This window comes from Pseudomonas sp. P4_B4, assembly GCF_056402255.1.
Map to the genome: position 1 here is coordinate 1 of NZ_JBFUHS010000001.1, position 224962 is coordinate 224962.

At 60.2% G+C, this 224962-nt stretch carries 210 protein-coding genes, 1 other RNA gene and 5 pseudogenes (1 of these 216 cut by a window edge); 94 read left to right on the forward strand and 122 right to left on the reverse strand.

The genetic code is table 11. From position 1 onward, the window contains the following. Nucleotides 1-128, reverse strand: a pseudogene (locus tag AC1DVE_RS00005) (IS110 family transposase); the annotation flags it as partial. 220 nt (nt 129-348) lie between these two features. Between AC1DVE_RS00005 and metX the strand changes: the two are divergent. Genes metX through AC1DVE_RS00035 form a run of 6 tightly spaced genes read left to right on the forward strand, consistent with a single transcriptional unit; the run spans nt 349 to nt 4705 of the window. Beyond that, complete coding sequence (metX, locus tag AC1DVE_RS00010; protein WP_223445322.1) at nt 349-1488, forward strand: homoserine O-succinyltransferase MetX; 1140 nt, start codon at nt 349-351, stop codon at nt 1486-1488. 7 nt (nt 1489-1495) lie between these two features. Then, nucleotides 1496-2116 (forward strand): methionine biosynthesis protein MetW, encoded by a 621-nt coding sequence (metW, locus tag AC1DVE_RS00015; protein ID WP_223460578.1) that lies wholly within the window; start codon nt 1496-1498, stop codon nt 2114-2116. A 26-nt stretch (nt 2117-2142) separates the two neighbouring features. Further along, nucleotides 2143-2577 carry a DUF4426 domain-containing protein gene (locus AC1DVE_RS00020; RefSeq protein ID WP_223460580.1) on the forward strand — a complete coding sequence of 145 codons (435 nt, stop codon included), beginning with the start codon at nt 2143-2145 and terminating at the stop codon, nt 2575-2577. Next, nucleotides 2574-3170, forward strand: coding sequence for an RdgB/HAM1 family non-canonical purine NTP pyrophosphatase (gene rdgB / locus AC1DVE_RS00025; protein ID WP_223460582.1), 597 nt, complete (start codon nt 2574-2576; stop codon nt 3168-3170). The genes AC1DVE_RS00020 and rdgB overlap by 4 nt, the downstream gene beginning before the upstream one ends. Then, complete coding sequence (gene hemW, locus AC1DVE_RS00030; protein WP_223533056.1) at nt 3167-4372, forward strand: radical SAM family heme chaperone HemW; 1206 nt, start codon at nt 3167-3169, stop codon at nt 4370-4372. The genes rdgB and hemW overlap by 4 nt, the downstream gene beginning before the upstream one ends. 9 nt (nt 4373-4381) lie before the next feature. After that, nucleotides 4382-4705, forward strand: a complete 324-nt coding sequence (locus AC1DVE_RS00035; RefSeq protein ID WP_223460586.1) for a DUF3392 domain-containing protein — start codon at nt 4382-4384, stop codon at nt 4703-4705. Nucleotides 4706-4836: 131 nt separating this feature from the next. On the opposite strand, the gene trmB is transcribed toward AC1DVE_RS00035, so the two are convergent. From trmB to AC1DVE_RS00055, 4 genes are all read right to left on the reverse strand, one after another. After that, a complete protein-coding gene (trmB, locus tag AC1DVE_RS00040; RefSeq protein ID WP_056726481.1) occupies nt 4837-5562 on the reverse strand; it encodes a tRNA (guanosine(46)-N7)-methyltransferase TrmB in 726 nt (241 codons plus the stop codon). Nucleotides 5563-5571: 9 nt separating this feature from the next. Beyond that, nucleotides 5572-6366: a thiazole synthase gene (locus tag AC1DVE_RS00045; RefSeq protein ID WP_032884143.1), complete on the reverse strand. Its 795-nt coding sequence runs from the start codon at nt 6364-6366 to the stop codon at nt 5572-5574. 60 nt (nt 6367-6426) lie between these two features. After that, on the reverse strand, nt 6427-6627 hold the full coding sequence (thiS, locus tag AC1DVE_RS00050) for a sulfur carrier protein ThiS (RefSeq protein WP_050562648.1): 201 nt from the start codon (nt 6625-6627) through the stop codon (nt 6427-6429). Between the two features lie 71 nt (nt 6628-6698). Then, nucleotides 6699-7079, reverse strand: coding sequence for a DUF423 domain-containing protein (locus AC1DVE_RS00055; protein WP_223533058.1), 381 nt, complete (start codon nt 7077-7079; stop codon nt 6699-6701). A 74-nt stretch (nt 7080-7153) separates the two neighbouring features. Between AC1DVE_RS00055 and mtgA the strand changes: the two genes are divergently transcribed. Continuing rightward, nucleotides 7154-7876, forward strand: a complete 723-nt coding sequence (mtgA, locus tag AC1DVE_RS00060; RefSeq protein ID WP_223460590.1) for a monofunctional biosynthetic peptidoglycan transglycosylase — start codon at nt 7154-7156, stop codon at nt 7874-7876. A 95-nt stretch (nt 7877-7971) separates the two neighbouring features. Here the strand turns inward: mtgA and rpoH are convergent, their stop codons facing one another. The 4 genes from rpoH to ftsY all read right to left on the reverse strand — a co-directional run bounded on the left by rpoH (nt 7972) and on the right by ftsY (nt 12166). Continuing rightward, a complete protein-coding gene (gene rpoH / locus AC1DVE_RS00065; RefSeq protein ID WP_007975386.1) occupies nt 7972-8826 on the reverse strand; it encodes an RNA polymerase sigma factor RpoH in 855 nt (284 codons plus the stop codon). A gap of 120 nt (nt 8827-8946) precedes the next feature. Next, complete coding sequence (ftsX, locus tag AC1DVE_RS00070) at nt 8947-9969, reverse strand: permease-like cell division protein FtsX (RefSeq protein ID WP_223460592.1); 1023 nt, start codon at nt 9967-9969, stop codon at nt 8947-8949. Then, on the reverse strand, nt 9966-10637 hold the full coding sequence (gene ftsE / locus AC1DVE_RS00075) for a cell division ATP-binding protein FtsE (RefSeq protein ID WP_007975383.1): 672 nt from the start codon (nt 10635-10637) through the stop codon (nt 9966-9968). The genes ftsX and ftsE overlap by 4 nt, the downstream gene beginning before the upstream one ends. Next, nucleotides 10634-12166 carry a signal recognition particle-docking protein FtsY gene (gene ftsY / locus AC1DVE_RS00080; RefSeq protein ID WP_223543294.1) on the reverse strand — a complete coding sequence of 511 codons (1533 nt, stop codon included), beginning with the start codon at nt 12164-12166 and terminating at the stop codon, nt 10634-10636. Before ftsY ends, ftsE begins: the two co-directional genes overlap by 4 nt. A 607-nt stretch (nt 12167-12773) precedes the next feature. On the opposite strand from ftsY, the gene AC1DVE_RS00085 reads away from it, so the two are divergent. The 6 genes from AC1DVE_RS00085 (at nt 12774) to AC1DVE_RS00110 (ending at nt 19662) form a co-directional block, all read left to right on the forward strand. After that, nucleotides 12774-14129, forward strand: a complete 1356-nt coding sequence (locus tag AC1DVE_RS00085; protein WP_477783646.1) for a M16 family metallopeptidase — start codon at nt 12774-12776, stop codon at nt 14127-14129. After that, nucleotides 14122-15612: a M16 family metallopeptidase gene (locus tag AC1DVE_RS00090; protein WP_223460598.1), complete on the forward strand. Its 1491-nt coding sequence runs from the start codon at nt 14122-14124 to the stop codon at nt 15610-15612. The genes AC1DVE_RS00085 and AC1DVE_RS00090 overlap by 8 nt, the downstream gene beginning before the upstream one ends. Next, the gene (gene rsmD / locus AC1DVE_RS00095; protein WP_223460600.1) at nt 15612-16223 is read left to right on the forward strand and encodes a 16S rRNA (guanine(966)-N(2))-methyltransferase RsmD; all 612 of its coding nucleotides are present in this window, start codon (nt 15612-15614) and stop codon (nt 16221-16223) included. Before AC1DVE_RS00090 ends, rsmD begins: the two co-directional genes overlap by 1 nt. Before the next feature lie 141 nt (nt 16224-16364). Continuing rightward, on the forward strand, nt 16365-17636 hold the full coding sequence (locus AC1DVE_RS00100) for a M16 family metallopeptidase (RefSeq protein WP_223460602.1): 1272 nt from the start codon (nt 16365-16367) through the stop codon (nt 17634-17636). 196 nt (nt 17637-17832) lie between these two features. Then, nucleotides 17833-18819 (forward strand): hydrolase, encoded by a 987-nt coding sequence (locus AC1DVE_RS00105; protein WP_223460604.1) that lies wholly within the window; start codon nt 17833-17835, stop codon nt 18817-18819. A gap of 3 nt (nt 18820-18822) precedes the next feature. Then, entirely contained in the window at nt 18823-19662 is an 840-nt protein-coding gene (locus tag AC1DVE_RS00110) for an AraC family transcriptional regulator (protein WP_223534182.1), read from the forward strand. Between the two features lie 120 nt (nt 19663-19782). Here AC1DVE_RS00110 and AC1DVE_RS00115 read toward each other — a convergent pair whose 3' ends face one another. Together AC1DVE_RS00115 and AC1DVE_RS00120 are read right to left on the reverse strand one after the other, a co-directional pair. Then, complete coding sequence (locus AC1DVE_RS00115; RefSeq protein WP_223455918.1) at nt 19783-20637, reverse strand: sulfurtransferase; 855 nt, start codon at nt 20635-20637, stop codon at nt 19783-19785. 32 nt (nt 20638-20669) lie between these two features. Continuing rightward, entirely contained in the window at nt 20670-21341 is a 672-nt protein-coding gene (locus AC1DVE_RS00120; protein ID WP_223455917.1) for a TetR/AcrR family transcriptional regulator, read from the reverse strand. A 145-nt stretch (nt 21342-21486) separates the two neighbouring features. Between AC1DVE_RS00120 and AC1DVE_RS00125 the strand changes: the two genes are divergently transcribed. The 5 genes from AC1DVE_RS00125 to AC1DVE_RS00145 all read left to right on the forward strand — a co-directional run bounded on the left by AC1DVE_RS00125 (nt 21487) and on the right by AC1DVE_RS00145 (nt 26210). After that, on the forward strand, nt 21487-22917 hold the full coding sequence (locus AC1DVE_RS00125) for a coniferyl aldehyde dehydrogenase (RefSeq protein WP_223455916.1): 1431 nt from the start codon (nt 21487-21489) through the stop codon (nt 22915-22917). A gap of 28 nt (nt 22918-22945) precedes the next feature. Further along, on the forward strand, nt 22946-23491 hold the full coding sequence (locus tag AC1DVE_RS00130; RefSeq protein ID WP_223455915.1) for a twin-arginine translocation pathway signal protein: 546 nt from the start codon (nt 22946-22948) through the stop codon (nt 23489-23491). A gap of 128 nt (nt 23492-23619) precedes the next feature. Beyond that, nucleotides 23620-25215 carry a GMC family oxidoreductase gene (locus AC1DVE_RS00135; protein WP_223455914.1) on the forward strand — a complete coding sequence of 532 codons (1596 nt, stop codon included), beginning with the start codon at nt 23620-23622 and terminating at the stop codon, nt 25213-25215. Nucleotides 25216-25330: 115 nt separating this feature from the next. Next, complete coding sequence (gene coaD, locus AC1DVE_RS00140; protein ID WP_223455913.1) at nt 25331-25810, forward strand: pantetheine-phosphate adenylyltransferase; 480 nt, start codon at nt 25331-25333, stop codon at nt 25808-25810. A 148-nt stretch (nt 25811-25958) separates the two neighbouring features. Then, on the forward strand, nt 25959-26210 hold the full coding sequence (locus tag AC1DVE_RS00145; protein WP_003195146.1) for a YfhL family 4Fe-4S dicluster ferredoxin: 252 nt from the start codon (nt 25959-25961) through the stop codon (nt 26208-26210). A gap of 135 nt (nt 26211-26345) precedes the next feature. Here AC1DVE_RS00145 and mutM read toward each other — a convergent pair whose 3' ends face one another. Then, a complete protein-coding gene (gene mutM / locus AC1DVE_RS00150) occupies nt 26346-27158 on the reverse strand; it encodes a bifunctional DNA-formamidopyrimidine glycosylase/DNA-(apurinic or apyrimidinic site) lyase (RefSeq protein ID WP_007995486.1) in 813 nt (270 codons plus the stop codon). A gap of 42 nt (nt 27159-27200) precedes the next feature. After that, a complete protein-coding gene (locus AC1DVE_RS00155) occupies nt 27201-28070 on the reverse strand; it encodes an HDOD domain-containing protein (protein WP_223455912.1) in 870 nt (289 codons plus the stop codon). Between the two features lie 280 nt (nt 28071-28350). Between AC1DVE_RS00155 and AC1DVE_RS00160 the strand changes: the two genes are divergently transcribed. From AC1DVE_RS00160 to ilvD, 4 genes and pseudogenes are all read left to right on the forward strand, one after another. Beyond that, a complete protein-coding gene (locus AC1DVE_RS00160; protein ID WP_046039197.1) occupies nt 28351-29547 on the forward strand; it encodes a class I SAM-dependent rRNA methyltransferase in 1197 nt (398 codons plus the stop codon). 206 nt (nt 29548-29753) lie between these two features. Beyond that, complete coding sequence (locus AC1DVE_RS00165; protein ID WP_223455921.1) at nt 29754-30212, forward strand: REP-associated tyrosine transposase; 459 nt, start codon at nt 29754-29756, stop codon at nt 30210-30212. Nucleotides 30213-30239: 27 nt separating this feature from the next. Further along, nucleotides 30240-30326, forward strand: a pseudogene (locus tag AC1DVE_RS00170) (outer membrane lipoprotein carrier protein LolA); the annotation flags it as partial. A gap of 243 nt (nt 30327-30569) precedes the next feature. Next, complete coding sequence (gene ilvD / locus AC1DVE_RS00175) at nt 30570-32411, forward strand: dihydroxy-acid dehydratase (protein ID WP_223532999.1); 1842 nt, start codon at nt 30570-30572, stop codon at nt 32409-32411. A 162-nt stretch (nt 32412-32573) separates the two neighbouring features. Here ilvD and AC1DVE_RS00180 read toward each other — a convergent pair whose 3' ends face one another. The 5 genes from AC1DVE_RS00180 to AC1DVE_RS00200 all read right to left on the reverse strand — a co-directional run bounded on the left by AC1DVE_RS00180 (nt 32574) and on the right by AC1DVE_RS00200 (nt 37145). Next, nucleotides 32574-32948, reverse strand: a complete 375-nt coding sequence (locus AC1DVE_RS00180) for a hypothetical protein (RefSeq protein WP_223455910.1) — start codon at nt 32946-32948, stop codon at nt 32574-32576. Nucleotides 32949-33051: 103 nt separating this feature from the next. Further along, nucleotides 33052-33669, reverse strand: coding sequence for a hypothetical protein (locus AC1DVE_RS00185; RefSeq protein WP_223455909.1), 618 nt, complete (start codon nt 33667-33669; stop codon nt 33052-33054). Next, nucleotides 33666-35138, reverse strand: coding sequence for a PAAR domain-containing protein (locus tag AC1DVE_RS00190; protein WP_223455908.1), 1473 nt, complete (start codon nt 35136-35138; stop codon nt 33666-33668). Before AC1DVE_RS00190 ends, AC1DVE_RS00185 begins: the two co-directional genes overlap by 4 nt. Before the next feature lie 186 nt (nt 35139-35324). Then, on the reverse strand, nt 35325-35612 hold the full coding sequence (locus tag AC1DVE_RS00195; RefSeq protein WP_223455907.1) for a DUF6124 family protein: 288 nt from the start codon (nt 35610-35612) through the stop codon (nt 35325-35327). Nucleotides 35613-36089: 477 nt separating this feature from the next. After that, nucleotides 36090-37145: an HAD family hydrolase gene (locus AC1DVE_RS00200; RefSeq protein ID WP_095945314.1), complete on the reverse strand. Its 1056-nt coding sequence runs from the start codon at nt 37143-37145 to the stop codon at nt 36090-36092. Nucleotides 37146-37400: 255 nt separating this feature from the next. Here AC1DVE_RS00200 and AC1DVE_RS00205 point away from each other — a divergent pair, with 255 nt between their 5' ends. Next, the gene (locus AC1DVE_RS00205) at nt 37401-38792 is read left to right on the forward strand and encodes an L-cystine transporter (protein WP_223455906.1); all 1392 of its coding nucleotides are present in this window, start codon (nt 37401-37403) and stop codon (nt 38790-38792) included. 150 nt (nt 38793-38942) lie between these two features. On the opposite strand, the gene AC1DVE_RS00210 is transcribed toward AC1DVE_RS00205, so the two are convergent. After that, entirely contained in the window at nt 38943-39455 is a 513-nt protein-coding gene (locus AC1DVE_RS00210; RefSeq protein ID WP_096817529.1) for a dihydrofolate reductase, read from the reverse strand. Between the two features lie 85 nt (nt 39456-39540). Between AC1DVE_RS00210 and AC1DVE_RS00215 the strand changes: the two genes are divergently transcribed. Together AC1DVE_RS00215 and AC1DVE_RS00220 are read left to right on the forward strand one after the other, a co-directional pair. Continuing rightward, nucleotides 39541-40911: a DUF2868 domain-containing protein gene (locus tag AC1DVE_RS00215; RefSeq protein WP_223455905.1), complete on the forward strand. Its 1371-nt coding sequence runs from the start codon at nt 39541-39543 to the stop codon at nt 40909-40911. Beyond that, nucleotides 40904-42280, forward strand: coding sequence for a GTPase/DUF3482 domain-containing protein (locus tag AC1DVE_RS00220; protein ID WP_223455904.1), 1377 nt, complete (start codon nt 40904-40906; stop codon nt 42278-42280). Before AC1DVE_RS00215 ends, AC1DVE_RS00220 begins: the two co-directional genes overlap by 8 nt. A 60-nt stretch (nt 42281-42340) precedes the next feature. Here the strand turns inward: AC1DVE_RS00220 and AC1DVE_RS00225 are convergent, their stop codons facing one another. From AC1DVE_RS00225 to AC1DVE_RS00255, 7 genes are all read right to left on the reverse strand, one after another. Then, nucleotides 42341-42898 carry a phosphonate degradation HD-domain oxygenase gene (locus tag AC1DVE_RS00225; protein ID WP_223455903.1) on the reverse strand — a complete coding sequence of 186 codons (558 nt, stop codon included), beginning with the start codon at nt 42896-42898 and terminating at the stop codon, nt 42341-42343. Next, nucleotides 42898-44031 (reverse strand): TIGR03364 family FAD-dependent oxidoreductase, encoded by a 1134-nt coding sequence (locus AC1DVE_RS00230; protein ID WP_223455902.1) that lies wholly within the window; start codon nt 44029-44031, stop codon nt 42898-42900. The genes AC1DVE_RS00225 and AC1DVE_RS00230 overlap by 1 nt, the downstream gene beginning before the upstream one ends. A 128-nt stretch (nt 44032-44159) precedes the next feature. Then, nucleotides 44160-45185: a putative 2-aminoethylphosphonate ABC transporter substrate-binding protein gene (locus AC1DVE_RS00235; protein ID WP_046039177.1), complete on the reverse strand. Its 1026-nt coding sequence runs from the start codon at nt 45183-45185 to the stop codon at nt 44160-44162. Nucleotides 45186-45224: 39 nt separating this feature from the next. Beyond that, a complete protein-coding gene (locus AC1DVE_RS00240) occupies nt 45225-46949 on the reverse strand; it encodes a putative 2-aminoethylphosphonate ABC transporter permease subunit (RefSeq protein ID WP_223455901.1) in 1725 nt (574 codons plus the stop codon). Next, nucleotides 46949-48025 (reverse strand): putative 2-aminoethylphosphonate ABC transporter ATP-binding protein, encoded by a 1077-nt coding sequence (locus AC1DVE_RS00245; protein ID WP_223455900.1) that lies wholly within the window; start codon nt 48023-48025, stop codon nt 46949-46951. The genes AC1DVE_RS00240 and AC1DVE_RS00245 overlap by 1 nt, the downstream gene beginning before the upstream one ends. Before the next feature lie 219 nt (nt 48026-48244). Beyond that, on the reverse strand, nt 48245-49108 hold the full coding sequence (locus AC1DVE_RS00250; RefSeq protein ID WP_223455899.1) for a LysR family transcriptional regulator: 864 nt from the start codon (nt 49106-49108) through the stop codon (nt 48245-48247). A 16-nt stretch (nt 49109-49124) separates the two neighbouring features. After that, on the reverse strand, nt 49125-51386 hold the full coding sequence (locus AC1DVE_RS00255) for a heavy metal translocating P-type ATPase (protein ID WP_223455898.1): 2262 nt from the start codon (nt 51384-51386) through the stop codon (nt 49125-49127). A gap of 93 nt (nt 51387-51479) precedes the next feature. Here AC1DVE_RS00255 and cadR point away from each other — a divergent pair, with 93 nt between their 5' ends. Continuing rightward, a complete protein-coding gene (gene cadR / locus AC1DVE_RS00260; RefSeq protein ID WP_223455897.1) occupies nt 51480-51929 on the forward strand; it encodes a Cd(II)/Pb(II)-responsive transcriptional regulator in 450 nt (149 codons plus the stop codon). A 139-nt stretch (nt 51930-52068) separates the two neighbouring features. Here the strand turns inward: cadR and AC1DVE_RS00265 are convergent, their stop codons facing one another. From AC1DVE_RS00265 to AC1DVE_RS00275, 3 genes are all read right to left on the reverse strand, one after another. Continuing rightward, on the reverse strand, nt 52069-53040 hold the full coding sequence (locus AC1DVE_RS00265; protein WP_223455896.1) for a thymidylate synthase: 972 nt from the start codon (nt 53038-53040) through the stop codon (nt 52069-52071). A gap of 49 nt (nt 53041-53089) precedes the next feature. Then, nucleotides 53090-53902 (reverse strand): prolipoprotein diacylglyceryl transferase, encoded by an 813-nt coding sequence (gene lgt, locus AC1DVE_RS00270; RefSeq protein WP_047534642.1) that lies wholly within the window; start codon nt 53900-53902, stop codon nt 53090-53092. A gap of 83 nt (nt 53903-53985) precedes the next feature. Further along, entirely contained in the window at nt 53986-54768 is a 783-nt protein-coding gene (locus AC1DVE_RS00275; protein ID WP_223455920.1) for a sulfite exporter TauE/SafE family protein, read from the reverse strand. Nucleotides 54769-54902: 134 nt separating this feature from the next. On the opposite strand from AC1DVE_RS00275, the gene AC1DVE_RS00280 reads away from it, so the two are divergent. After that, on the forward strand, nt 54903-55649 hold the full coding sequence (locus AC1DVE_RS00280; RefSeq protein WP_223455895.1) for an NRDE family protein: 747 nt from the start codon (nt 54903-54905) through the stop codon (nt 55647-55649). Between the two features lie 114 nt (nt 55650-55763). Here the strand turns inward: AC1DVE_RS00280 and ptsP are convergent, their stop codons facing one another. Both ptsP and AC1DVE_RS00290 read right to left on the reverse strand, forming a co-directional pair. Further along, nucleotides 55764-58043, reverse strand: a complete 2280-nt coding sequence (ptsP, locus tag AC1DVE_RS00285) for a phosphoenolpyruvate--protein phosphotransferase (protein ID WP_223455894.1) — start codon at nt 58041-58043, stop codon at nt 55764-55766. Nucleotides 58044-58065: 22 nt separating this feature from the next. Continuing rightward, entirely contained in the window at nt 58066-58545 is a 480-nt protein-coding gene (locus AC1DVE_RS00290) for an RNA pyrophosphohydrolase (RefSeq protein WP_003229203.1), read from the reverse strand. Nucleotides 58546-58688: 143 nt separating this feature from the next. Between AC1DVE_RS00290 and AC1DVE_RS00295 the strand changes: the two genes are divergently transcribed. After that, on the forward strand, nt 58689-59345 hold the full coding sequence (locus AC1DVE_RS00295; RefSeq protein ID WP_223455893.1) for a histidinol-phosphatase: 657 nt from the start codon (nt 58689-58691) through the stop codon (nt 59343-59345). A gap of 6 nt (nt 59346-59351) precedes the next feature. On the opposite strand, the pseudogene AC1DVE_RS00300 reads toward AC1DVE_RS00295, so the two are convergent. The 3 genes and pseudogenes from AC1DVE_RS00300 to ilvA form a co-directional block, all read right to left on the reverse strand. Next, nucleotides 59352-59432 (reverse strand): annotated as a pseudogene (locus tag AC1DVE_RS00300) (outer membrane lipoprotein carrier protein LolA); the annotation flags it as partial. Between the two features lie 30 nt (nt 59433-59462). Next, entirely contained in the window at nt 59463-59888 is a 426-nt protein-coding gene (locus AC1DVE_RS00305) for a DUF2269 domain-containing protein (RefSeq protein WP_223455892.1), read from the reverse strand. Between the two features lie 40 nt (nt 59889-59928). Beyond that, on the reverse strand, nt 59929-61443 hold the full coding sequence (gene ilvA, locus AC1DVE_RS00310) for a threonine ammonia-lyase, biosynthetic (protein WP_223455891.1): 1515 nt from the start codon (nt 61441-61443) through the stop codon (nt 59929-59931). Between the two features lie 337 nt (nt 61444-61780). On the opposite strand from ilvA, the gene rpiA reads away from it, so the two are divergent. Next, nucleotides 61781-62455 (forward strand): ribose-5-phosphate isomerase RpiA, encoded by a 675-nt coding sequence (rpiA, locus tag AC1DVE_RS00315; RefSeq protein ID WP_046039153.1) that lies wholly within the window; start codon nt 61781-61783, stop codon nt 62453-62455. Between the two features lie 146 nt (nt 62456-62601). On the opposite strand, the gene AC1DVE_RS00320 is transcribed toward rpiA, so the two are convergent. From AC1DVE_RS00320 to AC1DVE_RS00335, 4 genes are all read right to left on the reverse strand, one after another. Further along, the gene (locus AC1DVE_RS00320; protein ID WP_223455890.1) at nt 62602-63519 is read right to left on the reverse strand and encodes an SdiA-regulated domain-containing protein; all 918 of its coding nucleotides are present in this window, start codon (nt 63517-63519) and stop codon (nt 62602-62604) included. Between the two features lie 107 nt (nt 63520-63626). Beyond that, nucleotides 63627-64553 carry an SdiA-regulated domain-containing protein gene (locus AC1DVE_RS00325; protein WP_223532989.1) on the reverse strand — a complete coding sequence of 309 codons (927 nt, stop codon included), beginning with the start codon at nt 64551-64553 and terminating at the stop codon, nt 63627-63629. A gap of 257 nt (nt 64554-64810) precedes the next feature. Continuing rightward, on the reverse strand, nt 64811-65476 hold the full coding sequence (locus AC1DVE_RS00330) for a fumarylacetoacetate hydrolase family protein (protein WP_150755054.1): 666 nt from the start codon (nt 65474-65476) through the stop codon (nt 64811-64813). 38 nt (nt 65477-65514) lie between these two features. Further along, nucleotides 65515-66909, reverse strand: a complete 1395-nt coding sequence (locus tag AC1DVE_RS00335) for an FAD-binding oxidoreductase (protein ID WP_223455888.1) — start codon at nt 66907-66909, stop codon at nt 65515-65517. Nucleotides 66910-67115: 206 nt separating this feature from the next. Here AC1DVE_RS00335 and serA point away from each other — a divergent pair, with 206 nt between their 5' ends. Continuing rightward, the gene (gene serA, locus AC1DVE_RS00340) at nt 67116-68345 is read left to right on the forward strand and encodes a phosphoglycerate dehydrogenase (RefSeq protein WP_223455887.1); all 1230 of its coding nucleotides are present in this window, start codon (nt 67116-67118) and stop codon (nt 68343-68345) included. Between the two features lie 121 nt (nt 68346-68466). Here serA and AC1DVE_RS00345 read toward each other — a convergent pair whose 3' ends face one another. Next, complete coding sequence (locus AC1DVE_RS00345; RefSeq protein WP_223455886.1) at nt 68467-68889, reverse strand: DUF4399 domain-containing protein; 423 nt, start codon at nt 68887-68889, stop codon at nt 68467-68469. Between the two features lie 136 nt (nt 68890-69025). Here AC1DVE_RS00345 and AC1DVE_RS00350 point away from each other — a divergent pair, with 136 nt between their 5' ends. Next, nucleotides 69026-69610, forward strand: a complete 585-nt coding sequence (locus AC1DVE_RS00350) for a transporter substrate-binding domain-containing protein (RefSeq protein WP_223455885.1) — start codon at nt 69026-69028, stop codon at nt 69608-69610. A gap of 122 nt (nt 69611-69732) precedes the next feature. On the opposite strand, the gene AC1DVE_RS00355 is transcribed toward AC1DVE_RS00350, so the two are convergent. Both AC1DVE_RS00355 and AC1DVE_RS00360 read right to left on the reverse strand, forming a co-directional pair. Next, complete coding sequence (locus AC1DVE_RS00355; RefSeq protein ID WP_223455884.1) at nt 69733-70218, reverse strand: 2-thiouracil desulfurase family protein; 486 nt, start codon at nt 70216-70218, stop codon at nt 69733-69735. A 2-nt stretch (nt 70219-70220) separates the two neighbouring features. Beyond that, the gene (locus AC1DVE_RS00360; protein ID WP_223532985.1) at nt 70221-70853 is read right to left on the reverse strand and encodes a 2OG-Fe(II) oxygenase; all 633 of its coding nucleotides are present in this window, start codon (nt 70851-70853) and stop codon (nt 70221-70223) included. Nucleotides 70854-70961: 108 nt separating this feature from the next. Here AC1DVE_RS00360 and AC1DVE_RS00365 point away from each other — a divergent pair, with 108 nt between their 5' ends. Then, nucleotides 70962-71714, forward strand: a complete 753-nt coding sequence (locus AC1DVE_RS00365; RefSeq protein ID WP_223455882.1) for a DUF2059 domain-containing protein — start codon at nt 70962-70964, stop codon at nt 71712-71714. Nucleotides 71715-71825: 111 nt separating this feature from the next. Here the strand turns inward: AC1DVE_RS00365 and bipL are convergent, their stop codons facing one another. After that, the gene (gene bipL, locus AC1DVE_RS00370) at nt 71826-72773 is read right to left on the reverse strand and encodes a phospholipase BipL (protein WP_223455881.1); all 948 of its coding nucleotides are present in this window, start codon (nt 72771-72773) and stop codon (nt 71826-71828) included. Between the two features lie 97 nt (nt 72774-72870). Between bipL and AC1DVE_RS00375 the strand changes: the two genes are divergently transcribed. Further along, complete coding sequence (locus tag AC1DVE_RS00375) at nt 72871-73446, forward strand: DUF6436 domain-containing protein (protein WP_223455880.1); 576 nt, start codon at nt 72871-72873, stop codon at nt 73444-73446. A gap of 77 nt (nt 73447-73523) precedes the next feature. On the opposite strand, the gene AC1DVE_RS00380 is transcribed toward AC1DVE_RS00375, so the two are convergent. Both AC1DVE_RS00380 and AC1DVE_RS00385 read right to left on the reverse strand, forming a co-directional pair. Next, nucleotides 73524-73775: a bacteriocin immunity protein gene (locus AC1DVE_RS00380; protein WP_223455879.1), complete on the reverse strand. Its 252-nt coding sequence runs from the start codon at nt 73773-73775 to the stop codon at nt 73524-73526. Further along, on the reverse strand, nt 73768-76392 hold the full coding sequence (locus AC1DVE_RS00385) for an S-type pyocin domain-containing protein (protein ID WP_477783647.1): 2625 nt from the start codon (nt 76390-76392) through the stop codon (nt 73768-73770). The genes AC1DVE_RS00380 and AC1DVE_RS00385 overlap by 8 nt, the downstream gene beginning before the upstream one ends. 506 nt (nt 76393-76898) lie before the next feature. Here AC1DVE_RS00385 and AC1DVE_RS00390 point away from each other — a divergent pair. Further along, nucleotides 76899-79298 carry a penicillin acylase family protein gene (locus AC1DVE_RS00390; protein ID WP_477783648.1) on the forward strand — a complete coding sequence of 800 codons (2400 nt, stop codon included), beginning with the start codon at nt 76899-76901 and terminating at the stop codon, nt 79296-79298. A gap of 108 nt (nt 79299-79406) precedes the next feature. Here the strand turns inward: AC1DVE_RS00390 and AC1DVE_RS00395 are convergent, their stop codons facing one another. The 7 genes from AC1DVE_RS00395 to AC1DVE_RS00425 all read right to left on the reverse strand — a co-directional run bounded on the left by AC1DVE_RS00395 (nt 79407) and on the right by AC1DVE_RS00425 (nt 87796). Next, a complete protein-coding gene (locus AC1DVE_RS00395; RefSeq protein ID WP_223455875.1) occupies nt 79407-80297 on the reverse strand; it encodes an ABC transporter permease subunit in 891 nt (296 codons plus the stop codon). Further along, nucleotides 80294-81175 carry an ABC transporter permease subunit gene (locus AC1DVE_RS00400; protein ID WP_317850335.1) on the reverse strand — a complete coding sequence of 294 codons (882 nt, stop codon included), beginning with the start codon at nt 81173-81175 and terminating at the stop codon, nt 80294-80296. Before AC1DVE_RS00400 ends, AC1DVE_RS00395 begins: the two co-directional genes overlap by 4 nt. A gap of 35 nt (nt 81176-81210) precedes the next feature. After that, a complete protein-coding gene (locus AC1DVE_RS00405) occupies nt 81211-82353 on the reverse strand; it encodes an ABC transporter ATP-binding protein (RefSeq protein WP_223455873.1) in 1143 nt (380 codons plus the stop codon). A gap of 73 nt (nt 82354-82426) precedes the next feature. Then, nucleotides 82427-83524 carry a polyamine ABC transporter substrate-binding protein gene (locus AC1DVE_RS00410; protein ID WP_317850312.1) on the reverse strand — a complete coding sequence of 366 codons (1098 nt, stop codon included), beginning with the start codon at nt 83522-83524 and terminating at the stop codon, nt 82427-82429. A 188-nt stretch (nt 83525-83712) separates the two neighbouring features. Beyond that, nucleotides 83713-84825, reverse strand: coding sequence for a polyamine ABC transporter substrate-binding protein (locus tag AC1DVE_RS00415; protein WP_223455872.1), 1113 nt, complete (start codon nt 84823-84825; stop codon nt 83713-83715). A gap of 188 nt (nt 84826-85013) precedes the next feature. Next, a complete protein-coding gene (locus AC1DVE_RS00420) occupies nt 85014-86378 on the reverse strand; it encodes an aspartate aminotransferase family protein (protein ID WP_223455871.1) in 1365 nt (454 codons plus the stop codon). A gap of 59 nt (nt 86379-86437) precedes the next feature. After that, the gene (locus AC1DVE_RS00425) at nt 86438-87796 is read right to left on the reverse strand and encodes a glutamine synthetase family protein (protein WP_223455870.1); all 1359 of its coding nucleotides are present in this window, start codon (nt 87794-87796) and stop codon (nt 86438-86440) included. A gap of 667 nt (nt 87797-88463) precedes the next feature. On the opposite strand from AC1DVE_RS00425, the gene AC1DVE_RS00430 reads away from it, so the two are divergent. From AC1DVE_RS00430 to AC1DVE_RS00440, 3 genes are all read left to right on the forward strand, one after another. Next, nucleotides 88464-89840: a glutamine synthetase family protein gene (locus AC1DVE_RS00430; protein ID WP_223455869.1), complete on the forward strand. Its 1377-nt coding sequence runs from the start codon at nt 88464-88466 to the stop codon at nt 89838-89840. 202 nt (nt 89841-90042) lie between these two features. After that, nucleotides 90043-90795, forward strand: a complete 753-nt coding sequence (locus AC1DVE_RS00435) for a carbonic anhydrase (protein ID WP_223532983.1) — start codon at nt 90043-90045, stop codon at nt 90793-90795. A 91-nt stretch (nt 90796-90886) separates the two neighbouring features. Then, nucleotides 90887-91525 (forward strand): TetR/AcrR family transcriptional regulator, encoded by a 639-nt coding sequence (locus AC1DVE_RS00440; RefSeq protein WP_223455867.1) that lies wholly within the window; start codon nt 90887-90889, stop codon nt 91523-91525. A 191-nt stretch (nt 91526-91716) separates the two neighbouring features. Here AC1DVE_RS00440 and AC1DVE_RS00445 read toward each other — a convergent pair whose 3' ends face one another. The 9 genes from AC1DVE_RS00445 to AC1DVE_RS00485 form a co-directional block, all read right to left on the reverse strand. Beyond that, nucleotides 91717-91932, reverse strand: coding sequence for a TOBE domain-containing protein (locus tag AC1DVE_RS00445; RefSeq protein WP_007967989.1), 216 nt, complete (start codon nt 91930-91932; stop codon nt 91717-91719). A 33-nt stretch (nt 91933-91965) separates the two neighbouring features. After that, a complete protein-coding gene (gene ssuB / locus AC1DVE_RS00450; RefSeq protein WP_223455492.1) occupies nt 91966-92772 on the reverse strand; it encodes an aliphatic sulfonates ABC transporter ATP-binding protein in 807 nt (268 codons plus the stop codon). Next, the gene (gene ssuC / locus AC1DVE_RS00455; RefSeq protein ID WP_477783649.1) at nt 92769-93551 is read right to left on the reverse strand and encodes an aliphatic sulfonate ABC transporter permease SsuC; all 783 of its coding nucleotides are present in this window, start codon (nt 93549-93551) and stop codon (nt 92769-92771) included. Before ssuC ends, ssuB begins: the two co-directional genes overlap by 4 nt. A gap of 9 nt (nt 93552-93560) precedes the next feature. After that, entirely contained in the window at nt 93561-94709 is a 1149-nt protein-coding gene (gene ssuD, locus AC1DVE_RS00460; protein WP_090452041.1) for an FMNH2-dependent alkanesulfonate monooxygenase, read from the reverse strand. 25 nt (nt 94710-94734) lie between these two features. Next, nucleotides 94735-95715: a sulfonate ABC transporter substrate-binding protein gene (locus AC1DVE_RS00465; protein WP_223455490.1), complete on the reverse strand. Its 981-nt coding sequence runs from the start codon at nt 95713-95715 to the stop codon at nt 94735-94737. 90 nt (nt 95716-95805) lie between these two features. Next, nucleotides 95806-96399, reverse strand: a complete 594-nt coding sequence (gene ssuE / locus AC1DVE_RS00470) for an NADPH-dependent FMN reductase (RefSeq protein WP_007993145.1) — start codon at nt 96397-96399, stop codon at nt 95806-95808. A gap of 333 nt (nt 96400-96732) precedes the next feature. Beyond that, the gene (locus AC1DVE_RS00475) at nt 96733-97371 is read right to left on the reverse strand and encodes a peroxiredoxin (RefSeq protein WP_223455489.1); all 639 of its coding nucleotides are present in this window, start codon (nt 97369-97371) and stop codon (nt 96733-96735) included. Nucleotides 97372-97663: 292 nt separating this feature from the next. Next, the gene (locus AC1DVE_RS00480; RefSeq protein WP_223455487.1) at nt 97664-99007 is read right to left on the reverse strand and encodes an OprD family porin; all 1344 of its coding nucleotides are present in this window, start codon (nt 99005-99007) and stop codon (nt 97664-97666) included. A 410-nt stretch (nt 99008-99417) separates the two neighbouring features. After that, on the reverse strand, nt 99418-100758 hold the full coding sequence (locus tag AC1DVE_RS00485; protein ID WP_223455485.1) for an OprD family outer membrane porin: 1341 nt from the start codon (nt 100756-100758) through the stop codon (nt 99418-99420). Between the two features lie 365 nt (nt 100759-101123). Here AC1DVE_RS00485 and tauA point away from each other — a divergent pair, with 365 nt between their 5' ends. Beyond that, nucleotides 101124-102113: a taurine ABC transporter substrate-binding protein gene (gene tauA / locus AC1DVE_RS00490; RefSeq protein ID WP_223532981.1), complete on the forward strand. Its 990-nt coding sequence runs from the start codon at nt 101124-101126 to the stop codon at nt 102111-102113. A 164-nt stretch (nt 102114-102277) separates the two neighbouring features. Here tauA and argA read toward each other — a convergent pair whose 3' ends face one another. Together argA and argE are read right to left on the reverse strand one after the other, a co-directional pair. Next, nucleotides 102278-103576, reverse strand: a complete 1299-nt coding sequence (argA, locus tag AC1DVE_RS00495; RefSeq protein ID WP_223455481.1) for an amino-acid N-acetyltransferase — start codon at nt 103574-103576, stop codon at nt 102278-102280. 259 nt (nt 103577-103835) lie between these two features. Then, the gene (gene argE / locus AC1DVE_RS00500) at nt 103836-104987 is read right to left on the reverse strand and encodes an acetylornithine deacetylase (protein ID WP_223455479.1); all 1152 of its coding nucleotides are present in this window, start codon (nt 104985-104987) and stop codon (nt 103836-103838) included. A gap of 157 nt (nt 104988-105144) precedes the next feature. Here argE and AC1DVE_RS00505 point away from each other — a divergent pair, with 157 nt between their 5' ends. Next, nucleotides 105145-106512, forward strand: coding sequence for a CYTH domain-containing protein (locus AC1DVE_RS00505; protein WP_223455477.1), 1368 nt, complete (start codon nt 105145-105147; stop codon nt 106510-106512). Nucleotides 106513-106564: 52 nt separating this feature from the next. Here AC1DVE_RS00505 and AC1DVE_RS00510 read toward each other — a convergent pair whose 3' ends face one another. Continuing rightward, nucleotides 106565-107035 (reverse strand): Lrp/AsnC family transcriptional regulator, encoded by a 471-nt coding sequence (locus tag AC1DVE_RS00510; RefSeq protein WP_007993158.1) that lies wholly within the window; start codon nt 107033-107035, stop codon nt 106565-106567. A 126-nt stretch (nt 107036-107161) separates the two neighbouring features. Here AC1DVE_RS00510 and AC1DVE_RS00515 point away from each other — a divergent pair, with 126 nt between their 5' ends. The 5 genes from AC1DVE_RS00515 (at nt 107162) to AC1DVE_RS00535 (ending at nt 111224) form a co-directional block, all read left to right on the forward strand. Next, on the forward strand, nt 107162-107500 hold the full coding sequence (locus tag AC1DVE_RS00515) for a hypothetical protein (protein WP_223455475.1): 339 nt from the start codon (nt 107162-107164) through the stop codon (nt 107498-107500). Nucleotides 107501-107590: 90 nt separating this feature from the next. Next, nucleotides 107591-109375 carry a type IV pilus assembly ATPase TfpB gene (gene tfpB / locus AC1DVE_RS00520; protein WP_223455473.1) on the forward strand — a complete coding sequence of 595 codons (1785 nt, stop codon included), beginning with the start codon at nt 107591-107593 and terminating at the stop codon, nt 109373-109375. Between the two features lie 84 nt (nt 109376-109459). Continuing rightward, complete coding sequence (locus AC1DVE_RS00525) at nt 109460-110380, forward strand: SPFH domain-containing protein (RefSeq protein ID WP_223455471.1); 921 nt, start codon at nt 109460-109462, stop codon at nt 110378-110380. 8 nt (nt 110381-110388) lie between these two features. Beyond that, on the forward strand, nt 110389-110838 hold the full coding sequence (locus tag AC1DVE_RS00530) for an NfeD family protein (RefSeq protein WP_223455469.1): 450 nt from the start codon (nt 110389-110391) through the stop codon (nt 110836-110838). A gap of 68 nt (nt 110839-110906) precedes the next feature. Then, on the forward strand, nt 110907-111224 hold the full coding sequence (locus AC1DVE_RS00535) for a DUF2388 domain-containing protein (protein WP_056726402.1): 318 nt from the start codon (nt 110907-110909) through the stop codon (nt 111222-111224). Nucleotides 111225-111419: 195 nt separating this feature from the next. Here AC1DVE_RS00535 and gcvP read toward each other — a convergent pair whose 3' ends face one another. Further along, nucleotides 111420-114293 (reverse strand): aminomethyl-transferring glycine dehydrogenase, encoded by a 2874-nt coding sequence (gcvP, locus tag AC1DVE_RS00540; protein ID WP_223455466.1) that lies wholly within the window; start codon nt 114291-114293, stop codon nt 111420-111422. Between the two features lie 154 nt (nt 114294-114447). Between gcvP and AC1DVE_RS00545 the strand changes: the two genes are divergently transcribed. Continuing rightward, nucleotides 114448-115587, forward strand: a complete 1140-nt coding sequence (locus tag AC1DVE_RS00545) for a DegT/DnrJ/EryC1/StrS family aminotransferase (RefSeq protein WP_223455464.1) — start codon at nt 114448-114450, stop codon at nt 115585-115587. A 46-nt stretch (nt 115588-115633) separates the two neighbouring features. Here AC1DVE_RS00545 and gcvH read toward each other — a convergent pair whose 3' ends face one another. The 9 genes and pseudogenes from gcvH to AC1DVE_RS00590 form a co-directional block, all read right to left on the reverse strand. Further along, nucleotides 115634-116017 carry a glycine cleavage system protein GcvH gene (gcvH, locus tag AC1DVE_RS00550; RefSeq protein ID WP_223455462.1) on the reverse strand — a complete coding sequence of 128 codons (384 nt, stop codon included), beginning with the start codon at nt 116015-116017 and terminating at the stop codon, nt 115634-115636. 49 nt (nt 116018-116066) lie between these two features. Next, the gene (gene gcvT, locus AC1DVE_RS00555) at nt 116067-117149 is read right to left on the reverse strand and encodes a glycine cleavage system aminomethyltransferase GcvT (RefSeq protein ID WP_477783650.1); all 1083 of its coding nucleotides are present in this window, start codon (nt 117147-117149) and stop codon (nt 116067-116069) included. A gap of 156 nt (nt 117150-117305) precedes the next feature. Further along, a complete protein-coding gene (locus AC1DVE_RS00560) occupies nt 117306-118922 on the reverse strand; it encodes an ABC transporter permease (protein ID WP_223455458.1) in 1617 nt (538 codons plus the stop codon). Nucleotides 118923-119112: 190 nt separating this feature from the next. Further along, nucleotides 119113-120117, reverse strand: a complete 1005-nt coding sequence (locus AC1DVE_RS00565; protein ID WP_223455456.1) for an extracellular solute-binding protein — start codon at nt 120115-120117, stop codon at nt 119113-119115. 176 nt (nt 120118-120293) lie between these two features. After that, nucleotides 120294-121511 (reverse strand): 2-octaprenyl-3-methyl-6-methoxy-1,4-benzoquinol hydroxylase, encoded by a 1218-nt coding sequence (locus AC1DVE_RS00570; protein WP_223543191.1) that lies wholly within the window; start codon nt 121509-121511, stop codon nt 120294-120296. A 9-nt stretch (nt 121512-121520) separates the two neighbouring features. Then, nucleotides 121521-121631, reverse strand: a pseudogene (locus AC1DVE_RS00575) (tetrameric acyl-CoA thioesterase); the annotation flags it as partial. Between the two features lie 36 nt (nt 121632-121667). Beyond that, a complete protein-coding gene (ubiH, locus tag AC1DVE_RS00580) occupies nt 121668-122855 on the reverse strand; it encodes a 2-octaprenyl-6-methoxyphenyl hydroxylase (RefSeq protein WP_477783651.1) in 1188 nt (395 codons plus the stop codon). Then, on the reverse strand, nt 122852-124186 hold the full coding sequence (gene pepP / locus AC1DVE_RS00585; RefSeq protein WP_223455452.1) for a Xaa-Pro aminopeptidase: 1335 nt from the start codon (nt 124184-124186) through the stop codon (nt 122852-122854). Before pepP ends, ubiH begins: the two co-directional genes overlap by 4 nt. A 27-nt stretch (nt 124187-124213) precedes the next feature. Further along, nucleotides 124214-124771, reverse strand: a complete 558-nt coding sequence (locus AC1DVE_RS00590) for a YecA/YgfB family protein (RefSeq protein WP_223455450.1) — start codon at nt 124769-124771, stop codon at nt 124214-124216. 209 nt (nt 124772-124980) lie between these two features. Between AC1DVE_RS00590 and AC1DVE_RS00595 the strand changes: the two genes are divergently transcribed. The 4 genes from AC1DVE_RS00595 (at nt 124981) to AC1DVE_RS00610 (ending at nt 126405) form a co-directional block, all read left to right on the forward strand. Next, on the forward strand, nt 124981-125190 hold the full coding sequence (locus AC1DVE_RS00595; protein WP_007982902.1) for a TIGR02449 family protein: 210 nt from the start codon (nt 124981-124983) through the stop codon (nt 125188-125190). Continuing rightward, nucleotides 125187-125504, forward strand: coding sequence for a cell division protein ZapA (locus tag AC1DVE_RS00600; protein ID WP_007982900.1), 318 nt, complete (start codon nt 125187-125189; stop codon nt 125502-125504). The genes AC1DVE_RS00595 and AC1DVE_RS00600 overlap by 4 nt, the downstream gene beginning before the upstream one ends. A 30-nt stretch (nt 125505-125534) precedes the next feature. Then, nucleotides 125535-125713: non-coding RNA, 6S RNA (gene ssrS, locus AC1DVE_RS00605), on the forward strand. 86 nt (nt 125714-125799) lie between these two features. Beyond that, nucleotides 125800-126405 carry a 5-formyltetrahydrofolate cyclo-ligase gene (locus AC1DVE_RS00610; protein WP_008048703.1) on the forward strand — a complete coding sequence of 202 codons (606 nt, stop codon included), beginning with the start codon at nt 125800-125802 and terminating at the stop codon, nt 126403-126405. A 35-nt stretch (nt 126406-126440) separates the two neighbouring features. Here the strand turns inward: AC1DVE_RS00610 and AC1DVE_RS00615 are convergent, their stop codons facing one another. Beyond that, complete coding sequence (locus AC1DVE_RS00615) at nt 126441-126596, reverse strand: hypothetical protein (protein ID WP_007982896.1); 156 nt, start codon at nt 126594-126596, stop codon at nt 126441-126443. A gap of 195 nt (nt 126597-126791) precedes the next feature. Here AC1DVE_RS00615 and AC1DVE_RS00620 point away from each other — a divergent pair, with 195 nt between their 5' ends. Next, complete coding sequence (locus AC1DVE_RS00620) at nt 126792-127244, forward strand: EVE domain-containing protein (protein ID WP_223455448.1); 453 nt, start codon at nt 126792-126794, stop codon at nt 127242-127244. A gap of 70 nt (nt 127245-127314) precedes the next feature. Here the strand turns inward: AC1DVE_RS00620 and AC1DVE_RS00625 are convergent, their stop codons facing one another. Further along, complete coding sequence (locus AC1DVE_RS00625) at nt 127315-127722, reverse strand: flagellar basal body-associated protein FliL (RefSeq protein ID WP_032829534.1); 408 nt, start codon at nt 127720-127722, stop codon at nt 127315-127317. A 150-nt stretch (nt 127723-127872) separates the two neighbouring features. Here AC1DVE_RS00625 and AC1DVE_RS00630 point away from each other — a divergent pair, with 150 nt between their 5' ends. Continuing rightward, nucleotides 127873-128850, forward strand: a complete 978-nt coding sequence (locus AC1DVE_RS00630; RefSeq protein ID WP_223455447.1) for an NADPH:quinone oxidoreductase family protein — start codon at nt 127873-127875, stop codon at nt 128848-128850. A 46-nt stretch (nt 128851-128896) separates the two neighbouring features. On the opposite strand, the gene AC1DVE_RS00635 is transcribed toward AC1DVE_RS00630, so the two are convergent. Then, entirely contained in the window at nt 128897-129511 is a 615-nt protein-coding gene (locus AC1DVE_RS00635; protein ID WP_223455445.1) for an energy transducer TonB, read from the reverse strand. Between the two features lie 326 nt (nt 129512-129837). Between AC1DVE_RS00635 and glpT the strand changes: the two genes are divergently transcribed. Then, a complete protein-coding gene (glpT, locus tag AC1DVE_RS00640) occupies nt 129838-131187 on the forward strand; it encodes a glycerol-3-phosphate transporter (protein ID WP_223532360.1) in 1350 nt (449 codons plus the stop codon). On the opposite strand, the gene AC1DVE_RS00645 is transcribed toward glpT, so the two are convergent. Beyond that, entirely contained in the window at nt 131163-131831 is a 669-nt protein-coding gene (locus AC1DVE_RS00645; RefSeq protein WP_223455441.1) for a gamma-glutamylcyclotransferase, read from the reverse strand. The genes glpT and AC1DVE_RS00645 overlap by 25 nt on opposite strands. Before the next feature lie 313 nt (nt 131832-132144). Between AC1DVE_RS00645 and AC1DVE_RS00650 the strand changes: the two genes are divergently transcribed. Then, a complete protein-coding gene (locus AC1DVE_RS00650; protein WP_317848670.1) occupies nt 132145-132621 on the forward strand; it encodes a sn-glycerol-3-phosphate transporter in 477 nt (158 codons plus the stop codon). 12 nt (nt 132622-132633) lie between these two features. Here AC1DVE_RS00650 and AC1DVE_RS00655 read toward each other — a convergent pair whose 3' ends face one another. The 5 genes from AC1DVE_RS00655 to AC1DVE_RS00675 form a co-directional block, all read right to left on the reverse strand. After that, on the reverse strand, nt 132634-133602 hold the full coding sequence (locus AC1DVE_RS00655; protein ID WP_223455439.1) for a CDP-6-deoxy-delta-3,4-glucoseen reductase: 969 nt from the start codon (nt 133600-133602) through the stop codon (nt 132634-132636). Beyond that, the gene (gene ubiD / locus AC1DVE_RS00660; RefSeq protein WP_223532358.1) at nt 133602-135068 is read right to left on the reverse strand and encodes a 4-hydroxy-3-polyprenylbenzoate decarboxylase; all 1467 of its coding nucleotides are present in this window, start codon (nt 135066-135068) and stop codon (nt 133602-133604) included. Before ubiD ends, AC1DVE_RS00655 begins: the two co-directional genes overlap by 1 nt. 140 nt (nt 135069-135208) lie before the next feature. Continuing rightward, on the reverse strand, nt 135209-136468 hold the full coding sequence (gene rho, locus AC1DVE_RS00665) for a transcription termination factor Rho (RefSeq protein WP_046039047.1): 1260 nt from the start codon (nt 136466-136468) through the stop codon (nt 135209-135211). A gap of 247 nt (nt 136469-136715) precedes the next feature. Beyond that, nucleotides 136716-137045 (reverse strand): thioredoxin TrxA, encoded by a 330-nt coding sequence (trxA, locus tag AC1DVE_RS00670; RefSeq protein WP_003206727.1) that lies wholly within the window; start codon nt 137043-137045, stop codon nt 136716-136718. Nucleotides 137046-137165: 120 nt separating this feature from the next. Further along, entirely contained in the window at nt 137166-137873 is a 708-nt protein-coding gene (locus tag AC1DVE_RS00675) for a FadR/GntR family transcriptional regulator (RefSeq protein WP_223455436.1), read from the reverse strand. 256 nt (nt 137874-138129) lie between these two features. Between AC1DVE_RS00675 and AC1DVE_RS00680 the strand changes: the two genes are divergently transcribed. From AC1DVE_RS00680 to ppx, 5 genes are all read left to right on the forward strand, one after another. Continuing rightward, entirely contained in the window at nt 138130-138915 is a 786-nt protein-coding gene (locus tag AC1DVE_RS00680; RefSeq protein WP_223532356.1) for a transporter substrate-binding domain-containing protein, read from the forward strand. Between the two features lie 22 nt (nt 138916-138937). Continuing rightward, nucleotides 138938-139606, forward strand: a complete 669-nt coding sequence (locus AC1DVE_RS00685) for an amino acid ABC transporter permease (protein WP_223455432.1) — start codon at nt 138938-138940, stop codon at nt 139604-139606. Then, the gene (locus AC1DVE_RS00690) at nt 139603-140253 is read left to right on the forward strand and encodes an amino acid ABC transporter permease (protein ID WP_007998944.1); all 651 of its coding nucleotides are present in this window, start codon (nt 139603-139605) and stop codon (nt 140251-140253) included. Before AC1DVE_RS00685 ends, AC1DVE_RS00690 begins: the two co-directional genes overlap by 4 nt. Next, a complete protein-coding gene (locus AC1DVE_RS00695; protein ID WP_223455430.1) occupies nt 140240-140977 on the forward strand; it encodes an amino acid ABC transporter ATP-binding protein in 738 nt (245 codons plus the stop codon). Before AC1DVE_RS00690 ends, AC1DVE_RS00695 begins: the two co-directional genes overlap by 14 nt. 256 nt (nt 140978-141233) lie before the next feature. Then, complete coding sequence (gene ppx / locus AC1DVE_RS00700; protein ID WP_223455428.1) at nt 141234-142736, forward strand: exopolyphosphatase; 1503 nt, start codon at nt 141234-141236, stop codon at nt 142734-142736. Between the two features lie 220 nt (nt 142737-142956). Here ppx and ppk1 read toward each other — a convergent pair whose 3' ends face one another. Together ppk1 and hemB are read right to left on the reverse strand one after the other, a co-directional pair. Further along, complete coding sequence (gene ppk1, locus AC1DVE_RS00705; protein WP_223455426.1) at nt 142957-145191, reverse strand: polyphosphate kinase 1; 2235 nt, start codon at nt 145189-145191, stop codon at nt 142957-142959. Nucleotides 145192-145209: 18 nt separating this feature from the next. Then, nucleotides 145210-146223, reverse strand: a complete 1014-nt coding sequence (gene hemB, locus AC1DVE_RS00710) for a porphobilinogen synthase (RefSeq protein ID WP_046039035.1) — start codon at nt 146221-146223, stop codon at nt 145210-145212. Nucleotides 146224-146698: 475 nt separating this feature from the next. On the opposite strand from hemB, the gene AC1DVE_RS00715 reads away from it, so the two are divergent. Beyond that, nucleotides 146699-147331, forward strand: a complete 633-nt coding sequence (locus tag AC1DVE_RS00715; RefSeq protein ID WP_223455424.1) for a DedA family protein — start codon at nt 146699-146701, stop codon at nt 147329-147331. Here the strand turns inward: AC1DVE_RS00715 and AC1DVE_RS00720 are convergent. Then, nucleotides 147312-148547: a sterol desaturase family protein gene (locus AC1DVE_RS00720; protein WP_223455422.1), complete on the reverse strand. Its 1236-nt coding sequence runs from the start codon at nt 148545-148547 to the stop codon at nt 147312-147314. The two genes, AC1DVE_RS00715 and AC1DVE_RS00720, sit on opposite strands and share 20 nt — an antisense overlap. 115 nt (nt 148548-148662) lie before the next feature. On the opposite strand from AC1DVE_RS00720, the gene elbB reads away from it, so the two are divergent. Beyond that, nucleotides 148663-149331, forward strand: a complete 669-nt coding sequence (gene elbB / locus AC1DVE_RS00725) for an isoprenoid biosynthesis glyoxalase ElbB (RefSeq protein WP_110657862.1) — start codon at nt 148663-148665, stop codon at nt 149329-149331. A 119-nt stretch (nt 149332-149450) separates the two neighbouring features. Here the strand turns inward: elbB and AC1DVE_RS00730 are convergent, their stop codons facing one another. The 5 genes from AC1DVE_RS00730 to AC1DVE_RS00750 all read right to left on the reverse strand — a co-directional run bounded on the left by AC1DVE_RS00730 (nt 149451) and on the right by AC1DVE_RS00750 (nt 155449). Beyond that, nucleotides 149451-149906, reverse strand: a complete 456-nt coding sequence (locus AC1DVE_RS00730) for a YaiI/YqxD family protein (RefSeq protein WP_223455421.1) — start codon at nt 149904-149906, stop codon at nt 149451-149453. 108 nt (nt 149907-150014) lie between these two features. Beyond that, the gene (locus AC1DVE_RS00735) at nt 150015-151913 is read right to left on the reverse strand and encodes a cytochrome c/FTR1 family iron permease (RefSeq protein ID WP_223455419.1); all 1899 of its coding nucleotides are present in this window, start codon (nt 151911-151913) and stop codon (nt 150015-150017) included. Nucleotides 151914-152073: 160 nt separating this feature from the next. Further along, on the reverse strand, nt 152074-152706 hold the full coding sequence (gene rhtB / locus AC1DVE_RS00740) for a homoserine/homoserine lactone efflux protein (protein WP_223533978.1): 633 nt from the start codon (nt 152704-152706) through the stop codon (nt 152074-152076). A gap of 251 nt (nt 152707-152957) precedes the next feature. Beyond that, complete coding sequence (locus AC1DVE_RS00745; RefSeq protein WP_223455415.1) at nt 152958-153539, reverse strand: mechanosensitive ion channel family protein; 582 nt, start codon at nt 153537-153539, stop codon at nt 152958-152960. Continuing rightward, nucleotides 153539-155449, reverse strand: a complete 1911-nt coding sequence (locus tag AC1DVE_RS00750; RefSeq protein ID WP_223455412.1) for an ATP-binding cassette domain-containing protein — start codon at nt 155447-155449, stop codon at nt 153539-153541. The genes AC1DVE_RS00745 and AC1DVE_RS00750 overlap by 1 nt, the downstream gene beginning before the upstream one ends. Nucleotides 155450-155499: 50 nt before the next feature. On the opposite strand from AC1DVE_RS00750, the gene AC1DVE_RS00755 reads away from it, so the two are divergent. Next, the gene (locus AC1DVE_RS00755; protein WP_223455411.1) at nt 155500-155964 is read left to right on the forward strand and encodes a TIGR02444 family protein; all 465 of its coding nucleotides are present in this window, start codon (nt 155500-155502) and stop codon (nt 155962-155964) included. Here AC1DVE_RS00755 and AC1DVE_RS00760 read toward each other — a convergent pair. After that, nucleotides 155961-157076, reverse strand: a complete 1116-nt coding sequence (locus AC1DVE_RS00760; protein WP_223533979.1) for an AlgP family protein — start codon at nt 157074-157076, stop codon at nt 155961-155963. The two genes, AC1DVE_RS00755 and AC1DVE_RS00760, sit on opposite strands and share 4 nt — an antisense overlap. A 192-nt stretch (nt 157077-157268) precedes the next feature. Between AC1DVE_RS00760 and AC1DVE_RS00765 the strand changes: the two genes are divergently transcribed. Further along, a complete protein-coding gene (locus AC1DVE_RS00765) occupies nt 157269-157934 on the forward strand; it encodes an FKBP-type peptidyl-prolyl cis-trans isomerase (RefSeq protein ID WP_223455407.1) in 666 nt (221 codons plus the stop codon). 60 nt (nt 157935-157994) lie between these two features. Here AC1DVE_RS00765 and rsd read toward each other — a convergent pair whose 3' ends face one another. The 8 genes and pseudogenes from rsd to AC1DVE_RS00805 form a co-directional block, all read right to left on the reverse strand. Then, the gene (rsd, locus tag AC1DVE_RS00770) at nt 157995-158453 is read right to left on the reverse strand and encodes a sigma D regulator (RefSeq protein WP_223455405.1); all 459 of its coding nucleotides are present in this window, start codon (nt 158451-158453) and stop codon (nt 157995-157997) included. A 177-nt stretch (nt 158454-158630) separates the two neighbouring features. Beyond that, nucleotides 158631-159182, reverse strand: a complete 552-nt coding sequence (locus AC1DVE_RS00775; protein WP_223455403.1) for a disulfide bond formation protein B — start codon at nt 159180-159182, stop codon at nt 158631-158633. A gap of 263 nt (nt 159183-159445) precedes the next feature. Continuing rightward, on the reverse strand, nt 159446-160684 hold the full coding sequence (locus tag AC1DVE_RS00780; RefSeq protein WP_223455401.1) for a heme biosynthesis protein HemY: 1239 nt from the start codon (nt 160682-160684) through the stop codon (nt 159446-159448). Next, nucleotides 160681-161844, reverse strand: coding sequence for a uroporphyrinogen-III C-methyltransferase (locus tag AC1DVE_RS00785; RefSeq protein ID WP_223455399.1), 1164 nt, complete (start codon nt 161842-161844; stop codon nt 160681-160683). The genes AC1DVE_RS00780 and AC1DVE_RS00785 overlap by 4 nt, the downstream gene beginning before the upstream one ends. 16 nt (nt 161845-161860) lie before the next feature. Beyond that, a complete protein-coding gene (locus tag AC1DVE_RS00790) occupies nt 161861-162628 on the reverse strand; it encodes a uroporphyrinogen-III synthase (protein ID WP_223532353.1) in 768 nt (255 codons plus the stop codon). Continuing rightward, nucleotides 162625-163566: a hydroxymethylbilane synthase gene (hemC, locus tag AC1DVE_RS00795; protein ID WP_223455395.1), complete on the reverse strand. Its 942-nt coding sequence runs from the start codon at nt 163564-163566 to the stop codon at nt 162625-162627. Before hemC ends, AC1DVE_RS00790 begins: the two co-directional genes overlap by 4 nt. Nucleotides 163567-163704: 138 nt before the next feature. Further along, entirely contained in the window at nt 163705-164451 is a 747-nt protein-coding gene (locus AC1DVE_RS00800) for a LytR/AlgR family response regulator transcription factor (RefSeq protein WP_150724927.1), read from the reverse strand. Then, nucleotides 164448-164570, reverse strand: a pseudogene (locus AC1DVE_RS00805) (sensor histidine kinase); the annotation flags it as partial. The pseudogene AC1DVE_RS00805 and the gene AC1DVE_RS00800, both read right to left, overlap by 4 nt. 342 nt (nt 164571-164912) lie before the next feature. Between AC1DVE_RS00805 and argH the strand changes: the two are divergent. Beyond that, entirely contained in the window at nt 164913-166307 is a 1395-nt protein-coding gene (gene argH / locus AC1DVE_RS00810; protein WP_223455394.1) for an argininosuccinate lyase, read from the forward strand. A gap of 115 nt (nt 166308-166422) precedes the next feature. Here argH and AC1DVE_RS00815 read toward each other — a convergent pair whose 3' ends face one another. Beyond that, on the reverse strand, nt 166423-167082 hold the full coding sequence (locus AC1DVE_RS00815; protein ID WP_223532351.1) for a glutathione S-transferase family protein: 660 nt from the start codon (nt 167080-167082) through the stop codon (nt 166423-166425). A gap of 124 nt (nt 167083-167206) precedes the next feature. Here AC1DVE_RS00815 and AC1DVE_RS00820 point away from each other — a divergent pair, with 124 nt between their 5' ends. From AC1DVE_RS00820 to AC1DVE_RS00830, 3 genes are all read left to right on the forward strand, one after another. Then, nucleotides 167207-167491 (forward strand): hypothetical protein, encoded by a 285-nt coding sequence (locus AC1DVE_RS00820; RefSeq protein ID WP_223455390.1) that lies wholly within the window; start codon nt 167207-167209, stop codon nt 167489-167491. A gap of 210 nt (nt 167492-167701) precedes the next feature. Further along, nucleotides 167702-167947: a TIGR02647 family protein gene (locus AC1DVE_RS00825; protein WP_223455388.1), complete on the forward strand. Its 246-nt coding sequence runs from the start codon at nt 167702-167704 to the stop codon at nt 167945-167947. Nucleotides 167948-168139: 192 nt separating this feature from the next. Further along, nucleotides 168140-170983 (forward strand): class I adenylate cyclase, encoded by a 2844-nt coding sequence (locus tag AC1DVE_RS00830; protein WP_223455386.1) that lies wholly within the window; start codon nt 168140-168142, stop codon nt 170981-170983. 7 nt (nt 170984-170990) lie between these two features. Here the strand turns inward: AC1DVE_RS00830 and rnk are convergent, their stop codons facing one another. The 3 genes from rnk to cyaY all read right to left on the reverse strand — a co-directional run bounded on the left by rnk (nt 170991) and on the right by cyaY (nt 172160). Next, the gene (rnk, locus tag AC1DVE_RS00835) at nt 170991-171401 is read right to left on the reverse strand and encodes a nucleoside diphosphate kinase regulator (protein ID WP_008050852.1); all 411 of its coding nucleotides are present in this window, start codon (nt 171399-171401) and stop codon (nt 170991-170993) included. Between the two features lie 203 nt (nt 171402-171604). Further along, nucleotides 171605-171823, reverse strand: a complete 219-nt coding sequence (locus AC1DVE_RS00840) for a DUF1289 domain-containing protein (protein ID WP_223455384.1) — start codon at nt 171821-171823, stop codon at nt 171605-171607. Nucleotides 171824-171827: 4 nt separating this feature from the next. Beyond that, the gene (gene cyaY, locus AC1DVE_RS00845; RefSeq protein ID WP_007980802.1) at nt 171828-172160 is read right to left on the reverse strand and encodes an iron donor protein CyaY; all 333 of its coding nucleotides are present in this window, start codon (nt 172158-172160) and stop codon (nt 171828-171830) included. 199 nt (nt 172161-172359) lie between these two features. On the opposite strand from cyaY, the gene lptM reads away from it, so the two are divergent. From lptM to AC1DVE_RS00875, 6 genes are read left to right on the forward strand one after another with little or no spacing between them, the layout of a single operon-like run. Continuing rightward, nucleotides 172360-172533 (forward strand): LPS translocon maturation chaperone LptM, encoded by a 174-nt coding sequence (gene lptM, locus AC1DVE_RS00850; RefSeq protein ID WP_223455382.1) that lies wholly within the window; start codon nt 172360-172362, stop codon nt 172531-172533. Nucleotides 172534-172545: 12 nt separating this feature from the next. Further along, entirely contained in the window at nt 172546-173793 is a 1248-nt protein-coding gene (gene lysA / locus AC1DVE_RS00855) for a diaminopimelate decarboxylase (protein WP_223455380.1), read from the forward strand. A 4-nt stretch (nt 173794-173797) separates the two neighbouring features. Next, on the forward strand, nt 173798-174628 hold the full coding sequence (gene dapF, locus AC1DVE_RS00860; RefSeq protein ID WP_223455378.1) for a diaminopimelate epimerase: 831 nt from the start codon (nt 173798-173800) through the stop codon (nt 174626-174628). Nucleotides 174629-174641: 13 nt separating this feature from the next. Then, nucleotides 174642-175367, forward strand: a complete 726-nt coding sequence (locus AC1DVE_RS00865; RefSeq protein ID WP_223455376.1) for a DUF484 family protein — start codon at nt 174642-174644, stop codon at nt 175365-175367. A gap of 2 nt (nt 175368-175369) precedes the next feature. After that, a complete protein-coding gene (xerC, locus tag AC1DVE_RS00870) occupies nt 175370-176269 on the forward strand; it encodes a tyrosine recombinase XerC (protein ID WP_223455374.1) in 900 nt (299 codons plus the stop codon). Further along, nucleotides 176266-176973: an HAD family hydrolase gene (locus AC1DVE_RS00875; RefSeq protein WP_223455372.1), complete on the forward strand. Its 708-nt coding sequence runs from the start codon at nt 176266-176268 to the stop codon at nt 176971-176973. The genes xerC and AC1DVE_RS00875 overlap by 4 nt, the downstream gene beginning before the upstream one ends. Before the next feature lie 187 nt (nt 176974-177160). Here the strand turns inward: AC1DVE_RS00875 and sutA are convergent, their stop codons facing one another. The 4 genes from sutA to glnK form a co-directional block, all read right to left on the reverse strand. Then, on the reverse strand, nt 177161-177484 hold the full coding sequence (gene sutA, locus AC1DVE_RS00880; protein ID WP_008050867.1) for a transcriptional regulator SutA: 324 nt from the start codon (nt 177482-177484) through the stop codon (nt 177161-177163). 101 nt (nt 177485-177585) lie between these two features. Next, the gene (locus tag AC1DVE_RS00885) at nt 177586-178011 is read right to left on the reverse strand and encodes a secondary thiamine-phosphate synthase enzyme YjbQ (protein WP_150724915.1); all 426 of its coding nucleotides are present in this window, start codon (nt 178009-178011) and stop codon (nt 177586-177588) included. A 214-nt stretch (nt 178012-178225) separates the two neighbouring features. Continuing rightward, nucleotides 178226-179563, reverse strand: a complete 1338-nt coding sequence (locus AC1DVE_RS00890; RefSeq protein WP_477783652.1) for an ammonium transporter — start codon at nt 179561-179563, stop codon at nt 178226-178228. A 35-nt stretch (nt 179564-179598) separates the two neighbouring features. Beyond that, complete coding sequence (glnK, locus tag AC1DVE_RS00895) at nt 179599-179937, reverse strand: P-II family nitrogen regulator (RefSeq protein ID WP_002555808.1); 339 nt, start codon at nt 179935-179937, stop codon at nt 179599-179601. Nucleotides 179938-180356: 419 nt separating this feature from the next. On the opposite strand from glnK, the gene AC1DVE_RS00900 reads away from it, so the two are divergent. Then, nucleotides 180357-180617, forward strand: coding sequence for an accessory factor UbiK family protein (locus AC1DVE_RS00900; RefSeq protein ID WP_046038993.1), 261 nt, complete (start codon nt 180357-180359; stop codon nt 180615-180617). A gap of 434 nt (nt 180618-181051) precedes the next feature. Beyond that, nucleotides 181052-181573 carry a BRO-N domain-containing protein gene (locus AC1DVE_RS00905; protein ID WP_223455368.1) on the forward strand — a complete coding sequence of 174 codons (522 nt, stop codon included), beginning with the start codon at nt 181052-181054 and terminating at the stop codon, nt 181571-181573. A 51-nt stretch (nt 181574-181624) separates the two neighbouring features. Here AC1DVE_RS00905 and AC1DVE_RS00910 read toward each other — a convergent pair whose 3' ends face one another. Both AC1DVE_RS00910 and AC1DVE_RS00915 read right to left on the reverse strand, forming a co-directional pair. Continuing rightward, on the reverse strand, nt 181625-181930 hold the full coding sequence (locus AC1DVE_RS00910) for a HigA family addiction module antitoxin (protein WP_223455366.1): 306 nt from the start codon (nt 181928-181930) through the stop codon (nt 181625-181627). An 8-nt stretch (nt 181931-181938) separates the two neighbouring features. Next, complete coding sequence (locus AC1DVE_RS00915) at nt 181939-182217, reverse strand: type II toxin-antitoxin system RelE/ParE family toxin (protein ID WP_007980828.1); 279 nt, start codon at nt 182215-182217, stop codon at nt 181939-181941. Nucleotides 182218-182489: 272 nt separating this feature from the next. Between AC1DVE_RS00915 and AC1DVE_RS00920 the strand changes: the two genes are divergently transcribed. Then, nucleotides 182490-183983, forward strand: coding sequence for a YifB family Mg chelatase-like AAA ATPase (locus AC1DVE_RS00920; RefSeq protein ID WP_477783653.1), 1494 nt, complete (start codon nt 182490-182492; stop codon nt 183981-183983). Nucleotides 183984-183989: 6 nt separating this feature from the next. Here the strand turns inward: AC1DVE_RS00920 and AC1DVE_RS00925 are convergent, their stop codons facing one another. Continuing rightward, entirely contained in the window at nt 183990-185201 is a 1212-nt protein-coding gene (locus AC1DVE_RS00925; RefSeq protein WP_477783654.1) for an aldose 1-epimerase family protein, read from the reverse strand. A 266-nt stretch (nt 185202-185467) separates the two neighbouring features. Between AC1DVE_RS00925 and AC1DVE_RS00930 the strand changes: the two genes are divergently transcribed. The 11 genes from AC1DVE_RS00930 to AC1DVE_RS00980 are packed head-to-tail and all read left to right on the forward strand — an operon-like array spanning nt 185468 to nt 201878. After that, nucleotides 185468-186826, forward strand: a complete 1359-nt coding sequence (locus tag AC1DVE_RS00930; protein ID WP_223532328.1) for an SrfA family protein — start codon at nt 185468-185470, stop codon at nt 186824-186826. 17 nt (nt 186827-186843) lie between these two features. Then, the gene (locus AC1DVE_RS00935; protein ID WP_223455357.1) at nt 186844-189909 is read left to right on the forward strand and encodes a virulence factor SrfB; all 3066 of its coding nucleotides are present in this window, start codon (nt 186844-186846) and stop codon (nt 189907-189909) included. Further along, the gene (locus tag AC1DVE_RS00940) at nt 189906-192617 is read left to right on the forward strand and encodes a putative virulence factor (protein ID WP_477783655.1); all 2712 of its coding nucleotides are present in this window, start codon (nt 189906-189908) and stop codon (nt 192615-192617) included. The genes AC1DVE_RS00935 and AC1DVE_RS00940 overlap by 4 nt, the downstream gene beginning before the upstream one ends. 3 nt (nt 192618-192620) lie before the next feature. Next, nucleotides 192621-193634: a hypothetical protein gene (locus AC1DVE_RS00945; RefSeq protein ID WP_477783656.1), complete on the forward strand. Its 1014-nt coding sequence runs from the start codon at nt 192621-192623 to the stop codon at nt 193632-193634. Between the two features lie 11 nt (nt 193635-193645). After that, nucleotides 193646-195625: a vWA domain-containing protein gene (locus AC1DVE_RS00950; protein WP_477783657.1), complete on the forward strand. Its 1980-nt coding sequence runs from the start codon at nt 193646-193648 to the stop codon at nt 195623-195625. Between the two features lie 10 nt (nt 195626-195635). After that, complete coding sequence (locus AC1DVE_RS00955) at nt 195636-196337, forward strand: ABC transporter ATP-binding protein (RefSeq protein ID WP_477783658.1); 702 nt, start codon at nt 195636-195638, stop codon at nt 196335-196337. Continuing rightward, nucleotides 196321-197544, forward strand: a complete 1224-nt coding sequence (locus tag AC1DVE_RS00960) for an ABC transporter permease (RefSeq protein WP_477783659.1) — start codon at nt 196321-196323, stop codon at nt 197542-197544. The genes AC1DVE_RS00955 and AC1DVE_RS00960 overlap by 17 nt, the downstream gene beginning before the upstream one ends. Continuing rightward, entirely contained in the window at nt 197534-199078 is a 1545-nt protein-coding gene (locus AC1DVE_RS00965) for an SUMF1/EgtB/PvdO family nonheme iron enzyme (RefSeq protein ID WP_477783660.1), read from the forward strand. The genes AC1DVE_RS00960 and AC1DVE_RS00965 overlap by 11 nt, the downstream gene beginning before the upstream one ends. Nucleotides 199079-199112: 34 nt before the next feature. Beyond that, a complete protein-coding gene (locus tag AC1DVE_RS00970) occupies nt 199113-199850 on the forward strand; it encodes a hypothetical protein (protein WP_223455345.1) in 738 nt (245 codons plus the stop codon). 3 nt (nt 199851-199853) lie between these two features. Further along, complete coding sequence (locus tag AC1DVE_RS00975) at nt 199854-200360, forward strand: hypothetical protein (protein WP_477783661.1); 507 nt, start codon at nt 199854-199856, stop codon at nt 200358-200360. A 57-nt stretch (nt 200361-200417) separates the two neighbouring features. Then, complete coding sequence (locus AC1DVE_RS00980; RefSeq protein WP_477783662.1) at nt 200418-201878, forward strand: vWA domain-containing protein; 1461 nt, start codon at nt 200418-200420, stop codon at nt 201876-201878. A 48-nt stretch (nt 201879-201926) separates the two neighbouring features. Here the strand turns inward: AC1DVE_RS00980 and AC1DVE_RS00985 are convergent, their stop codons facing one another. Further along, on the reverse strand, nt 201927-202847 hold the full coding sequence (locus tag AC1DVE_RS00985; protein WP_477783663.1) for a LysR substrate-binding domain-containing protein: 921 nt from the start codon (nt 202845-202847) through the stop codon (nt 201927-201929). A gap of 157 nt (nt 202848-203004) precedes the next feature. On the opposite strand from AC1DVE_RS00985, the gene AC1DVE_RS00990 reads away from it, so the two are divergent. Beyond that, nucleotides 203005-204402: a NorM family multidrug efflux MATE transporter gene (locus tag AC1DVE_RS00990; RefSeq protein ID WP_477783664.1), complete on the forward strand. Its 1398-nt coding sequence runs from the start codon at nt 203005-203007 to the stop codon at nt 204400-204402. A 61-nt stretch (nt 204403-204463) separates the two neighbouring features. Here AC1DVE_RS00990 and AC1DVE_RS00995 read toward each other — a convergent pair whose 3' ends face one another. After that, nucleotides 204464-206137, reverse strand: a complete 1674-nt coding sequence (locus tag AC1DVE_RS00995) for a putative bifunctional diguanylate cyclase/phosphodiesterase (RefSeq protein WP_223455336.1) — start codon at nt 206135-206137, stop codon at nt 204464-204466. 264 nt (nt 206138-206401) lie between these two features. On the opposite strand from AC1DVE_RS00995, the gene rep reads away from it, so the two are divergent. Next, complete coding sequence (gene rep / locus AC1DVE_RS01000) at nt 206402-208411, forward strand: DNA helicase Rep (RefSeq protein WP_477783665.1); 2010 nt, start codon at nt 206402-206404, stop codon at nt 208409-208411. 56 nt (nt 208412-208467) lie between these two features. Next, nucleotides 208468-209040, forward strand: a complete 573-nt coding sequence (locus tag AC1DVE_RS01005) for a xanthine phosphoribosyltransferase (RefSeq protein WP_046038985.1) — start codon at nt 208468-208470, stop codon at nt 209038-209040. Between the two features lie 129 nt (nt 209041-209169). Here the strand turns inward: AC1DVE_RS01005 and AC1DVE_RS01010 are convergent, their stop codons facing one another. The 6 genes from AC1DVE_RS01010 to dadA all read right to left on the reverse strand — a co-directional run bounded on the left by AC1DVE_RS01010 (nt 209170) and on the right by dadA (nt 215313). Further along, complete coding sequence (locus tag AC1DVE_RS01010; RefSeq protein ID WP_477783666.1) at nt 209170-211092, reverse strand: acetyl-CoA hydrolase/transferase C-terminal domain-containing protein; 1923 nt, start codon at nt 211090-211092, stop codon at nt 209170-209172. A gap of 137 nt (nt 211093-211229) precedes the next feature. After that, a complete protein-coding gene (locus AC1DVE_RS01015; RefSeq protein ID WP_223455498.1) occupies nt 211230-211652 on the reverse strand; it encodes a c-type cytochrome in 423 nt (140 codons plus the stop codon). 182 nt (nt 211653-211834) lie between these two features. Beyond that, a complete protein-coding gene (locus AC1DVE_RS01020; protein WP_008023455.1) occupies nt 211835-212383 on the reverse strand; it encodes a cupin domain-containing protein in 549 nt (182 codons plus the stop codon). Nucleotides 212384-212510: 127 nt separating this feature from the next. Beyond that, nucleotides 212511-213584, reverse strand: coding sequence for an alanine racemase (gene alr, locus AC1DVE_RS01025; protein ID WP_477783667.1), 1074 nt, complete (start codon nt 213582-213584; stop codon nt 212511-212513). Between the two features lie 99 nt (nt 213585-213683). Beyond that, complete coding sequence (locus tag AC1DVE_RS01030) at nt 213684-214037, reverse strand: RidA family protein (protein WP_223455331.1); 354 nt, start codon at nt 214035-214037, stop codon at nt 213684-213686. Then, a complete protein-coding gene (gene dadA / locus AC1DVE_RS01035; RefSeq protein ID WP_223455329.1) occupies nt 214009-215313 on the reverse strand; it encodes a D-amino acid dehydrogenase in 1305 nt (434 codons plus the stop codon). Before dadA ends, AC1DVE_RS01030 begins: the two co-directional genes overlap by 29 nt. Nucleotides 215314-215470: 157 nt before the next feature. Between dadA and AC1DVE_RS01040 the strand changes: the two genes are divergently transcribed. Next, entirely contained in the window at nt 215471-215959 is a 489-nt protein-coding gene (locus AC1DVE_RS01040) for an Lrp/AsnC ligand binding domain-containing protein (RefSeq protein WP_007975155.1), read from the forward strand. 100 nt (nt 215960-216059) lie between these two features. Here AC1DVE_RS01040 and AC1DVE_RS01045 read toward each other — a convergent pair whose 3' ends face one another. Beyond that, nucleotides 216060-216413: a YkgJ family cysteine cluster protein gene (locus AC1DVE_RS01045; RefSeq protein WP_223455327.1), complete on the reverse strand. Its 354-nt coding sequence runs from the start codon at nt 216411-216413 to the stop codon at nt 216060-216062. 147 nt (nt 216414-216560) lie between these two features. Here AC1DVE_RS01045 and AC1DVE_RS01050 point away from each other — a divergent pair, with 147 nt between their 5' ends. Then, nucleotides 216561-217868: an NAD(P)/FAD-dependent oxidoreductase gene (locus AC1DVE_RS01050; RefSeq protein WP_477783668.1), complete on the forward strand. Its 1308-nt coding sequence runs from the start codon at nt 216561-216563 to the stop codon at nt 217866-217868. 144 nt (nt 217869-218012) lie between these two features. Here AC1DVE_RS01050 and AC1DVE_RS01055 read toward each other — a convergent pair whose 3' ends face one another. After that, nucleotides 218013-218258 carry a DUF1127 domain-containing protein gene (locus AC1DVE_RS01055; RefSeq protein ID WP_223511485.1) on the reverse strand — a complete coding sequence of 82 codons (246 nt, stop codon included), beginning with the start codon at nt 218256-218258 and terminating at the stop codon, nt 218013-218015. Between the two features lie 179 nt (nt 218259-218437). On the opposite strand from AC1DVE_RS01055, the gene AC1DVE_RS01060 reads away from it, so the two are divergent. Next, nucleotides 218438-219871, forward strand: a complete 1434-nt coding sequence (locus AC1DVE_RS01060) for an aminotransferase-like domain-containing protein (protein WP_223455322.1) — start codon at nt 218438-218440, stop codon at nt 219869-219871. Nucleotides 219872-219931: 60 nt separating this feature from the next. Continuing rightward, nucleotides 219932-221506 carry a phospholipase D family protein gene (locus AC1DVE_RS01065; RefSeq protein ID WP_223455320.1) on the forward strand — a complete coding sequence of 525 codons (1575 nt, stop codon included), beginning with the start codon at nt 219932-219934 and terminating at the stop codon, nt 221504-221506. A 126-nt stretch (nt 221507-221632) separates the two neighbouring features. Here AC1DVE_RS01065 and AC1DVE_RS01070 read toward each other — a convergent pair whose 3' ends face one another. Then, nucleotides 221633-222778 carry an MFS transporter gene (locus AC1DVE_RS01070; RefSeq protein ID WP_223455318.1) on the reverse strand — a complete coding sequence of 382 codons (1146 nt, stop codon included), beginning with the start codon at nt 222776-222778 and terminating at the stop codon, nt 221633-221635. 193 nt (nt 222779-222971) lie between these two features. Further along, nucleotides 222972-224465, reverse strand: a complete 1494-nt coding sequence (locus tag AC1DVE_RS01075; protein WP_223532314.1) for an aldehyde dehydrogenase — start codon at nt 224463-224465, stop codon at nt 222972-222974. A 234-nt stretch (nt 224466-224699) separates the two neighbouring features. On the opposite strand from AC1DVE_RS01075, the gene AC1DVE_RS01080 reads away from it, so the two are divergent. Further along, a protein-coding gene (locus AC1DVE_RS01080) for a cupin domain-containing protein (protein WP_150724895.1) crosses the window boundary here: on the forward strand, nt 224700-224962 show its 5' portion. 100 nt of this gene lie beyond the right edge of the window; the window shows 263 of its 363 coding nt (coding positions 1-263); the start codon lies at nt 224700-224702; its stop codon lies off the right edge, out of view.

Consider the following 224962-nt stretch of genomic DNA (forward strand, 5'->3'; position numbering starts at 1 on the left):
GTGCTGTGCTGCATGAGCGTTACCCGATTGAATTTTTTTCGGTACAGCTCGTGACCACGATCATCCTGTGCATGTAGATGAAAGGTGTGTTTTCCCAAGTCGATGGCGGCAATAGCTACTTTGTTCATGGCAACGATCTCCGATGAGCCCCCTGCGAAAGCTTAGTGGGCGATCACAGGGGGCAGCGGGGGTAGCCATTTCATTAGGGGAACGCATTCCAATGTGGGAGCGGGCTTGCTCGCGAATGGTGTACCTCGGTCTTACTGAATGAAATCAGGCCCGGCCTTTGCTTGCCGCTAACCCCAGCGGTCTTTAGACTTACGCCTCATTTCAATGAGAGCAGGGTCGATGCCAGCTGCCTTTCCCCCCGATTCTGTTGGTCTGGTGACGCCGCAAGTGGCGCACTTCAGCGAACCCTTGGCGTTGGCTTGTGGACGTTCGCTCCCGGCCTATGACCTGATTTACGAAACCTACGGCACGCTCAACGCCACGGCGAGCAACGCCGTGCTGATCTGCCACGCCCTGTCCGGTCACCACCACGCCGCCGGCTACCACAGCGCCGACGACCGCAAACCCGGTTGGTGGGACAGCTGCATCGGCCCCGGCAAGCCGATCGACACCAGCAAGTTCTTCGTGGTCAGCCTGAACAACCTCGGCGGCTGCAACGGTTCCACTGGCCCGAGCAGCATCAACCCGGAGACTGGCAAGCCGTTCGGCGCCGATTTCCCGGTCCTGACCGTCGAGGATTGGGTGCACAGCCAGGCGCGCCTGGCCGATCGTCTCGGCATCGCCCAGTTCGCGGCCGTTATCGGCGGCAGCCTCGGCGGCATGCAGGCGATGCAATGGAGCATCACCTACCCTGACCGCATTCGTCACTGCCTGGCCATCGCCTCGGCGCCCAAGCTGTCGGCACAGAACATCGCGTTCAACGAAGTGGCGCGCCAGGCGATCCTCACCGACCCTGAATTCCACGGCGGTTCGTTCCAGGAACACAACGTGATCCCCAAGCGCGGTCTGATGCTCGCGCGGATGGTCGGGCACATCACCTACCTGTCCGACGACTCCATGGGCGAAAAATTCGGCCGCGGGCTCAAGAGCGAGAAGCTCAACTACGACTTCCACAGCGTCGAATTCCAGGTGGAAAGCTACCTGCGCTATCAGGGCGAAGAGTTCTCCGGACGCTTCGACGCCAACACGTACCTGTTAATGACCAAAGCGCTCGACTACTTCGATCCGGCGGCCAACTTCGACGATAACCTGGCGAAAACCTTTGAAGGTGCAAAAGCCAAGTTCTGCGTGATGTCGTTCACCACCGACTGGCGCTTCTCCCCTGCCCGCTCGCGGGAACTGGTGGACGCACTGATGGCCGCGCGCAAGGACGTCTGCTACCTCGAGATCGACGCTCCGCAAGGCCACGACGCCTTCCTGATTCCGATCCCGCGCTATCTGCAGGCATTCGGCAATTACATGAACCGCATTACGTTGTGAGAAAGCCATGAGAGCTGATCTGGAAATCATCCAGGAATGGATCCCCGCCGGCAGCCGCGTGCTCGACCTCGGGTGCGGCGATGGCGAACTGCTGACCTGGCTGCGCGACAACAAGCAAGTCACCGGTTATGGCCTGGAAAACGACGCCGACAACATCGCCGAGTGCGTGGCCAAGGGCATCAACGTCATCGAACAGGACCTGGACAAGGGCCTGGGCAACTTTGCCAGCAACAGTTTCGATATCGTGGTCATGACCCAGGCGCTGCAAGCGGTGCACTACCCGGACAGGATCCTCGAGGAAATGCTGCGCGTCGGCCGTCAGTGCATCATCACTTTCCCGAATTTCGGTCACTGGCGCTGCCGCTGGTACCTGGCGAGCAAGGGCCGTATGCCGGTTTCCGAGTTCCTGCCGTACACCTGGTACAACACGCCGAACATTCACTTCTGCACCTTCGCGGACTTTGAAGCCTTGTGTCGCGAACGTGAAGCGAAGGTCATTGATCGGCTGGCCGTGGATCAACAGCATCGGCACGGGTGGGCCAGCAAGCTATGGCCTAATCTGTTAGGTGAGATCGGCATCTACCGGGTCAGCAGCCCGGGACTTTCCGACCACAAGATCGCAGTCTGATCCACCCTATTTCAAGGAGAACGATCATGGGTCGTCTAGCGTTGTTTCTACTCACTGCCTGCCTGAGCGTCACCGCCATGGCCGCCGACGCCATCAAGAGCGAACGCAAGGAAACCTTCGGCGACGTGACAGTGCACTACAACACCTTCAACTCCACCTACCTGCTACCGGACGTTGCCAAGGCCGCCCAACTGACGCGCAGCAAGGATCAGGGCGTGATCAACATTACGGTGATCAAGGCCGGCACGCCGATGATGGCCGAGGTCAGCGGCACCGTCAAAGACCTGACCAGCCAAAGCTACACGCTGAACTTCAAACAAGTCACCGAGCAAGGAGCGATCTACTACATCGCCCAATACCCGGTACCGCAGCAGGAAATCCGCACCTTCGACATCAAGGTGCAGACCGGCGACAAGATCAACACCATTAATTTCAACCAAGAGCTCTTCCCCGGCCAATGATCAACTTCACGCAACTCGTATTGGCCAGCCATAACGCCGGCAAACTCAAGGAACTCCAGACCATGCTCGGCGAGTCGGTGCATCTGCGCTCGATTGGCGAGTTCAGCAGCGTCGAACCTGAAGAAACCGGCCTGTCGTTCGTCGAGAACGCCATCCTCAAGGCCCGCAATGCCGCGCGCATTTCCGGCCTGCCGGCGCTGGCCGACGATTCCGGGCTGGCGGTGGATTTCCTTGGCGGTGCGCCGGGCATCTACTCGGCGCGTTATGCCGACGGCAAGGGCGATGCGGCGAACAACGCCAAGCTGCTCGACGTGTTGAAAGACGTGCCTGAAGCCGAACGTGGTGCGCAGTTCGTGTGCGTGCTGGCATTGGTGCGCCACGCCGATGATCCGTTGCCGATCCTCTGCGAAGGTTTGTGGCACGGGCGAATCCTGACCCAGGCCAGCGGCGAACACGGCTTTGGCTACGACCCGCTGTTCTGGGTGCCTGGGCGCGACTGCTCCAGCGCCGAACTGAGCCCACGCGACAAGAACCAGATCAGCCACCGCGCCCGTGCAATGGATCTGCTGCGCCAGCGTCTGGGCTTGAAATGACCCGTGAATCATCCGCGTCGCCGCTGATCTTCGGCGGCGATGCACAATCGCCTCGGGCGGCCCTGCCTGTGCTGCCGCCGCTAGCGCTGTATATCCACATCCCTTGGTGCGTGCGCAAATGCCCTTATTGCGACTTCAACTCCCACACCGCCAGCCCGGTGCTGCCGGAAGAAGAGTACGTCGACGCATTGCTGGCCGATCTCGATCAGGACCTGCACGCCGTTTATGGTCGTGAGCTGAGCTCGATTTTCTTTGGTGGCGGCACGCCAAGCCTGTTCAGCGCTGATTCGCTGGGTCGCTTGCTCAAAGGCGTCGAACAGCGCATTCCGTTTGCCAGCGACATCGAGATCACGCTGGAAGCCAATCCGGGGACGTTCGAGCAAGACAAGTTCGTGGCGTACCGGAAACTGGGCATAAATCGCCTGTCGATCGGCATCCAGAGCTTTCAGCAAGAAAAGCTCGAGGCCCTGGGGCGGATTCACAACGGTGACGAAGCCGTACGCGCCGCCGGCATGGCGCGGCAGGCCGGGTTCGATAACTTCAACCTGGACTTGATGCATGGCTTGCCGAATCAGTCCCTGGACGATGCCTTGGCCGACCTGCGCACAGCCATCGCCCTGAAACCGACACACCTGTCGTGGTATCAACTGACTCTGGAACCGAACACGGTGTTCTGGAACCAGCCGCCGACGCTGCCGGAAGACGACACACTGTGGGACATTCAGGAAGCCGGGCAAGCGCTGTTGGCCGAACACGGTTACGCGCAATACGAAGTCTCGGCCTATGCCTTGCCCGGTCGCCCGGCGCGCCACAACCTCAATTACTGGAGTTTTGGCGACTTCATCGGCATTGGCGCGGGTGCCCATGGCAAGCTCAGCCATCCGGACGGGCGCATCATTCGCACCTGGAAGACCCGCCTGCCGAAGGATTACCTGAATCCGGCGAAGAGCTTCCAGGCTGGCGAGAAAGCGCTGGGCAACGATGAAATGCCGTTCGAATTCCTGATGAACGCGCTGCGCCTGACTGAAGGCGTCGAATCGCGGCTGTACCCGGAACGTACCGGCATGACTCTGGAAAGCCTTGCTGAAGGCCGCCGTGAAGCCGAACAAAGCGGCCTGTTGCAGGTCGAACCGTCACGTCTGGTAGCCACCGAGCGCGGACAACTCTTCCTCAACGACTTGCTGCAGAAATTTCTGACATAAGGAAATCGAATGGATTTGGTACTCGACCTGCTTGCCACCGTGTCTCGCTGGAGCCGCAGCAACCTCTCGGAAATCGCCCTGGCCCTGGTGGGCTGCCTGCTGGTGCTGTTCGGTGCAGATTTCAAAGGCTGGGTCGAGCAGCGTCTGGGCAGCATCGCCGGCGCCTTGCGCGTGCCACTGATGTCCCTGCTGTGCCTGATCGGCAGCGGCGCGGCGCTGATCTACGCCACGCCGTGGGTCGTGCGCGGCTTGAGCCAGTTCAACAACTACAGCCTGGCACCGGTGTTGCTGGTGGTGTTGGTGTTGATTGGTGTGGTCGCGGATCGCCGCTGATCTTCGGGCATACCTAAAACAACTGTGGGAGCGAGCTTGCTCGCGATGGCGGCCTGACAGTCAACAGAGATGTTGAATGTTATGGCCTCATCGCGAGCAAGCTCGCTCCCACAGTTTGTATTAAGTGAAGTTTAAGACTGCTTCTCGAACTTCAAATCCCACACCCCATGCCCAAGACGCTCGCCACGGCGCTCGAACTTGGTGATCGGCCGCTCGGCCGGGCGCGGTACGCACTTGCCGTCTTCGGCGAGGTTTCTGTAACCCGGCGCAACGTTCATCACTTCCAGCATGTACTCGGCGTACGGTTCCCAATCGGTGGCCATGTGCAGAATGCCGCCGACTTTCAACTTGCTGCGCACCAATTCGGCGAAGGACGCCTGAACGATACGACGCTTGTGGTGACGGCTCTTGTGCCACGGGTCCGGGAAAAACAGCATCAGGCGATCGAGGCTGTTATCGGCCACGCAGCGGTTGAGCACTTCGATCGCATCGCAATCGTAAACCCGCAGGTTGGTCAGGCCTTGCGTCAGCACGCCATTGAGCAGCGCACCGACACCCGGACGGTGAACCTCGACGCCAATGAAATCCTGATCCGGCGAAGCCGCTGCCATTTCCAGCAGCGAGTGTCCCATGCCGAAACCGATTTCCAGCGAGCGCGGCGCCGAGCGACCGAACACCTGGTCGAAATCCACCGGCGCGTCGGCCAGCGGCAGCACGAACAGCGGAGTGCCCTGCTCCAGGCCCTTTTGCTGGCCTTCGGTCATGCGCCCGGCGCGCATCACGAAACTCTTGATGCGGCGGTGTTGGCGCTCGTCGCCTTCTTCCGTCTGGATTGGCGTGTCGTTCGATTCAGTCATCAATGGCTCTTACTTGATCAGACCATCCAGCGGCGAAGAGGCGCTGGCATAGAGTTTTTTTGGCATGCGGCCGGCGAGGTAAGCCAGGCGGCCTGCGACGATCGCATGTTTCATGGCTTCAGCCATCATGATCGGCTGCTGGGCATGTGCGATGGCCGAGTTCATCAGCACCGCATCACAGCCCAGTTCCATGGCGATGGTGGCGTCGGAAGCAGTACCGACACCAGCATCCACCAATACTGGAATCTTGGCTTCTTCGAGGATGATCTGCAGGTTATACGGGTTGCAGATTCCCAGGCCGGAGCCGATCAGACCGGCCAGCGGCATCACCGCGATACAGCCGATTTCCGCCAATTGACGGGCGATGATCGGATCATCACTGGTGTAGACCATCACGTCGAAGCCTTCCTTGACCAGCGTTTCGGCGGCCTTGAGGGTTTCGATCACGTTGGGGAACAGGGTTTTCTGGTCGGCCAGCACTTCCAGCTTCACCAGGTTGTGGCCATCGAGCAGCTCACGGGCCAGGCGGCAGGTGCGCACGGCTTCGATGGCGTCGTAGCAACCGGCGGTGTTCGGCAGGAAGGTGTAGCGATCCGGCGACAGCACTTCGAGCAGGTTCGGCTCGCCCTCGATCTGGCCAAGGTTGGTGCGGCGCACGGCGAAGGTGACGATCTCGGCACCCGAGGCTTCGATGGCCAGGCGGGTTTCTTCCATGTCACGGTACTTGCCGGTACCGACCAGCAAACGCGACTGGTAAGTACGACCGGCCAGGACGAAAGGCTTGTCGCTGCGAACGATGCTCATGGGAAATCCTCTGTAGGAGTGAGGTACTTGCAGAATTCTGTGGCCACTCGGCCGAGGGTGCTAGCCGCCGCCGATGGCGTGCACCACTTCGACGTTGTCGCCGTCGTTCAACGCGGTGTCTGCATGCTGACTGCGCGGGACGATATCCAGATTGAGTTCGACCGCCACCCGGCGTCCGGTCAGGTCCAGACGGGTCAGCAGGGCCGCAACGGTTTCACCGTCGGGCAGTTCAAAGGATTCGCCGTTCAACTGAATGCGCATGCCGGATGCCGCCATCATTTTTAGGGGCTGGCATTCTAGCCCGATCATGACCTAAAGGTCAGCAACAAGCGTCAAGCGGTAAGCTGCAAACGCCAGGCGGCAAGTCCGAGGCAAAACCAGCCCACCAGGAAGGCCAGGCCACCGAACGGGGTGATGATGCCGAGCTTGCTGATGCCGGTCAGCGTCAAGATGTACAGGCTGCCGGAGAACAGCAGGATACCGATCGCAAACGATGCGCCGGCCCAAGTGGCGAGTCGACCGGGAATTTGCGAGGCCAGCGCTGCAACACCGAGCAACGCCAGGGCATGCACCAACTGATAGGTGACGCCCGTGTGGAAAATCGCCATGTACTCGGCACTCAGGCGGTTTTTCAGGCCGTGGGCGGCAAAGGCGCCGAGGCCGACACCGGTGAAGCCGAAAAAAGCGGCCAGCATCAGAAAGCCACGCAGCATGCAGAACTCCAGTCAGTTTCGATCCAAAGGGACTGTATAATGGCCTGCTCAACGGGTTCGGCCAAGCCATCACTATGCTGCGTATCTATTTCCGTCGTTTCACCAAGGCCGTGCTCTGGTTCATGGGTGGCAGCGTATTGCTGGTGCTGATCTTTCGCGTGGTGCCGCCACCGGGGACGACGCTGATGGTCGAGCGCAAGATCGAATCCTGGTTCGACGGAGAACCCATCGACCTGCAACGAACCTGGAAACCCTGGGACGAGATTTCCGATGACCTGAAAGTCGCGGTGATTGCTGGGGAAGACCAGAAATTCCCGGAGCACTGGGGCTTCGATATCGGCGCGATTCAGGCGGCGTTTGCCCATAACGAACGCGGCGGTTCGATCCGTGGCGCCAGCACCCTAAGCCAGCAAGTCTCGAAAAACCTGTTCCTGTGGTCTGGCCGCAGCTGGCTGCGCAAAGGCCTGGAAGCCTGGTTCACCGGACTGATCGAAGTGTTCTGGCCCAAGCAGCGGATTCTTGAGGTGTACCTCAACAGCGTCGAGTGGGATGACGGCGTGTTTGGCGCCGAAGCGGCGGCCCGGCATCACTTTGGCGTGAGTGCCAAAGGTCTCAGCCGCCAACAATCGAGCTTGCTGGCGGCCGTTCTGCCCAACCCGCGAGTATGGAGTGCGAGCCATCCAACCGCTTACGTGGCGCGACGTGCAGGCTGGATTCGGCGACAGATGAGCCAACTGGGTGGCGACAGCTATCTGGTCGGGCTGAACGATTCGCGTCGGGCGCCCTGGGCCCAATAACACCGAAGATCCCCCCTGTGGTGGATCTGAAATGTCACCACAAACAAAAACGCCCCGATCAATGACCGGGGCGTTTTTTATTGCCTGCTCGCCAGTTAAGCAGCGATCGACAACTTGAGCTTGTTCATCGCGCTCTTCTCGAGTTGGCGAATACGCTCGGCCGACACGTTGTACTTCTGCGCCAGGTCGTGCAGCGTGGCCTTTTCTTCCGCCAGCCAGCGCTGGTAGAGGATGTCACGGCTGCGGTCGTCCAGCACTTCCAGGGCTTCGTGCAGGTTGTGGTTGGAGTTGTCGCTCCAGTCGGCATCTTCCAGTTGACGGGCCGGGTCGTACCGGTGGTCTTCCAGATAGTTGGCCGGCGACTGGAAAGCACTGTCGTCGTCCGCTTCGGCAGCCGGGTCGAAGGCCATGTCATGGCCGGTCAGACGGCTTTCCATCTCGCGCACTTCCCGAGGCTCTACACCCAGGCTTTCCGCCACACGGTGGACTTCCTCGTTGTTCAGCCAGGCCAGACGCTTCTTCTGGCTGCGCAGGTTGAAGAACAACTTGCGCTGGGCCTTGGTGGTCGCGACTTTCACGATGCGCCAGTTGCGCAGGATGAACTCGTGGATTTCCGCCTTGATCCAGTGCACGGCAAAGGACACCAGGCGCACGCCCATTTCCGGGTTGAAGCGCTTCACGGCCTTCATCAGGCCAACGTTGCCTTCCTGGATCAGGTCAGCCTGGGCCAGGCCATAGCCGGAATAGCTACGGGCGATATGTACGACAAAACGCAGGTGGGCGAGCACCATCTGCCGAGCCGCCCCCAAATCCTGCTCATAATAGAGACTCTCGGCCAGTTCACGCTCCTGCTCCGGCGACAGCAATGGAATGCTGTTGACGGTGTGCACATAGGCCTCCAGGTTCGCACCCGGGACCAGAGCATATGCAGGTTGCAAAGAATTGGTCATACGAAAAAACCTCCGACTTACAAACTCGTGCAGTTCAGCACTGCGAAAATTGACCGGAAACCGAAAGACAAGTTCCCAAAAACCCAAAAACGCTGAAAGGTCAATACGAGCAAAATGATACTACTTAGGCGCAAGCTCCCTCAGGTGGCGTGCGACTGCAATCCATGCACCGATATACCCCAACAGCACCGCGCCAAGCAAGAGAGACAGACCGTCGGCAACTGGCACTCCAGCCAGCGCAAAATCACTGCCGTACAAACCGGCCAGCCCCACCACCGCGTCGTTCAGCCAGTCAAGGCCGAACGCCAGTACGCCCCAGGACAGAATCCCCGCACCGAAGCCATACAGCGCACCCATATACAGAAAGGGCCTGCGTACATAGCTGTCAGTGCCGCCGACCAGTTTAATCACTTCTATCTCTGTGCGGCGGTTTTCAATATGAAGACGAATGGTATTGCCTATCACCAAAAGTAATGCAGAAACCAGAAGCACGGTCAGACCGAAGACAAAACGGTCACCCAGCTTGAGGATGGCTGCCAGACGCTCGACCCAGACTAAATCAAGTTGCGCCTGTTGTACCTTCGGCAGCTCGGATAGTTTTTGTCTTAATGCTTCAAGGGCCGGCTTGTCGACTTCGGCCGGCGTCACCAGGACCACGCCCGGCAGCGGGTTCTCCGGCAACTCCTTGAGCGCCTCGCCCAGCCCGGACTGTTGCTGGAACTCTTCCAGCGCCTGCTCCCGGCCAACGTACTCGGCATCGGCGACGCCAGGCATGCCCTTGATCTGATCACGCAGCGATTCGCCTTCGGCCGGTTTGGCCTCAAGGTCCAGGTACAGGGAAATCTGCGCCGCGCGCTGCCAGGAACCGCCCAAGCGCTCGACGTTACCTAGCAAAAGTGACAGGCCCATGGGCAAACTCAGGGCCACCGCCATCACCATGCAGGTGAAAAAACTGCCAATGGGCTGCTTGCCCAGGCGGCGCAGGCTATCCACCAGACTGGCTCGATGGCTTTCGATCCAGGCGCGGAACAACGTGGCAAAGTCCGGCCCGTCGTCATCATCGCGTTTTTTCTTTTGCGGCTGCTGATCGGCGGCCTTCGGGGCCACTCGCTCGGAAACCTTGGGACTACGTGTTGCACTCATACCGCGGCCTCCCCGTCGCCGATCAATCGACCACGTTGCAAGGTCAGCATGCGGTGGCGCATGCGGGCGATCAGGGCCAGGTCGTGACTGGCGATCAGCACGCTGGTACCCAGGCGATTGATGTCTTCGAACACACCCATGATCTCGGCGGCCAGACGCGGGTCGAGGTTACCGGTCGGTTCGTCCGCCAACAGCAAGGCCGGACGGTGAACGATGGCGCGTGCGATGCCGACGCGCTGCTGCTGACCGGTGGACAGGTCGCCCGGGTACAGATCGGTTTTATCCGACAGCGCCACGCGCTCCAGTGCCGAGTCCACGCGCTTGGCGATCTCGGCCTTGGACAGCCCCAGGATCTGCAAAGGCAACGCGACGTTATTGAACACCGTGCGATCGAACAGCAACTGGTGATTCTGGAACACCACGCCGATCTGCCGGCGCAAGAAAGGAATCTGCGCGTTGCTGATGGTGCTCAGGTCTTGCCCGGCGAGCAGCAGCTTGCCGCTGGTCGGGCGCTCCATCGCCAGCAACAGGCGCAACAGTGTGGATTTACCGGCACCGGAATGGCCGGTGACAAACAAGAACTCGCCACGACGGACTCGAAAGCTCAGCTCATGCAAGCCGACGTGACCGTTCGGGTAGCGCTTACCGACCTGTTCGAAACGAATCATGAACGCTCCCGCTCGGCAAACAATGCCTGGACAAAGGGTTCTGCTTCAAAGGTACGCAAATCGTCGATGCCTTCACCGACTCCAATGTAGCGGATCGGCAGGCCGAATTGCTTGGCCAGGGCGAAAATCACCCCACCCTTGGCAGTGCCGTCGAGCTTGGTCAGCGCCAGGCCGGTCAGTTCGACGGTCTGGTTGAATTGTTTGGCCTGGTTGATGGCGTTCTGGCCAGTGCCAGCATCAAGCACCAACAGCACTTCGTGAGGTGCGTCGGCGTCGAGCTTGCCGATCACCCGGCGAACCTTTTTCAGCTCTTCCATCAGATTGTCTTTGGTGTGCAGGCGGCCGGCGGTGTCGGCGATCAGCACGTCGATGCCACGGGCCTTGGCGGCCTGCACGGCATCGAAGATCACCGAGGCCGAGTCAGCGCCAGTGTGCTGCGCAATCACCGGGATCTTGTTGCGCTCACCCCAGACCTGCAATTGCTCCACTGCCGCGGCACGGAAGGTGTCGCCAGCGGCAAGCATGACTTTCTTGCCTTCCAGCTGCAGTTTCTTCGCCAGCTTGCCGATGGTGGTGGTCTTGCCGGCACCGTTGACGCCGACCACCAGAATCACGAACGGCTTGTTCTGCGAGGTGATTTTCAGCGACTGCTCGACAGGCTTGAGCATCGCTGCCAGCTCGGCTTGCAGGGATTTGTACAAGGCGTCGGCATCGGCCAGCTCCTTGCGGGCGACCTTCTGCGTCAAACGCTGAATGATCACCGACGTGGCTTCGACACCAACGTCGGCTGTCAGCAAACGGGTTTCGAGGTCTTCGAGCAGTTCGTCATCAATAACCTTTTTGCCCAGGAACAGGCTGGCCATGCCTTCGCCGATACTGGCGCTGGTCTTGGACAGGCCCTGCTTGAGGCGGGCGAAGAAACCGGCTTTGGTTTCTTCGGTGCGTACGGGTTCTACCGGGGTTTCGACGGGCGCCGCGATCGGCTCAGGAATCGGAGCGGGGGCAGGCGCTTGAGCAACCGGAGCAACCGGAGCAACCGGAGCAACCGGAGCAACGAATACCGGAACCTCTGGCTGGCTGACAACGGGCACGGGCTCAGCCACAACGACTGGCGCCACCACCGGCTCGATCACAGGTGCTTGAACCGGCGCCGGCGCGAACGCTGCCGGAGCCGGAATCGGTGGTGTCACGTGAGGAGCCAGGTCATTCTCGACCAATGCCACGGGCTCTTCGGCTACCGGCAGGGTCAACCACGGTTCGGCCGTCGGGGCCGGCGGCTGTTCGATGACGATTTCGCTGACTGGTTCAGGAGCGGCTTCAACCTTGGGTTGCAGCAACGGCTCGGCAATCGGCAGAACAACCGGCGCGGGCGCTTCGTCTATTACCGGGACCGGCATCGGCGCTGGTTCAGGAATGGCTTGTGGCTGTTCGACGACGGGTTCCTGCGGCTTTTTGCGCAGCCATCCGAACAGGCTTTTTTTCTCGCCAGCCGCAGCTGGGGTCTTCTTGTCGTCGTTGGAACCAAACATGGAGGACGGCTATCTCACGGTAGCGACGCGCCAATGGCGCCCCGGCAAATAAATATTCGATGCAGAACAGACTGTGTTTCACCCAGCTTGTTCACGCGCAACATTTTGTCGAGGTGCTCGTCGGCGCCTCAAGGAATCGATTTCTCATAGGACTAAAGCAGCAAAATCGGCGAAAACGCGGAATTCAGTTGATAAACATCCACCTTCCGTCGCAAACCCATTCAACCTGATCAAGCATAAAGGCCTGATAGGCGTGGCCGCCGCTAAAACGGATCAGTATCCTAGGGCGTGTCATCAATCATTACCAGTACCGCGTGGCCGCCTGAAAGCGGGCCAGACAAGGCGCAGGCCGCAGGGAATGTGCTTTCCTTGCCAAGGACTGCAACGCAGTATGGCCCGCTTTCAGGCGACCACCCGGAGGGCCGGGCCTGATAGTGCGCAGGGCTGCGTTGCTCGGAGTTTATTTGGAATACCAAACTACACTCCTCGCGCCTTGCCCTGCGCACTATCAGGCTCCGGCGCGGTACTGGTAATGATTGATGACACGCCCTACCTCTCGCCCGCTGACGCTAAGAACAAGCGGGCAGCCCCAAAGGTTTGAAAACGAATGAATGCTCTTGCCCGCCGCGCCGCTGGCCTGCTGCTCAGCACAGTTTGCCTGCCCCTTTCGGCCCTGGCTGCCGACCCGCAACCCACCCACGAATTCACCCTCGACAACGGTCTGAAGGTGGTCGTGCGTGAAGACCACCGTGCGCCAGTGGTGGTTTCCCAGGTCTGGTACAAGGTCGGCTCCAGCTACGAGACCCCGGGTAATACCGGCCTGTCCCACGCTCTGGAACACATGATGTTCAAGGGCAGCGAGAAAGTCGGCCCCGGCGAAGCCTCGCTGATCCTGCGCGACCTCGGCGCCGAAGAGAACGCATTCACCAGTGACGACTTCACCGCGTACTACCAGGTGCTGGCCCGGGATCGCCTGGGTGTGGCCTTCGAACTGGAAGCCGATCGCATGGCCAGCCTGCGCCTGCCGGCCGACGAGTTCGCCAAGGAAATCGAGGTCATCAAGGAAGAACGTCGCCTGCGTACCGACGACAAGCCGATGTCCAAGGCCTACGAGCGCTTCAAGGCCATGGCCTACCCGGCCAGCGGCTATCACACGCCGACCATCGGCTGGATGGCCGACCTTGAGCGGATGAAAGTCGAAGAGCTGCGCCACTGGTACGAAACCTGGTACGTGCCCAACAACGCCACGCTGGTTGTGGTTGGCGATGTCACCCCAGACGAAGTCAAAACTCTGGCCCAACGTTATTTCGACCCGATCGCCAAGCGTGATGTGCCCGCCGCGAAAAAACCGCTGGAACTGGCCGAACCGGGCGAGCGCCAGATCATCCTGCACGTGCAGACCCAACTGCCTAGCCTGATGCTGGCCTTCAACGTGCCGAGCATCGCCACCGCCGAAGACAAGCGCCTGGTCAATGCCCTGCGCCTGATCTCGGCACTGCTCGACGGCGGCTACAGCGGACGCATCCCGACGCAACTGGAGCGCGGCGAAGAACTGGTGTCCGGCGGCTCGTCGAGTTACGACGCCTACACCCGTGGCGACAGCCTCTTCACCCTGTCGGCATCGCCAAATTCACAGAAACACAAGACCATCGCCCAGGCACAAGCCGGTTTGTGGAAGCTGCTCGACCAGCTGAAAACCACGGCGCCAACCGCTGAAGAACTGGAACGCGTACGTGCACAAGTCATCGCCGGCCTGGTCTTCGAGCGCGACTCGATCACCAGCCAGGCCACGGCCATCGGCCAACTGGAAACCGTCGGCCTGTCATGGAAACTGATGGACACCGAACTGGCCGATCTGGAAAGCGTGACACCGCAAGACATCCAGAAAGCCGCCAAGCTGTATTTCACCCGCGAACGTCTCAGCGTCGCCCATGTACTGCCTCTGGAGACGACTCATGAGTGAGCGTAAACCCTCCCGTCTGGCCCTGATCGGCCTGGTCGCCGTCGCCGTTATCGGTTCCGCCGCGTTCTATTTGTCGCGCTCTGGCGAAACCAATGCCAGCGAAGCCCTGGACAAGGCCAAGGCCAGCCAGAAACTGCAATCACTGACCGAGCTCAACGGCAAGGCACCGGACCACCGCAAGCTGGACGTGCAGACCTGGAACACCACAGAAGGCACCAAGGTGCTGTTTGTCGAAGCCCATGAGTTACCGATGTTCGACATGCGCCTGATCTTCGCCGCCGGCAGCAGCCAGGACGGCGATGCACCGGGCGTGGCGGTGTTGACCAACGCCATGCTCAACGAAGGCGTGGCCGGCAAAGACGTTGGCGCCATTGCCCAGGGCTTCGAAGGCCTGGGCGCCGATTTCGGCAACGGCGCTTATAAGGACATGGCAATCGCTTCGCTGCGCAGCCTCAGTGTCAAGGACAAGCGCGAGCCGGCCCTGAAGCTGTTCGCCGAAGTCATCGGCAAGCCGACTTACCCTGCCGATTCGCTGGCCCGCATCAAGAACCAGATGCTTGCCGGTTTCGAATACCAGAAACAGAACCCCGGCAAACTGGCGAGCCTGGAACTGATGAACCGCTTGTACGGTGATCACCCGTACGCACACGCCAGCGACGGCACGGCGAAAACCGTCCCGGCGATCACCGTGGCCCAACTGCGTGCTTTCCACGAGAAAGCTTACGCCGCCGGTAACGTGGTGATCGCGCTGGTCGGCGACCTGTCCCGTGCAGAAGCCGAAGCGATTGCCGCGCAGGTTTCCAGTGCCCTTCCCAAAGGCCCGGCCTTGCCGAAAATTGCGCAACCGGTCGAGCCCAAGGCCAGCGTCGGCCATATCGAGTTCCCGTCCAAGCAGACCAACCTGATGCTCGCGCAATTGGGCATCGACCGCGACGACCCGGACTACGCAGCGTTGTCCATGGGGAACCAGATTCTCGGTGGCGGCGGCTTCGGCACCCGCCTGATGAGCGAAGTGCGCGAGAAGCGTGGCCTGACTTACGGTGTGTATTCGGGCTTCACCCCGATGCAGGCGCGTGGCCCGTTCATGATTAACCTGCAGACCCGCGCCGAGATGAGTGAAGGCACCCTGAAACTGGTGCAGGATGTACTGGCCGACTACCTTAAAACCGGCCCAACCGAAAAAGAGCTCGACGACGCCAAGCGCGAACTGGCCGGCAGCTTCCCGCTGTCCACCGCCAGCAACGCCGATATCGTCGGTCAGCTGGGCGCCATCGGTTTTTACAACTTGCCGTTGAGTCACCTGGAAGACTTCATGCAACAGTCCCAGGCCTTGACCGTCGAGCAGGTCAAAGCCGCCATGAACAAACACCTGAGCACGGACAAGATGGTCATCGTCAGCGCTGGCCCGACCGTGCCGCAAAAGCCGTTACCGGCCCCTACTGATAAACCTTCCGAGCAGCCGCTCGGGGTTCCGGAGCATTAATGGCCCATTCTAAAAAACCCGCCAAAAACGTCCATAACGGCGTGAATCAACTGCGCATCATTGGCGGTGAATGGCGCAGCCGCAAGCTGAGCTTCCCCGACGCCCCGGGCCTGCGCCCGACGCCGGACCGGGTGCGTGAAACCCTGTTCAACTGGCTCGCACCTTACGTGCCAGGCGCCAAGGTACTCGACCCGTTCACCGGCAGCGGCGCGCTGTTCCTCGAAGCCCTGTCCCGTGGCGCAGCCATGGGCCAGGCGCTGGATGCCAGCAGTATCGCGGTGTCCAGTCTGAAGGAACACCTGGGCACATTGCGCTGCACCAACGGCCAGGTCCAGACCGCCGACGCCCTGCGCTATCTGGAAACCCAGACCGCAACGGCTTACGACCTGGTGTTCCTCGACCCGCCGTTCAACCAGAATCTGCTGCCCGCCGTTTGCAAGTTGCTCGAAGAGCGCCAATGGCTGGCCGAGGATGCCTGGGTGTACACCGAAAGCGAGTCCGCGCCTTCGACCCTGGGCCTGCCGCAGAACTGGCGCCTGCACCGGGAGCAAAAATCCGGGCGTGTGTATTACTCTTTGTGGCAGCGCTTCGCTGAAAAACCTGCTGAATAAAGCGCACGGGCAGGCCGGCGGCCTGCCCGGCACGATGGCTGTTTCTTAAAACGCAACACATCTGAGGTGGCTTGTTCCTCTGATCCTGGATCATCGTTGACGTGCGAAATGTCTCGCATGGATGCAATGAATGATTAATGGATGAACAAGCCAATGACTGAACGAACTCCACACCCCACCCATGACTTCACCCTCGACAATGGCCTCAGGGTCATCGTGCGCGAGGATCACAGAACCCCTCAGGTCGGACTCACACTGGTTTTTGCCGTAGGAACTGATGACGAGCGCCCCGAAGACTTCGGGGTCACACGTGTATTACAAAATGCACTGATGCCTGACTATGAGGATTTCATCAAAGAAACCGGAGCCACTCATCAAAACTTCGGTGGCCGTGAAAATCTGAGCGACCGTTTACTGATCGCCGCCGAACACCTGGAAAGCGCTCTCAAAATCCAGTCGACCATCATGACGGACGAAATATCGGATGAATGGCTGCGCACCTGTCTGGACGAAGAACTGCTGCGCAACAAGGAAGAGTCCCTGTTCATATCCGCGATCAGCTTCAGTCCGGAAATCGACGCCCTGATAAACACCGGCAACAGTTACTACAGACCAAACGAAGCGATTGCCGCCAATCTTGAACGCCTGACCTTTGAACATCTCAGAAACTGGCGTCAGAGCCGGTATTGCCCCGGCAATGCATGCCTGGTGGTTGTCGGCGATGTCGAGGTCGAGGAGGCAAGACAATTGGTCGAGCGTCACTTCGGATCGAAAGACCAGCGCGCCGCCCCCTTCAGGCCCTTGATAAAAGGACCGTCAGAGCCCGGTTACCGCCAGATAACGCAACGTCTGGAAACCGAATACCCGCTGATGCTCGTCATATTCAATACACCGGGGATGGAAAACGCCCCCGATCCGCAATCCGTCAGGGCACTGGAAATACTGGATTCCCTGTTTGAATCCTCTGCACGCCTGAAGTCATTCGGGAATGACAACCGCTCGACAATTATTGCGACAACCTTTCGACTCAGTCGAGCCAGTAACCGATTCATCCTTGCGTTCCACTTCGAGGGTAATCCGCAGAAAGCCGAAGCCGATCTGTGGGCATTGCTGGATGACGTCAAGCGCGTGCCGTTCACTCCCGAGGAAATCGAGCCCGCCATCATGCAGGAAAGCACCACCCGGCAGGCGCTCTATGACACCCCTTTTGGGCTGTCGGGCAGCATCGGTCATCTTGTTGCAACTGCTCAGCCATGGCAGTTGATCGATCTTGAGGTCGCGCAATTACGCAGCGTCACTGCGCAGGATATTCAGTGGGCAGCCAACGAATACTTCACCCGCGAACGCGCAACCGTCGCTCATGTGTTTCCCATCGAGAACAATACCCCCGACGTAACCGGGCCCCCTGCCTGATCATCAGTTCCGGAAAACCGGCCCCGGCGCTCCCACCGCGCAGGGGCCTGCTTTCATCGGTCGCGAATCCACCTGGTTTGTGGCAAGTTAGCAACTTGCGGCGCGCACGACACGCCCCATTAATTCCTCTACATTTCGCGAGCAGCGGTCTGCAATTGAACAACATGCCTCACTACACGCCGCACTCCGATTTCCGATGAAAACCTTTACCCCCGCCTTCGGCCTCGGCAATCCGCACTTGCAAACCTTGTGGGGGCCGCTATGGCGTAAAACCGTGCACATCGGCCGCGAACGCGAACGCCTGTGGCTTGAAGATGGCGACTTTCTCGACCTCGACTGGCATGGCCCGCACAGCGCCGACGCACCGCTGGTGCTGGTGTTGCACGGGCTCACCGGCTCCTCGAATTCGCCTTATGTCGCCGGCATGCAAAAAGCCTTGGGCGACCGAGGCTGGGCCAGCGTCGCGCTGAACTGGCGCGGCTGTTCGGGCGAACCCAACCTGTTGCCGCGCAGCTACCATTCCGGCGCCAGCGAAGACCTGGCCGAAACCATCAGGCACTTGCGGGCCAAACGGCCTCTCGCTCCGCTGTATGCTGTCGGCTACTCATTGGGCGGCAACATCCTGCTCAAGCATTTGGGCGAGACCGGCAGCGACAGCGGCGTGACAGGTGCCGTGGCGGTGTCGGTGCCGTTCCGCCTGGACCAGTGCGCCGACCGCATCGACCAGGGTTTCTCAAAGGTCTATCAGGCACATTTCATGCGCGAGATGCTCGCCTACATCAAGAACAAGCAGCGGCAGTTCCAGCATGACGGACGCGAGGATGGCCTGGCCGCATTGGCCGCGCTTGGCTCGCTGGAAAAAATGCGCACGTTCTGGGACTTCGATGGCCGGGTTACCGCACCGCTGAACGGCTTTGTCGATGCCGAGGATTACTATCGTCGCGCCTCAAGCCGCTATTTCCTTGGCGAAATTCGTACGCCGACCTTGATGATTCAGGCCGCCGACGACCCCTTCGTGTTTCCCCACAGCCTGCCGCACGTCGATGAGTTGTCCGCTTGCACGCAATTCGAACTGCAAGCCAAGGGCGGGCATGTCGGCTTTGTCGACGGCACGCTCAGACAACCTGGTTACTACCTGGAACGGCGCATCCCCGAGTGGCTGGCCGCCACAGGGCGCACTTGAATCATGGACGCTGACCAAGGCGAGTCAATCCACTTCTGGCAAACCCCGCCGCTGGCCGGGGTCGAGTTGTTGTCCGCCCGCTACATCGATCATCGTTTCGCCCCCCACGTGCATGACGGCTATGTGATCGGCATGATCATGGCCGGCGCCCAGCGTTATCGTTATCGCGGTGCCGAACACCTGGCGGGCAGCGGCACGCTGGTACTGATCAATCCCGATGAATTGCACACCGGCCACAAAGGCACCGAGGATGGCTGGCTTTACCGGGCGTTTTATCCGGACAGCGGGCAGATAACCTCGCTGCTGGCCGAACTCGAATTGCCGACCCACCACTTGCCGGCCTTCGGTGCCACGCTGTATCGCGATCAGGATCTGGTGAACGGCTTCTGCCAACTCCACCGCCTGCTGGAAAGCCCCACCACCGCATTGCAGCAACAAACGCTCTGGCGCGAACTGGTGCTGTCGCTGTTGCAGCGTCATGCGGCGGTGCCCGATGCCGGTAAACCTGGCAAGGAGCATCGAGCCGTGAGCCTGGCCAAGGAATTGCTGCACGCGCAACTGACAGCACCGCCCTCACTGGAGGCGCTGGCAGCGGCGGTCAACCTCTCGCCATTCCATTTCGCCCGAGTGTTCCGCCGGGCCACCGGCATGCCGCCGCACACCTGGCTGATGCAACAGCGCATCGCCCGGGCTCGGGCGTTGCTGCAAAGTGGTTGTCTGCCGCTGGAAGTCGCGATGCAACTGGGGTTTGCCGACCAGAGCCATCTGAGCCGGCAGTTCAAGCAAGTGTATGGGGTTGGACCGGGGGCGTATCGCACAGCCCGGCAGTTACCCGGATCTTGATGAAGACGAAAAACCATTGTGGGAGCGGGCTTGCTCGCGAAAGCGGTGGTTCAGTCAACATCTTCTTTGACTGTCACACCGCTTTCGCGAGCAAGCCCGCTCCCACAGGGTTTACGGTGATTATTCGCCGGTGGCAATGCCTCGCGCAGGCTCGTTGATCCACTCGCTCCACGACCCGGCATACAACGAACCCAACGGATAACCGGCCAGACACAACGCAAACAGGTTGTGGCACGCCGTCACGCCGGAACCGCAGTACGCCACCAGATCATTCGGCGAACGAGCGCCCAGTTTCGCGGCGAAGCGCTGCTTGAGCTGATCGGCCGGCAGGAAGCGCCCGTCACTGCCCAGGTTGTCGGTAAACGCCGCACACTGGGCGCCAGGAATGTGCCCGGCAATCGGATCGATCGGCTCCACTTCACCCTTGAAACGCGGCAATGCACGGGCATCGAGCAGGGTCAGTTCCGGCCGCGCAAGGCGCTTTTGCAGATGCTCGGCATCGATCAGCAACGCCGAGTCAGGACTGCCGGTGAAGAAACCACGGGTAATCGCTGGCGCATCCAGGCTCAGCGGCAAACCGGCGGCGTGCCAGGCCTTGAGACCGCCATCGAGGATGAATACACCGTCGCGCTTGCCCAACCATGCCAGCAACCACCAGGCCCGCGCCGCATAGGCACCTGGGCCGTCGTCATACAGAACCACTTCACTATCGGCGTTGATGCCCCAGGCTTGCAGGCGCTCGATCAGTTGCGCCGGCTCGGGTAACGGATGACGCCCGGTCACGCCCTTGACCACGGCGCCACTCAGATCACGCTCGAGGTCGGCATAGCTCGAACCGGCGATGTGCCCTTCGGCATAGCTGCGCTGACCATAATCCGGGTCTTCGAGGGCAAAACGACAATCCAGAATCACCAGCCCCGGCTGGTCCTTTTTCAGGTCCAGTGCTTGCGGGCTGATCAGTTGCGCAATGGGCATAGCGGGCTCCTGTGATTAACTCGGCCTTGATCCTACTGTACTTCTTCCAGTGCCTGGGCGAGGGGCACGTAAAACTCGTCGAACAAGGCGCTGACCGCATCGCGGGCCTCATCCGTGACAAACCCGGCTTCCAGCACCAGCACCTGATACACCCCGCGTTTAATGGCCTGCTCGCTCAAGTGGCTGGAGTTCTCCCGAGTGGTGCACAGGAAACGCACCCAGGACGTGAGGATGATCCAGGCATTGAGCGTCAGGGACTCGATCTGCACCTTGTCCATCTTCAGGATACCGGCGGCGACGAAACCTTCGTAGATCGCCGAACCCTGGATCAGGCAGCGCTGGGAAAAGCGTCGATAGCGGTCGGCAAGGTCCGGGTCGCTGTCGAGCAAATGTTCGAGGTCGCGATGCAGGAAGCGGTAGCGCCACATCGCCGCCAACAGTTCCTTGAGGTAGAAGCGTTTGTCTTCGACCGTGGCGGCACGGCCCTGGGGCGGGCGCAGGAAGCTGTCCACCAGGCTTTCGTACTCGCTGAACAACACGGCGATGATCGCCTGCTTGTTAGGGAAGTGGTAGTACAGGTTGCCCGGGGAAATTTCCATATGGGCAGCAATGTGGTTGGTACTGATGCTGCGCTCGCCCTGTTGATTGAACAGCTCCAGGCTGTTCTGCACGATGCGCTCGCTGGTTTTGATCCGTGGGGCCATGGCTTGAGCTTTAATTCAGAGTGCGTTGACGGGCATCTTAGATCTATCCGCGAGCGGATAAAACAAAGCTGTTCCAGGATGTCATTTGACTTTTTAGAGCATAGACTCTAGAAAGTGCTTCATTACAATAAATCCGGAGCCAACCATGACTGCTGAAATTTCCTACCTGCAGAACCTACAGCAGCCGCTGGAAGAGCTTCAGGCCCTGTTCGACGCCCAGCGTGCCGCCTACGCCGCCAACCCGATGCCACCGGCCGCGCAGCGCCAGCAATGGCTCAAGGCGCTAAAGGATTTGTTGAACAATGAACGCCAGGCCCTGATCGATGCGATCAGCCAGGACTTCAGCCATCGCAGCGCCGATGAAACCCTGCTCGCCGAACTGATGCCCAGCCTGCACGGCATCCATTACGCCAGCAAACACCTCAAGGGCTGGATGCGAGCCTCACGACGCAAGGTGGGCGCAGCCTTCCAGCCAGCCTCGGCCAAAGTGGTTTACCAACCGCTGGGCGTGGTCGGAGTCATCGTGCCGTGGAACTACCCGCTGTACCTGGCCATCGGCCCGTTGGTCGGCGCGCTGTCGGCGGGCAATCGGGTGATGCTCAAGCTCAGTGAGTCGACCCCTGCGACCGGCCTGCTGATGAAGCAACTGCTCGCGCGAATCTTCCCCGAAGACCTGGTTTGCGTGGTCCTGGGCGAGGCGGATATGGGCGTGGCGTTTTCACGCCTGCCGTTCGATCACCTGCTGTTTACCGGCGCCACCAGCATCGGCAAACACGTCATGCGCGCCGCCGCGGAAAACCTGACCCCGGTGACCCTGGAACTGGGCGGCAAGTCCCCGGCCATCGTTTCCCGGGATGTACCACTCAAGGACGCCGCCGAGCGCATCGCCTTCGGCAAGACCCTGAATGCCGGCCAGACCTGCGTGGCCCCGGACTATGTGCTGGTGCCGGAGGATCGCGTCGGAAGTTTCGTCGAAGCCTATCGCTCCGCCGTCCGCGGGTTTTATCCGACGCTGGCCGACAACCCGGACTACACCGCGATCATCAATGAGCGACAACTGGCGCGTCTCAACGGTTACGTCAGCGACGCCACCAGCAAGGGCGCGCTGCTGATGCCGCTGTTCGAACAGGGCCAGGGCCGCCGCATGAGCCACAGCCTGCTGCTCAATGTCACGGACGAGATGACGGTGATGCAGGACGAAATCTTCGGGCCGCTGCTGCCGATCGTGCCGTACAAGGATCTGGACCAGGCATTTGCCTACATCAACCAGCGTCCTCGCCCACTGGCGTTGTATTACTTCGGCTACGACAAGCGCGAACAACAACGCGTGCTGCACGAAACCCATTCCGGTGGTGTGTGCCTGAACGACACCCTGCTGCACGTCGCCCAGGACGACATGCCGTTTGGCGGCATTGGTGCCTCGGGCATGGGCCACTACCACGGCCATGAAGGGTTCCTGACCTTCAGCAAGGCCAAGGGCGTGTTGATCAAACAACGGTTCAACGCCGCGAAGTTGATCTACCCGCCGTACGGCAAGTCGATTCAGAAGCTGATCCAGAAGCTGTTCATCCGCTAACGATCATCACCGTCGAGTAATAACAATAATGAACCCCAGCCTGTCCGATACACCCGCGCTGTCACGGCGCGGGTTGCTTAAGTTCAGCCTCGGCGCCACAGCTTTCCTCGCCACCGCCGGGCTCGGAGCCAGCCTCAGCGGTTGCTCGTCGAGCGTCCCGGCCAATGGTTTCGTCACGTTACGCAGCGGCGACCTGCTGTTTTTGCGGGCGTTGATCCCGGTCATGCTCGACGGTGCCGTGCCCCCCGAACGGATGCCCGAGGCTGTCGAGGGCACACTGAAAAGCCTGGATTACAACCTAGCCCACCTGTCGCCGGAAATGCTCAAGCTGACCCAACAACTGTTCGATGTGTTGGGCATGGCCGTGACCCGCGGACCGCTGACCGGGATCTGGGGCAACTGGGAAAACGCCAGCGCCAACGACATCCGAGCCTTTCTCGATCGCTGGGAAAACAGCTCGTTGAGCCTATTGCGCATGGGCCACAGTTCCTTGCTGCAACTGGTGATGATGGCCTGGTACGGCCGCAAGGAATCGTGGGCGCATTGCGGGTATCCCGGGCCACCAACGGTCTGAGACCGTGGCGACCAAATCGCGAGCAGGCTCGCTCCCACAGGAGATTGCATAACCCTTGTGGGAGCGAGCCTGCTCGCGAAGGCGATCTTGTTAACACCACCAAACATAATAAAAAAGAGAACCCGAAGATGCCCGTACCCGATCCGTTCCGCGAAGGCATGGCCCGAGGCTGGAAAACCTACAACGGCTCGCAACTGACCCAGGACCTGACACTCGAAGCGGACGTGGCGATCATCGGCAGCGGCGCCGGCGGCGGCACCACCGCCGAAATCCTCAGCGCGGCCGGCTACAAGGTGCTGCTGATCGAGGAAGGCCCGCTCAAGACCAGCAATGACTTCAAGCTGCTCGAAGACCAGGCCTACGCCAGCCTTTATCAGGAAGGCATCGGCCGCATGAGCAAGGACGGCGCGATCACCATCCTCCAGGGCCGGGCGGTGGGTGGCACCACGCTGATCAACTGGACTTCCAGTTTCCGCACCCCGGAGCCGACCCTGGAACACTGGGCCAAAGAGCACAGCGTCAAGGGCCACAGCCCGGCGGAAATGGCGCCGTGGTTCGAGAAAATGGAGCAGCGCCTGGGTGTCGCGCCGTGGATGGTGCCACCCAACGCCAACAATGATGTGATCCGCAAGGGCTGCGAAGCACTGAATTACTCATGGCACGTCATCCCGCGCAACGTTCGCGGCTGCTGGAACCTCGGATACTGCGGCATGGGCTGCCCGACCAACGCCAAGCAATCGATGATGGTCACCACCATTCCAGCGACCCTGGAAAAAGGCGGCGAGCTGCTTTACCTGGCCCGCGCCGAAAAACTCACGATCAACGGCGACAAGGTCACCGGCCTGCAATGTTCGGCGATGGATGAACGCTGCGTCGCACCGACCGGGCGCACCATCACGGTCAAGGCGCGGCATTTCGTGCTGGCCGGTGGCGGCATCAACAGCCCGGCCTTGCTGATGCGCTCCGAGGCACCTGACCCGCACAAGCGCCTGGGCAAACGTACGTTCCTGCACCCGGTAAACATGTCCGCCGCGTTGTTCGACGAAGTGGTCAACCCCTTCTACGGCGCGCCGCAGTCGATATATTCCGACCATTTCCAATGGCAGGACGGCACCACGGGCAAGATGTCCTACAAACTGGAAGTCCCGCCCCTGCACCCGGCGCTGGCCACCACATTGCTCGGTGGTTTCGGTCAGGAAAACTCGCAGCACATGGCCAATCTGGCCCATACCCACGCCATGCTGGCGTTGCTGCGGGATGGTTTTCACCCGGACAGCCCCGGTGGCAGCGTCGAATTGCGCAGCGATGACACGCCGGTGCTGGATTACCAGCTATCGCCCTACGCCTGGGATGGATTGCGCCGGGCATTCCATACCATGGCCGAGATCCAGTTTGCCGGTGGCGCCAAGGCCGTGATGCCGATGCACGCTGACGCCCGCTACGTGAAGACCCTCGCCGAAACGCGCACGCTGATCGACGGCCTGAGCCTGGAGTTGTATCGCACACGCCTGGGCAGTGCCCATGTGATGGGCGGTTGCGCCATGGGTGAAGACCCGACAATCGCGGTGGCCGACAGCCTCGGCCGGCATCATCAACTGGGCAATCTGTCGATTCACGACGGCTCGCTGTTCCCCACCAGCATTGGTGCCAATCCGCAGTTGTCGGTCTACGGACTGACGGCGCAACTGGCGACATCCCTGGCCGAACGTTTAAAAAACCCATGAAAATAACGATAATTCCCATCGTCTATAGTGCTTTCTTACCCAACAGGCGACTTGGCCGACCGGGAAGGCTGCGATACCATCCGACTCCCCAACGGATTCCCGCCAGGACGACGCGATGAACCGAGTGTTGTACCCAGGTACCTTCGACCCTATTACCAAGGGCCATGGCGATCTGGTCGAACGCGCCTCGCGCCTGTTCGATCACGTGATCATCGCCGTCGCCGCGAGCCCGAAGAAAAACCCGTTGTTTCCTATGGAACAACGGGTAGAACTGGCGCGCGAGGTCACTAAACATCTGCCGAACGTTGAAGTCGTCGGCTTCTCGACGCTGCTGGCGCACTTCGCCAAAGAGCAGAATGCCAACGTGTTCCTGCGTGGTTTGCGCGCGGTGTCGGACTTCGAATACGAATTCCAGCTGGCCAACATGAACCGCCAGCTGGCGCCGGACGTGGAAAGCCTGTTCCTTACCCCGTCCGAGCGCTACTCGTTCATTTCCTCGACGCTGGTCCGTGAAATCGCAGCCCTGGGCGGCGATATCACCAAGTTCGTGCACCCTGTGGTGGCGGACGCACTGACCGAACGCTTCAAGAAGTAGGAGCTGCCACAGGCTGCGATCTTTTCAGCTTTCGCAGCCTGCACCTCTCTGCACTTGATCGCGCCCGCGTGCACTGCGGGCGCCAATGCGGCACAATTGTACGCATTGGTTTATTGCGCCCGGGCTTGCCGCCCCGGCTGGAGTTAGCATGTCCCTGATCATCACCGACGATTGCATCAACTGCGACGTCTGCGAACCCGAGTGCCCGAACGCCGCCATCTCCCAAGGCGAAGAGATCTACGTGATCGACCCGAACCTGTGCACCCAATGTGTCGGTCACTACGACGAACCGCAGTGCCAGCAGGTCTGCCCGGTGGATTGCATTCCACTGGACGAAGCTCATCCGGAGACTGAAGAGCAGTTGATGGAGAAGTACCGGAAAATTACCGGGAAGGCTTAAGCCATTCGGCGACTTTTAGGATGCCTTCGCGAGCAGGCTCGCTCCCACACTGAATTTGCGCCACCCACAAATCCCTTGTGGGAGCGAGCCTGCTCGCGAAGGCGTCATCAGCCTCACTGAAAATCTAACTGACTTTCAGCTCTGACAACGCGGGCAAAAAACGCTGGCGCGCTGCCCGAGCTTCACTTCCCGCAGGCCCGTGCCACAGACCTTGCAGTGTTCACCGCCACGGCCGTACACGAACAACTCCTGCTGGAAATAACCAGGCTGACCGTCACCACCGATAAAGTCCCGCAACGTGGTACCGCCGCGCTCGATAGCGGCTGCCAGGATGCGCTTGATCTCGATGGCCAGCTTCAAGTAACGCGCACGGGAAATGCTCTTGGCTTCGCGGCGCGGGTCGATCCCGGCGGCGAACAACGCTTCGGTCGCGTAGATATTGCCCACGCCCACCACCACCGCGTTATCCATGATGAACGGCTTGACCGCCATCGAACGTCCGCGGGACTGCTGGAACAATCGTTCGCCATCGAACAGGTCGGTCAGCGGTTCCGGCCCCAGGCGAATCAGCAATTCATGATTGAGCGGGTCGAGGCTCCAGAGCATTGCGCCGAAGCGGCGCGGGTCGGTGTAACGCAGGGCCAGGCCCGACTCCAGTTCGATGTCCACATGCTCATGCTTGGCCGCCGGCAGCCCGGCCTCCACAAGACGCAAATTGCCTGACATGCCCAAATGGCTGATCAAGGTGCCGACTTCGGCATTGATCAGCAGGTACTTGGCACGCCGCTCCACCAGCACGATTCGCTGCCCGGACAACCGCACATCGAGGTCCTCTGGAATTGGCCAGCGCAAGCGACGCTCACGCACGATCACCCGGCTGACCCGCTGGCCTTCCAGGTACGGCGCGATACCGCGACGGGTGGTTTCGACTTCTGGCAATTCAGGCATGGTGCTCTCGGCTCAGGCGCATGGCCTGGAAGGTTCCGACACTCAGCGATGAGTGCCGAGGTCGCGGATCGTCTGCTTGAGGGTCTCGAAGTCGTAGTCCGAGAGGCCGACATAATCGAGCACCAGCGGTGCGATGCTGTTCCACTCGTGATCTTCGGTCTGATTGCCCAGCACCCGGTACGATGCGCAAATGTGTTCGGCCATTTTCAGGATCGCCAACAGGTTCTTCAACGAACTGTTGCGCGAAGATTCATCGCTGAATATCGCCAAGGCATTGTGGTGATTGGCGATCGCAGCGCCCACGTGTTCCGGCAGACGCCAAGACTTGGCCGTGTAATACCCGACCACCGAGTGATTGGTATTGAACACCTGATTCTCCGTATCCACCACCCGGCATTCGGCACTGGCGTTGGCATAGGCCTGCTCCAGAACGCCCATGTAGTCGGGGAAACGCTGGAGCATCAAGGGCACGCCGCAGTCGTGGAACAGGCCCAGGGCATACGCTTCATCGCCATTTTCAATACCGATGCGCTTGGCCAGGGTCAGGCAGGTCATGGCCACGTCCTGAGCGGTGTCCCAGAATCGGTTCAGGGTGACAATGGTGTCGTCATTCATCTCGCCCTTGATCGACTGTGCATTGATCAGGTTGATGATCGAGCGGCTGCCCAGCAGATTCACCGCGCGCTGGATCGAAGCAATCTTGTTGCTCAGCCCGTAATACGGCGAATTGACGATCTTCAGCAGGGAACCGGAAAGCCCCGGATCCTGGGAGATCAGCTTGGCAATGACTTCCAGATCCGGGTCGGGCATGTACTGCTCCATCTGCAAATCCACCATGATTTGCGGCTGGGCCGGTACGCTGATGCCCTGCAGGGCTTGCTGGATCTGTTCGGAAGTCAGCTCTTGGGACATTTGTGCACACTCTGGGTCAGACGGTGATTCTAACCTTTATGAAGTTGGATCCGACATACCAAATCGCAAGGCAAGTCTTTGTGGCGAGGGGGCTTGCCCCCGTTCGGTCGCGAAGCGGCCGCCAAGCAGGCGAATGGGATGTGTCTGACATACCGTAGTTGCAGATTTCAGGGCCGCTTCGCGACCCAACGGGGGCAAGCCCCCTCGCCACATGTCCATTCGCAGGCCTACCCGGGATCTCAACACGCTATACTCCCGCTCTTTTTTCCGGAGCGACGACATGTCCCTGCCTAGCCTGCGCCTCAAAGCCAACGCCGACCGTCGTCTGCGCAACGGTCACTTGTGGGTCTACAGCAACGAAATCGATGTAGCCGCTACACCTTTGCACGGTTTCAAGGCCGGCGACCAGGCGATCCTCGAAGCCGCCGGCGGCAAGCCGCTGGGCATCGTTGCCATGAGCCCGAACAACCTGATCTGCGCCCGTGTGCTGTCGCGCGACATCAAGTTGCCGCTGGACAAGTCGCTGCTGGTACACCGCCTGAACGTGGCCCTGTCCCTGCGCGATCGCCTGTTCGACAAGCCGTTCTATCGCCTGGTCTACGGCGACTCCGACCTGCTGCCAGGCTTGGTGGTAGACCGTTTCGGCGACATCCTGGTGGTGCAGATCGCTTCGGCTACCATGGAAGCCCATAAAGACGACGTGATTGCAGCGCTGACCCAAGTGCTCAAGCCAAGCGGCATTCTGTTCAAGAACGACTCCGCTGCCCGTGACGCCGAAGGCCTCACCCGCTACGTCGAAACCGTATTCGGCCTGGTGCCAGAGTGGGTTGCCCTCGAAGAGAATGGCGTGAAATTCGAAGCGCCTGTCATCCAGGGTCAAAAGACCGGCTGGTTCTACGACCACCGCATGAACCGCGCACGCCTGGCGCCGTACGCCAAAGGCAAACGCGTGCTCGACCTCTACAGCTACATCGGCGGCTGGGGCGTGCAGGCTGCCGCGTTCGGCGCCAGTGAAGTGTTCTGCGTCGATGCGTCGGCCTTCGCCCTCGATGGCGTAGAGCGCAACGCCGCACTGAACGGCTTCGCCGAGAAAATGACCTGCATCGAAGGCGACGTGTTCGAAGCCCTCAAAGAGCTGAAAGCCAGCGAAGAACGCTTCGACGTAATCGTGGCCGACCCGCCGGCGTTCATCAAACGCAAGAAAGACATGAAGAACGGCGAAGGCGCCTACCGCCGCCTGAACGAGCAAGCCATGCGCCTGCTCACCAAGGACGGCATCCTGGTCAGCGCCTCCTGCTCGATGCACCTGCCGGAAGACGACCTGCAGAACATCCTGCTGACCAGCGCCCGCCACTTGGACCGCAATATCCAGATCTTGGAACGTGGCGGTCAGGGTCCGGATCATCCGGTGCATCCGGCGATTGCCGAGACACGGTATATCAAGAGCATTACTTGCCGGTTGTTGCCTAACAGCTAAAACCGCAAACCACTGTAGGAGCGAGCTCGCTCGCGATGGTCGTCAACGATAACGCGGGGAACCTGATACCCCGCGGCGTCTCTGAATTCATCGCGAGCAGGCTCGCTCCTACAGGTGCAGGACACATCCTGATCCACTGCCGAAGCGACAACCTCCCACCCCACGCCTACCGTTTTCTCTTCCCCATCACCGAAGAGGACAACGGAATGTCCAACACGCCAAAAGCCCATCGATTACGCACAGGTCGGCACTCGCAATCCGGTCGCATCTATCACCTGACCGCTGTCACCCATGAACGACAACCATTCTTCCAGGATTGGCGCACCGGCCGCTTTTTGGTGCACGAGTTCAGAAGGGCTCAGGAAGCCGGCAATGCCACGTCTATAGCCTGGGTAGTCATGCCGGATCACTTCCACTGGCTGATTGAATTGCACAACGGTGACTTACCGAAACTAGTGCAAGCCACCAAATCTCGCTGCACACGCCTCATCAATCAGAAACGAGATCTAAATGCTCCTGTATGGCAAAAGGGCTACTTCGACCGAGCCCTGCGTCGCGAGGAAGATCTGAAAGCCATCGCCCGATACATCATCGCCAACCCCCTACGCGCAGGCCTCGTCGACCATATCGGCGATTACCCGCTCTGGGACGCTATCTGGCTCTAATACACACCTACCCCTGTAGGAGCGAGCATGCTCGCGATGGTCGTCAACGATAACGCTGGCATCCTGACACCCCGCGGCGCTCTCAGGTTCATCGCGAGCAGGCTCGCTCCTACAAGGATTGCGTCTTTCCACACGTCTCGTGAATGCTTGCGGCCATTCCCTCCAGCCGCCAGCCGTGTAGAATCGCGAACATTCATCGCCAGTCATCCCCGGCGGGTTTATGAGCTCAAGCTGAAGCGCGCGGCGATCCCGCAAAGTTATCGGCAACTTCCGGACACGCGGCCATTTCTGAGTGTTCCAGACGTCAATAGAAGCTCACTTCCCTTTTGATACCTGATTAGCCGCCCGGAGTGCTTCATGCCTGATTACCGCTCGAAAACATCCACCCACGGCCGCAACATGGCCGGTGCCCGCGCACTGTGGCGCGCCACGGGGATGAAAGATGACGACTTCAAGAAGCCGATCATCGCCATTGCCAACTCGTTCACCCAGTTCGTACCGGGCCACGTGCACCTCAAGGACCTGGGCCAACTGGTCGCCCGCGAGATTGAACGCGCTGGCGGCGTGGCGAAGGAATTCAACACCATCGCTGTCGATGACGGCATCGCCATGGGCCACGACGGCATGCTCTATTCGCTGCCGAGCCGCGAGATCATCGCCGACTCCGTCGAGTACATGGTCAACGCCCACTGCGCCGATGCGATCGTCTGCATTTCCAACTGCGACAAGATCACCCCTGGCATGCTGATGGCGTCCCTGCGCCTGAACATCCCGGTGATCTTCATCTCCGGCGGCCCGATGGAAGCCGGCAAGACCAAACTCGCCTCCCACGGCCTCGACCTGGTCGACGCCATGGTGATCGCCGCCGACTCCAGCGCTTCTGACGAGAAAGTCGCCGAGTACGAGCGTAGCGCCTGCCCGACCTGCGGCTCGTGCTCCGGCATGTTCACCGCCAACTCGATGAACTGCCTGGTCGAAGCACTGGGTCTGGCATTGCCGGGCAACGGTTCGACCCTGGCCACCCACAGCGACCGCGAGCAGCTGTTCCTGCAGGCCGGCCGCACCATCGTCGAGCTGTGCAAGCGTTACTACGGCGAGAACGACGAGTCGGTATTGCCGCGCAACATCGCCAACTTCCAGGCGTTCGAAAACGCCATGACCCTGGACATCGCCATGGGCGGTTCCACCAACACCATCCTGCACTTGCTGGCCGCTGCCCAGGAAGCCGAGATCGATTTCGACCTGCGCGACATCGACCGCCTGTCCCGTCACGTGCCGCAACTGTGCAAGGTCGCGCCGAACATCCAGAAGTACCACATGGAAGACGTGCACCGCGCTGGCGGCATCTTCAGCATCCTCGGTTCGCTGGCCCGTGGTGGCTTGCTGCACACCCAGCTGCCGACCGTGCACAGCCGCAGCATGGAAGAAGCCATCGCCAAGTGGGACATCACCCAGACCACCGACGAAGCCGTGCACCACTTCTTCAAGGCCGGTCCTGCGGGCATCCCGACGCAAACCGCGTTCAGCCAGTCGACCCGTTGGGAAACCCTGGACGACGACCGTGAAAACGGCTGCATCCGCAGTGTCGAGCACGCTTACTCGCAAGAAGGCGGCCTGGCCGTGCTCTACGGCAACATCGCGCTCGATGGTTGCGTGGTGAAAACCGCCGGCGTCGACGAGTCGATCCACGTGTTCGAAGGCAACGCCAAGATCTTCGAAAGCCAGGACAGCGCCGTGCGCGGCATCCTTGCTGACGAAGTGAAAGAAGGCGACATCGTCATCATTCGCTACGAAGGCCCGAAAGGCGGCCCGGGCATGCAGGAAATGCTCTACCCGACTTCGTACCTGAAATCCAAAGGCCTGGGCAAAGCCTGCGCCCTGCTCACCGACGGCCGTTTCTCCGGCGGTACCTCGGGCCTTTCCATCGGCCACGCTTCACCTGAAGCAGCTGCCGGCGGCGCGATCGGCCTGGTACAGGACGGCGACAAGGTGCTGATCGACATTCCGAACCGCTCGATCAACCTGTTGGTCAGCGATGAAGAACTGGCTGCACGCCGGGTCGAGCAGGACAAGAAAGGCTGGAAACCGGTGGAAGTGCGTCCACGTAAAGTGACCACCGCACTGAAAGCCTACGCCCTGCTGGCCACCAGTGCCGACAAGGGTGCTGTGCGTAACAAGGCGATGCTTGATGGGCTGTAAGGCTTAATCGTCGAACATGAAAATGCCCCGCCAAGTGCGGGGCATTTTTTTTGGCTCAATTATCAGCCGATTACATCCCTCCTTGTGACCTCTAACTTGCCAACGCAAAATTCCATATTCCAAAGAGGCAAGTCTCAAGGTTGAGCCAAAAGCAAAAAATCGTCATTTTCCGGAGCAGGAAATCCGCGCAACTTGCCACATATAGTGGAGTGCCAGCAGTGTTGGCCCCAGAATTGCCCAGCTAATCCATATTTCGTGGTCGGGGTATGTGAACAAAATCAGCAGCAGAGGAGACATAGCTAGCAATCCCATCATTAACATTGCTGTTATAGCCAGCCTACGTCGTGACTCGGTAGTAGTGGGTCTGTTTAACGCCGCCAAAACAAGTCCGCAGGTTCCTAACCATGCGAGCGTGCTGAGCAACATGTAAAAAACTTCACCAGACCCCATAAAAAACAGGCTGAGCAGGGCCAATCCAAAGGCAGGCAGAACACCTCCAACTACATACATAGCTGACCGAAGAATGCGTATCACCATGTATATCTACTCCCTTAAAATATTTCTTGAGCTGAATAAACTCTCGGACTGATTGATGACTCATAACGCAAACCCACATCACCCAGGCCTTCGATGCGTGAAGTCAAGGATTTACCCACGGCTTGGCAACTTGTAGCTTGATAAGATAACGCTCATCTGTAGGACGCTTGTCGTCTCTAAAGCGATTGACCACCAGCATCACTTGATACTGATTACCCGCTTGCCAAGTAGACGTGCCACCTTTGTTCACGTCTCGCAATCGAGCCCGCCATTCGGGAGTGTCAGCAAATGGTGGATCGTCGATGACCCGAATGGGTATCCAGCCACCGTGGCGCCACTGCTTCTGCAGGTTAAGAACTATTTCAAGCGTCTCATCGAGTAATAGCGGCTCGATTTGAGGGGACATACGGACACTTCTGACTAACTCATCACTATCAAAACTAACCGTGAAAAAACGAGCTAGTGGTGTCACGAATCCGAACTGAGGATCCAGGAAACGAAGACGAGCATCCGATCTCGGTAATCTCCCCCAAAAATGCCCAGGAATGGCCGGACCAATGGCCGCGCTTGAGCGCTGACGCATGACTTCCCAAGGCTCGCCAATCGCCAGGGCAATCTCCGGCTCATCCGATAGTGCTCGGACCGCTGCCACTATCAACAGAGTCGCCACTGCGAGTGACAATATCCTGCGTCGCCAATCTATACGTTGCAGCAGACTCATCGCACGCCCCGACCTGCGGCAATGTCGAGAATCGCCTGCTCAATCAGGTGGCGATCAGAGCGCCGCAGCAGCTCATCAAACTGTGTCGCGGCTTTGAGCACAAAGGGCATGCGCTGATGGATATCGGCTAGGTTGGCAAAGTAATCGCTGCTGAAGCCAACGGTGCGTCCGTCTTCGCTGGGAAGGCACTGGCTAGCCAGGGTCAGCTCGACGGCTGCAGCAGCGCCGGAGGGGAAGTTCGTGACATAGGCGAAATGATTGCCACGTAGCAGAAGTACCAGTTGTACGTCGCTGTACATTGCTGATTGCAGAATGTTCTGTTGTTCGTGCCAAGCCAGATGCGCAACGCTTTCGGCAATGTTGCCAGCCTCAATGGCCGCGAAGGCTTGAAGTATTTCCTCATGGTAAGTGCCAAACTCCAGTTTTTCCTGCTCGATCGGCCACAACACAGGTTGTTGTACATGCCCAAATATGTTTTTTCGTGAAGCGAGGCATGTCTTGAGCGCCGACAACCCACGCTCCTTGTAAAAAGCATGCAGCGGAAATACATCCAGAAACAGCGTGGTATTGCCCAGCGCCAGCATGTCGTGCACGTACTGGAGTTGCCTCTGCACGTACGACAATGATTCACCTTCGAACCTGGGACCGCTGGGCAGCGGGTTATTGCGGCTGGCTTGTTCGTATTCCTGTTGCGCTTGTTCACGACGTTGTGAGCTTTGCTGCCGTTCACGCTCGCTTCGCTTGTCGAACAACCCGGAGAATCCTCTGCGGATCGCATCCCTCCAGCGTAATTGCGCTTCATGTTCGCCCTGGATCTTTTCGATCGAATCAGCCGCATGCAACAACCCACAACCCACCTGCTTGGAGGCGAACGCCGCTAGGCCCGCCCATTGGAAGCGCTGATCCTCCAGCCACAATCGGGCGTATGCCGCGTTGATCGCGCGATTACGCGCCTTTGGGTCGGCGATCAGGATGCCGCCCGGCGCCACGATGGCTTCGGCTCTTTGCTGATAGCTGCGCCAAAGGTTCTGGCAGACCTGTCCCGACTGCTCGCTATAGCTCGTTACAGGACGGCTCGTCGGCGGGGTGAAGCTGGAGGGGCGTGGCTCGGCTGTCGGTTGTCGTGCTTCGGCCGGCGTAGCGGGTTGCGCGGTGGCTCGGGCAGACGGCGCAACATTGCCGGTTTCTATCCGCTGGCTCCTGAAAGTCTGGTTGGCAATCAGCTTGGGCGGCGGGTCGCACTTGCACTTGCACAGGTCGTCGTGCAGGGCGGGCTTGCGTCCTTCCCACTCCTCCGACAGACGTGGACCGACGCAGATAATGGTCCCGGTGCTGTCGCATTCCGGGCATTTGACTTCATCGCCTTCGCGGGCCATGGCCTGGCCATTGATACTGCCGCGATGCCAGCCGCTGACGACGGTTCCCTTGACGGTGGTTTTGGCCCCGACGGTGATGTAGTAGCGCCTCATGCGAAATATGTCCTTGTCAGATCGAAAGGACGCACGCTAGAAGAGGCGAAGTGGAGGATAAATCAGACGTTTCCTTGATTGATGTAAGTCAATTCTGAAATGAGACTGGATATGGACATCTGTGTACTCGCGATAACCGTCGAATATGAAAATACCCCGCCAAGTGCGGGGCATTTTTTGTCCGCGCTATTCCTGCGGGTCGAGGTTATCCAACGCCTGATTCACCGCCAGCTCGCCCAACATGATCACCTGCGCAATCCCCAGCATCGTGCTGCGTTGCGAGCCTTCCAGCAGGCCGGCGAAATCGCTGGCCATCACATTGGCCGAGGCGAGGGATTCGCAGGCGTGGGCCAACAGGGTTTCGGTGTCGAGGCCAGGCGCGATCAAGAATGTTCGGCTGGGTTTGCGCGGGGTGGTGTTGATGTGGGCGCAGAGGTTGTCGGTATTTGGGGGATCGGGGGTAATTTTGAGCATAGATAAAACTCCCTACACATTAAGACAAGGAGCCATCACCCTCGCTACCAAACGAAGGGTGGCGGCCATGCGCAGGTTGGTAGACCGGGGTGTAAGGAAACCGGCGCGCCCGAAAGCGCCCTGTGCATGACCACCATAAAATGCAGAGACGTAAGAACGCCTGCAAATCATGATGCTTTGCACCCTACACAGCCGGGCTACCAAACCCGATCGCTGATGTTCAGCGACAAGTAGACGGTAGAGCCCGGGAGCAAGGCGCACAAGCCGGCGGATTCTGGCGTAGTCGTAGTCCATTACGCAAGAATGCGTAGGTTGCGACTGTCAGGAGATGTCGTTCAAGCGGAGGCTTTCATTGCACCGATTGGCCTCATCGCGAGCAAGCTCGCTCCCACAGGGGATCTTCGGTGTTCACACGGTCTGTGTTTCACCCGAGATCTTTGTGGGAGCGAGCTTGCTCGCGATGGCGGCGCCGCGGTCTTACTGGATGTCTTCAGGCTTCACGATCACCCAGTTCTTGTCCGCAGTCACCGTCAACCCTTCCTTGGCCTGGGCCGCGGCGTTCTTGGCCATCATGCCGTTGATCTGGGTCATGTACTTGTCCTTGCGGTTGACCCACAGGTGGATGCCGCCCTTGGCCACGTCAACGCTGTGGAACAGCATGTAACCGTCGCTGCTCGGGGTATCGCCGCCAACCAGCACCGGTTTTTTCCACTCGTCGATGTAGGTCAGGATTGCCGCCTGCTTGCCGGCCATCCAGGTCGCCGGGGTCCACAGGTACGGGGTCAGTTCCAGGCCGAGGTTGGCCTTCTCGTCATATTTGCCGGCGGTGACCTGCTTGCGCGCGGTGGTCAGCTCGCCAGTCTTCGGGTCCTTGAGCAGCAGCGACACGCCGATCACGTTCTGCGGTTTGACGTTGTAGCCGTACTTGGGATCGGCCGCGACCATGCGCACCAGTTCTTCGGAGGCGGCGGTCATCACGTAGACCTCGATGCCGTTCTCCATCAGTTTGTTGTACAGCTCTTGCTGGCCGGTGAAGATTTTCGGCGGGTTGACGTCGAGTTTCTTGACCACGTCGCCTTCGTAATACGTGGCCGGCACCGGTTTGCCGGACGCCATCATCTCGTCGACATAGCCCTTGAGTTCCTTGAGCGTGAAGCCGGAGAACACTTGGGCGACCCATGGATAGCAGACCATGTCGTCGACTTCGCAGAGGCGGTAGTAGTAGCTGAACAGGCTTTCCTTGTGGTCGGCGGTGTCCTTGAACGGCATCAGTTTCAGGGAGGGATCGAGCTTGTCGCGGGTGATCAGGCCCTTGTTCTCCATGAACGGCAGCAACGACTCTTCGAGGTCGTAGCGGTAACTGGTGTTGTCCATGTCGAACACCGCGTAGTTACCTTTGTTGGCGTTGGCGGCGATCATCGCGTCCAGCGCCTTGGCCTGATCGGCGGGCCAGTGTTTCAGATCCGTTGCAAGCACCTGGCCGGCAAGGCCCAGGCAAAGTGCTGCTGCCAGCAATTTCGGTGCGAACTTCATTGGCATGCTTCCCTTATAAAAAGACCCTGAATGAAAGAGATCGACGCTAACAAATAAGTGTGACAGTCCTCGTCTGTCAGCGACCGCCTTCGTCCCTTTCGCGCCAGTTGCATTTCTGACAGCGACATCCGCTTATTCCAAAAACGACGGAAACCATGCGTTTTTGATATTAATTCATTAATTTTCAAGCTGTTAGGCTTGCCGGTTCGCAGCTACCCCGGATGGTAGCTGGCACAAGTCTCACTCGGAGTTCTCATGAATCTGCCGCTGATTCTCAATCTGCTGGTGTTCCTCGCCCTGCTCCTGGGCTTGGCGCAAACCCGCCACACCACATGGAGCCTGGCGAAAAAAGTCCTGCTCGCGCTGGTGCTGGGCGTGGCGTTCGGTGTGGCGTTGCACACTGCCTACGGTGCCGGCAACCCGGTGCTGAAAACCTCGATCGGCTGGTTCGATCTGGTGGGCAACGGTTATGTGCAGCTACTGCAAATGATCGTGATCCCGCTGGTGTTCGCCTCGATCCTCAGCGCCGTGGCCCGTCTGCACAATGCTTCGTCTCTGGGCAAGATCAGCTTCCTGACCATCGGCACGCTGCTGTTCACCACGGCCATCGCGGCCTTGATCGGCATCGGCCTGACCAACCTGTTCGGCCTGACCGCCGAAGGCCTGGTGGCCGGCACCCAGGAAATGGCGCGCCTGCAAACCATCCAGACCGATTACGCCGGCAAGGTCGCCGACCTGAATGTGCCGCAGCTGTTGCTGTCGTTCATTCCGCAAAACCCGTTCGCCGACCTGGCGCGGGCCAAGCCGACGTCGATCATCAGTGTGGTGATATTCGCGGCGTTCCTGGGTGTCGCGGCCCTGCAATTGCTAAAGGATGATGCCGAGAAAGGTCAAAAAGTGATCAACGCCATCGACACCCTGCAAGCCTGGGTGATGCGCTTGGTGCGCCTGGTGATGAAGCTGACCCCATACGGCGTGCTGGCGCTGATGACCAAAGTGGTCGCAGGTTCCAACCTGCAAGACATCATCAAGCTCGGCAGTTTCGTGGTGGTGTCCTACATCGGCCTGGGTCTGATGTTTGTAGTGCATGGCGCGCTGGTGTCGGCCGCCGGGATCAATCCGCTGCGCTTCTTCCGCAAGATCTGGCCGGTGCTGACGTTTGCTTTCACCAGCCGCTCGAGCGCCGCGACGATTCCGTTGAGCATCGAGGCGCAGACCAGTCGTTTGGGCATTCCGCAGTCCATCGCCAGTTTCGCCGCTTCGTTTGGCGCAACCATTGGCCAGAACGGTTGTGCCGGCTTGTATCCGGCGATGTTGGCGGTGATGGTTGCACCGACTGTGGGCATCAACCCACTGGACCCGCTGTGGATCGCGACGCTGCTGGCGATTGTCACGCTGAGTTCGGCCGGTGTGGCCGGGGTGGGTGGCGGCGCGACCTTTGCCGCGCTGATCGTGCTGCCGGCGATGGGCTTGCCAGTGTCACTGGTGGCGTTGCTGATTTCGGTCGAGCCGCTGATTGATATGGGGCGTACGGCGTTGAATGTCAGTGGGTCGATGACGGCGGGGGCGATTACCAGTCAGGTGATGCAGCAGACTGATAAAGAACTGCTGGATGCGGATGAGCATTCGGCGTTGGCGCACGCTTAACGATCGAACAACTTTGTGGCGAGGGAGCTTGCTCCCGCTGGGTCGCGAAGCGGCCCCAATTTGGCCTGATGCAATCTTTCAGTAAGAATGCAGTGCAGGGTTTTGGGGCTGCTGCGCAGCCCAGCGGGAGCAAGCTCCCTCGCCACAGGTTTAGGCTTTTTCCCAGACTTCGAAGTTGTACGCCGGTTTGTCGCCTTCGGCCGGGTTCGGCACATTCGACACCAGTTTCCACTGGTTCAAATCAAACTCCGGAAACCACGCATCCCCTTCCGGGCTCAGCGCCACGCGAGTCAGGTATAGCCGATCAGCCTGCGCCAGCCCTTGCGCATACAACTGCGCACCACCAATCAGCATCAGCTCATCAACGCCCTGTTCCTTCGCCCATTCTTCGGCGCGAACGACGGCGGCTTCCAGCGACGGATAAACCTCCGCGCCTTCCAGCACCAGATCCGCCTGACGGCTGACCACGATGTTCAACCGGCCCGGTAGCGGGCGACCGAGGGAGTCCCAGGTCTTGCGGCCCATGATGATCGGCTTGCCGAGCGTAGTGGCCTTGAAATATTTGAAGTCCCCCGGCAAGTGCCAGGGCATGCTGTTGTCGACGCCGATCACACGGTTTTCACCGAGGGCTGCGATCAGGCTGAGGGGGAGTGATTTAGTCATGCCGGCGAGGATACCAGAGCCTCGCTTTCGCCGATAAGCGCCACAGCGGTTATGCTCACAGCTCAATTAAGCGACGGGATGCCGCGTGACTGAACTGAATAACCTCTGGCTGACAGAAACCATCCGCCTGCGCGAAGAGTACGCTGGCCCTCTGGAAGACGTTGAAGCCAACCGACTGGCCCGCAGCGCCGGCGGCGATTTGCCGTTGCGCATTCAACGCCGGGCCCTGTGGCTGGCCGAGCGCGATGGCCTGGCCGATGCCCTCAAGCACTGGCTGCAAGGCGCGCGACTGGCGCTGATCGTCATGGCGGTGCTGGCGGTGATCAGCGGCGCCGGCCTGGCCTTTGCTGCAATGGGCGACGGCCTTTACCCGGTGAATGTGTTCTGGGCCTTGGGCAGCCTGCTCGGGCTCAACCTGATCCTGCTGCTGAGCTGGGCCCTGGGCCTGGTGTTTGCCGGCGAACACGGCGCCAGCCTCGGACGCCTATGGCTGTGGCTTAGCGAAAAGCTCGCCCGGGACGCCAAAGCCGCACAATTGGCACCGGCCCTGCTGTTATTGCTGCAACGCCAGAAACTCAATCGCTGGGCGATCGGCGTGCTGGTCAACAGCCTGTGGTTGCTGGCGATGGTCAGCGCGCTGGTGATCCTGCTGACGTTGATGGCGACCCGGCGCTACGGTTTCGTCTGGGAAACCACCATTCTCAGTGCCGACACCTTTATCGCCGTGACCCAGGCCCTTGGCGCGCTGCCGGCCCTGCTCGGTTTCAGTGTGCCGACCGAGGAGATGATCCGTGCCAGCGGCGACGCCGCACTGAACATAGAAAGTGCCCGTCAGGCCTGGGCCGCCTGGTTGGTAGGTGTGTTGCTGGTTTACGGCGTGGTGCCGCGCCTGCTGCTCGCACTGTGTTGCCTGTGGCGCTGGAAGACGGGTCAAACGGCGCTGCGTCTGGATTTGAACCTGCCCGGTTACGCGCAACTGCGCGAACGCTTGATGCCCACCAGCGAACGTCTCGGCATCAGCGATGCGGCGCCTGAGCAATTGCATCGCGTGGAAAGCGGCGTCAGCGAACAACAAAGTGATGGTGCTCTATTGGTCGCCATCGAGCTGGACGACGACCGCCCGTGGCCGCCGCAATTGCCGAAAAACGTCAACAACGCGGGCATTCTCGACAGCCGCGAATCGCGACACAAACTCCTCGAACAACTGAGCCGCTTTCCCCCGGCGCGCCTGGCCATTGCGTGCGATCCACGGCGCTCGCCGGATCGCGGCAGCCTGGCCTTGATTGCCGAACTGGCCCGCAGCGCCAGCGCCACCCGCGTGTGGTTGTTGCAGGCGCCCCCCGGTGAAGCGCTGGACGCCGAACGCCTGGGCGACTGGCACGTGGCGCTGCAACAGCTTGAGTTGCCGTTTGCCGATTGCGCACCGATGAACTGGCTGGAGTCCGGTCATGACTGACACCTGGAAGCAGCCCCTGAAACTCGCCGTGGTCGGCCACACCAACGTCGGCAAAACCTCGTTGCTGCGCACCCTGACCCGCGACGTCGGCTTCGGTGAAGTGTCCCATCGCCCCAGCACCACGCGGCACGTCGAAGGCGCACGGTTGTCGGTGGACGGCGAGCCCTTGCTCGATCTCTACGACACCCCGGGCCTGGAAGACGCCATCGCCCTGCTCGACTACCTCGAACGCCTGGAGCGTCCCGGCGAACGCCTCGACGGCCCGGCGCGGCTGGCGCGTTTCCTTGATGGCAGCGAAGCCCGGCAACGCTTCGAACAGGAGGCCAAGGTGCTGCGCCAGTTGCTGGCGTCGGACGCCGGGCTCTATGTGATCGACGCCCGGGAGCCGGTGCTGGCCAAGTATCGCGATGAACTGGAAGTGCTGGTCAGCTGCGGTAAACCGCTGCTGCCGGTGTTGAATTTCGTCAGCAGCGCCAACCACCGCGAGCCGGCATGGCGAGAAGCGTTGGCACGGCTGGGCTTGCATGCCTTGGTGCGCTTTGACAGTGTCGCGCCGCCGGAAGATGGCGAGCGTCGACTCTATGAAAGTCTCGCCCTGCTGCTGGAATCTGCCCGGCCGCAACTCGAACGCCTGATCGCCGATCAGCAAGCCCAGCGTCTGGCTCGCCAGCAAAGTGCGGCGCGGTTGATTGCCGAATTATTGATCGATTGCGCGGCTTGTCGGCGCAGCGTGGTCAGTGAAGCCGAACAGGAACAGCAGGCGATCAGCGAACTGCGCAAAGCCGTGCGTCAACGGGAGCAGCGTTGCGTCGAGGCCCTGCTCAAGCTCTACGCCTTCCGCCCACAGGATGCCGCCGCCAGTGATTTGCCGCTGCTCGACGGCCGTTGGGGCGATGACCTGTTCAACCCGGAAACCCTGAAGCAACTGGGCGTGCGGGTCGGCGGCGGAATCGCCGCGGGTGCTGCCGCCGGGGCAGGGGTTGATCTGCTGGTCGGTGGCATCACCCTCGGCGCCGCCGCACTGGCCGGGGCCATCGCCGGCGGCGCGCTGCAAACCGCGCGCAGTTATGGCAGCCGCTTGCTGGGCAAGATCAAGGGCCAGCGCGAACTGACGGTGGATGACAACGTGCTGCGCCTGTTGGCGCTGCGCCAGCGGCAATTGCTGCAAGCACTCAATACCCGTGGGCACGCTGCGATGGACAGTATTCAGGTCGCCACGCCACAGGATAAAACCTGGCGCGAAGGCAAACTGCCCGAAGCGCTGAACAAGGCGCGGGCGCACCCGCAGTGGTCGTCGCTCAATCCTCATCCAAAGTTGAATCAGGCGGAGCGGCAGGAGCAGGTTGAGGTTTTGGCACAGCAGCTGTAGTCACCTGAACATTTATGTTGTTTGAACTGCTCGCGATGGCCGCGACTCGGTGCCAGCGCTTTACGCCGCCAACAGCCGCACCGCTTTGTCCTTCAACACCGCCAGATCAATCACCGGCACATGCATCTCTTTCGCCAGTTCATCCCATTGGCGCATGCGCAAACTCACGGCACACACCGGGTCCTGCTCGAACGCCTCAGCCTCTACAGCCGTCATCACACCGCCCTGGTATTCCAGGGTCCGGCGGCTGGCTTCACTCAAACGCTCGTAGTATCCCGGCTCTTTGAGCGTCAGATAACGCTTGGCCTGCACGTGGTACTCCACCAGCCGCGCCATGCGTTCGCTAAAGCCGGCTCGACGCAGGTAGTCGGCACCGAGCCGCTCATGGCTGACCACACCGAAGCCGCCCATGTTCTCCGCACTTTCAGCGCAGATATGCCCGATGTCATGGAAGAACGCTGCCAGCACCACTTCATCGTCGAAGCCTTCTGCCATGGCCAGCTCCGCCGCCTGGGACATGTGCTCAATCTGCGACACCGGCTCGCCGATGTAGTCGCTGTCGCCAAAACGCTCGTACAGGGCGAACACTTCGGCAATCACTTGCTCTTTTCGCTCCATCAGATTTCTCCCAATACCGTGGCAACGTTGCGTTCAGCTATTGCCGGCCCGACGCTCATGCCGACACCGGTGTGCATCAACGCCGCGCTCAGGCCTTTTACCGGGCGCAGGAACGAGAACGGTCCCGGCCCCCGAGAACCATAGACGCCTTGCCAGCGTTCGATCACTTGCACCTTGCAGCCCAGGGTCTGCTCGGCCAGTTCGATCATCCAGTCGTCGACCTGCTCGGCATTGAAGGGCGACGGATCACTGCCGTAGTGGTGCGAATCGCCGATGATCAATTCGCCATAGGGCGTCGGGCTGATCAGCAGGTGGATGCCGTTTTCGTGCAGGTGCGGCGCGTGGCGCAGAATGTCTGCCTGCACCGCTGCGGCCTCGGGCAAGTCGGCGAAGGCGCCGTAGTGCACGCAGCTCAAACCAGTGAGCAACGCATGTTGCAGGTTGAGGTTGATTTGCGGTCGGGCGCGGAGCATTTGCAGGCGACAGATTTGCGGCTCGAGTTCGGCGATCTGCTCGGCCAGCAATGTCTGATAATCGTGGCCGGAGCAGACGATGATCTGCTCGGCACTGAAGCTGCCGGCGGTGCTGTGCAAACGACCCGGCTCGATATCGCGCACCAGGGTGGAGAAGTGAAACTCGACGCCCAAGCCGCGGCGCAGAAAATCGATCAACGCCGGAATCGCTTCGCGCGAATACAACTGCTGGTCGTCCATGCCATGCAAGGCCGCGCGGTGATGGCGGAACTGGCCGCCGTACAAATCACGCAGCGCAGCGCCGCGCAACAGGTCGACGCGGTAACCGTGCTCCACCGCGCGGCCGTCGCAAAAGGCTTCCAGCAACTGCTCTTCCGCCTCGGTACGGGCGAACAGGTACGAGCCATTGCGCTTGAGTTGCAGGCCGGCGAGCTGCGCCCAATCGCCCCAGATTCCGCGACTGGCGCGGGCCAGTTCCAGCATCGCTCCCGGCGGCTGGCCGGTGACCAGTGCCTGGCCGAAGTTGCGCACCGAAGCGCCGACAGGCGTTTCGCTGCGCTCGAAAACCGTGACCTTCAGACCGCGCTTGGCAGCGGCATACGCGTGGGACAAACCCAGGATGCCGGCGCCGACGATCAGCATGTCGTTGTGGTGTGTCATGGAGTTTTGTCCTGAATTCGAAACCGCCATCGCGAGCAAGCTCGCTCCCACATTGGTTTTGTGTTCGACGCACATCCCCTGTGGGAGCGAGCTTGCTCGCGATGAGGCCCTGTCAGCCGATAAAGACCTTACTTGGCCGCCACTTTCTCGGACTTGCCGTCATAGCGCTTGCGCCATTCGGTCAGGATCTCGTCGCGGTTCTTCGAAGCCCAGGCGAAGTCGTTCTTGATCAGGCGCTGCTCGTAGTCAGCCGGCAGTTCGGTCTGCGGCTTGGCGATACCAGGCTGAGCAAGCACGGCGAAGTTTTCTTTGTAGAGATCCATCGCCTCTGGGCTGGCGGAGAAGTCAGCCAGTTTCTTCGCCGCTTCCTCGTGGGCAGTGCCCTTGATCACCGCAGTCGCTTCGATCTCCCAACCCAGGCCTTCCTTCGGCAGGATGATGTCCAGCGGTGCGCCCTGGCGTTTCAGCTGAACCGCCGGGTACTCAAAGGAAATACCAATCGGGAACTCCCCAGCCGCCGCCAGTTTGCAAGGCTTGGAGCCGGAGTGAACGTACTGGCCGATGTTCTGGTGCAGGCCGTCCATGTACGCCCAGCCCTGCTTCTCGCCGAAGGTTTGCAGCCAGGCGCTGACGTCGAGGAAACCGGTGCCGGACGATGCCGGGTTCGGCATGACGATCTTGCCTTTGTACTCAGGCTTGGTCAGGTCCTGCCAGCTCACAGGTTTGGTCAGGCCCTGCTTTTCGGCTTCGACGGTGTTGAAGCAAATGGTCGCGGCCCAGACGTCCATGCCGACCCAGGCTGGTGGGTTGGCCGCGTCGCGGTAGTTGGCGCCGATCTTGCCCAGGTCTTTCGGTGCGTAGCTTTGCAGCATGCCTTGCTGATCGAGAATCGCCAGGCTGGAAGCAGCCAGCCCCCATACGGCGTCAGCCTGTGGACGGGCTTTTTCGGCCAGCAGTTTGGCGGTGATGATGCCGGTGGAATCACGCACCCATTTGATTTCGACGTCCGGGTTGGCCTTTTCGAAAGCTTCTTTGTAGGTCTTCAGTTGTTCGGCTTCGAGGGCGGTGTACACCGTCAACTCGGTTTTCGCCGCAAAGGCGTTCAGGCTGAAAGCGGTGAGGACAGCAGCGGCCAGGGCCATAGGCTTGAACATGATCTTTTCCTGTTTTTTGAGTTGAGGGGTTGTGCAGATTCAATGACCGGGTGCGGTCTGCCGCCAGGCCTGCGAGCGGCGCAGCAAACCGCGCGAGGCCCAGGCCAGCAGCAGGGACACGCCCGCCGAGGTAATCAGGATCAGGGTCGACATCGCTGCCGCGCCGCCGACGTTACCGGCGTCGTCCATGTTCAGCACCGCCACCGCCGCGAGGATGGTGTCGGGGCTGTAGAGGAAGATCGCCGCCGAAACGGTGGTCATGGCCGAGACGAACAGGTAGCGCACGATGTCCAGCAGCGCCGGCAGGCAGATCGGCACGGTGACCCGCAGGTAATGACGGTACAGCGGCGCCTTGAGCGACAGCGCGGCGGCTTCGAACTCGGCATCGAGTTGACGCAGCGCGGTGGTGGCGGTCATTTGCGCGGTGGTCAAATAGTGAGCAATGGTGCAGACGATCAGCAGTGTCATGGTCCCGTAGAGCACATGCAGCGGGTTGCCAGTAAGGTTGAAGAAGAAGACGTAACCCAGCCCCAGCACCAGGCCCGGCACCGCCATCGGGACGAAACTGAGCATGCGCAAGGTCAGGTTCAGGCCGCGCTGGCCCTTGGTTTTTTCCATCAGGTAGGCGCCGGTGAAAATCAGCAAGCTGCCAATCAACGCCGTGCCCAGGGCCATCTTCAAGCTGTTGCCGTAGGCCAGCCAGCCACCGCCGGCGGTTTCGTTGAACTGATAATGGTTGAGCGACAGCGACAGGTTGTACGGCCAGAACTTCACCAGGGACGAGAACACTGCCATGCCGAACACCATCAGCAACGCGGCGCAGATCAGCAGGACAATGGCCAGGTAGCAACTGTCGCGCAGCTTCGACGGCGCGGGCTTGAACACCTGGGCGCGACCGCTCATGGAGTCGCCGTGACGACGACGCAACCAGGCATCGACGCCGAAGCTGAACAGCGCCGGCAGCAACAGCACCATGCCGATCAACGCCCCGCGACCGAACTGTTGCTGGCCGACCACCGCCTTGTAAGCTTCCAGCGCCAGCACCTGATAGTCGCCACCGACCACCACCGGCACACCGAAGTCAGTGATGGTCAGGGTGAACACCAGACAGAACGCGGCGAACACAGCCTGACGGGTCGCCGGCCAGGTGATGCTGCGGAAGGCTTTTGCAGGACTCGCGCCCATGCTGGAGGCGGCATCGAACAGTCGCGCATCGGCCAGGGACAGGGCCGACAGAAGAATCATCAAGGCGTGCGGGAAGGTGTAGATGACTTCACCAAGCACAATGCCCCAGAAGCCGTAGATGTTGTCCGAGAGCAGGCCACGCAGCATGCCCTGGTTGCCGAACAGATAAACCAGCGCGATGCCCGGCAACATCGACGGCGCCATCAATGGCAGCAGCGAAATGCCACGCCAGATGCCTTTAGCCGGAATCAAGGTGCGTTGCAGCGCGTAGGCAAACAGGTAGGCCAGCGGTACGACAATGGCCGCGACGCTGAGGGAAACCTTCAGGCTGTTACCGAGCAACCAGTGGAAGTTCTCGCTGGTCACCAGTTCTTTGGCGGCAATCCAACCACCACCCTGCCCGGCTTCGGCGCTGAAGCCGCGCCAGAAGATCGCCAGCAATGGCATCAATACGGCAACACCCAACAACACCAGCATGAGGACTTTGCCGCCGACCACGAACAACCGGTCACCGATCTCGGCGCGGGTGGTCTGCCGAACCTGCTTGTGCGGCAGCGGCAGCGCGATGTTCGCGCTCATCAGGCAAACACCTGCAGGCTGCGCGGCGGCAAGGCGACCATGATCTGCTGGGCGCCAAGGCGTGGCATGGCTTCCGGTGCCAGCTCCGCCAACAGCGCATGGCCCGGCAATTGATCGAGTTCAAAGCTCATGCGGCAGCGGTTGCCGAGGAAGGTGATTTCACGAACCTTGGCCGGGAACAGGTTTTCCTCGTGCACCAGCGGGTTGACGTTGATCGCTTCCGGACGGCAGAACAAACGGCCCGACGCGGTCTTGGCGCTGCCTTCGGCCAGGCGCATGTTCAGCCCGCCGACCTGGGCGTGGCTGTCACTGCTGCGCTGGAACGGCAACCAGTTACCCTGGCCGACGAACTCCGCCACAAATGGCGTGGCCGGGCGGTTGTAGATTTCCTGCGGCGTGGCGTACTGCTCGACCTTGCCGTTGTTCATCACGGCGATGCGGTCGGCCATCAGCATGGCCTCGTCCTGGTTGTGGGTGACCATCAGGGTGGTGATGCCGAGGTTGCGTTGCAGTTGGCGCAGTTCGGTGCACAGATGCTCGCGCACCCGGGCATCGAGGGCCGACATCGGTTCGTCCAGCAGCAATAGCGAAGGTGCCGGGGCCAGGGCGCGAGCCAGTGCAACCCGCTGCTGCTGGCCGCCGGACAACTGGCCGGGATACTTTTTCTCGCTGCCGCTCAGGCCGACCAGTTCCAGCATCTGACCGACACGACGGCGCACCTCGTCGCGACCGCTGCCGGCGAGGCCGTAGGCAATGTTCGCTTCGACGGTGAGATTGGGGAACAACGCATAGGACTGGAACAGAATGCCGTAGTCCCGCGCCTGGGGTGCGAGGTGGGAAACGTCGCGATCGCCCAGGTACAACTCGCCGCGGTCCTGCTTCTCCAGACCGGCGATGCAACGCAGCAAAGTGGTTTTGCCGCAGCCCGACGGGCCCAACAGACACACCAGCTCACCGGCCGCCACGTCGAGGGAAACGTTGTCCAGCGCGGTGAAGGCGCCAAAGCGTTTCTGTACGCCGCGCACTTTCATCGGTGCGCCGGGGTTGGTCAGGGCAGTTGCGATCGAGTTGTTCATGGACGGACCTCATCTGGCAGATGGGGCCATCCTAGAGTTGTAATGAGTCCGTCATGTGGCAGTAAGGCAAAAACTGCCGATAGTGGTATTCGGGATTTTTGGTTATTGGACAATAACTAACTTGTGGCGAGGGAGCTTGCTCCCGCTGGGCTGCGAAGCGGCCCTAAAAATGGGACTGCTGCGCAGTCCAACGGGAGCAAGCTCCCTCGCCACAGAGTTCTACACAGGGGCCATTTCCTGCGCCAACCCCAGAAACGCCGCCGGCAGTCGCGCGCCTTTGCGCTCCTTGAGGCAGTACAGGTATTCGGGAATCTGCGGCGCATTCTCGATGGTCAGCACCCGCAATTGCGGATCATGGGGCACTTCCTGCCGGGCAATGATGCTGATGCCGATGTTGCGCAGTACCGCTTCGCGGATCGATTCGCGGCTGCCGATCTCCAACAGCGGACCGAAACACACACTGGCGCTGGCCAGCAGCTCCTCGGTCAGGCGGCGGGTGGTCGAGCCCGGTTCGCGCATCAGCAGGGTGTGCCCGGTCAAGGCGCCGAGCGGCACGTGATCGTGAACCGCCAGTGGATGATTGCGATGCACCGCCAGCACCAGCGGATCGCTGCCGAGCACCCGGCGAATCAGCCGCGCGTCTTCGAGCAACTGCGACGACGCTGCGACATCGACCCGGTAATCCTCCAGCGCTTCCAGCACTTGCTGGGAGTTGCCGATTTCCACCGAAACCTCAACCTGCGGCAGACGCTCGCGGAACGTTTTCACCAGGTCGAGGATGTAATACGGCGCCGTGGCGGCAATACGCAATGTGCCCTGGACCTGGCCGCAGTTGCGCAGGAAAAACTCGATGTCGGCTTCCTGCTGCATCAGCACCTTGACCATCGGCAGCAGCCGCGCGCCCTCCTCGCTGACGCTGAGACGCCGGCCGCCACGGTAGAACAGTTCGACCGAATACTGACTTTCGAGGTTGCGGATTTGCGTCGTCACCGTCGGCTGGCTCAGGCCGAGCTTTTTGGCAGCCTGGGTAATGCTGCCCAGGCGGGCCACCATGTAAAACGCCTTCAGCTCCGCACTCAGCACAACCGTCCCTCATCCTTTACTTGCGCAGCAGGCGCAAACCGTTGAACACCACCAGCAGACTCACGCCCATGTCGGCGAACACCGCCATCCACATGGTAGCGACCCCGGCGAAGGTTACCCCAAGAAAGATCGCCTTGATGACCAAAGCCAGGGCGATGTTCTGTTTGAGGATGCTCGATGTCTGTCGCGACAGGCGAATGAATGCCGGAATTTTGCGCAGATCGTCGTCCATCAGGGCGACATCGGCGGTTTCGATAGCGGTATCGGTACCTGCAGCGGCCATGGCGAAACCGATCTCGGAACGCGCCAGCGCCGGGGCGTCGTTGATGCCATCGCCGACCATGCCGACCCGATACCCCTGGGCATAAAGAGCCTCGATGGCCTGCAATTTGTCGCCTGGCAACAGGTCGCCCTTGGCTTCGTCGATGCCGACTTGCGCGGCAATGGCCTGCGCGGTGTGGACGTTATCGCCAGTGAGCATCAGGGTTTTGATACCCAGGTCATGCAGCTGCAGGATGGCTTCGCGGCTGGACGTTTTTACCGTATCGGCGACGGCGAACAGCGACAACGGGCCGGTTGAATCAAGCAGCAGCACCACCGACTTGCCTTGTTTTTCCAGGGCAAACAGCTTTTCTTCCAGCGCCGGCGAACACAGGCCCAGATCCTCTACCAGTCGATGGTTGCCCAAATGGTAGAGCTGGCCGTTGATCTCGCCGCGCACCCCGCGCCCGCCCAGCGCTTCGAAGTTATCCACAATCAGCGGGGCGGTTTGGTTATCCACAGCCGCTTTGGCGATGGCCAGGGAAACCGGGTGATCCGAGCGCCCGGCCAGCGCGGCAGCAATGGCTGGTGCCGAGTCGTCGGCGGTCGGGTCCAGCGACAGGTAATCGGTCTGCACCGGTTTGCCGTGGGTGATGGTGCCGGTCTTGTCCAGGGCCAGGTAGTCGAGCTTGTAACCACCCTCCAGATAGACGCCGCCCTTGACCAGGATGCCTTTGCGCGCCGCCGCCGCGAGGCCGCTGACGATGGTCACCGGCGTGGAAATCACCAGCGCACACGGGCAGGCCACCACCAGCAGCACCAGCGCCCGGTAGATCCAGTCGAACCACAACGCGCCCATGAACATTGGCGGGATCACCGCCACGGCCAAGGCCAGGACGAACACCGCCGGGGTGTAGATTTTCGAGAAGCTGTCGACGAAACGCTGGGTCGGCGCCCGCGCGCCCTGAGCCTGCTCGACGGCGTGGATGATGCGGGCCAGGGTCGAGTTATCCGCCGCGGCGGTCACCGCGTATTCCAGGGAACCGGCCTGATTGATGGTGCCGGCGAAGACTTTGTCGCCGACGGTTTTTTCCACTGGCAGGCTTTCACCGGTAATTGGCGCCTGGTCGATGGTCGAGCGACCGGACAGCACTTCGCCGTCCAGGCCGATACGCTCGCCGGGGCGCACCCGTACCCGCGCGCCGAGCCCAATACTTTTGACATCCTGCTCAAGCCAGCTCCCGTCAGCCTGCAACACCGTTGCCGTGTCCGGGGTCATCTGCATCAGGCCGCCGATGGCATTACGCGCACGGTCTAGGGATTTGGCCTCGATCAACTCGGCCACGGTAAACAGGAACATCACCATCGCCGCTTCCGGCCACTGGCCGATCAGCACCGCGCCGGTCACGGCAATGCTCATCAGGGCGTTGATGTTCAGGTTGCGGTTTTTAAGGGCGATCCAGCCTTTTTTGTAAGTGCCGAGGCCACCACTGAGGATCGAGACCAGCGCGATAACCGCCACCACCCAGTTCGGCGCGAAACCGGTGAAGTGGATAACCTCTGCCAGCAATGCACCAACACCGGACAGCGCCAAGGGCCACCACGGCTTTTTCCGGGGCGCCGGCGTCGGGGTTTCAGCACCCTGATCCATCGGTTCGGCCTGCATGCCCAAGGACTTGATGGCTTCGACGATCGGCTCGATACCGGGCAAATCGTGGGTCACGCCGAGCACCCGATTAATCAGATTGAACTCTAGCTGCTGCACGCCGGTCAGTTTGCTTAGCTTATTTTGGATCAGTGTCTGTTCGGTCGGGCAGTCCATCGCCTCGATGCGAAAACTGCTCACTCGGGCCCCGGGCGTCGGCGATTTGCTCAGTTTTATCAACGCGGGTGCCGTCGCCCTGGATGAACAGCAGGCGTCGCCATGACCGCCGTGGTCATGTTTTTGCACGGGTTTGAGCTTGTGGCTGTGCTCGTATTCAGCCCCGGGTTTGCGGGAATGCAGGGAATCGCTCATTGGTTACGTCCATAAGAGTGCCTGTTGCCAAGTAAAGACCCTGTAGCCACTATAGGGTCAAGCACCCTTTCTGGAGTTTTGGAGATTGGCGTCATGAAAATTGGAGAATTGGCGAAACTCACGGACTGCGCCGTGGAAACGATCCGCTACTACGAGCGCGAGAACCTGCTGCCGGAACCGGCCCGCAGTGATGGCAATTATCGCGTCTATACCCAGGCCCACGCCGAGCGCCTGACCTTCATCCGCAACTGTCGCACCCTCGACATGACGCTCGAAGAAATCCGCAGCCTGCTGGCGTTTCGCGACAGTCCGCAGGACCAGTGCGAAAGCGTGAATGCGTTAATCGACGAGCACATCCACCATGTAAAGGCGCGGATCGACGGCTTGCTGGCCTTGCAGTCGCAACTGCTCGACCTGCGCCAACGCTGCGGCGAGGGGCCGGGGGTCGATCAATGCGGGATTTTGCAGCGGCTGGAAGTGAGCGGCGGGGTTGTGGCGACGGAGGTTGAGCATTCCCATGTCGGCCGTAGTCACGGGCACTAAGCACACCGCAAAACCAAATGTGGGAGCGGCGGTGCGACGATTCGACTTGCTCGCGAAGGGGCCGTGTCAGCTGATAGAAATATCACTGACAGACCGCTTTCGCGAGCAAGCCCGCTCCCACATGGTTAAGCGTTGTGCTTCAGACCGCCATCGGCGCGGTCATCGGCGCGTGGTGCTCGTACCCTTCCAGCGAGAAATCGCCCGGCTCCACCAGCTCCAGCCATTCCGGCTGGTAAATACCCGTCTTGGCAAACTCCGGCACACGGTCGGAAATCACCAGTTTCGGCATCGGGAACGGCTCGCGCTTGAGCTGTTCGTTGAGCATGTCCAGGTGGTTTTCGTACACGTGGGCATCACCGATGAAATAGGTGAACCAGCGCGGCGTGTAACCGGTCAGGCGACCGATCAGGCTCAGCAGCGCAGCACCTTCGGTGAGGTTGAACGGCGTGCCCAGGCCCAAGTCGTTGGAGCGGATGTAGAGGGTCAGGGAAATCTCTTTGGTCTCGACATTCGGGTGGAACTGGTACAGCAGGTGGCACGGCGGCAACGCCATTTCATCGAGCTGGGCGCAGTTCCAGCCGTGGAACAGGATGCGGCGGCTGCCCGGGTCCTTGATGATGGTGTCGACGCACTGGCGAACCTGGTCGATCGCCTTGTACAGCACCACGTAGGCCTGGCCGGCATCGGAGCCTTCGGCAATCTGGCGGTAGCCTTGCTTCAGGGTCTGCTCGATGGCAGCCGGGTTGCTGACCGGGATCTGCTTGTACGCCGGCCATTTGCGCCATTGCACGCCGTAGATCTCACCAAGATCGTCTTCGCCCTGACGGAACGGGTTGGCCAGCCACTGTGCGTTTTCGTTGGCGTTCTGATCCCAGACCTTGCAGCCCAGGGCACGGAATTCGGCAGCGTTGTTCACGCCACGCAGGAATCCGCACATTTCGCCGACGGCCGATTTGAAGGCCATCTTGCGCGTGGTGATCGCCGGGAAACCTTCCTGCAGGTCATAACGCAGCATCGCACCGGGAAAACTGATGGTGTTCACGCCGGTACGGTTGGCCTGTTTGGTGCCGTTCTTGATGACGTGGGCGACCAGTTCGAGATATTGCTTCATGAATTACCTGTGTCCTTGAACCCGGGACCAAAGCCCCGGGGTTCGAATTTTATACGGCTGCCGCTGGAGTCGCCGGGGCGCGGTGATACGCCAGCCAGATCAGGAACAGCCCGCCGACGATCATCGGCACGCACAGCACCTGGCCCATGGTCAGCCAGTTCCATGCCAGATAGCCCAGTTGCGCGTCCGGTACGCGGACGAACTCGACGATGAAACGGAAGATGCCATAGAACAGCGCGAACATCCCCGATACCGCCATGGTCGGCCGCGGCTTGCGCGAGAACAGCCAGAGGATCAGGAACAACGCCACGCCTTCGAGGGCGAACTGGTACAGCTGTGACGGGTGACGCGGCAGCTGCGCCGGATCGCTGAACGGCGGGAAGATCATCGCCCATGGCACGTCGGTCGGCTTGCCCCACAGCTCGGCGTTGATGAAGTTGCCGATACGCCCGGCACCCAGGCCAATCGGCACCATCGGTGCGACGAAATCCATCAGCTGGAAGAACGACTTGTTGTTCTTTTTGCCGAACCACAACGCCGCCAGCATCACGCCAATGAAACCGCCGTGGAACGACATGCCGCCCTTCCACACTTCGAAAATCAGCGTCGGGTTGGCCAGGTAAGCGCTCAGATCGTAGAACAGCACATAACCCAGTCGCCCGCCGACGATCACCCCCATCGACATCCAGAACACCATGTCGGAGAGTTTCTCCTTGGTCCAGGTCGGGTCGAAGCGGTTCAACCGGCGGGAGGCCAGCAGCCAGGCGCCGCCGATGCCGATCAGGTACATCAGACCGTACCAGTGGATTTTCAGCGGACCGATGGCCAGGGCCACCGGGTCGATCTGCGGGTAAGGCAGCATTGCGACTCCTCGTTAGAGTTCAAATCTTAAAAATTCCCGGGCGACGCTGCCACCACAGGATTAAGCCAGGATTGCGCTGCCCGTCAGAGCAGGAAGTTCAGGCCGACGCAGAACAGCAAAGCGGCAAACAGCCGTTTCAGCAACTTTGGCGACAGGTTGTGGGCCAGTCGCGCACCGAAGCGGGCGAAGACCATGCTGGTCAGGGCAATGCCCAGCAACGCCGGCAAGTAAATGAAACCGAGACTATGGGCCGGGAGCAACGGATCGTGCCAGCCCAGAATCATGAAACTTAGTGCACTGGCCAGGGCAATCGGCAGACCGCAGGCCGATGAAGTGGCCACGGCTTGCTGCATCGGCACGCTGCGCCAGGTCAGGAATGGCACGGTCAACGAACCGCCGCCAATGCCAAAAATCGCCGAAGCCCAGCCAATCACGCTGCCGGCCACGGTCAGACCGAGTTTGCCCGGCACGGTTCGGCTGGCCTTGGGTTTGACCTCCAGCGCCAGCTGAGCGGCGATCACCAGGGCGAACACACCAATGAGCTTCTGCAGGTTAGGTCCGGAAATCGCTTCGGCCGTCAGGGCGCCGAACCCGGCACCGATCAGAATGCCGACGGTCATCCACATGAAGATCGGCCAACGCACGGCGCCTCGGCGGTGATGCTCACGCACCGCGTTGACCGAGGTAAAGATGATCGTCGCCAGGGAGGTACCCACTGCCAGATGCGTGAGGATCGACGGATCGAACCCTTGGGCCTTGAAGCTGAACACCAGCACCGGGACGATAATGATCCCGCCGCCTACGCCAAACAGCCCGGCGAGCACACCTGCACAGGCGCCGAGCGCCAGATAGAGCAGAAATTCCATGGTCGTCCCGCCCGCCTCCCCAAAACCGGAGCGGCATGGTAACGGATGCATGGCCTCAAGCTCCACTGTGCAAGGCAATGGATCGATGAGCGATGTCTGCGTAGAGTGAGCAAAAAACACACAAGGACTGCCTTATGTGCCTAATTGTTTTTGCCTGGCGCCCGGGTCATGCCCAGCCGCTGGTCGTGGCGGCCAATCGCGATGAATTCTACGCCCGCCCCAGCCTGCCTCTGGCGCCATGGCCCGAAGCGCCGCATGTGCATGCGGGGCGCGACCTCGAGGCTGGTGGCACCTGGCTCGGTGTCGGTGCCCACGGACGATTTGCGGCGCTGACCAATATTCGCGATCCCCATCGACCGCCGGGGCGCAAGTCTCGTGGGGAGCTGGTGGCGCGGTTTCTCACCGGGGAAATGCCAATTGACGACTATTTAGCCGATGTTGTCGACCGCTCGCTGGAATATGGTGGCTTTAACCTGCTGGTCGGCAATACCAATGAGCTCTGGCACGTCAATCAACGGGAATCGGAAGCGCTGATGCTGGCCCCGGGGGTCTACGGGCTATCCAATGCCGGGCTGGATACGCCATGGCCAAAGTTGCTCAAGGCCAAGGCTGCATTGAGCGAGGTGCTGGATGATCCGCAGCCTCAGGCGCTGCTGGCGTTATTGAGCGATGCGCAGACCGCGCCATTTGCCGAGTTGCCGGATACCGGAGTGGGGCTTGCCACTGAAACGCTGTTGTCGAGCGTGTTCATTGCCAGCCAGAGCTATGGAACGCGGGCGAGTACGGCATTGATTGTGCAGGCGGATGGGACGCTGCATATGGTCGAGCGCAGTTTCGGGCCGTATGGCGGGCATCTTGGGGAAGTGGAAATCAGGCTTTAGTTTTGTGTTGCCAGCACAGGCCTCATCGCGAGCAGGCTCGCTCCCACAGGGGATTTGCGTCGTTCACAGATCCAATGTGGAAGCGAGCCTGCTCGCGAATGGGGCGCCGCAGATCTAGTGGGGCTTGATCGCCGCCGGATTGATCATCCGCGCCAACCCGAGGTTCTTCAGCGCCAATTGCAATGAGCTATGAATCACTTGCGGGTTGTCGATGGTCATCAGCTCGGCCAGCAATTCCTTGGCCTTGCTCAGGTTGATCTGACGCAGCATCCACTTCACTTTCGGCAGGTTGGTGGCGTTCATCGACAAGCTGTCAAAACCCATCGCCATCAACAGCACGGCCGCCGCCGGGTCACCGGCCATTTCACCGCAGATGCTCACCGGCTTGCCTTCGGCATGGGCGTCGCGCACTACGGTTTGCAGGGCTTGCAGCACCGCCGGGTGCAAGTAATCGTAAAGGTCGGCGACCCGTGGGTTGTTGCGGTCAACGGCCAACAGGTACTGGGTCAGGTCGTTGGAACCGACCGAGAGGAAGTCCACCTGCCGCGCCAGCTCCTTGGTTTGATAAACAGCGGCCGGAATCTCGATCATCACGCCGACCGGCGGCATCGGCACGTCGGTGCCTTCGTCGCGCACTTCGCCCCAGGCGCGGTGGATCAGGTGCAGGGCTTCTTCGAGTTCATGGGTGCCGGAAATCATCGGCAGCAGGATGCGCAGGTTGTTCAGGCCTTCGCTGGCCTTGAGCATGGCGCGGGTCTGCACCAGGAAGATTTCCGGGTGGTCGAGAGTGACACGAATGCCGCGCCAGCCGAGGAACGGGTTGTCTTCCTTGATCGGGAAGTACGACAGTGCCTTGTCACCGCCGATGTCCAGGCTGCGCATGGTCACCGGTTGCGGGTGGAATGCGGCCAGCTGTTCGCGGTAGATCGCCAGTTGTTCCTTTTCGCTCGGGAAACGCTGGTTGATCATGAACGGCACTTCGGTGCGGTACAGGCCCACGCCTTCGGCACCGCGCTTCTGCGCGCGCGCCACGTCCGCCAGCAGGCCGGTGTTGACCCACAGCGGCATGCGGTGGCCATCGACTGTCACGCACGGCAGATCGCGTAGCGCATCGAGCCCGAGGGCCAGTTGTTTCTCTTCCTCGACCACCTCGGCGAACTGCTTGCGCAGCACTTCACTCGGGTTGGTATAGACCTCGCCGTGGTAGCCGTCGACGATCATCTGGATGCCGTCGACCTTGGAGTACGGCAGGTCGACCAGGCCCATCACAGTCGGGATGCCCATGGCGCGGGCCAGGATGGCGACGTGGGAGTTACCGGAACCGAGCACCGACACCAGGCCGACCAGCTTGCCTTCCGGCACCTCGCCGAGCATTGCCGGCGTCAGTTCTTCGCTGACCAGAATGGTGTTGTCGGGGTAGACCAGGGTTTGCTGGCGTTCTTCCTGCAAATAAGCCAGCAAGCGACGGCCGAGATCCTTGACGTCCGAGGCACGCTCACGCAGGTAAGCGTCGTCCATCAATTCGAAACGGTTGACGTGATCGGTGACCACCTGGCGCAACGCGCCCTGGGCCCACTGGCCGGTCTTGATCACGGTGGTGACTTCGCTGCCCAGCGCGGCATCGTCGAGCATCATCAGGTAGACGTCGAACAAGGCCCGCTCTTCCGGGCGCAATTGCGTGGCGAGTTTGGCGGACAACGTGCGCATGTCGGCGCGTACGCCCTCGATGGCGGACTTGAACAGTCCGAGTTCGGCATCTATGTCAGCGATGGTCTTGTCCGGCACCACGTCCAGATCGGCCGGTGGCAGCATGACCACCGCCGTACCGACCGCCGCACCCGGCGAGCCCGGCACGCCGATGAACTTGGCTTCCTGGATGCCTTTGCCCTGACGGCCGAGACCACGGATCGAACCGGTGGCTTCGGCGTGGGCGATAACACCGGCGAGCTGCGCGCTCATGGTCACGAGGAAGGCTTCTTCACCTTCATCGAACTGGCGACGTTCTTTTTGCTGGATGACCAACACGCCGACGACGCGGCGGTGGTGAATGATCGGCGCCCCGAGGAATGAGGCAAAGCGTTCTTCACCGGTCTCGGCGAAGTAGCGGTAGCGCGGGTGGTCCGCAGCGTTTTCGAGGTTCAAGGGTTCTTCGCGCGTACCGACCAGGCCAACCAGACCTTCGTTGGGTGCCATGCTGACCTTGCCGATCGAGCGCTTGTTCAAGCCCTCGGTGGCCATCAGCACGAAACGGTTGGTCTCTGGATCAAGCAGGTAGACCGAGCAGACCTGGCTGCCCATGGCCTCTTTGACGCGCAACACAATAATCCCCAACGCCGCCTTGAGATCCTTGGCGGAGTTAACTTCCTGGACGATCTTGCGCAGCGTATTGAGCATGGCTCGGGGTCGAACTCCGTCGTCAGTCGCGCGCTAAAAGGCGCGGGGCAAGCTCTTTGAGAGCGCGTCGATACACCTCGCGCTTGAATGTCACCACCTGGCCCAACGGATACCAATAGCTGACCCAACGCCAGCCATCGAATTCCGGTTTACCGGTCAAATCCATCCGCACCCGCTGCTCGTTGGAGATCAGGCGCAGGAGAAACCATTTCTGTTTCTGGCCGATGCACAGCGGTTGACTGTGGGTACGTACCAGACGTTGCGGCAAACGATAGCGCAACCAGCCCCGGGTGCAGGCGAGAATTTCAACATCTTCGCGCTCCAGGCCTACTTCTTCGTTCAACTCGCGGTACAAGGCGTCTTCCGGCGTCTCTTCGGGGTTGATTCCACCCTGCGGAAACTGCCAGGCATCTTGATTGATTCGGCGAGCCCATAGCACCTGGCCGGCGTCATTCGTCAGAATGATCCCGACATTGGGGCGAAAACCATCGGGGTCGATCACGGCAACAACCTCGCAAACGCATGTCGCCGCATTGTTCCACAAAGGTTGGGAGGGCGGCAACGAAGGTTCCTACCTTATGTGCACTCTTGTGAAAAGACCGTATTCTTGTCGCCTTTTTACTGACTTTTCAGCGGGTAACTGCAATGCGCCTGGCTTTATTCGATTTGGACAACACCCTTCTGGGCGGTGACAGCGATCACGCTTGGGGCGATTACCTGTGCGAGCGCGGCTTTCTCGACGCCGTCGCCTACAAGGCACGCAACGATGCGTTCTACCAGGATTACCTGGCCGGCAAACTGGATAACGCCGCGTACCTGAACTTCTGCCTGGAAGTCCTTGGCCGCACCGAAATGGCCACGCTGGATCAGTGGCACAGCGATTACATGCGCGACTGCATCGAACCGATCATGCTGCCCAAGGCCATCGAACTGCTGGCCAAGCACCGCGCGGCCGGCGACAAGCTGGTGATCATCACCGCCACCAACCGCTTCGTCACCGGGCCGATTGCCGAGCGTCTGGGCGTCGAAACCCTGATCGCCACCGAGTGCGAGATGGTCGACGGCCGCTACACCGGGCGCAGCACCGACGTGCCGTGCTTCCGTGAAGGCAAGGTGACACGCTTGAATCGCTGGCTGGAGGAAACCGGGTTTACGCTGGAAGACAGCTACTTCTATAGCGACTCGATGAATGATTTTCCGTTGCTGGAGCAGGTGACCCATCCAGTGGCGGTCGATCCTGACCCGAATCTGCGGGCCGAGGCCGAGAAGCGGGGTTGGCCGGTGATCAGTCTGCGCGGCTGATTACCGAACTGTAGGAGCGAGCTTGCTCGCGAAAAATTCAAGGACGCCGCGGGGAGTCAGGCGCCCTGCGTTTTCGTTAACGACCATCGCGAGCAATCGAGCGTCGACCGGCTGCTCCTACACTGGCTTGGCACCCATCAACCCGGCAATGGCGACAAAACAGACAAAACTGAACAACGCCAAGGCAAAGGTGAATTTCCCCACACCACCCGGCGTCTTGCGCAGTTTGTTCAGCCGCACCAGCAGCCAGAACCACGCCAGCGCCGCCACGGTGTACAGCACGCTGGAGGCCAGCAGCCAGGTCTGCCCCAGCGGCCAGCCCACCAGATGCACCATCCACCAGCCAGTAAACGGCATGCTCAGCAGCGCCAGGCCCATCAGCAGCCAGATAAACACCCTTGGCCGCTGCAAGGTGCGACTACCCGCCGTCGCGTCACCCTTGCGCCGCGCAAGCAAAACCCAGACTCCCAGCCCCAGCGCACAGGCCAGCAGTACAACAGTTGCCACCATGTGCGCCGCTTTCAGGGCAGTTAACGCTTCCATTGTCAGATTTCCTTATTGCCTTGCCCGTCAGCGTAGCTGTTCAGCCAAGAAACAGCTGATAGGCCGGGTTGTCGCTTTCGTCCCAGTACGGGTAACCGATTTCTTCCAGCGCCGCCGGCACCAGGTGACGCTCGTCGTGGGGCACTTGCAGGCCCGCGACGACCCGGCCATCCGCCGCGCCATGGTTGCGGTAGTGGAACATCGAGATGTTCCAGCGCCCGCCGAGCTTGTTGAGGAAGTTGAACAGCGCCCCCGGACGCTCCGGGAATTCGAAACGCAGGATCACTTCATCGACCACATGCGCCGCACGCCCGCCCACCATGTGGCGGATGTGCAGCTTGGCCAGTTCGTTGTCGGTCAGGTCCAGCACCGGGAAACCTTGCTCGCTCAGGCTGGCGATCAACGCGCTGCGCGGGTCGTTTTCCGGGTGGGTCTGCACGCCGACAAAGATGTGCGCTTCGCTGCTGGTGTTGTAGCGATAGTTGAATTCGGTGATCTGGCGCTTGCCGATGGCCTCGCAGAACGCCTTGAAGCTGCCCGGTTTCTCAGGGATGGTCACGGCGATGATCGCTTCGCGGCCCTCGCCCAGCTCCGCACGCTCGGCGACGTGGCGCAGGCGATCGAAGTTGACGTTGGCCCCGGAGTCGATGGCCACGAAGGTCTGGCCGCTGACGCCGCGCTGCTCGACATACTTTTTGATCCCGGCCACGCCTAAGGCGCCGGCAGGTTCGGTGATCGAGCGGGTATCGTCGTAGATATCCTTGATGGCGGCACAGATTTCGTCGGTGCTGACGGTGATCACTTCATCGACATGGTCTTTGCAGATATCGAAGGTGTGCTGACCGATCTGGGCCACCGCCACACCGTCGGCGAAGATGCCCACAGTTGGCAACACCACACGCTCGCCCGCCGCCATGGCGGCTTGCAGGCAATTGGAGTCATCCGGCTCGACGCCGATGATCTTGATGTCCGGGCGCAGGTACTTCACGTAGGCCGCGATGCCGGCGATCAGGCCGCCGCCGCCCACCGGAACGAAAATCGCATCCAATGGCTGAGGGTGCTGGCGCAGAATCTCCATCGCCACGGTGCCCTGCCCGGCAATGGTGTGGGGGTCGTCGTACGGGTGAATGTAGACGTAGCCTTTTTCGTCGACCAGTTTCAGCGAGTAGGCCAGGGCTTCCGGGAACGAATCGCCATGCAGCACCACTTTGCCGCCACGGGAGCGCACGCCTTCGACCTTGATCTCTGGGGTGGTCTTGGGCATGACGATGGTCGCTTTCACGCCCAACACCTTTGCCGCCAGGGCCAGGCCCTGGGCATGGTTGCCCGCCGACGCGGTGACCACGCCGCGAGCGCGTTCTTCGTCGCTCAACTGGGTCAACTTGTTGTAGGCGCCACGAATCTTGAACGAGAACACCGGCTGCAAGTCTTCGCGCTTGAGCCAAATGCTGTTGCCCAGCCGCTCGGAGAGCTGGCGGGCAGTCTGCAGCGGGGTTTCTACGGCAACGTCATAAACGCGCGAGGTGAGGATCTTTTTGACGTACTGTTCAAGCATCGGAAAGCATCACTGAGCGGGTTGGGCAGGACCAAGGAGTCTAACCCGGCTTTCAGCCACACGACCACACTAAACCGGTGGTTTCAGGCACCATTGAACCATTGTGGCGAGGGAACTTGCTCCCGCTCGGCTGCGAAGCGGCCGCAAAACCTGTGCATACGGTACATCCAGAAGAAAGCAGGGGAGCGCTTCGCACTCCAGCGGGAGCAAGCTCCCTCGCCACAAAACCTTGTTCGCCCAGACATACCGTCGCACCCGCCAATCGGGCAATGACCTTCCCCGCCCCGAGGCCTATAATGCCGGCCTTTCGTTCCCTCCTCGGCACCTCGGAGCCCGCATGAACCAGGATCAACTCAAACAGGCAGTAGCTCAGGCCGCCGTCGACTTCATCCTTCCGAAACTCGACGACAAGAGCATCGTCGGGGTCGGCACCGGCTCCACCGCCAACTGCTTCATCGATGCCCTGGCCAAGCACAAGGGTGCATTCGATGGCGCCGTCGCCAGTTCCGAAGCCACCGCCGCGCGCCTCAAGGGCCACGGGATTCCGGTGTACGAACTGAACACCGTCAGCGACCTGGAGTTCTACGTCGACGGCGCCGATGAAAGCGACGAACACCTGAACCTGATCAAGGGCGGCGGCGCAGCCCTGACCCGCGAGAAGATTGTCGCGGCCGTGGCCAAGACCTTCATCTGCATCGCCGATGCCAGCAAGCTGGTGCCGGTCCTCGGCACTTTCCCGCTGCCAGTGGAAGTGATCCCGATGGCCCGCAGCCACGTGGCCCGTGAACTGGTGAAGCTCGGCGGCGACCCGGTTTACCGCGAAGGCGTGCTGACCGACAACGGCAACATCATCCTCGACGTGTTCAACATGCAGATCACCAATCCGGTGGAACTGGAGACGCAGATCAATGCGATCGTCGGCGTGGTCACCAACGGTTTGTTCGCGGCACGTCCGGCGGATCTGTTGTTGCTGGGTACGAGCGAGGGCGTGAAGACCCTGCGCGCGGAGTAAGCCAATCTGCCCACCTATTTGTGGAAAGATGAAATACCTGTAGGAGCGAGTCTGCTCGCGATAGCGGACTGTCAGTTGAAATCAATCTCGACTGATACACCGCTTTCGCGAGCAGGCTCGCTCCCACATTTGCTTTGTGGTGTTGGTCAGGGTTGTGCCGGTTTCTTGAACACGTAGAACAGATTCGGCTCGCTGACGATATACAGCGTACCGTCGTCATCCATGGCGATCCCCTCCGCTTGCGGCACGGCTTTTTGCAGGCCCTGGCGCCCCTTGCTCAGGGACATTGTGCTCAACGGCCGCCCATCCACATCCAGTTCCAGAATCAATCGCGACTCATCCGACAGCGCGAGCAAATGCCCGCTGCGCTCGTCGTATTGCAGACTCGACAGATCCCGCACAAACATCCCGGCATCACGCTTGGGGTCGTTGATCACGTGCACCGAGTAGGATTCTTCAGGATTGAAGCGCGGAAAACCGTGCACCTCGTAGATCAGCATCGGGTCGCGCTCCTTGGCCACGAACAGGCGTTTGCTCACCGAATCGTAAGCCAACCCCTCGAAGCCCTTGTTGCTGCCCATGTGTACGCCAACGGTCATCTGTTCGGCGTCTGCCGCATCGACGAACGTGGTGTCCTGCTCCAGATGAATCTTGATCAGCCGCTGCTGGCTTTCATCAGCAACCACATAGGTGTCTGCGCTGATGAACTCCACCGCCTCCGGATCACCGAAACCGACCAGCGCCACGCGGCGTAAAATCCTGCCGTCGAGGGACAACTCGATCAGCTCGCTTCGTTTGTTGGTAACGGTGAACAGGCTTTTGCGCACCGGGTCGTAGGTCAATGCTGAAATGTTGTCAGCCTGGTCATCGATCACCTGCGCCTCGGTCACGACCTGGTATTGGTCCAGCCCCATGGACCGGGAGCTCACCGGCTGCCACAGCGCATGCAGATTGAACCAGGCGCGCTCGAACAGGCGCTGGTATTGGGCGATTGCCATCAACGCAATCAGTGAGACCACCGACAGGATCAGAATCAGGGATTTGACGCGGGCAAATCGACGCATTCGGGTGGGCTCAGGGTCAATACAGGCGGATGAAATATCACGCCTGTCTGAACTGCAGCTTAATGGCTGCTGGCCTTTTACGTACAGGCAATCAGCGCAGGCGCTGGTTACTTCTGTTTTTCGAAGCGATAAAACAGGTTCGGTTCACTCACCATGTACAGCGTGCCCGCCTCATCCATGGTCACGCCTTCGGCACGCGGAATGGTATTTTTCAGGCCGTTGAAGCCACGCAGCAGAGTAATGAAACTGACCTGCTCACCCTTCTTGTCCAGCTCCAGCAACAGGTGCGATTCGGCGGACAGCACCAGCATGTGGCCAGTCCGCGGGTCGATGGCCAGTGCCGACAGGTTGCGCATGTCCAGTGCATGGCTGGCCAGCTTCAACTTGTCGCCGGTAAGGACCTTGCCATCACCTTTCCAGGCAAACAATGCCGGCGGGCGCTCTTCGCCCAGCAGCAGTTGCTGATTGCGCGGATCCCAGGTGACACCCTCGAACGCCTTGTTCTGGTCTTTGGAAGGCCCGAGGTCGTATGTCGGGAAATCGGTGATGTTCAGCTCGCGAGTGTCGGCATCGACCTTGACGATAGCGATCAAATGCTCGCGCTCATCGACAATGGCCAGTCGGCCGTCGCCCAGCACGGTGACGCCTTCAGGGTTGCTCCAGCCGACCAACGGCATTTTGCGCAGCACATCGCCCTGCAAGTTCAATTCGACCAGGAACGGGTTCTTGCCCATGACCGAAAACAGGGTCTTGGTCTGGGGGTCGTAGGCCAGGTCCGAAGCTTCATCCTTCTCCATGCCCGACAACGGCTTGGCATCGATCACCGCCCGATAGTCCGGAAGCCAGATGCTCGCCTGGCGCTCGGCCGGGCTTTTGAATTGCTCTTTCACCCAGAGCACGCCCCGTGAATCCCAGTGCATGGCGAATGCAACACCGTAGGCGACAACGGCCACCAGCAGAAGCCAGGTGTGCCAACGCAGGGCGAAGCGCGAGCGGCGGGCAGGTTTAAACGTGGAAAGCGGAGGAGTGGCCATTGGGGAATGCGTTCCAGAAATTCAGGCTAGGGGTAATAGCACAGTTTGGGGCCGGCTCAGAGGCCAATAGCCCTGAAATTATCCAGACTGGATGTGAAAAAAACGGGAAATGACAGGGTGAGCCTTTTACAGGCCACGGAAAAACCAATGTGGGAGCGAGCCTGCTCGCGATTGGGGCGTGTCAGCCAACAAAGATATTGGATGACACACCGCTATCGCGAGCAGGCTCGCTCCCACAGGGTTTGGCGGTGTCTGGACTAGCGAACGCTGCTGGTGAAACTGCTTACGCCCGGCAACTCCAGTACGATCTCATCACCGACATTCAGCGGACCAACGCCCACTGGCGTGCCAGTGAGGATCACGTCCCCGGCCTGCAGCGAGAAGCAGCCGGCCATGTGCTGGATCATCGGCACGATCGGGTTGAGCATTGCGCTGCTGTTGCCGTCCTGGCGCACTTCACCGTTGATGGTCAGGCGGATGCCGATGTCGGTCAGGTCGGCAAACGAGCTGCCGGACACGAACGGAGCAAGCACTGCCGCGCCGTCGAAGGACTTGGCGATTTCCCAGGGCAGGCCCTTGGATTTCAGCTCGGCCTGCTTGTCGCGCAGGGTCAGGTCCAGGGCTGGAGCGAAACCGGAGATGGCGTCGAGCACTTCTTCACGGCTCGGTTTGGTCGACAACGGCTTGCCGATCAACACCGCGATTTCCGCCTCGTAATGCACCGAACCGCGCTCGGTCGGAATGCTGAAACCGCCTTCCAGCGGCACCACGCAACTGCCCGGCTTGATGAACAGCAGTGGCTCGGTCGGCACCGGGTTATCCAGTTCCTTGGCGTGTTCGGCGTAGTTACGGCCGATGCACACCACTTTCCCCAGCGGGAAGTGAATGCGCGTACCGTCGACATACTGGTGCTGATAGCTCATTACCGACTCCTGCTTCGTTGGCTCTTAAAGTTCGAAAATCAAACAGCGAAAATCTTGCCCGGGTTCATGATGCCGTTCGGGTCGAACACCGCCTTGACCGCTTTCATGTACTCGATCTCGACCGGTGAACGGCTGTAGGTCAGGTAGTCACGCTTGGTCATGCCCACGCCGTGCTCGGCGGAGATCGAACCGTTGTACTTCTCGACGGTTTCGAACACCCACTTGTTGACAGTGGCGCACTTGGCGAAGAACTCATCCTTGCTCAGGTTATCCGGCTTGAGGATGTTCAAGTGCAGGTTGCCGTCGCCGATATGGCCGAACCAGACGATTTCGAAGTCCGGGTAGTGTTCGCCGACGATCGCGTCGATTTCCTTCAGGAACGCCGGGACTTTCGATACGGTGACCGAGATGTCGTTCTTGTACGGCGTCCAGTGGGAAATGGTTTCGGAGATGTATTCGCGCAGCTTCCACAGGTTCTGCAGCTGGGTTTCGCTCTGGCTCATCACACCGTCCAGAACCCAGCCCTGCTCGACGCAGTGCTCGAAGGTTTCCAGGGCGTGGTTGGCCACTTCTTCGGTGGTCGCTTCGAATTCCAGCAGCGCGTAGAACGGGCAGTCGGATTCGAACGGCGCCGGTACATCGCCACGGGCCATGACTTTGGCCAGGGCCTTGTCGGAGAAGAACTCGAAGGCGGTCAGGTCAAGCTTGCTCTGGAAGGCGTGCAGCACCGGCATGATCGAGTCGAAATCGGCGGTGCCGAGAACCATCGCGGTGAGGTTTTTCGGTGCGCGGTCCAGGCGCATGGTCGCTTCGACCACGAACCCGAGGGTGCCTTCGGCGCCGATGAACAGCTGACGCATGTCGTAGCCGGTGGCGTTCTTGATCAGGTCCCGGTTCAGTTCCAGCACGTCGCCCTTGCCGGTGACCACTTTCATGCCAGCGACCCAGTTACGGGTCATGCCGTAGCGAATCACCTTGATTCCGCCGGCATTGGTGCCGATATTGCCGCCAATCTGGCTCGAACCCGCCGAAGCGAAGTCCACCGGGTAATACAGGCCTTTTTCTTCGGCGACGTTCTGCAAGTGCTCGGTTACCACGCCCGGCTGGCAAACGGCCGTGCGGTCAGTGAGGTTCACGTCGAGGATCTGGTTCATGTAGTCGAACGACACGACCACCTCGCCATTGGCCGCCACCGCTGCTGCGGACAACCCGGTACGACCGCCGGAAGGCACCAGCGCCACCTTGTGTTTGTTGGCCCACAGGACAATGGCCTGGACCTGCTCAGTGGACTTGGGGAACACGATAGCGGTCGGGGCCGGGGCGAAATGCTTGGTCCAATCCTTTCCGTAAGCATTCAGGGAGTCGGCATCGGTCAGCACCTTGCCAGGCTCAACCAGGGTCTTCAGCTCTTCAATCAGGGCAGGATTGGTCATCGACAGAACTCTCGAACAATTCATGGTCATCCTGAGAACGCTTCACGTCGCAGGAATGAGTGTTTAGCGGGGTGCATATGCTAGCATAACGACCCCGCAGGATAGTGCCCAAGGGCTGTTCTGCGGTGACGGCTTTCCTGCCGTGCGGGTCAGCTCCGGGCTGCTCCCTTTCCTGCCATTTTTCTCCGGGATACAGGTTTACGCAGATGAGCAAGACTTCTCTCGATAAGAGCAAGATCAAGTTCCTTCTTCTCGAAGGCGTCCACCAATCGGCTGTCGACGTCCTCAAGGCGGCGGGCTACACCAGCATCGAGTACCTCACTGGTTCTCTGCCGGAAGCCCAGCTCAAGGAAAAGATCGCTGATGCTCACTTCATCGGCATTCGCTCCCGCACTCAACTGACCGAAGAGATCTTCGATCACGCGAAGAAGCTCGTGGCTGTAGGGTGTTTCTGCATCGGCACCAACCAGGTCGACCTGAGTGCTGCCCGCGAGCGCGGCATTGCCGTGTTCAACGCGCCGTACTCCAACACCCGTTCCGTAGCGGAACTGGTGCTGGCCGAAGCGATCCTGCTGCTGCGCGGCATCCCTGAGAAGAACGCTTCCTGCCACCGTGGTGGCTGGATCAAGAGCGCGGCCAACTCCTTCGAGATCCGTGGCAAGAAGCTGGGTATCGTCGGTTACGGCTCGATCGGTACTCAACTGTCGGTCCTGGCTGAAGGTCTGGGCATGCAGGTGTACTTCTACGACACCATCACCAAACTGCCATTGGGTAATGCTACTCAGGTAGGCAACCTGCACGAGCTGCTGGCGATGTCCGACATCGTTTCGCTGCACGTACCGGAAACCGCCGCCACCCAGTGGATGATGGGCGAGAAGGAAATCCGCGCCATCAAGAAAGGCGGCATCCTGATCAACGCCGCCCGCGGCACCGTGGTCGAACTGGACGCCCTGGCGGACGCGATCAAGGACAAACACCTGATCGGCGCGGCCATCGACGTATTCCCGGTGGAGCCACGCTCCAACGACGAAGAGTTCGAAAGCCCGCTGCGTGGCCTGGACAACGTGATCCTGACCCCGCACATCGGTGGTTCTACCGCTGAAGCCCAAGCCAACATCGGTCTGGAAGTGGCGGAAAAACTGGTCAAGTACAGCGACAACGGTACTTCGGTATCGTCCGTGAACTTCCCGGAAGTGGCCCTGCCGGCTCACCCTGGCAAGCACCGCCTGCTGCACATCCACGAGAACATCCCGGGCGTGATGAGCGAGATCAACAAGGTCTTCGCCGAAAACGGCATCAACATCTCCGGTCAGTTCCTGCAGACCAACGAGAAGGTCGGCTACGTGGTGATCGACGTCGACGCCGAGTACTCGGACCTGGCGCAAGAGAAGCTGCAACACGTCAACGGCACCATCCGTAGCCGGGTGTTGTTTTAAGAGCAGCTACAAGCTTCAAGCTTCAAGCGGCAAGTGAGGTTCGCTTTGCTTTGACTTGAAGCTTATAGCTTGCAGCTTGCAACTATAAAAAAGGGAGCCCCAGCGAAGCGGGCTCCCTTTTTTATTTCACATTGACGGTGATCTTCTCGGAAACGATCGGCGGATCGAACGGTATGTGGTTGCTATCGCCCAGTTCAAGCTGCAAGGTGTGTTTGCCCGGGGTGAGCGTTATTTCAGCCTGAGTCTGCGCACCGCCGAAATGCAGGTGGTTGGCATCCTTGGGGATCGGCGCACCGGCGGCTGGCAGCTCATCGACGTCGATCAGCACATGGTGATGACCGGTGTTCTTGGTGGTATCGCCCGCCGGTGCCAGGGCAATGTTCTCGACCGCGAACTTGACGACGACTGTCTGTGGAATCGTCGCACCGTCCGTGGGAGAAACAATGGACACTTCGGCGCCTTTCGGCGCCGGCGTTGCACTGGCCAGCACCGAAACACCCATCAACAGGCCAGCCAAAGCAGCACGTGACATAAAGGTTTTCATTCTCTTCTCCAGTTTTTCCGTAAAATTCGCGTGGCCATGACAACTTCATGGCCATTCGTTGTCGAAGGCACTCGACAACCATAGCAAAGCGAGCCTGAATCAGAGGGTCCGCGATAATAAATTCAAAGGAGTGACCATGCGCTTTCTGCCTGGCCTGATCTGCCTGCTACCCCTTTTGAGCCCTTTGGCTCATGCCGAACTGATTGATGACGTCAACGACCGGGGCGAATTGCGCATTGCCGTTGAAGCCAACACCCCCCCATTCAATTTCAAGGATGACGACAAGCTCACCGGCTTCGAAGTCGAGCTGGGCCAACTGCTGGCAAGTGAACTCGATGTCCGGGCCGACTTTGTCGTCACCGACGGCAGCGATCTGCTGACCGGTGTCGAAAGCGGCAAATACGACATCGCCATCAACCACATAGCAGCGACCCCGGATCTCCAGGATCGTTTCGACTTCAGCGAACCCTACATTCAAACCCATACGCAATTGATCGCGCAGAAAGAAGAGCCGCGTTCCATTCTGCTGGTGCAGTCGCTGACAGAAGAGAAGCCCGAAACCAACCCGGCCGTAAGCTTGGCGATTCCGTTTCAGAAGGGTAATCCGGCGTTCCATGCCAGCCTGGAAAACGCCTTGCAGCGGATCAAGGATGACGGGCGACTACAAGCGCTGGAGCAGAAGTGGTTGGGGGCGGATGCGGGCGTGGTGCCGAAGCCTTGAAGATGATTGAGATCCATTGTGGGAGCGGGCTTGCTCGCGAAGACGGTGTGTCAGGCAAGATTAATATCGACTGACCCGGCGCATTCGCGAGCAAGCCCGCTCTCACAGGGGGTTTGTGTTGGTCAGTCCTGCGCAGACAATGCCTGAGCCGCTTCAGCCAGCTCCAGCTCACTGAACACCTGCACCCCGTGGCGCTTGAGTAGCGCCGCTGTCACGCCCTCGCCACTGACCTTCACGCCGCTGAACATCCCGTCATAGGTCAGCAGATTGCCGCAGGACGGGCTGTTGGCCTTGAGGACGGCGATGCGGATGCCATGCTTTTGCACCAGCTCCAGTGCCTGATACGCCCCCGACAGAAACTGCGCACTGACGTCCTCGCCCTCGGTGGTGATCACCAACGCCTGGCCATCGAGGACTTGCGCGCCCTGCCCGCCAGGGATTTCCGCCGCCGCCCGTGGCGTTGGCAAACCACCGGCCACCTCCGGGCACAGCGGCACGACCCGACCTTCATCCAGCCACTGCTGAAGTTGATCGAACGGCCCGCTGGCCCCGCCGTCGTAACGGACGCGGTGGCCCAACAGGCAGCGGCTGACGAGAATTTTCTGCATGATCAGAACGGCTCGTTGCCGCGCCGGCGGAACCAGCCGGTCAGCGAGAGGCGATCGCGGGTTGCGGGCAGGACTTCGTGGGGAACCTCACCGGAGAGAAACACCACCAGGCAGCCGCCGATAGGCTGCACGTCGTGGACGCGATCATTGTCGAGGTACATGCGCAACTGGCCGCCGTGTTCGGGAAGCCAGCCGTCATTGAGGTAAACCACCGCCGAAACCATGCGCCGGTCGTCATCGCGAAAGCGGTCGACGTGCTTCAGGTAGAAGGCTCCGGGCGGGTACATCGCAAAATGGCTTTCGAAATCCTCCAGGCCGAGAAACAGACCGCGATTGATCGCCTCGCGCAGGCTGTCCATCAAACTCAGGTAGCTGTCGCAAGCCTCGGCCTGGCCGGGGTCGATCCACTGGATATGGTCGCCACGAATCCCTTCGCGGATCTCCGATGACGGCCCACGGCCCACGGCGGCCGGAGCCAGCTCACCCTCGGCAGCACGTTTGCGACACTCGCCCGCCAGCGCTCCAGTCAGATCCAGAGGCAGGAAAATATTCTGCTGCGACCAGCCGTGCTCGGCCAGGTCGTCGACGATTCGTAACAGCAGCGGGTGATCGGAGGATATTTGCATGCCGCGCATAGTATTCCTGTGCCCGAAAATCCGACAGAGCTGCGCAGCGGGTTGATACGAATTCTCGACAAGCAGGGATGCCGCACGGAGAATAGTCGCCTGCTGACTGGAGTCCCTATGCGCCGTTTGCTTTTATCACTGCTGATGTTCTGCGTTTTGCCCGCCTGGGCAGACGGCCACGACCAGTTGTACAAGGTCGCCGGCTGGCCGGAACAACGCGCGCATTTCAACGACGCCCTCTCGGCCGCTCAGCAACGCTACCAGGGTAGCCTGCCTCCGGCGGTGTTTCAGGCACTGGTCAGTAACAGCAATCAGCGTTTTTCCGCCCGGGCCGTGGATCAGCGCGCCGAAGCACAATTGCGCAAGAACCTCGCCAACCCCAAACCCGCGCTGACGTTTTTCCAATCGCCCCTGGGCAAGAAAATCGTTGCCGCCGAGCTGCTGGCGACCCGTCGCGACCAACTGGCGAAGAACGCCAAGGGCCTGCCGAAGATGCAGGCCAGCGACAGCCGCATGCTGATCATCGGCCATTTGGCACAAGCCCTGCCCGCACGCGAGGCCGGCGCGGAAGTCAGCCTGGCGATTGCTGGCGTCGCCGCCGATAGCTTGAGTTCGATGATCCCGGGGTTGCTCGGTGCCGGTCAGGCCCAGGGCATGCTCAACGGCCAGCGTCAGCGCCTGATGGACCAGATCGGCAGCGACCTGAACAACACGCTGCTGTATGTCTATCGCGACCTGTCGGACAACGAACTGGAAGAGTTCGCGACCTTTGCCGAATCGACGGAAGGCCAGGCTTATTATCAAGCGGCGCTGACGGCGATTCGGGCGGGGTTGGCGGTGGGGCAGAGCAATTCGAACCTGACCCAGTGATCTTCAGCGACTGATAGGCCGCTATCGCGAGCAGGCTCGCTCCCACATTAGATCTGCGTACACCAACCCCCTGTGGGAGCGAGCCTGCTCGCGATGGGGCCGGAACAGACGTTAAGGATTCCGGCCCTTGATCCGCTTGGTCAAGAACCCGAAATACTCCTGCCGCATCACCAGCGTCTCATTCGCCAGATGATGCCGTGCCTCGGGCAGCATCAGCACCTGCGGCCGATCAAACTTGCCCCGCAACACTTCCAGGTTGTGCTCCCAATCCACTGTCATGTCGGCCTGCCCCTGCACGATCAGTGGCCGGCGGGTACTCATGGGGGCGGCCTCGATGCGTTTGATCCAGCGCGCCAATGCACCCACCCAGGCTGTCGGCAGGCGCAGCGGCTGCAACGGATCGGCTTGCAGGAACGGTAGAAAGTCCGGGTCGTTGGAGTTCTCGCTGAAACGCCGGGCGATGGCTTTGACGAAAGGCTTGAGTACGTAATAACTCAGTTGCGACCAACCCCACGCCCGCGGCCGCACCAGCGGCGACAGCAGAATCACCTGGCCCTGGGCCGGGCTGTTCGCCCCCGCATTCAACACATGATCAATCACGATCGCCCCGCCGGTACTCTGCCCGCACAGGTGCCACGGCTGCGGCAAGTCGAGGGATTGCGCCTCACTGAACAAGCCTTGCAACGCGTCCTGATACTCGGCGAAATCCTTGATGCTCGCCCGTTCGCCGCTGGACAGGCCGTGCCCCGGCAAGTCACAGGCAATCACCGCAAAGCCCTGGTCCAGCGCCCATTCGATCACATGCCGGTAGAGCCCGGTGTGATCGTAGAAACCGTGGATGACAAACAGCGTGGCCTTTGCTCGCTCAGGCCACCAGAACTGGCTGACCAGCTCATAACCGTCGACCTCGAATCGCCCAAGACCACTGCGCACCTGACGCTGGGCAAAATCCAGCCCGTAGAATCGCTGGTAAGCCTGTGCCTGCGCCGACAACGGCTGCCCGACCGCCAGTGGCAGCAGGCTTGCACGCAGAAGATCGGGGTCGAAAGTAGCCGGCATGGGCGATTCCAGAATCGTGAAACGGACTTTATAGGCCTGCGATATTCTTCTGTCGCGGCAAGCATGGCAAGCTAGCCGACCTTCGAGGATTGAACCGATGCGCTCGCCCTTTCGCGCCACCCTGTTTGCCTGCCTGCTCGCCGTGGTGTGTGCCGGCGTATTGTGGGCGGCCTACGACTGGTTCCAGGGGCGTTACCTGCGGGCGTTCAGCGAGCACACCGCGATGTTTTCCGGCGATCCGCTACGCCTTCCCGAATCCCTTGCCGGCCCTGGCGCCATCCGCCTGGTGCATTTCTGGGACCCGGCCTGCCCGTGCAATGTCGGCAATCAACAACACCTGACCGAACTCGTCGAGCGCTACGTTCCCCATGGCGTGGAATTCTATGTCGTGCAAAAACCCGGTAGCCACGGCCAGCTGCCGGGCACCTTGAGCAGCCTAAAATCCATCGACATCCTGCCCGGTTCCGAACAGATCCCCGCCAGCCCGGCCGTGGCGATCTGGGATCGCAGCGGCAAACTGGCGTACTTCGGTCCCTACAGCGAAGGCCTGACCTGCAACTCCAGCAACAGCTTTATCGAACCGATCCTGCAAGCGCTGGATGAAGGCCGTGCGGTGAGTGCCACGCACACACTGGCAGTGGGGTGTTACTGCCCGTGGATTGACAATGAATGAGCCCATCGCTAGTCAGCCGATAAAAGAAATGGTCTTGCCGTTAACAGACGGCAAGACCATTTCTTTGAATCAAGAGTTTAAACCGTCTTAAATCCTGGCTTACCGTTAGCAGCCCGCCACGCTTTCACCTCTGCCACTACCGCCGCCGGCCCACTCTTCCCGGCTTCCGGATAAAACAACAAATCGGAACCAGATGGGTGTTCGGCCAGGGCCTTAAACTCTAAAATCGCGTCAGTATGCTCTTCTTCCGTATCATATTCATCATTATATACTTTCGTAACAAACCTAAAAAACTCAGCCTCTGACATCTCACTTATTAACTTACTCATTTTTTGCCCCCTTATGAGTTTCAATATGATTCTTCGGAGTAACTGCATTAATATTGTCAATATCATATACACCACCGCCTTCGGAGATATACTTCTTATGATGCAGTTCAAACCTCACTCGCCTACCCACCTGCTCACTCTCTTTTGCAACAGGTGCTCGACCCTTCTTCATTGTAGCCAAAACACCAACATCAAATTGTTTAGCTAACTCAGGATCATTAGAGACCGCTTTCCAAAAAGTCTCTCGAAACGCCCTGAAATTTTTAAACTCCCTGCCCCTCAGCTGATCGGCAATTTGCGACGGAACAGGTGCGCCTTCACCCTGCGATGCAGTCCCCAGCCAGATCCCCGATACAGGCTGACCAAAACCTGTCGCAACACCCGGATCTTCTCGCCGATCCCGAAACATTGTATAGACCGGTGGCAGGCCAGAATCCACCGGGAAAACCGTAATAAAATCATCAAAGCCGGCTTCGGAAACCGAAGGGAATGTATCGATCCGTCCCTCAACCGGTATCACCGCTGCCCCAGTGTAAACCGGTGGCACTGGCTGTTCGGCAGGTGAGGTCGTCGAACTATTCCCTGGATTGACGACAGGGGTCCACGTAAAGGTTCGTGGCGGTACATCCGAAGTGGCCGCGGTATAGACGTTCTGTTCGGCATTATAAGTGGCAGCAACTACGCCAACTTTTGACGGAACAGTCAGGCCATCCGTCATGACGACAAACAGTTCTGACTGTCCATCTGCTGCAGTCTTTGAACTGATGCGATAAGGCAAATCAACAGCTCCGCCAGCAGCAGCGACGGCGTTTAAATCTTGCCCGATGTCATGAACAAGGTCCGAGAGCGGCGTACTGAAAGCATAACGTTCCGGCAATTCACCATTACCCAGCTTCGATGAGTAAAACAGTGCCGAAACACCTACAACAACCCCAGCCCCAACACTTGCAACCATCCCTCCCACTGCCGTAATTGCCGCACGGATAGCCGCTTGCAGAGTGACCGAAGCTGCCTCAATAACAGCAACGGTTCCCGCCGAGGTCATAAACAACGGTCCTGCCGCTGACGCAGCACCTGAGACACGGAACGCGTTGGCGCTTTGAATAGCCTCTGCCGCTGCACGCGCCTGCTTTTCAGCAATACGCTTGGCTTCAGCTTCTGCCGCAATACGGGCTTGTTCAGCTGCTACATGCCTGGCTTCAGCCTCTGCCGCAATACGAGCTTGTTCAGCCGCTATACGCCTGGCCCCAGCCTCTGCCGCAATACGAGCTTGTTCAGCCGCTATACGTCTTGCCTCTACCTCTGCCGCAATACGAGCTTGCTCAGCAGCTACACGCCTTGCCTCAGCTTCTGCCGCAATTCGGGCTTGTTCAACTGCTACACGCCTGGCTTCAGCCTCTGTCGCAATACGAGCTTGTTCAGCAGCTACACGCCTTGCCTCAGCTTCTGCCGCAATACGAGTTTGTTCTTGTAGATAACGAACTTCCTGCTCCGCTGCGATACGTAACTGCTCTTCCAAGCGCTCCGCTTCCTCGGCGCGAGCGATCAGCCCCGAAAAGGCATTTGTTGTTTCCCATAAATATCGAAGATTTTCTGCGTGAAGAAGTGTTACATGGTAATCTTGCCAGCGTGTTCCAATATTCGTATTAGCCTGCAAGTCCACCAGATTATTAAGCGCCTCAAGTTCAGGCTTGCTTAATGGTGCATTTATATTTGGGTTTGCCTTTACGTAAGGGTGGACAGCAGCCCACTCAGAATTAAATATCTGATCTGTTGCCATTTTATAATGGATAAGCGATTGAGAGAGGCTACGCTCTCCTGTCGTACCTGCTACTGCGACAATTCTCTCAGCGAGAAATACAGGTAACAGTTGAAATCGGATGTTGGTTTCCAGGTTAACAACTGAAAGTCTTTCCGCCGCAAGATACCTCTGGCCTTCTCCGCTGGTCGGAACTCCGGCATTTGCCTGGTCTTTTCTCATAGACAGTTCTGGGAGCTGATTGGCCAGAACATGCATCCCCAACGAAAGACGTTTAAGCTCTAACGCTGCACGATATGCCTTGTCTATTGCATCATAGGCACCCATGAAATTTGGATGATTCAAGTCCAGGCTTTCATGGAGCTTTTTGAAGGACAACTCCTTCATCAAAAAAAATGGATTGTGACCGTAAAGCGAGTGCGTGATTTCGTTTTGGGCTCGGTACTCTGCTGCTTTTGAATGGATCGCATTAATAGTTGTTTCCTGATCTATTTTGGCCGTTTCCGCTAACGAGAGAGCGTGCCCCCCCTTGGCTGCTTGTTTTTCTTGCTCTATTTCTCTGATAGCCGTTTCTGTAAGTCTGTTGAAAATTTCTACGTATTCACTGTCGATGTATTCCTGATTTACTCTCTGCTCCAACATCAGGTCATCCCATATGAAAGGAGTAATCGGACGGAGCTTTCCAGAGCCAGCACTGGTGCCTCTATGGGGGCCTTCATACGGCCCCCAAGACCCTTTGAAAAAACCACCGATATCCTGTCGTGATGGTTCCTTGTCTCTGATATATACAGGGCCAATTTCGAATGAGCCCGGTCCTATTTTCCTATGAAACCCTAAATATTTTTCAGCATCATTCATATGACTTATCCATGTCAGTTTCTTCATTGTTAATAACGTATTTAGTACGCTTCTTACAGTTCCTTGATGGTCTTTGTCAGATTTTACAGACGGCCCAGCAGGGCAACATGCTGCGCCCTTGTCACGTCATGATTTCGCGATTAAAAAATGCAGAGTTACATTGATCGACGAAGTGACGTGATCGTTAATACAGCTGGGCTTTAGTCTGCTACGGCATCAAATTAACGTATTTTTTCGCGACAGATGCGATATATATTTATCGCTAAACAAATAAAACCATTAAAACTAGAGCCAGCCACACCGAGTCAACTGACACTCTGAGGCGTCTTTATAGGTTGTAGCTGCAAAACCTTGCAACACCACTTCTGTAGTGCAACTCCTAGAAGCTTGAAGGAAATTTCCTATTCATAAAATACTGTGTTATTAATTCTCAAAGCACTATTATCGACAAAATCAAAACTATAAACTTTCTTCCCAATAATTCTAACAACATGGAACGGACTCTTATGAAACGCAGCCTGACCGCTCTCGCTCTGCTGATCGTCGTGCTGGCCGCCGGGGCCGGCGGATACCTCTACAGCAAGCAGCCGTCACGCCAGGGCATGGTGGAACTGCAACACCTGCAAGGCTCCGTCACCGTGCGCTACGACGAGCGCGGCGTCCCGCACATCCGCGCCGACAACGAAACCGACCTGTACCGCGCCCTCGGCTATGTGCATGCCCAGGACCGCCTGTTCCAGATGGAAGTCCTGCGTCGCCTGGCCCGTGGCGAACTGGCTGAAGTGCTCGGGCCGAAACTGCTCGATACCGACAAACTGATGCGCAGCCTACGCATTCGCGAACGCGCCGAAACTTACTTCGCGAACCTCGACAAGCAGTCGCCCTCCTTCATCGCCATGCAAGCCTATCTGGACGGCATCAACCAGTATCAGGACAGCCACGCCAAACCCGTGGAGTTCGACGTGCTGGGTATTCCAAAGCGCCCGTTCACGGCCCAGGACACCATCAGCATCGCCGGCTACATGGCCTACAGTTTTGCCGCGGCATTTCGTACCGAACCCTTGCTGACATTCGTGCGCGATCAACTGGGGCCCGAATACCTGAACATCTTCGATCTCGACTGGCAGCCCAAAGGCGTGCTCAACGGGACCGACACCCCATTGGCCAGCGCCGACTGGAAAGACCTCAACGCCCTCGCCCGCCTCAGCGAACAAGCCCTGGCTGACAACGGCCTGCCACAGTTCGAGGGCAGCAACGCCTGGGTCGTCGCGGGCAGCCGGACCCAAAGCGGCAAGCCGCTGCTGGCGGGTGATCCACATATCCGTTTTTCCGCGCCGTCTGTGTGGTACGAAGCGCAGCTCTCGGCGCCGGGCTTTGAACTCTACGGCCACTATCAGGCTCTGATGCCGTTTGCGTCGCTGGGCATGAACCGCGACTTCGGCTGGAGCATCACCATGTTCCAGAACGACGACCTCGACCTGATCGCCGAGAAGGTCAACCCGGACAACCCCAACCAGGTCTGGTATCGCGGCAAGTGGGTGGACATGACGACCAGCGAGCAGCAGATCGCGGTCAAGGGCCAGGCACCGGTGACGCTAGTGCTGCGCCAGTCGCCCCACGGTCCGATCGTCAACGATGCCTTGGGCAACGGCGTCGGCAAGACACCGATTGCCATGTGGTGGGCGTTTCTCGAAAGCCAGAACCCGATCCTGGAGGGTTTCTACCAGCTCAATCGCGCCGACACCCTGGCCAAGGCCCGTGGTGCCGCGGCGAAAATCCAGGCCCCGGGCCTGAACGTTGTCTGGGCCAATGCCAAGGGTGACATCGGCTGGTGGGCGGCGGCGCAACTGCCTAAACGCCCGGCGGGTGTACACCCATGGTTCATCCTCGACGGCAGCACCGCCGAGGCAGACAAGGATGGCTTCTACCCGTTCACGGCCAACCCTCAGGAAGAAAACCCGGCCCGGGGCTACATCGTCTCGGCCAACTTCCAGCCGGTTTCGCCGACCGGCATGGAGATTCCCGGCTACTACAACCTTGCCGATCGTGGCCAGCAACTCAATCGCCAGCTCAGCGACAAAGCGGTCAAATGGGACCTGGAAAACAGCCAGAAGCTGCAACTGGGCACCACCACCGCCTACGGCCCGCGTCTGTTGGCACCGCTGTTGCCAGTGTTGCGCGAAGTGGTGAGCGATCCCGCCGAACTCAAACTGCTGGAGCAACTGGTCCAGTGGCAAGGCGATTACCCGCTCGACTCGACCAGCGCCACGCTGTTCAACCAGTTCCTGTTCAACCTGGCTGACGCGACGATGCGCGATGTGCTGGGTAACGACTTCTTCGAAACGCTGCTCTCGACCCGGGTGATCGACGCCGCGCTCCCCCGGCTGGCCGCCACTGCCGATTCGCCGTGGTGGGACAACCGCAACACCCAGGGCAAGGAAACCCGTGCCGATACGGTGAAGGCCGCCTGGCAAGCCAGCCTCGCGCATCTCAAGAGCACCCTCGGTGCAGACTCCTCGCAATGGCAGTGGGGCAACGCGCACACGTTGACCCATGGCCACCCGCTCGGGCAGCAAAAGCCTCTGGACCTGTTCTTCAATGTTGGTCCCTTCGCCGCACCCGGCAGCCATGAAGTGCCGAACAACCTCTCGGCGAAAATTGGCCCGGCACCCTGGCCCGTCACCTACGGCCCCTCGACCCGGCGCCTGATCGACTTCGCCGACCCGGCCCACAGCCTGACCGTCAACCCGGTTGGTCAGAGCGGCGTACTGTTCGACAGCCACTATGATGATCAGGCCGAGGCCTACATCGAGGGGATGTACTTCCAGGCGCACTTCAATGATGAAGAGGTCACAGCCAATACGCGCAGTACGTTGAAGCTGTTGCCGGCGCGGGCTATGCCATAATTCGGTGTCGGCAGGACTGGCCTCTTCGTCGGAACGCCGCCCGGAGCAAGCCCGCTCCCACACTGGTTTTGGGTTGGCCACAGAATTGTGCCCAACCCTATTTCAGACTCAAGCCGCTTCCGGTGCCTGCGCGCGACGCACGTCCGGCTGTTTCCACGAGTCGGCTGCCGCTTCTTCGATCGCCTGCTGGATCGCACGACGACGGCTTTCTTCGGCGCGACGGCTGAAGAACCAGACCATGAAGGTCACGATCGACACTGCCAACAGGATCAGGCTCGCCACGGCGTTGATCTCGGGTTTGACCCCCAGACGGACCGCCGAGAACACTTCCATCGGCAGGGTCGTTGAACCCGGGCCCGACACGAAGCTCGCCAACACCAGGTCATCCAGCGACAACGCGAAGGACATCATGCCGCCCGCCGCCAGCGATGGCGCAATCATCGGGATGGTGATCAGGAAGAACACCTTCCACGGCCGTGCACCGAGGTCCATGGCCGCCTCTTCGATGGACAGGTCCAACTCGCGCAAGCGCGCCGAGACCACCACCGCCACATAGGCCGCACAGAACGTGGTGTGGGCGATCCAGATGGTGACGATACCGCGTTCCTGCGGCCAGCCGATCATCTGCGCCATGGCCACGAACAGCAGCAACAGCGACAGACCGGTGATCACCTCGGGCATCACCAACGGCGCAGTCACCAGGCCACCGAACAGGGTACGGCCCTTGAAACGGGTGATGCGCGTCAGGACGAACGCCGCCAATGTACCCAGTGCCACCGCCGCGATGGCGGTGTAGCAGGCGATTTCCAGCGAGCGTACCACCGAGCCCATCAGTTGGCTGTTGTCGAGCAGGCCGACGTACCACTTGATCGACCAGCCGCCCCACACCGTTACCAGTTTGGAGGCGTTGAACGAGTAGATCACCAGGATCAGCATCGGCAGGTAGATGAACAACAGACCCAGTACCAGCATCAGGCTGGAGAAACGGAAGCGCTTCATTCTTTACCCTCCATTTCCTTGGCCTGACTGCGGTTGAACAGGATGATCGGCACAATCAGGATCGCCAGCATCACTACCGCCAGGGCAGACGCCACCGGCCAGTCACGGTTGTTGAAGAACTCTTGCCAGAGCACTTTACCGATCATCAGGGTTTCCGGACCGCCGAGCAGTTCCGGGATCACGAACTCGCCCACCACCGGGATGAACACCAGCATTGCGCCTGCGATGATGCCGTTTTTCGACAGCGGCACGGTGATTTTCCAGAAGCTGTTGAAGGTGCTCGAACCCAGGTCCGACGCAGCTTCCAGCAGGCTATGGTCGTGCTTCACCAGGTTGGCGTACAGCGGCAGGATCATGAACGGCAGGTAGGAATAAACCACCCCGATGTACACCGCCAGGTTGGTGTTGAGGATCTGCAGCGGCTCGTCGATCCAGCCCATGCTCATCAGGAAACCGTTGAGCAGGCCGTTGTTGCTGAGGATGCCCATCCACGCATAAACGCGGATCAGGATCGCGGTCCAGGTCGGCATCATGATCAGCAACACAAGCACCGTCTGCACTTCCTTGCGGGCAACGGAGATGCCGTAGGCCATCGGGTAGCCGATCAGCAGGCAGAGGATGGTGCTGAAAAGCGCCATCTTCAACGAGCCGAGGTAAGCAGCGATGTACAGCTCGTCACCGGCCAGCATCGCGTAGTTGCCCAGGTTAAGCAGCAGCTGCAGCTTCTGTTCGGCGTAGCTGTAAATTTCGGTGTACGGCGGAATGGCCACGTCCGCTTCGGCAAAGCTGATCTTCAGTACGATGAAGAACGGCAGCATGAAGAACAGGAACAGCCAGATGAAGGGAACCCCGATGACCATTTGACGGCCACCGGGAATTATTCGATTGAGACGGCGTTTGAGTTTGCGCATGTTCATGAGCGAAGCACCACGCCGCTGTCGTCTTCCCAGTACACATAGACCTGATCACCCCAGGTCGGACGCTGCCCGCGACGCTCGGCGTTGGCCACGAACGACTGCACCAGCTTGCCGCTTGGCAGTTCGACGTAGAACACCGAGTGCCCGCCCAGGTAGGCGATGTCGTGCACCTTGCCGCTGGACCAGTTGTACTGGCAGGTCGGCATGTCGGCGGTGACCAGCAGTTTTTCCGGACGGATCGCGTAGGTGACCGACTTGTCCTGCACCGAGGTGCTGATGCCGTGACCGACGTAGATCTGACGATCCAGGTCCTTGCAGGTAATGGTCGCGTGGCCTTCGGCGTCGTCGATCACTTCGCCTTCGAAGATGTTCACGTTACCGATGAATTCGCAGACCAGGCGGCTGGTCGGGGTTTCGTAAATGTCGATCGGGCTGCCGATCTGGGCGATCCAGCCCAGGTGCATGATCGCGATGCGCTCGGCCATGGTCATGGCCTCTTCCTGGTCGTGGGTCACCATGACGCAGGTTACGCCGACGCGCTCGATGATCTCCACCAGCTCCAGCTGCATTTGCGAACGCAGCTTCTTGTCCAGCGCACCCATCGGTTCGTCGAGCAGCAACAGCTTCGGTCGCTTGGCCAGGGAACGGGCCAGGGCCACGCGCTGACGCTGGCCACCGGACAACTGATGCGGCTTGCGCTTGGCGTACTGGCTCATCTGTACCAGCTTGAGCATGTCGGCCACGCGGGCGTCGACTTCAGCGGCCGGGATCTTGTCCTGCTTGAGGCCGAAGGCGATGTTCTGCGCCACGGTCATGTGCGGGAACAAGGCGTAGGACTGAAACATCATGTTGATCGGCCGCTCGTAGGGCGGCATGTCAGTGATGTCTACGCCATCGAGGAAAATGCGTCCCTCCGTGGGCCGTTCGAAACCTGCGAGCATGCGCAGCAAAGTGGATTTGCCCGATCCCGAACCGCCGAGCAGGGCGAAAATTTCGCCTTTCTTGATTTCCAGGGACACATCGTCCACGGCAATCGTCTCGTCGAACTTCTTCGTGACCCGGTCGATTTTGACCAGCACCTGTTTAGGTTGCTGGTCGCCCTCGAGGGCTTTCTTATAGGCGCCGGAGGCAACTGCCATTTACGAAACTCCCAGAAAAAAAGAGTGCAGTTCGCTCAAGGTGAGCCAACCTTGGATAGTTTGAGCCTTGAAGCTATTTACCCGACTTGACCTTGGTCCAGCTGCGGGTCATCAAACGTTGAATGTTCGGTGGTAACTCGACCGACACGTAGGTCTTGTCGAGTACCGCTTGCGGTGGATACACCGCTTCGTCGGTGCGAATGGACTGTTCCATCAGTTTGTCCGAACCCGGGTTAGGGTTGGCATAGCCGACGTAATCACTGACCTGGGCAATCACCTCAGGCTTCAGTAAATAGTTGATGAAAGCGTTGGCCTGCTTGACGTTGGCCGAGTCTTTCGGAATCGCCAGCATGTCGAACCAGAGCGCGCCGCCTTCCTTGGGAATCGAGTAGGCGATGTTCACGCCTTTCTTGGCTTCTTCGGCGCGGTTCTTGGCCTGGAAGATGTCGCCGGAGAAACCGATCGCCACGCAGATATCGCCGTTGGCCAGATCCGCGATGTACTTGGAGGAGTGGAAGTAGGTCACGTAAGGCCGCACGGCCAGCAACTTATCTTCGGCCTTTTTGTAATCTTCAGGGTTGGTGCTGTTGGCATTCAGGCCAATGTAGTTGAGCACTGTCGGCATCATTTCATCGGCGGAATCGAGGAACGCGACGCCACAGCTGTGCAGTTTCTTGATGTTTTCCGGCTCGAACAAGACGCCCCAGGAATCGATCTTGTCGACGCCCAGCACAGCCTTGACCTTGTCGACGTTGTAACCGATACCGTTGGTGCCCCACAGGTACGGCACGGCGTACAGGTTGCCCGGATCGTTCTGTTCCAGACGCTTGAGCAGCACCGGGTCGAGGTTCGAATAGTTCGCTAGCTGCGACTTGTCGAGCTTCTGGAATGCTCCGGCCTTGATCTGTTTGCCAAGGAAGTGGTTCGACGGCACGACCACGTCGTAGCCGGTACGCCCGGCCAGCAATTTACCTTCCAGGGTTTCGTTGGAATCGAAGACGTCATAAACCGGCTTGATACCGGTCTCTTTCTGGAAATCAGCCAGGGTGGTCTCGCCGATGTAGTCCGACCAGTTATAAATATGCACGGTGCCGGCGGCCTGGACACTGACAGCAATCGTCAGCCCGGCGCCGACCAGCATGGCATTGCGCAAGAAAGAAAAAATAGGCAAGTGGAGGTCCTCTGAAATTAGTTGGGCCCAAGTTGCCCCGCGCTACATGACAACCGAGGTTGCCCGGCAACAAAACCGGCGCGCAACTTACCCTCGAAAAACCGTTCCAGCAAAACTTTCTGTCATTTAATTACACCTGTTGTCGCCACCGCGCGGGTGACGACAACAGGTTGTTGCATCAAACCGGCTTATTTACCGGATTTTATCTTGGTCCAGCTGCGGGTCATGATCCGCTGGGTCGCGGCCGGCAAGTCGGCAATCGCGTACAGCTTGGCCAGCACGTCCGCTGGCGGGTAAATACCCGGGTCAGCGGTGATTTCTTTATCAACCAACGGAGTGGCGGCCGCGTTACCGTTCGGGAAGCGTACGGCGTTGGTAATTTCAGCCATGATTTCCGGCTTCTGCAGGAAGGTCATGAACTTGTAGGCACCTTCGACGTTTTCGGCATCTTTAGGGATGGCGACCATGTCGTAGAAGCTGCCGGCACCTTCTTTCGGAATGTTGTAGCTGACTTTCACCTTGTCGCCGGCTTCAGCAGCACGGGACTTGGCCTGGTAAATGTCACCCGAGTAACCCACGGCTACGCAGATGTTGCCGTTGGCGAGGTCGGAGATGTACTTGGACGAGTGGAAGTAGGCGATCGAAGGACGGACCTTCATGATCAGCGCTTCGGCCTTGTCGATGTCTTCTTTCTTCTGGCTGTCGGTTGGCAGGCCCAGGTAGTGCAACGCCACCGGAATCATCTCGGTTGGCGAGTCCAGCAGGCTGATCCCGCACGCCTTCAGCTTGGCGGCGTTTTCAGGCTTGAAGATCAGGTCCCATGAATCGGTCGGTGCGTCGGCACCCAGTGCAGCCTTGACTTTCTCGGCGTTGAAGCCGATACCGATCGAGCCCCACATGTACGGGAAGGCGTGCTCGTTGCCCGGGTCGCTGACCGAGACGGCCTTGAGCAGGTCGGTGTTCAGGTTCTTCCAGTTAGGCAGCTTGGACTTGTCCAGCTTCTGGTAGACGCCAGCCTTGATCTGCTTGGCCAGGAAGTTGTTCGACGGTACAACGATGTCGTAACCGGACTTGCCTGCCAGCAACTTGGCTTCCAGGGTTTCGTTGCTGTCGAAGACGTCATAGACAACCTTGATGCCCGACTCGTCTTCAAACTTCTTGACGGTGTCCGGTGCGATGTAGTCGGACCAGTTGTACACGTGCAGTACTTTGTTATCGGCCTGAACCGCGCCCGCCATCAAACCCATCACGGACATGGCAAGCAGAGTCTTGCCAGCGAGCTTTTTACCTAGTGCCTTCATGCGTAATGCTCCAAATTTTTCTTTTTTGAACCACTTGTTCAGCGACCGAACCCGGGCAACTGGAACCGCGGCTAGTCTGGCAAGATCCACATCGGTCTTTCAAGGAAACGGCCACGCTTTCTGACAGTTCTGAGCGAAAGTTCCTACTTCATATGCAGAACTTTGGACTTCCGCTCAGAGCCTAGCACTTAGCCCTGCAATGCACTCAGGGTCAGGTCAAGACACTTGCGAGCCTTGGTCACCAGCTCATCGATTTCCGCCGGTGTAATCACCAGTGGCGGAGCGATGATCATGGTGTCGCCGACGGCACGCATGATCAGGCCGTTATCGAAGCAGAACTGACGGCAGATCATGCCGACGCCCTTGCCCTCGTAACGCTTGCGCGTGGCCTTGTCCTGGACCAGTTCGATGGCCCCCAACAGACCCACCCCACGAACTTCACCCACCAGCGGGTGATCGTTCAGTTCCCGCAGACGCTTTTGCAAATACGGTGCCGTTTCTGACTTCACGCGCTCGACAATTTTTTCGTCGCGCAGGATACGGATGTTTTCCAGCCCCACAGCCGCCGCCACCGGGTGCCCGGAGTAGGTGAAACCGTGGTTGAAGTCGCCGCCCTCATTGAGCACGTCCACCACTTCATCACGCACGATCAGGCCGCCCATCGGGATGTAGCCCGAGGTCAGGCCCTTGGCGATGGTCATCATGTCTGGCTTGAGGTCGTAGAAATCGGCACCGAACCACTCGCCGGTACGGCCGAAACCGCAAATCACTTCGTCAGCCACGAACAGAATGTCGTACTTGGCGAGGATTTCCTTGATGCGCGGCCAGTAGGTCTCTGGCGGAATGATCACGCCACCGGCACCCTGGATCGGCTCGGCAATAAAGGCACCGACGTTGTCGACGCCGACTTCCAGAATCTTTTCTTCCAACTGGTTGGCCGCCCAGATACCGAATTCTTCCGGGGTCATGTCGCCGCCTTCGGCGAACCAGTACGGCTGGGCAATGTGGACGATGCCCGGGATCGGCAAGTCGCCCTGTTCATGCATGTAGGTCATGCCGCCCAGGCTCGCGCCGGCCACGGTGGAACCGTGATAGCCGTTCTTGCGGCTGATGATGACTTTCTTGTTCGGCTGGCCCTTGATCGCCCAGTAGTGACGAACCATGCGCAGCATGGTGTCGTTGCCTTCGGAGCCGGAACCGGTGAAGAACACATGGTTCATGCCTTCTGGCGCGATGTCGGCGATGGCCTTGGCCAGTTCCAGTACCGGCGGGTGCGCGGTCTGGAAGAACAGGTTGTAGTACGGCAGTTCGCGCATCTGTTTGCTGGCGGCATCGGCCAGTTCATCGCGACCATAACCAATCGCGACACACCACAGGCCGGCCATGCCGTCGAGGATCTTGTTGCCTTCGCTATCCCAGAGGTAAACGCCCTTGGCGTTGGTGATGATCCGCGGGCCTTTCTCTTTCAGCTGCTTGAAGTCGCTGAACGGAGCCAGGTGGTGGTCATTGCTCAGGATTTGCCATTCACGGGTTTGCGGATTGTTGCTGGTCATACGAATCTCCTAAAAAAATCAGGTGAAAGCGCCACCAGACAGCGGTGGCGCCCGGCGTATCAGACGGCAAAGAGCAGGAATTCCCTTTCCCACGAACTGATCACGCGCTTGAAGTTTTCATGCTCGGCCCGCTTGACCGCAACGTAGCCAGTGATGAAATTTTTGCCCAGGTACCGCTCGATGGTTGCGCTGTTTTCCATGCGTTCCAGCGCGTCTTCGATGGTCAGCGGCAGGCGCAGGTTGCGGCGTTCATAGCCACGCCCCACCACCGGCGCACTCGGGTTCAGGCCTTCGACCATGCCGATGTAACCGCAGAGCAGGCTCGCGGCAATCGCCAGGTACGGGTTGGCATCGGCGCCCGGCAGGCGGTTTTCCACCCGACGGTTTTGCGGCCCCGCATCCGGCACCCGCAGGCCCACGGTGCGGTTCTCTTCGCCCCACTCCACGTTCACCGGCGCCGAGGTATCCGGCAGGAAGCGGCGGAACGAGTTGACGTTGGGTGCGAACAGCGGCAACAGCTCGGGAATGAGTTTCTGCAAACCACCGATGTGGTGCAGGAACAACTGGCTCATGGTCCCGTCTTCATTAGAGAAGATGTTCTTGCCGGTCTCGATGTCGATGATGCTCTGGTGCAAGTGCATGGCACTGCCCGGCTCGCCGGTCATCGGCTTGGCCATGAAGGTCGCAGCGACGTTGTGCTTGAGCGCGGCCTCGCGCATGGTGCGCTTGAACACCAGGATCTGGTCGGCCAGGGACAGGGCATCACCGTGACGGAAGTTGATTTCCATCTGCGCCGTGCCGTCCTCGTGGATCAGCGTATCGAGGTCCAGGTCCTGCAGTTCACACCAGTCGTAGACGTCTTCGAACAGCGGATCGAATTCGTTCGCCGCTTCAATGGAGAACGACTGACGACCGGTTTCCGGGCGACCGGAGCGGCCGATCGGCGGCTGCAACGGGTAGTCAGGGTCGTCACTGCGCTTGGTCAGGTAAAACTCCATTTCCGGCGCCACGATCGGCTGCCAGCCTTTGTCGGAATAGAGTTTCAGGACTTTCTTGAGCACGTTACGCGGCGACAGCTCGATCGGGTTGCCTTGCTTGTCGTAGGTATCGTGGATGACGATGGCGGTCGGCTCGATGGCCCACGGCACCAGGTACACCGCGCCCTGGTCGGGACGGCAGATCATGTCGATGTCGGCCGGGTCGAGCAGTTCGTAATAGATGTCGTCTTCGACGTAATCGCCGGTCACGGTCTGCAACAGCACACTTTCTGGCAGGCGCATGCCTTTTTCGGCGATGAATTTGTTGGTCGGCGAAATCTTGCCCCGGGTAATCCCGGTCAAGTCGGCGATCATGCATTCGACTTCTGTGATCTTGTGGTTTTTCAACCAATCGGTGAGCTGGTCGAGGTTGTTACTCATAAATGCCTCTAGGCTTGAGTTGTCTGACCGTTTTAAGGTCAGGCGTTGTTTGACGCATCGGCGTCGCGTTGTAGAGCGTTTGCGCGGCAGATTATCGTGCTTGCCAACACGGCTGCAGAGGCCGGGCGTGCAGAATCGCGAGCGGTGCCCTGAACGATGGTCAGGCCGCTATTGTGAATCGGTTCTATATTGAATGGAGTAACCGTAATGGGGGTGCCATCGCGACCGTCCAGAATATCGGACGGGGACGGTCGAACCGTCACGGATGGGAGGATCACCGGAACCGCTGAGGCCACGGAACGGACGGACGTGTCATCACTGTTGTGATAAACATGCCGACCGACCTGTCTTGAGCAGTCGGTGACGCCGATTATCGGCAGGCGAGACATGAAGCACCCCGGTATTATTGCTGTTATGGGTTTGATTCGAGCTTAGCCTTGTTCATTTTTTTACACAACACCCCCGTAAAAAATACAACACGGCCCGCTCAAGCCTGCGGGCGCCATAGAGGCCAAGGGCATAAAAACGCCCCAAAGTGCCTCAAAAAAGCCACACGAGTGCTTTTTTAGGGCAAAAAAGGCCTCGCTTGACTTCGGCATGCCGTTCGGGTTGACTGGAATCTGAAAAGATCAATGATTGATATTTTTAACAACAAAGGTGTTGCATCATGTCGGTACCCCCGCGTGCCGTTCAGCTTAACGAAGCGAACGCGTTCCTTAAGGAACATCCTGAGGTTCTGTACGTTGACCTTCTGATTGCGGATATGAATGGTGTGGTGCGCGGCAAGCGCATTGAACGCACCAGCCTCCACAAGGTTTACGAGAAAGGCATCAACCTGCCGGCCTCTTTATTTGCTCTGGATATCAATGGCTCGACGGTGGAAAGCACCGGCCTGGGCCTGGACATCGGTGATGCTGACCGAATCTGCTATCCAATCCCCGATACCCTATGCAACGAGCCATGGCAGAAGCGCCCGACCGCGCAACTGTTGATGACCATGCACGAACTCGAAGGCGAGCCATTCTTCGCCGACCCGCGTGAAGTGCTGGCCAATGTGGTACGCAAGTTCGACGAAATGGGCCTGACCATCTGCGCCGCGTTCGAACTGGAGTTCTACCTGATCGACCAGGAGAACGTGAACGGTCGTCCGCAACCACCTCGCTCGCCGGTTTCCGGCAAACGTCCGCACTCGACACAGGTCTACCTGATCGACGACCTCGACGAATACGTCGACTGCCTCCAGGACATTCTGGAAGGTGCAAAAGAGCAAGGCATTCCGGCCGACGCCATCGTCAAGGAAAGTGCCCCGGCGCAGTTCGAAGTGAACCTGCACCACGTGGCTGACCCGATCAAGGCCTGCGACTACGCGGTCCTGCTCAAGCGCCTGATCAAGAACATCGCCTACGACCATGAAATGGACACCACCTTCATGGCCAAGCCTTACCCAGGCCAGGCGGGTAATGGTCTGCACGTCCACATCTCGATTCTCGACAAAGACGGCAAGAACATTTTTGCCAGTGAGGATCCCGAGCAGAACGCCGCACTGCGTCACGCGATCGGCGGTGTGCTCGAGACCCTACCGGCGCAGATGGCCTTCCTCTGCCCGAACGTCAACTCGTACCGTCGTTTCGGCGCACAGTTCTACGTGCCGAACTCGCCGTGCTGGGGCCTGGATAACCGCACTGTGGCGATTCGCGTACCGACCGGTTCCTCCGACGCCGTGCGCATCGAGCATCGTGTAGCCGGCGCCGATGCCAACCCGTACCTGCTGATGGCTTCGGTTTTGGCGGGCGTGCACCACGGCCTGACCAACAAGATCGAGCCTGGCGCCCCGGTCGAAGGCAACAGCTACGAGCAGAACGAGCAGAGCCTGCCGAACAACCTGCGTGATGCACTGCGCGAGCTGGACGACAGCGAAGTCATGGCCAAGTACATCGATCCGAAATACATCGATATTTTCGTGGCCTGTAAAGAGAGCGAGCTGGAGGAGTTCGAACACTCCATCTCCGACCTCGAGTACAACTGGTACCTGCATACCGTGTAAGCGGTTGCAGTAAAAAACGCCGCCGGCCTCACAGCCGGCGGCGTTTTTTTTGCTCGCCATTTGTTATGAAATGCTTGTTAGCAGAACCAAGGAAAATTCCTACGGATTCGCCAGACACTGACTACATCTGCACCCTGACCACAACCTCACACTCCGGATGCCGGGATTCTTCCCGTTTTCCTACCCGCGTATGAGAACGACTATGAAAAAACAACTATTGGGCGCAACCATCACTCTGATTGTCGCCGGTTTGTGCTCGACTGCCTTGGCAGCAGCCGGTGACACGCCCGCATGGAGCTATTCCGCCCCCACCGGTCCACAAAACTGGGGTGAACTGAAAAGCGAGTACAGTCTCTGCTCATCGGGTAAGACACAGTCGCCTATCGATATTCGTGACGCGATCAATACTGACTTTAAGACCCTGAACGTTACTTATCAGCCAAGCAAAGCCACAGTGTCGAACAACGGCCATACAATTCAGGTAACGCCGGTCGACGCCGGAGTTATCACCCTGGACTCCGGTCACTACTCATTCGTGCAAATACATTTTCATACGCCAAGTGAAGAAATGATCCAGGGGCGCACCTATCCTCTGGACGCGCATCTGGTTCACCGCAACTCTGCAGGCGAACTGGCCGTGGTGGCCTTGCTGTTTGAAGAGGGTGCACACAATCCGACCCTGGAGCCAATCCTGGCAGCCATGCCAAAGCACACGGGCGGTAGTGCGCATCTGGACACGGTAAACGTTGCCCAACTACTACCTGCGAACCTCAACGCCTATTTCTACATGGGCTCCCTGACAACCCCCCCTTGTACCGAAGGCGTGCGCTGGAATGTGCTGACCACTGCGGTGCAATTGTCGCGAGCGCAATTGGAGGCGTTCCAGGCGCTGTATCCAATGAATGCACGCCCGGTTCAACCCTTGAACGGCCGGAGTGTACACGTCGGTGGCTAAGCGGTTTTGATCGCCGGGCTGGGCAGCGGAGCCCATACAGACAAGGTGCCACCTGCCTCGTACAATGCCCGCTGCCCCGCAGGAGACTTACATGACACGCGTAGCCACCCCCCGCAAACCCCGCGCACGCAGCCAGGCCCGGATCGATTCGATACTCGATGCGGCCCGCACGTTGTTGGCCGCCGAGGGTGTGGCCAGTCTGTCGATCTACAGCGTCGCCGAGCGCGCGGAGATTCCGCCCTCCTCGGTCTACCACTTCTTCGCCAGCGTACCGGCGTTGCTTGAAGCCTTGACCGCCGACGTCCATGCCGCCTTCCGCGCCTGCCTGCAAGCCCCCATCGATCACCTCGCCTTGAACGGCTGGCGCGACCTGTCGCGACTGGTGGAACAACGCATGCTCGACATCTACGCAGAGGACGCCGCCGCCCGCCAACTCATTCTGGCCCAGCACGGCCTGACCGAAGTCACCCAGGCCGACCGCCAGCACGACATCGAACTGGGCGACCTGATGCACAAGTTGTTCGACCATCACTTCGAGCTGCCGACATTGCCGAGCGATATCGATGTGTTCGCCCTGGCCATGGAACTGGGCGACCGGGTGTATGCGCGCTCGGTGCAGCAGCACGGGCAGATTACGCCGCGCATGGCTGAAGAAGGGATGCGGGTATTTGATGCTTATGTGGGGTTGTATTTGCCGCCGTATCTGCCCAAGCGCAGCGTTCCAGCCTGAGATATTTATTGGTCACACCGGCCTCTTCGCGAGCAAGTCGAATCGTCGCACCGCCACTCCCACAGGGGAATGCATTCCAAATGTGGGAGCGGGCTTGCTCGCGAAGGCCGCGCCGCGAATCTCGCTGATACACACGCACAAAAAACCCCGAAGGGCTCAAACCCTTCGGGGTTGTTGTTTACGCACACGGCTTACAATTTGGCGATCGACACCTCGGTGGATTTCACAAACGCGATTACTTCACTGCCGACCGCCAGTTCCAGCTCTTTCACCGAGCGCGTGGTGATCACCGAAGTGACAATGCCGGAAGCGGTTTGCACGTCGATTTCCGAGAGCACGTCGCCGAGGACGATTTCCTTGATGGAGCCTTTGAACTGGTTGCGAACGTTGATGGCCTTGATCGTCATGATGTTGATTCCTGTCGTTGGGTAAGACTTGAGTTATTGAGCCCAGCGCAATTGCGTAGGCAAGGGTGAAACAGGTTCCGGTTCCGGCGGTTGGCCGGGCAGCGCCAGCACGCGATTGAGGACTTCGGTTTCCAGCGCCGCCAACCGATGGGAGCCACGAACGCGAGGGCGCGGCAGTTCCACGTGCAGGTCGAGGCCGACTTCGCCGTCTTCGATCAGGATCACCCGATCGGCAATCGCCACCGCTTCACTGACGTCATGGGTCACCAGCAACACCGTGAAACCGTGCTGTTGCCAGAGCCGTTCGATCAGTTGCTGCATTTCAATTCGGGTCAGGGCATCCAGCGCCCCCAAGGGTTCGTCGAGTAACAGCAGGCGCGGCTGATGAATCAACGCACGGGCCAAAGCCACGCGTTGCTTCTGTCCACCGGACAGCGCGGCCGGCCACTCGTGGGCGCGATCGGCCAGGCCCACCGCTTCCAAGGCTTCAAGCGCTTGCGGCCGCCAGTTACCCTTGAGGCCCAGGCCGACGTTGTCGATGATCTTTTTCCAAGGCAGCAAACGCGCTTCCTGGAACATCAGCCGCGTGTCCTCCCGCGCGTCGCTCAATGGCGCGGCACCGGCGAGCAACTCGCCGCCGGTTGGTTGATCGAGGCCGGCGAGCAAGCGCAGCAAGGTACTTTTGCCGCAGCCACTGCGACCGACCACGGCGACAAACTGGCCCGCCGGAATGTGCAGGTCGATCTCGCGCAGCACCCGCCGCGAGCCAAAGGTTTTTTGCAGCTTGCGCACCGCCAGCGGAATACCGCGCAGCAGGCGTGGAGGTTGCTCCGCGATCATGCCGCACCTCCCTTGGCAACCTGATACGCCGGGTGCCAGCGCAGCCACACTCGTTCAAGTCCACGGGCCGCGAGGTCGGCCAGTTTGCCGAGCACCGCGTACAACAGAATCGCCAGCACCACCACGTCGGTCTGCAAGAATTCCCGGGCATTCATTGCCAGATAGCCGATGCCGGAACTCGCGGAGATGGTTTCCGCCACGATCAATGTCAGCCACATGAAGCCCAGGGCGAAGCGCACACCGACCAGAATCGAAGGCAGCGCCCCCGGCAGAATCACCTGCCAGAACAGACCGAAACCAGACAAGCCGTAACTGCGCGACATCTCCACCAGCGCCGGGTCGACGTTACGGATGCCGTGATAGGTGTTGAGGTAGATCGGGAACAACGTGCCCAGCGCCACGAGGAAAATCTTCGCCGACTCGTCGATACCGAACCACAGGATCACCAGCGGAATCAGCGCCAGGTGCGGCACGTTGCGGATCATCTGCACCGAACTGTCGAGCAGGCGCTCGCCCCACTTTGACAGGCCGGTGATGAAGCCAAGCGTCAGGCCGATGCCGCCACCGATGGTGAAGCCCAGCGCGGCACGCCAGCCACTGATGGCCAGGTGTGTCCAGATTTCGCCGCTGCGCACCAGGCTCACGCCGGCCCCGATCACGGCAATGGGTGCCGGCAGGATCCGTGTCGACAACCAGCCCGCCGACACACTCAACTGCCACACCGCCAGCAGCAACACCGGCAACGCCCAGGGCGCCAGCCTGTGGATGATTTTCTTCATGACCGCGCCTCAGCTCTGGGACGCGGCTTTGGGCAGAATGTCGTTGGCGACCATCTCGCCGAACGGGCTGACGTAGCCGGCGCTCTTCGGCAGTTCAGGACGCTCGACATCGAGGTGCGGGAACAGCAATTCGGCCACCCGGTATGACTCCTCCAGGTGTGGATAACCGGAGAAGATGAAGGTATCGATGCCGAGGTCCGCGTACTCCTTCACGCGGGCGGCCACGGTCGGACCATCGCCTACCAGCGCCGTACCGGCACCGCCGCGCACCAGACCGACGCCGGCCCACAGGTTAGGGCTGACTTCCAGGTTGTCGCGGTTGCCGCCATGCAATGCGGCCATGCGTTGCTGACCGACCGAATCGAAACGCGCCAGCGAAGCCTGGGCACGAGCGATGGTCTCGTCGTCGAGATGGGAGATCAGCCGATCCGCGGCTTTCCAGGCTTCATCGTTGGTTTCGCGCACGATCACGTGCAGGCGAATGCCGAAGCGCACGGTGCGTCCGAGCTTCGCGGCCTTGGCTCGGACCTGTTCGATTTTTTCCGCGACGGCGGCCGGTGGCTCGCCCCAGGTCAGGACCATTTCCACCTGTTCGGCGGCCAGGTCCTGCGCGGCTTCCGAGGAACCGCCGAAGTACAGCGGCGGACGCGGTTGCTGGATCGGCGGATAGAGCAATTTCGCCCCCTTCACGCTGATGTGCTGGCCGTCGTAATCGACGGTTTCGCCTTCCAGCACCCGACGCCAGATGCGGGTGAATTCCACCGAGGCCTGATAACGTTCTTCGTGGCTAAGGAACAGTCCATCGCCCGCCAACTCTTCCGGATCACCGCCCGTCACCAGGTTGAACAACGCACGACCACCAGACAGTCGATCCAGGGTCGCAGCCTGACGCGCCGCCACCGTCGGGGAAATGATCCCGGGGCGCAGGGCGACAAGGAACTTCAGACGCTGGGTCACCGGAATCAGCGATGCCGCCACCAGCCACGAGTCTTCGCAGGAGCGACCGGTAGGGATCAGTACCCCGCCGAACCCCAGGCGATCCGCTGCCTGTGCGACTTGTTGCAAGTAACCGTGATCGACGGCGCGTGCGCCTTCAGCGGTGCCAAGGTAATGGCCGTCGCCGTGGGTAGGCAGGAACCAGAAAATATTGAGGCTCATGGAGTGGTCTCCTTGGGGAATCGAATTATTGGGCTTTGGTTACTGAGCTTTGGGCAACGGCAGCCGGCGGCGTCCAGATCACGTCTTTGATGCTCAACTGCTTGGGAATCAATTTGAGCTGGTAGAAGCTGTCAGCGATTTTCTGCTGCGCCGCGACCACTTCCGGGGTGAGGAACAGCGCGCCATAGCCCTGGCGTTTCACTGAGGTCAGGGTGATGTCTGCTGGCAGGCCGAGCAGCGGTGAAACCTGTTGAGTCACCTCTTGCGGGTTAGCCCTGGACCACTCGCCCACCGCGCGCACTTCTTCCACCAGGGTCTTGATCACCTCGGGATTTTTCTGCGCATAAGGTTTGGTCGCCAGGTAGAACTGATGGTTGTCGACGATGCCCTGGCCATCGCGCAGGGTGCGCGCTTGCAGCTGTTGTTCGGCGGCGGCCTGGTACGGGTCCCAGATCACCCAGGCGTCGACGCTGCCACGCTCGAACGCGGCGCGGGCATCGGCCGGTGGCAGGAATACGGTCTGGATGTCGGTGTATTTGAGGCCGGCGTCTTCCAGCGCACGCACCAGCAGGTAGTGCACGTTGGAGCCCTTGTTGAGCGCGACTTTCTTGCCCTTGAGGTCCGCCACCGACTTGATCACCGAGTCCTTCGGCACCAGGACCGCCTCACTGTGCGGCGCCGGCGGTTCATAGGCGACGTAGAGCAGATCAGCACCCGCTGCCTGGGCAAACACCGGAGGCGTTTCACCGGTGACACCGAAGTCGATGGAGCCGACGTTCAGGCCTTCAAGCAGTTGCGGGCCACCGGGGAATTCAGTCCATTGCACGTCCACGCCTTGGGCGGCGAGGCGTTTTTCCAGGGTGCCTTTGGCTTTGAGCAGCACCAGGGTGCCGTATTTCTGATAGCCGATTCGTAGTGTCTCGGCCTGAGCTTGAGTAATGGCGCCGAAGGTGACAGCCGCAGCAAACAGAGCGACCAGACCGCGACGCAAAATGACAGGGCGCATGGCGCTCTCCTTTTTGCAGTTGGGTTTTGGCTGCACCTGCTTGCCCGTTGGCGGGCGAGTAAGGCCAGTACTTCAATTTTTCGGTGAGGCTCAAATGCTCCAGCGAGCACTCAACAAGCGATCATTCAACAGGTTCGGATCGAGCGGCTTGGGCCGTCGCGCCATGGCGCTGAAAAACAGCTCCAGCGATTCATTCAGTCGTTGTTCCAGCTCCGGCGCCAACTGCGCCAGGGCGCTGCCTTCGCCGTAGGCGATCTGGCTGTCGACGGCGAAAATGCCTTGCAGCATTTCCTGGGCCTTCAATGCCGACAGCACCGGCTTGAGCGCGTAATCCACCGCCAGCATGTGAGCGATGCTGCCGCCAGTGGCCATCGGCAAAACCACCTTGTGGCTCAAGGCGCGTTCGGGCAGCAGATCCAGCACGACTTTCAGTGCTCCGGAAAACGATGCCTTGTAAACCGGTGTGGCGATCAGCAGGCCATCGGCGTTTTCAATCTGTTGCAACAGGTCGATCACCTTGGGGCTGTCGAAGCGTGCGTGCAGCAAGTCTTCGGCCGGGAAGTCCCGTACCTGATAACTCACCACTTCCACGCCCTGCCCTTGCAACCAACGCTGGGAGCGATCCAGCAGCACCCCGGAACGAGAGCGCTGACTGGGACTGCCACCGAGTGAGACAACCAACATTCAGACGATTCCTTGCACGGTGTTGGCGATTCGCGGCTTGCGATCTCGCTTCGATGGAGTGACCTTAACAGCTGATTTATATATCCATAAATCATATTTATTCATTTGGTTATTCGCTAAAGAAATATATAAACCGGTTTCTTCCAGGCAAAAAAACAGGCCGTCGAAACGGCCTGAAAATCCCCTGCTTTGTGGGTGCTGTTAACTGTGAGGCCTGTGGTGCCTGACCCGGCGCCTTCGCGAGCAAGCCCGCTCCCACAGATGGACGCGGACAAATGTGGGAGCGGGCTTGCTCGCGAAGACGGCATCAGCCACACCGCCGATGCCGGCGACTTACCGGTTTGGCTGCGGCGTCAGGCGCAGGTAAGGCTTGACCGCCCGATAGCCCTTGGGAAAACGCTGTTTGATTTCATCCTCATCCTTGAGCGACGGCACGATCACTACCTCATCACCGTCCTGCCAGTTGGCCGGTGTGGCCACCTTGTAGTTGTCGGTGAGTTGCAGCGAGTCGATCACCCGCAGGATTTCATGGAAGTTGCGGCCAGTGCTCGCCGGGTAGGTAATCGTCAGCCGGACCTTTTTGTTCGGGTCAATCACGAACAGCGAGCGCACGGTCAGGGTGTCGTTGGCGTTGGGATGGATCAGGTCGTAGAGGTCCGAGACCTTGCGGTCTGCGTCATCCAGGATCGGAAAATTGACCACGGTGTCCTGGGTTTCGTTGATGTCCTCGATCCACTTGTGGTGCGACTCCACCGGGTCCACCGACAAAGCGATGGCCTTGACGCCGCGCACTGCGAACTCATCCTTGAGCCTGGCGGTGAAGCCCAATTCCGTGGTGCACACCGGGGTGAAATCCGCCGGATGGGAAAACAGCACGCCCCAGCTATCGCCCAGCCACTGATGGAAACGGATGATGCCGGCGCTGGAGTTCTGTTCGAAATCGGGGGCGATATCGCCAAGTCTGAGACCCATGGTGCTGCTCCTTGTGAGTGCTTGATGGGTTCAACTGTGCCTGTGTTTTTTATCTATTAAAAAGAATAAATATCGATTTATTTAGATCATAAAGAAATATTAAATATCTGTTCACTGGACGTGCTCGCACAACCCGCCGAACATCGCCCCCAAGGTTCGAGAAGGCCTTGAGTTGCTGCAAAGAGGGAACTTCAAGGCGGGATTACGGGGGTGAACCCGTCTTGAAAATGTAAAAGCCCCGCCCGGTGCAATACCGGGCGGGGCTTTTTTTGTCTCGGTTACGCGAGCGCTATTACAACAGCGGGATCGAGTAGCTGAGGATCACACGGTTTTCGTCCTGCGAACGCGTGTTCGGCAGGTCGGTGCGCCAGGTAGCGTTTTTCCACGCCAGACCCAGGTTTTTCAGCGGACCTTCCTGAACGACATAAGCCACGCTCAGATCGCGCTCCCACTCGGAAGCACCATTGGCCGCCTCGCCACCCTTGGCGTTAAAGGTATCGATATTGTCGCCATGCAGGTACACCAGACCCGCCGTCAGGCCAGGTACGCCGACCTTGGCGAAGTCATACGCGTAGCGTGCCTGCCAGGTGCGTTCGCCGGCACGGCCGAACTTCTGGATTTGCGAGTCGGTGATGGTGTAGTTCGACGAACCGTCGCCCTGGTTCAGCCAAGGGAAGTCGCTGTCGCCGTTGCTGACCTGGTAACCGGCGCCGAAGGTGTGACCGGCAACGGAGTACAGGAACAGGCCGCTGTACAGGTTGTTGTCGACCTTGCCTTTACCGTTGGCTGCACCGCTGTAATTGCCAGTGGTGAAGTACAGAGGGTCGTGACCGTTGGCACCGTCGTCGGAGCTGTTGAAATAACGCAAGTCTGACTTCAACACGCCAGGGCCGATGGCCCAGTTATGCGCCAGACCCAGGAAGTGTTGCTTGTAGAACTCTTCCAGGTTGCCGTAGTAGTACTGGGCCGTCAGGTCCTTGGTGATCTTGTAGTCGCCGCCGGCATAAATGAATTTGTTGCTGTCGCGGCCTGTAGCGGAACGGCTGTTGGCGCCGGAGATAGACAACTGTTCGTTGTTGCTCGAGTTACGACCTTTTACCTGCTCGATCTGACCGCCAATCAAGGTCAGGTCCTTGATGTCGTTCGAGGCGATCTGGCCCCCCTGCCAGGTTTGCGGCAGCAGGCGGCCGTCGTTGGTCACGATCACCGGCAGCTTTGGCTGCAAGGTACCCAGCTTCAGTTCGGTCTGGGAGATCTTGGCTTTGGCAGTCAACCCCAGGCTGGAGAAATCATCAACCGCTTCGCCGTTGGATTTGCTCGGGAAAACCGTGCCGCCGTACGAGTTGTTGCTCGCGCCGTTGGTGCCTCCACCGGAATCCAGTTTGACGCCCAACAGGCCGATCGCATCCACACCAAAACCGACAGTGCCTTGGGTGTAACCGGAGATGAAACGCAGATCGAAGCCTTGGCCCCATTCTTCGTTTTTGTTCGGGCCAGTGCCGTCACGGTAATCGGTGTTGATGTAGAAGTTACGCAGCCCCAGTGTTGCCTTGCTGTCTTCGATAAAACCCGCGGCGCTTGCCTGCTGGGTCAAAACCCCAACGGCCACAGCGATGGCCAAGGTGGACTTGTTCATGTTTCGCTCCTCTCGTTTCTAATTCTGATGTTCCTGGTCCCGAATCGATTGCCCGGGATCCTGAATGCATAAATTCACGGCAAACCGTCTAGGCCGGTCATTTGGCGGGCCGCAGGATACATGGCCTTAAAGCCAAAAAGAATTTTTCTGTGTTTTTTAATATCGTTTAGGAATATGACTTCCCACGACAGATCCGAGGTATCGGCGGCTAGGCCAATTCCTGAACCTGATCAATTGTCGAGGGATGAAACTGTCAAATCCGAGCTCAGGGATGAGTGTCGGACAGGCGCACTTTAAGCGGGATGGATAGAAACTAAAAAGAATAATAAACAATCAGCAAAGATCTTTATGGAATATCAAAAAATAGACAAAAAACCCCCGCCAGCGAGCGGGGCTTTTTCTTACGACAATTACATGAAGCTGTAGGTGTAGTTGAAGATCAGACGGGTTTGGTCTTGATCAAGGGTGCTGGTGTTGCCACGGTAGGTACCGTGACGCAGAGTCGTACCAAACCCTTTCAGTGCGCCCGTTTGAATCACGTAATCAATGCGCGCGTCGGTCTCGTGCTCACTCAGGTCTTTACCAACACCGTTGGTAGCCTTGATGTCCTGGCCATTCAAGTAAGCAATCGAAGCTTTCAAGCCTGGTACACCCAGGGAGGCGAAGTCATAGGAGTACTGACCGAACGTGGTGTTTTCACCGGCACGGATAAAGCTGCCGACTGTGGCGTCGGTAAACGAGTAGAAGCTCGCGCCGCCGGCACCTTCAGGATTTCCGTTGCCATCGACAAGGTTGCCTTGGTTCAAGAAAACGAAGCCGCCGTCATCGTTGACACGCTGATGCCCGATCAGGAACGCGTTGCCACCCAGGGTATAGGTGAACATGGCGCTCCAAGTCTTGTTATCGATCTCACCCGGGGTCTTGGCGAAACCGTTGTTGTTGTTGAAACGGAAACCCGGATCGCCGTTCTTGCCGTCGGAGCTGCTATCGAAATAACGGATATCGGTCTTGAACGACTGATTGGCCGCGATCGGGTAGACGTGCACCAGACCGAGGAAGTTCTGCTTGTAGAAGTCTTCCAGGTTCGCATAGTAGTACTGCAGCAAGAGGTCTTTGGTGACCTTCCAGTCAGCACCGCCGTAGAGGAATTTGTTGCTGTCCTGAGTAGCGCCAGCCACAGACAGGCCAGTGGAGTTCGAGGAGGCACGACCCGACGCGTGCTCCAGTTGACCAAAGTTAAAGGTCACGTTGTCGATTTCTTTGGAGGTGATGGTGCCACCTTCAAAGGTCTGCGGCAGCAGACGGCTGTCGTTCGCGATCAGGATCGGCAGGTTAGGTGCCAGAGCGCCACCCAGGTGGGCTTCAGTCTTCGAGAAGCGCGCCTTGACGTTGCCATCCAAACGGCTCCACTCGTCGGCCGCCTCATTGCCATCGCTAGGGAAGAATGAGTTGCTGTTACCGGTCGGGTGATGCCCCTTGCCTCCATCCAGGTGGATACCAACCAGAGCCTGGGCGTCGATACCAAAACCTACGGTACCCTGGGTGAAACCGGACAGGTAATCGAACTTCAGACCCTCAGCGGTTTCGCGCTGACGGTTGGCAGGAGTGCTCGCACCTTCACGCATATCGGCGTCGTAATACATGGTGCGAGAGCTGATGGACGCCTTGCTGTCTTCCAGGAAACCTGCGGCGCCTGCTTGCTGCGCCAAAACCCCAACGGTCACGGCCAGAGCCAAGGTGGACTTGTTCATTGTGTAGCTCCTCTCGATTCTAATTCTTGTGTTCCTGGTCTCGAGTCGACGCCCGAAATCCTAAGATGCGCGATTAGCGCCAGAGCGTGACCCATAAGTCAATCGTAACTATATGTGTCTACGACCATAGTCTAATCCCCGGTTTTTTGGTCCCTGCAGGGTCATGAATTCGTCATGAACCTGAAAAGAATTACCCGATTCTTTTCTAATACCGTTTAGGAATTTAGCTCCCCACTGCGCGACCACCCCAGGATAGAAGGTTTGGCTGATAAGCTAATTCCTAATCGGTATTTATTTTCGCTTTTTTAGATCGATTAGTTTCTGACGCAATTCGGAAACAAATCCTTTACCGAAAGGCGGCCCCCATGACGACCAAACGCGCACTATCCGGACCAATTGTTACAGTTTGTGTATTGTTCGCATTTTCTTTCAGCGCTCATGCGGCGAACCTTACCGTCGGCTATCAAACCGGCATCGACCCGAGCAAAGTCCCTCAGGCCGATGGCCTTTATGAAAAAGCCATCGGCCAGCCCATCGACTGGCGGCGCTTCAACAGCGGCCCGGAAGTGGTCACGGCGATTGCTTCGGGCGATGTGCAAATCGGCAATCTCGGCTCCAGTCCGCTGGCCGCTGCCGCCTCGCGCAACCTGCCGATTGTCGCGTTCATCGTCTCGGCCCAGATCAATGCCGCCGAAGCGCTGGTGGTGCGCAACGGCAGCGGCATCGAAAAGCCGCAAGACCTGATCGGAAAGACCATCGCCACACCTTTCGTTTCGACTTCCCACTACAGCCTGCTTGGCGCGCTGAAGCACTGGGGCCTGGACAGTTCGAAAGTCAAAGTGGTGAACCTGCAGCCGGCGGAAATCGCGGCAGCCTGGAAGCGTGGTGATATTGATGGCGCGTTTGTCTGGTCGCCGGCGCTGGGGGAAATCCGCAAGAGTGGCAAGACCCTGACCGACGCTGCGCAGGTGGGCCAATGGGGGGCGCCAACCTTTGAGGTCTGGGTGGCGCGCAAGGATTACGCCGAGAAGCACCCAGAGGTGGTGGCCAAATTCGCCAAGGTCACCCTCGACGCCTTTGCTGATTACGCAGCGCATAAAGCCAACTGGACGGTCGACTCGGAGCCTGTGCAAAAAATCGCCAAACTGACCGGTGCCAATGCCGCCGATGTGCCCGAGTTACTGGCCGGTTCCTCATTCCCGGATGCCAAGGCGCAACAGAGCACCGCGCTGCTGGACGGCGGCACGGCCAAGGCCATTGGCGAGACGGCGAAATTCTTGAAGGAGCAAGGGAAGGTTGAAACGGTGCTGCCGGATTATTCGCCGTATGTTAGCGCGAGGTTTGTCACTGAATAATCCACTGAAACCTGTGGCGCGGGGGCTTGCCCCCGTTCGGTCGCGAAGCGGCCGCAAAACCATGTGACTCGGTCGGGCAGGTTTTGGGGCTGCTCCGCAGTCCAACGGGGCGATGCGGCGTTCCGACAAGCCCCCTCGCCACAAGGAAGCACATAGCCACAACATCAAAGGGCTTTTTCGAAGATCTTCGAATTACGCTGATAGTTGTACAACGACGCCCGCGCCGAAGGCAGGCGGTCAACGCTGCTCGGCACAAAACCACGTTCGCGGAACCAGTGTGCGGTGCGGGTGGTAAGGACGAATAAAGTCTTCAAACCCTGAGCCCGGGCGCGTGTCTCGATGCGTTCCAGCAATTCATCACCGCGACCGCCATGGCGATACTCCGGATTCACCGCCAGACACGCCAGCTCACCCGCATCCGAATCGGCAATCTGATATAGCGCCGCACAGGCGATGATCATGCCTTCGCGCTCGACCACGCTGAACTGTTCGATCTCGCGCTCCAGCACCTCGCGGGAACGGCGCACCAGGATGCCCTGCTCCTCCAGCGGGATGATCAAATCCAGCAATCCACCGACATCCTCAATGGCCGCTTCACGCACCACTTCGAATTGCTCCTGGGCCACCAGGGTGCCGCCACCGTCGCGGGTGAACAGCTCGGTCAGCAGTGCACCGTCTTCGGCGTAACTGACGATATGGCTGCGGGCCACGCCGCCACGACAAGCTTCGGCCGCGGCATCCAGCAACTCCGCCTGATAGTTACTGCCCAACCGCTGCAGATGCGCCGGCACTTGCTGTGGACGCAGTTCGCGCACCAGGCGCCCGTGTTCGTCAATCAGGCCCAGGTCGGCGCCGAACAGCAGCAGCTTGTCCGCGCCCAGGTCGATGGCCGCGCGGGTGGCGACATCTTCGCAGGCCAGGTTGAAAATCTCCCCGGTCGGCGAATAGCCCAGCGGCGACAGCAGCACGATGGAGCGCTCGTCCAGCAGACGGTTGATGCCCTTGCGGTCGACCCGGCGCACTTCGCCGGTGTGGTGATAGTCGACGCCTTCAAGCACGCCGATCGGCCGGGCCGTCACCAGGTTGCCGCTGGCCACCCGCAGGCGCGAGCCCTGCATCGGCGACGAAGCCATGTCCATCGACAGGCGAGCCTCAATGGCAATGCGCAATTGGCCAACTGCGTCGATCACGCACTCCAGGGTCGCCGCATCGGTGATGCGCATGCCGTGGTGGTAATGCGGAGTCAGGCCACGGGCCGCAAGGCGCTCTTCGATTTGCGGGCGGGAGCCGTGAACCAGCACCAGACGCACGCCCAGGCTGTGCAACAGCACCAGGTCGTGGACGATATTGCCGAAGTTCGGGTGTTCAACGCCGTCGCCGGGCAGCATGACGACAAAGGTGCAATCGCGGTGGGCGTTGATGTAAGGCGAAGCGTGACGAAGCCAATTGACGTATTCGGGCATGAACCTGGGCCTGTAATAAATAGCAGCCGAAAAAAGGGCGAAACTGAAAACGCACAGCGGGCTGATGGTTATCGTCGGAACAGGCTTGGCGACACGCGCGCTCTCCTCATGAATACGGGTTGGGGTACCGGCAATTTATACGGCTTGTCAGGTAATTCACAGACCCCTGTGGGAGCGGGCTTGCTCGCGAAGGCGGTGTGTCATTCAGTATTGAGGTGGATGACACGACGCCTTCGCGAGCAAGCCCGCTCCCACATGATCAAGTTGCAGGTGTCAGGCAATAGTGTTCGATCAGTTGCCTTAATAGATGCACCGTAGGCTGCAAACGTGACATTTCGAGGTATTCCCCCGGCTGGTGGGCGCAGGCAATATCGCCCGGGCCAAGCACCAGCGTTTCGCAGCCAAGGCGCTGAAGATAAGGCGCTTCGGTGCCAAACGCCACTGCTTCGGCGCTATGACCGGTGAGCTTTTCAGCAAGGCGCACCAACTCGGCGTCCTCGGCCTGCTCGAACGGCGGCACTTCGGGGAACAGCGGCGCGTAATCGATCTTCACCTGATGCCGCTCGGCAACCGGCTTGAGCTTCTGCAGGATCTCGGCGCGCAGGACCTTGGGGTCCATGCCGGGCAACGGGCGCAAATCGAACTCCAGCGAACACTGGCCGCAGATGCGGTTGGGATTGTCGCCGCCATGGATGCAACCGAAATTCATCGTTGGCATCGGCACGCCAAACTGCGGATTGCGGAATTCGCGCTGCCACAACAGGCGCAGGCCACGCAGTTCACCGATGGCATCGTGCATGGCCTCCAGGGCGCTGTGGCCCAGGCGCGGGTCGGAGGAATGACCGCTCTGCCCGAGGATGTCGATGCGCTCCATCATGATGCCCTTGTGCATGCGGATCGGCTTGAGCCCTGTCGGCTCGCCGATTACCGCCGCCCGCCCCAGCGGTCGCCCCGCTTCGGCCAGCGCGCGGGCGCCGGACATCGAACTTTCTTCGTCGCAAGTGGCGAGAATCAGCAACGGCTGTTTGAACGGCTGATCGAGCAGCGGTTTGACCGCCTCGATGGCCAGGGCGAAAAAGCCCTTCATGTCGCAACTGCCCAGGCCAACCCAACGACCGCCGACTTCGGTCAGTTTCAGCGGGTCGGTTTGCCACAGCGCGCCGTCGAACGGCACGGTGTCGCTGTGCCCGGCGAGCACCAGGCCGCCGGGGCCAGAACCGAAACTGGCCAGCAGGTTGAACTTGCCGGGGCTGACCTGCTGGATCTCGCAGGTAAAACCCAGCTCACCGAGCCACGTCGCCAGCAGATCGATCACCGGGCGGTTGGATTGATCGAGACTGGGCTGGGTGCAACTGACCGACGGTGCGGCGATCAACGCAGCGAATTGTTCTTTCATCGACGGCAATGGCATCGTTGACTCCCGGCACCCGAATTGAAGTCCATCATAGAACCAACCGATGACAGGAATAAACCGTCTCGGCGCGTACTAACCTTGAGTCCTGTACACTGCACGACCTTGGCAGCCACACATTCCCCCGGCTGCGCTCCCGATCCTGGATTTTCCGGCCATGCAGAAAGAAACCGAAATCAAACTCCGCGTCAGCCGCGAAACCCTCGCCGCCCTGCGCGAGCACCCGTTACTGAAAAAACGCAACAAAAGTGGCTGGGAACGCCGTGAGTTGATGAACCAGTACTTCGACACGCCCGAGCGCGACCTGGCCCAGGCCAAAGTCGCCCTGCGCCTGCGCAAGGATGGCGAAGAAGTGATTCAGACCCTCAAGACCCGCGGCCAGAGCGTCGCCGGCCTGTCCGTGCGTAACGAGTACGACTGGAACCTGCCCAAAGCCAAGCTCGACCTGAAGAAACTCGACGGCGAATGCTGGCCCGAGGAACTGGCCGAGCTGGACAAGAAAACCCTGAAGCCGATCTTCACCACCGACTTCGTCCGCGAACGCGCGGAAATCGCCTGGGGCCGCGGCAAGACCAAAGTGGTCATCGAGGCCGCGCTGGACCTGGGTCACGTCGTGGTCGGCAAGCAGAAAGAAGAAATCTGCGAGCTGGAACTGGAACTGCGCGAAGGCGAGCCGGCAGCCCTGCTGGAACTGGCCGCCGAACTGGCCGAGAAACTGGCCCTGATGCCCTGCGACATCAGCAAGGCCGAGCGCGGTTATCGCCTGTACGACGCCCACAGCTATTCGTTGAGCCTGCCGGCGCCGCAGATCACGGCGGAAACGCCGCTGGACGATGCGTTCGCCGCGCTGAGCTGGCACTTGCTGGGCAGCAGCCAGCGTCTGGCCGAACAGTATCGCTTCAACGGTCACTGGCGCCTGTTGCAGGACTGGGTCGAATGCCTCGCAGAAATGCGCGCGCTGATCAGCAGCCTGGGCCAGGCCGCACCACGTCAGTCGACCCACGATCTGCGTATCGCCCTCGATGCCTTGCTGGAAGACTGGCGCCCGCTGGTACAAGCGGGCCTGGAAGATGAAGACGTGCGCAAAGCCGCGCCCGAGCAGTTCCTCGAAGAACTCGAAGACCCGCGCTGGGGCCTGTTCTCCCTGACCACCTCGCGCTGGCTGCTGGCCCGCACCTGGGCCGCCGACCGCAACACCCGCGGCAATCGCCAGGGCGCTGCGCAACTGGGCAGCTGGTTACCGCGCCTGCTGGGCGAAGAAGCCACTTCGTTGCAACTGCAACGTTACCAGCAACAGCCGGAAGACCTGGCCGAGCAACTGCCGCGCATCGAACGCATCCAGGTCTGGCTGCACCATGCGCGTAACGTGCTGGAGATCCCGGAAATGGATCGCCTGTACGGTGAGCTGAACAAACTGGCGCAACTGGCCAACGAATCGATCACCGATGAAGTCCTGGATGCGCGCAAGCAGCAGGCGATTGCGGTGTATCAGAACCGTGCCTGGAAAATGTTGCTGCGTCTGTAATACCTTGTGGCGAGGGGGCTTGCCCCCTCGCCACAAAGTCCCTCAAGTATCATCAGCGCACCACCGGCAAACTGGTGGTCGACTTGATCTCCGACAACGCCACGATCGAATTCACCTCCTGAATCCCCGGCACCATCGACAGCTTCTCGAAGAAGAAGCGCTCGTACGCCTCGATGTCCGCCGTGACAATCCGCAGCAAGAAATCCACCGCCCCCATCAGCACGTAACACTCCAGCACCTCCGGAAAGCCGCGAATCGCCTCGGTGAATTCGGTGAAATTCGAACGCCCGTGGGCATTGAGTTTCACCTCCGCGAAGATCTGCGTGTTCAGGCCGATTTTCTTGCGGTCGAGCAAGGTCACCTGGCCGCGAATGATGCCCTCCTCCTTCATCCGCTGAATCCGCCGCCAGCACGGCGATTGCGAGAGCCCCACCTGCTCGGCGATCTGTGCGCTGGAAAGCGAAGCATCCTCTTGCAGCAAGGCGAGGATCTTGCGGTCGTAGCTGTCCAGTTCGCTCTGCATAAAAAAACCCTTAACTGAGTAACAAGTGAATTGATTGATTCTTCATTCCTGCAATACAGCCAATCATAGAGAAGAAATACCCGGCACAGGATGTAAACATTTCTCCAGTATTTCTGGAGCCTGATCATGCCGTATCTCGAAGCCGTGAACACCCCACCTGCCCGTGCCGATGTCTGGAACGTCGGCAACGCCAACTGCCGGGTTCGCTATCAAATGCTGGCCGAGGCAGAACCGGACCTGCTGTGTCGCGCCCTCAATCTGTTCGCCTTGCAATTGCTCACGCCGGAACAGGTCAACGCGCAGCGCCAGGACGACTGGCTGAGCATCGAGATCGTCATCGACGGTTTGAGCTGGCACCGCGCGCAAGTGATTGCGGAAAAACTTCGTAACCTGATCAGCGTCTGCTCGGTGGAGTTGCAAGAAGCTGATTCCCCATGGGCCGAAGCGGTTCAAGCGGCGGGCTGAAAAACTCCGAAACGCCTTCGTCGGGTAGTGGCCCAGCGGTCAGCCGGGCCACGGCTATCCTTTGCGCACTGTCGTTCAAAAGGAGCCCGCATGTCCGTACATCTCGCCTTTCAGGACCGCTGGCTGGATCTCAATGACCTGCTGCGCGAACTGGTCGCCCAGGGCTTTATCAGTCAGGATTCGGCCGAACACGCGCTCAATGCCCGCCGCCGCAACGCCTCCCTTGGCCAGATGCATCCGCTCGAGTTCATCGCCAGCCAACAGCTGGACGATCTCAGCCGTCCCGGCAAACCACTGGACCTCGAGAGCCTGACCCTGTGGCTATCCCGGCAGGCCGGCCAGCCTTACCTGCGCATCGACCCACTGAAAATCAACGTCGCGGCCGTGACCCCGCTGATGTCCTATGCCTTTGCCCAGCGCCACAAGATCCTCGCGGTAGCGATCGACCGCGAGGCGGTAACCGTGGCCAGCGCCCAGCCTTATGTCAGTGGCTGGGAGGCTGACCTGACCCACGTGCTCAAATTGCCGATCAAGCGTGTGGTCGCCAACCCGGTGGACATCCAGCGCTTCAGCGTCGAATTCTTCCGCCTGGCCAAATCGGTCACCGGGGCGAACAGCGCCGACCCGCAAGTCAGTACCCTCGGCAATTTCGAACAGCTGCTCAACCTCGGCGCCAGCGACCAGGAGCCGGACGCCAACGACGCACACATCGTCAATATCGTCGACTGGCTGTTCCAGTACGCGTTCCAGCAACGCGCCAGCGACATCCACATCGAACCCCGGCGCGAGCAAGGCACTGTGCGCTTTCGCATCGACGGCGTGCTGCACAACGTCTATCAATTCCCGCCCCAGGTCACCATGGCCATCGTCAGCCGCCTGAAAACCCTGGGGCGCATGAACGTCGCGGAGAAACGCAAACCCCAGGACGGCCGGGTCAAAACCAAGACCCCGGACGGCGGTGAAGTCGAACTGCGTTTATCGACACTGCCCACAGCCTTCGGCGAAAAAATGGTCATGCGGATCTTCGACCCGGAAGTATTGCTCAAGGACTTCGACCAGCTTGGTTTCTCCGCCGACGATCTGCGCCGCTGGCAAGACATGACCCGCCAACCCCACGGCATCATCCTCGTCACCGGGCCGACGGGTTCGGGCAAGACCACCACCCTCTACACCACCCTGAAAAAACTGGCGACGCCGGAGGTCAACCTCTGCACCATCGAAGACCCGATCGAAATGGTCGAGCCGGCGTTCAACCAGATGCAGGTCCAGCACAACATCGACCTGACCTTCGCCGCCGGTGTGCGCGCGCTGATGCGGCAAGACCCGGACATCATCATGATCGGCGAGATCCGCGACCTCGAAACCGCGGAGATGGCGATCCAGGCGGCGCTCACCGGGCACTTGGTGCTGTCGACCCTGCACACCAACGACGCACCCAGCGCCATCAGCCGTCTGCTGGAGCTCGGCGTGCCGCACTACCTGATCAAGGCCACGGTGCTCGGCGTCATGGCACAGCGACTGGTGCGAACCCTGTGCCCGCACTGCAAGTCGCCGCTGACGCTGGGCGAAGACGACTGGCAAACCCTGACCCGTCCCTGGCAAGCACCCTTGCCGGCCAATGCCCAGCGCGCCATCGGTTGCGTGGAATGCCGCGACACCGGTTATCGCGGCCGCGCCGGGGTCTACGAAATCATGCAGCTCAGCGACAGCATCAAAGCGCTGATCAGTCCCGACACCGATCTGCTGGCCGTGCGACGCCAGGCATTCAAGGAAGGCATGCGCAGCCTGCGACTGTCAGGAGCGCAAAAGGTCGGCGCCGGGCTGACGACCATCGAGGAGGTTCTGCGAGTGACACCCCAGAGCGAGCAGAGCTGAGCCCGGCTGTACTTATCCGGCATCGGCACAGCTACACTCCAGCCATTGCAACTCCAAAGATCCACACATCAACAAGGAATCGTTATGCAGATCGGTAGTGTGCTTTTGCTTTTTGTCGGCCTGGTGGTCGCCATTCTGTTCATGGGTTTCAAGGTCGTGCCCCAGGGCTTTGAATGGACCGTCGAACGTTTCGGTCGCTACACCAACACACTCAAGCCGGGGCTGAATGTCATCATTCCGGTCATGGACCGCATCGGCCGCAAGATGAATGTGATGGAAAGCGTGCTGGATATTCCGCCGCAGGAAGTCATCACCTCCGACAACGCCACGGTGCAAATCGACGCCGTGTGCTTCTTCCAGGTGGTCAACACGGCCCAGGCCGCCTACGAGGTCAACAACCTCGAACACGCCATCCGCAACCTGCTGCAAACCAACATCCGCACCGTGCTCGGCTCGATGGAACTCGACGCCATGCTCAGCCAGCGTGACGGGATCAACGAAAAACTGTTGCGCACCGTCGACGAAGCGACCGCGCCGTGGGGCATCAAGATCACCCGGATCGAGATCAAGGACATCAGCCCACCCGCCGACCTGATGGCGGCGATGTCGGGGCAGATGAAAGCCGAACGGATCAAGCGTGCACAAATCCTCGAGGCCGAGGGCCTGCGCGCCGCAGCGATCCTGACCGCCGAAGGCAAGAAGCAGGCGCAGATCCTCGAAGCCGAAGGCAGTCGCCAGGCCGCCTTCCTGGAGGCCGAAGCTCGCGAGCGACAAGCCGCGGCAGAAGCCCAGGCGACCAAAGTGGTGTCCGAAGCCATTGCCAGCGGCAACGTGCAAGCGGTCAACTACTTCGTGGCGCAGAAGTACATCGATGCGCTGGGCAAGCTGGCTTCGGCCAACAACAGCAAGGTGATCCTGATGCCGCTGGAGGCCAGTTCGATGATCGGCGCGGTGGGCGGCATTGGCGAAATCGTCAAGGCCACTTTCGATAACAAGAAAGCCTGAGGCGCGCCATGTGGGCATTTTTGCAGCACCTTTCGTTCTGGGACTGGTTGGCGTTGGGCACAGTGCTGTTGATTCTCGAAGTGTTCGGTGCCGGCGGTTACCTGCTGTGGATCGGCATGGCCGCGGCAGCCGTGGGCGTCTTGACCTTCCTGTTGCCGGGCTTGTCCTGGGAATGGCAGTTTCTGTTGTTCGGCCTGCTGTCGATCACCACCGCGTTGTACTGGTGGCGGCATCAGCGCACGGCGGCGCGCCCGAGCGATCAGCAGCACCTGAATCTGCGCGGCCAGGAACTGATCGGCAAAACCTTCGTGGTGCATGAAGCGATTGTCGACGGTCGCGGCAAGATCAAGGTGGCCGACGGCGTGTGGATGGCCCGCGGGCCGGACGCCGCCATTGGCAGTCGCGTGCGGGTAGTCGGCCAGCAAGGCGCGATCCTGTTGGTCGAAGCGACAGAATAGGCAGCCACGGAACTCGATTGGGGGTTGGCAATCCAACCGCGTAGTCAACCCAGTGGAGTCACCCTGTCATGCGTTTCAAACTTGCTGTCGCTACCGTCGCGCTGTTGTCTTTGCCTGTCGGTTCGGCGATGGCCGATACTTTTTGGCGTAACGTTCTTACCTCCGGTGCAACCACCGGTTCGAGCTATCTGACATCCAAGGATAACAAGCTGGTCGTCGCGGCACAGGACGATGCCAGCAGCTTCGTCGCCAGTGATGGCAGTATCCGCGGTCCGTACCTGGAAGCGGCCATGCAGAAAGTCCGCGCCGACAACCCGGGGCTGCAAGCCACGGATATGGAGCTGGCGAACGCGATCCTGGCGAAGAATGCCGTGGCTTCGGAGTAACAGTCGCGTACACAAGAATGCCGCTCACTTGAGCGGCATTTTTTTGCCTTGCGTACACAGGTCCAAGGTTCACAGAGCCCCCCTGTGGGAGCGAGCCTGCTCGCGATAGCGGTGGATCAGTAAAAACTTCATTGACTGTCACACCGCATTCGCGAGCAGGCTCGCTCCCACAGGGGTTATGTGCAGCCGGAAATTTCAGCGGTAATCATCCACCGGCACACACGCACAAAACAGGTTCCGGTCCCCATACACATTGTCCACCCGGTTCACCACCGGCCAGTATTTGTGCGCCTTGGTGTGCGCGTCCGGCGTGACCGCTTGCACGATGCTGTACGGCCGCTCCCACACGCCGGTGATATCGGCCAACGTATGCGGCGCACCTTTCAGCGGGTTTTCTTCAGCCGGCCAGTTACCGTTCTGCACCTCGTTGATTTCCGCGCGGATGCTCAGCATCGCCCCGATAAAGCGGTCTAGTTCCGCCTTCGACTCGCTTTCGGTCGGTTCAACCATCAGCGTCCCCGGCACCGGAAACGACATGGTCGGGGCATGGAAGCCGTAGTCCATCAGGCGCTTGGCCACGTCCTCTTCGGTAATGCCGGTCAACGCCTTGAGTGGTCGAAGGTCGAGGATGCATTCGTGGGCCACCCGCTCATTGCGTCCGGTGTAGAGCACAGGGAAGGCACCGGACAAATGCCGCGCCAGGTAATTCGCGGCGAGGATCGCCACTTCGCTGGCGTCCGCCAATTGCGGCCCCATCATCGCGATGTACATCCAGCTGATCGGCAAAATGCTTGCGCTGCCCCAGGGCGCTGCGCTGACGGCGCCATTTTGCGGGTGCGGCCCGTCGATCGGCACCACCGGATGGTTGGCCACGAACGGCGCCAAATGCGCCCGAACACCAATCGGTCCCATGCCCGGCCCACCGCCACCATGGGGAATGCAGAAGGTCTTGTGCAGGTTCATGTGCGAGACATCGGCGCCAATATCGGCCGGCCGCGCCAACCCGACCTGAGCGTTGAGGTTAGCGCCATCCATGTACACCTGACCGCCATGCTGGTGGATCACTTCACAGATTTCGCTGATACCTTCCTCATACACCCCGTGGGTTGAAGGATAGGTCGCCATCAGGCAGGCGAGTTTGTCTGCGGCCTGCGCGGCTTTCTCCTTGAGGTCCTCCAGGTCGACGTTGCCCGCCTCGTCACATTCGACGATCACCACGCGCATCCCGGCCATTTGCGCCGACGCGGGATTGGTGCCATGAGCCGATGAAGGAATCAGGCAAATATCGCGGCCGCCCTGTTGTCGGCTCTCATGGTATTTGCGGATCGCCAGCAGCCCGGCGTATTCGCCCTGGGCACCGGAGTTGGGTTGCATGCAGATCGCGTCGAAACCGGTGATCGCACACAACCAGCGCTCCAGTTCTTCGATCATCAGCCCATAACCGGCGGCCTGTTCCTTGGGCACGAACGGGTGCAGGTTGGCGAACTGCGGCCAGGTAATCGGGATCATCTCGCTGGTGGCGTTGAGCTTCATGGTGCAGGAGCCCAGCGGGATCATCGATTGATTGAGCGCCAGGTCCTTGTTTTCCAGTTGCTTGAGGTAGCGCAGCATCTCGGTTTCGCTGTGATGGGCGCTGAACACGGGATGGCGCAGATAAGGCGAAGTTCGCACCAACTTTTCGGGAATTCCGCCAGGCAAGACCTCGGCATCCAGGTCGTCGACGCTGAGCCCGTGATCGGCCCCCAGGAACACGTCGAACAGCTTCGCCACGGTGCCTTCGTCGCAGGCCTCGTCGAGGCTCAAGCCCAGTTGGCCGCGCCCGAGAATGCGCAGGTTGATCTGCGCGGCCCGGGCACTTTCGATGATCGCGGTCTGGGCTCCGCCGACTTCCAGCGTCAGGGTGTCGAAGAAGTGCCGGTTAACCCGGGTGATACCGTTGCGTTCAAGCCCGGCGGCCAGGATGCAGGTCAGCCGATGTACCCGCTGGGCGATCCGCTTGAGCCCTTCGGGGCCGTGGTAGACCGCATAGAAACTGGCGATATTGGCCAGCAGCACCTGGGCCGTGCAGATGTTGGAGTTGGCCTTCTCCCGGCGGATGTGTTGCTCGCGGGTTTGCAGGGCCATGCGCAGGGCGGTGTTGCCCCGCGCATCTTTCGAAACACCGATGATCCGCCCGGGAATTGCCCGTTTGTATTCATCGCGGCTGGCAAAAAATGCCGCGTGGGGCCCGCCGTAGCCCATGGGCACGCCAAATCGCTGGGACGAGCCGAACACCACATCGGCGCCCAGTTCACCCGGCGGGGTCAGCAACAACAGGCTCAGCAAATCCGTGGCGACACAGGCCAGGGCCTGTTGCGCGTGCAGGTGATCGATCAGCGGCCGCAGGTCGTGGATTTCACCGTGGGTGTCGGGGTACTGCAGCAGCGCGCCGAACACCTGGTGCTGCTTCAAGTTATCCACAGCGTCGACGATCAGCTCGAAGCCGAAGCCTTCAGCGCGGGTCTGCACCACGGAAATGGTTTGCGGGTGACAGTTCTCGTCGACAAAGAACAGGTTGCTTTTGGACTTGGCAACCCGCTTGGCCAGGGCCATGGCTTCCGCCGCGGCGGTGGCCTCATCGAGCAGCGAGGCATTGGCCAGCTCCAGACCGGTCAGGTCGATAGTCAGCTGCTGGAAGTTCAGCAGCGCTTCGAGCCGCCCTTGGGCGATCTCCGGTTGATAGGGGGTGTACGCGGTGTACCAGCCGGGATTTTCCAGCACGTTACGCAGTATGACGGCCGGTGTGAGGGTGCCGTGGTAGCCCATGCCGATCAGGCTGGTCCAGACCTGGTTCTGCTCGGCATAACCGCGCAACTTGGCCAGCGCGGCCTCTTCATCGAGTGCCGGGGGCAGGTCCAGCGCCCGATTGAGGCGGATGCCCGGCGGCACCGTTTGCTCGATCAATTCGACCCGACTGCCCAGGCCGAGGCTGTCGAGCATCGCCTGTTGCTCGGCGGCGTCGGGTCCGAGGTGGCGGCGCAGAAAGGCATTGGGGTCGCGTAACTGGCTCAGGGACGGCAATTGGGACATGACGGGCTCTCTCTTGACTGGCGCTCGGCGTCGATGCAACACGGTCAAACCAGCATAGCAGTCGATCTTCGCGTGGATGACGTGGCGCGGTCGACCAATCCGGATCATCATGTCCGCCGCCAACTTAATATCCGCTGATCGGGTGACTGTATTCATGAGCCAACTGCCTTTCCTGCCGTTTTCCAAACCCACCATCGATGAAGCCACGATCGCCGCCGTCGGTGATGTATTGCGCTCGGGCTGGATCACCAGCGGCCCCAAGGTCCAGGCCTTCGAAGCGCAGCTTTCGGAGTTTTTTGGCGGGCGCCCGGTGCGCACCTTCAATTCCGGCACCTGCACCATGGAAATCGCCTTGCGTATTGCCGGGGTCGGGCCCGGCGATGAAGTGATCACCACGCCGATTTCCTGGGTGGCCACCGCCAACGTCATCCTGGAAGTCGGCGCCACCCCGGTGTTTGCCGACATCGACCCGGTGACCCGCAATATCGATCTCGATCAACTGGAAGCGGCGATTACCCCCCGCACCAAAGCCATCATCCCGGTGTACCTCGCCGGGTTGCCAGTGGACATGACGCGTTTGTATGCCCTGGCGAAAAAGCACGGCCTGCGGATTGTGGAGGATGCAGCCCAGGCGCTGGGCTCCAACTGGAACGGCCAGCGCATTGGCTCGACGGGGGATTTCGTGTCCTTCAGTTTCCAGGCGAACAAAAACGTCACCTCCTCCGAAGGCGGTTGCCTGGTGCTGAATACGGCCGAAGAAGTACGCCTGGCAGAGAAATATCGACTGCAGGGCGTTACCCGCAACGGCTTCGACGGACTGGACGTCGACGTGCTGGGTGGCAAATTCAACATGACCGACGTCGCCGCGGCCATTGGCCTGGGGCAGTTTGCTCATATCGAAACCATCACCGCCCATCGCCGTGACTTGGCCCGGCACTATTTCGCCTGTTTTGGCGCGGATTTCGAAGCGCAGTACGGAGCGCAACTGCCTCCGGCGGATTTCACCCAAAGCAATTGGCATCTGTTCCAGCTGGTATTACCGGAGCGTAAGGATGGCAAACCGGCGCGGGCGACCTTTATGGAGCAGATGCAGGCACTGGGTGTCGGGATCGGCTATCACTACCCGCCGATTCACCTGTTGAGCCTTTACCGTGAGCGCGGTTTCAAGGAGGGCATGTTCCCGGTCGCTGAGCGGGTCGGTCGGCTGATTGTCTCGCTGCCGATGTTCACGGCGATGAGCAAAGCGGATGTGGAACGTTCGGTGACGGCCGTGAAAGCCGTACTCAAGTCTTGAACCACCCGTGTAGGAGCCGGCTTGCCGGCGCCTACACGGGCGAACATTACTCGCCGATGGTGGCCTTGTAGCCCGCCGGGTCGAGCAGGTTGTTCAGTTCAGAGGTATCGCTTGGCTCCAGTTTGAAGAACCAGCTGTCATAGGGCGCGCTGTTGACCAGTTCCGGGTTGTTGGCCAACTCTTCGTTGACGGCAATGACTGTACCGGAGAGTGGCGAGTAGATATCCGACGCGGCCTTGACCGACTCGACGACACCCGCAGCCTCGCCGGCAGCGAACACTTTACCGATTTCCGGCAGCTCGACGAACACCACATCACCCAAGGCTTCCTGAGCATGGTCTGAAATACCCACTTTCACGCCGCCATCATGGTCTAGACGTGCCCATTCGTGACTTTCGGCAAAACGCAGGTCGGCAGGGATATTGCTCATGTTCTGTGTCCTCAGGAAAATGGTCGGCGGGCATGCCCGCCAGAAAAGATTAGATCAAGGTTTTGCCGTGGCGAACGAAGGTCGGTTTGACCACCCGGACCGGGTACCACTTGCCACGGATTTCCACTTCAGCGCGGTCGGCTGTTGCCATCGGCACGCGCGCCAGTGCAATCGACTTGCTAAGCGTAGGAGAGAAACTACCACTGGTGATCTCCCCTTCGCCAACATCGGCGATGCGGACCACCTGATGAGCGCGCAAAACTCCGCGCTCCTCAAGGACCAGACCGACCAGTTTGTGCTGTACGCCGGCGGCCTGCTCGGCTTCCAGCGCCTTGCGCCCGATGAACTGCCGGGTGGCGGGTTCCCAGGCAATGCTCCAGGCCATATTGGAGGCCAAGGGTGAAATATCCTGCTGGATGTCCTGACCGTAAAGGTTCATGCCGGCTTCGACCCGCAAGGTATCCCGCGCGCCGAGGCCGATGGGAGAAATCCCGGCTCCGACCAGATCGTTGAAAAAGCCTGGCGCCTGATCGGCCGGCAGAATGATTTCCAGGCCGTCTTCGCCGGTATAACCGGTGCGCGCGATGAACCAGTCACCATCGGACAGGCCTTCGAAGGGCTTGAGGAGCTGGATCAGGTTGCCGCGGGACTGGCTGACCAGTTCGGCAATTTTCTGCCGGGCGTGGGGGCCCTGGATGGCCAGCATCGCCAACTCGGAACGCTCGCGAAGTTGCACGTCGAAACCGTCGAGATGCGCTTGCATCCAGGCCATGTCCTGATCGCGGGTGGAGGCGTTGACCACCAGGCGATAACCCTCATCGAGACGGTAGACGATCATGTCGTCGACGATGCCGCCCTTCTCGTTGAGCATGGTGCTGTACAACGCACGGCCGGGGCTGTGCAGGCGTTCGACATCATTGGCCAGCAAATGCTGGAGCCAGGCTTTGGCCTGGGAGCCGCCGACATCGATTACGGTCATGTGGGATACATCGAAGACACCGCAATCGCGGCGCACCTGATGGTGCTCCTCGACCTGCGATCCATAATGCAGAGGCATGTCCCAACCGCCAAAATCGACCATCTTCGCGCCGAGTGCGAGATGAAGGTCATACAGAGGCGTACGCTGTCCCATGGGTTTCTCCTTCCGGGCGTGGCGAAGGCGCGGGCAAGTGCTGCACGGACTGAATGCCTTGAAACAAAGGGCCTTCAGCCGATTTCAGCTACCTGGTCTGTCAGACGGACCGCACCGAATGCCGCGCATTGTAGCCGCAAGGTGTAGGACTGACACCTAGCTGTTTCGATGTGCTGAGCGCCGGATCAATCCGATGACCGGTAACAGCCCGACCAGCACCAGGGTCAATGCCGGCAAAGACGCCCGGGCCCATTCGCCTTCGCTGGTCATTTCGAAGATTCGCACCGCCAGCGTGTCCCAGCCAAACGGGCGCATCAGCAAGGTCGCGGGCATTTCCTTGAGCACGTCGACGAACACCAGCAGCGCGGCGCTCAACGTGCCGGGTAGCAATAATGGCAGATACACTTTGAAAAACAGTCGTGGCCCACTGACGCCAAGGCTACGTGCCGCTTCGGGCAAAGATGGCCGTATACGCGCCAGGCTGCTTTCCAGCGGCCCGTAGGCCACTGCAATGAAGCGCACCAGATAGGCCAGCAGCAACGCCGACAGACTGCCCAGCAGCAGCGGCTTGCCCGCGCCACCGAGCCAGCCTGAGAGAGGGATCACCAGCTCGCGATCCAGGTAACTGAACGCCAGCATGATCGACACCGCCAGCACCGAACCGGGCAAGGCGTAGCCCAGGTTGGCCAGACTGATCCCGGAACGAATGACCCGGGTGGGTGCCAGTCGTCGGGCAAACGCCAGTAACAAGGCGACGCTGACGGTGATCAACGCCGCCATCGCACCCAGGTACAAGGTATGGACGATCAACCCGGTGTAGCGCTCGTCGAGATCGAAGCGCCCGCGCAGCCAGAACCACACCACCAATTGCAGCATCGGGATAACGAAAGCACAGGCGAACACCAGGCAGCACCACGTCGTGGCCGCCAGTGCCTTGACGCCTCGCAGGTGATACAGCGCCTTGACCCGTGGTCGCTCGTTGCTCGCCCGGTTGGCCCCGCGGGCACGCCGCTCGCCGTAGAGCACCAGCATCACCACCAGCAGCAACAGGCTGGCCAGTTGCGCGGCGGATGACAGGCTGAAAAAACCGTACCAGGTCTTGTAGATGGCGGTGGTGAAGGTATCGAAGTTGAACACCGACACTGCGCCGAAGTCCGCCAGGGTTTCCATCAGCGCCAATGCCACGCCCGCACCGATGGCTGGCCGCGCCATGGGCAACGCCACCCGCCAGAACGCTTGCCAGGGCGATTGGCCAAGGACCCGCGCGGCTTCCATCAGGCCTTTGCCCTGGGCGAGGAAGGCGGTGCGCGCCAGCAGGTAAACATAGGGATAAAAGACCAGCACGAGCACGACAATCACGCCACCCGTGGAGCGCACGCGCGGCAGCCGCAGACCTGTTCCGAACCACTCGCGCAGCAGGGTTTGCACGGGCCCGGCGAAATCCAGCAGGCCGACGAAGACGAAGGCCAGCACATAGGCCGGGATCGCGAAGGGCAGCATCAGCGCCCAGTCCAGCCAGCGCCGGCCGGGGAATTCGCAAAGGCTGGTGAGCCAGGCGAGGCTGACACCCAGGACTGTCACGCCGACACCAACGCCTAGCACCAGGGTCAGGGTATTGCCCAGCAACCGCGGCATCTGTGTGTCCCAGAGATGGGACCAGATCTGTTGATCGATGGTTTGCCAGGAAAGCAGCAGGACGCTCAGGGGCAACAGGACCAGCGCAGCGATGGCGAAGACGACTGGATACCAGCGGCGTTGGGCGGGATGGGCCAAGGGAGTTCTCTAGAAAATACGGTTTGCACCCTGTTTGTGGCGAGGGAGCTTGCTCCCGCTGGGCTGCGGAGCAGCCCCAAACGCGGACAATCCGCGCAGATTTTGTGAGTGCTGTGCACTCAAGCGGGAGCAAGCTCCCTCGCCACAGGGATAGTGTTCAGCCTTGACTTACAAGCAGAGGTAAATTAACTCAGTTCCAACCAGCCCTGTCCATCAGGCGAATCGCCTCGGCCTGACGCTTGCCGGCAATTTCCACCGGCAAGGTATCGGCAATGAATTTGCCCCAGGCCGCCACTTCCTCAGAAGGCGCCACTGCCGGATTCGCCGGGAACTCCTGGTTCACGTCGGCAAAGATTTTCTGCGCTTCAGGGGTGGTCATCCACTCCACCAGAGCCTTCGCCGCTTCCGGATGTGGCGCGTGTTGTGTCAGGCCGATACCCGACAGGTTCACGTGTACACCACGGTCAGCCTGGTTCGGCCAGAACAGCTTCACCGGCAGGTCTGGCTTCTGCTTGTGCAGGCGGCCGTAGTAGTAGGTGTTGACGATACCGACGTCGCACTGGCCGGCGTTGATCGCTTCCAGCACAGCGGTGTCGTCGGAGAACACGTCAGTGGACAGGTTCCTGACCCAGCCCTTGAGGATTTCCTCGGTCTTCTCGGCGCCGTGCACTTCGATCATGGTCGCGGTCAGGGACTGGTTGTAGACCTTCTTCGCCGTGCGCAGGCACAGGCGGCCTTCCCATTGCTTTTCGGCCAGCGCTTCGTAGGTGGTCAGTTCACCTGGCTTCACCCGATCAGTGGAGTAGGCAATGGTCCGCGCACGCAGGCTCAGGCCGGTCCAGGCATGGGAAGCTGCCCGGTACTGCAGCGGAATGTTGGTGTCGATGGTTTTCGAGGTGAACGGCTGGAGGATGCCCATCTGCTCGGCTTGCCAGAGGTTGCCGGCATCGACGGTGAGCAGCAGGTCGGCCGGCGTATTCGCGCCTTCGGCCTTGAGCCGCTGCATCAGCGGTGCTTCCTTGTCGGTGATGAACTTCACCTTCACGCCGGTCTTGGCGGTGTAGGCATCGAATACTGGCTTGATCAGCTCGTCGATTCGCGAGGAGTAGACCACCACCTCGTCAGCGGCCTGGGCGGCGGTGCTGCCGATCAGGGTCAAGGCCAGTGCCGTCAGTAGACGCTTCGGTGCCAACATGGGAGCGGTCTCTCGATTGAAAAATGAGGGCAAATGATAAGGACTCACATTTAGCTTCTCAATCGAAGCTGCTTGTGGAGGAGTTACCGGATGTTGCACCGCCTGGAATTTGTGGTGCTTGTGCTGACGCCTTCGCGGGCAAGCCCGCGAAGAGGCCTGTAGCCTCAATGCAGAACTCAGGGCCTGGCGAGTGCCGGCAAATCCCCGGTCAACCCCAGCGCTTCACGCACGAACAACGCCTTGGCTTCCGGCATCTTCTCAACCATTTTCAACCCGGTATTACGCAACCAGCGCACCGGCAACGGATCGGCCTGGAACAACCGCTCGAAGCCTTCCATCGCCGCCATCAGCGCCAGGTTGTGGGGCATGCGTCGACGTTCGTAACGGCTGAGGACCTTCACATCCGCCAAGCGTTCGCCACGTGTTGCCGCTTGCAGCAACACTTCAGCCAGCACGGCGGCATCGAGAAATCCAAGATTCACCCCCTGCCCGGCCAACGGGTGAATGGTGTGGGCCGCGTCGCCAATCAATGCCAGGCCTTCAGCCACATAACGCTTGGCATGCCGCTGGCGCAGGGGCACGCACAACCGTGGGTCGGCGCTAAGCACCTCGCCGAGCCGACCTTCAAAGGCCCGCTCCAGCTCCTTGCAGAAACCTTGTTCATCCATCGCCATCAGGCGTTCGGCTTCGCCGGGTGTGGTCGACCAGACGATCGAACACCAATCCTGTTGGCCGTCGCGCTCAAGGGGCAGAAATGCCAACGGACCGTTATCGGTGAAGCGCTGCCAGGCCGTCATCTGATGCGGCTTGGCGCAACGCACGCTGGTGACGATGGCATGGTGCAGATAATCCCATTCGCGGGTCGCCACACCGGCCAGGCGTCGCACCGCCGAGTTGGCGCCATCCGCCGCGATTACCAGCGGCGCGCGCAAGGTGCGGCCGTCGGCCAGGGTCAGCAGCCAGTCATCGCCGGAGCGGCGCATCTGCTCCAGGCGCGCATTGGCCAGCAACCCCAGGTCGCAATCGTGCAGGCGCTCGAGCAAGGCATCCTGGACGACGCGGTTTTCGACGATATGCCCCAGCACCTCGGCATGCACACTGGCCGCCGAGAAGTGGATTTGCCCCGTGCCGCTGCCATCCCAGACCTGCATGTCGGTGTACGGGCTGCTGCGTCGCCCGGCGATGCCGTCCCACACGCCCAGGCGTTCGAGAATCCGCTGGCTGGCGGCCGACAAGGCGCTCACCCGCGGCTCAAACGCAGCCTGAGCGTTGAACGGTTTGACGCTCATGGGGCTGCCGTCCAGCAGCAGGACTTCCAGCCCGCTGTCCTGTAACGCCAGCGCCAGGGCGCTGCCGACCATTCCGGCCCCGACAATCAGCAGATCTGCGCGCATTTCCATGCTTTAAGCCTGTCTCTCTTGCGGCTTGAGCCGCACGTAAAGGGTTTTCCCGACCCGCGCCACCAGGTGGCCGGCGCCGTCATGAATGTCGACCTGCAATTGCGGCAGGTATTTTTAAATCGTGCCTTGCCGAATCGGCGGATCAGCCAGTCACGCATCCGGTCGCGTACCCAACCCCATCGCCTGTCGCGCGAACCAGCGTTTGGCCGGTGGCAGCAGATCGAGGCCGAGCAAGCCGATGTTGCGCCCCAGGGACACCAGCGGCTGGGTGCTGCCGAACAGGCGCGTGACCTGATCGGAGAAGCCCACGGTGAGGTCCTGATCGAGACGCTGGCGTTCGCGATAGGCCTGCAGCGTGGCGAAATCGCCCAATGGTTTTTCGCTGGCGAGCAAGGCATCGGCCAGGGCCTGGGCATCGCGCAGGGACAGGTTGAACCCTTGGCCGGCAATCGGATGCAGGCTGTGCGCCGCGTTGCCGAGAATCGCCAGATGCGGGCGCACCTGCTCTTCGGCCTCGACCAGTGTCAGCGGATACAGATGTCGCGCCCCCACCTGTTTCAAGGTCCCGAGGCGATAACCGAACACACCCTGCAACTCGCTGAGGAAGCTGCGCTCATCGAGGGCCGCCAGGCGTTGCGCGTCCATGCCCAGGCGGGTCCAGACCAGTGCGCAGCGATTATCCGGAAGCGGCAGCAACGCCATCGGGCCTTCGTCGGTGAAGCGCTCGAAAGCCATGCCGTTGTGGGCTTCGCTCGGGGTGATGTTGGCGATCAGCGCGCTCTGGTTGTACGGACGCTTGCGGATGCCGATCCCCAGTTGCTCGCGCAGGCCGGAACGGCCGCCATCGGCGAGCACTGCGAGGTCGCATTCCAGGGTGGTTTCATCGTTGAGGGTCAGGCGGTAGCCATCGGTCAGCGGCTCCATGCGGGTGACTTCCGCCGGGCAGCGCCAACTGATCACGTTCTTGTCCAGGCCTTGCCACAGGCATTGGCCGAGCCAGGCATTTTCAACGACATAACCCAGCGCTGGAACACCCTCTTCCATCGCCGACAACCGCGCCGTCGAGAACCGACCACGGTCGGAAACATGAATCTGCTTGATCGGCTCGGCGCGGCGCGAGACTTCCTGCCAGACGCCCAGCCGTTGATAGATTTGCCGCGAGCCGAAGGAAAGCGCCGAAGAACGGGCATCGTAACTCGGTTGATAGCTGTCGCCAGGGGCGAACGGCTCGATCAACACGATCTTCCAGCCTCGGGCCTTGGCCCCGGCCTGAAGCGCCAGCGCCAGGCTTGCACCGACCAGCCCGCCACCGATGATTGCCAGGTTGACTCGACTCATGCTGCCTGTGTCCGCGCGGCGGCCATCAGGGCCTCGATCTCGGCGACGGTTTTCGGCACGCCGTTTGTCAATATTTCACAGCCGGTTTTGGTGACCACTACGTCGTCCTCGATACGCATGCCAATGCCGCGCCATTTCTTCGCAACACTCTGGTTGTCCGGGGCGATATAGATCCCCGGCTCCACGGTCAGCGCCATGCCGACTTCCAGCACGCGCCACTCGCCGCCGACCTTGTATTCGCCGACGTCATGCACATCCATGCCCAGCCAATGGCCGGCGCGGTGCATGTAAAACGCCTTGTAGGCTTCGCTGGCGATCAATTCGTCAACGTCGCCCCGCAGCAGCCCCAGCTTGACCAGCCCGGCCGTGATGACCCGGACCGTGGCCTCGTGCGCCTGATTCCAGTGCTTGTTCGGGGCGATTTCGGCAAAAGCGGCTTCCTGGGAGGCCAGCACCAATTCGTAAATCGCTTTCTGTTCCGCTGAATACTTGCCGCTGACCGGAAAGGTCCGAGTGATGTCGCTGGCGTAGCAGTCGATCTCACAACCGGCATCGATCAGCACCAGATCCCCGTCCTTGAGCAGCGCGTCATTCTGCTGGTAATGCAGGATGCAGCTGTTGCGCCCCGCCGCGACGATCGACCCGTAGGCCGGCATCTTCGCCCCGCCCTTGCGGAATTCGTAATCGAGCTCGGCTTCCAGGCTGAATTCGTGCAATCCGGCGCGACAGGCCTGCATTGCCCGTACATGCGCCTGGGCGGAAATCCGCGCCGCCTCGCGCATCACTTTCACTTCTGCCGACGATTTATACAGGCGCATGTCGTGCAGCAGATGATCCAGGGCAACGAATTCGTTCGGCGGCTGGGCACCGAGGTTGGCCTTGGAGCGGATCACGTTGATCCACTCCATCAGGTGGCGGTCGAATTCGGGGTTGCTGCCCATGGCCGAATACACCCGGTCCCGGCCTTCGATGAGGCCCGGCAGGATGTCGTCGATATCAGTGATCGGAAAGGCGTCGTCGGCGCCGAAGTCGCGAATTGCGCCTTCCTGCCCGGCACGCAGGCCATCCCACAGCTCGCGCTCGGCATTGCGTTCGCGGCAGAACAGGATGTATTCGCCATGCACGCGCCCCGGCATCAGCACCAGTACGGCCTGGGGCTCGGGAAAACCGCTGAGGTACTGGAAGTCGCTGTCCTGACGGTAGACGTGCTCGACGTCGCGGTTACGAATGGCCACCGCGGCGGCGGGCAGGATGGCGATGCTGTTGGGTTCCATCTGCGCCATCAGGGCCTTGCGGCGACGGCTGTATTCCGATTTCGGGATGTGGATCATGGGCAGATGGCGTTCCCTGGCAATCGATTAGTGCAGCGACGGTTTGGCCGCGGCCGGTACGTCTTTTTTGGTCTCGGAGAACAGCAGCAGCGGTGCGACGCGCAGGTACTCCATGACCTCCATGTAGTCGCTTTCGCCGTCTTCGGACTCTTCCAGCGCGTCTTGCACTTGGGAAATGGCCGCCAGATCCTGCAGCACTTCGGTGGCCTCGGTGCTCAGGGTGCTGCTGTCACGGCAGTTCAGGCCGAAGCCGCTGAGGAAACCCTGGCACCACTGGCCCAGTGCGGCGGCACGCTCGGTGAGCGGGGCGTCGTCGGTCGGCAACAGCAGAACGACGGTCACGTCATCGCCGGTGAGCTCGCCTTTTACCATCGCTTGCAGGCCGATCAGGGCGTTGCGAACGTTGTCCTGCGGCTCGCTTTCGAGCAATTCGGCGGCGTCGATCAACCAGCCGTCGGCGTCGAAACCGGCGCCGGCGCAACTGCGGCCGAGCAACAGGCCGTGCAGTTCAGCGGGTGAGACGTTGTGACCGCTGGAAGTCAGCAGGGTGGCGAAGCCTTGGTACGGGGAATTCTGAATGGTCATGGGCAGCTAGGCGCCAGACGGCGCTATGTCTAGAATGAAGGCCTTGTATCCTACATCGACTACCCCTGTAGGAGCGAGCTTGCTCGCGATGGTCGCCAACGATAACGCTGGGTACCTGATACCCCCGCGGGGTTCTCAGGTTCATCGTCGGAGCGCCGCCCGGAGCAAGTTCGCTCCTACAGTCCAACACCCATCAGACAGTGAAGACAATGGAAGACACCGATCTGCAAGCGCTGATGGCCAGACTCGAGCTGCTGATTACCCGAGTCGAGCAACTTAAGAGTCAAAACGGACTCTTACTAGCTCAGGAAAAGACCTGGCGCGAGGAACGCGCGCACCTCATTGAAAAAAACGAAATCGCCCGACGTAAGGTCGAATCGATGATTTCGCGCCTCAAGGCCCTGGAGCAAGACTCATGAGTTCAAGCAATAGCGTCACCGTGCAGATCCTCGACAAAGAGTATTCGATCATCTGCCCTCAGGAAGAGCGCAGTAATCTGGTCAGCGCCGCCCGTTATCTGGACGGCAAGATGCGCGAGATCCGCAGCAGCGGCAAAGTCATCGGCGCCGACCGTATCGCCGTGATGGCAGCGCTGAACATCACCCATGACCTGTTGCACAAGGAAGAACGGCCGGATATCCAGGCCAGCGGCTCGACCCGCGAACAGGTGCGTGACCTGCTCGATCGCGTCGATCTGGCACTCGCCACCGATCCGGACGTCACCAAAGGCTGATTCGCGCCGCCGCTTGCGGTATAATCCCCACACTCCCTGGGGTGCTTGCCAGTTGGCGATGTCCCTGAGCCGATTTGCTATACCCTGGAGGTTGCACGTTGGGCTGGTGTGCATGTCCGCTAGACGGAAAGCCTTAAAGCCTACTGCATCTTCCACCTTGAACTTTCGGGTTCAAGGGCTAAGTCGACAGCGGCACATTCGGGGAGCCTGATTCCAGTCCAATGCCGGTTTTGATACCGGCATTGGCGTTTTTACGGGTACGCTTCACGTATCCGCATTGCTGAAGCCCGAATACATGACCGAACCTGCGCTGCTCCCCCGCCCGCAACTTCGACGTATGCTGCGCAAGGCCCGCCGCGCACTGACACCCAGTCAGCAGCGCCAGGCCGCTCGCGGGTTGTACAAGCAATTGGCCCAGCAACCGCTGTTCCGCCGCGCCAGACACATCTCGCTCTACCTGCCGACCGACGGTGAAATTGATCCGCGCCTGTTGCTGCGCGCCGCGCAACGTCGAGGCAAGGCCACCTATCTACCGGTACTGAGCGCCTGGCCGCGAACCAAAATGGTGTTCCAGCGCATCCGCCCCGGGGAAAAACTCAAACCCAACCGCTTCCGCATTCTCGAACCACGGGCCAACCTCGCCCGGCAGCGCAAGATCTGGGCGCTGGATCTGGTGCTGTTGCCATTGGTGGGTTTTGACGATGTCGGCGGACGCCTGGGAATGGGAGGCGGCTTCTACGACCGGAGCCTGGCCTACCTGGCGCGACGAAATGACTGGCGCAAGCCGACGCTGTTGGGGCTGGCCCATGAATGTCAGAAGGTGGCGCGATTGGCTCAGGCGAGCTGGGATGTGCCGCTGCAAGGAACGGTGACAGACAAGGCCTGGTATTACGCAGGCTAGGCGCCACTTCGATCAGCGGCGCCGAGGCAACAGGATCAGCGCTTGAAGGCGGTCGACTGTTGCTGCAATTGGGCGAGCTCGACCGGTGCATCGGTCTTGTTGGCCCACAGGCTTTGGGCATAGCCAGTGGTCACGACGCCAAGGCCAAACAAAATGACCAAAATCCATAGTAAATCCGGTTTGCGTTTCATCGATTGCCCCCCAAAGGCATATCAACACAATGACAGCAGCGGTTTCCGTTTGTAGGCCGTGCAGCAGCGTCAAGCTTTAAAGGCCGGCATTTTGCGACAACGTGAACCGCTGCGCAAATGCTGACGTCAACCGACTGTCGGTTTGTCATAAAATCGCCGACAAGCTGCTCAATCACCACGCAAGGAGCAAAAGACATGGCCTATTGGCTGATGAAATCCGAGCCCGACGAACTCTCGATCAAAGGGCTGGAAAAGCTCGGCAAAGCGCGCTGGGACGGGGTTCGCAACTATCAGGCACGCAATTTCCTGCGGGCCATGGCGGTGGGTGATGAGTTCTTTTTCTATCATTCCAGCTGCCCTGAGCCGGGCATCGCCGGAATCGGCAGGATTGTCGAAGCCGCGTATCCGGACCCGACGGCGCTGGAGCCGCAGAGCCATTATTTTGACCCGAAGGCCACCCCGGACAAAAACGCCTGGAGTGCGATCGATGTCGCGCATGTCGAGACGTTTGTCCGGGTGCTGAAACTGGATTATCTAAAGCAACAGACGACGCTGGCCGAGTTGCCGCTGGTGCAGAAAGGCTCGCGACTGTCGGTGATGCCCGTAACCCCGGAGCAGTGGGCGGCGGTGATTGCTTTAAAGCCTTGAGTCATTTGTTGCCTGTACCGGCCTCTTCGCGGGCTTGCCCGCGAAGAGGCCGGCCCGGACAGCAGAGTTCTTACTGAATGATCAGGTTGTTGAACAACAGATCCTCAACCACCGGCTTGCCGGTTTCGTCGTTCATTACCTGCTGGGTCTGCTTCAGGGCTTCCTGACGCAGCTTTTCCTTGGCCTCGACATTGTTCATCGTCTCGGTAGTCTGCTGGGCGAACAGCGCGACCAATTGATTGCGGATCAACGGCTCATTGGCCTTCACCGCTTTGGCAGCTTCGTCACCGGTAACCCGCAACGCCACGTCGGCCTTGTAGACCTTGAGTTTCGGCGTGCCGTCCAGCCCGTAGTTACCCACGAACGGCGGGCTCAGGGTGATGTAACTGACCTTCGGAGCTGCATCCTCTTTGGCTTCTTCGGCCACCGCTGCCACAGGCAGAGACAGGGCCAGCATCAACATGATCCACGCTTTCAAATTTCGCTCCTTATCCAGTTTGCGGCCTGGCATAACGACCCGTCACGCAAGCACTAGCTTATGGCTGGCTATCAGGGTCGGGCATGCTCGTTGACCCATCGACCCACACACCTACACTTATCGGCCATTACTCCCAAAGGAATAGCCCTGATGAAAGCCGTGCTGTGCAAAGCCTTCGGCCCTGCCGAATCGCTGGTGCTGGAAGACGTCGCCAGTCCTGTCGCGAAGAAGAACGAAATCCTGCTGGACGTGCACGCCGCCGGGGTGAATTTCCCCGACACGTTGATCATCGAGGGCAAATACCAGTTCAAGCCGCCCTTCCCGTTTTCGCCGGGTGGTGAAGCGTCCGGTGTGGTCAGCGCCGTGGGTGAAAAAGTCAGCCACTTGAAAGTCGGTGACCGGGTCATGGCCCTGACCGGCTGGGGCAGCTTTGCCGAGCAGGTCGCCGTGCCGGGCTACAACGTGTTGCCGATCCCGCCGTCCATGGACTTCAACACCGCCGCCGCCTTCAGCATGACCTACGGCACCTCGATGCACGCCCTCAAGCAGCGCGGCAACCTGCAACCGGGTGAAACCCTGCTGGTGCTTGGTGCCTCCGGCGGTGTCGGCCTGGCGGCGGTGGAAATCGGCAAAGCCATGGGCGCCCGGGTGATTGCCGCCGCCAGCAGTGCGGAAAAACTCGCCGTCGCCAAGGCCGCCGGCGCCGATGAACTGATCAACTACAGCGAAACCAGCCTGAAGGAAGAAATCAAACGCCTGACCGATGGCCAGGGCGCCGACGTGATCTACGACCCGGTCGGCGGCGACCTGTTCGACCAGGCGATCCGCGCCATCGCCTGGAACGGCCGCCTGCTGGTGGTCGGCTTCGCCAGCGGGCGCATTCCCGAACTGCCGGTGAACCTGGCCCTGCTCAAGGGCGCGGCAGTGCTCGGCGTGTTCTGGGGATCGTTCGCCCAACGCCAGCCGCAAGACAACGCGGCGAACTTCCAGCAACTGTTCGGCTGGTTTGCCGAAGGCAAGTTGAAGCCATTGGTTTCGCAGGTGTATCCGCTGAGCAATTCAGCCCAGGCGATCAATGATCTTGGCCAGCGTAAAGCGGTCGGGAAAGTGGTGGTGCAGGTTCGCTGAATCTCTATCTGCAATAAAAGCGCGGCCACGCTGCCGCGCTTTTTTGTCACAACAGCGCCCTTATCTCTTGCGGAAGAAACCGCACGTATCGGCCCGCGGGATAGGTATTACAGCGCCTGACTATTGATGGGATGCTTTTGTTGAGCTTGGCAATCAGCACCAGACGCTTCTCTTCCGGCAATTGCGTCGGTGAAAGCGAGTGGGTCAGGTAACTGCGGGTCCAGCTGAAAACCGGCAGGTCCACCCACGAGGAAGTGGCGATGTTCAACGATGCCCGTGCGATAGCACTGCATTTCAGCCGCTCCAACTCCTTGTTGACGTGGAAGGGATGTTCTCTGTCCAGCCTGTATTCCATGGGGGCGACCACGATTATTTGCGCAGGCTGATCCTCGGTGATTGTCCACGGCTTGAATCGCCATTGGTTGACTGCGGCCAATGACGCCTCTTCGAGTTCGGGATGTGCACTTTGCGCAATCACGGCATTACTGACTGATCCATCGGCCTTCACAGTCATGCTGACACGCACCATGCCGGTGACACCCGCCCGATGCAGCGCCACCGGATAAACCGGCTTCGGATTATTCTCGGGTATCAGGAACACCTCCCCGGCCCGGGCATCCAAGGACACCACCAACAAAAGCACGCATACCCACCACCGCATGTCCCTCTCCCTTCGCCTGCAACGCCAGACCTGGCAACAGGACAAAGGTTAAAGCGCCGGGGCATTCGGCATAACGCCATGACTTCTGCTTTAAACGAAGGACCTTTCCTAAAGACTTGCCCTATTTCAGGTACATCAAGCGCCTGCTAACTAAACAGGTAACGCTTCCTACAACGCCCCTCACTTACATCTGAGCGACATGTTCATAAAGGAACGCGCGACATCCAACATTTCCGCTGTTTTGCCGATGAGAACCGATGCTATTTTCGGTAACGAAACTGTAACATTCGTATCCGCAGTCAAAACAAGAAATTTGGAGCTCTTGAATGTTTGCTTTCTTTCGTCCTGCCGCACATCAGGCTCCATTGCCTGAAGAAAAAATAGACAGCACCTACCGACGCCTGCGCTGGCAGATTTTCGCCGGCATCTTCATTGGTTATGCCGGTTACTACCTGCTGCGCAAGAACTTCTCCCTGGCCATGCCGTACCTGATCGACGAGGGCTACTCCCGTGGTCAGCTGGGTCTGGCGATGTCCGCCATCGCGATTGCCTACGGTTTGTCGAAGTTTCTGATGGGCCTGGTGTCCGACCGCTCCAACCCGCGCTTCTTCTTGCCGTTCGGCCTGCTGGTGTCGGCTGGGGTGATGTTCATTTTCGGTTTCGCGCCCTGGGCGACGTCCAGTGTGACCATGATGTTCATTCTGCTGTTCATCAACGGCTGGGCGCAGGGCATGGGTTGGCCACCGAGTGGCCGGACCATGGTGCACTGGTGGTCACAGAAGGAACGTGGCGGCGTGGTGTCCGTGTGGAACGTGGCGCACAACGTCGGCGGCGGCCTGATCGGTCCATTGTTCCTGATCGGCATGGGCCTGTTCAATGACTGGCACGCCGCATTCTACGTGCCAGCAGCAGTGGCGCTGGCGGTAGCGGTGTTTGCCTTCATGACCATGCGCGACACCCCGCAATCGGTTGGCCTGCCGCCGATCGAGCAATACAAGAACGACTACCCGGAAGGCTACGACGCCAGCCACGAAGAAGAATTCAGCGCCAAGGAAATCTTCGTCAAATACGTGCTGCGCAACAAAATGCTCTGGTACATCGCCCTGGCCAACGTCTTTGTCTATCTGCTGCGCTACGGCGTGCTGGACTGGGCACCGACCTACCTCAAGGAAGCCAAGGGTTTCACTGTGGATAAAACCTCGTGGGCGTACTTCTTCTACGAGTGGGCAGGTATTCCGGGCACGCTGCTGTGCGGCTGGATGTCGGACAAGATCTTCCGTGGCAACCGTGGACTGACCGGCATGGTGTTCATGGCGTTGGTGACGGTTGCGACGCTGGTTTACTGGCTCAACCCGGCCGGCAATCCGATGGTCGACATGATCGCGCTGCTTTCCATTGGCTTCCTGATCTACGGCCCGGTGATGCTGATCGGCTTGCAGGCGCTGGAACTGGCACCGAAGAAAGCTGCCGGTACGGCGGCGGGCTTTACCGGTCTGTTCGGTTACTTGGGCGGTTCGGTCGCGGCCAGTGCAGCGATGGGCTACACCGTGGACCATTTTGGCTGGGACGGCGGTTTCGTACTGTTGGTCGGCGCCTGCCTGCTGGCGATGGCCTTCCTGGCCCCGACGCTACGGCACAAACAAATCGCCAGTCAGGGCCGCGAAGCACTCGCTTGATCGGCCTTTGATTTACAGCGCTTGAGCCGCGCCTCCAGATTCCGGTCTGGCATGGCGTGGCTGCGCAGGGCGTGCGCGGTCTGCTCGACATAATCGCGAGTGGTGCCGTAGCGCCCGCAGGCGTTTTCGAACACATGACTCAGCACATGGTCCGGCAAGTTGCCAGCATAGCTGGGCAGGTGTCGCTCCAGAACGAATCCCAATGCCTGAACCTGGCTGCCATCTTCAAGACGGCAGTTGAGCCAGTGCGGGCGGTAGGAAGGGAAAGGCATCTCGCGCTGCCAAAGCGCATACAGCGAGGCTTCGAGTTGCTCTTCAGGCAAGCGATAGGCGAAACCGCTGCAAGAACCACCGCGATCCAGGCCAAACACCAGGCCGGGCATTTCTGGTGTGCCGCGATGTTCGTGGGACCACAGGTACAACCCGCGATGATAGCCATGCACCCGGCCGCGAACACGTTCAACCGCCGTACATTCAGGGCGCCAGATCAGCGAACCATACGCAAACAGCCACACCGGCCCGCCCTTGTGGCGCGCCATGGTCGACTGCATTGAGCTGAGCAATTGTTCGTGAGTGAGCTGCGGCCCCAGATCGAGCCGCGGAGGATAAGCCAGATTCAAAAAAGTAGATTCAATGGCGCTCATGGCAACAGTTGTTCGGCCCCGCAAGCATTACAAAATGTAAGCACTATTAATGTAATAGAACATATAGCAGTAAAGGTAAAACGAAAAGTGATAAAGGACGTTTGCCTGACTGTTTATATACCCTAATGTCATTCTGCAAATATCTTAAATACCAGAATGAAATATGCATAAGCATTGAGCCCTTCCGGGAATAAAGCCACTTATCAGAAACGTCCTACTCCCCCTTCAGATTTGCCGCCTTCTGGCCTCCATCGGGCGTCGCGTATAACGGCCACACAGGCGCAAGCCAGACTGCCTTCACAGGGGGCCGCCGATGAAAAAACCGTGGTTTTACGCAGTGCTGTTGATGGCCTTGGCGCCATTGGCGCTGGCACAGCATGCAAGCTCAAAGGATACTGGCTCCTGGTATTTGCAGACCAGTGTTTATACGACGCACTATTCACCCGACCCCAGGCACAACAACAATCAGGATCTTATTGGTCTTGAACATATCGACGCGTCCGACTGGCTGTTTGGCGCGGCCACTTTCCGCAATTCGTACAGCCAGCGCTCACATTATGTCTACACGGGTAAACGCTACGAAAGCGCCTCCTATCCCGTGTATATCAAATTCACGGGCGGCCTGCTGGAAGGCTACCGCGGTAAACATAAGGACAAGATCCCCCTGAATCGCTTCGGGGTCGCACCGGTGATCATCCCCTCACTGGGCGCACATTACGGTCCGGTGGCAGCCGAGCTGGTGTTGCTCGGCTTCAACGCCGCCATGGTGACCACTGGCGTGCGTTTCTGATCCCACGCAGACCTACGAGCGCGGCGCATACGCAAATACGTCGGCGCGCATCTGATGCGCGTCCATCCCCGCTTCCACCAACGCATCCAGCGTGCCGTAGACCATGGCCGGAGAGCCACTGGCGTACACGTGCAGCGGCTTGAGGTCAGGGAAGTCTTCACAGACCGCTTCATGCAACATGCCGCAACGCCCTTCCCAACCGCATTGATCACTGACGACCTTGTGCAGGAACAGGTTGGGCAGCTTCAGCCATTCGTCCCAATGCTCGACTTGATAAAAGTCTTCTGGACGGCGCACACCCCAATACAGATGCACCGGATGCTTGAAACCCGAGGCCCGGCAATGTTCGATCAGGCCGTGGACCTGGCCCATGCCGGTGCCTGCGGCGATCAGTACGAGAGGACCGTTCGGCAACTCCTCCAGGTGGGTATCGCCAAACGGCAACTCGACCCGCACCATGCTGTTGCGCTGGAGCTGTTCGATCAGGCTCAGCGCACTGGATTCGCGCGCCAGTACGTGGATTTCCAGGTCGCGCCCCGCATGCGGTGCCGAGGCGAGGGAGAAGGCGGACTTTTCGCCGTTCTCGCGTTCGATCATCAGGTACTGGCCGGCATGGTAGCGCGGCGGTTTGCCGGCCGGAGCCCGCAGACGCACGCGCCAGGTGTCGCCGCCCACCTCCTTGCACTCAATGACCTGACACGACACGCTGCGCACCGGCAGTTCTCCCAGCGCGAGCACGCCATCCCACAGCACGATGCAGTCTTCCAGCGGCTCCGCTATGCAAGTGTAGAACTCGCCATGGTCGCGCACATCGCCGGTCTGCTCGACCCGGCCTTCCACCAGCAGCGCCGCGCACACATGGCAATTGCCGTTGCGGCAGCTTTGCGGGCATTCGTAGCCCAGACGTCGTGCGCCATCGAGAATCCGCTCGCCGGGCAATATCTCAAGCACTGCTCCGGAGGGCTGCAAGGTTACACGCATCAATCTATTCCTAACTGATTCCAGATGGCATCGATCCGCTGGGTCACGGCATCGTCCTTGACGATGACCCGGCCCCACTCGCGGGTAGTTTCGCCCGGCCATTTATGCGTGGCATCGAGGCCCATTTTCGACCCCAGGCCGGACACTGGCGAAGCGAAGTCCAGGTAGTCGATCGGCGTGTTGTCGATCATCACCGTGTCGCGCTTGGGGTCCATGCGCGTGGTGATGGCCCAGATCACGTCATTCCAGTCCCGGGCGTTGATATCGTCGTCGGTGACGATAACGAACTTGGTGTACATGAACTGTCGCAAAAACGACCAGACACCCAGCATTACCCGCTTGGCGTGGCCCGGATACGACTTCTTCATGGTCACGATGGCCATGCGGTACGAGCAACCTTCGGGCGGCAGGTAGAAATCGGTGATCTCCGGGAACTGCTTCTGCAGGATCGGCACGAACACTTCGTTCAACGCCACGCCGAGGATCGCCGGCTCATCCGGCGGACGGCCGGTGTAGGTGCTGTGGTAGATCGGCTTGATCCGGTGGGTGATGCGCTCGACGGTGAACACCGGGAAACTGTCGACTTCGTTGTAGTAACCGGTGTGGTCGCCGTACGGGCCTTCATCGGCCATCTCGCCCGGATGGATCACACCTTCGAGGATGATTTCGGCGGTGGCCGGCACTTGCAGGTCGTTGCCACGGCACTTCACCAGTTCGGTACGGTTACCACGCAACAGGCCGGCGAAGGCGTACTCGGAGAGGCTATCGGGCACCGGCGTCACAGCACCGAGAATGGTCGCCGGGTCAGCGCCCAGCGCCACGGCCACCGGGAACGGCTGGCCCGGGTGCTTTTCGCACCACTCGCGGTAATCCAGCGCGCCGCCACGGTGGCTGAGCCAGCGCATGATGACCTTGTTGCGACCAATCACTTGCTGACGATAGATGCCGAGGTTCTGTCGGTCCTTGTTCGGCCCTTTGGTGACGGTCAGGCCCCAAGTGATCAGCGGAGCGACATCGCCCGGCCAGCAGGTCTGTACCGGCAGCATGGCCAGGTCGACGTCGTCGCCTTCGATGACCACTTCCTGGCACACCGCGTCCTTGACGACTTTCGGCGCCATCGAAATGATCTTGCGGAAGATCGGCAGCTTGGACCAGGCGTCCTTGAGGCCTTTCGGCGGCTCGGGTTCCTTGAGGAATGCCAGCAGCTTGCCGATCTCGCGCAGCTCGCTGACCGCTTCGGCGCCCATGCCCAACGCCACGCGCTCGGGGGTGCCGAACAGGTTGCCGAGCACGGGGATTTCATAGCCGGTGGGCTTTTCGAAAAGCAGGGCCGGGCCCTTGGCGCGCAAGGTACGGTCGCAGACCTCGGTCATTTCGAGTACTGGGGACACCGGAACCTGGATGCGCTTGAGTTCACCGCGCTGTTCCAGGCCGCTGATAAAGTCGCGCAAGTCGCGATACTGCATGCGTGAGCCTCGTGTTGGCCGTGGCGTTCGGGGCAGGCAGTTTAGCGCCGAACCCTTCGGTTCAGAACCATGAACTGCCGCCTGAGCAAAATTCAGATAACAAAAAGCCGGGTTTCCCCGGCTTTTTGTGCCTGTTCGACTTACTTGCGTTTCATCGACAGGAAGAACTCATCGTTGGTCTTGGTCGTTTTCAGCTTGTCGACCAGGAACTCGATGGCAGCCACTTCATCCATCGGGTGCAGCAGCTTGCGCAGAATCCACATGCGCTGCAACTCGTCGTCGGCAGTCAGCAACTCTTCGCGGCGGGTGCCGGAACGGTTGATGTTGATGGCCGGGAAGACACGCTTTTCAGCGATACGGCGATCCAGCGGCAGTTCCATGTTGCCGGTGCCTTTGAATTCCTCGTAGATCACTTCGTCCATCTTCGAGCCGGTTTCTACCAGCGCGGTGGCGATGATGGTCAGCGAGCCGCCTTCTTCGATGTTCCGCGCGGCGCCGAAGAAACGCTTCGGTTTCTCCAGGGCGTGAGCATCGACACCACCGGTCAGTACCTTGCCGGAGCTCGGGATCACGGTGTTGTAGGCGCGAGCCAGACGAGTGATGGAGTCAAGCAGGATGACCACGTCTTTCTTGTGCTCGACCAGGCGCTTGGCCTTCTCGATCACCATTTCGGCAACCTGCACGTGGCGGGTTGGCGGCTCATCGAACGTCGAGGCAACCACTTCGCCGCGCACGGTGCGCTGCATTTCGGTTACTTCTTCCGGGCGTTCGTCGATCAGCAGCACGATCAGGTGAACTTCAGGGTTGTTACGCGCGATGTTCGCGGCAATGTTCTGCAGCATGATCGTCTTGCCGGCTTTCGGCGGTGCAACGATCAGACCGCGCTGGCCTTTACCGATCGGGGCGCACAGGTCGATGACACGACCGGTCAAGTCTTCGGTGGAACCGTTACCGGCTTCCATCTTCATGCGCACGGTCGGGAACAGCGGGGTCAGGTTCTCGAAGAGAATCTTGTTTTTCGCGTTTTCCGGACGGTCGTAGTTGATCGTGTCGACCTTGAGCAGCGCGAAATAACGCTCGCCTTCCTTTGGAGGGCGGATCTTGCCAACGATGGTGTCACCGGTGCGCAAGTTGAAACGACGGATCTGGCTCGGCGAGACGTAGATATCGTCTGGGCCGGCGAGATAGGAAGCGTCAGCGGAGCGCAGGAAGCCGAAGCCGTCCTGGAGAATCTCCAGCACGCCATCACCGGAGATTTCCTCACCGCTTTTCGCGTGCTTCTTGAGCAGGGAGAAAATCACGTCCTGCTTGCGCGAACGGGCCATATTTTCTATGCCCATCTGTTCGGCCAATTCGAGCAGTTCGGTAATCGGCTTTTGCTTGAGTTCAGTCAGATTCATATAGGAATGACGTAATCATTTATGGAGGGGGGAAATTAAGCTTTTGGCTTAATGAGGCCGCGCCGCAGAGAAGGCGACAGGATCGCGTACTTATTCGAAAAGGAGTGCGTCGGCGACGGCTAGCAGGGGGCAATGGAGAAACCAGTGCGGGGCCGAATGTACCACCTGAGTTTAGGAGCGTCTAGCCCTGAATACGCAAAAAGCCCCGCTATTTGCGGGGCTTTTTCAGGATACTTCGCAGCGACGCTTAGATGTTGGCGTCGAGGAAGGCAGCCAGTTGCGACTTCGACAGTGCGCCGACCTTGGTCGCTTCAACGTTGCCGTTCTTGAACAGCATCAGGGTCGGGATACCGCGCACGCCGTGCTTGGCCGGGGTTTCCTGGTTTTCGTCGATGTTCAGCTTGGCAACGGTCAGCTTGCCTTTGTAAGTCTCGGCAATTTCGTCCAGAACCGGAGCGATCATTTTGCAAGGGCCGCACCATTCAGCCCAGTAGTCGACCAGTACAGCGCCTTCGGCCTTGAGTACGTCGGCCTCGAAGCTAGCGTCGCTAACGTGTTTGATAAGATCGCTGCTCATGGAATTCTCCAGGTTGTAAGCAAAAAAACGTGGCCCATCATAGCGGTCCTTCCCTCGTTCAGGAAGGTGCAGATGATTGAGTCTCGCTATGGTGATTCATGAGTTTGGGTATAGCTCAGGTCATGAAGTGACGGGAGCGATGAACGCGATTCCGGTACGCAACGCGGCATTGCGCACGTGCTCTTGCATGGCCTTTTGCGCGGCGCCAGACGCTCGGCGAGCCAGCGCACGAAGAATTTTGCGGTGCTCCTGCCAGGTTTCCATGGCCCGCTCGACCCGGATGAACGGTAGTTTCTGGCTCTCCAGGAAGATGTCGGCGCTGGCGGTCAGGATGCTCAGCATCGCCTGATTGCCGCTGGCCAGCAGGATGCGGCGGTGGAATTCGAAATCCAGGCGGGCCGCGGCTTCGAAGTCGCCGGACTTCAGTTCGTTGCGCATGGCGGCGACATTGTCTTCCAGCACATCGAGTTCGTCGGTACTCAAGGTTACGGCCGCCAACCCCGCCGCAAAACCTTCCAGCGCATAGCGCAGCTGAAAGATGTCCAGCGGCGAAGCCTGTGCCGCGAACGGCCAGCCCGGCGCTGCATCGCCTCGCGACAACTCCACCGGCGATTGCACGAACACGCCTTTGCCCGGCTGGATGCTGATGACGCCCAGCGCACTCAGCGATGACAACGCCTCGCGCAACGATGCCCGACTGACCCCCAATTGCACCGCCAGGTCCCGTTGCGAGGGCAAGGCATCCCCCGGCCCGAAGCCCTGTTCGGTAATCAGTTTGCGGATGGCTTGCAGCGCCACTTCAGGTACGGCGCGGGAGATCGAGTTCATGGTTTTCCAGACGAACCAGGCCAATGTGCGCTCAGTTGTAAAGCTATTCGCGACGCCCGGCAAGTCGTGCCCCATGGGGGTTCGGTGATTTTCACGGTTGCGCCATCGGGGTGCGAAACGCAACCTGACTGTTCAGACCAGTAAGACCGTGCGACGCCAGCAAAACCGCACTCTGGCGCCCCCAAAACCCTATGTTGGCATGGCCCATGCTCTGTCGATCCGCAGAAATCACTTCTTGCCGATCCGGAGATTTGCCATGACCCAGCGTTACAGCGCCCTCCTCGCAGCCTTGTTCGCCAGCCTGATGCTGAGCCAGGCACCCGCCCACGCCGACGGTCTGGAGGATGTGGTCAAGCGCGGCGTCCTCAAGGTGGCCGTGCCCCAGGACTTCCCGCCCTTCGGTTCGGTCGGCCCGGACATGAAACCCCGCGGCCTTGATATCGACACCGCGAAACTGCTGGCCGACCAGCTCAAGGTCAAACTCGAACTGACCCCGGTCAACAGCACCAACCGCATCCCGTTCCTCACCACCGGCAAGGTCGACCTGGTGATCTCCAGCCTCGGCAAGAACCCGGAACGCGAAAAAGTCATCGACTTCTCCCGTGCCTACGCGCCGTTCTACCTCGCCGTATTCGGTCCACCAGACGCCGATATCAAAGGCCTGGACGATCTCAAGGGCAAGACCATCAGCGTCACCCGTGGCGCCATCGAAGACATCGAGCTGACCAAGGTCGCCCCCGAAGGCGTGACCATCAAGCGTTTCGAAGACAACAACTCGACCATTGCCGCGTACCTGGCCGGGCAAGTCGACCTGATCGCCAGCGGCAACGTGGTGATGGTCGCGATCAGCGAGAAGAGCCCGAAACGCGTGCCGGCGCTGAAAGTGAAGCTCAAGGATTCGCCAGTCTACGTCGGCGTCAACAAGAACGAGCCGGCGCTGCTGGACAAGGTCAACCAGATCCTCGTGACCGCCAAGAGCGACGGCGCGCTGGAAAAGAATGCTCTGACCTGGCTGAAAGAACCGTTGCCGACCGATCTCTGATTCGGCGCGCTGGAGACGTTTTATGGCTTATCAGTTCGATTTCCTGCCAGTGGTGAACAACACCGATCTACTGCTGCGCGGTGCGTTGTTCACCCTTGAGCTGACCGTCATCGGCGCCGTGCTCGGCGTGGGGCTGGGCATCGTCGGGGCGCTGGTGCGGGCGTGGAACATCCGGCCTTTCGCGGGGATTTTCGCGGTCTACGTCGAGTTGATCCGCAACACGCCATTTCTGGTGCAGTTGTTTTTCATCTTCTTCGGTTTGCCGTCCCTGGGCGTGCAGATTTCCGAATGGCAGGCGGCGGTGCTGGCGATGGTGATCAACCTCGGTGCCTATTCCACCGAGATCATCCGCGCAGGCATCCAGGCGATCCCCCGGGGTCAGCTGGAAGCCGCGGCAGCACTGGCGATGACGCGTTTCGAAGCATTCCGCCATGTGGTGCTGCTGCCAGCATTGGGCAAAGTCTGGCCGGCCCTGAGCAGCCAGATCATCATCGTCATGCTCGGTTCGGCAGTCTGCTCGCAAATCGCCACCGAAGAGCTGAGCTTCGCCGCCAACTTCATTCAATCGCGCAACTTCCGCGCTTTTGAAACCTACGCCCTGACCACGCTGCTGTACCTGTGCATGGCGCTGCTGATCCGCCAGTTGCTGAACTGGATCGGCCACCGGTTCATTGCAAGGAGCAGCCGATGAGCGACTTCACCTTCTGGGACATCGTGCGCAACCTGCTCACGGGCCTGCAATGGACCTTGGCGCTGTCGCTGGTGGCGTTCGTTGGCGGCGGACTGATTGGCTTGCTGATCATGGTCATGCGCATCTCGGACAAATCCCTGCCGCGCAGTTTCGCCCGCACTTACATCGAACTGTTCCAGGGCACACCGCTATTGATGCAGCTGTTCCTGGTGTTTTTCGGCGTGGCTTTGGCCGGGATAGAGATTTCGCCGTGGATGGCGGCGGCGATTGCACTGACGTTGTTCACCAGTGCCTATCTGGCGGAGATCTGGCGCGGTTGCGTCGATTCGATTCCCAACGGTCAGTGGGAGGCCTCATCGAGCCTGGCGCTGAACCCGCTGGAACAATTGCGCCATGTGATCCTGCCCCAGGCGTTGCGCATCGCCGTGGCGCCGACCGTGGGCTTCTCGGTGCAAGTAGTCAAAGGCACCGCCGTCACCTCGATCATCGGCTTCACCGAGCTGACCAAGACTGGCGGCATGCTCGCCAACGCCACCTTCGAACCTTTCATGGTCTACGGCCTCGTCGCCCTCGGCTACTTCCTGCTCTGCTACCCCTTGTCGCTCAGTGCGCGATACCTGGAAAGGAGACTGCATGCCTCTGCTTAGAATTTCCGCCCTGCATAAATACTACGGCGATCACCATGTGCTCAAAGGCATCGACCTGAGCATCGAGGAAGGCCAGGTGGTGGCAATCATCGGCCGTAGTGGCTCGGGCAAGTCCACCTTGCTGCGCACACTCAACGGCCTGGAGTCGATCAACGACGGCGTGATCGAAGTCGACGGCGAGTACCTCGACGCCGCCCGCGCCGATCTGCGCAGCCTGCGGCAGAAAGTCGGCATGGTGTTCCAACAGTTCAACCTGTTCCCGCACCTGACCGTCGGCGAGAACGTCATGCTCGCGCCGCAAGTGGTGCAGAAAGTACCGAAAGCCAAGGCCGTCGAACTGGCGCGGCAGATGCTGGAGCGGGTCGGGCTGGGGGAGAAATTCGATGCTTTCCCGGATCGCTTGTCCGGCGGGCAGCAACAGCGGGTGGCGATTGCCCGGGCACTGGCAATGTCGCCGAAAGTTTTGCTTTGTGACGAAATCACCTCGGCGCTGGACCCGGAACTGGTCAATGAAGTGCTGAGCGTGGTCCGGCAACTGGCCAGGGAAGGCATGACGCTGATCATGGTCACCCACGAAATGCGCTTCGCCCGGGAGGTTGGGGATAAGTTGGTGTTCATGCACCAGGGCAAGGTGCATGAGGTTGGGGATCCGAAAGTACTGTTCGCCAACCCGCAGACGGCGGAGCTGGCGAATTTCATCGGGACAGTTGAGGCGGCGGGCTGAAGATCATCGGTGCTAATGACGCCGCCTTCGCGGGCAAGTCGGACCGCCGCACCGCCGCTCCCACAGGGTCTTCTGTTGAAATACGATTGCGTATTCGCTGCAAAAACCTGTGGGAGCGGGCTTGCCCGCGAAGAGGCCAGTGGCCGCACCACTAGAGCCCCGTGGTAAAAGATCGCAGCCTTCGGCAGCTCCTACGCGTTGGCGGCAGCCTTTGATCGTGGCACGATGTCGAGGTTATCGACCGAGACCCCTGACCATGCCGCAATCCCAAGCCAAGAATCTGTCCCTGATCGCCGCAATCGACCTGGGCTCCAACAGCTTTCACATGGTCGTGGCCAAGTCCCAGAACGACGAGATCCGTATTCTCGAGCGTCTCGGGGAGAAGGTTCAGCTGGCCGCTGGCATCGACGAAGAGCGCCATCTCAACGAAGAATCGATGCAGCGCGGGCTCGACTGCCTCAAGCGCTTCGCCCAACTGATCAGCGGTATGCCCACCGGCGCCGTTCGCATCGTCGGCACCAACGCCTTGCGTGAAGCCCGCAACCGTGCCGAATTCATCCGTCGCGCCGAAGAAATTCTCGGTCACCCGGTGGAAGTCATTTCCGGCCGTGAAGAAGCGCGCCTGATCTACCTCGGCGTGTCCCACACCCTCGCCGACACCCCGGGCAAGCGCCTGGTGGCCGACATCGGCGGCGGCAGTACCGAATTCATCATTGGCCAGCGCTTCGAACCGCTGCTGCGCGAAAGCCTGCAGATGGGTTGCGTCAGCTACACCCAGCGCTATTTCAAGGACGGCAAGATCACCCCGGCCCGTTACGCCCAGGCGTACACCGCGGCACGGCTGGAGATCATGAGCATCGAACACGCCCTGCACCGCCTGACCTGGGATGAAGCCATCGGCTCCTCGGGCACCATCCGCGCCATCGGCCTGGCACTGAAGGCTGGCGGCCATGGTACCGGCGAGGTCAACGCCGAAGGCCTGGCCTGGCTCAAGCGCAAACTGATCAAGATGGGCGACGTCGAAAAAATCGATTTCGAAGGCATCAAACCGGATCGCCGGGCGATTTTCCCGGCCGGCCTGGCGATCCTCGAAGCGATCTTCGACGCCCTCGAACTGCAACGCATGGATCACTGCGAAGGCGCCCTGCGCGAAGGCGTGCTCTATGACCTGCTGGGCCGCCATCATCACGAAGATGTGCGCGAGCGCACCCTCACTTCGCTGATGGAGCGCTACCACGTCGACCAGGAACAGGCGGTACGGGTCGAGCGCAAGGCGCTGCATGCGTTCGACCAAGTGGCGGAGGATTGGGATCTGGAAGACGGCGTCTGGCGCGAACTGCTCGGCTGGGCGGCCAAGGTCCATGAGGTGGGCCTGGACATCGCTCACTACCAGTACCACAAGCACGGTGCCTACCTGATCGAGCATTCGGACCTCGCCGGGTTCTCCCGCGAAGACCAGTTGATGCTTGCGCTGCTGGTACGCGGTCACCGCCGCAACATTCCCAAGGACAGGTTCGCCGATTTCGGCGACGACGGCATCAAGCTGATTCGCCTGTGCGCGCTGCTGCGCTTTGCGATCCTGTTCCACCACATCCGTGGCACCCAGCAAATGCCCCAGGTGGAGCTGAACGCCCATGGCAACAGCCTCGAAGTGGTGTTCCCGGAAAACTGGCTGGACGAAAACCAGCTGACCCAGGCCGACTTCGAAATTGAAGCGCAATGGCTGACCCGGGTCGATATCGTGTTGAGCGCTCGCTGAAACACCAGAAATGAAGCCAACCCCTGTGGCGAGGGAGCTTGCTCCCGCTGGGGTGCGAAGCGCCCCCTCCGCGCTTGCAGGTAATCAGAAAATATCTGGTCACTGATTTTGGGGCTGCTGCGCAGCCCAACGGGAGCAAGCTCCCTCGCCACAGGAATATAGTGAAAACGAAAAAGGGCGATCCATTTGGATCGCCCTTTTTTTCACCCGCTGACTCCTGTTACCGCACAGCCAGTATCGGGCTGCCCAAACGCTCCAGCAATGTCGCCTGGGCGCTGCGCGGGTTCTGGTTGCCGGTCGGCGTGTTACGGATGTATCGACCGTCCGACTGCAGGCTCCAGCTGTGGGTGTTATCGGTCAGATACAACTCCAGTTCTTTCTTGACCCGCATGATCAGCTTCTTGCCTTCCACCGGGAAGCAAGTCTCGACGCGCTTGTCGAGGTTGCGTTCCATCCAGTCGGCACTGGACAGGTACATCTGCTCGTCGCCACCGTTGAGGAAGTAGAAGACCCGGGTGTGTTCCAGGAAGCGGCCAATGATCGAACGCACATGGATGTTGTGGGAAACCCCGGCGATGCCCGGCCGCAGGCAGCACATGCCACGCACCACCAGATCGATGCGCACACCTGACTGGCTGGCCTTGTACAGCGCGCGGATGATCTTCGGATCGGTCAGCGAGTTGAACTTGGCGATGATGTGCGCCGGTTTGCCGTCGAGGGCGAACTGGGTTTCGCGGGCAATCATGTCGAGCATGCCCTTTTTCAGGGTGAACGGCGCATGCAGCAGTTTCTTCATGCGCAGCGTCTTACCCATGCCGATCAACTGGCTGAACAGTTTGCCGACGTCTTCGCACAAGGCGTCGTCGGAGGTCAGCAGGCTGTAGTCGGTGTACAGGCGGGCGTTGCCGGCGTGGTAGTTACCCGTACCAAGGTGCGCGTAACGCACGATTTCACCGGCTTCGCGACGCAAAATCAGCATCATCTTGGCGTGGGTCTTGAAGCCGACCACACCGTAGATCACCACCGCACCGGCCGCTTGCAGACGGCTGGCCAGTTGCAGGTTGGACTCTTCGTCGAACCGCGCACGCAGTTCGATCACCGCAGTCACTTCCTTGCCGTTACGCGCCGCATCCACCAGCGCATCGACGATTTCCGAGTTGGCGCCGGAACGGTACAGGGTCTGGCGCACCGCCAACACGTGCGGGTCCTTGGCGGCCTGGCGCAGCAGGTCGACCACCGGAGTGAACGACTCGAACGGGTGCAGCAGCAGGATGTCCTGCTTGCTGATCACGCTGAAAATGTTCTCGCTGTTCTGCAGCAGTTTCGGAATCTGCGGGGTGAACGGCAGGTATTGCAGCTCGCGCTGGCTGTCCAGGCCGGTGATGCTGAACAGCCGCGTCAGGTTCACCGGACCGTTGACCTGATACAACTCCGTCTCGCTCAGGTTGAACTGCTTGAGCAGGTAGTCGGACAGGTGTTTCGGGCACGTGTCGGCCACTTCCAGACGCACTGCATCGCCATAGCGACGGGAGAACAGTTCGCCGCGCAAGGCGCGGGCCAGGTCTTCGACGTCTTCGGAGTCCAGCGCCAGGTCGGCGTTCCGGGTCAGGCGGAACTGGTAGCAGCCCTTGACCTTCATGCCCTGGAACAGGTCATCGGCGTGAGCGTGAATCATCGACGACAGGAATACATAGTTGTCGCCAGCGCCACCGACTTCTTCCGGCACCTTGATGATGCGCGGCAGCAGGCGTGGCGCCGGGATGATCGCCAGACCGGAATCGCGGCCAAAGGCGTCAATGCCTTCGAGCTCGACGATGAAGTTCAGGCTCTTGTTCACCAACAACGGGAACGGGTGCGTCGGGTCGAGGCCGATCGGGGTGATGATCGGTGCGATCTCGTCACGGAAATAGCGGCGGACCCAGGTCTTGAGCTTGGTCGTCCAGTTACGGCGACGGATGAAGCGGACCTGATGTTTTTCCAGCTCCGGCAACAGAATGTCGTTGAGGATCGCGTACTGGCGATCGACGTGACCGTGGACCAGTTCGCTGATGCGCGCCAGCGCCTGATGCGGTTGCAGACCATCGGCGCCGGCCTGTTCACGGGCGAAGGTGATCTGCTTCTTGAGGCCGGCGACGCGAATTTCGAAGAACTCGTCCAGGTTGCTGGAGAAGATCAACAGAAACTTCAGCCGCTCCAGCAATGGATAGGACTCGTCCAGCGCCTGCTCCAGCACGCGGATGTTGAACTGCAGTTGCGAGAGCTCGCGGTGGATGTACAGGCTGCTGTCATCCAGGCCGGGAATGGCCAGCGCTGGCGCTGGCGCTGGCGCTGTCACGGCGGTTTCGACGACCGCCGCGGGCGGAGCTGGCTCCAGCTCCGGCGGGGTCTCGTCGACTTGCTCCACCACAGGTTGAGCGTCTTTTACGGCAACTTCAGTGAGGACTTCGGTATTCATCGAATGTTCCTGGGAGGGCTATTTTTGCTCTCGTAACAATTGAGCAGCACGAACGGCAAAGTACGTCAGGATGCCATCAGCCCCTGCACGTTTGAAAGCGGTCAGGGACTCGAGGATAACCCCTTCGCTCAACCAGCCATTCTGGATCGCCGCCATGTGCATGGCGTATTCGCCGCTGACTTGATAAACAAACGTCGGCACTTTGAATTCTTCTTTTACCCGGCACAGGATGTCCAGGTACGGCATGCCTGGCTTGACCATGACCATGTCTGCACCTTCTGACAAGTCCGCCGCCACTTCGTGCAGGGCTTCGTTGCTGTTGGCCGGGTCCATCTGATAGGAGGCCTTGTTGGCCTTGCCCAGGTTCAGCGCCGAACCGACCGCATCGCGGAACGGGCCGTAGTAGGCGCTGGCGTACTTGGCCGAGTAGGCCATGATCCGCACGTTGACGTGACCGGCCACTTCGAGGGCTTCGCGGATCGCCTGGATGCGACCGTCCATCATGTCCGATGGGGCCACGACCTGAGCGCCGGCTTCGGCGTGGGACAGGGCTTGCCTGACCAGTGCGTCGACGGTGATGTCGTTCTGCACGTAGCCTTCTTCATCAAGAATGCCGTCCTGGCCGTGGGTGGTGAACGGGTCCAGGGCAACGTCGGTGATCACACCCAGCTCAGGGAATCGTGCACGCAGCGCACGGGTCGCGCGTTGGGCGATACCTTCGGGGTTCCACGCTTCGGCGGCGTCCAGCGACTTGAGTTCCGCCGGTGTCACCGGGAACAGCGCCAGCGCCGGAATCCCCAGCTCGACCCACTTGGCCGCTTCTTCCAGCAACAGGTCGATGGTCAGGCGTTCGACGCCCGGCATCGAAGCCACCGCTTCGCGACGGTTTTCACCGTCCAGAACGAACACCGGCAGGATCAGGTCATCGACAGTCAGGACGTTTTCACGGACCAGACGACGCGAGAAGTCGTCACGACGATTGCGGCGCAGGCGGGTTGCGGGGAACAAACGGTTGGCGGGGGTAAAGCTCACGGCAGACTCCTGAGCCCGCGCTTACGGGCGAGCGTGACAGTTATAAGCGGCCATTATGACGAACGTATTACAGTTGTGCGCATCCCTGTGACTAGGGGGCGTTCTCAATTAGTTTCCCCGCCGCGTTGTCGCCTTAAAGCGGGCCAGGCAAGGCGCAGGCCGCTGGGAATGGTTGTTCCCTTTCCAAGGCCTGCAACGCAGCCTGGCCCGCTTTAAGGCACAACCCGAAGGGCCGGGCCTGCTGTTGTGCAGGGCTGCGTTGCTCGAAGCTGATTTGGAATGACCAAACTGTGCTTCTCGCGCCTTGCCCTGCACAACAGCAGACCCGGCGCGGCGGGGAAACTAATTGAGAACGCCCCCTATAGCCGCATTCCATTGTCATTGTAGGAAATGTTCACGTCGAGACACATTTGGACACTTTCCTGAATGTGTCCGAAGGGTTAGGCTGCGCGTTCATTTCGCCAGCACCCAGACAATGCTCCAACAATTTCTGCATGACTTCGGCTATTTTGCCCTTTTTCTAGGCACGTTCTTCGAAGGCGAAACCATCCTGGTACTCGCGGGCTTCCTCGCGTTCCGTGGATACATGGACATCAACCTGGTGGTGGTCGTGGCCTTCTTCGGCAGCTATGCCGGTGACCAGCTGTGGTACTTTCTGGGGCGCAAACATGGCCGCAAGCTGCTGGTGCGCAAGCCGCGCTGGCAGATGATGGGTGACCGGGCGCTGGAACACATTCGCAAGCATCCGGACATCTGGGTGTTGAGCTTCCGTTTCGTCTACGGTTTACGCACGGTGATGCCGGTGGCCATCGGGCTGTCAGGCTATCCGCCGGGCCGTTACCTGCTGCTCAACGGAATTGGTGCAGCGATCTGGGCCGCAGCCCTGGCGGCGGCCGCGTACCATTTCGGCGCAGTGCTCGAAGGCATGCTCGGCAGTGTGAAGAAGTACGAACTCTGGGTGCTCGGTGCACTGCTGGTCCTGGGCTTCGTGCTGTGGCTGCGCCGGCGCTTCAAGAATGCCCGCCTGGCCAAGCAGGTCTACGCCGACGAACAAGCCCTGAAGGCCGAGCGAACCAAGGCCGAAGGCCCTACGACGCCAGCCGAGTGATACGGTCTCTGCAACAGTAGAGACCGATGCCGCTCAACAGACTGTAACTGAGCAGGCCGACCCAGCCCACCGCGCTGGCCGGCCACAGTCCCACCATCGGGGCCAGCCATACCAATGGCAGATTCGATGCCAGCCGCACCAGTTCCAGCTTCAACGCCCACGGGCGATTCTCCAGGGCTACGCCCAGCACAAACAAACCGAGCGCCACCGCTCCCCAGCCCAAGACCAGGGCGGCGACTGGCAGCTTCGGTTCAAGATTCATCAAGTAGCTGCCCAGTGCGATATAGACGCAGAACTGCAAGAGGACGTAGAGCTGCTGACGCCCGTCCAGTGCTACTTCGAATTTACGGAACTGGCTCAGGTCCGGCTTGTTCATCGGGTATCTGGCCGCCACGTCCGCCGGGCGCCAGCCGGTGCGCATGAACCAGATCCGCAGCTTGTCCCAGGTGCTTTCGGCACTTCGCGCATCTGCCCACAACTGCGCGTAGAACTGCACGTTCGCCCACACGGGGTTCCAGCTCGCCAGTGGCGTGGTCACGCCGAAGATCACCGGTTCGTTGTCGTCCTCTTCCTGGAACGAGCCGAACAGACGGTCCCAAATAATGAACACGCCGCCGTAGTTGCGATCCATGTAGAGAGCGTTCTGTGCATGGTGAGCCCGATGATTGGACGGCGTGACAAAGAACCATTCGAACCAGCCAAGCTTGGGAATGTGCCGCGTGTGCACCCAGAACTGGTACAGCAGGTTCAGCGCCGCGACGCTGACGAACACCAGCAGCGGCACGCCGGACACCGCCATCGGCAGATAGAAGATCCAGCTCAACAGAAATCCGGTACTGGTCTGGCGCAACGCCGTGGACAGGTTGTAGTCCTCGCTCTGGTGATGCACCGAATGGGCGGCCCAGAGAATGTTGCGCTCGTGGCCCATGCGGTGCAGCCAGTAGTAGCAGAAGTCGTAGAAGACAAAGGCAAACACCCAGGTCCAGACGCTGTCGGCCGACAGTTCGAACAGCGCCAGGTGCTTGAGGGCAAACGCATAGGTCACCAGACCCACACCCTTGGTCAACAGGCCCGTGGTGGTCGACAGCACGCCGGTGCTGATGCTGTTGATCGCGTCCGCCACCCGATAATTGCTCACCCCGCGCCAACGGTCGGCCAGCAGCTCGACGGCGATCAGCACAAAGAAGAACGGCACCGCATACAGAATGAAGTCCATGACGCGCCCTGATCGGAATCTTGAGGACAGATGCTATGTGTAGCCGTGAATTAACCCTATGGCAACGAGTGACAAATTAGTGGACATTTAACGCCATGAATCTGGAGAAAAGCCCATGAGCAAAAAAGTTGCAGTGATCCTTTCCGGTTGTGGCGTGTACGACGGCGCCGAGCTCCACGAGAGCGTCATCACCTTGCTGCGCCTGGACCAACGCGGTGCCCAGGTGCAGTGTTTCGCACCGAACATCGCGCAGTTGCATGTGATCAACCACCTGACCGGCGAAGAAATGCCCGAATCGCGCAACGTGCTGGTGGAATCGGCGCGGATCGCCCGGGGCAACATCAAGGATATCCGTGACGCTAACGTCGATGAGTTCGATGCGCTGATCGTGCCCGGCGGCTTCGGCTCGGCCAAGAACCTGTCCAACTTTGCCATCGAAGGCGCCGGCTGCACCGTTCAACCGGATGTCCTGGCACTGACCGAAGCTTTTGCCGAGGCCGGCAAACCGGTGGGGTTGATGTGCATTTCCCCAGCCCTGGCGGCAAAAATCTACGGGCCTGGCGTCACCTGCACCATTGGCAACGACACCGACACCGCTGCCGCGATGAACAAGATGGGCGCGACCCATACCGATTGCGCGGTCAGTGACATCGTCGAAGACAAGGCACGCAAACTGGTGAGCACACCGGCTTACATGCTGGCGCAATCGATCAGTGAGGTGGCGTCCGGAATCAACAAACTGGTCGACCGTGTGCTCGAACTGACCCACGAAAACGACGCCTGACACGGTTGACTGTAGGAGCGAACTTGCTCGCGAAAGACGTGAGAGCGCCGCGTTCATCCAGCCAGCACTCATCATCGTTGACGTCCATCGTCGGAGCGCCGCCCGGAGCAAGCTCGCTCCTACAGTTTGCGGGCCAGCCGTGTGAGGATCCGGTCCAGCGCATTGGCAAACGCCTGCTTCTCACGGTCGCCAAACGGTGCGGGTCCACCACCCATTTGCCCCTGTTCGCGCAAATCGGTGAACAGGTTGCGCACCGCCAGCCGCTCCCCCATGTTCTGCGCATCAAACTCCTTGCCTCGTGGATCGAGCGCAGCCACGCCCTTCTTCACCAGACGGTCGGCCAATGGCACATCGCTGCAGATCACCAGCTCACCGGGCACCGCGTGTTCCACCAGGTAGTCATCGGCCGCATCCGGGCCGCTCGGCACCACGATCAGCTTGACCAGCGCCAGCCCCGGCTTGATCTGCGGTTGCCCGGCCACCAACACCACTTCGAACTGGCGCTTGAGGGCGAACTTCACCACCAGATCCTTGGCTGCCCGGGGGCAGGCGTCGGCATCGATCCACACACGCATTGAATTTTCCTCTGTTGAAAAGCATCACGGGCAAGCCACGCACCACAGGTTAACGCTAAACCTGTGGGAGCGTGGCTTGCCCGCGAAAGTGAGCGAAGCGAATGCCGTTTAAGAAACCTGCACCCGCTGCCTCTCAACCACCCGGCTACGACCGTACAACACGACAATCGCAATGATCGCCACAGCCTGGGCGCTCAACGAATACGCATCGGCATGGATCCCCAGCCATTCAAAGTCAAAGAACGGCACCGGTCGCGTGCCGAAAATCCCGGCTTCCTGCAGCGCTTTCACGCCATGCCCGGCAAACACCACTGACAAGGCGCACAAAAGACCTGCGTTGATGCTGAAGAACAGCGCCAGCGGCAACTTCGCCGAACCGCGCAAAATCACCCAGGCCAGGCCGACCAGCAGCACCAGCGCCGTGGCCCCACCGGCCAGCACCGCGTTGTGCCCCGCGGGACCGGCCTGCAACCACAGGGTTTCGTAGAACAGAATCACTTCGAACAGCTCGCGATACACCGAGAAGAACGCCAGGGTCGCAAAACCGAAACGCCCGCCGCCGCCCACCAGGCTGGTCTTGATGTAATCCTGCCAGGCCGCCGCGTGACGACGGTCATGCATCCACACGCCCAGCCACAGCACCATGACGCTGGCAAACAACGCCGTCGCGCCTTCGAGCAATTCGCGCTGCGAACCGCTGACATCAATCACATAGGCTGCCAGCGCCCAAGTGCCCAGCCCCGCCACAAACGCCAGGCCCCAACCGACATTGACGCTGCGCACCGCCGCCTGTTGACCCGTGTTACGCAGGAAAGCAAGGATCGCCGCCAGCACCAGAATCGCTTCCAGACCTTCGCGCAGCAGAATCAGCAGGCCGGAAATGTAACTCAGCGACCAACTCAAACCGTCGTTGCCGAGCAGGCCGGCCGATGCCTTCAACTTGTCCTTGGCCAGGTCCAGGCGCTGCTCGACCTCGCTCACCGGCAGACCATCCTGCAACGACTGACGGTAGGCCATCAGGGATTTTTCAGTGTCTTTACGCACGTTGGCGTCAATGTTATCCAGCGAGCTCTCAACCAGCTCGAAGCCTTCCAGATACGCCGCTACGGATAAGTCATAAGCCTGATCATGCTCACCGGCACGATATGCCGCGATGCTCTTGTCCAGAGTGGCAGCTGTGTAGTCGAGCAATTGTGCCGGGCCACGCTTGACCTGCGGCGGTTGCGCCCGCTGGGCACGGAAGGTCGCGGCGGCTTGCGGGCCTTCGGCGGCCAGCACTTCGGCCGGGGTCTGACGAGCCAGGTCGGCGATGTTGTAGGTCTTTTCAGCCTTGGCCGTCGCCGGGTCAACACTGAAGCTGGCGATATAGGTGGCCAGGTCCCAACGCTGACGATCATCCAGTTGATCGGCAAAGGCCGGCATGTCAGTCCCTTCGACCCCCAGGCCCAGGGTGCTGTAGATCGCGTAGAGGCTCAGTCGATCCAGTCGTGTGGTGTCACGCAGATTGGATGGCGGTGGCGTCATGCCGACACCTGCCGGGCCGTCGCCGGCCCCTGTATCGCCATGGCAAACCGAGCAATGCTGAGCGTACAGCGGCGCGCCACGCACCGGGTCCGGCGTAATGACCGGGGCCTGGCTGACTTCATAGGCTACGGCCAGCTTCGCACCCAGTTGCCGGGCCTGGCGCGCGACGTCGGCACCGTCCTGACGGGCGTCGATGGAATTTCCCAGCGCGGTCAGGCTTTGCTCCAGCGCGGCTTTTTCCGGCTTGGCCGGCATGGCTGCAATCAGACTTCCCAGCGTCTTGACCGATTCTTGCTGCGCGCGAAATCCGGCCTGGTCCGTGATGCTGCCCGCCTGCACCGTGTCCGGGTAATCCGCGCCGATGCAATCGAGCAAGTGCAGCGCCTGCGGCGCACCTTCGGCGGGAGCGGCCAGCAGTTGAAAGCTGCACGCAGCCAACAGCGGCAGCAACAGCCAGGCCAGGAAACGGGAGGGGGCAATCATGAATGAATCTCAATTTGAAAAACGAAGTTACATATTGTTATCGCCCATCAGGTTTCGCTCAAGCTTTGTTGGGACTTCTTCGTAATTGCATCTGTTTCGGGAGCTGCTCCCCAAACGAAAAAGGCGACCACCAGGGTCGCCTTTTTTGTAAGTCGCCGTTTTACACGGCGGCCCTACGCAACGTCGCCATGAACGCCGCCGCCCCGATGAACAGCCCTGCAAAGGTTCGGTTCATGCGTTTTTGCTGTTTCGGTGTGCGCAACAGACGCAGCACTTTGGACGCCAGACCGGTGTAGCCGGCCATGACGATCAGGTCGACGCAGATCATGGTCACGCCGATCACCAGATACTGGATCAACAGCGGCGCATGCGGGTCGATGAACTGCGGCAACACCGCCAGCATGAACACCAGCGCCTTGGGGTTGCTGATGTTCACCAGAAAACCACGGAACACCAGGGCCATCGGCTTGCCGATCTGGCGCACTGCCGCGTCATCGCTCATATCGCTGGGCAGCGCACGCCATTGCTTGATCGCGAGGTAAACCAGATACGCTACGCCAAACCATTTGATTGCGTAGAAGGCCGTGGCCGAAGCCGTGAGAATGGCGCCGACACCGGCACCGACGATGACGATCTGCAAAGCCAGGCCCAATTGCAGGCCCAGGGCGTTCCAGTAGCCGCGCCAGAAACCGTATTGCAGGCCGCTGGACATCGACGCAATGGCGCCGGCACCGGGGGACAGGCTGATCACCCAGCAGGCGGCAAAAAACGCCAGCCATGTTTGAAGCTCCATTGCACACCTCGACTCAGACTCGTGACAGACGTCTAAGCTAATGCGGCTTTGGTTGGATGACTACCGATTTTTTGCAGGATGTGTCGGCGGCCGACCAGCGTTTGCGGCTTGAGGGCCTCTTCGCGAGCAAGCCCGCTCCCACATTAAGCCCGTGTCGTTCACAAGATTTGTGGCCACTGAAGATTTACTGTGGGAGCGAGCTTGCTCCGGGCGGCGTTCCGACGAAAGCGGTGTATCAGGCAGCAGCAGGCTTACTTTTCAAACCCGCTGGAAGGAAACACATCCGTCCCGCGCCAGCGCCGCACCGAACGCTGGAAGAACAAACTGTTGGGCACTTGCACCATGGCGCTACCAGTGCCGAGTTCTTCGGCCTCGATCAGCGTGGTGTAAAGGAGATTGATCGCCACCACCCGACCTTTGACGCCGGGCTTGTCGGTGGTGTCTACCAACTCGACCACGTCACCGAGGCGGAACGGGCCGACGGTAAAGATCAGAATCGCGCAGAGAAGATTGGAGAGCACGCTCCACATGGCGAAAAACGCCACCGCCGCGACTGCGACGAAACCGGACAACGCGGTCCAGAGTACCGTGGCCGATACACCGAGTCGCTCCAGCACGAAAATCAACGCACTGCCCATGATCAGCCAGCGCAGCCCCCCGCGCAGCGGCATCAGCAACTGCGGCGGAAACGGGTAGCGCTCACCGAGACGAGTCAGGCATTTGGCAACAAAGCGCTGAGCGATGTAACCGGCGAGCAGGATCAGCAGGATTTGCACGCCGAGCCAGATCGGCTCGACCCACACCGCCGGCAGTGGCAGCTTGAAGGCGTCCATCAGGACAGTGCCTCCAGCTCCGCCTGCATGCCTTCCAGCATTTCCAGGGCTTCCATCCACGCGTCCTCCAGCTGCGCCTCACGCACCTTCAGCTTGGCCTGTTCGGCCAGCAGATCACGCAATTCGTTCTTGCGCGCCTGCTCGTAGATGTCGCTGTCGCCGAGGCTGGCATCGATCTTCGCCAGTTTTTCGTGGAGCTTGCCCAGCTCGGCTTCAAGCTTGTCAGCCTCGCGCTTGTGTGGTGCCAGTTGCTGGCGCAACGCAGCAGCAGCCTGACGCTGGGCTTTCTTGTCGGTCTTGTCCGGGTTGACCGGCGTGTTGCTGACCGGGGCGTTGCGCTGGCGATACTCCACCAGCCAGCGGGTGTAGTCTTCCAGATCGCCGTCGAACTCCTCGACCTTGCCGTCCGCCACCAGATAGAAATTGTCGGTGGTGCTTTTGAGCAAGTGGCGATCGTGAGAGACCACCAGTACCGCACCACTGAATTCCTGCAGGGCCATGGTCAGCGCCAGGCGCATTTCCAGGTCCAGGTGGTTGGTCGGTTCGTCGAGCAGCAACAGGTTCGGTCGGTCCCAGGCGATCAAGGCCAACGCCAGGCGCGCTTTCTCGCCACCGGAGAAATTCAGTACCGGCTCGTCGATTCGCGCACCACGGAAGTCGAAACCGCCGAGGAAGTCGCGCAGGGTCTGCTCGCGCTCGATCGGCGCCAGACGCTGCAAGTGCAGCAACGGGCTGGCCTTGGAATCCAGCGAGTCCAGTTGATGTTGGGCGAAGTAACCAACGACGGTGTTTTCACCACGGGTCAAGCGTCCGGCCAATGGCGAGAGCTCACCGGCAAGGTTCTTGATCAGGGTCGATTTACCGGCGCCGTTCGGACCGAGCAGACCGATTCGCGCACCCGGGGTCAGTTGCAGCTTGACCTTCTCCAGCACGGCTTTGTCGCCGTAACCCAGGCGGGCATCGGACAGGTCGATCAGCGGGCTGGAAATTTTCTGCGATTCGCGAAAAACGAAATCGAATGGCGAGTCGACGTGGGCAGCGGTCAGCTCTTCCATCCGCTCCAGTGCCTTGATCCGGCTCTGGGCCTGACGGGCCTTGGTGGCCTGGGCCTTGAAGCGGGCGATGTAGCTTTCCATGTGCGCACGTTGCACCTGCTGCTTCTCGTACGCCTGCTGTTGCTGGGCCAGGCGTTCGGCACGGGCGCGCTCGAAGGCACTGTAGCCACCGCGGTACAGGGTGATCTTGCGCTGATCGACGTGGGCTACATGATCGACCACGGCATCGAGGAAGTCCCGGTCGTGGGAGATCAGCATCAGGGTGCCCGGATAGCTCTTGAGCCATTCTTCGAGCCAGATGATGGCGTCGAGGTCGAGGTGGTTGGTCGGTTCGTCGAGCAGCAGCAGGTCCGATGGGCACATCAAGGCCTGCGCCAGGTTTAGACGCATCCGCCAGCCACCGGAGAAATCCCCGACTTGACGATCCATCTGCTCGTTGGTGAACCCAAGGCCGGCCAGCAACTTGCGCGCCCGAGCATCTGCGGTGTAACCGTCGGCGCTGTCGAGTTCCGAGTGCAGGCGGGCCTGAGCGGCACCGTCATGGGCCGCTTCGGCTACCGCCAGGTCGCGTTGCACCTGGCGCAGGCGCAGGTCGCCATCGAGCACGTAGTCGACCGCCAGGCGTTCGAGGGTATCGACCTCCTGGCGCATATGGGCGATACGCCAGTCGGCCGGCAGGAAGCAATCACCCGAGTCCGGGTGCAACTCACCCCGAAGCAAGGCGAACAGGCTCGATTTGCCGGCGCCGTTGGCACCGATGAGGCCGGCTTTCTGGCCGGCGTGCAGCGTCAGCTCGGCGTCTTCTAGCAGACGTTGCGGGCCACGCTGTAAAGTCAGGTTCTGAAGTCGAATCATAATGGCGGCGGAGTCTACCAGCTTCGCTCGCAACTGGCGCGAGTAGCACTATGTCCTCTGACCTGTGGAGCTTTTCCCTGACCACTTACGCCCGTCCGGGCGTTGAGCAGGCATGCCTGCAATTGCAGTCGGCGGGGGTCAATGTGTGCCTGTTGCTGTGCGGTGCGTGGTTGGGACAACGAGGTGTGGCCTGCGATGAGCAGCGCTTGCAGCAACTACGCAGCGTGGCTGTCGCCTGGGACACCGATGTCGTGCGGCCGTTACGCGCCTTGCGCACACAGTGGAAAGCCGCGGCCACGGAAGACGCCGATTTGCATACCTTGCGTGAACAAGTGAAGGCACTGGAGCTGGAGGCCGAACGGCATCTGTTGTTGCGGTTGGAGAGAGCGGCGCAGAGTTGGCCGCAAGATGCCGGGGCCGATCTATCGGCCTGGCTGGAAGGTGCGACGGCTGAGGCCGCCCACCTGCACCGCGACGCGCTGCATCAGCTGCGCGTCGCGGTAACCGGCACTTAGGAAGCGCTGGCTGGGGTGGTTGCAACACTCGAAGTTACGGCAGGCGTTGGCGCTGGCGCGGCTGTCGAGGTGGTTGCTGCTGGCGCAGCCGGAGCGACTGGCTTGGCAACCGGCGCGGTGGCTGGCTTGGCGGCAACCGGCCTTTTCACTGCAGGTTTGGCCGCTGGTTTTGCAGCGGGTTTTGCAGCAGCCGGTTTGGCGGCAACTGGCTTGGCAGCGGCTGGTTTGGCGGCAACGGCTGGTTTCGCTGCAGCTGGTTTTGCAGCTGGTTTAGCAGCAGGTTTTGCAGCCGCTTTTACGGCAGGTTTTGCCGCTGGCTTGGCTGCTGGTTTGGCTGCCGGTTTTGCAGCGACAGGTTTTGCAGCCGGCTTGGCAGCAGGTTTCGCCGCAGCGGTGCGGGCAGCTGGTTTTGCAGCTGGTTTCGCAGCCGGTTTAGCGGCGGCGGTTTTAGCCACGGCTGGTTTGGCAGCAGTGGCTCGTGCAGCGGCAGGTCGTGCAGCGGCTGGTTTGGCAGCCGTGGTTTTAGCCGCAGGTTTTGCAGCGCTGGCAGCAGCCGGTTTTCTCGCAGCCGGTTTGGCAGCAGGTTTGGCTGCGGCAGTTTTAGCGACTGGTTTGGCAGCGGCTGGCTTGGCAGCAGCAGGCTTGGCCGGTGCTTTTGCAGCAGCCGGTTTGGCAGCGGCTTTCTTCGCAGGTGCCGCAGCTGGCTTGGCCGCACGCAGGGACAACGCCTTGCTGACAGCCTCTTGTACACGACCGACGCCCTGGGCCAGTTTCAGGCTTTCCTGAGCATCGCGCTTGAGTTGCAGAATGTAGCCGCGGGTTTCCGATTGACGATCTTTGAGGGCATCGAGCAGCTCCTCAAGATCGGCCACTACGTCCTTGGCCTTGGCTTGTGCCTTGGCTTTTCCGGCCGCCGCAGCGTCCTGCAATTTGGTGCGGGATTTGTGCAGTTTTTCTTGCGCTTTTCCGCGCTGCTTTTCCAGTTTGGCGAGCAACTTTTCAGCATCAGCCAAGGCTTCGGAACAAGCGGTTTCCAGATGCTCGAGCAAGCTGCCCGAGAGTTGTTGGAGCAGGTGCAATGGAGTGTTTACTGGCTTCTTGGTGGCCGACATGGTTTACCTCCTGGCTGAAGTGAGTGCGGCTCATACTAGACCTCTGCTGCAACCGCCGCTAGGGCATGTTGACACTATCGAAAGCGCTGCGTTGCAAAGGATTGAAAAACTTCTGCCTCGGCGCAAAAGCAGTTCACCGTTGCGCGCATTCCCGCTGGCATAATCGCCCGCATTTCAGGTCGGAGAGTGCTCATGTCGCGCTACCTTTTTTTATCGCTGTGCGTGTTTTTTTCAGCAGCTCAAGCCGCTGCAACAACACAGGAAAATGAAGCCCACGATCTCGCTTACAGCCTGGGTGCAAGCCTTGGCGAACGCTTGCGCCAGGAGGCTCCCGACCTGCAACTCCAGGCACTGGTCGAAGGATTGCAGCAGGCCTATCAGGGCAAACCGCTGGCGCTGAAGGACGAGCAGATCCAGCAGATATTGACCGAGCATGAAGCCCGGATCGCCATGCAAACAGACGAGCCGCAAAGCGAAATGGCACTGGAAAAAGAACAGCGTTTTCTCGCCACGGAAAAAGCCAGACCCGGCGTGCGTGAACTCGCTGATGGCGTGTTGCTGACCGAGTTGACACCAGGCACTGGCGCCAAGGCCGGACCGAACGGCAAGGTGCAGGTGCTGTACATCGGTCGCTTGCCCGACGGCACGGTGTTCGATCAGAACAGTCAGCCACAATGGTTCAGTCTCGACAGCGTGATCGCCGGATGGCGTAGCGCACTGCAAAACATGCCGGTCGGGGCGAAGTGGCGACTGGTGATTCCATCGGCTCAGGCCTATGGCGCCGATGGTGCCGGTGACGTGATCGCACCGTTCACTCCACTGGTGTTCGAAGTCGAACTGCGTGGTGCTACCGGTTGAGGACGCAAACGAAAAACGGCGTGCCTTGGCACGCCGTTTCGGGATCTTGCAGGAAGTGCTTCAGGCCTGAACCGAATCGGTTTCCTTGTGGGCGGTGTGCAGCACTTCGATCAGGCAGTCTTCCAGCTCAAAGCGCTCATGCAACAGTCCGCCGAGCGTCTTGAACTCTTCGGCGACACACTTTCCTGCATCACACAGGTCATTGAACGCGAGTAGCTTTTCGGTGATGACGTCGATACGCGGGTAGATCGTCTCGGCGAGCTCCAGGCCACGCTGGTCGTTGAAGGCCTTGGCCTCCCCCGTCAGCTGCTCGTAGATCTCGAAGTGCCCGGCCGATACATAATCGACCAGCACGCCGCAGAATTCCTGCAAGGGCTTGCGGTTCTCACCCAGCGCCTCAGGCTTTGCGCCGAGAGCGTCATAGGCCCCGATCAGTTCGTGTCGTTCCTGCAACCAGCGATCGATCAGCAGGTGCACTCCGCCCCAGCGTTCCTGAGCATTCTGACAACTTTCGAGCATGGTGATCTCTCTTCCCTTGTGGGTCAGCTGCTCTATGCCCGCTCGCCTCTTGTAACGTCGGTGGGCGGTCAGGCAGAGCGTCATCGAGCAACATAATTCCAATGACACGTGCGGGCCAGATTATGCCCGCACGACACTGGCTTCAAGGTACGCAGGCGATAAAGTTCATACAAGTGTTTAATCGCCGGCAAAGGCCCGGTGCGACGACTCGCCGCTGAGTGGTCGCTGATAGCTGGTCCAGACCAGTCGCAACGACTGGTAAACGGCCAGAATCATCATTGCGACGAAGAACAGCAGGCTCCACTCTGTGAGACTCAGATCGAACAGCGTCCAGGAAATTTCCACACAATCGGCAGCCCCCTTGAACATTTGCTGTACGACCGATAGCCACGGAGAACTGGCCAACAGGTCCGCCAGACGGGTCGAGCACGCCGCTCCCTGTTCTGCCGGAAGGCTTTGCAGCAGGACCTGTCGCCACGCCGTGACAGTGCCAGCCAGGCTGCAACAAAGACTGAGCAGCCAATACAGAACGTTGCCTATGCGACCGGGGCCATGGACCGAAGCCATCAGGCAGACACCGGTAAAGAGCGCCAGGCAAAACCGCTGCACAAGACACAAGCCGCAAGGCCGCAGGCCGACTGCATATTCCAGGTAGTAGGAAACACCCATCGCCAGGGCACCCGCAACGAAAGCCATGAAAAACAAGGAGCGTGAGCAGGCCAAAGACATGGCTTTTCCGTAAAAGTAGTGACAGACCATTACGGTAGAGGAAAGCGCGACGGCCTTTCAAGGCAAGTGCCCACAGAGACTTCAGCACAGGTGTAGGGAAATCCCGACGCAGGCGAGAGGATAAAATGTAGTCCTCTGTAGGACTTTGCCTGCGACGAAATTTTGCGACTGAATTTCAACCAATCAACGCACTGCGGCGAGGGCGATTGCTCACTCGCCGCAGGTCATCGCTCAGACGCCGGAACCTGGCGCCAGCGAATGGGTCAAGCGCGGACTGGCACTGGCAGAGGGGCCGCGAGCAAGCGTTCATCCAACAACCCCAGGCCTTCCTGAAACAGCTGGTTGCTGCGCTCGGTATCACCCATTTGCGCCAGCAAGCGTGCCAGTTCCGCACAGGCTTCCGGATTGCGTTGTACACGCAGGCTGCTTTCCAGATAGTCCCGGGCCTTGCCCCACAAACTGTTTTGCAGGCAAAGACGGCCCAGTGTCAGCAGCAGGCCCGGATCAGCCGGATGGTCCTTGAGCCAGCCTTCGGCGGCCTGCAACTGGCGGGTCGGATCATTGCCGCGAACCAATCCGTAGAGTCGTGCCAGATGACTGTCGTAGCCGAGTTTGAGAGCGGTGCGCAGCACTTCTTCGGCCTCGACCTGAGCCCCAAGTTGCCGCAGTTGTTCGGCATACGCGAGCACCAGCTGCGGCTCCTGACGCTGTGCCGAGGTCAGTTGTTGCCAGGCACGTTCCAGCGATTGCTGCCCCACCGCTCCGTCTTCTTCTCGTTGCGCCGCCAGAGACAGGTTCGCCCCCCAGGCCCGACGCTCCAGCTCGGCGAGTTCGGCCGCCGACAGGATTTTGTCCTTGCGCAGCTCCGGCAGCAGGCGAATCACCGCCGACCAATCACCACGCTGCTGAAGCAGGCGCTGCAACTGACGCAGGGTCTGTGCGTTATGAGGATGGCGTTCACGCATGGCTTGCAGGGTGGCAAGGGCGCCTTCGGTATCACCGCGATCGGTCTGCAACTGAGCGTGGCTCAAGGCGATCGCCAACTCGGCCTGAGGCTGACGCTCCAGGGCGCGCTCCAGCAAGTTGTCGCTTTCTTCGTAATTGCCTTGTTCGTTCGCGGCACGGGCAGCGCCGAGGTAGTAAAGCAGCGGCTGGCGCTCGGCTTCGGCAGCCCGATGCAAGTGCCGTTGGGCGCTGGCCCAGCGACCCTCGGCCAGGTCCAGCTGACCATGCTCGATCGCCACCTGCACCCGACGGCTGCGGTTGCGCCGAGACCACGGATTGACCACGCCACTGGAAGCCATCACCAGTTCGACCAACGACCTGATGCCCCAGATCACCAGCCAGAGCACAGCCACCAGCGCCAAAGTAGCCCACAGGCTCGACTCATAGCGGAAGGTCTTGTAGGCAATCAGCACGTAACCGGAGTGTTCGGCAATCGCCAGCCCCAGCGCAGCGGCAGCGGCGATCACGAGGAACACGATCACATAGAGGCGTTTCATGGCGTGGCCTCCGGCGCGGTGTTCGCGGCAGGCCTGGCCAGTGGCTTGACCGAATCTTCGGCATTGACGTTGCGCCGCTCCAGATACCCCTGCACCGCGCTCAGGGTGCCGGTCATGTCCGGAGTGACTACGGTGACAGGTTGCTTGCTCAACTCGGCCACCTGCTCAAGCATGACTTTGCTTTGTGCGTTGTCCGGGTTGAAGTTGCCCTTGAGGATGTCCCGCGCTTCGTCCAGCACCTGGGAGTAAACCGCCGCCTGGCCATTGAGTGCGGCCCACTGCGCTTGCTCCAGCGCCAGGCTCAGGGCCAGGCGTACCTGACTCAGGCTCTGGCCGGCCAGCAATGGGCGAACGTTTTTGTCGGCACTGAAATCGATACGGATGTAGCGGGAAATCTGATCCCACCATTGCGCCCAGCGGCTGGCACCGTCGCCATCGGCGGTCAGGCCCAGCAACGAATCGCCACGGTCCTTGTACTCCGGCGCCAGCTCGGTGAGGCTGGCCACTTGATCGCGCAGCGCGCCAAGGCGCAGGAACAGCCCGGTGCGATCCGGTTGTTCGGTGCTGCGCAAGGCGATCAGGGTCTTGGCCACCTGCTCGCGAGCAGCGAAGGAGCCCGGGTCGTTTTGTTCACGCAGTATCTCGTCGGCACCCTGGACCAGTGCCTGGGCGCTGCTGATGTCCTGCAAGGCGGACAGTCGCAGGCTGGCCAGACGCAGCAGGTGCTCGGCCTCGGCCAGACGCCAGTCCTTGCGACTGGCGCCGAGTACGGTTTCCAGCCGTTGGTTCAACCGCTGCTGATCACCTTGCAGCTGAATCACCAGACGGCTGCGTGCTTCCAGTTCATCGGCAGGAGGCAATTGTGCCAGGCGTGCGCTCAGGCGTTCCTCATTGAGCTTGAGGTTTTGTGCCTGGTCATTTAGCGCCTGCACCTGGCTCAGTTGCTGCTGATTATTGGCCTGAAGGTGACGCACCTGCCAGACACCCCAACCGCCCACCGCGACACCAGCCGCACCCAACAGCAGCGCGATGATTGCCAGACCGTTGCCTCGACGCTGCTCGGCAGCAGGTGGCGGCGGCGGCATTTCATCAACAGGAGCATCAACAGGTGCATCAAGCACAGGTCGCACGTCATCTTTAGGCAAGGCTGTTTCGCTCACGTATCCATCCTTTGCATCAGAAAACGGGTACGGGATGCTCCCGTAACGCCGTCAGCAAGGCCGCGGCACTGGCGCCGCGACAATCCACAACTGTTTTGGCCCCGGCGGCACGCGCCATTTCGGCAACCCTGGGGCTCGGTACAAACAACGGCAACCGCGCCAACTGCGGCCAGGCATCGCCGGCCAATTGGTGCAGGTGCTCAAAACCTTGTCCACTGCTGACCACCAGCCCGTTCAGGCGTTCCGCCTGGATCCGTTGCGGCAGCAGTGTCGGCGGATAAATCGACAATCCCCGGCGGTACAACTCCAGATACTCGACACTAGCACCAAGCTCACGCAAACGTTCAGCCAGCAACTCGCGCCCGCCCTCCCCACGCAGGATCAGCACTCGCGCATCGGGTTGTGCGATAGCCTCGCGCAGTCGGGAAAGTTCGAGCAAGGCTTCACTGTCATCGCCTTCTGCCGGGAAGCTCACGTCCAGCCCGTGATCCTCGAGGATCTGCGCAGTCGCCGCGCCGACGCTGAACCACTTCACACCGGGCGGTGTAGGCCAATACCGCTCGAGCAGTTCGACGCCGATCCGGGCGGCCGGTTTGCTGACCACGATGACGGCGCAGAACTGATCCAGCGCCGCAATCACCTGGTGCATTGTGTCAGTGGCCGCAATCGGCTCGATGTCCAAAAGCGGCAGACTGTTACTGAATATCCCCTGTTCGGCCAAAAAACTGCTCAGCGCCGCCGACTCATCGGCGGGACGCGTCAGCAGCAAGCGCCAGCCGATCACTCGTGACCAGCCTCGCCATAGACCGCTTTGAGGATGGCGTCGGCACCCTGGCTGAGCAGATCTTCGGCTACTCGCACACCCAGCGCCTCGGCATCGCCGCGAGGGGCGCGGGCTTGCGCGCTGAGCAACAGGCCACCGGCTGGATCGCCCACCAGTCCGCGCAACCAGACCTGCTCACCTTCCAGCACGGCGTAGCAGGCAATCGGCACCTGGCAGCCGCCATTGAGGTGCTTGTTGAGGGCTCGCTCGGCGGTCACGCGGGTGGCGGTGTCCTGGTGATGCAGGGGTGTCAGCAACGCATGGATTTCACTGTCGGCGCTGCGGCATTCGATACCCACCGCCCCCTGACCACCGGCCGGGAGGCTGTCGTCGACGCTGATGGCCGAGGTGATGCGATCTTCGAAGCCCAGGCGGATCAGGCCGGCAGCGGCGAGGATGATGGCGTCGTATTCACCGGCATCGAGCTTGGCCAGGCGAGTGTTGACGTTGCCGCGCAGGAAGCGGATTTGCAGGTCCGGGCGACGGGTCAGTAATTGAGCCTGGCGGCGCAGGCTTGAGGTGCCGACGATACTGCCCTGGGGCAACTCATCCAGGCTGGTGTAGGTGTTGGAAACGAAGGCATCGCGCGGGTCTTCCCGCTCGCAGATGCAGAACAGACCGAGGCCTTCGGGGAAGTCCATCGGCACGTCCTTCATGGAGTGCACGGCGATGTCGGCTTCATTGTCCAGCAGCGCGGTTTCGAGTTCCTTGACGAACAGGCCCTTGCCGCCGATTTTCGACAGCGGCGAGTCAAGCAGCTTGTCACCACGGCTGACCATGGGGACGAGGGTCACCAGCAGGCCCGGATGAGCTGCTTCAAGACGGGCTTTGACGTATTCGGCCTGCCACAGGGCGAGAGCGCTTTTGCGGGTGGCGATGCGGATCTGGCGAGAGGACATGGATCAATCCGTACTGAATAGATACGGTAGATAATAACAGCTCAGCCAAATCCACTTTGACTTGTATCAGATACTACTCGGCCTCCCTGGCCCCGGATGTCCGGCAATCGGGTGTGAAATTCGCCTGCGAACAGCTGTTTAAAGCTGTTGCATCATTTTGCGTACCCCAGCCACATGACGCCGGCTGACGATCAACGCATCACCATTGAGGCCTTTGAGGAATAGCTGAAAATGCCCCAGGGGTGTGCGTTGCAATCGCTCGATACGCTCGCGGGCGACCAGTGCATTGCGATGGATACGCACGAAACGGTCACCGAATTCGTCTTCGAGGGCCTTGAGCGGCTCATCGAGCAGCACTTCGCCGCTTTCGTGGCGCAAGGTCACGTATTTATGGTCGGCAATGAAATACACCACCTGATCCAGCGGAATCAGCTCGATCCCTTTACGGGTTCGGGCGCTGATATGGCTGCGCGGGCCGTTGCCGCTTTCGGCAGCAGGGCGGGTCAGGGCGGCGAGCTGGGCACGATTGGGGCGCTCGGCTCTCTTTAATGCGTCATGTAATTGTTCAGTTCTCACAGGTTTCACCAGATAGCCTACGGCGCTGGCCTGTAAGGCTTCCACGGCAAATTCATCGGGCCCGGCGCAGAACACCACGGCGGGCGGAGTTTCGCGTTCGCATAACCGCGCAGCCACTTGCAGGCCATCCAGGCCTGGCATGCGGATATCGAGCAGCACGATATCCGGCTTGTGGCTGTCAATCAGTGCCAACGCCTCTTCGCCATTCGTGGCACTAGGCTCCAGGACACTGTATCCCTCGAGTTCGCCAACCATTCGGCTCAGGCGCTCGCGGACCAAGGGTTCGTCATCAACGATCAGGACATTCATATTGCGCTGGATTCCTGCGTGAGTCTCGCACAAGGATAGCGTAGACAGGTGAAGTGACGTCCGTCACCGCGATCCACGCTAAGACTAGCGCGAGCGTCAAAAAGTGCCGCTGGTCCGGCGGCTAAATTTTCATCTGCCGGGCGATTGGCGGTCCAGGTCCGCATTGGCGACACATCGCCACAGGGTTTGCTGATACGCAATATGAACACCCCACTCTTCTTATAGCCAGCGGCTGCACCGAGAAGTGCGCTGATCCTACTGTCCAACTGTAGACGGTTGCCGGGACGATATAGCTCAATTGGAAAATATCGTTCGGCAAAAATACGCGGGTCTTACCCGGGCCTGGGCTCTTCCCCCCCAAAAAAACGTATCGACCAGTGTCAGCGACAGGATTGGCAACCCTGTTATTATCCGCGCCAGCGTTCCACGCCTTCTTACCTCAAGCCGATACGAGCGAATTCATGAGCACTGACAAGACCAATCAGTCCTGGGGCGGCCGCTTCAGTGAACCCGTCGACGCCTTCGTCGCCCGCTTCACCGCCTCCGTCACCTTCGACCAGCGCCTGTATCGCCACGACATCATGGGCTCGATCGCCCACGCCACCATGCTGGCCAAGGTCGGCGTGCTGACCGATGCCGAGCGCGACAGCATCATCGATGGCCTGAACACCATCCAGGGCGAAATCGAGGCCGGTCAGTTCGACTGGCGCATCGACCTCGAAGACGTCCACATGAACATCGAGGCGCGCCTGACCGACCGCATCGGCGTGACCGGTAAAAAACTGCACACCGGCCGCAGCCGTAACGATCAGGTCGCCACCGACATCCGTCTGTGGCTGCGTGACGAGATCGACCTGATCCTGGCCGAAATCACCCGCCTGCAAAAAGGCCTGCTGGAGCAGGCCGAGCGCGAAGCCGCCAGCATCATGCCGGGGTTCACCCACCTGCAGACCGCACAGCCGGTGACGTTCGGGCACCACATGCTGGCCTGGTTCGAAATGCTCAGCCGCGACTACGAGCGCCTGGTCGACTGCCGCAAGCGCACCAACCGCATGCCGCTGGGCAGCGCGGCGCTGGCTGGCACCACCTACCCGATCGATCGCGAATACACCGCCCAACTCCTGGGTTTCGACGCGGTTGGCGGCAATTCGCTGGACAACGTCTCCGATCGTGATTTCGCCATCGAATTTTGCTCGGCCGCCAGCATCGCGATGATGCACCTGTCGCGCTTCTCCGAAGAGCTGGTGCTGTGGACCAGCGCGCAGTTCCAGTTCATCGATCTGCCGGACCGTTTCTGCACCGGCAGCTCGATCATGCCGCAAAAGAAAAACCCGGACGTACCGGAGCTCGTGCGTGGCAAGACCGGTCGCGTATTCGGCGCGCTGATGGGCCTGTTGACCTTGATGAAAGGCCAGCCTCTGGCCTACAACAAGGACAACCAGGAAGACAAGGAACCGCTGTTCGACGCCGCCGATACCCTGCGCGACTCGCTACGGGCCTTTGCCGACATGGTTCCGGCGATCAAGCCCAAGCACGCGATGATGCGCGAAGCGGCCCTGCGCGGTTTCTCCACCGCCACCGACCTGGCCGACTACCTGGTGCGTCGCGGCCTGCCATTCCGTGATTGCCACGAAATCGTTGGCCATGCCGTGAAATACGGCGTGGACAGCGGCAAGGACCTGGCGGAAATGAGCCTGGAAGAACTGCGCAAGTTCAGCGACCAGATCGATCAGGACGTGTTCGCCGTGCTGACCCTCGAAGGCTCGGTCAATGCCCGCAACCACATCGGCGGCACCGCGCCGACGCAGGTGAAGGCTGCTGTGGCTCGCGGTCAGGCGTTGCTGGCCAGCCGCTAAAAGCTAAAAGCATCGCGGGCAAGTCGGATCGCCGCACCGCCGCTCCCACAGGTTAAGTGTGACCCTTGTGGGAGCGGGCCTGCCCGCGATGACATTCGCAAGAACGCTACAAAACCTACTTCTTGCTGGCGACCATCGCCATAAACGCCGGCATCGCCGCCTCTCTGTCCGCCGCAATTCGCTGAACGTTGGGGTTCTGTCCCAGATGCTCCAGCAACGCCTTGGCCGCCGGCATTTCTGCCAGCAGATCAATCCCGAACACCTTCTGCCCGACCGCACTGGCCAGTGACACGCTGTACTGGAAGTACAGGTCGGCAATGCTCAAGCTTTCTCCAGCCACATAAGGGGCGAATTTGCCGTGCCTGGCCAGGGACGCAAACCCCAGTACCAACTCAGCCTTGCTCTTTTCCTTAATCGCCTCCGGTACCGTCATGCCAAAAAATGCTTCCGGGAAGCAGGCACGCGCCGGCAGTTCGATGTACAGCTCGATTTCCTTGGCCAACGCCAGCACCTGCGCGCGCTCGAACGGCTCATTCGGCAACAGCGGCTTGCCCTTTTGGGCTTGTTCGATGTACTCGAGAATCACACTGGTTTCGTTGATGTAGCCCTGCTCGACGCCCAGCACCGGGACCTTGCCCCGCGGGCTGATCGCCAATGACTCCGGGGCCCGGGTCGGGACGAACATGACTTCCTCGAACGGCAGGTCTTTTTCCAGCAACGCCAGTTTGACCATGTTGTAGTAGTTGCTGACACAAAATCCATAAAGTTTAAACATCACATAGCCTCCAGGCCGTGCGGGGTGGGCAGTGCCTGTTTATAGAACGCTACCGGGATTCTTGCCAGCAGCATCACGCGACTGAATGCGGGTAAACTGGCCACCTTTCCCTGAGGAGCCTGCCATGAGCGAGCAGAACGATATCGACAACGACGAAGAAGAGTTCGCCGAAAGTACCCTGATCCAGGCCATCGAAAACCAGATCGAAAGCGACAACCCGCCAGCGGCCAAGGCGACGTTCAACAAGCTGACGCTGGTGGGTTACGAGCGGGAAGAAATCCTCAACTTGATGGCTCATGTTTTGGCGGTAGAAATCGACGCAATCCTCGAAGAAGACCGCGCATTCAACACCGAATGGTACGAGGCTGCGCTGCGGGCATTGCCCGAGTTGCCGCCGGAAAAGCAATAAACCCACGCCCTCGCTGTAGGAGCGAGCTTGCTCGCGAAAAACCCGAGAGCGCCACGGGGCATCTGGTTTACGCGTCATCGTTGACGATCTTCGCGAGCAAGCTCGCTCCTACAGAGGAAAAAAAACCCTGTCACGAGCACTGGACATGCCGGACAAGCGGGTTCACCTTAGGGGCGCTGTCGTCCAATTCCTAGAAAGTCTGGAGTCCTTATGTCGCTTACCCCTGAGTTGGTTGCCGAACTGGAAATCCTCGCACTCTTCAACCTGGACAGTTCCCAGGAAGGTTTGAAAATTCATCAGACCGCTGCCCCGAAAGCTATTGCCGCTGCCAAACGCCTATTTGAAAAAGATCTGATCGACCAGCCTGATGGCGGCTATCTGACCAGCCTGGGTCGTGACGCCGCGCAAAATGTGCAATCCGTGCTCACCATTCTGAGAGCCGAAGAAACAGCCTGAATTCCCCCGCATCGCCCACGGAAATCCCTGCTGAAGGATTTCCGCGGGCGCATTTTGATGCCCGCTGTAGCCGCACGATAGAAATCTGACGCCAGAAATACAAAATCAGCTTAAAAGTCCCGTGACCCAGGCGCTAAACTCCCCCTCACCTGAGCCCCCACGTCCGAGCCCTGCGAGCCGGTTTGAGCTGACATGACGCGCACCCATGAAATCCGCCCCGATCTGGACGAGGGAATCGACCGCAAGGTTCTCAGCCAGCTGCGCGCACGCTTTCTGAAGCTCAACGAAGGACGCATGGCTCGCGCCATGGAAGGGTTGTCGACCCGCCAGCAAGGGGTCCTGACCTTGCTGCCGCTGTTTTTCCACGTTAACCATCCGCTGTTGCCCGGCTACGTTTCCGGCAGTACGCCGGCCGGGCTGTCGAATTTCGAACCGGATGCCAATGTCCTCGCTGAAGCCCAGCGCCTGACCCGCTCGTTTTCCTACAAACCGCGCCACGGCAGCAATCCGCCACGACCGATTCATGGACTGTTCCTGATGGGCAGCCTCGGCACCCTGGCGCAGGCCGACCAGAGCGACATGGATGTGTGGGTCTGCCATGGGCCGGACCTGACCGAGAACGAACTCGCCGAGCTGCGCAAAAAATGCCAGTTGCTGGAAGCCTGGGCCGCCAGCCAAGGCGCCGAAGCACATTTTTTCCTGATCGACCCGAACCGTTTCGTCCGCGGCGAGCGCGATACCCAGCTGAGTTCGGAGGATTGCGGCACCACCCAGCACTACCTGTTGCTGGACGAGTTTTACCGCACCGCGATCTGGCTGGCCGGTCGTACACCGATCTGGTGGCTGGTGCCGGTCTACGAAGAGTCGAGCTATGACCGTTACACCCACACCTTGATTTCCAAACGCTTCATCCGCGCCGATGAAACCCTCGACCTCGGCAACCTGGCCTACATCCCGCCCGGCGAATTTATCGGCGCTGGGCTCTGGCAGTTGTTCAAGGGCATCGAGTCGCCCTACAAATCGGTACTCAAGCTGCTGCTGACAGAGGTTTACGCCAGTGAACACCCCAGGGTCCATTGCCTGAGCCTGCGCTTCAAGCAAGCGGTGTTCGCCAACCGACTCGACCTCGACGAACTGGACCCGTACGTCGTGGTGTACCGGCGCATTGAGGAATACCTGATCGCCCGCAACGAACCGGAACGCCTGGAACTGGTGCGTCGCGCGTTGTACCTGAAGGTCAATCGCAAACTCACCGGCAACAGCCGCACCCAGAGCTGGCAACGCACTTTGCTCGAACGCCTGGCCCATGAATGGCACTGGGACCAGCGCCAACTGACCCTGCTCGACAGCCGCAGCCAGTGGAAAGTCCGCCAGGTCAGTTCCGAGCGGCGGTCACTGGTCAACGAGCTGAACTACAGCTACCGCTTTCTCACCCAGTTCGCCCGTCACGAACAAACGGTCAGCCGCATCAACAAGCGCGACCTGAGTGTCCTCGGCCGTCGCCTGTACGCCGCTTTCGAGCGCAAGGCCGGCAAAGTCGAATTCATCAACCCCGGCATCGCCCCGGACCTGGCTGAAGACACCTTGACGCTGGTGCACGCACCGAACAAGAAAGAACTGGGGCAAAGCCAGTGGGGCTTGTACAACGGCAGCCTGACGGCACTGGAGTGGGAGCATTTCGCGCCGATCAAACGCAGCCGCCACTTGCTCGAGCTGCTGACCTGGTGCCACCGCAATGGCGTGATCGACAGCAGTACCCGCCTGGCCTTGCACCCCGGCACCAGCGACTTGAGCGAATTCGAACTGTTCAACTTGCTCGGCAGCCTGCAACAGACCATCGCCCTGCCCTTGCCCACCGTCGCCGAAGAACCTCTGTTGCGTGCCAGCGTACCGAGTGAAGTGCTGATCCTGGTGAATGTCAGCATCGATCCGCTCAAGCACCATCGCGACCTGAACATCCTCATGACCACCGAACGCACCGACTCCCTGAGCTACGCCGGTGTCCGGGAAAATCTGGTGCTGACCCTGGACCAGGTCACGCTCAATAGCTGGAACGAAGTGCTGGTCGGCCGCTACGACGGCCCCCACGCCCTGCTCGACTGCATCCGCGACTACCTCAACAACCTGCCGGCGGGACCACAACAGCCGAAGCTGAGGGTGCGTTGCTTCTGCCATAACCGCGCGCAGTTCATTGCCCAACGGGTCGAGGAAATCCTCGATACCGCGCAGAACCTGCTGCTGAGCCGGCTCAACCATCGCTACCTGATCCAGGTCCAGCAGCACTACCACGTGCTGGAGTTGGTGCCGGGGCAGGTCCAGCACATCGCGCTGACCACTTTGCCGGCGCTGATCGATTACCTGGGCGAGGAAATGGCCAGCTACAGCCCGCTTCACCTGGACCCAAAGGCACTGGAAGAGCACGACCTCGCGCTGTTCCTGCCAACGGGCCAGCCGGACTGCATTCAAGTGTTCTATCGGGTCAACGAAGATCAGGCTGAGCTTTACGTGCTCGATGAGTTCAATGCCTTGTGGCAGCAACGCCTGCCTTGGCACGATGAGCAAAGCCTGCTGGTGCCGCTGCAGCGTTTCCTGCAATCGATCCAGTACCGTCGCGATGCCCCGCTGCCAATGGATGCTGCCCACCCCTTGAACCTCGACACCCTGTATTGCCAGTTGTTGCCGTCAGGCCCTGGCCGGGCGCGCCGCATCGAAGCCCGGCCGGTACCGCAGACGCCGGTGAACAAGCCGTTCTACGACGTGCAGGCGATCGTCGGCAAAGCCGCACCGGGTCAGGTGCAGGTGACGTTGTATTGCAATCAACGGGAGTTTTCCGAGCTGGAACATGGCGACCAGTTGTTCCGCGTGGTCGCCCGGGAAATCGTCGGGCAGCGCCGGGAAACCGAACGCTACCGCTGCTACATCACCGACCTCGACCTGTCAGGCCTTCTGGGCGAAGGGCAGAGTTCCACCCATCTGTACCTGCGCTACAAAGCTGACCTTGAGCACGCATTGAACGAGGCGCTCGATCAGGTCTGAGCGGATGTCACTCGGGGAATGCGCCGCCATTGGCCGGCTGCGATTCGACTTCCAGCAGCGTCAGCTTCAGGGTCTTGCCACCCGGAGCCGGCCAATCGATGTGCTGGCCAACCTTCAGGCCGAGCAGCGCGCTGCCCACCGGCGCCAGGATCGAGACCTTGCCTTCGTCGGCATTCGCATCCTTGGGGTACACCAGGGTCAGGTGGTAGTCCTTGCCACTGCCTTCTTCGCGGCAATGCACACGGGAATTCATGGTCACGACATCCGCCGGCACTTCATCGTGGCCGACCAGGGTATCGGCGCGATCCAGTTCGGTTTGCAGCGCAATAACGCCCGGCAGCGTGTCGTCCAGGCTGTCGATCAGACGCTCCAGACGCTGGACGTCCAGACGGGTAAGGGTGATGGAAGGTGCGGTCATGATCTGGGCAGACTCCTTTCTTCTGCACGAAAAAAGCAAAACCCCGCCAGAAAAAGGCGGGGTTTTCATAAGCCTCGATGGGTGGAGGCGTTTCTGGACACTATCACAGCTCAAAAAATATACAAGTCATGGCCAAACCGACGCTATGGACTTGTAGAGAACTCCTGTGGCGAGGGGGCTTGTCGGATCGCCACAATGACTCGCTAGGCTGAAACTTTGCGGTGGGCAGCCTGCTCGCAAATCACCCGCCGACGCTGATCGTCGGCCGAACGCCACTCACGAATATCTTCGACATGGCGAAAGCAGCCCAGACAGACTTTCTGCTCATCCAGCCGGCAAACTCCGCTGCACGGCGACGGCACCGCCGGGCTGACATTGCTGTAGAGCGGCTTGGGCGCACGGACAGGCGCAGGCTGGGTCACGATCTCACAGTCCTTCGAAATCGAGCTCGACACCCGCTTGTTGCTGGACGATACGCTCGAGCATTTCACCCAACTGCTCTTCGCTCTTGTCACACATCCAGCGCTCGCTTTCTTCGTCGTAGTCGAAGTGGAAACCACCGGACACCGCCGCCAGCCACAGCTGACGCAGCGGCTCCTGGCGACTGAAGATCAACTGGCTGCCGTTCTCGAACTTGACGGTCAGCACACCGGCCGAGCTTTCGAGGTCGATATCCAGGTCGCTGTCGTCAAAGATGTCCTCCAGGGTTTGCTGGGTGGCATCGACCAGGTCGTGGAAACGCGCTTCGGACAAACTCATTACGGCAACCTCAAAAAGTGTCTGATCAGGCTCAAGGGCCGCAAGATACGACCGAGCCCCGTCGATTGCAAAGAATAACGACCTGTGGGTTCGATGTGCTTGCGGCCAAGCCCCGCCGGACGGGCGGTCCGCTGCATAGGCAAGCTGCCGGGTGGCCGGTATACTCCGGCGCAATTAATGCATTTTCAAGGATTTCGCCATGAAGCGCCTGATCTCCTCCCTCGCTGCGCTCCTCGCGGTTGCCTGCCTTGTGTCGGCCTGCGGTCAAAAAGGCCCGCTGTACCTGCCCGATGAAGACCAGGACCCTGCCGAACAAGCCAAGTCGTCGCAGCAGCCTGCCTCCAAAGCACACAAGCACGACGTCTACCAATAATAAGGGAACCTCATGGACGCTTTTAACTACCGTGACGGTGAACTGTTCGCGGAAGGTGTTGCCCTGTCTGCCATCGCCGAGCGCTTTGGTACACCGACCTACGTTTACTCCCGCGCACACATCGAAGCCCAATACCTGGCTTATGCCGATGCGCTGGCCGGCATGCCGCACCTGGTGTGCTTTGCGGTCAAGGCCAACTCCAACCTGGGCGTACTGAATGTCCTGGCACGTCTGGGCGCCGGTTTCGACATCGTCTCCCGTGGCGAACTGGAACGTGTACTGGCCGCTGGCGGCAGCGCCGACAAGATCGTGTTCTCCGGCGTCGGCAAGACCCGTGACGACATGCGTCGCGCCCTGGAAGTCGGCGTGCACTGCTTCAACGTCGAATCCACCGACGAGCTGGAACGCCTGCAAGTGGTCGCCGCCGAACTGGGCGTTCGCGCGCCGATTTCACTGCGCGTGAACCCGGACGTCGATGCCGGCACCCACCCGTACATTTCCACCGGTCTCAAAGAGAACAAGTTCGGCATCGCCATCGCCGACGCCGAAGACGTGTACGTGCGTGCCGCGCAGCTGCCGAACCTGGAAGTGGTCGGCGTCGATTGCCACATCGGCTCGCAACTGACCACCCTGCCGCCGTTCATCGACGCTCTCGACCGCCTGCTGGGCCTGGTCGATCGCCTCGGCGATTGCGGCATCTACCTGCGCCACATCGATCTCGGTGGTGGCCTGGGCGTGCGATACAAGGACGAGGAGCCGCCACTGGCTGCCGACTACATCAAGGCCGTGCGCGAGCGTCTCGACGGTCGCGATCTGGCGCTGGTGTTCGAGCCGGGCCGCTTTATCGTCGCCAACGCCGGTGTGTTGCTGACCCAGGTCGAATACCTCAAGCACACCGAGCACAAAGACTTCGCCATCGTCGACGCCGCCATGAACGACCTGATCCGCCCGGCGCTGTATCAGGCCTGGATGGACGTCACTGCCGTGCGCCCGCGCACCTCCGCTGCTCGCGCCTACGACATCGTCGGTCCGATCTGCGAGACCGGCGACTTCCTGGCCAAGGATCGTCAACTGGCCCTGGAAGAAGGCGACCTGCTGGCCGTGCATTCGGCCGGTGCCTACGGGTTTGTCATGAGTTCCAACTACAACACCCGCGGCCGTACCGCAGAAGTGTTAGTGGACGGTGATCAGGCATTTGAAGTGCGTCGCCGTGAGACGGTAGCCGAGTTGTTTGCTGGCGAAAGCCTGCTGCCGGAGTAAAACCATGCTGCTGCGTTTTACCAAGATGCACGGCCTGGGCAATGATTTCATGGTCCTCGACCTGGTCAGCCAGCACGCGCACATTCTGCCCAAGCATGCCAAGCAATGGGGCGACCGGCACACCGGCATCGGTTTCGACCAGTTGCTGATCGTCGAAGCGCCGAGCAACCCGGACGTGGATTTCCGCTATCGGATCTTCAACTCCGACGGTTCCGAAGTGGAACAGTGCGGCAACGGTGCGCGCTGCTTTGCCCGTTTCGTGCTCGACAAGCGCCTGACCGCAAAGCGGCAGATCCGCGTCGAGACCAAAAGCGGCGTCATCGAACTGGACGTGCGAAACGACGGCCAAATCAGCGTCAACATGGGCGCCCCGCGTCTGGTGCCGGCGGATATTCCGTTCCAGGCGCCGGAGCAGGCCAAGAGTTATCAGGTCGACGTCGACGGCACCCCGGTCGATCTGGCCGCCGTGTCCATGGGCAACCCCCATGCCGTGCTGCGGGTCAGCGATATCAACAACGCGCCGGTGCATGAGCTGGGCCCGAAAATCGAACATCACCCGCGCTTCCCGGCACGGGCCAATGTCGGTTTTCTCCAGGTCATCGACCGGAGCCGCGCGCAGTTGCGCGTCTGGGAGCGTGGAGCCGGGGAAACCCAGGCTTGCGGAACCGGCGCCTGTGCCGCCGCAGTGGCCGCGATCAGCCAGGGGTGGATGGATTCGCCGCTATTGATCGACCTGCCTGGCGGGCGCTTGTCCATCGAATGGGCAGGCCCTGGTCAACCGGTGATGATGACCGGCCCGGCAGTGCGCGTATATGAAGGACAAGTGCGTCTTTGAGTGAGCGAAACCCATGACCGACAAGCCTCAGGTACCCGCACGACAAGCTGACGAATCACCGTCCGAAAGCCTGGAGGCGGCGGCTGTTGCCGCGTACCTGGAGGCTCATCCGGACTTCTTCGTCGAGCACGAAGAACTGCTCCCGTCCCTGCGTATTCCCCATCGGCGCGGCGATACCGTGTCGCTGGTGGAGCGTCAGATGACCATCCTGCGCGACCGCAACATTGAACTGCGTCATCGCCTGTCGCATTTGATGGACGTGGCCCGGGACAACGACCGCCTGTTCGAAAAAACCCGTCGATTGCTGCTGGCGTTAATGGATGCCGCCAGCCTGGAAGACGTGGTGATGTGCGTCGAAGACAGCCTGCGTCAGGACTTCCAGGTGCCCTTCGTCAGCCTCATCCTGCTCGGCGACAACGCCATGCCGGTCGGCCGCTGGGTCACCCACGCCGAAGCGCAAGTGGCTATTGGCGGCCTGCTCTCGGAAGACAAAAGCGTCAGTGGCAGCCTGCGCGAGCATGAACTGGACTTCCTGTTCGGCGAAGAACAGCGCAAGCAAATCGGTTCCACCGCGGTCGTTGCCATCAGCCACCAAGGCATCCACGGCATCCTGGCCATCGCCAGCCGCGATCCGCAGCACTACAAAAGCTCGGTGGGCACCTTGTTCCTGAGCTACATCGCTGAAGTCATGGGTCGCGTGCTGCCACGGGTCAACAACTCCCTGCGCTCGGTACGCTGAACATGGAACGACAACTGGACGCTTACTGCGAACACCTGCGCAGTGAGCGGCAGGTGTCGCCGCACACGCTGTCGGCCTACCGCCGCGACCTCGATAAAGTGCTGGGCTGGTGCGTCAAACAGAATATCGGCAGCTGGACGGCGCTGGACATCCAGCGCCTGCGCAGCCTGATTGCCCGTCTGCACGCCCAAGGTCAATCATCTCGCAGCCTGGCGCGATTGCTGTCGGCCGTTCGCGGGCTCTATCATTTCCTGAACCGCGAAGGCCTGTGCGACCACGATCCGGCCAATGGCCTCGCGCCGCCCAAAGGCGAACGCCGCCTGCCGAAAACCCTCGACACCGACCGCGCGCTGCAATTGCTGGAAGGTGGTGTCGAGGATGACTTTTTGGCTCGCCGGGACCAGGCGATTCTGGAGTTGTTCTACTCCTCGGGCCTGCGACTGTCTGAACTGACGGGCCTGAATCTCGATCAACTCGATTTGGCCGACGGCATGGTCCAGGTGCTCGGCAAAGGCAGCAAGACCCGCCTGCTGCCGGTAGGAAAAAAGGCCCGTGAAGCGCTGGAGCAGTGGCTGCCACTGCGGGCCATGGCCAACCCGGCAGACGATGCGGTGTTTATCAGCCAGCAAGGCCGCCGCCTCGGCCCCCGGGCGATCCAGGTGCGGGTCAAGGCTGCCGGCGAGCGCGAACTGGGGCAGAATCTGCACCCGCACATGTTGCGGCACTCCTTCGCCAGCCATTTGCTGGAATCCTCCCAGGACCTGCGCGCAGTGCAGGAACTGCTCGGACACTCGGACATCAAGACCACGCAGATCTACACCCACCTGGACTTCCAGCACCTGGCCACGGTCTACGACAGCGCCCACCCACGGGCCAAACGCATTAAGGGCGACGATTCATGAGCATTCAGTTGATCACCTTCGACCTCGACGACACCCTATGGGACACCGCCCCGGTAATCGTCAGCGCCGAAGCCGTTTTGCGCGAATGGCTGACCGAGCACGCGCCCAACCTGGGGGCGGTGCCGGTGGAGCATTTGTGGTTGATCCGCGAACGAGTACTGGCTAACGAACCGGGTCTCAAGCACCGCATCAGTGCGTTGCGTCGCCGGGTCCTGTTCCACGCCCTGGAAGAGTCTGGCTACGGGCATAGCGAAGCGTCGGATCTGGCGGACAAGAGCTTTGAAGTGTTTCTGCACGCTCGCCATCAGATCGAAGTGTTTCCGGAGGTCGAACCGACCCTGGAAATCCTCGCCAACCATTACGCTCTCGGCGTGGTCACCAATGGCAACGCCGATGTGCGCCGGCTGGGCCTGGCGGATTACTTCAAGTTTGCGCTGTGCGCAGAAGACATCGGCATCGCCAAACCCGACGCACGATTGTTCCAGGAGGCCTTGCAGCGCGGTGGCGCGACCGCTGAATCGGCGGTGCACATTGGCGATCATCCGGGCGATGACATTGCCGGTGCGCAGCAGGCGGGAATGCGGGCGATCTGGTTCAACCCGGCGGGCAAGGTCTGGGAAGCAGAACGACTGCCGGATGCGGAGATTCGCAGCCTGACCGATTTGCCGGCGTTGCTGGCGAGTTGGAACAAGGCCTCGGCCTGACACAAAACCAATGTGGGAGTGGGCTTGCTCGCGAAAGCGTCGTGTCAGTCAACATCAATATCGACCGACATACCGCATTCGCGAGCAAGCCCGCTCCCACAGGGATCACCATAGGTTTCAAATTTTTGTTTCAGGCATGAAAAAGCCCGCGGCGACGGCGGGCTTTTTCAGCAAGCGGGTAGCAGGCTCAGATAGGCCGGCTGCCGTACTTGTTGTCAGGTTTCTTGGGCGGATCGGCGACCACATTGGCCTCCACTTCCTGCACCTTGCCACCCTTGGCCAAAAACTCCTCCATGGCCCGCGCGAGAGCATCGCGTTCCTTGTTCTTGGCTTCGACACTCGGCAGCTCATCGACCGATACCGCTGCCTTGGCCTTGCCTTTGGCGGTCGGAACCGGCGCATCACCACCGTCGTCTTCAGCGACGTCTTCCGCCGCTGCTTCCAGACCTTCTTCGGTTTCGTCGTCGTCGCCTACTTCGAGGTCGTCGTTTTCCAGATCATCGTCGCTCATGTTCTACCTCATGACTTGCGAAAAGCAGATTAGTTATAGCCCAGCTTTGCCCTCTGTCGAAGGCTGCCGGAAAAAAATCAACAGCCGCTGCTGACCAGCGGCTATGCCTCTTCACCGTGTACGGTGGCGAGGACTTTACGGGCACCGCCATGATCACGGTGCTCGCCCAGATAAACGCCTTGCCAGGTCCCCAACGCCAACCGGCCTGCCGCAATCGGCAAACTGAGCTGACAGCCAAGCACGCTGGCCTTGAAGTGCGCCGGGAGGTCGTCCAGGCCTTCGTCGTTATGCTCATAGCCGTCTGTTCCTTGTGGGATCAGACGATTGAAAAATCGTTCGAAGTCGCGACGTACCGCCGGATCGGCGTTCTCGTTGATGGTCAACGACGCCGAGGTATGCTGCAGCCACAAATGCAACAGACCGACCCGACACGCCTTGAGTTCAGGCAGGCCGGCGAGTAACTCGTCCGTTACCAGATGAAAGCCCCGGGGCCTCGCCCGCAAGGTAATCAGAGTCTGTTGCCACATACAGTTCTCCGCACGTTCGGGGCGCATTCTAGCGCGCTCTGGGAAAAAACAAAGGCCCTAATATTCCTTCAATCCTGTAAGCCTTTGACCGCACAAAAACACCCGACGTAAACATCGTAAAACCTGTAGGAAAAAACCTTTCAGCTCAGCCTTCAATGACAAATTCCAGACAAAAAAATGCCCGGCAAGCCGGGCAGGTTTTTTATGCGCTTGCTTACAAGTTGTAGCCGCGTTCGTTGTGTAGCGCCAGATCGATGCCGACCGCTTCTTCTTCTTCGTTGATACGCAGGCCCATGACCGCATCCAGCACCTTGAGGATGATGTATGTGGCGATCGCGGAGTAGATCACCGTGAAGCCTACGCCTTTGCACTGAATCCACACTTGTGCGGCGATGTCGGTCACGGTGCCGAAGCCACCCAGGGACGGAGCAGCGAACACACCGGTCAGGATTGCGCCGAGGATACCGCCGATACCGTGCACACCGAAGGCGTCCAGGGAATCGTCATAGCCGAGCTTGCGCTTCAGGGTGGTGGCGCAGAAGAAGCACACCACACCAGCCGCCAGACCGATGACCAGCGCGCCCATTGGGCCAACGGTGCCGGCAGCCGGGGTGATTGCCACCAGACCAGCAACCACGCCCGAAGCAATGCCCAGTGCACTAGGTTTGCCGTGGGTGATCCACTCGGCAAACATCCAGCCCAGCGCAGCAGCAGCGGTAGCGATTTGAGTTACCAGCATCGCCATGCCGGCGGTGCCGTTGGCCGCAGCGGCGGAACCGGCGTTGAAACCGAACCAGCCGACCCACAGCATGGCCGCGCCCATCAGGGTGTAACCGAGGTTGTGCGGCGCCATCGGCGTGGTCGGGAAGCCCTTGCGCTTGCCCAGCACCAGGCAGGCAACCAGACCAGCCACACCGGCATTGATGTGCACCACGGTGCCGCCGGCGAAGTCCAGAACACCCCAGTCCCACAACAGGCCGCCGTTACCGGACCAGACCATGTGCGCAATCGGCGCATATACCAGGGTGAACCACACGCCCATGAAGACCAGCATCGCAGAGAACTTCATCCGCTCGGCGAAGGCGCCGACGATCAACGCCGGGGTGATGATCGCGAAGGTCATCTGGAAGGTGACGAACACCGCCTCAGGGAACAGCGCCGCAGGCCCGGTCAGGCTGGCTGGCGTGATGCCGGCGAGGAATGCCTTACCCATGCCGCCGAAGAACGAGTTGAAGTTGATGACGCCCTGCTCCATGCCCGTGGTGTCGAACGCGATGCTGTAGCCATAAATGACCCACAGGATGCTGATCAGACCGGTAATGGCAAAGCACTGCATCATCACGGAAAGAATGTTTTTCGACCGGACCATGCCGCCGTAGAACAGCGCAAGGCCGGGAATGGTCATGAACAGCACAAGAGCTGTCGAGGTCATCATCCAGGCGGTATCGCCGGAGTTGAGGACTGGGGCCGCCACTTCGTCTGCCGCCATGGCCAGGCTGGGCATTACGAGGGACAACAGGGCTCCTAGCCCTGCGAATTTACGCAGAGTCATATTGTTTTCTCCTGGGGCGTTGGGTTTGTGGCGGCTTAGATTGCGTCGGTATCGGTTTCGCCGGTACGGATGCGAATCGCCTGTTCCAGATTGACCACGAAGATCTTGCCGTCACCGATCTTGCCGGTGTTGGCAGCCTTGGTGATGGCCTCGATTACCCGGTCCAGATCCTTGTCGTCGATAGCGACGTCGATCTTCACCTTGGGCAGGAAATCGACCACGTATTCCGCGCCGCGATACAGCTCGGTGTGACCCTTCTGCCGACCAAAGCCTTTGACTTCAGTGACGGTAATGCCCTGCACGCCGATCTCGGACAGCGACTCGCGTACGTCGTCCAGCTTGAACGGCTTGATGATGGCAGTGACTAGCTTCATGAAAACTCTCTCCCGAATTGGTGGACTTGCCCCAGGAAAACAAACCCGACTCAAGTCTAAGCGCAGTGCCTGGCTTTGTAACGCATCGTCGGCCTTACCTGCCCGTTCGACGCCAGCTAACCGCTCCCTGCGAAACACTCCCCGCGTTCCGCCTGGCGCACTGCATTCGTCACAGCGACTGCATCAGTGCATGGGTTACCAGCATCTAAGCAGAAAGCTTGCCATCTCCACAAAACTCATAGTTTTCAATCTTTTGCCGGCAGATGTCCGCTATATCGCAACAACACTCGCCGGGTTACGCACAATAACGGTGCGACGCCGTCCGTCCCCATGCGCGAAAAGCGTGCACCCTTCGCCTGCGGAAATGACTATAGACACTGCGTGATACACTGCCCGCCATTGTTTCCAGGACATTGCCCATGCTCGCGCCCAAAGACTTCCTCGACGCCCTCACCGGCACCGCCTCCCGCCTCTTCAGCGGCGACACACCTCTGCCGAAAGCTGAAATCGAAAGCCAGTTCAAAATGTTGCTGCAAAGTGGCTTCAGCAAACTGGATCTGGTGAGTCGGGAAGAGTTCGATAGCCAGATGGTTGTATTGGCACGCACCCGGGCGCGGTTGGAGAGCCTTGAGGCGAAGGTGGCGGAGCTTGAAGCGAAGCTGAATCCACCGACCGAATAAATTCTGATGTGAAATGCAGCCCCCTGTGGGAGCGAGCTTGCTCGCGATTGAAGGTCGGAACGACCTTGCGCTTCACCTGTAGGAGCTGCGGAAGGCTGCGATCTTTTGATCTTCAGCCCCGCAACAATCTCGGCAACGTCCTACAAACATCACACCGCCGTCCGATTGCGTCGCCAGGTATCCGGTCTCTAAGCTCATCCCCAGCTGAATGCTCAGCACTGGGTTTGGCGACCTAGAAAAACCCCGACGCACTACGACCAAATTCGAATAGGGAATTTTCCCCCTCTTGAGTTATGGCAGCTGTGCGTGGGAGACCTTAGGGTCTGCCGGTTTTTCGGGCGTCACCGGTTCGCCAACCCGCGCATAGCTGCCACCCTTTTCGTTTGGCGACGATCAGAGGCAGTTTCTCTTCACTCGACCCCGAGAACTGCACGATGGAAGAAAACTACCTAATCCCCCACATCTTCACCCGCCACAAACTCCACCTCCACGCCCTCCTAATACAAAACCAACCCTGGTTCAGCGGCCGCGACCTAGGCCGACTGCTACGCATCTACCTCAACGACCGCCAACTCCGAAAACTCGATCCCGACCAATACCAAACAGCCAAAACCCTCATCCACGGTCACATCGAAAACATCCTGCTGATCAGCGAATCCGGCGTTTACGCATTACTGGTCTATCACTACTGCCCCGAATACCGTGCCTTACGCGAATGGCTCACCCACGAAGTTGTTCCCGCCCTGCGAGATGCCCAATACCCCACTACAACCGAACGCCCGCAACTGAGCCTGCTCAACTGGCCGGAAATGTCGTTGAGCCTGCTGCACTGGAACAACCAGCCGTGGATTCGGTTGCAGGATGTGCCGCAGCTTTTGCCTGATCAGGTTACTCCCAGGCCTGCTATCAATGCGCCTTGGTGGAAAAGAGCCGCGAAGATGCTTCACGCATTCTGAATAAAAAACCCCACGCTTTCGGCGTGGGGTTCAATAAATCCAAGACAACAATCAGGCGCAGTGCGCAAGTCGCTCAACCTGATCCCGGATCGCAGCCCCTCGTTCAATCTCGGCTTTGCGCAAATCGTAAGTCGATTGCAGGTTCAGCCAAAACTCAGGGGTCGTGTCCAGACAAATAGAAAGCCTGAGAGCCATATCAGCACTGATACCTCGACGCTGGAGCACGATATCGTTCACCGTGGGTGTCGAAACGTTCAACGCCCTGGCCAACGCTGCAGCCGTAAGGCTCAGAGGCTCCAGGTATTCCTCTTTGAGGATCTCGCCAGGGTGAACCGGGCGCATACCATTCTTAGTCATTACTCACCTCAGTGATAATCGACGATTTCGACATTCTCTGGTCCGTTAGGACCCCAAATGAAGCAAATTCGCCATTGAGCGTTGATACGGATGCTGTACTGACCTTTTCGATTTCCCTCCAGCGCCTCTAAGCGATTACCCGGCGGGGATCGAAGGTCTATCAGCACGGCAGCAGCATCAAGCATCGTCAGCTTTCGTTCCACGACGCTCAGAATGGCTGACCACATACGAGTCTTACCGTTGCGAAACAAGTACTCGGTCTCAGAACACTTAAAGCTAACGATCATAATTTAAAGCTTAACGTTATGCATTAATCTTGAGTGTATAAGCTGACTTGCCAAATGCAACAAAGAGGGCGTGACCCTCAGTGACCTCTCAATATTTTAGGAAAAGGACTACCTGCTCGACTCCACGATGCCTTCATTGATCGTCTCGCACTTCAGCGCAGGCAATATCCTGCGATAGTTTCCCGACCCCTGCCGTCACGCTAAAACGCCAATACACAACTACCCTTCAAAAACCCGCAGGAAGCAGCCCCCGTTTAGCTCAAGGAACGACAATGTCCCTCTCCATCGTCCACAGCCGCGCCCAGGTCGGCGTGGAGGCGCCAGCCGTTACTGTTGAAGTCCATCTGGCCAACGGTTTGCCGTCTCTGACCATGGTCGGCCTGCCCGAGGCGGCGGTGAAGGAAAGCAAGGATCGGGTGCGCAGCGCGATCATCAATTCGGGACTGCAATTTCCGGCGCGACGGATCACGTTGAATCTGGCGCCCGCGGATTTGCCCAAGGATGGCGGGCGGTTCGATCTGGCGATTGCCCTGGGGATTCTCTCGGCCAGCGTGCAGGTGCCTACGTTGACGCTCGATGATGCGGAATGCCTTGGGGAGTTGGCGTTATCAGGTGCCGTGCGGGCGGTTCGTGGGGTTCTGCCGGCGGCGCTGGCGGCACGCAAGGCCGGGCGCTGGTTGATGGTGCCGCGAGCTAACGCCGAGGAAGCGTGCCTGGCCTCGGGACTGAAAGTGATTGCGGTGGATCATCTGCTTGAGGCCGTTGCGCATTTCAATGGGCATACACCGATTGAGCCTTATGTCTCCAACGGCTTGCTCTATGCCAGCAAACCCTATCCTGACTTGAATGAAGTGCAGGGCCAACTCTCGGCCAAGCGCGCTTTGCTGATTGCAGCGGCGGGGGCTCACAACCTCCTGTTCAGCGGGCCGCCGGGGACGGGGAAAACGCTGTTGGCGAGTCGTTTACCGGGTTTGCTCCCACCGCTAACCGAAAATGAAGCTCTTGAAGTCGCAGCCATTCAATCCGTTACCAGTTGCGTGCCATTGAGCCAATGGCCGCAAAGACCATTCCGCCAACCCCACCACTCCGCTTCCGGGCCGGCATTGGTCGGCGGCGGCTCGAAACCGCAACCCGGTGAAATAACCCTCGCCCATCATGGCGTTCTATTTCTCGACGAACTTCCGGAATTCGATCGCAAGGTGTTGGAGGTGTTAAGGGAGCCGCTTGAATCCGGTCACATCGTAATCTCCCGCGCCAAGGATCGTGTCCGCTTCCCGGCCCGTTTCCAATTGGTAGCCGCGATGAACCCGTGCCCCTGTGGATATCTTGGCGAACCCAGCGGCAAATGCAGTTGTACACCGGACATGGTCCAGCGTTACCGCAACAAACTGTCGGGGCCGTTGCTGGACCGAATCGACCTGCACCTGACCGTCGCTCGGGAAGCCACGGCGTTGAACCCTGCGCTGAAACCCGGTGATGACACCGCTACCGCCGCAGTGCTGGTTGCCGACGCCCGAGAGCGACAACAAAAACGCCAGGGCTGCGCGAACGCTTTCCTTGATCTGCCGGGCCTGCGCGAACACTGCAAGTTATCCACAACCGACGAAACCTGGCTGGAAACGGTATGTGAGCGATTGACCTTGTCGCTGCGAGCGGCCCATCGACTGCTTAAAGTCTCACGCACCCTGGCGGACCTTGAGCAAGTTGATGGCATCACCCGCGATCATCTGGCTGAGGCGCTGCAGTATCGGCCGAGCACAAACTGACCAGAATTACTCCTTGGAGAAATCAACTAACGGCGTTTGTCGTACCTCGGTTTCCCGAGCGCCCTGAATCTCGCTCACCCGATGCAACGCCTTATCCACAGCCCCCTTATCCGCCAGCAAGCTGTACTTGATCTGAAACTGCCTCTGCTCTTTAACCCCAATAATCGGCACCAAACCAAGTGGCCGCTGATACCGGCGGTTATAAGAAAAACTCGTCCCCGGCTCCAACCCGGTCACATATCCCTGCCCTTGCGTATCGGTGTTCTTCCACAACGAGAACACAGGCAACTGCTGAGTATTAAACCCAACCGACACCCCAAGGCTCCCTGCCTTGTTATGCAGCACGGTCAACGTGTCACCTTTGGCATCGCCATAAGGCACAATGTTGTACACCGTTTCGTCATAGTCCTTGGTCGGCGCGCGATAGGTCCGCCAATCCGCCAGATCCCCTTTGGCCTTGTCGTTGAACGGCGACACCTGTTTGACCGGAGCCACAAATCGGGCGCCCTGCTCAAGGAACGGCGAACTGAAGTTACTGTGATAAAGCGCCTGGTATTCCTTCGGATAATCACCGTTGTTGGTCAGGGTGTCATTGAGGGCAAACGCGACGCTTCCGGGCTCAGTGAGCAGCTCAGTCATCACCGAGAAATCGACTTTCTTGAACGCCTGCTCTTTGAGTTCGCCGCGCAGGCTGATCGCGTAAGGCGGTTTCTCATCTATATGCAGGGTAACTTTGCTGGCCGGGATGTTGGCGGCGCGGCCATGCAGAGTCAGCAGTTCGCCGTTGTCGATGCCGGGGTGACCGACCCATTCGTAGCCGCAGCGGGTGACCAGTTCATTGAAGCCTTCCAGCCAGCCCAGGCCACCACGGCCGTTGAGCTCGATGAAGGACGGATTGACCACTTCCTTGACTGGCGAATCCCAGCCCATGCGCACATTACCGACCGAGGCCTGCAGCACGTTCATCCCGCGAGTCGGCACCACCGAGAGTTTCATCGCGCCGTTATCGATGTCGACGATGCTGACGCCCTCTTGCCGACCGCCGTGCAAGTTACGAAGTGTCACGGAGAAGGGTTGGTCGGTTTTCACACCGAGTTGCTGGCTGGTGATCTGCCAGTTTTGCGCGGCTTTGTCGCTGTCGAGCAGGACGTAATCCCAAGCCATGGCGTGAGAGGCGGACAGCGCGCCAAGGACAACGAGGAGTTTGAGCGAGGTCATGGGGAAAGCCTTTCTTGGAATTGTGCATTTTTTATAGCGCCGATGAAACGATTCAGCAAGCATAAAAAGCTTACGCCCGAGCCTTCCCAAGCCAATTAAAATTGACCTTATGCAACCTCCGCACGCTTACGTTAGTCTCATAAGGCTTGAACCTCCGGCAGATTGACGGCGATATCATGATGACATTAAGGTCGCCCGCTAAATGCAGGAGCAAGTACAGACACATTTGTCTGTCATTTTTGCGCAACGGATCGTATGGAGTTTGAATGCGCGGGGCACTATTACGCAGCGGTAAGAGCGGGTCATTCACTGCCCTCGGTGAAACAGGTCAACCGGTCTACCGGGCGGCTCTGCAATTGCGCGAAGCCATTCGCCGCAAGAACCCCGATTTGGTCGATCATCTGGCCATCCCTCAAAGCGATGAACTCGGCAACCAGATCGATTGGTACAGCGCCCTCGACGGCGATGTGATCCCGTGGAGCAGCGCGACCGAAGAAGAGCGCGCCCCTGCCCGGCGCCAACTTGAAGCCCTCAAGACTGCACTCGAGGAATTGAGCCAGCGTTTCCTGGGCACTGATTCCGGTGAACAGCAGCAAGGCGACAAAGCCGTGTTCGGCAAGTTGCTCAAGCGCGTCATTCATATCCCTGACGAAAACTTCGTCTACCTGGTGCAAGGCAAACCGGTGCTGACCTTTTGGGGTTTCGAGCACGCCGGTACCGACCTCAATCGCGATCCCCTGCACTGCCTCTATCAGGCTCCGCCGCTGCCACCCGTGGTTGAAGCGCCTGTTGTTGCGCCCGTCGTGCCGGTGGTGGCTCGTCCGTGGTGGCGTCGCTGGTGGTGGCTGTTGCTGCCGCTCCTGCTGCTCCTTTTGTGGCTGTTGCTCGGCCTGCGCGGTTGCGTCCCGATTCCATTAGTGGCGGTGGACCTGCTGCCTGAGGGCATCGTTCCGGTGGAAAAACAACTGGAAGAGCCGCAACTGCCCGGCAATGTCACGACGCTCAATGGCGTTCCGGTGACAGGCTCCGTTATAGGCTCCACCACTGGAACGGGCACCGCCGTGACCGGAGCCCAAGGCGTGGAATCGCCGGCCGTCGAGGGTAACGAGGCTGACGCAGCACCCGCCGACTTGACCAAAGACCCAGCCAAAGACCCGGCAGCCGAAAACAGAACTGCGCCACCCGAAAACAAAACCGCGCCGCCGAATGTCACATCGCCCGAGGCAGAAAAATCCGCCGCCACAAAACCCGGCCCTCCCCTGAGCATCCCGCCAGACGCCGCCGACGGTGCCGCCAAGTTCCTCGACGGTCAGTACCGCGCAGGAGCTGGTATTCAGGATCGCCGAACCGGCAAACCGCTGCGTCTGGAATACCAGCTCAAGGACGGTAAGGGCCAAGTCACCGTACACCAGGCCGACGGCTCGAAATGTAGCGGGCCGGTGAGCGCTACTATGAAGGGTGGCAGCCTGGCCATTGACAGCCAGGGCCAGGCCGTTTGCGGCGATGGCAGCACTTACGACATGCCCAAGGTCAACTGCCGCAAAGGGGCGACCACTGTCGCGGACTGCACCGGCGGTTACGGAAAAGAACAATTCCCCATGTCCATGCGGCAAGTGGCCGAATAAAAACGGAATAACCCGACATGTTGCCTGAAGTCACTCAATTCGAAGACACCGTCACGCTGGTCAGCGACACCGGCATCCAGTTCATGGATTTCGCCCTGCGCCTGGATCCCCGCAAGGAACCGGCGGGCGAGTTCGCACCGATGATCAGCGGGCTGATATGCCGCCTGGCGTACAACGAAGAGAAAGACTTCTTTTTCTACGAGCCCGAACCGGAAAAGGTCGAAAAAGCCAAACCTGCGTTCAGCGTCGACATGAAAAGCAGCCTCGATTTGCTCGACGGTATCTGGCTGCCGACCCCATTTTTCCGCTTCATGCCGCCGCATCGCTTCGACGAAGGCCCGACCAACTGGTCGCGCATGCGCTTGGTGAAACTGGCGACTCCCGACATCGACGGTAACACCCACCGCCTGACGATGGCGTTCGACAGCCGTGTGATGCCCAAGCGTGACGGCACTGCATATCTGGCGCCAAACGAAGAAGACATCAGCTCCGGCGTGTCTTTCAAACTGGCGACCAAGGCTAGCGAAACCCGCTGGTTTCTGGCGCAGCCGTGGGTCAACGAGTGGTTGCTGGAAGTGTTCAATGAGGGCAATGCCCACCGTTCGCGCGCAGAGTTGGACATCGATATCCGCGCTAACTATCACCTGGCGCACTACCTCAACTTGCTCAGCCTGTTGAGCAAACCGTCAGCCGCCCAGCAGTCGAAGGCCCGGGCGAAAGTTGAAATCCCCGAGCTGAAAGTGGTCGCCAACGACAGCAATGGCCTGGTCAAACCGATTCCGGTGGACCTGGTGCTGGATGTCGGCAACTCACGCACCTGCGGCATCCTGATCGAAAACCACGGTCAGGCCGGCTCCGGGCTGAAGCAGAATTACGTGCTGGAACTGCGCGACCTGATCACCCCCGAACACACCTACAACCTGCCGTTCGAAAGCCGCGTAGAGTTCTCCCAAGCGTACTTCGGCAAGGACCACTGCTCGGTCAAGAGCGGTCGTCACGATGCGTTCCAATGGGCGACGATTGCCCGTGTCGGCAATGAGGCCAGTCGTCTGGCCAGTCGTCGTCGCGGCACCGAAGGCTCCACTGGCCTGTCCAGCCCGAAACGCTATCTGTGGGACGAAAACGCCTATGGCCACGGCTGGCGTTTCAACTGCTCGTACATAAAGACCGACAACGAGCCGTACGCCACCGCCACGCCGTTCTCGCATCTGATCAACGAAACCGGCGAGGCGCTATACAGCCTCGAAGAAGACGATCGTCTGCCGGTGTTCATGCCGCGTTATTCACGCAGCTCGCTAATGACCTTCATGCTCGCCGAAGTGCTGGCCCAGGCGCTGTCGCAAATCAACAGCCCGGCCCAGCGCTCGCGCCAGGGTCACACCCGCGTGCCGCGCCAGCTCAACAGCATTACCCTGACCGTGCCGCCGGGCATGCCACAGGCCGAGCGCAGCATCCTCAACGAACGCATGCTGCAAGCCATCGGCCTGGTGTGGAAAAGCCTCGGCTGGCATGCCGGCGAGGAAGATCCACATCAGGATCAGGCCGTCAGCCCGTGCACGCCGATTCCGAGTATCCGCGTGGAATGGGACGAAGCGTCCTGCGGCCAGTTGGTGTACCTGTACACCGAGGTCAACGAGAACTTCGCCGGTCACCCGGAGGAGTTTTTTGACACCATCGCCCGGCCGGACAAGGTCGACCGCCAACGCATCACCCTCGCGACCATCGACATCGGCGGCGGCACCACCGACCTGGTGATCACCGACTATCGCCTCGACCGCGCGGGTAATACCGGCAGCGGCAGCAACGTGCACATCGTGCCCGAACAGCGTTTTCGCGATGGCTTCAAAGTGGCCGGCGACGACATCCTGCTGGACGTGATTCAGGACTTCGTCCTGCCGAGTTTCGAAAAAGCCTTGCAGAACGCTGGCGTGAAAGCCGCGGATTCGCTGATGTCACGGCTGTGTGGCGATGAATCGGTCAGCGCCCAGGACATGATCCTGCGTCAGCAATTGAACCTCCAGGTGTTCGCCCCGCTGGGCCTGGCGCTACTCAAGGCGTACGAGCATTACGATCCGCAGGTCCCGCAAGAAGTCACCCCGCAAAGCTACCGCCAATTGCTCGGTGACAACGCAATCAGCCAGACCGTACTCGACTACGTCAATGCCGCCGTGCGTCGCGATGTCGGCGGTCAGAGCGGTTTCGACCTGTATGCCGCGCCGATCAGCTTCGACCTGCAAAAGCTCCACGCCGCGTTCCTCAACGACCAGATCAACATCACCAAGATCCTTGGTGCGCTGTGTGAAGTGGTCGCGCATTACCCGTGTGATGTCTTGCTGCTGACCGGCCGCCCTTCGCGCCTGCCCGGCATCCAGGCGTTCATTCGCAAGGTGTTGCCGCTGCCACCGGGGCGCATTCTGGCGCTGCAAAACTACCGCACCGGCGGCTGGTATCCATTTCACAAGAACGGCCGGATCGACGACCCGAAAAGCACCGCCTCGGTCGGCGCCATGCTCTGCCTGTTGTGCGCCAACCACAGCGTGCCGAACTTCTACTTCCGGGCATCGGCGCTCAAGCCGTATTCGACGGTCAAGCACATCGGCGTCATCGACCTGAACAACGTGATCAAGGATGCCGACGTGCTGTACCGCGACATCCAGTCCGAAGACTACAAAATAAAGCTGCCGGAAATCGGCACGGGCGACGCCGCCGACACGCCACAGCTGGAAATGCGCGGCGATCTGCGCCTCGGTTTCCGCCAGTTGGCCGCCGACCGCTGGGCCGCCTCGCCGCTGTACACCTTGCGGTTCACCAAGGCGGGTCGGGAGAAGTTTTCCCGCGCAATCGGTGAAAACGGCAGCGCCCCGCTGCTCAAGGTGCGGTTTGAGGTCAAACCGGCAGACAAATACACGCGCAAGCAGGATCTGGTCAGCGACCGCCTCTCGGTCCGCGACATCGAATCCAACAGCAACAACGTCAACTTCAACCCGCGCAGCGACCTCGAGCTGGAACTCAACACCATGCTCGACGCCGGCCTGAGCGAGACCAAGTACTGGCTCGACAGTGGAAGTGTGAAACGCAAATGAATGACCTGACCCCCGATCAAACTCAGCTCTCTGCCAGTTGGGCCGCTGTTTATGAAGGCGCCGGTCAGGCGCTGGACTGGATAGGCCAGACGCGCGGCAATGCGCCGCGCCTGGACAGCGAAGCCGACAACCTGAACATCCGCCTGCACCGCGCCCGCAACCTGGCTCAAAGCCTCGGTCGCGTGGCCTGCACGCCGATGACCATTGGCTTTTTCGGTTTGTCCCAGGCCGGCAAGTCCTACCTGATTTCGGCCCTCGCCGCCGGTCAGAACGGCAAACTGGAAACCGATTTCGGCGGCCAGCACCTGGACTTCATCAAGCACATCAACCCGGTGGGTGGTGGCAAGGAAGCCACCGGCCTGGTGACGCGCTTCAGCCGTCGAGCGACGGAAAGTCAAGACAAGGACTTCCCGGTAGAACTCACGCTGTTCAAGGAAATCGAGCTGGCGAAGATTCTCGCCAACGCCTGGTTCAAGGATTTCGACCTTGAGCGGATTTCCTACGAGATCGACGAAGAGCGCATCCAGCGCGTGCTCAAACCGCTCGAAGGCCGCGAAACCGGCCCGCTGCAAACGGGGGTCAATGCTGACGATCTGGTGTCGCTGTGGGATTACCTGCGCGACAACTTCCGCAACTCGGTGAAGAAGCTTGAGCACCTGTACTGGCCAAAAGCGTTGCAATTGGCGCCACGCCTGAATTTCCAGGAACGGGCCGAGCTGTTTTCGATCCTCTGGGGTGAGCAAAGCGAGTTGACGCGCGTGTACCAGCAACTGGCCGGCGCGCTGCACAGGCTGGGTCTGCCCGAGACCGTGTTCGCACCGTTGAAGGCCTTGGTGAGTTTCGAAAACGACACCTACAGCCAGCGCGACAGCATCATGAACGTCGACATCCTCGAACGCTTCGGCAGCCCGCTGGACTTGCCGATCGATGTTCGACCGCTGGTTGGCGATCGCCTGCAAAACAGTCAGGCGATTCCGGTCGCGCAACTGGCGGCACTGACCGCCGAAATGACCTTCCGCCTGATCGAAGCGCCGGTAGATGACATCGTCAATCAGGTCGACCTGCTGGATTTCCCCGGTTATCGCGGGCGCCAGAAGCTGCACGAGATCGCCGATTCCAACGACCCGCAATCCACCACCAAGGACAACTCCGTTTCCCAGCTGATCCTGCGCGGCAAGGTCGCCTACCTGTTCGAACGCTACACCGACAACCAGGAAATGAACGCGCTGGTGGTCTGCACAGGCTCGACCAAGCAGAGCGACGTCAACGACGTGGGCCCGGTGCTGACCCGCTGGATCGAAAAGACCCAGGGCGCCGACTCGGCTGCTCGCAGCAAACGCGACACCGGTCTGATCTGGGCGCTGACCATGCTCGACCTGCGCATCACCAACTCCCTGAGCCTGACGCCTGATCAGTACGACGAGAGCTGGAACGGCATGGTCAAGCTGACCATGCTGGAGCGCTTCGGCAGCTTGAGCTGGATGAACGACTGGGCCGGCACACCGTTCCAGAACACCTACCTGGTGCGCAAACCGCGTATGGACGCGGCGTTCATCGGGCAAGACGCGACCGGTGCGGAAACCGGCCTCAATGACATCTATCAGGAACGTGTCAGCGCGTTGGGCACCAGCTTCGCAAGCAACGCTCTGGTGTGCAAACACATCAAGAGCCCGGCCAACGCCTGGGCAGAAATGCTGCGCAACGATGACGGTGGCATCAGCCACTTCAGCGGCAGCTTCAAAGGTGTGGCCAATATCGAATTCAAATTGCAGCGTATCCGCGAGCAATTGAGCGAATGCCTCGAAGGCCTGACCACTCACGGTCTGAACACCTGGTACCACGCTGATGACGACGGCGCCGCAGCCGCCAAGAAAGCCAAGGCGCAAATGATTCTGACGGGCCTGGGCCGTCGCCCGGCGGTACTTGGCGAATTGATCGATCAACTCGACATGCCGAGCGAAGAGGTGCGCGACCTGTACCTCAGCGGCGTGTACGAAACCGATGACGAGCCGGCCGTGAACGACGAACCGATCGCCCCGACACCGAGCCAGAGTCTCTACGGAAACGACGCCGGTTTCGATTTCGATTTCAGTGATGACCTGAGCCACGACGCGCCAGTCAGCAGCAAAACCGGCGCCCCGGCGCCCGAACTGCAAAGCAACGAGCACCGTTTTGCCAAAGCGGCCTTCAAGGCTTGGATCGCGCACCTGCGTGAACTGACCACCCGGCAAAGCCTGCTCAACCTGCTGGGGCTGGAAAAGGCCTTGCTGGAAGCGGTGGTCGATGAACTGATCACCGCCGGCTATCGCCAGGACTTGCCGGGGCAACTGAGCCGCGCCGTCCTCAAGCGTGCACAAAGTGGCGCGCGGCGCGATCAACTGGTCGAACGCCAGGTATTGGAAGTGCAACGTGTGCTGCGCGATTTCGTGTCCTGGTTCGGCTACCTCCAGAAGCCGGTGAACGAGCGCCCGAACAGCCGCGCCGGAGCCAAGGCGCCTTTATTTTCGTTCTACGCCGACATTGGCCCGGGACAAGTGCCCGTGCTGCCGGCGCAACCGGCCAATCAGGCACAGCTGTATCTCGGCGACTGGCTTTCGGGCCTGGCCTACATCACGCAGGACAATGCCGGCCATGGGGCCGGACGTGAAATCACCCCTGAACAGAACGAACGGCTGGGCCAAGTGCTCACAGCCTTCGCAGCGAGATAAGCAATGCCAATTCGTGTCGACCTGCTCGCGTTAGAGCCCAATGTGCCTGGCCAGGCCCGCCTCACTGTGAAGAAATGGCAGGGTGGCGAGGAACAGCTGGAGTTTTCCATTCAGCGCAACCAGGACGGTTTTTACCTTCAGGACCACAAGGCGTGGAGCAACAATCCATTCTGGTTCAAGGTCTCGCGTTTCAACCACACGGCCAACGGCGAAGCTTTGGAAACGCAGGTCGGCCCGGGCGTGGTCGACCCGCTGCTGGAAGGCGGCGCCAACTCGCAATTCCAGATCGAACTGCGCGAACAGAGCCAAGGCCACGCCGACAAAGGCGTGGTTCGGCCAGGCGTCGGCTTGCTGCCGTCCACGGCCGGCGGCCAGACACGCTCGACTTACGGCGGTGCCGAACTGACGGCGCCGAGCGTACCTGCACCGGAGATCCCGGAGCTGCCTGAACTGACCCTGTCTACCGCCGAGCCAGAAGTGGAGTTGGAGTCGGTACTCACCGAGCCCGCCTATACGCGGCCTCCCGCACCGGTGAAGAAAAGCAACAAAGGCCTGATCGGTCTGTTGATTGTGGTGTTGCTGCTGGCGGCGGGCGCAGGATTCTGGTTCTACAAACGTCCCCCGGCCCCTGCGGTTGCAGCCACTGCCGCCGCACCCGCCGGCGCCGACGCTCAAGCCTGCACCCTCGACAGCATGAACAGCCTGCCCGAGTTGACCTTCGTCCAGACTTGCATCAAGGCTGCGCCCGACAGTGCCAAGTTGCTGGAGATCATCAACCAGGCCAAGGCCGGCAAACACTGCGGCGTCGCCCAGCGCCTGTACGCCAACCGTGCCCAGGCCGGTGACGCTCTGATCGCCAACGCCTATGCCCGCGAATACGACCCTAAATACCTGAAGGCCAGCGAGTGCTTCCCGGCCGCGGACAACGCCACCGCCGCCTACTGGTATGAAACCATCCTCACCCAGGACCCGAACAACGCCGAAGCCAAGCAGCGCTTCGAGGAGTTGCAGAAGTGATGCGTTCGCCCATGAGTCGATTCCTGCTGAGCGGTGCCGCATTACTGGCGCTGTGCATCAGCCCGCTGTCCCAGGCCGATGACAAACCGCTGATCCAGGCCGGTAAAAAGACCCTGTTCCAACGCGTGCTGACCACGCCGGGCTGCAAAATCAGCCCGGCGGCGGGCGGTGCGTCAGGCGACGCACAACCGGTCTTCAGCCGCTTTTATGTGTACGAGCGCGCGCAAGCAAACAACGCCGAGTGGCTGAAAGTCGGCCCCGACAGCTACGGAAAAACCATTGGCTGGCTGCCTGCCAGCTGCACCACCGACTGGAAGATGCAGCTGACGCTGGCCTTCACCAACCCGGCCAACCGCGACCGCCTGCTGTTCTTCAAGGACCGCGCCACCGTCGAAGGCATTCTTGATGCACCGGACCCGGTCAGCAAAGTCGCGCCGCTGCGGGCCACGCTGAAAAAGGGCCAGCAAGCACCGGGCGTACTGGCTGAAGAACCGGAATACTTCGTCGACCTGCAAAAGCAGTTTTACCTGCTGCCGGTGCTCAGTGGCGAAGAAGTCATGACCGAAAGCGGTTTCCGCACGCGCCTGCTCAACGTCGCCTCCGTCAGCAAGCCGGATGACAAGAACGCCAAGGGCGGTGCTGCAAACAGCGCTGCCGGCAGCAAGGAAGCCGAAGAGAAAAAGGCCAACCAGCTGAAGGAATTCAGTGCGGCCGTAGTATTTGTCATCGACTCGACGATCTCTATGGACCCCTACATCGACCGCACCCGCGAGGCGATCCGCAAGGTTTACCAGAAGATCGAAGCGCAGAATCTCGGCAAACAGGTCAAATTCGGCCTGGTGGCTTTCCGCTCCAACACCCAGGCGGTGCCGGGGCTGGAATACACCACCAAGATGTACGCCGACCCGACACAGGTGAAAGACAGCGCCGACTTTTTCGCCAAGATCGCCGACCTCAAACAAGCCACCGTGTCGAGCAGCACCTTCGATGAAGACTCGTTTGCCGGCGTCATGGAGAGCATCGACAAGGTCGATTGGAGCCAGTTCGGCGCACGCTACGTGGTGCTGATCACCGATGCAGGCGCCATCGAAGGCGACGACAAGCTGTCGAAGACCGGTTTGAGCGCCGCACAGGTGCGTATCGAAGCCGCCAACCCAGGCGTGGCGATTTACACCCTGCACCTGAAAACCCCGGCCGGGGCCAAGGACCACGCCAAGGCCGAGGCGCAGTACCAGAACCTGTCGACCTACCCGGGCACCAACACCTCGCTGTACTACCCGGTGAACGCTGGCGATGTGCAGGAATTCGGGCGCAAGGTCGACGCACTGGCCGCGGCGATCACTACACAAGTCAAAGCCGCCTACATGGGCGAAGACGCAATCGGCAGCGCGGCGAACGCCAAGCAGGACCCGGCCGAGAAAAAAATGCTCGAAGACGCGGCGCTGATCGGTCACGCCATGCAACTCGCCTATCTCGGCGAGAAGACCAACAGCAAAGCCCCGCCAGTGTTCAAGGCATGGATCACCGACCGCGACCTGATCAAGCAGAACATCCCGACCACCGACGTGCGGGTGCTGCTGACCAAGTCACAGCTCAGCGACTTGAGCGACGTGATGAAGCAGATTCTCGATGCCGCCAACGAAGGCCTGATTTCGCCGACGGAAATGTTCGATCGCCTGCGCTCGGTGGCGGCGACCATGGGCGCCGATCCCAATCAGCTCAAACAGAACAGCAACGCCAAACTGGCGGACATGGGCGTCCTCGGTGAATACCTCGAAGACCTGCCCTATCAGAGTGAAGTGCTGAACCTGGATGAAGAGACCTGGAAGAGCTGGGATGGTCTGGCACAAGAAAAATTCATCCGCACACTGAACACCAAACTGCGGCATTACCAGCGTTACAACGCCGATGTCGACCGCTGGGTAGCTTTAGCCAAAGACAGCGATGCGCGGGACAACGTCTACCCCGTGCCACTGGAAATGATGCCTTAACGAGACACCCATGCTCGATATCAAGAACCTGCTGGTGCGCCGTGGTCAAGGCGCACAGGCTCATCACGTGCGACTGCCGCACTTGCGGATCGGCGCCGGAGAAATCCTCGCCATCACCGGTGAGAGCGGCAGCGGCAAAAGCACGTTGCTCGAAGCCATCGGCCTGTTGCTCGCGCCGGTGGAACTCGAGCGCTTCCGGCTGGGCCCGACGTACGCTCAGGATATCGCCCAACTGCTGGCCACTGACGACCAGCCTGCTCTTGCAGCGGTGCGTTCACGGCATTTGGGATTCATTTTGCAGAGCGGCGGCTTGCTGCCGTTCCTGAGCGTGCGAGACAACATCAGCCTGCCGCGCCGTTTGCTCGGTATGCCGGCGAAGAGCGATCACATCGACCACGCCGTTGACGTGTTGCGCCTGCAAGGGTTGCTGGATAAACAACCTCAGGCCTTGTCGATTGGCGAACGCCAGCGCGTTGCCTGCGTTCGGGCAATTGCCCATGAACCGCTGCTGCTGTTGGCCGACGAGCCGACCGCCGCGCTCGACCCTCACAGTGCCCGGCGTTTGTTCGAGTTGCTCCTGAGCCTGGTGTCGAGCATGGGCCTGAGTGCACTCGTTGTATCCCATGACTGGGCCCTGCTGAAGGATTTCGGCTTGCCGCGACTCGGCGCTATCAGCCATCAGGGAGAGACTCTGTTTGAACCGATGGACTGATCGCTTGCGCCTGCTGGGCTCACTGGCACTGCAAGACCTCTGGCACGACCGCAAGGTCTCGCTGTGTATCGCCGCCTCCCTGGTGGCGGTGATCGCGCCGTTGTTGTTGCTGTTCGGGCTCAAACACGGGGTGGTCAGCCAGCTGCAGGACGAACTGCTGCGCGACCCGCGCAACCTTGAAGTGAAGATGCTCAGCAACGGCAACTACGACACGGCCTGGATCGAGCGTTTACGCCTGCGCCCCGAGACCGGTTTTGCCCTCGGCCAGACCCGCTCGCTCAATACCCAGGCTGACCTGCTGATCGGCATGCAACGGTTTGTCGAAGGCGCGGAAATCATCGCCACTGAGCCCGGCGACCCACAACTGAACCTGGCGCCACTCAACCCCGTCGGCAATCAAGTGATCCTCAGCGCGAGCGCAGCGCAACGCTTGCAGGCCAAGGCCGGCGACAGCGTGCAGCTGCGGGCCTTGCGCCGCCTGGAAGGTGTCAATGAACGCGGCGAGATGACGCTGACGGTACTGGCCGTGCTCGACGGTGCCCGCTTCGGTCGCGCTGCCGGGTTTGTCGCCCCGCCGCTGCTGCTGGATCTGGAGCGCTTTCGCGACGGTTATCAGGTCAGTGGGTTCGGCGTTGACACCGGCAAGCCTCAGGGTAATCTGCAACCGCTGTATGCCCGCGCCCGCGTGTATGCGCGCGACATTGATCAGGTCGCGCCGCTGGAACGCTGGCTCAACGAACAACACATCGAAACCTCGAGCCGACTGGCCGACATCGACAACGTCAAAGCCATCAACCATGTGCTGGGGCTGATCTTCGGTGTGATCGCCGCGGCGGCGCTGATCGGCTGCGTGGCATCGATGGTTGGCGCGTTCCTGGCCAACATCGACCGTAAACGCAAAAGCCTGGCGGTCCTGCGTCTGCTGGGTTTCAAACGCAGGGCCGTCGGTGGTTTCGTGATTCTGCAAGCGCTTGCGCTGAGCCTGGCCGGCTACGTTGGCGGGCTGGGGTTTTATGCCGTTGGCAGTCATTTGTTCGACTACTTGCTCGGCAGCAGTCGGGCCACCGGTACCTTTGTTTGCCACATCACTGTTTGGCATGGCCTGGCCGCCCTGCTCCTGACCTTTTTGGTCGCTGCATTGGTGGCCATGATTGGTGCCCTGCGAGCCATCAACATCCAACCTGCGGAGAGTCTGCGTGAGCTATAAACGTTTTGGCTTGCTGTTACCCCTGAGCCTCGGCTACTTGCTCGACGCCTCGGCGGCGGGCTGGGAAGAGAAGTATTACAACCCGATGCCCGAGGCTAGCGACGTCGTGCTGCCGATGCCCTGCGAAGGCTCTATGGTGTTTCGCAAGGTGTTCATTCCGGTCGCAGGTCCCCTGGATGACTACCCAATCAACATCGGTCAGGACGGCGCGGAATACGGCTATGTCGAACAGACCCGTCCGACCTTTATCGCCGGCAGTTTTACCGGGGCCAAGAACGACAAATCCCGCTACTACCTGATGGCCAAGTACGAGATGAGTCAACTGCAATACGCCGCGCTGACCGAAGCAACCTGCCCCACCGCCGCCACCAAGATGCGCTTGCCGCAAACGGCGATCAGCTGGGTGCAAGCCATCGAAGCCGCCGACAAGTACAACCTGTGGCTGCGCAAAAACGCCGCCGGCAAGCTGCCCAAGGAAGACGGCGCGCAAGGCTTTCTGCGCCTGCCAACCGAAGTCGAATGGGAGTTCGCCGCGCGCGGCGGGCTGGAAGTCGGTGCCGCTGAATTCCGCGACACGCACTACCCGATGCCAGAAGGCATCAACGCCTACGAGTGGTTCGCCGGGGCGCAATCGTCCAACGGCAAAGTGCAATTGACCGGACTGCAAAAGCCCAACCCGCTGGGCCTGCATGACATGCTCGGTAACGTCGACGAAATGATGTTCGAGCCGTTTCGCCTGAACAAACTCGACCGCCAGCACGGTCAGGCCGGCGGCTACGTCGTCCGTGGCGGCAACTACCTGACCGCGCAGGCCGACCTGCGTACGGCACTGCGCCAGGAAGAGCCGTATTACAACGCCGAAGGCCAGGTGAAAAACAAGACCACCGGCCTGCGCTTGGTCATGGTCTCACCGACCCTCACCTCTCGCGAACGGGTCGCCAGCATCGAAAGCAGCTGGAAGAAACTCGGCACCGGCAGCAAGGAAGCCGAATCCGCCGACAAAGGCACCGTACAATCCCTGAACAGCCTCGCCTCGGGCGTCGAAGACAAAGCGCTCAAGGAAAAACTCCAGGCCCTGGAAAACCAGCTGCGTGCCAGCAACCAGCAGCAGGAAGAAACCCGCGACCAGGCGATCCGCGCCAGCCTCAACCTGGGTGCGTTCCTGTGCACCAAGATGCTCGACGACGGCCAATACGTGGACTTCCTGCAAAAGAACTACAAGCTCAACTGCGAAAGCGCAGACAAAGACGCCAGTTGCGACATGCGTAAAGGCAAGCTCGAGGAGCAAAAGGATCGCCTGCACAAACTCAGCCGTTACTACGCCAGCAGCCTGGTGGAGTCGGCTACCTTGTACGGCCAGCCACTGCTTGAAACGCAAGTCCCGGTAATGGAAGAAATCATCACCCGTAATAAACAGCTGCAAGACCTCAAACCTTACTTGCGCACCCACTGGGCCAATCAGAAGGCGTTCCTGCAAAAGCAGAAAATCGACACTGAAGCCTGGCTGACCAGCTGCAAAACCGTCACTCAATAACAACGCGTCAACGCCGTTACCTAGGAGTTTCACCATGTCGCGCAGCCTTTGGACTCGCTTCAAGCTACAGATCGCTTTCGTAGTTGCCGGCAGCCTGCTAATGACCGGTTGCGCCAACACCGGCAGCTCTATGCTCGGCGAAGGCGAAGGCGACGGTGCCGACCCGCGCCTGACCCAGGGCAATGACGCAGAGTTCTTCAGCAAGTCCGGATACCAGGCCTGCGCCGTCGGCGCCGGTGTCGGCATCCTCGCTTGCGCGCTGTCCAACAGCAACAACAAAACCGTGTGCGTCATCGCCGCCGGTATTACCGCATGTGGCGTGGCCATGGGCGCTAACTATTACCTGGATCAACGTCGCGCCGAATACGCCGACACCACCACCCGTTTGGCGAAGATGAACAGCGACGTCGAACAAGACACGCAGAACGTGATCGCCCGTACCGCGACCGCTCAGCAAGTGATCAATGATGATCAGGCACAAATCGCCCAGATCAAAAAGGACATCGCCAACAAGAAAGTCGACAAGAGCAGAGCTCAGGCGCAAATCGCCGGGATCGATTCGGACATCGCGCGCCTGCGTAAGGACCTGGCCAACATGCGTACCAAAGTCACCGAGTACAGCAAAGTGGCAGACGCCGAGCGCTCACAAGGCACCAGCGCCGAGATCAGGCAGGTGGACATGAACATTCAGAGAATGAATCAGAAAGTCGTCAGCCTGCAGAAGGAAGTCGACGCTCTGTACAGCCAACGCTCCGCAATCACACTGGGCTGACACATGACGCTACGACAACTGATGGTCTTCACTGCCGTCCTGGCCCTGAGCGGTTGCGCGACTCAGCCCGGCGAATGCGATCCGACCAATCGCGACAGCAGCATGCTGACCAAGATGAATTGCGACTACTCCGGTGGTTACAGCGATCAGGTCAAGCAGAAGGAACTGGCCCTGAGCGAGTCCCGGCAGCAAAACGCAATGTTCCGTCAGGTGTACGAGAACATTCAGGCCCAGCAACTCAGCACCAAGACCGATCTGGCCAGCCAGCAGAAATCCCAGGCGGCGCTGAATCAGTCGCTGACGCAACTGCTGAACTCGCTCAAGGCCCGGCATGGCAATGAAGCCCAAGTGCAGAAGCAGATTGCCGACCTCGAGCGGCAGCTCAAGGCTTCGCAAGCGGCACCAACGACCAAATCAACGCCAGCGACGCTGGCGGCCAAGCAGCAAGAGCTGAAAACGTTGCAGAAGAAGGTTAATCAGCTGCAATTCAGCCTCGGCTACGAAGAGTAACTTTTCACCCCGCAGGGCATCCCGATGGATGCCTGCACTTTTTCAGGAATCGTCGTCATGCAGCGGGTCATCAGGGATGCGCAAGCCACATCGGAGGGGATGAGTGCGCTGCAAGCCAAAGTCGCCCTCATCCAGAAACACTTTCCGCCGACCGTCGCCAGTCTGTTTGCTATCCCGCGGATGGGCAGCGGCGACGTGCTGGAATGGTGGACCGAACTGGGCGGCCAACCCACGCCCTATGGCGACCTCAACGAGGACGCGCAACGACGTTTGCTGGAAACCTATGAAGTGCGACAGACGTCCCTTGGACAGCTGGCGGACGAACTGCAAAAACGCGGTCAACCGACGGTAGCGGATGACCTGCGCAGCCTGCTCGGCACGCCTGAGCTGGACAAACTCTACAGCCTCAACGGTGAGCCTTTGGTGGTGCGCTGGAACCAGCGCCCGCCCAAACCGATCGTGCCGCCGGTGGTACCTCTCGTTCCGGTCGTGCCGCCATCGCGTCGAGGCTGGTGGATCGCGGCGGCCTTGCTCGCGTTGTTGCTGCTGCTTCTGGCGCTCTGGCTCTGGTGGTTCCTGCACCGTGAGCCGGTTGTTGTAGTTCCGCCTGTCGCGCCAGTGGCGCCAGTGGTGACGCCGGTTGAGAAACCGGTTGAGCCTGCCCCCGAGCCTGTCGTGGAACCGGAACCGAAACCTGCTCCGGTACCAGAACCCGCGCCAGAACCGGCACCGGAACCCAAGCCGGTCCCGCCACCAAAACCAGCACCCAAGCCGACCCCGCCACCCAAACCGGTTCCACCACCCAAACCGGTAGTGGCTGCCCCGCCACCAGCCCCGACGCTGGACAACTTCGCATGCCGCAAAACAGCGCCGAACGCAGAGGTCCCGCAATTCGTGGTGGTGCTCGACACCTCGGGTTCGATGGATTTGAACATCAAGTCAGTGAAAGCCGACGAGGACTGGTTCTTCGGTAATGACCTCAACAAGCTCCTGGACCCGAACCGCACCATGCGGCTCACCGCCAGACCCAGCCGCATGGACGTCGCCAAGGACTCGCTGGCCAGCATGATCAACGGGCTGGACCCGAAGATCGACACACGCCTGATCACCTTCGCCGGCTGCGAAAGAACACCGGACCGGGGTGTGTTCAAGTTCGGCGACCGCCCGCGGCTGATCAACGGGATTCGAGGTCTGGTTCCCGACGATGGCACACCGCTGGCCGACAGCCTGGCCCACGCGGCGAGTACCGTCGACGGGCGCAATAACGATGCGGTTATCGTGATGTTTGTCGACGGAGAAGACGGTTGCGGGCAGGACGTTTGCGCGGTATCCCGTCGAATCGCCAAGGAACAACCGCGCCTGCGGGTCAACGTGGTGAAAATCGGTGTTGGCGGCCCGTCACGTTGCATCGCTGAAAACACCGGTGGCCGGGTTTACAACAGCACCAACGCGGCTGAACTGGGCAACCAGTTGAAACAGGCAAGCAAGGAATTATCCAGCAATGCCAAGTGCGATTAGCTTGGGGACTGATCCGAAATTGAGGCGATCCGACTTGCCCGCGATGATTCAGCTCAAGTGCTCAACCGCCGGCAAATCCATCGCCCGAACCTCACCCAAAAGAAAATCGCTGAGGCGGCGCAAACGTTCACCTCCGGGGCGGGTTTTCGGCCAGACCAGGTAATAATTCTCGCCGCTGGCGACTGCCGTCGGCCACGGCAAACTCAGACGGCCCTGCGCAACATCCTCCGCCACCATCAACAAATCGCCCATGGACACGCCGTAGCCTCGGGCGGCGGCGATCATGCCCAGCTCCAAGGTGTCGAACACCTGGCCGCCCTTGAGCGAAACCTGATCGGTCAGGCCCATGCGTTCCAGCCAACTGCGCCAGTCACGACGATCGGGCGTTGGGTGCAGCAGCTCGGTGCTGGCCAGGCGCGCGACGTCCCACGGCTGGTCGTTCAAAAGATTCGGCGCGCCCACGGGAATCAGCTCCTCCGGGAATAACAACGTCGCTTCCCAGTCCAGAGGGAAATGCCCGTTGCTGAGAATCACGGCGCAATCGAACGGCTCCTGATTGAAGTCCACCGAGTCGATGTCCATCCAGGCGCTGGTCAGTTGTACTTCATTACCCGGTTGCAGGTGGCGAAAACGGCTGAGCCGCGCCAGCAGCCAGCGCATGGTCAACGTCGACGGGGCCTTCATGCGCAGGATGTCGTCTTCGGCGCGCAAGGTATTGCAGGCGCGCTCCAGGGCGGTGAACCCGTCACGAATACCCGGCAGGATCAACCGAGCCGACTCGGTCAGTTGCAGATTGCGCCCGCTGCGGTGAAACAACCGACAGGCAAAATGCTCTTCGAGCGTGCGAATGTGTCGGCTGACGGCACTCTGAGTGATCGACAGCTCCTCGGCGGCGCGGGTAAACGAGCTATGCCGCGCCGCCGCTTCAAATGCGCGCAAGGCATATAAGGGAGGAAGACGACGAGACATGAGGAAAGCTCCTATAGCGCAATCCGGCTACCGTAGCAGAAACCCCCAACATGAGTCTGACTCATACTACCCATCCTTTTTATCCCTTTGTGCAAACCCCGTGAAGCGCCGAGAATCGACGCTTTCCTGTTCTCTTTGATAATCGAGCGTGATGATCATGCAGCATCCAGCACGTACTGAACTCTGGGCCATCCTGCGGCTGGCGGGGCCGCTGATTGCCTCGCAGTTGGCGCACATGCTGATGGTCCTCACCGACACTCTGATGATGGCGCGCCTGAGTCCCGAGGCACTGGCCGGTGGCGGGCTCGGTGCGGCGACCTATTCGTTCGTGTCGATTTTCTGCATCGGTGTGATCGCGGCGGTAGGTACGCTGGTGGCGATCCGTCAGGGGGCCGGCGATATTGTCGGGGCTACCCGGCTGACCCAGGCCGGGTTGTGGCTGGCATGGCTGATGGCGCTGGTCGCCGGTTTGCTGCTGTGGAACCTCAAACCGGTGCTGCTGCTGTTCGGCCAGACCGAAAGCAACGTCAATGCAGCCGGGCAGTTCTTGATCTTCCTGCCGTTCGCCCTACCCGGCTACCTGAGCTTCATGGCCCTGCGCGGGTTCACCAGCGCCATTGGCCGTGCGACGCCGGTGATGGTCATCAGCCTCGGCGGTACGGTCGCCAACTTCTTGCTCAACTATGCGCTGATTACCGGGATGTTCGGCCTGCCGAAACTGGGGCTGACGGGCATCGGGCTGGTCACGGCGATTGTCGCCAACCTGATGGCACTTGCGCTGGCGTGGCACATTCGTCGGCATCCGGCTTATGAGGCCTATCCGCTGCGCCAGGGCCTGTCGCGGCTGAACCGCCAGTACCTGAAGGAGCTGTGGCGCCTGGGCCTGCCGATTGGCGGTACCTACGCGGTGGAAGTCGGGCTGTTTGCCTTCGCCGCGCTGTGCATGGGCACCATGGGCAGTACGCAACTGGGCGCACACCAGATCGCCCTGCAAATCGTCTCGGTGGCGTTCATGGTCCCGGCGGGTATTTCCTACGCGATCACCATGCGCATCGGCCAACACTACGGCGCCGGGCAACTGCTGGATGCGCGGCAGGCCGGGCGGGTCGGTATTGCGTTCGGGGCAGCGGCGATGCTGTGTTTCGCCATGGTTTTCTGGCTATTGCCAAACCAGTTGGTCGGCCTGTTTCTCGACCACAACGACCCGGCGTTTCGCGATGTCATCAACCTTGCCGTGAGCCTGCTGGCGGTGGCGGCGTGGTTCGAGCTGTTCGACGGCGTGCAAACCATTGCCATGGGCTGCATTCGCGGACTCAAGGATGCCAAGACCACTTTCCTCGTCGGCCTGGGTTGCTATTGGCTGATTGGCGCACCGGCAGCGTGGTGGATGGCGTTCCATCTGGACTGGGGGCCAACGGGTGTCTGGTGGGGGCTGGCGCTGGGGCTGGCGTGTGCGGCGGTGAGCCTGACGCTGGGATTTGAGTGGAAGATGAAGCGGATGCTTCGGCGGGAGCCTTCGGCAGAGAATGGTTTCCAGATGGCTCAGCCAGACTGAAGTCCCTGTGGGAGCGAGCCTGCTCGCTCCCACATGGGCTCGTGGTGGTTTCCAGAACCGGTCAGTTCACGACTTCCAGCACCGGCTGCTGACTGGAGCCAAACGTCAGATACTCCACCAACTCGGCCAGCGGCAATGGCATGCTGATCAAATATCCCTGCACCTGATCGCATTCAAACCCACGCAGCAGATCCAGTTGCTCCGGCGTTTCCACGCCTTCTGCGACTACCTCAAGGTTGAGGTTGTGCGCCAGGTTGATCATCGCGTGGACCAGTTTGCGGTTTTCCTCACGCTGTTCCATGCCGCCGACAAAGCTCTTGTCGATCTTCAGCAAGGTGATCGGCAGGCTGTTGAGGTGTACGAACGACGAGAACCCGGTGCCGAAGTCGTCGAGGGAGAAGCGCACTCCGAGGCGCCCGAGGGCGTCCATGGTCTGCTTGACCAGATCGCTGCGGCGCATCACGGCGGTTTCGGTCAGCTCGAACTCCAGCCACTGCGCCTCGACACCGCGCTCGGCAATCAGGCGACTCAGGGTCGACAGCAACTGGCTGTCCTGGAACTGTCGGAACGACAGGTTGATCGCCATGTGCAACGGCGGCAATCCGAGTTGAAGCAATGCCTGCATGTCGCGCAAGGCCCGGGAAATCACCCAGTAACCCAGCGGAACAATCAGGCCGCTTTGCTCAGCCAGCGGCACGAATTCGCTCGGTGACAGCAAGCCGCGCTCGGCATGCCGCCAGCGCACCAAAGCTTCGAGACCGACGATCTGCCCGTCTTCGAGGTTCAGGCGTGGCTGGTAGTGCAATTCCAGCTCATCGCGACGCAGTGCCCGACGCAGCTCGGTTTCGAGGTCGGCGATGCTGCGGGCATTGCGATTGATGCGTTCGTTGAAAATGTGAAAGGTACAACCCTGGGTGCTTTTGGCCTGCTGCATGGCGATGTGTGCATGCCACATCAGCGGATCCGCACCAGTCTGGGCCCGGGCGTAGGCGATGCCCAGGCTGGAACCGATCAGCAGGCTTTCGCCATCGACCCAATAAGGCTCGGCCAGCGCTTCGCTGATGCGCTCGGCCATCCACTCTGCACGCTGGGGAGCGCGACGGGTGTCGATCAGCAGAGCGAATTCATCACTGCCCAGGCGCGCCAGTTGATCGCCGGCCTCAAGCTGGCTCTTGAGCCGCGCCACCACTTGCAAGATCAGGCGGTCACCGGCCTGATGGCCGAGGGCATCGTTGGCGTAACGGAAATTGTCGAGGTCGAGATGACCGAGGGCCAGGCCACGACCGCCGTTTTCCGCCAGACGCGCCGTCAGCAGGGTCTGGAAGCCCTGGCGGTTGGCGATGCCGGTCAGCGGATCTTGCTCGGCCAGGCGTTGCAGGGTGTTTTCCAGGACGCCCCGCTCGCGCACGTGGCGCAGGCAACGGCGCAACATGCCGGAATCGAGCAGATCGCGCACCAGCCAGTCACTCACACCGTCGGGCGGGGTCAGCGGCTCATGGTCGAGCAGCAACACCGTCGGCAGGCTGCAACGGCCCGGCGCCGGTTGAAGTTGCGGGATGGTCAATAACACCGCGCTGCGGTTGTCATCGAACAGGCTGCTGACCGACTCCCAACTCGGCGCGCTGATGAGAACGGCCGAGCTCCCCATAGGAACCAGACACTCGCGCAACAACGCTGCCCACGCTGGCTCTTCAGCCAGTAGCAGCAAACGCAAGGGTTCGACAGGCGTAGACAAGCTAGCTCCCTAGACTCTGCAAAAATGTAGGCGACGGGCATTATGCCGTTCCGATGACCAATGACAATGACATCAGTTGGCAAAACGAGCCCTTTGTATCCGGAATTACGAACATTAGCCGCAATTTCGTTGCGCATCCTGCGTGAAAGTAACAAAACCGGCGATTACAGATAGCGTGGTACGTCACAAGTCGGACAGAGCAGCACAATTCGCTGAGCCTGTTAAAATGCCGGCCCATTTTGTGACTGACTCCTGAATTTACCTATGTCCCGACTCAATCCCCGGCAGCAAGAAGCCGTGAGCTACGTCGGCGGCCCTCTTTTGGTGCTCGCCGGTGCAGGCTCCGGCAAGACCAGCGTGATCACGCGCAAAATCGCGCACCTGATCCAGAACTGCGGCATTCGCGCCCAGTACATTGTCGCCATGACCTTTACCAACAAGGCCGCCCGCGAAATGAAGGAACGGGTCGGCACCCTGCTGCGTGCCGGTGAAGGTCGCGGGCTGACGGTCTGCACGTTCCACAACCTGGGCCTGAACATCATCCGCAAAGAGCACGTGCGGCTGGGTTACAAGCCGGGCTTCTCGATCTTCGACGAGACCGACGTCAAGGCCTTGATGACCGACATCATGCAGAAGGAATACTCGGGCGACGACGGCGTCGACGAGATCAAGAACATGATCGGCGCCTGGAAAAACGACCTGATCCTGCCGGCCCAGGCCCTGGAAAGCGCGCGCAACCCCAAGGAGCAGACCGCCGCCATCGTCTACACCCACTATCAACGCACGCTCAAGGCGTTCAACGCGGTGGACTTCGACGACCTGATCCTGCTGCCGGTGAAGCTGTTCGAAGAGCACGCCGACATCCTGGAAAAGTGGCAGAACAAGGTGCGTTACCTGCTGGTCGACGAATACCAGGACACCAACGCCAGCCAATACCTGCTGGTGAAAATGCTCATTGGTAAGCGCAACCAGTTCACCGTGGTGGGCGACGACGACCAGTCGATCTACGCCTGGCGCGGCGCTCGCCCGGAAAACCTGATGCTGCTCAAGGACGACTACCCCTCCTTGAAAGTGGTGATGCTGGAGCAGAACTACCGCTCCACCAGCCGCATCCTGCGCTGCGCCAACGTGCTGATTTCGAACAACCCCCACGAATTCGAAAAGCAGCTGTGGAGTGAAATGGGCCACGGTGACGAGATCCGCGTCATTCGTTGCCGCAACGAGGATGCCGAAGCCGAGCGCGTGGCCATGGAAATTCTCAGCCTGCACCTGCGCACCGACCGCCCGTACAGCGATTTCGCGATCCTGTATCGCGGCAACTACCAGGCCAAGCTGATCGAACTGAAGTTGCAGCATCACCAGGTGCCGTATCGCCTGTCCGGCGGCAACAGCTTTTTCGGGCGTCAGGAAGTAAAAGACCTGATGGCCTACTTCCGCCTGATCGTGAACCCGGACGACGACAACGCGTTCCTGCGGGTGATCAACGTGCCGCGCCGCGAGATCGGCTCGACCACGCTGGAGAAGCTGGGCAACTATGCGACCGAGCGCAAGATCTCGATGTACGCCGCCACCGACGAGATGGGTTTGGGCGAGCATCTGGACAGCCGTTTCACCGATCGCCTGTCGCGCTTCAAGCGTTTCATGGACCGAGTGCGCGAGCAGTGCGCCGGCGAAGACCCGATCTCGGCCCTGCGCAGCATGGTCATGGACATCGACTACGAAAACTGGCTGCGCACCAACAGCTCCAGCGACAAGGCCGCCGACTACCGCATGGGTAACGTCTGGTTCCTGATCGAGGCGCTGAAGAACACCCTGGAGAAAGACGAAGAAGGCGAGATGACCGTCGAGGACGCCATCGGCAAACTCGTCCTGCGCGACATGCTCGAGCGCCAGCAGGAAGAGGAAGACGGCGCCGAAGGCGTGCAGATGATGACCTTGCATGCGTCCAAGGGCCTGGAATTCCCCTACGTGTTCATCATGGGCATGGAAGAGGAAATCCTCCCGCACCGTTCCAGCATCGAAGCCGACACCATCGAAGAAGAACGTCGCCTGGCCTACGTGGGCATCACCCGCGCGCGCCAGACCCTGGCCTTCACCTTCGCCGCCAAGCGCAAGCAGTACGGCGAGATCATCGATTGCGCGCCGAGCCGCTTCCTCGATGAGTTGCCGCCGGACGACCTGGCCTGGGAAGGCAACGACGACACACCGACCGAAGTCAAAGCCGTGCGCGGCAACAACGCATTGGCGGATATACGCGCGATGTTAAAGCGCTAGAATTGACCACTTTTATATGACCTTCGGCGCACAAGGCGCCAGTAGAGGAAAGCTTCATGGAAGCACTGCACAAGAAAATTCGCGAAGAAGGCATCGTGCTTTCCGACCAGGTCCTGAAAGTCGACGCTTTTCTGAACCACCAGATCGACCCGGCCCTGATGAAGCTGATCGGCGACGAATTCGCCACGCTGTTCAAGGATTCGGGCATCACCAAGATCGTCACCATCGAAGCCTCGGGCATCGCCCCGGCGATCATGACTGGCCTGAACCTGGGTGTGCCGGTGATTTTCGCCCGCAAGCACCAGTCCCTGACCCTGACCGAAAACCTGCTGTCGGCGACCGTGTACTCGTTCACCAAGCAGACCGAAAGCACCGTGGCCATCTCCCCGCGCCACCTGACCAGCAGCGACCGCGTGCTGATCATCGATGACTTCCTGGCCAACGGTAAGGCGTCCCAGGCACTGATTTCGATCATCAAGCAGGCCGGCGCCACCGTGGCGGGCCTGGGCATCGTGATCGAGAAGTCGTTCCAGGGCGGCCGTGCGGAACTGGATTCGCAGGGTTATCGCGTAGAGTCGTTGGCCCGCGTGAAGTCGCTGGCCGATGGTGTCGTGACCTTTATCGAATAAGCCGCCACACCGCAAAACCAGTGTGGGAGCGGGCTTGCTTGCGAATGCTGTGTATCAGTCAAAGCATATGTCGACTGACACTACGTATTCGCGAGCAAGCCCGCTCCCACATTCGTTATGTGCTGGCTGTTATTGCGCAGTGGCCTTGAGGCCTGTGAGCAGCAGGCGCTGATACAAATCTTCCTTCATCCCCTCCGGGCTGGCCAGTTGCATGCGCTCCAGATGCTCCGGAAACAACGCAGGCTCCGGCGCATCCAGCGCTGCCTTGCCCAACTCCAGCACCTCGCTCAGCTTGAACTTGCTCTTGAGCCAGTTCAGCGCCCGCAACAGATCGCACTCGACCTCGGTGAAATCACATCCCAGCGGATACTCTGGAAACAGCTGCGGATGCCGCGCCTGAACCGCCTGCAAACGCTGCGGACTGTTATCGGTAAAGCGCGGATCGAGGCGGAAGCCCTTGGGTAGTTTGCCGACTTTCTGCGCCTGTTCGATCAATCCCGGTTGAAAACGCGAGTCGCTGATATTGAGCAAGGCCTCGATCACTGCCGCATCGGTTTTGCCGCGAAGATCGGCGATGCCGTATTCGCTGACCACGATGTCCCGCAAGTGTCGGGGAATCGTGCAGTGACCATACTCCCAGACGATGTTCGAGCTGACGTCGCCGCCGGACTCGCGCCAGCTGCGCAGTAGCAACACCGAGCGCGCGCCTTGTAGCGCATGGCCCTGCACCACGAAGTTGTATTGCCCGCCAACACCGCTGAGCACACGTCCGTCTTCGAGCTGATCCGCCACCGCGGCACCGAGCAAGGTCACGGTGAACGCGGTGTTGATGAACCGCGCATCCAGGCGCTGCAAGCGCTTGAGTTCTTCCTGGCCGTAGAGCTCGTTGATGTAGCTGATGCGGGTCATGTTGAATGCAAGCCGCTTGCTTTGCGGCAACTCGCGCAAGCGCTCGTAGTAGCTGCGCGGACCGAGGAAGAATCCGCCGTGCACCGAGATGCCATCGGTTTGCGCAGTCTCGTCGAGGGTGCCGGCATTCGCCTGCTGCTGGGTAGCCACGTCGGGATAAACCTTGCGCCGCACGATCCCGGCATCCGCTAGCACCAGCAAGCCGTTGACGAACATTTCGCTGCAGCCATACAGGCCTTTGGCGAAGGGTTCGATGCCGCCTTCGCGCTCGATCAGTTGCGCCCAGTGGCTGAGGTTTACGTCTGCCAGCAAAGCCCTGTATCCGTCGTTGTCGGCTTGCCGCGCCAGCAGCGCCGCCGTCAACGCATCGCCCATGGAGCCGATGCCGATCTGCAAGGTGCCGCCGTCACGCACCAAGGTACTGGCGTGCAGGCCGATGAAATGGTCCTGACACCCCACCGGCATGTTCGGCGTGGAAAACAGCGTGGTGTTGTCCTTCTCATCGATCAGCAGGTCAAAGGTGTCGATGCCGAGTTCCGCATCGCCGGGCATGTAAGGCAGATCGTTGTGCACCTGGCCGACCATCAGGATGGTTTCTCCGGCGGCGCGGCGCTTGGCGATCATCGGCAGCAGGTCGAGGGTGATGTCCGGGTTGCAGCTCAGGCTCAAGCGGTCGGGATGCTCGGCATGGCTGGCCACAAGTTGCGCCACCAGATTCAACCCGGCGGCATTGATGTCCCGCGCCGCATGGCTGTAATTGCTGCTGACGTAATCCTGTTGCGCCGTGGCACTGTTGAGCAGGCTACCGGGCTGCATGAAAAACTGCTGGATGTGGATATTGCCCGGCAGACCATCGCGGCGCAGGTCGGCGAGAAACTCCAGCTCCGGATAATCGCCGAACACCCGTTCGATAAAGGGTTCGAGAAAACGCTTTTGCAAACCATCGCCCAAGGGCGGGCGCCCCAGGCACAACGCGGTGTAGATCGTCAGCCGTCGCTCGGGCGACTGTGCGATTCGTCGATACAGCGCATTGACGAAGTGGTTGGGTTTGCCCAGGCCCAGGGGCAGACCCATGTGAATGTGGACCGGCAACCGCGCCAGTACGTCATCGACCGCTTGCTCGATAGAACACAGCTGCACCATCGGATCCTCCCTCACGTTCCATGAATTGGGGTTGGACCGAGCTTGCCGGGTCTTTGCTGCAATGAACAGCCATCAGGGTCAAATCACAGGCACAAAAAAGCCGCTCGAAAGCGGCTTTTTAGCAGCAAGACTCAGGCTTATTTCAAGCCGGACATCTTCTGGATAGCGCCTTTGAGTTCGGCGTCTGCACAATCGGCACAGGTGCCTTTTGGCGGCATCGAGTTGATGCCGGAGATCGCCTTGGCGAGCAGGCCGTCAACACCACCTTCTTTCTTGGCGCGCTCGCCCCAAGCGGCGGCATCACCGATTTTCGGCGCGCCCAACAGGCCTGAACCGTGGCAAGCGTTGCAATGTTTTGCAATCACTTCATCCGGGGTTTTTGCACCGCCACCGCCGCCAGCGGCAGTGGCCACTTCCATCCCTTTGCACTCTTTACCCTGAACACAAACCTGGCCGACTGGCTCAAGGCGTTTAGCGATATCGTCGTTGGTCGCAGCTTGAGCGCTGACACTGACAGCCCAAAGGGCCAATACGGTTGCTGGTGCAGCCAGCATTTTCATAATTAGGTTCACGCGTTCACCCTCAATGGTGGCTAGTCACGCCTACGGCCACGGTTCGCAGGCGGGCGCAAGTATAGCGGTAAGCCCGTCGCACTGAAACAACCCCAAAGTCGCAAGGGTCTTAGGCCGCGACGGAAAAACAGCCTGGGCGCCTCTACGATGCTGGCAGGACGCCTCTTTTCTTAGAAATTCGCCGGTGTGGCTGCGCTGATTAGTCGCGCCGGCACATCGAACGGATTACGGAAACGGTGTGGCTTGGTACTTTCAAAGTAGTAGCTATCGCCGGCTTCGAGGACAAAAGTTTCGAGTCCGACCACCAGTTCCAGTTTTCCTTCGACCAGGATGCCGGTTTCCTCGCCCTCATGGGTGAGCATCTCGTCACCGGTGTCGGCGCCTGGCGGATAGATTTCATTGAGGAATGCGATGGCCCGGCTCGGGTGCGCCCGACCGACCAGTTTCATGGTCACGGCGCCATCGGAAATATCGATCAGCTCGTTGGCCTTGTAGACGATCTGAGTCGGTTTTTCCTGCAGGATTTCTTCGGAAAAGAACTCGACCATGGACATGGGAATCCCGCCCAACACCTTGCGCAGCGAACTGATCGAAGGGCTCACGCTGTTCTTTTCGATCATCGAAATCGTGCTGTTGGTGACCCCCGCCCGTTTGGCGAGCTCACGCTGGGAAAGGCCTTTGAGCCTACGGATGGATTGCAGTCGTTCACCGACGTCCAAAGCTTGCGCCTCCAGGATTCAGATTGTTGGAATAGTGAGCGTTATCATGGCGACAGCGTTCAGTATTTACAACACTTTGACCTGAATCCTGCTCAGCGAGGCGACTTCCGGTCTGGAGCCCTGCGCACTAAGCCCCGGAATAGAGCAGTGGCACTCGGCGCAGGTTGCAGAAAATCTGATAAGGAATCGTGCCGGCAGCCATGGCCACATCACTGGCGAGGATGTTTTTACCCCACAATTCGACGGTCGAACCGAGGCCGGCCTGCGGTACGTCGGTCAGGTCGATGCAGAGCATGTCCATCGATACCCGGCCGATCAATTGGCTGCGCTGCCCGGCAACCAGCACTGGTGTGCCGGTCGGTGCCAGACGCGGGTAGCCGTCGGCGTAACCCATGGCCACGACGCCAATGCGCATCGGTTTAGGGGTGATGAATTTGGCGCCGTAACCGACGGGCTCGCCAGCCGGCAACTCGCGCACACTGATCACTTTCGATTCCAGGGTCATGACCGGCTGCAGCCGCGATGCGACTTCGTTGGCTTCTTCGAAGGGCGTGGCGCCATAGAGCATGATGCCTGGGCGCACCCAATCGCTCGGAATCTGCGGCCAACCGAGCACCGCCGGCGAGTTGCGCAGGCTGACCTCGGCGGACAAGCCCTTGCGCGCCGCTTCAAATACCGCCACCTGATCGGCACTGGCCTGCTCGTGCAGTTCATCGGCACGCGCAAAGTGGCTCATCAGCACCACTTTCGCGACTTTGCCGCTGGCCAACAGCCGTTGATAAGCAACCTGATAGTCCGCTGGATGCAGCCCCACGCGGTGCATGCCCGAATCGAGCTTCAGCCACACGGTGATCGGCTTGCTCAACGCCGCTTTCTCGATGGCTTCGAGCTGCCACAGTGAATGCACCACGCACCAGAAATCATGCTCGACAATCAGCGCCAGCTCATCGGTTTCAAAAAAACCTTCCAGCAGCAGGATCGGCGCACGAATGCCCGCCGCCCGCAGCTCCAACGCCTCTTCGATGCAAGCCACGGCAAACCCGTCCGCCTCGGCTTCCAGCGCCTGAGCGCAACGCACCGCGCCATGGCCATAGGCATCGGCCTTGATCACCGCGAGGGCTTTGGCCCCCGTGAGCTCACGGGCGACTCGGTAGTTGTTGCGCAGGGCTTGAAGGTCGATCAGGGCACGGGCAGGACGCATGGCGGCAGACTTCTGGTCGGGTTATCGGGAAGAAAAACCGGCGCTGGCTGACGGCGTGAACCACCAACAGCACCGGGAGAGGGATCTTTTCTGACAGGCTTATGGCAGAGCGGCTACAACCGACAGCTCGACCAGGATTTCCGGTTCGCACAGTTTCGATTCGACTGTGGCGCGGGCCGGGGCGACGCCTTTTGGCAGCCACTGGTCCCACACCGCGTTCATGCCTTCGAAATGCGCGTCGATGTCTTTCAGGTAAATCGTCACCGACAGCAAATTATTTTTGTCGGTGCCGGCCAGATCGAGCAACCGCTCGATGTTGGCGAGGGTTTCACGGGTCTGCTGTTCAATCCCGGCGTTCATGTCATCGCCGACCTGTCCGGCAAGGTAAACCGTGCCGTTATGGGTGACGATCTGACTCATGCGCTCATTGGTGAGCTGGCGCTGGACTGACATGCTTTGCAGGCTCCTGGGTTTTGTTGCCATAACGGGAAATATCGAGGCCTTCGGCGCTGATCTGCGGCTTTTTCTTCGCCATCAAGTCTGCCAGCAAGCGACCGGAGCCACAGGCCATGGTCCAGCCGAGCGTGCCGTGACCGGTGTTCAGGAACAGGTTCTTGAACGGGGTGGCGCCAACGATCGGGGTGCCGTCGGGAGTGGTCGGACGCAGGCCGGTCCAGAAATCGGCCTGGGCCAGATCGCCGCCCTGAGGATAAAGGTCGTTGACGATCATCTCCAGGGTTTCGCGGCGACGCGGGTTCAGCGACAGGTCAAAACCGGCGATCTCGGCCATGCCGCCAACGCGGATGCGGTTGTCGAAACGGGTAATCGCGACCTTGTAGGTCTCGTCGAGAATGGTCGAAGTCGGAGCCATCGCCGGATTGGTGATCGGAACGGTCAGGGAGTAGCCCTTGAGCGGGTACACCGGCGCCTTGATCCCCAGCGGCTTGAGCAGTTGCGGCGAGTAGCTGCCGAGGGCCAGCACGTAGCGGTCGGCGGTTTCCAGCTTGCCGTCGATCCACACGCCGTTGATGCGGTCACCGGCGAAGTCGAGGCGCTGAATGTCCTGGTCAAAACGGAATTGCACACCGAGGTTCGCGGCCATCTCGGCGAGCTTGGTGGTGAACATCTGGCAGTCGCCAGTCTGGTCGTTCGGCAGGCGCAGGGCACCGGCAAGGATGTCCGTGACGCTGGCCAGCGCCGGCTCAACGCGGGCAATGCCGTCGCGGTCGAGCAGCTCGAACGGCACACCGGACTCTTTCAGCACGGCGATGTCTTTCGCGGCGCCATCAAGTTGAGCCTGGGTGCGGAACAGTTGGGTTGTACCAAGGCTGCGGCCTTCATAGGCAATGCCGGTTTCGGCACGCAGTTCGTCAAGGCAGTCACGGCTGTACTCGGACAGACGGACCATGCGCTCCTTGTTCACCGCGTAACGGCTGGCGGTGCAGTTGCGCAGCATCTGTGCCATCCACAGGTACTGGTCGATGTCGGCCGTGGCCTTGATCGCCAGGGGCGCGTGGCGCTGCAACAGCCACTTGATGGCCTTGAGCGGCACACCCGGCGCGGCCCACGGCGAGGCATAACCCGGCGAGACCTGCCCGGCGTTGGCGAAACTGGTCTCCATGGCAGCGGCCGGCTGCCGGTCCACAACCACCACTTCAAACCCGGCACGGGCCAGATAATAAGCACTGGTGGTACCGATGACGCCGCTACCCAAGACCATGACGCGCATTTTCATATCCCTCATCGCGGCTAACCGCTGACGTTTGTTATTCAGAGCTTCAGATGCGCGCAGTGTAAAAAAGATTTGCCAGTGCTTTTCACTATATAAGCGCCTATATTTGGCGACAATTCTCGGTAAAAACCCTTTTCACGGAGGCGCATCCCCTATGCGTACCAACACTCAGACCAAACGTGAGCTGGACAAGATCGACCGCAACATCCTGCGGATCCTGCAAGCGGACGGGCGGATTTCCTTTACGGAGCTTGGGGAAAAGGTCGGGCTCTCGACCACGCCCTGTACTGAGCGGGTCCGGCGTCTGGAGCGCGAAGGGATCATCATGGGCTACAACGCCAGGCTCAATCCGCAGCACCTGAAGGGTAGTCTGCTGGTGTTCGTCGAGATCAGCCTGGACTACAAATCCGGAGATACTTTCGAAGAGTTCCGACGTGCGGTGCTGAAATTGCCCCACGTGCTGGAGTGTCATCTGGTGTCAGGGGATTTCGACTACCTGGTGAAGGCGCGGATTTCCGAGATGGCTTCGTACCGCAAGTTGCTGGGCGACATCCTGCTCAAGCTGCCTCATGTACGGGAATCCAAGAGCTATATCGTGATGGAAGAGGTGAAAGAGAGCCTGACATTGCCGATTCCGGATTGAAGATGGCAGCGCGCCTTTCGCGAGCAGGCTCGCTCCCACAGGTACGGCGGTGTCCTTGGGGGAGCGAGCCTGCTCGCGAATGCAGGCGACTCGGTCTCTCTTAAACCAGCACCTGTCGGTTCGAAGCCATGTACTCGAACACCTGCTTCTCCACCCGTGGATGAATCAGCTCAACCGGCCCGCGCCCATTGGGGCACGGCAAGGTCTTGGTGGTGCCGAACAACCGGCAGATCAGCGGCCGCTCTTCATACACCGTGCAACCATTCGGCCCCAGATGCACACAGTTGAGTTCTTCCATGGCGGCATCCTGCTCGGCGCGGGTCTTGCGCGGCAGACGCGACATTTCTTCGGGCGAGGTGGTCACCGGCCCGCAGCAGTCATGGCAGCCGGGCACGCACTCGAACGAGGGAATCTGTTGTCGCAATGTGCGGATTGTCTGGCTGTTGCAGCTCATTGCAGCGATGACCAATAGCGGAATAGAGCGCGATTCTGACGCAAAAGCCCCGATCCAGACAGCACCAACCGACCAATGTTGCCCGTCCGGGAAGGTCCGGCTTATGCTCCGTCAAGCTTTCCAAACGCAAGAATCAGGAACACGCACATGAATGCCCGTGCTCAACAGCCTGCCCTGAACCACGCCGCGTCCTACTACGCCGCCAGCAGCCTGCCGCAGCCCGAACTTCCGACGCTCAAAGGCGAAGTGCTAACGGATGTCTGCGTGGTGGGCGGAGGGTTCTCGGGGTTGAACACGGCGCTTGAGCTGGCCGAACGCGGCCTCAGCGTGGTGTTGCTCGAAGCCCATAAAATCGGCTGGGGCGCCAGTGGACGCAATGGCGGGCAGCTGATTCGCGGCGTCGGCCACGGCCTCGATCAGTTCACCAACGTCATCGGTGTCGATGGTGTACGGCAAATGAAACTCATGGGCCTGGAAGCCGTGGAAATCGTCCGGCAACGGGTCGAGCGCTTCCAGATCCCCTGCGACCTGACCTGGGGTTACTGCGACCTCGCCAACAAGCCCCGTGACCTTGAAGGCTTCGCCGAGGATGCCGAAGAACTGCGCAACCTCGGCTACCGCTACGAGACCCGTTTGCTGCAAGCCAATGAGATGCACACCGTGGTCGGCTCCACGCGTTACGTCGGTGGCCTGATCGACATGGGCTCGGGGCACCTGCATCCACTGAACCTGGCCTTGGGCGAAGCCGCAGCGGCACAACGACTAGGGGTCCAGTTGTTCGAGCACTCGGCCGTGACCCGCATCGACTATGGCCCCGAGGTCAAGGTCCATACCGCCGATGGCTCGGTGCGCGCCAAGACCCTGGTGCTGGGTTGCAATGCCTACCTCAATAACCTCAACCCGGAACTCAGCGGTAAAGTCCTGCCCGCCGGCAGCTACATCATCGCCACCGAACCGTTGAGCGAAGAACTGGCTCACACCCTGCTGCCGCAGAACATGGCGGTCTGTGACCAGCGGGTGGCGCTGGATTACTACCGGCTCTCGGCGGACCGGCGCCTGCTATTTGGCGGCGCCTGCCATTACTCGGGCCGCGACCCGAAAGACATCGCCGCGTACATGCGCCCGAAAATGCTCGAGGTTTTCCCGCAGCTGAGCGCAGTGAAAATCGATTACCAATGGGGCGGCATGATCGGCATCTGCGCCAACCGCCTGCCGCAGATCGGGCGACTCAAGGACCAGCCGAACGTGTACTACGCCCAGGCCTATTCCGGTCATGGCGTGAATGCCACGCACCTGGCCGGCAAGCTGCTGGCCGAAGCCATCAGCGGGCAGCACAGTGGTGGTTTTGATTTGTTCGCCAGGGTGCCGCACATCACTTTCCCCGGCGGCAGGCATTTGCGCTCGCCGTTGCTGGCGTTGGGGATGTTGTGGCATCGGCTTAAAGAGTTGGTCTGAAGGATTGTTGGTGTCAGCTCTGACGCCTTCGCGGGCAAGCCCGCTCCCACAGTTGATCCGTGTCGAACACAAAATCTGTGTTCACTGAAGATCTAATGTGGGAGCGGGCTTGCTCGCGAATGGGCCTAAAAATCACCATGGATTTCAGATCCGCCAGAAAGGCTTCAGCCCCTCCTCCCGCGCCTGCTCCCGCGTCAGCCCGATATCCTTGAGCTGGTCGGCCGTCAGCGCCAGCAAGGCCTTGCGCGTGTGCAGGCGACGCCAGAACAGATCCCAGCGACTCAGGCCGGACGACGCGTTGCCCATAGACGCATGGCGTGCGTTGTCCGTTTGCCCTGCCGCCAGCTCCTGGCTGTGTAACGTCAGCCGCACATCGCTCAAACCGTTCATCTTGGATGCTCCTGTTTACTTGGGTAGCCAGAGGTTCCATGATGCGCGGGCGCACAAAAGCATTACAGATTCAAAACACCTGTATTAACTCCATACAGTTTTGCCGATTCCGCCACTGAATCCCGATTTTTCGTTCGATCTGTACTGGTTAACCGAATCACCCCTATCGAGGCTGCACCATGACCCTTTACGTCAACCTCGCCGAGTTGCTCGGCACACGTATCGAACAGGGCTTCTATCGCCCCGGTGACCGGCTGCCCTCGGTACGGGCGCTGAGCGTCGAGCACGGTGTCAGCCTGAGCACGGTGCAGCAGGCCTATCGGGTGCTGGAAGACAGCGGGCTGGCCATGCCACGGCCCAAGTCCGGGTACTTCGTACCGGCCAGTCGCGAGCTGCCGGATTTGCCGGCAGTCGGCCGCCCGGCCCAACGGCCGGTGGACATTTCCCAATGGGATCAAGTGCTGGAATTGATTCGCGCCGTGCCGCGCAAAGACGTGGTGCAACTGGGCCGCGGCATGCCGGACATCACCAGCCCGACGATGAAACCGCTGCTGCGTGACCTGGCGCGAATCAGCCGGCGGCAGGACATGCCCGGTCTGTATTACGACAACATCCACGGCAACCTCGAACTGCGCGAACAAATTGCTCGCCTGATGCTCGATTCCGGCTGCCAGCTGAGCGCCAGCGAACTGGTGGTCACCACTGGATGCCATGAAGCGCTGTCCACCAGCATTCGCGCGATCTGCGAGCCCGGCGACATTGTCGCGGTGGACTCGCCAAGCTTTCACGGTGCGATGCAGACCCTCAAGGGCTTGGGCATGAAGGCCCTGGAAATCCCCACCGATCCGCTGACCGGGATCAGTCTCGAAGCGCTGGAACTGGCCCTGGAGCAATGGCCGATCAAGGTCATACAGTTGACCCCCAACTGCAACAACCCGTTGGGCTACATCATGCCGGAATCGCGCAAACGCGCGTTGTTGACGCTTGCGCAGCGCTATGACGTGGCGATTATCGAGGACGATGTGTATGGCGAACTGGCCTACACCTATCCACGCCCGCGCACGATCAAGTCCTTCGACGAGGACGGTCGCGTCCTGTTGTGCAGCTCGTTTTCCAAGACCCTGGCGCCGGGCCTGCGCATCGGCTGGGTCGCGCCCGGCCGCTATCTGGAACGGGTGCTGCACATGAAATACATCAGCACCGGATCCACGGCGCCACAACCGCAGATTGCCATCGCCGAATTTCTCAAGGGCGGCCATTTCGAGCCGCATTTGCGGCGGATGCGCACGCAATACCAGCGTAATCGCGACATGATGATCGACTGGGTGACCCGCTATTTCCCGGCCGGCACCCGCGCGAGTCGCCCACAAGGCAGCTTCATGCTGTGGGTCGAACTACCGGAAGGTTTCGACACCCTGAAACTGAATCGTGCATTGCACGACCAAGGCGTACAGATTGCCGTGGGCAGTATTTTTTCCGCCTCCGGCAAGTACCGCAATTGCCTGCGCATGAACTACGCTGCCAAGCCAACACCGCAGATCGAAGACGCGGTGCGCAAGGTCGGTGCGACAGCGATCAAACTGCTGGCGGAAACCGATCAGCTCAGCGACTGACTTTTATTCGGGGATCAGCGTCCATATGCCTATCTGCGCCGCCAAACGGAACGATCCTGCGTGAGAGTCAGACAGCCCCTGCTTGCTCTTCTGCTACTCGCCGCGTTCCTGGGCGGTTGCGCCAGCCTCGACGTACAGCGTATGCCGAGCCAGGCGCTACCGGCTGCAGACTCCGCATTCGGTCGCTCGGTCCAGGCGCAGGCCGCACCTTACAAGGGACAATCGGGCTTTCGCCTGCTATCGGACAGCACCGAGGCCTTCACCGCCCGCGCCGAACTGATCCGCAATGCCCAAAGCAGCCTCGACTTGCAGTACTACATCGTGCACGACGGCATCAGCACGCGCATGTTAATCGAGGAGTTGCTCAAGGCCGCCGACCGGGGCGTGCGGGTGCGGGTGCTGCTCGACGACACCGCCAGCGACGGCCTGGACCGGGTCATTGCCACCCTCGCCGCGCATCCGAACATCCAGATCCGCGTGTTCAACCCGCTGAACCTGGGCCGCAGTACGGGGGTGACGCGCACTGTGGGCCGGCTGTTCAATCTGTCGCAACAGCATCGACGCATGCATAACAAGTTGTGGCTGGCGGACAACAGCATGGCCATCGTCGGCGGGCGTAATCTGGGGGACGAGTATTACGATGCCAAGCCCAACATGAATTTCACCGACATCGACATGCTCAGTGTCGGCCCGGTCGCCGAGCAACTCGGGCACAGTTTCGACCAGTACTGGAACAGCGCCCTGAGCAAGCCGATCGACGAATTCCTGTCGAGCAAACCCACACCCCTGGACCTGGAAAACACCCGCGTCCGACTGAAAGAGTCCCTGACGGAAACGCGCAAACAGAATCACGCGCTCTACAAACACTTGATGACCTTTACTACCCACCCACGCCTGGACATCTGGCGCCGCGAGCTGATCTGGGCCTGGAACCAGGCATTGTGGGATGCTCCGAGCAAGGTACTGGCCAAGGGCGAGCCCGATTCGCAGTTGCTGCTAACTACGCAACTCGCACCTGAACTCAATAACGTCAGCAAAGAGCTGATCATGATCTCGGCCTACTTTGTGCCCGGCCAGCCGGGGCTGGTATACCTGACCGGGCGCGCCGATGCCGGCGTCTCCGTGAGCTTGCTGACCAATTCACTGGAAGCCACGGACGTTCCCGCCGTACACGGTGGCTACGCGCCCTATCGCAGGGCGCTGCTGGAGCACGGCGTGAAGCTCTACGAATTGCGTAGCCAACCCGGCGAGGGAGGCGGCAGTGGTAGCGGGCCGCATCTGTTTTCCAGCAGCGCCTATCACAGCTCTGACTCCAGCCTGCACAGCAAGGCGATGATCTTCGACCAGCAGAAGTCCTTTATCGGCTCGTTCAATTTCGATCCGCGCTCGGTGCTGTGGAACACCGAAGTCGGCGTGCTGGTGGACAGTCCGGAATTGGCCGCACGGGTCCGCGAACTCGCGCTGCAGGGTATGGCACCGGCCCTGAGTTATCAGGTGGAGCTGGAAAACGATCAGATCGTCTGGACCACCGAAGACGACGGAAAAATGCACACCCTGACCAAGGAGCCAGGGAGTTGGTGGCGGCGTTTCAATGCCTGGCTGAGCAATACGGTGGGCCTGGAGAAGATGTTGTAGCCAGCCGATGATTCATTGTGGCGAGGGAGCTTGCTCCCGCTGGGCTGCGAAGCGGCCCCAAAGATTCTGTGGGCGCTGCGCACCCAAGCGGGAGCAAGCTCCCTCGCCACAGCTTGTTGTTGTTCTTCAGGCTGGTTCTGCAGCCGCACCAAACGCCCCTTGCCGCGACACCACAATCAACACACCCAAGGCCCCCACCGCCATCAGTAACGGCAACGCATGGCCGTTGATCCACTGGCTGCCGGCACCCGCCAGCAGCGGCCCGACCAGACAACCAATCCCCCACAGTTGGGCGATGTGCGCGTTAGCCCGCACCAGCGCATCGTCGCGATAACGCTCGCCGATCAGGATCAACGACAAGGTGAACAACCCGCCAGCGCTGGCGCCGAACAGCACCCACAAGGGCCAGATCAGCAGCGTGTCGATCAGCAGCGGGATTGCCAGGCTCGACATCAGCAGGACTACCGCACAACCGGTGAACAACGCGCGTCGCGACAAGCGATCGGCCAACGCACCGATCGGCAATTGCAGCACCGCATCGCCGACCACCACCGTACTGACCATCGCCAGGGCGATCTCCGTGGTGAAGCCCTGGCGCAGGCAGTAGATCGGCAACAACGTCAGAATCATCGCCTCGAACGCGGCGAACAACGACACCGCCCAGGCAATCGCCGGCAAGCCACGACAGAAAACAAGCAGATCACTCAAGGTCACGCTGCTGGCCTCGCTGCTCGGCGCACCACTGCGTCCCAACAGCAAGAACGGTGCAGCCATCAGCAAACCGACACCCACCCAAAAGCCATAGTCGTGCTCGGTACCGAGGAAGCCCAGCAACACCGGCCCTGCCAGCTGACTCAATGCGTAGCTGCTGCCATACAGCGCCACCAGCCGTCCGCGCCATTGCTCGACCACCAGTTGATTGATCCAGCTTTCACCGATGATGAATACAAGGGTCAGGATCACCCCGATCATCAGCCGCAAGACCAACCAGACCGGATAACTCGGCAACAGCGCCAGCAAACCGATCGAAACCGCCCCGGCCCACAGGCACAGGCGCATCAGATTGGCCGTGCCGAATCGCGCCGCCAGATGGCTGGAGATTTTCGCCCCCAACAGGACACCGATGGCCGGCATCGCCGCCATCACGCCAATGGCAAACGAGCCGTATCCCCAGCTCTCCAAGCGAAACGACACCAGCGGCATGCTGACACCCAGGGCCAGGCCAACACTCAGGACAGATGCCAAAACGGCGAAATACGTCGCCCAACGCATGTTCCACGCTCCTGTGGATAATTATTGTTCATACAGACGGCACAAAACACTGTGGGAGCGGGCTTGCTCGCGAAGAGGTCATCACATCCAACATCAACGTTGGCTGATACACCGCCTTCGCGAGCAAGCCCGCTCCCACAAGGGATCTGTGTCGTTCGGGAGGCCTGCTCTACAACAGGCCTCCCTTAACGGCTTACAACTTGATCCAGGTCGCCTTCAGCTCGGTGTATTTGTCGAACGCGTGCAAGGACTTGTCACGACCGTTACCGGACTGCTTGAAGCCACCGAACGGTGCGGTCATGTCGCCGCCATCGTACTGGTTGACCCATACGCTACCGGCACGCAGTGCGCGGGCAGTGAGGTGGGCCTTGGAGATGTCGGCCGTCCAGACTGCTGCGGCCAGCCCGTACGGTGTGTCGTTGGCGATCGCGATGGCTTCTTCGGCGCTGTCGAATTCGATGACCGACAGTACCGGGCCGAAGATTTCTTCCTGGGCGATTTTCATCGCGTTGCTCACACCGTCGAAAATCGTCGGTTCAACGTAAGTGCCGCCAGTTTCCTGGAGCGTACGCTTGCCACCGGCAACCAGCTTGGCGCCGTCGGCATGACCGGACTCGATGTAGGACAGCACGGTATTCATCTGTTGGGTATCGACCAGCGCGCCAACGTTGGTCGCCGGGTCCAGCGGATTGCCCGGCTTCCAGGTTTTTAGCGCCTCGATCACCAACGGCAGGAATTTGTCCTTGATCGAACGCTCCACCAGCAGGCGCGAACCGGCAGTGCAGACTTCGCCCTGGTTGAAGGCAATGGCGCCAGCTGCGGCTTCGGCTGCATCCTGCAGGTTCGGTGCATCGGCAAACACGATGTTCGGGCTCTTGCCACCCGCTTCGAGCCAGACACGCTTCATGTTCGACTCGCCGGAGTAGATCAACAGCTGCTTGGCGATCTTGGTCGAACCGGTGAACACCAGGGTGTCGACGTCGTTGTGCAGGGCCAGGGCCTTGCCGACGGTGTGACCATAACCCGGCAGCACGTTCAGCACGCCTTTCGGGATGCCGGCTTCGACAGCCAGTTCAGCGATGCGGATGGCGGTCAGCGGGGATTTTTCGGACGGTTTGAGGATCACCGAGTTACCGGTGGACAGCGCAGGACCGAGTTTCCAGCACGCCATCATCAGCGGGAAGTTCCACGGCACGATGGCGCCAACCACGCCCACTGGCTCGCGAGTCACCAGGCCCAGCTGATCATGCGGGGTGGCCGCTACTTCGTCGTAGATCTTGTCGATGGCTTCGCCGCTCCAGCTCAGGGCTTGCGCCGCGCCGGGAACGTCGATGTACAGGGAATCGCTGATCGGCTTGCCCATGTCCAGGGTTTCAAGCAGGGCCAGCTCTTCGGCGTGCTGCTTGAGCAGGCCGGCGAAACGGATCATGGTGGATTTGCGCTTGGTCGGCGCCAGGCGCGACCAGGCACCGGAATTGAAAGTGGCGCGAGCGTTTTCCACGGCGCGCTGGGCATCGGCGGCGTCACAGCTGGCAATCTTGCCCAGCAGACGGCCATCGACCGGACTGATGCACTCGAAGGTCTCGCCGGAAACGGCGTCGGTGTATTCGCCATTGATATAGGCGCGGCCTTCGATTTTCAGGTCGCGGGCACGTTGTTCCCAGTCGGCACGGGTCAGGGTGGTCATGCGAGTGTCCTCCTCTTATTGATACGACACCCGCGTTCTTCGCGGGCGCTGTCAGGAATTCTGCCCGGCCAGCCTGCTTTTCGGCCCAAGGCATCCACCACCCTAAACCAGCCGCACATGAAGTTTCAATATATTTGACACAAGGCCGGCAAACGGCCTTGCGATGTTCATTTTAATAAACATAGACTTTGGCTTTAACAACCACTCGCACCGCAATGACGGGGGATTAGAACAATGAGCATCCAGAACATCGTCGACTTCAGCCAGGCCACTACCCAGCCCGAGCGCTATCGGCCAGACCCGGCGAAAGTCCTCAAGGGCGACCCGGAACAAGCAGTGTACAACCACTACAATAGCCCCTGCGGCCAGCTGAACGCAGGCGTGTGGGAAGGTGCCGTCGGCCAGTGGCTGGTGAACTTCACCGAGCATGAATACTGCGAAATCGTTCAGGGCGTTTCGGTGCTGCGCGACAACGACGGCAACAGCAAAACCGTGCG

Excerpts from the sequence above, each read along its gene's own strand:
- AC1DVE_RS00970 (WP_223455345.1), top strand. The coding sequence starts at position 199,113 with ATGTCGCGCAGCCTTTGGACTCGCTTCAAGCTACAGATCGCTTTCGTA.
- AC1DVE_RS00690 (WP_007998944.1), top strand. The coding sequence starts at position 139,603 with ATGAGCGACTTCACCTTCTGGGACATCGTGCGCAACCTGCTCACGGGC.
- elbB (WP_110657862.1), top strand. The coding sequence starts at position 148,663 with ATGAGCAAAAAAGTTGCAGTGATCCTTTCCGGTTGTGGCGTGTACGAC.
- AC1DVE_RS00265 (WP_223455896.1), bottom strand. The coding sequence starts at position 53,040 with ATGAAGCAATATCTCGAACTGGTCGCCCACGTCATCAAGAACGGCACC.
- AC1DVE_RS00395 (WP_223455875.1), bottom strand. The coding sequence starts at position 80,297 with ATGAAGCGCTTCCGTTTCTCCAGCCTGATGCTGGTACTGGGTCTGTTG.
- AC1DVE_RS00920 (WP_477783653.1), top strand. The coding sequence starts at position 182,490 with ATGTCCCTCTCCATCGTCCACAGCCGCGCCCAGGTCGGCGTGGAGGCG.
- pepP (WP_223455452.1), bottom strand. The coding sequence starts at position 124,186 with ATGATCCACATCCCGAAATCGGAATACAGCCGTCGCCGCAAGGCCCTG.
- AC1DVE_RS00680 (WP_223532356.1), top strand. The coding sequence starts at position 138,130 with ATGACCCAGCGTTACAGCGCCCTCCTCGCAGCCTTGTTCGCCAGCCTG.
- AC1DVE_RS00620 (WP_223455448.1), top strand. The coding sequence starts at position 126,792 with ATGGCCTATTGGCTGATGAAATCCGAGCCCGACGAACTCTCGATCAAA.
- AC1DVE_RS00610 (WP_008048703.1), top strand. The coding sequence starts at position 125,800 with ATGACCGAACCTGCGCTGCTCCCCCGCCCGCAACTTCGACGTATGCTG.
- metX (WP_223445322.1), top strand. The coding sequence starts at position 349 with ATGCCAGCTGCCTTTCCCCCCGATTCTGTTGGTCTGGTGACGCCGCAA.
- AC1DVE_RS00695 (WP_223455430.1), top strand. The coding sequence starts at position 140,240 with ATGCCTCTGCTTAGAATTTCCGCCCTGCATAAATACTACGGCGATCAC.
- AC1DVE_RS00775 (WP_223455403.1), bottom strand. The coding sequence starts at position 159,182 with ATGTCTTTGGCCTGCTCACGCTCCTTGTTTTTCATGGCTTTCGTTGCG.
- AC1DVE_RS00425 (WP_223455870.1), bottom strand. The coding sequence starts at position 87,796 with ATGAGTAACAACCTCGACCAGCTCACCGATTGGTTGAAAAACCACAAG.
- ilvD (WP_223532999.1), top strand. The coding sequence starts at position 30,570 with ATGCCTGATTACCGCTCGAAAACATCCACCCACGGCCGCAACATGGCC.
- ftsX (WP_223460592.1), bottom strand. The coding sequence starts at position 9,969 with ATGAGTGCAACACGTAGTCCCAAGGTTTCCGAGCGAGTGGCCCCGAAG.
- ppk1 (WP_223455426.1), bottom strand. The coding sequence starts at position 145,191 with ATGAATACCGAAGTCCTCACTGAAGTTGCCGTAAAAGACGCTCAACCT.
- AC1DVE_RS00515 (WP_223455475.1), top strand. The coding sequence starts at position 107,162 with ATGCCGTATCTCGAAGCCGTGAACACCCCACCTGCCCGTGCCGATGTC.
- AC1DVE_RS00115 (WP_223455918.1), bottom strand. The coding sequence starts at position 20,637 with ATGCCCATTGCGCAACTGATCAGCCCGCAAGCACTGGACCTGAAAAAG.
- AC1DVE_RS00930 (WP_223532328.1), top strand. The coding sequence starts at position 185,468 with ATGCGCGGGGCACTATTACGCAGCGGTAAGAGCGGGTCATTCACTGCC.
- AC1DVE_RS00145 (WP_003195146.1), top strand. The coding sequence starts at position 25,959 with ATGTCCCTGATCATCACCGACGATTGCATCAACTGCGACGTCTGCGAA.
- AC1DVE_RS00110 (WP_223534182.1), top strand. The coding sequence starts at position 18,823 with ATGGACGCTGACCAAGGCGAGTCAATCCACTTCTGGCAAACCCCGCCG.
- AC1DVE_RS00435 (WP_223532983.1), top strand. The coding sequence starts at position 90,043 with ATGAAAAAACAACTATTGGGCGCAACCATCACTCTGATTGTCGCCGGT.
- AC1DVE_RS00475 (WP_223455489.1), bottom strand. The coding sequence starts at position 97,371 with ATGGGTCTCAGACTTGGCGATATCGCCCCCGATTTCGAACAGAACTCC.
- AC1DVE_RS00210 (WP_096817529.1), bottom strand. The coding sequence starts at position 39,455 with ATGACTAAATCACTCCCCCTCAGCCTGATCGCAGCCCTCGGTGAAAAC.
- AC1DVE_RS01005 (WP_046038985.1), top strand. The coding sequence starts at position 208,468 with ATGGAAGCACTGCACAAGAAAATTCGCGAAGAAGGCATCGTGCTTTCC.
- AC1DVE_RS00685 (WP_223455432.1), top strand. The coding sequence starts at position 138,938 with ATGGCTTATCAGTTCGATTTCCTGCCAGTGGTGAACAACACCGATCTA.
- AC1DVE_RS00160 (WP_046039197.1), top strand. The coding sequence starts at position 28,351 with ATGTCCCTGCCTAGCCTGCGCCTCAAAGCCAACGCCGACCGTCGTCTG.
- AC1DVE_RS00055 (WP_223533058.1), bottom strand. The coding sequence starts at position 7,079 with ATGCTGCGTGGCTTTCTGATGCTGGCCGCTTTTTTCGGCTTCACCGGT.
- AC1DVE_RS00155 (WP_223455912.1), bottom strand. The coding sequence starts at position 28,070 with ATGTCCCAAGAGCTGACTTCCGAACAGATCCAGCAAGCCCTGCAGGGC.
- ubiD (WP_223532358.1), bottom strand. The coding sequence starts at position 135,068 with ATGCAGTATCGCGACTTGCGCGACTTTATCAGCGGCCTGGAACAGCGC.
- AC1DVE_RS00130 (WP_223455915.1), top strand. The coding sequence starts at position 22,946 with ATGAACCCCAGCCTGTCCGATACACCCGCGCTGTCACGGCGCGGGTTG.
- AC1DVE_RS00195 (WP_223455907.1), bottom strand. The coding sequence starts at position 35,612 with ATGCTCAAAATTACCCCCGATCCCCCAAATACCGACAACCTCTGCGCC.
- rho (WP_046039047.1), bottom strand. The coding sequence starts at position 136,468 with ATGAATCTGACTGAACTCAAGCAAAAGCCGATTACCGAACTGCTCGAA.
- AC1DVE_RS00135 (WP_223455914.1), top strand. The coding sequence starts at position 23,620 with ATGCCCGTACCCGATCCGTTCCGCGAAGGCATGGCCCGAGGCTGGAAA.
- AC1DVE_RS00225 (WP_223455903.1), bottom strand. The coding sequence starts at position 42,898 with ATGGAGCGAAAAGAGCAAGTGATTGCCGAAGTGTTCGCCCTGTACGAG.
- AC1DVE_RS00465 (WP_223455490.1), bottom strand. The coding sequence starts at position 95,715 with ATGCGCCCTGTCATTTTGCGTCGCGGTCTGGTCGCTCTGTTTGCTGCG.
- lptM (WP_223455382.1), top strand. The coding sequence starts at position 172,360 with ATGAAGCGCCTGATCTCCTCCCTCGCTGCGCTCCTCGCGGTTGCCTGC.
- AC1DVE_RS01075 (WP_223532314.1), bottom strand. The coding sequence starts at position 224,465 with ATGACCACCCTGACCCGTGCCGACTGGGAACAACGTGCCCGCGACCTG.
- ftsE (WP_007975383.1), bottom strand. The coding sequence starts at position 10,637 with ATGATTCGTTTCGAACAGGTCGGTAAGCGCTACCCGAACGGTCACGTC.
- AC1DVE_RS00090 (WP_223460598.1), top strand. The coding sequence starts at position 14,122 with ATGAGTGAGCGTAAACCCTCCCGTCTGGCCCTGATCGGCCTGGTCGCC.
- AC1DVE_RS00190 (WP_223455908.1), bottom strand. The coding sequence starts at position 35,138 with ATGAGGCGCTACTACATCACCGTCGGGGCCAAAACCACCGTCAAGGGA.
- serA (WP_223455887.1), top strand. The coding sequence starts at position 67,116 with ATGAGCAAGACTTCTCTCGATAAGAGCAAGATCAAGTTCCTTCTTCTC.
- AC1DVE_RS00990 (WP_477783664.1), top strand. The coding sequence starts at position 203,005 with ATGCAGCATCCAGCACGTACTGAACTCTGGGCCATCCTGCGGCTGGCG.
- glpT (WP_223532360.1), top strand. The coding sequence starts at position 129,838 with ATGTTTGCTTTCTTTCGTCCTGCCGCACATCAGGCTCCATTGCCTGAA.
- rhtB (WP_223533978.1), bottom strand. The coding sequence starts at position 152,706 with ATGGAGCTTCAAACATGGCTGGCGTTTTTTGCCGCCTGCTGGGTGATC.
- AC1DVE_RS00230 (WP_223455902.1), bottom strand. The coding sequence starts at position 44,031 with ATGACACACCACAACGACATGCTGATCGTCGGCGCCGGCATCCTGGGT.
- AC1DVE_RS01045 (WP_223455327.1), bottom strand. The coding sequence starts at position 216,413 with ATGAGCTGCAACAGCCAGACAATCCGCACATTGCGACAACAGATTCCC.
- tfpB (WP_223455473.1), top strand. The coding sequence starts at position 107,591 with ATGTCCGTACATCTCGCCTTTCAGGACCGCTGGCTGGATCTCAATGAC.
- AC1DVE_RS00925 (WP_477783654.1), bottom strand. The coding sequence starts at position 185,201 with ATGACCTCGCTCAAACTCCTCGTTGTCCTTGGCGCGCTGTCCGCCTCT.
- thiS (WP_050562648.1), bottom strand. The coding sequence starts at position 6,627 with ATGCGCATTCAGTTGAACGGCGAATCCTTTGAACTGCCCGACGGTGAA.
- AC1DVE_RS00405 (WP_223455873.1), bottom strand. The coding sequence starts at position 82,353 with ATGGCAGTTGCCTCCGGCGCCTATAAGAAAGCCCTCGAGGGCGACCAG.
- glnK (WP_002555808.1), bottom strand. The coding sequence starts at position 179,937 with ATGAAGCTAGTCACTGCCATCATCAAGCCGTTCAAGCTGGACGACGTA.
- AC1DVE_RS00720 (WP_223455422.1), bottom strand. The coding sequence starts at position 148,547 with ATGGACTTCATTCTGTATGCGGTGCCGTTCTTCTTTGTGCTGATCGCC.
- AC1DVE_RS00345 (WP_223455886.1), bottom strand. The coding sequence starts at position 68,889 with ATGAAAACCTTTATGTCACGTGCTGCTTTGGCTGGCCTGTTGATGGGT.
- rep (WP_477783665.1), top strand. The coding sequence starts at position 206,402 with ATGTCCCGACTCAATCCCCGGCAGCAAGAAGCCGTGAGCTACGTCGGC.
- AC1DVE_RS00120 (WP_223455917.1), bottom strand. The coding sequence starts at position 21,341 with ATGGCCCCACGGATCAAAACCAGCGAGCGCATCGTGCAGAACAGCCTG.
- AC1DVE_RS00100 (WP_223460602.1), top strand. The coding sequence starts at position 16,365 with ATGAACAAGCCAATGACTGAACGAACTCCACACCCCACCCATGACTTC.
- AC1DVE_RS00890 (WP_477783652.1), bottom strand. The coding sequence starts at position 179,563 with ATGACTCTGCGTAAATTCGCAGGGCTAGGAGCCCTGTTGTCCCTCGTA.
- rsmD (WP_223460600.1), top strand. The coding sequence starts at position 15,612 with ATGGCCCATTCTAAAAAACCCGCCAAAAACGTCCATAACGGCGTGAAT.
- AC1DVE_RS00385 (WP_477783647.1), bottom strand. The coding sequence starts at position 76,392 with ATGAATGATGCTGAAAAATATTTAGGGTTTCATAGGAAAATAGGACCG.
- AC1DVE_RS00915 (WP_007980828.1), bottom strand. The coding sequence starts at position 182,217 with ATGATCGTTAGCTTTAAGTGTTCTGAGACCGAGTACTTGTTTCGCAAC.
- trxA (WP_003206727.1), bottom strand. The coding sequence starts at position 137,045 with ATGAGCAGCGATCTTATCAAACACGTTAGCGACGCTAGCTTCGAGGCC.
- ftsY (WP_223543294.1), bottom strand. The coding sequence starts at position 12,166 with ATGTTTGGTTCCAACGACGACAAGAAGACCCCAGCTGCGGCTGGCGAG.
- trmB (WP_056726481.1), bottom strand. The coding sequence starts at position 5,562 with ATGACTGAATCGAACGACACGCCAATCCAGACGGAAGAAGGCGACGAG.
- rsd (WP_223455405.1), bottom strand. The coding sequence starts at position 158,453 with ATGCTCGAAAGTTGTCAGAATGCTCAGGAACGCTGGGGCGGAGTGCAC.
- AC1DVE_RS00125 (WP_223455916.1), top strand. The coding sequence starts at position 21,487 with ATGACTGCTGAAATTTCCTACCTGCAGAACCTACAGCAGCCGCTGGAA.
- AC1DVE_RS00905 (WP_223455368.1), top strand. The coding sequence starts at position 181,052 with ATGGAAGAAAACTACCTAATCCCCCACATCTTCACCCGCCACAAACTC.
- AC1DVE_RS01070 (WP_223455318.1), bottom strand. The coding sequence starts at position 222,778 with ATGCGTTGGGCGACGTATTTCGCCGTTTTGGCATCTGTCCTGAGTGTT.
- AC1DVE_RS00830 (WP_223455386.1), top strand. The coding sequence starts at position 168,140 with ATGACGCGCACCCATGAAATCCGCCCCGATCTGGACGAGGGAATCGAC.
- AC1DVE_RS00945 (WP_477783656.1), top strand. The coding sequence starts at position 192,621 with ATGCCAATTCGTGTCGACCTGCTCGCGTTAGAGCCCAATGTGCCTGGC.
- AC1DVE_RS00980 (WP_477783662.1), top strand. The coding sequence starts at position 200,418 with ATGCAGCGGGTCATCAGGGATGCGCAAGCCACATCGGAGGGGATGAGT.
- AC1DVE_RS00165 (WP_223455921.1), top strand. The coding sequence starts at position 29,754 with ATGTCCAACACGCCAAAAGCCCATCGATTACGCACAGGTCGGCACTCG.
- AC1DVE_RS01060 (WP_223455322.1), top strand. The coding sequence starts at position 218,438 with ATGACCCTTTACGTCAACCTCGCCGAGTTGCTCGGCACACGTATCGAA.
- AC1DVE_RS01050 (WP_477783668.1), top strand. The coding sequence starts at position 216,561 with ATGAATGCCCGTGCTCAACAGCCTGCCCTGAACCACGCCGCGTCCTAC.
- AC1DVE_RS00325 (WP_223532989.1), bottom strand. The coding sequence starts at position 64,553 with ATGGCCACTCCTCCGCTTTCCACGTTTAAACCTGCCCGCCGCTCGCGC.
- AC1DVE_RS00570 (WP_223543191.1), bottom strand. The coding sequence starts at position 121,511 with ATGCGCGCAGATCTGCTGATTGTCGGGGCCGGAATGGTCGGCAGCGCC.
- AC1DVE_RS00245 (WP_223455900.1), bottom strand. The coding sequence starts at position 48,025 with ATGAACAACTCGATCGCAACTGCCCTGACCAACCCCGGCGCACCGATG.
- AC1DVE_RS00935 (WP_223455357.1), top strand. The coding sequence starts at position 186,844 with ATGTTGCCTGAAGTCACTCAATTCGAAGACACCGTCACGCTGGTCAGC.
- AC1DVE_RS00865 (WP_223455376.1), top strand. The coding sequence starts at position 174,642 with ATGACCGACAAGCCTCAGGTACCCGCACGACAAGCTGACGAATCACCG.
- AC1DVE_RS00900 (WP_046038993.1), top strand. The coding sequence starts at position 180,357 with ATGCTCGCGCCCAAAGACTTCCTCGACGCCCTCACCGGCACCGCCTCC.
- AC1DVE_RS01055 (WP_223511485.1), bottom strand. The coding sequence starts at position 218,258 with ATGAACGGTTTGAGCGATGTGCGGCTGACGTTACACAGCCAGGAGCTG.
- AC1DVE_RS00940 (WP_477783655.1), top strand. The coding sequence starts at position 189,906 with ATGAATGACCTGACCCCCGATCAAACTCAGCTCTCTGCCAGTTGGGCC.
- AC1DVE_RS00200 (WP_095945314.1), bottom strand. The coding sequence starts at position 37,145 with ATGAAGTTCGCACCGAAATTGCTGGCAGCAGCACTTTGCCTGGGCCTT.
- AC1DVE_RS00645 (WP_223455441.1), bottom strand. The coding sequence starts at position 131,831 with ATGAGCGCCATTGAATCTACTTTTTTGAATCTGGCTTATCCTCCGCGG.
- argE (WP_223455479.1), bottom strand. The coding sequence starts at position 104,987 with ATGCCATTGCCGTCGATGAAAGAACAATTCGCTGCGTTGATCGCCGCA.
- rpoH (WP_007975386.1), bottom strand. The coding sequence starts at position 8,826 with ATGACCAATTCTTTGCAACCTGCATATGCTCTGGTCCCGGGTGCGAAC.
- AC1DVE_RS00415 (WP_223455872.1), bottom strand. The coding sequence starts at position 84,825 with ATGAAGGCACTAGGTAAAAAGCTCGCTGGCAAGACTCTGCTTGCCATG.
- AC1DVE_RS00240 (WP_223455901.1), bottom strand. The coding sequence starts at position 46,949 with ATGAGCGCGAACATCGCGCTGCCGCTGCCGCACAAGCAGGTTCGGCAG.
- AC1DVE_RS00085 (WP_477783646.1), top strand. The coding sequence starts at position 12,774 with ATGAATGCTCTTGCCCGCCGCGCCGCTGGCCTGCTGCTCAGCACAGTT.
- AC1DVE_RS00375 (WP_223455880.1), top strand. The coding sequence starts at position 72,871 with ATGCGCTCGCCCTTTCGCGCCACCCTGTTTGCCTGCCTGCTCGCCGTG.
- alr (WP_477783667.1), bottom strand. The coding sequence starts at position 213,584 with ATGCGTCCTGCCCGTGCCCTGATCGACCTTCAAGCCCTGCGCAACAAC.
- AC1DVE_RS00760 (WP_223533979.1), bottom strand. The coding sequence starts at position 157,076 with ATGTCGGCCACCAAGAAGCCAGTAAACACTCCATTGCACCTGCTCCAA.
- AC1DVE_RS00440 (WP_223455867.1), top strand. The coding sequence starts at position 90,887 with ATGACACGCGTAGCCACCCCCCGCAAACCCCGCGCACGCAGCCAGGCC.
- AC1DVE_RS00635 (WP_223455445.1), bottom strand. The coding sequence starts at position 129,511 with ATGCGGTGGTGGGTATGCGTGCTTTTGTTGGTGGTGTCCTTGGATGCC.
- AC1DVE_RS00875 (WP_223455372.1), top strand. The coding sequence starts at position 176,266 with ATGAGCATTCAGTTGATCACCTTCGACCTCGACGACACCCTATGGGAC.
- AC1DVE_RS00035 (WP_223460586.1), top strand. The coding sequence starts at position 4,382 with ATGGATTTGGTACTCGACCTGCTTGCCACCGTGTCTCGCTGGAGCCGC.
- hemW (WP_223533056.1), top strand. The coding sequence starts at position 3,167 with ATGACCCGTGAATCATCCGCGTCGCCGCTGATCTTCGGCGGCGATGCA.
- AC1DVE_RS00825 (WP_223455388.1), top strand. The coding sequence starts at position 167,702 with ATGTCGCTTACCCCTGAGTTGGTTGCCGAACTGGAAATCCTCGCACTC.
- AC1DVE_RS00545 (WP_223455464.1), top strand. The coding sequence starts at position 114,448 with ATGAGCCAACTGCCTTTCCTGCCGTTTTCCAAACCCACCATCGATGAA.
- argA (WP_223455481.1), bottom strand. The coding sequence starts at position 103,576 with ATGCCCGAATACGTCAATTGGCTTCGTCACGCTTCGCCTTACATCAAC.
- AC1DVE_RS00650 (WP_317848670.1), top strand. The coding sequence starts at position 132,145 with ATGAAAAAACCGTGGTTTTACGCAGTGCTGTTGATGGCCTTGGCGCCA.
- metW (WP_223460578.1), top strand. The coding sequence starts at position 1,496 with ATGAGAGCTGATCTGGAAATCATCCAGGAATGGATCCCCGCCGGCAGC.
- AC1DVE_RS00220 (WP_223455904.1), top strand. The coding sequence starts at position 40,904 with ATGACTGACACCTGGAAGCAGCCCCTGAAACTCGCCGTGGTCGGCCAC.
- AC1DVE_RS00045 (WP_032884143.1), bottom strand. The coding sequence starts at position 6,366 with ATGAGCATCGTTCGCAGCGACAAGCCTTTCGTCCTGGCCGGTCGTACT.
- AC1DVE_RS00020 (WP_223460580.1), top strand. The coding sequence starts at position 2,143 with ATGGGTCGTCTAGCGTTGTTTCTACTCACTGCCTGCCTGAGCGTCACC.
- AC1DVE_RS00975 (WP_477783661.1), top strand. The coding sequence starts at position 199,854 with ATGACGCTACGACAACTGATGGTCTTCACTGCCGTCCTGGCCCTGAGC.
- AC1DVE_RS00815 (WP_223532351.1), bottom strand. The coding sequence starts at position 167,082 with ATGTTTAAACTTTATGGATTTTGTGTCAGCAACTACTACAACATGGTC.
- AC1DVE_RS00910 (WP_223455366.1), bottom strand. The coding sequence starts at position 181,930 with ATGACTAAGAATGGTATGCGCCCGGTTCACCCTGGCGAGATCCTCAAA.
- AC1DVE_RS00800 (WP_150724927.1), bottom strand. The coding sequence starts at position 164,451 with ATGAATGTCCTGATCGTTGATGACGAACCCTTGGTCCGCGAGCGCCTG.
- AC1DVE_RS00535 (WP_056726402.1), top strand. The coding sequence starts at position 110,907 with ATGCGTTTCAAACTTGCTGTCGCTACCGTCGCGCTGTTGTCTTTGCCT.
- dapF (WP_223455378.1), top strand. The coding sequence starts at position 173,798 with ATGCTGCTGCGTTTTACCAAGATGCACGGCCTGGGCAATGATTTCATG.
- AC1DVE_RS00295 (WP_223455893.1), top strand. The coding sequence starts at position 58,689 with ATGCGCCTGGCTTTATTCGATTTGGACAACACCCTTCTGGGCGGTGAC.
- AC1DVE_RS00360 (WP_223532985.1), bottom strand. The coding sequence starts at position 70,853 with ATGCGCGGCATGCAAATATCCTCCGATCACCCGCTGCTGTTACGAATC.
- AC1DVE_RS00955 (WP_477783658.1), top strand. The coding sequence starts at position 195,636 with ATGCTCGATATCAAGAACCTGCTGGTGCGCCGTGGTCAAGGCGCACAG.
- AC1DVE_RS00590 (WP_223455450.1), bottom strand. The coding sequence starts at position 124,771 with ATGACCATTCAGAATTCCCCGTACCAAGGCTTCGCCACCCTGCTGACT.
- cadR (WP_223455897.1), top strand. The coding sequence starts at position 51,480 with ATGAAAATTGGAGAATTGGCGAAACTCACGGACTGCGCCGTGGAAACG.
- AC1DVE_RS00715 (WP_223455424.1), top strand. The coding sequence starts at position 146,699 with ATGCTCCAACAATTTCTGCATGACTTCGGCTATTTTGCCCTTTTTCTA.
- AC1DVE_RS01015 (WP_223455498.1), bottom strand. The coding sequence starts at position 211,652 with ATGAAAATGCTGGCTGCACCAGCAACCGTATTGGCCCTTTGGGCTGTC.
- AC1DVE_RS00305 (WP_223455892.1), bottom strand. The coding sequence starts at position 59,888 with ATGGAAGCGTTAACTGCCCTGAAAGCGGCGCACATGGTGGCAACTGTT.
- AC1DVE_RS00480 (WP_223455487.1), bottom strand. The coding sequence starts at position 99,007 with ATGAACAAGTCCACCTTGGCCATCGCTGTGGCCGTTGGGGTTTTGACC.
- gcvP (WP_223455466.1), bottom strand. The coding sequence starts at position 114,293 with ATGTCCCAATTGCCGTCCCTGAGCCAGTTACGCGACCCCAATGCCTTT.
- AC1DVE_RS00780 (WP_223455401.1), bottom strand. The coding sequence starts at position 160,684 with ATGAAACGCCTCTATGTGATCGTGTTCCTCGTGATCGCCGCTGCCGCT.
- AC1DVE_RS00510 (WP_007993158.1), bottom strand. The coding sequence starts at position 107,035 with ATGCAGAGCGAACTGGACAGCTACGACCGCAAGATCCTCGCCTTGCTG.
- AC1DVE_RS00630 (WP_223455447.1), top strand. The coding sequence starts at position 127,873 with ATGAAAGCCGTGCTGTGCAAAGCCTTCGGCCCTGCCGAATCGCTGGTG.
- AC1DVE_RS00750 (WP_223455412.1), bottom strand. The coding sequence starts at position 155,449 with ATGATTCGACTTCAGAACCTGACTTTACAGCGTGGCCCGCAACGTCTG.
- bipL (WP_223455881.1), bottom strand. The coding sequence starts at position 72,773 with ATGCCGGCTACTTTCGACCCCGATCTTCTGCGTGCAAGCCTGCTGCCA.
- hemC (WP_223455395.1), bottom strand. The coding sequence starts at position 163,566 with ATGTCCTCTCGCCAGATCCGCATCGCCACCCGCAAAAGCGCTCTCGCC.
- AC1DVE_RS00615 (WP_007982896.1), bottom strand. The coding sequence starts at position 126,596 with ATGAAACGCAAACCGGATTTACTATGGATTTTGGTCATTTTGTTTGGC.
- AC1DVE_RS01010 (WP_477783666.1), bottom strand. The coding sequence starts at position 211,092 with ATGGTGCAGCTGTGTTCTATCGAGCAAGCGGTCGATGACGTACTGGCG.
- AC1DVE_RS00565 (WP_223455456.1), bottom strand. The coding sequence starts at position 120,117 with ATGTTGGCACCGAAGCGTCTACTGACGGCACTGGCCTTGACCCTGATC.
- AC1DVE_RS00745 (WP_223455415.1), bottom strand. The coding sequence starts at position 153,539 with ATGGACGCCTTCAAGCTGCCACTGCCGGCGGTGTGGGTCGAGCCGATC.
- argH (WP_223455394.1), top strand. The coding sequence starts at position 164,913 with ATGAGCACTGACAAGACCAATCAGTCCTGGGGCGGCCGCTTCAGTGAA.
- cyaY (WP_007980802.1), bottom strand. The coding sequence starts at position 172,160 with ATGAGTTTGTCCGAAGCGCGTTTCCACGACCTGGTCGATGCCACCCAG.
- AC1DVE_RS00235 (WP_046039177.1), bottom strand. The coding sequence starts at position 45,185 with ATGTTCAAGCCTATGGCCCTGGCCGCTGCTGTCCTCACCGCTTTCAGC.
- AC1DVE_RS00380 (WP_223455879.1), bottom strand. The coding sequence starts at position 73,775 with ATGAGTAAGTTAATAAGTGAGATGTCAGAGGCTGAGTTTTTTAGGTTT.
- ilvA (WP_223455891.1), bottom strand. The coding sequence starts at position 61,443 with ATGCTTGAACAGTACGTCAAAAAGATCCTCACCTCGCGCGTTTATGAC.
- xerC (WP_223455374.1), top strand. The coding sequence starts at position 175,370 with ATGGAACGACAACTGGACGCTTACTGCGAACACCTGCGCAGTGAGCGG.
- AC1DVE_RS00755 (WP_223455411.1), top strand. The coding sequence starts at position 155,500 with ATGTCCTCTGACCTGTGGAGCTTTTCCCTGACCACTTACGCCCGTCCG.
- AC1DVE_RS00355 (WP_223455884.1), bottom strand. The coding sequence starts at position 70,218 with ATGCAGAAAATTCTCGTCAGCCGCTGCCTGTTGGGCCACCGCGTCCGT.
- lysA (WP_223455380.1), top strand. The coding sequence starts at position 172,546 with ATGGACGCTTTTAACTACCGTGACGGTGAACTGTTCGCGGAAGGTGTT.
- AC1DVE_RS00180 (WP_223455910.1), bottom strand. The coding sequence starts at position 32,948 with ATGGTGATACGCATTCTTCGGTCAGCTATGTATGTAGTTGGAGGTGTT.
- AC1DVE_RS00420 (WP_223455871.1), bottom strand. The coding sequence starts at position 86,378 with ATGACCAGCAACAATCCGCAAACCCGTGAATGGCAAATCCTGAGCAAT.
- lgt (WP_047534642.1), bottom strand. The coding sequence starts at position 53,902 with ATGCTGCCTTACCCGCAGATCGACCCGGTGGCCCTGGCCATCGGTCCG.
- AC1DVE_RS00950 (WP_477783657.1), top strand. The coding sequence starts at position 193,646 with ATGAGTCGATTCCTGCTGAGCGGTGCCGCATTACTGGCGCTGTGCATC.
- AC1DVE_RS00390 (WP_477783648.1), top strand. The coding sequence starts at position 76,899 with ATGAAACGCAGCCTGACCGCTCTCGCTCTGCTGATCGTCGTGCTGGCC.
- rdgB (WP_223460582.1), top strand. The coding sequence starts at position 2,574 with ATGATCAACTTCACGCAACTCGTATTGGCCAGCCATAACGCCGGCAAA.
- AC1DVE_RS00765 (WP_223455407.1), top strand. The coding sequence starts at position 157,269 with ATGTCGCGCTACCTTTTTTTATCGCTGTGCGTGTTTTTTTCAGCAGCT.
- sutA (WP_008050867.1), bottom strand. The coding sequence starts at position 177,484 with ATGAGCGACGATGATCTGGAAAACGACGACCTCGAAGTAGGCGACGAC.
- AC1DVE_RS00655 (WP_223455439.1), bottom strand. The coding sequence starts at position 133,602 with ATGCGTGTAACCTTGCAGCCCTCCGGAGCAGTGCTTGAGATATTGCCC.
- ssuB (WP_223455492.1), bottom strand. The coding sequence starts at position 92,772 with ATGATCGCGGAGCAACCTCCACGCCTGCTGCGCGGTATTCCGCTGGCG.
- AC1DVE_RS00675 (WP_223455436.1), bottom strand. The coding sequence starts at position 137,873 with ATGAACTCGATCTCCCGCGCCGTACCTGAAGTGGCGCTGCAAGCCATC.
- dadA (WP_223455329.1), bottom strand. The coding sequence starts at position 215,313 with ATGCGCGTCATGGTCTTGGGTAGCGGCGTCATCGGTACCACCAGTGCT.
- AC1DVE_RS00600 (WP_007982900.1), top strand. The coding sequence starts at position 125,187 with ATGAGTTCAAGCAATAGCGTCACCGTGCAGATCCTCGACAAAGAGTAT.
- AC1DVE_RS00735 (WP_223455419.1), bottom strand. The coding sequence starts at position 151,913 with ATGATTGCCCCCTCCCGTTTCCTGGCCTGGCTGTTGCTGCCGCTGTTG.
- AC1DVE_RS00525 (WP_223455471.1), top strand. The coding sequence starts at position 109,460 with ATGCAGATCGGTAGTGTGCTTTTGCTTTTTGTCGGCCTGGTGGTCGCC.
- mtgA (WP_223460590.1), top strand. The coding sequence starts at position 7,154 with ATGCTGCGTATCTATTTCCGTCGTTTCACCAAGGCCGTGCTCTGGTTC.
- AC1DVE_RS00320 (WP_223455890.1), bottom strand. The coding sequence starts at position 63,519 with ATGCGTCGATTTGCCCGCGTCAAATCCCTGATTCTGATCCTGTCGGTG.
- ppx (WP_223455428.1), top strand. The coding sequence starts at position 141,234 with ATGCCGCAATCCCAAGCCAAGAATCTGTCCCTGATCGCCGCAATCGAC.
- mutM (WP_007995486.1), bottom strand. The coding sequence starts at position 27,158 with ATGCCTGAATTGCCAGAAGTCGAAACCACCCGTCGCGGTATCGCGCCG.
- ssuD (WP_090452041.1), bottom strand. The coding sequence starts at position 94,709 with ATGAGCCTCAATATTTTCTGGTTCCTGCCTACCCACGGCGACGGCCAT.
- AC1DVE_RS00330 (WP_150755054.1), bottom strand. The coding sequence starts at position 65,476 with ATGAGCTATCAGCACCAGTATGTCGACGGTACGCGCATTCACTTCCCG.
- AC1DVE_RS00820 (WP_223455390.1), top strand. The coding sequence starts at position 167,207 with ATGAGCGAGCAGAACGATATCGACAACGACGAAGAAGAGTTCGCCGAA.
- AC1DVE_RS00485 (WP_223455485.1), bottom strand. The coding sequence starts at position 100,758 with ATGAACAAGTCCACCTTGGCTCTGGCCGTGACCGTTGGGGTTTTGGCG.
- AC1DVE_RS00730 (WP_223455421.1), bottom strand. The coding sequence starts at position 149,906 with ATGCGTGTGTGGATCGATGCCGACGCCTGCCCCCGGGCAGCCAAGGAT.
- AC1DVE_RS00595 (WP_007982902.1), top strand. The coding sequence starts at position 124,981 with ATGGAAGACACCGATCTGCAAGCGCTGATGGCCAGACTCGAGCTGCTG.
- ubiH (WP_477783651.1), bottom strand. The coding sequence starts at position 122,855 with ATGAGTCGAGTCAACCTGGCAATCATCGGTGGCGGGCTGGTCGGTGCA.
- tauA (WP_223532981.1), top strand. The coding sequence starts at position 101,124 with ATGACGACCAAACGCGCACTATCCGGACCAATTGTTACAGTTTGTGTA.
- gcvH (WP_223455462.1), bottom strand. The coding sequence starts at position 116,017 with ATGAGCAATATCCCTGCCGACCTGCGTTTTGCCGAAAGTCACGAATGG.
- AC1DVE_RS00445 (WP_007967989.1), bottom strand. The coding sequence starts at position 91,932 with ATGACGATCAAGGCCATCAACGTTCGCAACCAGTTCAAAGGCTCCATC.
- AC1DVE_RS00205 (WP_223455906.1), top strand. The coding sequence starts at position 37,401 with ATGAATCTGCCGCTGATTCTCAATCTGCTGGTGTTCCTCGCCCTGCTC.
- AC1DVE_RS00350 (WP_223455885.1), top strand. The coding sequence starts at position 69,026 with ATGCGCTTTCTGCCTGGCCTGATCTGCCTGCTACCCCTTTTGAGCCCT.
- AC1DVE_RS01030 (WP_223455331.1), bottom strand. The coding sequence starts at position 214,037 with ATGTCAGTCCAGCGCCAGCTCACCAATGAGCGCATGAGTCAGATCGTC.
- AC1DVE_RS00365 (WP_223455882.1), top strand. The coding sequence starts at position 70,962 with ATGCGCCGTTTGCTTTTATCACTGCTGATGTTCTGCGTTTTGCCCGCC.
- gcvT (WP_477783650.1), bottom strand. The coding sequence starts at position 117,149 with ATGGGACAGCGTACGCCTCTGTATGACCTTCATCTCGCACTCGGCGCG.
- AC1DVE_RS00335 (WP_223455888.1), bottom strand. The coding sequence starts at position 66,909 with ATGACCAATCCTGCCCTGATTGAAGAGCTGAAGACCCTGGTTGAGCCT.
- AC1DVE_RS00280 (WP_223455895.1), top strand. The coding sequence starts at position 54,903 with ATGTGCCTAATTGTTTTTGCCTGGCGCCCGGGTCATGCCCAGCCGCTG.
- AC1DVE_RS00255 (WP_223455898.1), bottom strand. The coding sequence starts at position 51,386 with ATGAGCGATTCCCTGCATTCCCGCAAACCCGGGGCTGAATACGAGCAC.
- AC1DVE_RS00185 (WP_223455909.1), bottom strand. The coding sequence starts at position 33,669 with ATGAGTCTGCTGCAACGTATAGATTGGCGACGCAGGATATTGTCACTC.
- AC1DVE_RS00530 (WP_223455469.1), top strand. The coding sequence starts at position 110,389 with ATGTGGGCATTTTTGCAGCACCTTTCGTTCTGGGACTGGTTGGCGTTG.
- AC1DVE_RS00985 (WP_477783663.1), bottom strand. The coding sequence starts at position 202,847 with ATGTCTCGTCGTCTTCCTCCCTTATATGCCTTGCGCGCATTTGAAGCG.
- AC1DVE_RS00430 (WP_223455869.1), top strand. The coding sequence starts at position 88,464 with ATGTCGGTACCCCCGCGTGCCGTTCAGCTTAACGAAGCGAACGCGTTC.
- rnk (WP_008050852.1), bottom strand. The coding sequence starts at position 171,401 with ATGACCGCACCTTCCATCACCCTTACCCGTCTGGACGTCCAGCGTCTG.
- AC1DVE_RS01040 (WP_007975155.1), top strand. The coding sequence starts at position 215,471 with ATGCGTACCAACACTCAGACCAAACGTGAGCTGGACAAGATCGACCGC.
- AC1DVE_RS00275 (WP_223455920.1), bottom strand. The coding sequence starts at position 54,768 with ATGGAATTTCTGCTCTATCTGGCGCTCGGCGCCTGTGCAGGTGTGCTC.
- AC1DVE_RS00105 (WP_223460604.1), top strand. The coding sequence starts at position 17,833 with ATGAAAACCTTTACCCCCGCCTTCGGCCTCGGCAATCCGCACTTGCAA.
- ssuC (WP_477783649.1), bottom strand. The coding sequence starts at position 93,551 with ATGAAGAAAATCATCCACAGGCTGGCGCCCTGGGCGTTGCCGGTGTTG.
- ptsP (WP_223455894.1), bottom strand. The coding sequence starts at position 58,043 with ATGCTCAATACGCTGCGCAAGATCGTCCAGGAAGTTAACTCCGCCAAG.
- coaD (WP_223455913.1), top strand. The coding sequence starts at position 25,331 with ATGAACCGAGTGTTGTACCCAGGTACCTTCGACCCTATTACCAAGGGC.
- rpiA (WP_046039153.1), top strand. The coding sequence starts at position 61,781 with ATGAACCAGGATCAACTCAAACAGGCAGTAGCTCAGGCCGCCGTCGAC.
- ssuE (WP_007993145.1), bottom strand. The coding sequence starts at position 96,399 with ATGTTGGTTGTCTCACTCGGTGGCAGTCCCAGTCAGCGCTCTCGTTCC.
- AC1DVE_RS00505 (WP_223455477.1), top strand. The coding sequence starts at position 105,145 with ATGCAGAAAGAAACCGAAATCAAACTCCGCGTCAGCCGCGAAACCCTC.
- AC1DVE_RS00885 (WP_150724915.1), bottom strand. The coding sequence starts at position 178,011 with ATGTGGCAACAGACTCTGATTACCTTGCGGGCGAGGCCCCGGGGCTTT.